Source organism: Lewinellaceae bacterium (genome assembly GCA_020636105.1).
Taxonomy (GTDB): Bacteria; Bacteroidota; Bacteroidia; order Chitinophagales; family Saprospiraceae; genus BCD1.
Map to the genome: position 1 here is coordinate 1,845,490 of JACJYL010000001.1, position 230,686 is coordinate 2,076,175.

General features: G+C 40.5%; 179 protein-coding genes, 1 tRNA gene and 1 pseudogene (1 of these 181 cut by a window edge). 50 read left to right on the top strand and 131 right to left on the bottom strand.

Annotated elements, in window-relative coordinates; translation table 11 throughout:
* The 5 genes from ribB to H6571_06800 form a co-directional block, all read right to left on the bottom strand.
* A protein-coding gene (gene ribB / locus H6571_06780; protein ID MCB9323430.1) for a 3,4-dihydroxy-2-butanone-4-phosphate synthase crosses the window boundary here: on the bottom strand, positions 1–945 show its 5' portion. Its footprint begins 210 nt before the window's first position; the window shows 945 of its 1,155 coding nt (coding positions 1–945); its start codon is at positions 943–945; its stop codon lies beyond the left edge, outside the window.
* Positions 917–2,116 carry a glycosyltransferase gene (locus H6571_06785; GenBank protein MCB9323431.1) on the bottom strand — a complete coding sequence of 400 codons (1,200 nt, stop codon included), beginning with the start codon at positions 2,114–2,116 and terminating at the stop codon, positions 917–919. Before H6571_06785 ends, ribB begins: the two co-directional genes overlap by 29 nt.
* Positions 2,117–2,118: 2 nt before the next feature.
* The gene (locus H6571_06790) at positions 2,119–3,330 is read right to left on the bottom strand and encodes a glycosyltransferase (GenBank protein ID MCB9323432.1); all 1,212 of its coding nucleotides are present in this window, start codon (positions 3,328–3,330) and stop codon (positions 2,119–2,121) included.
* 122 nt (positions 3,331–3,452) lie between these two features.
* Positions 3,453–5,306 carry a M1 family metallopeptidase gene (locus tag H6571_06795; protein MCB9323433.1) on the bottom strand — a complete coding sequence of 618 codons (1,854 nt, stop codon included), beginning with the start codon at positions 5,304–5,306 and terminating at the stop codon, positions 3,453–3,455.
* Between the two features lie 98 nt (positions 5,307–5,404).
* Positions 5,405–6,511 (bottom strand): extracellular solute-binding protein, encoded by a 1,107-nt coding sequence (locus tag H6571_06800; GenBank protein MCB9323434.1) that lies wholly within the window; start codon positions 6,509–6,511, stop codon positions 5,405–5,407.
* Positions 6,512–6,730: 219 nt separating this feature from the next.
* On the opposite strand from H6571_06800, the gene H6571_06805 reads away from it, so the two are divergent.
* Complete coding sequence (locus tag H6571_06805; GenBank protein MCB9323435.1) at positions 6,731–7,294, top strand: hypothetical protein; 564 nt, start codon at positions 6,731–6,733, stop codon at positions 7,292–7,294.
* 93 nt (positions 7,295–7,387) lie between these two features.
* Here the strand turns inward: H6571_06805 and H6571_06810 are convergent, their stop codons facing one another.
* On the bottom strand, positions 7,388–7,864 hold the full coding sequence (locus H6571_06810) for a hypothetical protein (protein MCB9323436.1): 477 nt from the start codon (positions 7,862–7,864) through the stop codon (positions 7,388–7,390).
* Positions 7,865–7,922: 58 nt separating this feature from the next.
* Here H6571_06810 and H6571_06815 point away from each other — a divergent pair, with 58 nt between their 5' ends.
* Positions 7,923–8,552: a hypothetical protein gene (locus H6571_06815; protein MCB9323437.1), complete on the top strand. Its 630-nt coding sequence runs from the start codon at positions 7,923–7,925 to the stop codon at positions 8,550–8,552.
* A 47-nt stretch (positions 8,553–8,599) separates the two neighbouring features.
* On the opposite strand, the gene H6571_06820 is transcribed toward H6571_06815, so the two are convergent.
* Positions 8,600–10,708: an HDIG domain-containing protein gene (locus tag H6571_06820; protein MCB9323438.1), complete on the bottom strand. Its 2,109-nt coding sequence runs from the start codon at positions 10,706–10,708 to the stop codon at positions 8,600–8,602.
* A gap of 531 nt (positions 10,709–11,239) precedes the next feature.
* Here H6571_06820 and H6571_06825 point away from each other — a divergent pair.
* From H6571_06825 to H6571_06840, 4 genes are all read left to right on the top strand, one after another.
* On the top strand, positions 11,240–13,669 hold the full coding sequence (locus tag H6571_06825) for a TonB-dependent receptor (protein MCB9323439.1): 2,430 nt from the start codon (positions 11,240–11,242) through the stop codon (positions 13,667–13,669).
* Positions 13,670–13,745: 76 nt separating this feature from the next.
* Positions 13,746–14,579, top strand: coding sequence for a rhomboid family intramembrane serine protease (locus H6571_06830; GenBank protein ID MCB9323440.1), 834 nt, complete (start codon positions 13,746–13,748; stop codon positions 14,577–14,579).
* 86 nt (positions 14,580–14,665) lie between these two features.
* On the top strand, positions 14,666–15,400 hold the full coding sequence (locus H6571_06835) for a 1-acyl-sn-glycerol-3-phosphate acyltransferase (protein ID MCB9323441.1): 735 nt from the start codon (positions 14,666–14,668) through the stop codon (positions 15,398–15,400).
* 265 nt (positions 15,401–15,665) lie between these two features.
* On the top strand, positions 15,666–16,655 hold the full coding sequence (locus H6571_06840; GenBank protein ID MCB9323442.1) for an IS110 family transposase: 990 nt from the start codon (positions 15,666–15,668) through the stop codon (positions 16,653–16,655).
* A gap of 403 nt (positions 16,656–17,058) precedes the next feature.
* On the opposite strand, the gene typA is transcribed toward H6571_06840, so the two are convergent.
* The 7 genes from typA to H6571_06875 all read right to left on the bottom strand — a co-directional run bounded on the left by typA (position 17,059) and on the right by H6571_06875 (position 25,198).
* The gene (typA, locus tag H6571_06845) at positions 17,059–18,873 is read right to left on the bottom strand and encodes a translational GTPase TypA (protein MCB9323443.1); all 1,815 of its coding nucleotides are present in this window, start codon (positions 18,871–18,873) and stop codon (positions 17,059–17,061) included.
* A 310-nt stretch (positions 18,874–19,183) separates the two neighbouring features.
* On the bottom strand, positions 19,184–19,636 hold the full coding sequence (locus tag H6571_06850) for a hypothetical protein (protein MCB9323444.1): 453 nt from the start codon (positions 19,634–19,636) through the stop codon (positions 19,184–19,186).
* A 124-nt stretch (positions 19,637–19,760) separates the two neighbouring features.
* Positions 19,761–20,579, bottom strand: a complete 819-nt coding sequence (gene kdsA, locus H6571_06855; GenBank protein ID MCB9323445.1) for a 3-deoxy-8-phosphooctulonate synthase — start codon at positions 20,577–20,579, stop codon at positions 19,761–19,763.
* 102 nt (positions 20,580–20,681) lie between these two features.
* Positions 20,682–21,263 carry an outer membrane beta-barrel protein gene (locus H6571_06860; GenBank protein ID MCB9323446.1) on the bottom strand — a complete coding sequence of 194 codons (582 nt, stop codon included), beginning with the start codon at positions 21,261–21,263 and terminating at the stop codon, positions 20,682–20,684.
* An 854-nt stretch (positions 21,264–22,117) separates the two neighbouring features.
* Positions 22,118–23,107, bottom strand: a complete 990-nt coding sequence (locus H6571_06865; GenBank protein MCB9323447.1) for a carbohydrate kinase — start codon at positions 23,105–23,107, stop codon at positions 22,118–22,120.
* A gap of 9 nt (positions 23,108–23,116) precedes the next feature.
* The gene (locus H6571_06870) at positions 23,117–24,385 is read right to left on the bottom strand and encodes a 3-deoxy-D-manno-octulosonic acid transferase (GenBank protein MCB9323448.1); all 1,269 of its coding nucleotides are present in this window, start codon (positions 24,383–24,385) and stop codon (positions 23,117–23,119) included.
* A gap of 54 nt (positions 24,386–24,439) precedes the next feature.
* Positions 24,440–25,198, bottom strand: a complete 759-nt coding sequence (locus H6571_06875; protein MCB9323449.1) for a hypothetical protein — start codon at positions 25,196–25,198, stop codon at positions 24,440–24,442.
* 197 nt (positions 25,199–25,395) lie between these two features.
* Here H6571_06875 and H6571_06880 point away from each other — a divergent pair, with 197 nt between their 5' ends.
* Genes H6571_06880 through H6571_06890 form a run of 3 tightly spaced genes read left to right on the top strand, consistent with a single transcriptional unit; the run spans position 25,396 to position 27,901 of the window.
* Entirely contained in the window at positions 25,396–26,334 is a 939-nt protein-coding gene (locus tag H6571_06880) for an SDR family oxidoreductase (GenBank protein ID MCB9323450.1), read from the top strand.
* Between the two features lie 6 nt (positions 26,335–26,340).
* Positions 26,341–27,393: a dTDP-glucose 4,6-dehydratase gene (rfbB, locus tag H6571_06885; protein MCB9323451.1), complete on the top strand. Its 1,053-nt coding sequence runs from the start codon at positions 26,341–26,343 to the stop codon at positions 27,391–27,393.
* Between the two features lie 55 nt (positions 27,394–27,448).
* A complete protein-coding gene (locus H6571_06890; protein MCB9323452.1) occupies positions 27,449–27,901 on the top strand; it encodes a hypothetical protein in 453 nt (150 codons plus the stop codon).
* A 285-nt stretch (positions 27,902–28,186) separates the two neighbouring features.
* On the opposite strand, the gene H6571_06895 is transcribed toward H6571_06890, so the two are convergent.
* The 3 genes from H6571_06895 to H6571_06905 all read right to left on the bottom strand — a co-directional run bounded on the left by H6571_06895 (position 28,187) and on the right by H6571_06905 (position 30,888).
* Positions 28,187–29,044 (bottom strand): UbiA family prenyltransferase, encoded by an 858-nt coding sequence (locus H6571_06895; protein MCB9323453.1) that lies wholly within the window; start codon positions 29,042–29,044, stop codon positions 28,187–28,189.
* Positions 29,041–30,120 (bottom strand): M42 family metallopeptidase, encoded by a 1,080-nt coding sequence (locus H6571_06900; protein MCB9323454.1) that lies wholly within the window; start codon positions 30,118–30,120, stop codon positions 29,041–29,043. Before H6571_06900 ends, H6571_06895 begins: the two co-directional genes overlap by 4 nt.
* Positions 30,121–30,267: 147 nt before the next feature.
* Entirely contained in the window at positions 30,268–30,888 is a 621-nt protein-coding gene (locus H6571_06905; protein ID MCB9323455.1) for an orotate phosphoribosyltransferase, read from the bottom strand.
* Positions 30,889–30,952: 64 nt separating this feature from the next.
* Between H6571_06905 and H6571_06910 the strand changes: the two genes are divergently transcribed.
* The 7 genes from H6571_06910 (at position 30,953) to H6571_06940 (ending at position 37,756) form a co-directional block, all read left to right on the top strand.
* Positions 30,953–31,582: an NUDIX hydrolase gene (locus tag H6571_06910; GenBank protein MCB9323456.1), complete on the top strand. Its 630-nt coding sequence runs from the start codon at positions 30,953–30,955 to the stop codon at positions 31,580–31,582.
* A 17-nt stretch (positions 31,583–31,599) separates the two neighbouring features.
* Complete coding sequence (locus H6571_06915; GenBank protein ID MCB9323457.1) at positions 31,600–33,672, top strand: WG repeat-containing protein; 2,073 nt, start codon at positions 31,600–31,602, stop codon at positions 33,670–33,672.
* 504 nt (positions 33,673–34,176) lie between these two features.
* Positions 34,177–34,557 carry a DUF3244 domain-containing protein gene (locus tag H6571_06920; protein MCB9323458.1) on the top strand — a complete coding sequence of 127 codons (381 nt, stop codon included), beginning with the start codon at positions 34,177–34,179 and terminating at the stop codon, positions 34,555–34,557.
* Positions 34,558–34,732: 175 nt separating this feature from the next.
* On the top strand, positions 34,733–35,857 hold the full coding sequence (locus tag H6571_06925) for an Mrp/NBP35 family ATP-binding protein (protein MCB9323459.1): 1,125 nt from the start codon (positions 34,733–34,735) through the stop codon (positions 35,855–35,857).
* A 56-nt stretch (positions 35,858–35,913) separates the two neighbouring features.
* Positions 35,914–36,171 (top strand): NifU family protein, encoded by a 258-nt coding sequence (locus H6571_06930; GenBank protein ID MCB9323460.1) that lies wholly within the window; start codon positions 35,914–35,916, stop codon positions 36,169–36,171.
* 36 nt (positions 36,172–36,207) lie between these two features.
* Positions 36,208–37,032: an orotidine-5'-phosphate decarboxylase gene (gene pyrF, locus H6571_06935; GenBank protein MCB9323461.1), complete on the top strand. Its 825-nt coding sequence runs from the start codon at positions 36,208–36,210 to the stop codon at positions 37,030–37,032.
* 1 nt (position 37,033) lies between these two features.
* Entirely contained in the window at positions 37,034–37,756 is a 723-nt protein-coding gene (locus tag H6571_06940) for a phosphatase PAP2 family protein (protein ID MCB9323462.1), read from the top strand.
* Positions 37,757–38,061: 305 nt separating this feature from the next.
* Here the strand turns inward: H6571_06940 and H6571_06945 are convergent, their stop codons facing one another.
* Entirely contained in the window at positions 38,062–38,415 is a 354-nt protein-coding gene (locus tag H6571_06945; protein MCB9323463.1) for an iron-sulfur cluster assembly accessory protein, read from the bottom strand.
* Positions 38,416–38,601: 186 nt separating this feature from the next.
* Here H6571_06945 and H6571_06950 point away from each other — a divergent pair, with 186 nt between their 5' ends.
* From H6571_06950 to H6571_06960, 3 genes are all read left to right on the top strand, one after another.
* The gene (locus H6571_06950) at positions 38,602–39,123 is read left to right on the top strand and encodes a hypothetical protein (protein MCB9323464.1); all 522 of its coding nucleotides are present in this window, start codon (positions 38,602–38,604) and stop codon (positions 39,121–39,123) included.
* Between the two features lie 10 nt (positions 39,124–39,133).
* The gene (locus H6571_06955; GenBank protein ID MCB9323465.1) at positions 39,134–39,871 is read left to right on the top strand and encodes a response regulator transcription factor; all 738 of its coding nucleotides are present in this window, start codon (positions 39,134–39,136) and stop codon (positions 39,869–39,871) included.
* A 138-nt stretch (positions 39,872–40,009) separates the two neighbouring features.
* Entirely contained in the window at positions 40,010–43,519 is a 3,510-nt protein-coding gene (locus H6571_06960) for a proprotein convertase P-domain-containing protein (protein MCB9323466.1), read from the top strand.
* A gap of 466 nt (positions 43,520–43,985) precedes the next feature.
* On the opposite strand, the gene H6571_06965 is transcribed toward H6571_06960, so the two are convergent.
* A complete protein-coding gene (locus tag H6571_06965) occupies positions 43,986–45,416 on the bottom strand; it encodes a hypothetical protein (GenBank protein MCB9323467.1) in 1,431 nt (476 codons plus the stop codon).
* A gap of 99 nt (positions 45,417–45,515) precedes the next feature.
* Positions 45,516–45,932 carry a hypothetical protein gene (locus H6571_06970; protein MCB9323468.1) on the bottom strand — a complete coding sequence of 139 codons (417 nt, stop codon included), beginning with the start codon at positions 45,930–45,932 and terminating at the stop codon, positions 45,516–45,518.
* 239 nt (positions 45,933–46,171) lie between these two features.
* Between H6571_06970 and H6571_06975 the strand changes: the two genes are divergently transcribed.
* From H6571_06975 to H6571_06990, 4 genes are all read left to right on the top strand, one after another.
* Positions 46,172–46,963, top strand: coding sequence for a DUF3298 and DUF4163 domain-containing protein (locus H6571_06975; GenBank protein MCB9323469.1), 792 nt, complete (start codon positions 46,172–46,174; stop codon positions 46,961–46,963).
* Between the two features lie 104 nt (positions 46,964–47,067).
* The gene (locus H6571_06980; protein ID MCB9323470.1) at positions 47,068–47,523 is read left to right on the top strand and encodes an META domain-containing protein; all 456 of its coding nucleotides are present in this window, start codon (positions 47,068–47,070) and stop codon (positions 47,521–47,523) included.
* A 9-nt stretch (positions 47,524–47,532) separates the two neighbouring features.
* A complete protein-coding gene (gene pgi / locus H6571_06985; GenBank protein ID MCB9323471.1) occupies positions 47,533–49,188 on the top strand; it encodes a glucose-6-phosphate isomerase in 1,656 nt (551 codons plus the stop codon).
* Between the two features lie 169 nt (positions 49,189–49,357).
* Complete coding sequence (locus H6571_06990; protein MCB9323472.1) at positions 49,358–52,132, top strand: gliding motility-associated C-terminal domain-containing protein; 2,775 nt, start codon at positions 49,358–49,360, stop codon at positions 52,130–52,132.
* A 703-nt stretch (positions 52,133–52,835) separates the two neighbouring features.
* On the opposite strand, the gene H6571_06995 is transcribed toward H6571_06990, so the two are convergent.
* The 7 genes from H6571_06995 to H6571_07025 form a co-directional block, all read right to left on the bottom strand.
* Positions 52,836–53,081 (bottom strand): hypothetical protein, encoded by a 246-nt coding sequence (locus H6571_06995; GenBank protein ID MCB9323473.1) that lies wholly within the window; start codon positions 53,079–53,081, stop codon positions 52,836–52,838.
* A gap of 350 nt (positions 53,082–53,431) precedes the next feature.
* On the bottom strand, positions 53,432–54,250 hold the full coding sequence (locus H6571_07000) for a glucosaminidase domain-containing protein (GenBank protein MCB9323474.1): 819 nt from the start codon (positions 54,248–54,250) through the stop codon (positions 53,432–53,434).
* A 493-nt stretch (positions 54,251–54,743) separates the two neighbouring features.
* The gene (locus tag H6571_07005) at positions 54,744–55,043 is read right to left on the bottom strand and encodes an SCP2 sterol-binding domain-containing protein (GenBank protein MCB9323475.1); all 300 of its coding nucleotides are present in this window, start codon (positions 55,041–55,043) and stop codon (positions 54,744–54,746) included.
* A gap of 31 nt (positions 55,044–55,074) precedes the next feature.
* Positions 55,075–55,437 (bottom strand): hypothetical protein, encoded by a 363-nt coding sequence (locus H6571_07010; protein ID MCB9323476.1) that lies wholly within the window; start codon positions 55,435–55,437, stop codon positions 55,075–55,077.
* A 55-nt stretch (positions 55,438–55,492) separates the two neighbouring features.
* Positions 55,493–56,164: a fused MFS/spermidine synthase gene (locus H6571_07015; protein ID MCB9323477.1), complete on the bottom strand. Its 672-nt coding sequence runs from the start codon at positions 56,162–56,164 to the stop codon at positions 55,493–55,495.
* Positions 56,165–56,386: 222 nt separating this feature from the next.
* The gene (locus H6571_07020) at positions 56,387–56,671 is read right to left on the bottom strand and encodes an antibiotic biosynthesis monooxygenase (protein MCB9323478.1); all 285 of its coding nucleotides are present in this window, start codon (positions 56,669–56,671) and stop codon (positions 56,387–56,389) included.
* Positions 56,664–57,473, bottom strand: coding sequence for an SAM-dependent chlorinase/fluorinase (locus H6571_07025; protein MCB9323479.1), 810 nt, complete (start codon positions 57,471–57,473; stop codon positions 56,664–56,666). Before H6571_07025 ends, H6571_07020 begins: the two co-directional genes overlap by 8 nt.
* A 208-nt stretch (positions 57,474–57,681) precedes the next feature.
* On the opposite strand from H6571_07025, the gene H6571_07030 reads away from it, so the two are divergent.
* A complete protein-coding gene (locus tag H6571_07030) occupies positions 57,682–58,572 on the top strand; it encodes a hypothetical protein (protein ID MCB9323480.1) in 891 nt (296 codons plus the stop codon).
* A 121-nt stretch (positions 58,573–58,693) separates the two neighbouring features.
* Here the strand turns inward: H6571_07030 and H6571_07035 are convergent, their stop codons facing one another.
* From H6571_07035 to H6571_07055, 5 genes are all read right to left on the bottom strand, one after another.
* A complete protein-coding gene (locus H6571_07035) occupies positions 58,694–59,314 on the bottom strand; it encodes a fumarylacetoacetate hydrolase family protein (GenBank protein MCB9323481.1) in 621 nt (206 codons plus the stop codon).
* Positions 59,315–59,336: 22 nt separating this feature from the next.
* Positions 59,337–60,350 (bottom strand): tryptophan--tRNA ligase, encoded by a 1,014-nt coding sequence (gene trpS / locus H6571_07040; protein MCB9323482.1) that lies wholly within the window; start codon positions 60,348–60,350, stop codon positions 59,337–59,339.
* A gap of 44 nt (positions 60,351–60,394) precedes the next feature.
* A complete protein-coding gene (locus H6571_07045) occupies positions 60,395–60,778 on the bottom strand; it encodes a RidA family protein (protein ID MCB9323483.1) in 384 nt (127 codons plus the stop codon).
* A gap of 146 nt (positions 60,779–60,924) precedes the next feature.
* The gene (rpmF, locus tag H6571_07050; GenBank protein MCB9323484.1) at positions 60,925–61,122 is read right to left on the bottom strand and encodes a 50S ribosomal protein L32; all 198 of its coding nucleotides are present in this window, start codon (positions 61,120–61,122) and stop codon (positions 60,925–60,927) included.
* 53 nt (positions 61,123–61,175) lie between these two features.
* The gene (locus tag H6571_07055) at positions 61,176–61,700 is read right to left on the bottom strand and encodes a DUF177 domain-containing protein (GenBank protein MCB9323485.1); all 525 of its coding nucleotides are present in this window, start codon (positions 61,698–61,700) and stop codon (positions 61,176–61,178) included.
* Positions 61,701–61,997: 297 nt separating this feature from the next.
* On the opposite strand from H6571_07055, the gene H6571_07060 reads away from it, so the two are divergent.
* Positions 61,998–70,517 carry a gliding motility-associated C-terminal domain-containing protein gene (locus tag H6571_07060; protein ID MCB9323486.1) on the top strand — a complete coding sequence of 2,840 codons (8,520 nt, stop codon included), beginning with the start codon at positions 61,998–62,000 and terminating at the stop codon, positions 70,515–70,517.
* 91 nt (positions 70,518–70,608) lie between these two features.
* Here the strand turns inward: H6571_07060 and H6571_07065 are convergent, their stop codons facing one another.
* Together H6571_07065 and H6571_07070 are read right to left on the bottom strand one after the other, a co-directional pair.
* On the bottom strand, positions 70,609–73,248 hold the full coding sequence (locus H6571_07065; GenBank protein ID MCB9323487.1) for a carboxypeptidase-like regulatory domain-containing protein: 2,640 nt from the start codon (positions 73,246–73,248) through the stop codon (positions 70,609–70,611).
* A 324-nt stretch (positions 73,249–73,572) separates the two neighbouring features.
* Complete coding sequence (locus H6571_07070) at positions 73,573–74,391, bottom strand: sulfotransferase (GenBank protein MCB9323488.1); 819 nt, start codon at positions 74,389–74,391, stop codon at positions 73,573–73,575.
* A 59-nt stretch (positions 74,392–74,450) separates the two neighbouring features.
* On the opposite strand from H6571_07070, the gene H6571_07075 reads away from it, so the two are divergent.
* A complete protein-coding gene (locus H6571_07075) occupies positions 74,451–74,879 on the top strand; it encodes a cytochrome B (protein ID MCB9323489.1) in 429 nt (142 codons plus the stop codon).
* 150 nt (positions 74,880–75,029) lie between these two features.
* Here H6571_07075 and H6571_07080 read toward each other — a convergent pair whose 3' ends face one another.
* The 3 genes from H6571_07080 to H6571_07090 all read right to left on the bottom strand — a co-directional run bounded on the left by H6571_07080 (position 75,030) and on the right by H6571_07090 (position 79,052).
* The gene (locus tag H6571_07080; GenBank protein ID MCB9323490.1) at positions 75,030–76,217 is read right to left on the bottom strand and encodes an amidohydrolase; all 1,188 of its coding nucleotides are present in this window, start codon (positions 76,215–76,217) and stop codon (positions 75,030–75,032) included.
* Between the two features lie 52 nt (positions 76,218–76,269).
* Positions 76,270–77,817, bottom strand: a complete 1,548-nt coding sequence (locus H6571_07085; protein ID MCB9323491.1) for a hypothetical protein — start codon at positions 77,815–77,817, stop codon at positions 76,270–76,272.
* A gap of 344 nt (positions 77,818–78,161) precedes the next feature.
* Positions 78,162–79,052, bottom strand: coding sequence for a hypothetical protein (locus H6571_07090; GenBank protein MCB9323492.1), 891 nt, complete (start codon positions 79,050–79,052; stop codon positions 78,162–78,164).
* 226 nt (positions 79,053–79,278) lie between these two features.
* Here H6571_07090 and H6571_07095 point away from each other — a divergent pair, with 226 nt between their 5' ends.
* Positions 79,279–79,749: a nuclear transport factor 2 family protein gene (locus H6571_07095; GenBank protein ID MCB9323493.1), complete on the top strand. Its 471-nt coding sequence runs from the start codon at positions 79,279–79,281 to the stop codon at positions 79,747–79,749.
* On the opposite strand, the gene ftsY is transcribed toward H6571_07095, so the two are convergent.
* From ftsY to H6571_07150, 11 genes are all read right to left on the bottom strand, one after another.
* Entirely contained in the window at positions 79,746–80,699 is a 954-nt protein-coding gene (gene ftsY, locus H6571_07100; protein ID MCB9323494.1) for a signal recognition particle-docking protein FtsY, read from the bottom strand. The genes H6571_07095 and ftsY overlap by 4 nt on opposite strands.
* Before the next feature lie 99 nt (positions 80,700–80,798).
* Positions 80,799–80,972, bottom strand: coding sequence for a DUF4295 family protein (locus H6571_07105; GenBank protein MCB9323495.1), 174 nt, complete (start codon positions 80,970–80,972; stop codon positions 80,799–80,801).
* 78 nt (positions 80,973–81,050) lie between these two features.
* Positions 81,051–81,239, bottom strand: a complete 189-nt coding sequence (gene rpmG / locus H6571_07110) for a 50S ribosomal protein L33 (GenBank protein MCB9323496.1) — start codon at positions 81,237–81,239, stop codon at positions 81,051–81,053.
* Positions 81,240–81,259: 20 nt separating this feature from the next.
* Positions 81,260–81,508 carry a 50S ribosomal protein L28 gene (gene rpmB / locus H6571_07115; protein MCB9323497.1) on the bottom strand — a complete coding sequence of 83 codons (249 nt, stop codon included), beginning with the start codon at positions 81,506–81,508 and terminating at the stop codon, positions 81,260–81,262.
* Between the two features lie 32 nt (positions 81,509–81,540).
* Positions 81,541–81,617 (bottom strand) — tRNA-Arg (locus H6571_07120).
* 230 nt (positions 81,618–81,847) lie between these two features.
* Positions 81,848–83,524 (bottom strand): thioredoxin domain-containing protein, encoded by a 1,677-nt coding sequence (locus H6571_07125; protein ID MCB9323498.1) that lies wholly within the window; start codon positions 83,522–83,524, stop codon positions 81,848–81,850.
* Positions 83,524–84,876, bottom strand: a complete 1,353-nt coding sequence (locus H6571_07130; protein MCB9323499.1) for a TlpA family protein disulfide reductase — start codon at positions 84,874–84,876, stop codon at positions 83,524–83,526. The genes H6571_07125 and H6571_07130 overlap by 1 nt, the downstream gene beginning before the upstream one ends.
* A 95-nt stretch (positions 84,877–84,971) precedes the next feature.
* Positions 84,972–85,178: a hypothetical protein gene (locus H6571_07135; protein ID MCB9323500.1), complete on the bottom strand. Its 207-nt coding sequence runs from the start codon at positions 85,176–85,178 to the stop codon at positions 84,972–84,974.
* A 22-nt stretch (positions 85,179–85,200) separates the two neighbouring features.
* The gene (locus tag H6571_07140) at positions 85,201–85,593 is read right to left on the bottom strand and encodes an HTH domain-containing protein (protein MCB9323501.1); all 393 of its coding nucleotides are present in this window, start codon (positions 85,591–85,593) and stop codon (positions 85,201–85,203) included.
* A gap of 32 nt (positions 85,594–85,625) precedes the next feature.
* Positions 85,626–86,981 carry an HlyD family efflux transporter periplasmic adaptor subunit gene (locus tag H6571_07145; protein MCB9323502.1) on the bottom strand — a complete coding sequence of 452 codons (1,356 nt, stop codon included), beginning with the start codon at positions 86,979–86,981 and terminating at the stop codon, positions 85,626–85,628.
* A gap of 1 nt (position 86,982) precedes the next feature.
* Positions 86,983–89,175, bottom strand: coding sequence for a peptidase domain-containing ABC transporter (locus H6571_07150; GenBank protein ID MCB9323503.1), 2,193 nt, complete (start codon positions 89,173–89,175; stop codon positions 86,983–86,985).
* A 1,417-nt stretch (positions 89,176–90,592) separates the two neighbouring features.
* Here H6571_07150 and H6571_07155 point away from each other — a divergent pair.
* The 3 genes from H6571_07155 (at position 90,593) to H6571_07165 (ending at position 96,086) form a co-directional block, all read left to right on the top strand.
* Positions 90,593–91,510, top strand: coding sequence for an LLM class flavin-dependent oxidoreductase (locus tag H6571_07155; protein MCB9323504.1), 918 nt, complete (start codon positions 90,593–90,595; stop codon positions 91,508–91,510).
* Between the two features lie 104 nt (positions 91,511–91,614).
* Positions 91,615–92,829 carry a lanthionine synthetase C family protein gene (locus tag H6571_07160; GenBank protein MCB9323505.1) on the top strand — a complete coding sequence of 405 codons (1,215 nt, stop codon included), beginning with the start codon at positions 91,615–91,617 and terminating at the stop codon, positions 92,827–92,829.
* Positions 92,830–92,897: 68 nt separating this feature from the next.
* A complete protein-coding gene (locus H6571_07165) occupies positions 92,898–96,086 on the top strand; it encodes a lantibiotic dehydratase (GenBank protein ID MCB9323506.1) in 3,189 nt (1,062 codons plus the stop codon).
* A 15-nt stretch (positions 96,087–96,101) separates the two neighbouring features.
* Here H6571_07165 and H6571_07170 read toward each other — a convergent pair whose 3' ends face one another.
* The 20 genes from H6571_07170 to H6571_07265 form a co-directional block, all read right to left on the bottom strand.
* Positions 96,102–97,283 (bottom strand): DUF4105 domain-containing protein, encoded by a 1,182-nt coding sequence (locus tag H6571_07170; GenBank protein ID MCB9323507.1) that lies wholly within the window; start codon positions 97,281–97,283, stop codon positions 96,102–96,104.
* Positions 97,284–97,562: 279 nt separating this feature from the next.
* The gene (locus H6571_07175; protein MCB9323508.1) at positions 97,563–99,887 is read right to left on the bottom strand and encodes a hypothetical protein; all 2,325 of its coding nucleotides are present in this window, start codon (positions 99,885–99,887) and stop codon (positions 97,563–97,565) included.
* Positions 99,888–99,915: 28 nt separating this feature from the next.
* Positions 99,916–101,406: an AAA family ATPase gene (locus H6571_07180; protein MCB9323509.1), complete on the bottom strand. Its 1,491-nt coding sequence runs from the start codon at positions 101,404–101,406 to the stop codon at positions 99,916–99,918.
* Complete coding sequence (locus H6571_07185; protein MCB9323510.1) at positions 101,403–103,313, bottom strand: hypothetical protein; 1,911 nt, start codon at positions 103,311–103,313, stop codon at positions 101,403–101,405. The genes H6571_07180 and H6571_07185 overlap by 4 nt, the downstream gene beginning before the upstream one ends.
* A gap of 10 nt (positions 103,314–103,323) precedes the next feature.
* On the bottom strand, positions 103,324–103,719 hold the full coding sequence (locus H6571_07190; protein MCB9323511.1) for a hypothetical protein: 396 nt from the start codon (positions 103,717–103,719) through the stop codon (positions 103,324–103,326).
* 235 nt (positions 103,720–103,954) lie between these two features.
* Entirely contained in the window at positions 103,955–104,428 is a 474-nt protein-coding gene (locus H6571_07195) for a VWA domain-containing protein (GenBank protein ID MCB9323512.1), read from the bottom strand.
* 155 nt (positions 104,429–104,583) lie between these two features.
* Positions 104,584–107,889, bottom strand: a complete 3,306-nt coding sequence (locus H6571_07200) for a DUF4297 domain-containing protein (protein ID MCB9323513.1) — start codon at positions 107,887–107,889, stop codon at positions 104,584–104,586.
* Between the two features lie 78 nt (positions 107,890–107,967).
* On the bottom strand, positions 107,968–109,050 hold the full coding sequence (locus tag H6571_07205; protein MCB9323514.1) for a hypothetical protein: 1,083 nt from the start codon (positions 109,048–109,050) through the stop codon (positions 107,968–107,970).
* A 2-nt stretch (positions 109,051–109,052) separates the two neighbouring features.
* Entirely contained in the window at positions 109,053–109,889 is an 837-nt protein-coding gene (locus tag H6571_07210) for a hypothetical protein (protein MCB9323515.1), read from the bottom strand.
* Between the two features lie 14 nt (positions 109,890–109,903).
* Positions 109,904–113,791, bottom strand: coding sequence for a hypothetical protein (locus H6571_07215; GenBank protein ID MCB9323516.1), 3,888 nt, complete (start codon positions 113,789–113,791; stop codon positions 109,904–109,906).
* A 645-nt stretch (positions 113,792–114,436) separates the two neighbouring features.
* Entirely contained in the window at positions 114,437–115,432 is a 996-nt protein-coding gene (locus H6571_07220; protein ID MCB9323517.1) for a hypothetical protein, read from the bottom strand.
* 5 nt (positions 115,433–115,437) lie between these two features.
* Entirely contained in the window at positions 115,438–115,968 is a 531-nt protein-coding gene (locus H6571_07225; GenBank protein ID MCB9323518.1) for a T9SS type A sorting domain-containing protein, read from the bottom strand.
* 52 nt (positions 115,969–116,020) lie between these two features.
* The gene (locus H6571_07230) at positions 116,021–116,860 is read right to left on the bottom strand and encodes a hypothetical protein (protein ID MCB9323519.1); all 840 of its coding nucleotides are present in this window, start codon (positions 116,858–116,860) and stop codon (positions 116,021–116,023) included.
* A gap of 64 nt (positions 116,861–116,924) precedes the next feature.
* Positions 116,925–117,197 carry a TM2 domain-containing protein gene (locus H6571_07235; GenBank protein MCB9323520.1) on the bottom strand — a complete coding sequence of 91 codons (273 nt, stop codon included), beginning with the start codon at positions 117,195–117,197 and terminating at the stop codon, positions 116,925–116,927.
* Between the two features lie 331 nt (positions 117,198–117,528).
* A complete protein-coding gene (locus H6571_07240; protein MCB9323521.1) occupies positions 117,529–119,739 on the bottom strand; it encodes a hypothetical protein in 2,211 nt (736 codons plus the stop codon).
* Positions 119,736–120,239, bottom strand: a complete 504-nt coding sequence (locus H6571_07245; GenBank protein ID MCB9323522.1) for a T9SS type A sorting domain-containing protein — start codon at positions 120,237–120,239, stop codon at positions 119,736–119,738. Before H6571_07245 ends, H6571_07240 begins: the two co-directional genes overlap by 4 nt.
* A 172-nt stretch (positions 120,240–120,411) precedes the next feature.
* Positions 120,412–121,380: a hypothetical protein gene (locus H6571_07250; GenBank protein MCB9323523.1), complete on the bottom strand. Its 969-nt coding sequence runs from the start codon at positions 121,378–121,380 to the stop codon at positions 120,412–120,414.
* A 28-nt stretch (positions 121,381–121,408) separates the two neighbouring features.
* Entirely contained in the window at positions 121,409–122,374 is a 966-nt protein-coding gene (locus H6571_07255; protein ID MCB9323524.1) for a hypothetical protein, read from the bottom strand.
* Positions 122,375–122,386: 12 nt separating this feature from the next.
* Positions 122,387–122,884: a hypothetical protein gene (locus H6571_07260; GenBank protein MCB9323525.1), complete on the bottom strand. Its 498-nt coding sequence runs from the start codon at positions 122,882–122,884 to the stop codon at positions 122,387–122,389.
* Between the two features lie 33 nt (positions 122,885–122,917).
* Positions 122,918–124,678 carry a hypothetical protein gene (locus H6571_07265; protein ID MCB9323526.1) on the bottom strand — a complete coding sequence of 587 codons (1,761 nt, stop codon included), beginning with the start codon at positions 124,676–124,678 and terminating at the stop codon, positions 122,918–122,920.
* A 300-nt stretch (positions 124,679–124,978) separates the two neighbouring features.
* Here H6571_07265 and H6571_07270 point away from each other — a divergent pair, with 300 nt between their 5' ends.
* Positions 124,979–126,400: a hypothetical protein gene (locus tag H6571_07270; protein MCB9323527.1), complete on the top strand. Its 1,422-nt coding sequence runs from the start codon at positions 124,979–124,981 to the stop codon at positions 126,398–126,400.
* 30 nt (positions 126,401–126,430) lie between these two features.
* Here the strand turns inward: H6571_07270 and H6571_07275 are convergent, their stop codons facing one another.
* The 3 genes from H6571_07275 to H6571_07285 all read right to left on the bottom strand — a co-directional run bounded on the left by H6571_07275 (position 126,431) and on the right by H6571_07285 (position 131,142).
* Positions 126,431–126,793, bottom strand: a complete 363-nt coding sequence (locus H6571_07275; protein MCB9323528.1) for a hypothetical protein — start codon at positions 126,791–126,793, stop codon at positions 126,431–126,433.
* A gap of 237 nt (positions 126,794–127,030) precedes the next feature.
* Positions 127,031–130,171, bottom strand: coding sequence for a CHAT domain-containing protein (locus H6571_07280; protein MCB9323529.1), 3,141 nt, complete (start codon positions 130,169–130,171; stop codon positions 127,031–127,033).
* Positions 130,172–130,374: 203 nt separating this feature from the next.
* The gene (locus H6571_07285; GenBank protein MCB9323530.1) at positions 130,375–131,142 is read right to left on the bottom strand and encodes an IS5 family transposase; all 768 of its coding nucleotides are present in this window, start codon (positions 131,140–131,142) and stop codon (positions 130,375–130,377) included.
* A 231-nt stretch (positions 131,143–131,373) separates the two neighbouring features.
* Between H6571_07285 and H6571_07290 the strand changes: the two genes are divergently transcribed.
* Complete coding sequence (locus tag H6571_07290; GenBank protein ID MCB9323531.1) at positions 131,374–131,907, top strand: sigma-70 family RNA polymerase sigma factor; 534 nt, start codon at positions 131,374–131,376, stop codon at positions 131,905–131,907.
* 19 nt (positions 131,908–131,926) lie between these two features.
* On the top strand, positions 131,927–132,880 hold the full coding sequence (locus H6571_07295; protein ID MCB9323532.1) for a hypothetical protein: 954 nt from the start codon (positions 131,927–131,929) through the stop codon (positions 132,878–132,880).
* Between the two features lie 276 nt (positions 132,881–133,156).
* On the opposite strand, the gene H6571_07300 is transcribed toward H6571_07295, so the two are convergent.
* The 4 genes from H6571_07300 to pxpB all read right to left on the bottom strand — a co-directional run bounded on the left by H6571_07300 (position 133,157) and on the right by pxpB (position 137,130).
* Positions 133,157–133,624, bottom strand: coding sequence for a hypothetical protein (locus H6571_07300; protein MCB9323533.1), 468 nt, complete (start codon positions 133,622–133,624; stop codon positions 133,157–133,159).
* A 194-nt stretch (positions 133,625–133,818) separates the two neighbouring features.
* The gene (locus H6571_07305) at positions 133,819–135,000 is read right to left on the bottom strand and encodes a tyrosine-type recombinase/integrase (protein ID MCB9323534.1); all 1,182 of its coding nucleotides are present in this window, start codon (positions 134,998–135,000) and stop codon (positions 133,819–133,821) included.
* A gap of 286 nt (positions 135,001–135,286) precedes the next feature.
* Positions 135,287–136,261, bottom strand: coding sequence for a biotin-dependent carboxyltransferase (locus tag H6571_07310; protein MCB9323535.1), 975 nt, complete (start codon positions 136,259–136,261; stop codon positions 135,287–135,289).
* A 200-nt stretch (positions 136,262–136,461) separates the two neighbouring features.
* Positions 136,462–137,130 carry a 5-oxoprolinase subunit PxpB gene (gene pxpB, locus H6571_07315; protein ID MCB9323536.1) on the bottom strand — a complete coding sequence of 223 codons (669 nt, stop codon included), beginning with the start codon at positions 137,128–137,130 and terminating at the stop codon, positions 136,462–136,464.
* A 33-nt stretch (positions 137,131–137,163) separates the two neighbouring features.
* Between pxpB and H6571_07320 the strand changes: the two genes are divergently transcribed.
* Positions 137,164–137,382, top strand: a complete 219-nt coding sequence (locus H6571_07320) for a hypothetical protein (protein ID MCB9323537.1) — start codon at positions 137,164–137,166, stop codon at positions 137,380–137,382.
* A 10-nt stretch (positions 137,383–137,392) separates the two neighbouring features.
* On the opposite strand, the gene H6571_07325 is transcribed toward H6571_07320, so the two are convergent.
* From H6571_07325 to H6571_07340, 4 genes and pseudogenes are all read right to left on the bottom strand, one after another.
* Positions 137,393–138,139 (bottom strand): LamB/YcsF family protein, encoded by a 747-nt coding sequence (locus tag H6571_07325; GenBank protein ID MCB9323538.1) that lies wholly within the window; start codon positions 138,137–138,139, stop codon positions 137,393–137,395.
* Between the two features lie 3 nt (positions 138,140–138,142).
* A complete protein-coding gene (locus H6571_07330) occupies positions 138,143–139,387 on the bottom strand; it encodes an Nramp family divalent metal transporter (protein MCB9323539.1) in 1,245 nt (414 codons plus the stop codon).
* Between the two features lie 81 nt (positions 139,388–139,468).
* Positions 139,469–139,835 (bottom strand): annotated as a pseudogene (locus H6571_07335) (four helix bundle protein).
* Positions 139,836–139,865: 30 nt separating this feature from the next.
* A complete protein-coding gene (locus tag H6571_07340) occupies positions 139,866–140,876 on the bottom strand; it encodes a hypothetical protein (protein ID MCB9323540.1) in 1,011 nt (336 codons plus the stop codon).
* 73 nt (positions 140,877–140,949) lie between these two features.
* Here H6571_07340 and H6571_07345 point away from each other — a divergent pair, with 73 nt between their 5' ends.
* A complete protein-coding gene (locus tag H6571_07345) occupies positions 140,950–141,930 on the top strand; it encodes a HAMP domain-containing histidine kinase (GenBank protein MCB9323541.1) in 981 nt (326 codons plus the stop codon).
* 3 nt (positions 141,931–141,933) lie between these two features.
* A complete protein-coding gene (locus H6571_07350) occupies positions 141,934–142,614 on the top strand; it encodes a response regulator transcription factor (protein ID MCB9323542.1) in 681 nt (226 codons plus the stop codon).
* Between the two features lie 119 nt (positions 142,615–142,733).
* Here H6571_07350 and H6571_07355 read toward each other — a convergent pair whose 3' ends face one another.
* From H6571_07355 to H6571_07405, 11 genes are all read right to left on the bottom strand, one after another.
* Positions 142,734–143,417, bottom strand: a complete 684-nt coding sequence (locus H6571_07355) for a TlpA family protein disulfide reductase (GenBank protein ID MCB9323543.1) — start codon at positions 143,415–143,417, stop codon at positions 142,734–142,736.
* A 65-nt stretch (positions 143,418–143,482) separates the two neighbouring features.
* The gene (locus H6571_07360) at positions 143,483–144,337 is read right to left on the bottom strand and encodes a hypothetical protein (GenBank protein MCB9323544.1); all 855 of its coding nucleotides are present in this window, start codon (positions 144,335–144,337) and stop codon (positions 143,483–143,485) included.
* Between the two features lie 186 nt (positions 144,338–144,523).
* A complete protein-coding gene (locus tag H6571_07365; GenBank protein ID MCB9323545.1) occupies positions 144,524–145,381 on the bottom strand; it encodes a hypothetical protein in 858 nt (285 codons plus the stop codon).
* A gap of 329 nt (positions 145,382–145,710) precedes the next feature.
* The gene (locus H6571_07370; protein ID MCB9323546.1) at positions 145,711–146,187 is read right to left on the bottom strand and encodes a hypothetical protein; all 477 of its coding nucleotides are present in this window, start codon (positions 146,185–146,187) and stop codon (positions 145,711–145,713) included.
* 705 nt (positions 146,188–146,892) lie between these two features.
* On the bottom strand, positions 146,893–147,663 hold the full coding sequence (locus H6571_07375; protein MCB9323547.1) for a TlpA family protein disulfide reductase: 771 nt from the start codon (positions 147,661–147,663) through the stop codon (positions 146,893–146,895).
* A gap of 295 nt (positions 147,664–147,958) precedes the next feature.
* Complete coding sequence (locus H6571_07380; GenBank protein MCB9323548.1) at positions 147,959–151,729, bottom strand: hypothetical protein; 3,771 nt, start codon at positions 151,727–151,729, stop codon at positions 147,959–147,961.
* A 115-nt stretch (positions 151,730–151,844) separates the two neighbouring features.
* Positions 151,845–152,582 carry an EI24 domain-containing protein gene (locus H6571_07385; GenBank protein MCB9323549.1) on the bottom strand — a complete coding sequence of 246 codons (738 nt, stop codon included), beginning with the start codon at positions 152,580–152,582 and terminating at the stop codon, positions 151,845–151,847.
* Between the two features lie 243 nt (positions 152,583–152,825).
* Complete coding sequence (locus H6571_07390) at positions 152,826–154,220, bottom strand: hypothetical protein (GenBank protein MCB9323550.1); 1,395 nt, start codon at positions 154,218–154,220, stop codon at positions 152,826–152,828.
* A gap of 323 nt (positions 154,221–154,543) precedes the next feature.
* Positions 154,544–155,200: a 30S ribosomal protein S16 gene (rpsP, locus tag H6571_07395; protein MCB9323551.1), complete on the bottom strand. Its 657-nt coding sequence runs from the start codon at positions 155,198–155,200 to the stop codon at positions 154,544–154,546.
* A gap of 292 nt (positions 155,201–155,492) precedes the next feature.
* A complete protein-coding gene (locus H6571_07400; GenBank protein MCB9323552.1) occupies positions 155,493–155,891 on the bottom strand; it encodes a hypothetical protein in 399 nt (132 codons plus the stop codon).
* 51 nt (positions 155,892–155,942) lie between these two features.
* A complete protein-coding gene (locus H6571_07405) occupies positions 155,943–156,341 on the bottom strand; it encodes a hypothetical protein (protein MCB9323553.1) in 399 nt (132 codons plus the stop codon).
* Positions 156,342–157,187: 846 nt separating this feature from the next.
* On the opposite strand from H6571_07405, the gene H6571_07410 reads away from it, so the two are divergent.
* Positions 157,188–159,683 carry a hypothetical protein gene (locus tag H6571_07410; protein ID MCB9323554.1) on the top strand — a complete coding sequence of 832 codons (2,496 nt, stop codon included), beginning with the start codon at positions 157,188–157,190 and terminating at the stop codon, positions 159,681–159,683.
* Positions 159,684–159,729: 46 nt separating this feature from the next.
* Here H6571_07410 and H6571_07415 read toward each other — a convergent pair whose 3' ends face one another.
* Entirely contained in the window at positions 159,730–160,617 is an 888-nt protein-coding gene (locus H6571_07415) for a thioredoxin family protein (GenBank protein MCB9323555.1), read from the bottom strand.
* 291 nt (positions 160,618–160,908) lie between these two features.
* Between H6571_07415 and H6571_07420 the strand changes: the two genes are divergently transcribed.
* Positions 160,909–161,238, top strand: coding sequence for a hypothetical protein (locus H6571_07420; protein ID MCB9323556.1), 330 nt, complete (start codon positions 160,909–160,911; stop codon positions 161,236–161,238).
* A gap of 66 nt (positions 161,239–161,304) precedes the next feature.
* Here the strand turns inward: H6571_07420 and H6571_07425 are convergent, their stop codons facing one another.
* The 6 genes from H6571_07425 to H6571_07450 form a co-directional block, all read right to left on the bottom strand.
* The gene (locus H6571_07425; GenBank protein ID MCB9323557.1) at positions 161,305–162,249 is read right to left on the bottom strand and encodes a hypothetical protein; all 945 of its coding nucleotides are present in this window, start codon (positions 162,247–162,249) and stop codon (positions 161,305–161,307) included.
* Positions 162,250–162,256: 7 nt separating this feature from the next.
* Positions 162,257–162,805: a sigma-70 family RNA polymerase sigma factor gene (locus tag H6571_07430; GenBank protein ID MCB9323558.1), complete on the bottom strand. Its 549-nt coding sequence runs from the start codon at positions 162,803–162,805 to the stop codon at positions 162,257–162,259.
* Between the two features lie 1,473 nt (positions 162,806–164,278).
* Positions 164,279–165,361: a glycosyl hydrolase 53 family protein gene (locus H6571_07435; protein ID MCB9323559.1), complete on the bottom strand. Its 1,083-nt coding sequence runs from the start codon at positions 165,359–165,361 to the stop codon at positions 164,279–164,281.
* A 10-nt stretch (positions 165,362–165,371) separates the two neighbouring features.
* Complete coding sequence (locus tag H6571_07440) at positions 165,372–167,807, bottom strand: glycoside hydrolase family 2 protein (protein ID MCB9323560.1); 2,436 nt, start codon at positions 167,805–167,807, stop codon at positions 165,372–165,374.
* Positions 167,808–168,155: 348 nt separating this feature from the next.
* The gene (locus H6571_07445) at positions 168,156–169,673 is read right to left on the bottom strand and encodes a gliding motility-associated C-terminal domain-containing protein (protein MCB9323561.1); all 1,518 of its coding nucleotides are present in this window, start codon (positions 169,671–169,673) and stop codon (positions 168,156–168,158) included.
* A gap of 193 nt (positions 169,674–169,866) precedes the next feature.
* A complete protein-coding gene (locus tag H6571_07450; GenBank protein MCB9323562.1) occupies positions 169,867–170,070 on the bottom strand; it encodes a hypothetical protein in 204 nt (67 codons plus the stop codon).
* A gap of 214 nt (positions 170,071–170,284) precedes the next feature.
* Between H6571_07450 and mazG the strand changes: the two genes are divergently transcribed.
* Positions 170,285–171,046, top strand: a complete 762-nt coding sequence (gene mazG, locus H6571_07455; protein ID MCB9323563.1) for a nucleoside triphosphate pyrophosphohydrolase — start codon at positions 170,285–170,287, stop codon at positions 171,044–171,046.
* 137 nt (positions 171,047–171,183) lie between these two features.
* Positions 171,184–171,783, top strand: a complete 600-nt coding sequence (locus tag H6571_07460; GenBank protein MCB9323564.1) for a bifunctional nuclease family protein — start codon at positions 171,184–171,186, stop codon at positions 171,781–171,783.
* Position 171,784: 1 nt separating this feature from the next.
* On the opposite strand, the gene H6571_07465 is transcribed toward H6571_07460, so the two are convergent.
* The 8 genes from H6571_07465 to tpx form a co-directional block, all read right to left on the bottom strand.
* Positions 171,785–172,801, bottom strand: a complete 1,017-nt coding sequence (locus tag H6571_07465) for an aminotransferase class I/II-fold pyridoxal phosphate-dependent enzyme (GenBank protein ID MCB9323565.1) — start codon at positions 172,799–172,801, stop codon at positions 171,785–171,787.
* Positions 172,802–174,628 (bottom strand): long-chain fatty acid--CoA ligase, encoded by a 1,827-nt coding sequence (locus tag H6571_07470; protein MCB9323566.1) that lies wholly within the window; start codon positions 174,626–174,628, stop codon positions 172,802–172,804.
* 146 nt (positions 174,629–174,774) lie between these two features.
* Complete coding sequence (locus H6571_07475) at positions 174,775–176,154, bottom strand: aldehyde dehydrogenase (protein MCB9323567.1); 1,380 nt, start codon at positions 176,152–176,154, stop codon at positions 174,775–174,777.
* Positions 176,155–176,202: 48 nt separating this feature from the next.
* On the bottom strand, positions 176,203–176,934 hold the full coding sequence (gldF, locus tag H6571_07480) for a gliding motility-associated ABC transporter permease subunit GldF (protein MCB9323568.1): 732 nt from the start codon (positions 176,932–176,934) through the stop codon (positions 176,203–176,205).
* Between the two features lie 15 nt (positions 176,935–176,949).
* On the bottom strand, positions 176,950–177,621 hold the full coding sequence (locus H6571_07485) for a hypothetical protein (protein ID MCB9323569.1): 672 nt from the start codon (positions 177,619–177,621) through the stop codon (positions 176,950–176,952).
* A gap of 25 nt (positions 177,622–177,646) precedes the next feature.
* A complete protein-coding gene (locus H6571_07490) occupies positions 177,647–178,063 on the bottom strand; it encodes a GxxExxY protein (protein ID MCB9323570.1) in 417 nt (138 codons plus the stop codon).
* A gap of 606 nt (positions 178,064–178,669) precedes the next feature.
* A complete protein-coding gene (gene gldA / locus H6571_07495) occupies positions 178,670–179,575 on the bottom strand; it encodes a gliding motility-associated ABC transporter ATP-binding subunit GldA (protein MCB9323571.1) in 906 nt (301 codons plus the stop codon).
* Between the two features lie 145 nt (positions 179,576–179,720).
* Positions 179,721–180,236 carry a thiol peroxidase gene (gene tpx, locus H6571_07500; GenBank protein ID MCB9323572.1) on the bottom strand — a complete coding sequence of 172 codons (516 nt, stop codon included), beginning with the start codon at positions 180,234–180,236 and terminating at the stop codon, positions 179,721–179,723.
* A gap of 328 nt (positions 180,237–180,564) precedes the next feature.
* On the opposite strand from tpx, the gene H6571_07505 reads away from it, so the two are divergent.
* Positions 180,565–181,245: an outer membrane beta-barrel protein gene (locus H6571_07505; GenBank protein MCB9323573.1), complete on the top strand. Its 681-nt coding sequence runs from the start codon at positions 180,565–180,567 to the stop codon at positions 181,243–181,245.
* A 128-nt stretch (positions 181,246–181,373) separates the two neighbouring features.
* Here the strand turns inward: H6571_07505 and H6571_07510 are convergent, their stop codons facing one another.
* From H6571_07510 to H6571_07530, 5 genes are all read right to left on the bottom strand, one after another.
* Entirely contained in the window at positions 181,374–182,006 is a 633-nt protein-coding gene (locus H6571_07510) for a response regulator transcription factor (protein MCB9323574.1), read from the bottom strand.
* Between the two features lie 409 nt (positions 182,007–182,415).
* Positions 182,416–182,895, bottom strand: coding sequence for a hypothetical protein (locus H6571_07515; GenBank protein MCB9323575.1), 480 nt, complete (start codon positions 182,893–182,895; stop codon positions 182,416–182,418).
* Positions 182,896–182,909: 14 nt separating this feature from the next.
* Positions 182,910–183,569 (bottom strand): DUF5012 domain-containing protein, encoded by a 660-nt coding sequence (locus tag H6571_07520; protein ID MCB9323576.1) that lies wholly within the window; start codon positions 183,567–183,569, stop codon positions 182,910–182,912.
* A gap of 32 nt (positions 183,570–183,601) precedes the next feature.
* Positions 183,602–185,071, bottom strand: coding sequence for a SusD/RagB family nutrient-binding outer membrane lipoprotein (locus H6571_07525; GenBank protein ID MCB9323577.1), 1,470 nt, complete (start codon positions 185,069–185,071; stop codon positions 183,602–183,604).
* A gap of 80 nt (positions 185,072–185,151) precedes the next feature.
* Positions 185,152–188,340 carry a SusC/RagA family TonB-linked outer membrane protein gene (locus H6571_07530; protein ID MCB9323578.1) on the bottom strand — a complete coding sequence of 1,063 codons (3,189 nt, stop codon included), beginning with the start codon at positions 188,338–188,340 and terminating at the stop codon, positions 185,152–185,154.
* A 549-nt stretch (positions 188,341–188,889) separates the two neighbouring features.
* Here H6571_07530 and H6571_07535 point away from each other — a divergent pair.
* Together H6571_07535 and H6571_07540 are read left to right on the top strand one after the other, a co-directional pair.
* Entirely contained in the window at positions 188,890–190,143 is a 1,254-nt protein-coding gene (locus H6571_07535; protein ID MCB9323579.1) for a methionine adenosyltransferase, read from the top strand.
* Positions 190,144–190,258: 115 nt separating this feature from the next.
* Positions 190,259–192,310, top strand: a complete 2,052-nt coding sequence (locus tag H6571_07540; protein ID MCB9323580.1) for a DUF3857 domain-containing protein — start codon at positions 190,259–190,261, stop codon at positions 192,308–192,310.
* Between the two features lie 486 nt (positions 192,311–192,796).
* Here H6571_07540 and H6571_07545 read toward each other — a convergent pair whose 3' ends face one another.
* A complete protein-coding gene (locus H6571_07545; GenBank protein ID MCB9323581.1) occupies positions 192,797–194,431 on the bottom strand; it encodes a hypothetical protein in 1,635 nt (544 codons plus the stop codon).
* A gap of 367 nt (positions 194,432–194,798) precedes the next feature.
* Here H6571_07545 and H6571_07550 point away from each other — a divergent pair, with 367 nt between their 5' ends.
* Positions 194,799–196,418, top strand: a complete 1,620-nt coding sequence (locus tag H6571_07550) for a S8 family peptidase (protein ID MCB9323582.1) — start codon at positions 194,799–194,801, stop codon at positions 196,416–196,418.
* A gap of 320 nt (positions 196,419–196,738) precedes the next feature.
* Here H6571_07550 and rpmA read toward each other — a convergent pair whose 3' ends face one another.
* From rpmA to H6571_07600, 10 genes are all read right to left on the bottom strand, one after another.
* Entirely contained in the window at positions 196,739–197,434 is a 696-nt protein-coding gene (rpmA, locus tag H6571_07555; protein MCB9323583.1) for a 50S ribosomal protein L27, read from the bottom strand.
* Between the two features lie 38 nt (positions 197,435–197,472).
* The gene (rplU, locus tag H6571_07560) at positions 197,473–197,781 is read right to left on the bottom strand and encodes a 50S ribosomal protein L21 (protein MCB9323584.1); all 309 of its coding nucleotides are present in this window, start codon (positions 197,779–197,781) and stop codon (positions 197,473–197,475) included.
* Between the two features lie 195 nt (positions 197,782–197,976).
* The gene (locus H6571_07565) at positions 197,977–199,281 is read right to left on the bottom strand and encodes an HlyD family efflux transporter periplasmic adaptor subunit (GenBank protein ID MCB9323585.1); all 1,305 of its coding nucleotides are present in this window, start codon (positions 199,279–199,281) and stop codon (positions 197,977–197,979) included.
* A 124-nt stretch (positions 199,282–199,405) separates the two neighbouring features.
* Complete coding sequence (locus H6571_07570) at positions 199,406–201,586, bottom strand: peptidase domain-containing ABC transporter (GenBank protein MCB9323586.1); 2,181 nt, start codon at positions 201,584–201,586, stop codon at positions 199,406–199,408.
* Positions 201,587–201,629: 43 nt separating this feature from the next.
* Complete coding sequence (locus tag H6571_07575; protein ID MCB9323587.1) at positions 201,630–202,865, bottom strand: aspartyl protease family protein; 1,236 nt, start codon at positions 202,863–202,865, stop codon at positions 201,630–201,632.
* 179 nt (positions 202,866–203,044) lie between these two features.
* Positions 203,045–203,827, bottom strand: a complete 783-nt coding sequence (locus tag H6571_07580) for a hypothetical protein (protein MCB9323588.1) — start codon at positions 203,825–203,827, stop codon at positions 203,045–203,047.
* Positions 203,828–204,195: 368 nt separating this feature from the next.
* Positions 204,196–205,473 (bottom strand): hypothetical protein, encoded by a 1,278-nt coding sequence (locus H6571_07585; protein MCB9323589.1) that lies wholly within the window; start codon positions 205,471–205,473, stop codon positions 204,196–204,198.
* Positions 205,474–205,792: 319 nt separating this feature from the next.
* A complete protein-coding gene (locus H6571_07590; GenBank protein MCB9323590.1) occupies positions 205,793–206,230 on the bottom strand; it encodes a DUF3995 domain-containing protein in 438 nt (145 codons plus the stop codon).
* 94 nt (positions 206,231–206,324) lie between these two features.
* Complete coding sequence (locus tag H6571_07595; protein ID MCB9323591.1) at positions 206,325–206,684, bottom strand: hypothetical protein; 360 nt, start codon at positions 206,682–206,684, stop codon at positions 206,325–206,327.
* Positions 206,684–206,914, bottom strand: a complete 231-nt coding sequence (locus H6571_07600) for a hypothetical protein (protein ID MCB9323592.1) — start codon at positions 206,912–206,914, stop codon at positions 206,684–206,686. The genes H6571_07595 and H6571_07600 overlap by 1 nt, the downstream gene beginning before the upstream one ends.
* 188 nt (positions 206,915–207,102) lie before the next feature.
* Here H6571_07600 and H6571_07605 point away from each other — a divergent pair, with 188 nt between their 5' ends.
* Complete coding sequence (locus tag H6571_07605; protein ID MCB9323593.1) at positions 207,103–208,071, top strand: hypothetical protein; 969 nt, start codon at positions 207,103–207,105, stop codon at positions 208,069–208,071.
* Between the two features lie 83 nt (positions 208,072–208,154).
* Here H6571_07605 and pcaF read toward each other — a convergent pair whose 3' ends face one another.
* From pcaF to H6571_07620, 3 genes are read right to left on the bottom strand one after another with little or no spacing between them, the layout of a single operon-like run.
* Positions 208,155–209,366: a 3-oxoadipyl-CoA thiolase gene (gene pcaF, locus H6571_07610; protein ID MCB9323594.1), complete on the bottom strand. Its 1,212-nt coding sequence runs from the start codon at positions 209,364–209,366 to the stop codon at positions 208,155–208,157.
* A gap of 46 nt (positions 209,367–209,412) precedes the next feature.
* The gene (locus H6571_07615) at positions 209,413–210,042 is read right to left on the bottom strand and encodes a hypothetical protein (protein ID MCB9323595.1); all 630 of its coding nucleotides are present in this window, start codon (positions 210,040–210,042) and stop codon (positions 209,413–209,415) included.
* Complete coding sequence (locus tag H6571_07620) at positions 210,039–210,953, bottom strand: DMT family transporter (GenBank protein MCB9323596.1); 915 nt, start codon at positions 210,951–210,953, stop codon at positions 210,039–210,041. The genes H6571_07615 and H6571_07620 overlap by 4 nt, the downstream gene beginning before the upstream one ends.
* 281 nt (positions 210,954–211,234) lie before the next feature.
* Between H6571_07620 and H6571_07625 the strand changes: the two genes are divergently transcribed.
* The gene (locus tag H6571_07625) at positions 211,235–213,670 is read left to right on the top strand and encodes a TonB-dependent receptor (protein MCB9323597.1); all 2,436 of its coding nucleotides are present in this window, start codon (positions 211,235–211,237) and stop codon (positions 213,668–213,670) included.
* Between the two features lie 57 nt (positions 213,671–213,727).
* Here H6571_07625 and H6571_07630 read toward each other — a convergent pair whose 3' ends face one another.
* Both H6571_07630 and H6571_07635 read right to left on the bottom strand, forming a co-directional pair.
* Complete coding sequence (locus H6571_07630; GenBank protein ID MCB9323598.1) at positions 213,728–214,939, bottom strand: hypothetical protein; 1,212 nt, start codon at positions 214,937–214,939, stop codon at positions 213,728–213,730.
* Between the two features lie 27 nt (positions 214,940–214,966).
* Positions 214,967–216,613 (bottom strand): T9SS type A sorting domain-containing protein, encoded by a 1,647-nt coding sequence (locus H6571_07635; protein MCB9323599.1) that lies wholly within the window; start codon positions 216,611–216,613, stop codon positions 214,967–214,969.
* A 230-nt stretch (positions 216,614–216,843) separates the two neighbouring features.
* On the opposite strand from H6571_07635, the gene H6571_07640 reads away from it, so the two are divergent.
* Together H6571_07640 and H6571_07645 are read left to right on the top strand one after the other, a co-directional pair.
* Complete coding sequence (locus H6571_07640; GenBank protein MCB9323600.1) at positions 216,844–217,812, top strand: isopenicillin N synthase family oxygenase; 969 nt, start codon at positions 216,844–216,846, stop codon at positions 217,810–217,812.
* A 221-nt stretch (positions 217,813–218,033) separates the two neighbouring features.
* Positions 218,034–219,776, top strand: coding sequence for a hypothetical protein (locus H6571_07645; protein MCB9323601.1), 1,743 nt, complete (start codon positions 218,034–218,036; stop codon positions 219,774–219,776).
* An 81-nt stretch (positions 219,777–219,857) separates the two neighbouring features.
* Here H6571_07645 and H6571_07650 read toward each other — a convergent pair whose 3' ends face one another.
* The 4 genes from H6571_07650 to H6571_07665 form a co-directional block, all read right to left on the bottom strand.
* Complete coding sequence (locus H6571_07650; GenBank protein ID MCB9323602.1) at positions 219,858–221,912, bottom strand: tetratricopeptide repeat protein; 2,055 nt, start codon at positions 221,910–221,912, stop codon at positions 219,858–219,860.
* Between the two features lie 111 nt (positions 221,913–222,023).
* Positions 222,024–222,635 (bottom strand): hypothetical protein, encoded by a 612-nt coding sequence (locus H6571_07655; protein ID MCB9323603.1) that lies wholly within the window; start codon positions 222,633–222,635, stop codon positions 222,024–222,026.
* Positions 222,636–223,155: 520 nt separating this feature from the next.
* Positions 223,156–224,268: a trypsin-like peptidase domain-containing protein gene (locus H6571_07660; GenBank protein MCB9323604.1), complete on the bottom strand. Its 1,113-nt coding sequence runs from the start codon at positions 224,266–224,268 to the stop codon at positions 223,156–223,158.
* 115 nt (positions 224,269–224,383) lie between these two features.
* On the bottom strand, positions 224,384–225,667 hold the full coding sequence (locus H6571_07665; protein ID MCB9323605.1) for an asparagine synthetase B: 1,284 nt from the start codon (positions 225,665–225,667) through the stop codon (positions 224,384–224,386).
* A gap of 471 nt (positions 225,668–226,138) precedes the next feature.
* Here H6571_07665 and H6571_07670 point away from each other — a divergent pair, with 471 nt between their 5' ends.
* Positions 226,139–228,238, top strand: coding sequence for a hypothetical protein (locus H6571_07670; GenBank protein MCB9323606.1), 2,100 nt, complete (start codon positions 226,139–226,141; stop codon positions 228,236–228,238).
* A 254-nt stretch (positions 228,239–228,492) separates the two neighbouring features.
* Here H6571_07670 and H6571_07675 read toward each other — a convergent pair whose 3' ends face one another.
* The gene (locus H6571_07675) at positions 228,493–229,689 is read right to left on the bottom strand and encodes an IS256 family transposase (protein MCB9323607.1); all 1,197 of its coding nucleotides are present in this window, start codon (positions 229,687–229,689) and stop codon (positions 228,493–228,495) included.
* A gap of 435 nt (positions 229,690–230,124) precedes the next feature.
* Here H6571_07675 and H6571_07680 point away from each other — a divergent pair, with 435 nt between their 5' ends.
* Positions 230,125–230,640, top strand: coding sequence for a hypothetical protein (locus H6571_07680; protein ID MCB9323608.1), 516 nt, complete (start codon positions 230,125–230,127; stop codon positions 230,638–230,640).
* The last annotated feature ends 46 nt before the right edge of the window (positions 230,641–230,686 follow it).

Consider the following 230,686-nt stretch of genomic DNA (forward strand, 5'->3'; position numbering starts at 1 on the left):
CAGGATGGAGTCCTTTTTTTCGCTGTGCCGCATAAACAAAACAAGACCTTTTCCCTCATCGGCAATGATCTTTACGGCTCTTTGGAGGCATTCGCCATAATTATCAAAAAGTGAACCGAGCACATCTCCTGTTTCAGTGGAAGAATGAACACGCACCAGTACGGGTTCGTTGGGTTCCCAACTTCCTTTTTTAATAGCCAGGTGAATATCATCTGTCGTTTGCTGGCGGTAGGCTATCACTTCAAAATCACCATAATTTGTTTCCAGATTAACACTCAATTCCCTTTTAATGAGCCTTTCTGTTTGCATGCGGAAGGCAACCAGGTCTTTAATAGCGATGATTTTCATCTCAAAATGTTTGGCTACTTCTATCAAACGGGGCAGGCGCGCGGCACTACCATCATCATCCAGGATTTCCACCAATACCCCGGCAGGAAAAAACCCGGACAGACGGGCAAGGTCTATGGCTGCTTCTGTATGCCCGGTGCGGCGAAGCACGCCGCCTGTTTTGGCTTTCAGTGGGAAAATATGCCCTGGACGAGCAAAATCAGTAGATTTTGTATTGGGATCTACCAAAGCGCGAATGCCTGTGGCCCGGTCATAGGCAGAGATACCTGTGGTACATCCCTGGCCAATGAGGTCCACAGAAATGGTGAATGCCGTTTCATGGACCGCTGTATTGGAAGACACCATCATATCCAGTTTCAGCTCATGAGCTCTTTTCTCATCGATTGGGGTGCAGATCAATCCCCGGCCGTATTTGGACATAAAATTGATGATCTCCGGTGTCACGCATTCCGCCGCACAGATAAAATCGCCTTCATTTTCCCGATCTTCATCGTCCACTACAATGATTATTTTCCCGGCTTTTATATCAGCAATAGCCTCTTCGATCGTATTCAATTTGAAATTGGTATCAATTCCGTTTTGGAGGTTCCCAAGCATTGTGTTTGATTCCTTTTAAAAAATTAATAAATCCCATAAAAAGAGCGACGTTCATCATCAAAAAATAACGGATGCTCCTCAATAAAAATATATTTAAGCCTATTTTGTTCAAAATCTTATCCAAAGAAAGTACAGAAAAGATTCCCAAAACAAGGGCTAAAAAAATCAGTTGGTACAAATAAAATCCCGCCCAGGCCAAAGCTCCACTTACAAAAATCATAATGAGCATAAAAAATGGCCCGAACCACCTTAGTATTTTATGAGAAAACAGTATAAAAGCCGGCAACTTGACAGGTGGCCACCAAAGATGGGGAAAAGTGACAAGATTTTGGAAATTGCCGGCAGAAATTCTCGCTTTCCGACGAAATTCCTCTTTCAGTTCATGGGAAACAGCCTCATAACATACCGCCTCCAGGTCATTGATGATGAGCCCGCCTTTTTCCAAAACGCGCATACCGATATAAAAATCATCCACCAAAAAATTAGAGGGCACCTCACAAAACCAATCCGACCGCAAAGCATAACATCCTCCGAAAGGACCAGCGATCATTCCCCACATTCTGGCTTCCCTGTTTTTAAGCGCAACCTCGGAAGAAATATAATAATTCTCCGACTTTGATATCCCTTCGTCCATCATCCCCACATGAACCATATTGGCATCAACGATGACTATTTTTTCATGCTTATAATGGCGTGTAAGATTTTTGAGTGCGTTGGGCGTGAGGATGACATTTGCATCCGTGATCAGGAAAATATGGTTACTTCCGGCAGGTCGCATCTTTTCGGCTTCGAGTGCAAGCCTGTTGATGACCCCCGGTTTTCCGTTTCGTTGCTCAAAGGGAAAAAAAGATATCCTGGGATACTTTTTGGAATACTCCCTAAGAATTTCGTTGGAGTTGTCGGAGGAGCAATCCGATCCGGCATAAATGATTATTTTCCCTTCCGGGTAATCGAGTTTCAGCAGGCTTTCCAGTTTTTCCCTAATGACGGCCTCTTCATTATAAATTGACATCAAAACCGAAACAAAAGGCAGGTCTGCTTCCTTGTCATAAACGACAGCATTTACGGCCTTGTTTTTAGCCAGCCATTTGAGCAATAACGGATATATAAAATAAGAATACACCAGCAAAAAGAAAGACATCCAGAATGCCGGTATGAGTAAGAAGCTCATGCTCAAACAATTTCGACAGTAGTTGTGGAATAAGCCTTCATGACCTTTTTGGCTATCTGCAAACTGTCATAGTTATGCTGCACAAAATCAGAAGCGCGACGGCCCATGACTTCAAGTCGGCCATTTTGATTGGAGCACCATTTGACAGCTTCTATTAATTCTGAGGGATTGTCTCCAATGAGGATTTCCTGCTCGTGGGTAGCCTCGATCCCTTCCAGGCCAACCGTTGTGGTCAGTACGACTTTACCCAGCGCCATCCCTTCGAGGATCTTAGCCCTCATACCGCTCCCGGACAATAAAGGCACCACCATGATACTATGACCGTTGATAAAAGCTGAGGCATCCTCCACTTCTCCGTGGACGACAATATTTTTCTTTTTTAAATTTTTCAACCAGTCGGGAGTATTCCGCCCGGCAATATGCAATTCCAGGTCGGGTATTTCCTTTTGCATTTTTCCCCAGGTATGTTTTAGAAACCATTTCAGTCCCTCAATATTCGGCATCCAGTCCAATGAGCCTATAAAGGAAAGCGAAAGATTTTTCCGGAAACTGTCAAAGTCTGCCTTATATTCTGTGCTGTCGAGTCCTATGGGCACCACAACGGATTTTCCAGTGTACCCCATCTGCTTGAAAATACCAAGGTCACGATGAGTAATCGGCATCAGGATATCGTACTGGCGGAGCATCCTGGTTTCAAACTTTTGCAATTTGCCGGAAAGGTATCTAAGATATATTTTTTTGGGAACCGACTGGGTGTTTTTTGTAATCCGCTTCCATATTTCGGACTCCACATTATGCGCCCTCATAGAGATTTTAGCATCGGAGTATTTTCTGATAACGGGAATATAAGGAGCGAGGTAAAGCGTTTCCAACTGAATGACATCAAAGGAAGTTCTTTTCAATAATTTAATCAGGGCTCTCTCAAATTCTCTGGAAACGTAACGAGAAATATGAAAAGACTTTTGCGAAAAAAGGTTCAGGAAGGCATCTTTAAGCTTGATGGTATTATCAATATCCACCGTGATGATTTCATCGTATTGATCAAAAGGGGAAGGTTCCCGTTTCAAATCATAATAGTGTTTTTTCGTATTCATTGCCAATAACGTCAGGTCCGCACCAAGATCTTTCAGAGACCTGCTCAGGTTATTGATCGCTATGGACTCACCATCCTTCAACGGATAAGGAAATTTTTTACATACTTGAAGGATTCTCATATTTTTTCACTTTAATGTCCTTTTCTAAAACGTATTTACAGGTTTCAGTCTATTGGTCATTCAGGGTTTTTTTGCAGTATAATCGACAATAAGATAAAAGATACGCTCAAATGACCACCTATTTATTCGACCACAAAAAGGTTATTCGCGGCATCGACATCAGCCATACGGCCCGACGGATCAATCTCAATGGAATTTATATCTTGCATCCGGGCCGGGATGATGAACTCATATTGAGGGTTCGTCCAGGGCCAGTCGGGCAGATCGATTTGTTTAATATCAACAGACTCCTGGGGTTTGTTACCCCTCATAATCCTTAATGCGGCGTTATAAACTTCCTTTTTTCCATCTTTATAAGTAACCATAACATCGACCGGCATAGGCATTAACCCTTTTCTTTCCAAAGTCACCCTGGTGCCATTTTTTACTTCTTCCACTTTATTGATCGAATAATCGATGGTATAAGTGGTGTTGATCCAGTACTCCCGATACCAGTCCAGTTCTAGTCCGGAAATGGTTTCCATCACCCGGATAAAATCGTTGGCATTGGGATGTTTATAGGCCCATTGGGCATGGTAGGCCAGCATTCCCTTATCAAAAGCTGATTGCCCAATAATATACTCGAGTTGGTGTAAAAATATAGCGCCTTTAACATAAGCCCCCACACTATAGGCCGAATTGGTTTGAAAATGATCGGCATGAGTGATCAGGGGCTCTTCATACCCGCTTTGGGCAAATCCGACATAAGCCGTGTAAGTTCCACGATGTGGATCATCCACTGCCTCGCCACCAATCAGGCCTTTTTCTTTCAGGTAATTCATAATGACGGCAGAGGCATAACTCGTAAACCCTTCATCCATCCATGCGTACAGACTTTCGTTGGTTCCCAGCATCATCTGGTACCAGCTGTGCATCAATTCATGAACAGAGACGCCCACGAGGCTTCCAAGGCCCCTGTTGCCGGTAATCAGGGTAGCCATTGGGTATTCCATACCTCCGTCGCCTCCCTGGATGAAGGAATAGTGAGCATAACCATATTTTCCGTATTTCGGTTGAGCAAAGGCAAATACTTCAGCCATTATAGCCGGAAGCTTTTCCCATGCATCCTGGATCTTTTCATCATTCTGATAAAAAAAATGAAGCGTGAGATCCTGCCCGGGAACCTTAAATTCGGTGTGTTTATAATCACGGTCGGCGGCCCATACGAAATCGGGAACATTCTTGGCCACGAAATGCCAGGTCAGTTTTTTGCTTTTGGTCAAAGGCTTCATGGGGGTGCCTTCATAACCATAACCAATTTCTGTCTTACCGTTTACCAGGTAACCTGTTCCTCCGATGATGTAATCGCTGTCCATGGAAATTTTCACATCAAAATCACCCCAAACCCCGTAAAATTCCCTGGCTATATATGGGTTGGCGTGCCACCCCTGTTCATCGTATTCACACAATTTGGGATACCATTGCGACATGGAATAATCAATGCCCTCTGCATTATCCCTTCCTGAACGTCGAATCTGCACGGGAACCTGGGAATGAAATTCCATCTTAAAGGTTGTCTTTTCTCCGGGCTGTATGGGCCTGGCCAGGTCAACTTCGAGAATGGTGCCTTCTACATGGTATTTTAAGGGGACGCCATCCTGAGTCAGTGTTTTTATCTGGCAAAAACCGATCTCTTCATCGGTCAGTTTATGAATTTCGGAACTCATTCTTCTATCCGGATCCTTGATATTTTGGGAACGGATATCCATCATACTGTTCGGTTGAAAAGCATTAAAATACAAATGATAAAAAACCCGGTTCAATACATCGGGAGAATGGTTGGTGTATACGAGGGTTTGCTCCCCTTCAAATTGATGTTTCCGTACGTCAAAATCAATGTCCATGGAATAATCCACCGCCTGTTGCCAATAAACGCGTTGTCCGAAAACATTAATAACAGTGAATAAAAATATTGGAATTAAAAATTTCCTCATCATAGAAAGTTGCTTTTTTTAGTGATCACTAGACGGGGTATATTAAATTGCGAATTGGTAATCAAAGTAAAATTCGTCATGCGTCAATTATAATGGAAGGCTTATTTCCAACCGGCTTCCTTCATCATTGTTTTGGCCCGTTCCAAATTTTCTGCAGCGCCGGAAAAGTCCAATTCAATTTCAGAAAAACCTCCTATATCAAGAATAAAACCACTGGGTAAAGTGAATACATTTACCGGGTATTCAAAAGTGAGATCGCAATAGTATTCTTGGTTTTTTTTGGAAATCAGGTAGTCAATGAACATTAAAGCATCCCCCCTGTGCTTGGTATTGCTCGTCAACCCCAGTGAAACGAGGTTGTAATAACTTTTCATATTGCTGTCATAAGGAATTTTTACGCCCACTTTGTTTCCCGTCTCAAAATTTTCAGTGCTTCCTGAATTAGTCCAGCGAACATATTGAGAAGCATTTAATAACGAAATTTCTCCTTGACCTTCAGCAACGGCTCTGATTACTGCTTGAGTATTTTCAACAGGGTCAATGGCCAGGTTATTGACCAGGCCTCGCAACCATAACCGGGTGGTGGCTTCTCCTTGTTCGGCGATCATCGTAGCCACCAAAAACTGATTATCTTTATTGGATGCTTTTGACAGGATAACCCTGCCGTTCCAATAGGGACCTGTTATATCTTTATAAACATTGACCACACTGGGTTTAGGTACGGCCACTTTATTGCAACCATAACCCATGGCATATTTGGTAAAACCAGCCCAATACCCTTCATTATCCGTATTCCTGGAAGGCATCGCATGAGCCACTGAGTCTGTTGAAAATGGTTGCAAAACTCCGGCAGCCTTAACCGCATACATATCCACGAGATTATCAAGTAAAACGACATCGGCTGCTGTTTTCTGTCCCTCCTTTTTAAGTCGCTTAACCATAGCATCCGGGGAATCCATCACTACTTTGACTTTAATCCCTTTACGCTCCTCAAAGGTGCTGATCAATTGCTTTTCCATCGTTCCGTATCGGACGGTATACAAGGTAAGCTGCCCCTTCTTGGTGGTTATACCGCCAGAGTTCTTGTCAGCCCCCCCGGTGTTATCCCCGGTACAAGAAGACACCAAAGCAAGTACCCCAAAAAGGAGCAAAAAATATTTAGCTGATTTCCACAAATTTGGAATCGATTTCAATACTATTTTAACCATTTTAGTCTATTCTGATTAGAGCAAAGTATGGGTTCCGGACAATATGTCCTTTAAAATGAACTCATCCTTAAACTTAAGTATGCTCTGCAAATGTAAAATTTTTCCGGCTAAATAAGTCTAATCCGGCCTCATTAACTAACTCATTGCAATTATTTGCCGTCTGAATCGTAATTTCATGGAAGGTTTTATATTTTTGTTCCTACAAAAAAGAAAAGATATATGTCAAATAAAATTAATTTTCGTTCCGGAGTACTCATTCTGATGGTTTTTATTGCGGCATTCAGTCGTCTGATTCCTCACCCGCCAAACTTTACACCCATCGGCGGGATGGCTCTTTTTGGCGCTGCTTATTTTTCGAAAAAATACCTCAGTTTTATCGTTCCGTTGGCTGCCATGTGGCTGAGTGACCTCTTTTACAACAACCTGATCCTGCCCAATCAGTTTCCTGAATATTACAGTGGCTTTCAGCTGGTGGGCAGTTTGTGGGTTTATGGGGCCATAGCCCTGACCGTTTTTATCGGGTTCAAACTCCTGAAGGATGTAAAAGTCACCAATGTGGCTGTAGCGGCCCTGATTGGTGCTGTTGCTTTCTACCTGATCACCAATTTTGGGGTGTGGGCCACCGGGCTTACCTATCCTAAAACGGGTGCCGGCCTATTGGCTTGTTATGCCGCGGGGATTCCTTTTTTCGGTTATACTTTATTAGGCAACCTCTTATACAGCGCCGTACTCTTTGGTGCTTTTGAATGGGCGGGACGGAAAGTGCCTGCTTTACAGCAATAAAAAAACCTTCGTCTATTAACAAAAAAGGCACCTTCGATCATCGGAGGTGCCTTTTTTGATTTGATCTCGGAAAAGCATATTATTCCACCCACATCAATCCAGCAATAATGTAATTTTATTATTAAACGGTTCTAACTCGACACTTCCAGTAACCTCCATCAGTTCAATATTAGCAATCGAATAAGTACAGTTACAGCTTCCTTGATTATCGATTTTCAATTCAATTTCCACCCCTCCTGCAAATTGATTTCCTGCTCGATAGATCCCGTATATTACAGTATAGTATTCAGATGTATTTCCATTACAATTAATTGAATTGATTATTTTCGCAATTAATGGACTCTCTCCATATTCAATTGACAAACTAGATTGTTGGCTGGGCGTAATCTCTTTTTTTATTAAATAAAAATTGTCTGCACTTTGTGCCAACGAAATATCTTCCAGTGAAATGGAATCCAAGACGAATATCTTCAATTCATTGTCTCCCGGTACCCCGTAACAATCCTTATGGCAACAGCAAAAAAGAACCGGGAATAAAATTATGATAATGGCGAAAATGTTCTTTTTCATAAGGTTTAAACTTTATACCTGATGCAATATTTTTTTGCTTTTTGTATTTAACGTTTATATGAAAAGCTTTACCTTATTCATTTTTATCTTATTGTGCTTCATTTCAAAAGGACTGTCTCAGGCCTATGCCGATTTCACCATTCAAGTCAGCCCGCAATACAGTAAATTTGATCATATCACTCAAGGGGAAGTTCTGCCAAACTCCTTTTGCCCCGGACTTTTTATCGGATCAGAATTAGGGGTATTCTTTTGCCAAGCCGTCAAACTTACTATTGGATATGGATATGCATTACAGGAAAATACCTTGCAAAGGGGGCAATATCCTTTTATAATAGAAAGTGATCACCATATTTTTGCCGGTTCACTGGATTACACCTTTTTAAAGGACAAACAGATACGGTTTTTCACAGGTAGTGGTTTTCAATTAAGAAAGAAAAGGCTGGAACATATCATTTACGACCCGTCTGGTCATATTATAGATGACCATTTAGGCGATTTGAATCACCATATTTTGATCAGGGCAGGTGGCAACTATTATTTTTATAAAAATGCTTACTTGAGAATCCTGCTCCAGGCAGAACTACCTGTCCTCAAATCAGACGTGAGCAATGCTACGCTAATCGGAGCACATCTCGGCATAGGAATAAAATTCGATGTAAAAAAAACCATAAACCGCTTCCTCTATTGATCACCGTCCACCGTTAGCCGTTTACCTCACATTATAACCTTTTCACTTTAACCTTTAGTCTTTTCATCTTTCTTCTGCTGCTCCTCCGGGTACTCAATCCGCACATGATACACCGATTTCATGATGTTTTTGAACACCTTGATGATCTCTTCCAATTCGCGGAAACTGATCTCGGAATCTTCCAGCTGGCCGTTGCTGATCTTACCATCGACAATTTTATCGATGAAGTCAAAAAGCTCCTGTTCTGTGGGATTTTTCAGGCTTTTGCAGGCGGCTTCAATAGAGTCGGCAATCATCATGATCGTATGCTCCTTGGTGGTGGGCTTAGGGCCAGGATAGCGGAACATAGATTCATCCACCTCCTCATCAGGATAGTCTTTGAGGTAATTGCGGTAAAAATATTCAACCCTGGTGGTTCCATGATGGGTGGCTATAAAATCTATGATCACCTGTGGCAATTTGGCTTTTTTCGCCATTTTGATCCCTTCGGTAACGTGTTCGATGATGATCCGGGCGCTTTCAACGTCTGAAATAGCATCGTGCGGGCTCTTCCCCTGGTTGTTCTCAATGAAAAATCCGGGTTGGAGAATTTTCCCTATATCATGGTACAAGGCCGCCACTTTTACCAGGAGTTCATTGGCTCCGATTTTAATGGCTGCCGCTTCCGAAAGGTTGCTTACCTGGAGGGAATGTTGCATGGTTCCCGGAGCTTTCAGTGACAGTTCCTTCAACAATGGCTTGTTCATGTCCGAAAGCTCCATCAGCGTAATGGAAGACGTAAAGCCAAACAGCCTTTCCAACAAGGGCACTAATGGATAAGCCAATAAAGTAAGGAAGACATTTAGGAACAACCAGGTATAAACCGACCAATCGATCTTACTGAACTCTCCCTCTTCAATCAGGGCCAATCCCAGGTAAGCAATGGCATAACTCGCAAACAGGTAAATCATGGAATAAAAGAACCGCGTCCAGTCGCGGGTATCCACATTGCTGACGATAACGACAATGCCCGCCAGCACTTGCATCAAGGTAAATTCGTACCCCAGGGAAGACAGGAAACTCGCAATAAGCACTACCACAATATGGGTGATCAGAGCCAGCCGGGCATTAAAAAAATTCTTTATGATAATTGGAACAATACAGAAGGGAATTAAATAGGAACTCAACACATCTGTCTGCTCCACCACATAAACCAGGTAACTAAAAAGCACCAGCCACATGAACACAAAAAACAAATGATGAAACTGGCCGTAAATGTTTGTGGCGTAATTTTTCAGGTAAAGGAAAAAGACCAAAACGATCAATGTGGTGAGCAGAAAGTACCCCGCCAGTACCCATATATATTTTTTCTTACTGCTGACTTCCTTTTCAAATTCATATTTAAAAGACAATAATTTCGGGTACACATCCTTGGCAACATAACCGCCTTTGGGGATGATCAATTCACCTTTGCGCACTAACCCGCGGGAAGTGGAAATAGAAGACAACAGCTCCTGTTTGAATTTTTGGGTAAGTGTATCATTATAAAAAAGATTCGGAACGATGGCTGTTTCAAGCAGGGGAAAAAGAAAATCAGGTTCCTTCAGAGGGCTGTACGGAAGAGAATCACTCAACATATTGGTGGCCGTCTGTACCGTATAAATATTTTCAATGGTTTGCTGGTAACTCGTATTGCCTTTGATGATATTGATGACATAATCCTCGCCCTTTTCCTGGTGTTGGGTTTCCAGTAGAATAATGCCCCGCTTAAACAACCGATCCAGTAAACCCTCGGCATAATCCCGGTAGCGATCCGGTTGTTTGATCACATCCTCAAATTGCCCCGATTCCTTGACCAGGGCAAGCTGTTTATCGAAATTTTCCGCGAAGGATCGTTTCTGATTTTTAACCAGGTTGAGCTGCATTTCGTAATAAGGAGAAAAATCTTTTTCCAATTCCTTTCGCTCACTGGTGATCTCTGCTTCCGTTTTTCGAATGGCAAAATCAAAAGGTGCAATCAGGTCCTCGTAACGCCAGGCTTCACCTTCCTGGAACTTGTACTTAAATTTAAGATTGTTGGGAAACAAAAAACTTATCGCAGCTACTATACCTAAGAGCATCACATACCGGAAAAATCCGGGTAGTTTCGATAATATCGTGGCAAGATTTTTTTCCATATCCCAAAGATATACACCCCAAAAGAAAATCTTCGCATACGCATGGAAGGAATTTAAGATTAATTTACCCCTTTGTGGTTGATTTTACTAATTTTTGATAAAACCCAGGTTTTATTTTCGGGCTAATAGAGGACTATTTCAATAATTTTTGCAGTTCCCAGTAAATTAACCCCTCTTAACAATACAATCAAACAGATTGCAGGCAATGATTTTAGGGTGATCCCATATTTGTCGATAAAAAATTCTCCTCCTTTGTTTCGAAATTAATAATCAGTATCGATATCGCTTTGGAATATTTTTTTATTTTTACCAAATAGTTTCACTCATTTCGTCCATGACAAATAATGGCCCTTTTTAATAGAAAACAGGGATAACAAAACGAAAAACTAATTTCGAAAACAGCAGGCGTTTCAGGCTATCCTCGTTTTCGGTTCCTGCCTTCTAAAAAAATGTTGCAAAGATCATTCCCCAATCAATGAACATCCAGGTTTCATTAAAACTTTCCGCTTCAAAAACGAAAAAACTAGAAACATGAAAAAATTAATGCTCCTCTTAATTAGCCTTATCCTTTTTACAAATCTCCATGCCCAATTTACACAAACTGTTAGAGGTTCGATTGTCGACAAAGAATCCAAATTTCCTATTTTCGGGGCCAATGCCATCATCAAATTGGATGACGGACAATTTTTTGGAGCGGTAACCGATATGGACGGCAATTTCCGCCTGGAAAATGTACCCGTTGGACGTCGATCCCTTTCCCTGTCCTTCATCGGCTACAAGGACATCGTTATGGATAATGTGATCATCAGCTCCGGGAAGGAAGTGGTCCTCAATATTGAAATGGAAGAGTCCTCAACGGTACTTGAAGAAGTGATCGTTTATGCCCAGCGCAACGGAGAGGTTCGCAATGAAATGGCGACGGTTAGCGCCCGGCAATTCAGCGTTTCCGAAACCGACCGCTACGCCGGCAGCCGAGGGGATCCGGGCCGCATGGCTTCCAACTTCGCCGGCGTCCAGGGAGCCGATGATTCCCGGAATGACATCATCATTCGGGGTAACTCCCCACTTGGCGTCCTGTGGCGACTGGAAGGGGTAAATATCCCCAACCCCAATCACTTTGCCATCCCCGGTACAGGAGGAGGCCCGGTAACCGTGCTCAACAATAAATTCCTGGCCAATTCAGACTTTTTCACCGGGGCATTCCCGGCCGAATTCGGGAACAGCATCGCCGGAGCTTTTGACCTAAAAATGCGTAACGGGAACAATCAAACCCGCGAAATGAGTGCCCAATTGGGCTTTTTGGGGACTGAACTCATGGCTGAAGGACCGATCTCCAAAGAAAAAAAATCTTCCTACCTGGCGATGTATCGCTATTCAACCCTAAAGCTCTTTAGTTTTCTCGGTATAAAAATCGGAACAGATGCGGTGCCTCAATACCAGGATGCCGCTTTCCGGATCAACTTCCCGGGAAAAAACTCGAGCAATCTTGCCTTTTGGGGAATTGGCGGCTTAAGTAATGTGGATATTCTCATTAGTGACCAAAAGGTCCCTGATACCGAAACCGACCTGTTTAGTGATAACGACCGGGATCAGTATTTCGGATCAAAAATAGGCGTAATGGGAATTACCTACACCCGCCCGGTGGATAAAAACACTTTCGTCAAAGCGACGGTTTCCGCCTCTGGCCAACAGGTACTCGCTGATCATAATTTTATCTTCAGAAGAGTGGAAGCCAATGCATTCGTTTATGATTCCATTCCTCATCACATGAGTTATGACTTCACGGAATCCAAATTTTCCTTCAATGCCTTCGTAAACAGAAAAATCGGCCAAAGAAGCACCCTGAAATTCGGCATTAATGCAGATATGAACAAATACTTGTATATCGACAGTATCCGGAATGTCATCTTTCTTCCTGACGGCAGCAAAGACCTCGACCCCAACTGGACTTACAGGTGGAACGCGAGAGGGACGGCTCTCCTGCTTCAGCCTTTCTTACACTGGAAACACAGCCTCAGTGAAAATCTAACCCTAACGGCCGGGCTGACCAGTTTGATTTACACCTTCAATAAAAACAGCATCTCCCCTATCGAACCGAGGCTTGGATTGTCTTATGACCTGCCACGAGGACAACGACTGAGTTTTGGTTATGGTTTTCACTCACAAACCCAATCGGGCTATATTTATCATTACTCCAGCCAGGCTATCGGAAATGACCCCCAGGAGTACAACCTTGATCTTGGACTTACCAAGAGCCATCACCTGGTGCTGTCCTATAATCTGCCCCTGGCTGAAAATACCCGTTTGAAAGCGGAAACTTATTACCAGTACCTTTATGATATTCCTGTGGAAATACAAAAAAGCTCCTTCTCCCTGGTTAATTCAGGATCCGGGTTCAGTCGTTTTTTTCCCAACCCGCTTGAAAATGGTGGTACAGGCAGGAATTTTGGCATTGAACTTACGCTGGAAAGATTTTTCAGCGGCAGTTATTACTTCCTCATCACCGGTTCTCTTTTTGATTCAAAATACAAAGGAAGTGACGGTGTTTTGAGAAATACTTCTTTCAATGGGCACTATGGATTGAATGCGCTGGTCGCTAAAGAATTTTCGTTTAATAAACAAAGTACCTTGAATATAGGCGGTAAGGTTACTTATGCCGGTGGCCGTTGGTATGGCCCGGTAGATGAAGCAGCTTCTGCACAGCAATTGGACGTTGTTTACCAAAGCGAAGGCATGAACACCATTCAATTCGACCCCTACTTCAGAGTTGATGCCAAAATTAATTATCTTTGGAACAGGCAAAAAGTAACCCACGAATTTGCGATAGATTTTGTCAATATTTTCAACATTAAAAATATTCTGACCCTATCTTATGCTCCGGATCACCCCAGTGGAAATCCAATCCGTGAGGAATACCAGTTGGGCTTTTTGCCTCTTTTTTATTACAAACTTGACTTTTAGATGGCTGGTTACTCGTTATTAACTAGTAACCAGCAACGAGTAACCAGTAACAAGCAACAAGCAACAAGTAACAAGCATGGAAAGTATTCTCGGTGGAATTCTTGCCTTTTTCATTGTCCTGTTTTCCTACAAAGGATTTCGGGACAGGGCCTTTTATGACCAATACCTGTTCGATGTGTACAAGATATTGGCAGGCAAAGAATACTACCGGCTTTTCAGTTCGGCTTTTTTGCACGGCTCCTGGTTTCACCTGGGGTTCAACCTTATCGCCCTGTTGTCGTTTAGCGGCGAGGTGGAGTTCTATTTCGGCTGGTGGCAATACCTGGTTTTGTTTTTTGGCTCAGTCCTTTTTGGAGATTTGCTGGCCTTGTACTTTCATCGCAACCATGAATACCGGGCGGTGGGTGCCTCGGGAGGTGTTTCAGGCCTGGTGATGGCGTTTGTCATTGCTTCGCCCAACAGTTCCATTTCCTTTATCCTGCTTCCGATCGGGATTAAAAGCTGGATTTTTGGAATTGCCTATGTTTTGGTGACCATTATCGCCATCAAACGCAGTAACGATAACATCGGTCATGAAGCCCACCTCGGAGGAGCCATTATGGGCGTATTACTCGCTTTGACCTTCCATCCATCCCTTTTTATGGACAGATGGTGGCTCATCGCAGCTATTTTGGTTCCGACCATTGTTTTCCTGTGGTTGAACCTTTCTCATCCTGCCTTTTTCCTGACAGGTAATCTCCGGGGTATATTTTCTAAAAACCCCAGGTCGCCCTTAAAAATCAGCCACAAAAAGAAAAATATAAGCAAAGAGGAAGAACTGGATCTGCTCCTGGGCAAAATTAAGAAAAAAGGCATGAGCGGTCTGACCCAAAAGGAACGGAATCGATTGGAAGAATTGTCGAAGGATTGAGCATAAAGGTACGGGGAGTTTTCACTCAGAAAAGCAAAAATTCGCTACCTTTACCCATGAAAATTATCACTTCTAAATAGAAACTTTTGAAAAAAATTCTGGCATACTTACTCACAGCCATTCACTTATTAGTGTTCGGTTTGATCTTGGTACTTTTCCATCCGATGCAATGGATAGCCTTGAAAATTGGTGGATATACCGGTCACAAACGCATGGTAAAACGGATGAACTATTGCCTGATACAGAGTCTTAAAATATTGGGAAATACCTGCACCTTTACCATTGGTTATGAAATCCCGAAAGATAAGCCTCTCATTATCGTTTCCAATCATCAAAGCACCTACGACATCTCCCCTATCCAGTATTACCTGGATGACCATCATGTGAAATTCGTTTCCAAGGTGGAACTCGCCAAAGGCATCCCAAGTGTTTCTTTCAACCTGCGGCACGGAGGTTCTGTGCTGATCGACCGCAAAAACCCCAGGCAGGCCCTGCCTGCCATGAAACAGTTTGCAGAATACCTGGAAGCCAATAAATATGCCGGGGTGATCTTTCCGGAAGGAACGCGAAGCAAAAACGGAATCCCAAAATCCTTTTCTCCTAATGGGCTGAAGACCCTGATCAAATACATGCCTTCGGCTTATATCGTGCCGGTGACCATCAACAATTCGTGGAAGATCATCGAAAACGGCTACCGCCCTATGAATATCGGGATCAGGGCAACCTGGCAGACCCATAAACCCATTGAAGTGGCAGGCAGGGATTTTGATGAACTGCTCAAAGAAGTAGAAGATACGATCAAAGGAGCCATTATCAACTAAATCGTATTTTTAAAGGCAATCCCGGGGCCAAACATGAGTCATCTTACCTTAGGGGCAGGAAATTAAATTTGGTAAATTTGAAATGAAAAAATAAGGAAGCGGCATAAGACTATAATGAGTCATTTGTCATTAAGACAGTTCGGGATAGCCAGTCCCGCTTCCTTTTCTCTGTTTCACCTCGGACAGTTTGTTAGGCAATAAGCCTGAGTAAGATAGATGAGGCATAACAGAAGTTATTTTATCAACACAAATTTACCGATTTAGTATGAAACAATCTGATCGTTTTGTAGGAATTGACATATCAAAAGATAGTTTTGATGTCTGCGTTTTATCACAAGGGGCTCTATTAGAAGAAAGCCGTTTTAATAATGATGCTCAAGGTTGGCAAAAGTTTGCTAAAAACCTTAGTGATCAGGACTTATGCATAATAGAAGCAACGGGATCTTATCATGTAGGGTTGGCATTATATTTAGTTGAGCATGATAAACGTGTTAGTGTAGTCAACCCTTTGCGTGTAAAGTATTTTTCTCGATTGAATCTCAAGAGGGCAAAAACAGATAGGGTAGATGCTTATGTTATTGCCCAGTATGGCCAAGTATTTAAGCCTGAAAGTTGGACAGCTCCACCGACACATTTAAGACAACTTCAACAGTTAATGACAGTTTCTGCACAATTAACAAAACAAAAGACGGCATTAATCAATCAACAAAAAAACTTTGAACTTGTACCAGACCCCAGTAAAGAAGCCCTTGAAATAATAAAGTGCCAAATAGTAAAATTAGAGAAACATTTACAAGAAATACAATGCCTTATCAATAATAGCATTAAAGAACATTACAAAGAATTAGAGGCTTCTTTACGATCAATTCCCGGTTTAGGTCCCAAAACGGTAGCCACCTTAATCCTAATAACTGGAGGCTTTACCAAGTTTGGATCATATAAAGCTTTGATAGCCTATGTGGGGTTAGCTCCTCGGACATACGAGTCAGGAGTAAGTGTTAAGGGAGCTTCACACATCTGCAAGTTAGGGTCATCCTATCTTCGAAAGTTACTTTATGAATGTGCTTTAAGTGCCAAAAGGTTTAACCCTGTATGTAAGGAACTATTTGAAAGACTCTATATTGCAAAGAAAAAACCATTTAAAGTAGCCATGATTGCGGTGGCCAATAAGTTGCTGAAAATCGCTTTCACTATAGCTATAACTGGACAAAAATTTGATCCGGAATACAGACTAAAACATTATTTTGCCAAATAAAATTTTCTGATTTTCCGAAAAAAATTTGGAGATGAACACAGTTCATCCCGAATAATCAAAAACTGTCTGAAATAGAAGTTTTTTGATTATTTGAAGTATTTTTTAAATGTAAAATGTAAAACAAGGAATTTAAAACCTGCCTGCTGACGCAGGAAGGCAGGTGTAAAAGTGAGTGGGCAAAAGGTTTGGGTTTTGGAAAAAAGTCATTTTTTGTCGCAAAACACCTAACCCACGACCCAAACACTTCTAAATTTTGCGGTTACTTGTTTTAAACCTTGCCTGCTGCCGCGACGGAAGGCAGGTTTTGCGGTTTATTTCTTTTGTAAATGAGTCATCCCGAATTTAATCTGATTAGATGAAATTCGGGATGACTCATGTTATTTTTTCAAAAGCCGGAAACCATTTATTCCACGGTCACAGCGGCATTTCTCGAACGTTTTCTATCATGTTCTTTTAAAAAGATCTTACGGAGCCTGATTGATTCCGGAGTCACTTCCACGTATTCGTCGCCCTGAATGTATTCGAGGGCCTCTTCGAGTGTAAATCTCTTTGGCGGAATGAGTTTCATTTTTTCATCTGCCCCGGAAGAACGCATATTGGAAAGCTTTTTCGTTTTGGTCACATTGATCACCAAATCGCCCGGACGGCTGTGTTCTCCGATCACCTGGCCTTCATAAATCTCTTCGTTGGAGCCGACAAAAAATTTCCCTCTATCCTGAAGATTGTTGATGGAATAGGGAATAGATTTTCCTAATTCCATACTGATCAATGAGCCATTGATGCGGCCCGGAATATCCCCTTTATGGGGTTCAAAATCCTTAAACCGGTGGGTCATGATAGCCTCACCCGCTGTGGCTGTTAACATCTGGCTACGGATGCCTATGATACCACGGGAAGGAATTTCAAATTTTAAAACCACGCGATCCGCTTTAGGTTCCATAGAAAGCATTACCCCTTTACGGCGGGTAATCATCTCAATGGCTTTTCCAGACACCTCATCAGGAAGATCAATCGTGAGTTCTTCCACAGGTTCGTGTTTTTTTCCGTCGATTTCTTTAATGATAACCTGCGGCTGACCGATCTGAAGTTCATATCCTTCCCGGCGCATGGTTTCCACCAAAATAGCCAGGTGTAATACGCCTCGTCCGAAAACCCTGAAGGCATCAGCTGAGGTAGTGGTTTCCACCCGCAAGGCAAGGTTTTTCTCTAATTCCTTTTTTAGTCTTTCTCTAACGTGACGGGAGGTAACGTATTTTCCCTCCTGGCCAAAAAACGGTGAGTCATTGATGGTAAAAATCATACTCATCGTCGGTTCATCGATAGCAATAGAAGGTAATGCTTCCGGATTTTCTGCATCGGCAAAAGTATCCCCTATCTCAAATTCGTCAATCCCGAAAATACCACAAATATCTCCTGCCTGAACCTCATCAACCTCAGCACGCTGGAATCCTTCGAATACAAATAATCCCCTGATCTTGCCTTTACTGATCTTGCCATCTTTTTTAACCAGGGCAATTTGTTGTCCCTGCCTCAAGGTTCCTCTGTGCAAACGCCCCACTGCAATCCTTCCGATATAAGCCGAGTAATCAAGGCTGGTGACCAACATTTGGGCAGCACCTTCCTCTACTTTTGGCGGTGGAATATGCTCAATAATGGCATCGAGCAAAGGTATAATATTATCAGTCGGCTCTTTCCAGTCAACACTCATCCAGCCATTTTTGGCGGAGCCGAAAATAGTTGGAAAATCCAACTGGTCTTCTGTTGCATCCAAGTTGGCCATAAGGTCAAAAACGGAATCCTGCACCTCATCCGGGGTACAATTCAGTTTATCTACTTTATTGACCACAACGATGGGCTTGAGCCCTAATTCCAATGCTTTTTGCAAAACGAATCGGGTCTGGGGCATAGGTCCCTCAAAAGCATCGACGAGCAGCAGTACACCGTCGGCCATATTGAGTACCCTTTCCACCTCTCCACCGAAATCACTGTGACCAGGCGTGTCAATGATGTTGATCTTTACATCCTTATAAACGATGGAAACATTTTTGGCAAGGATGGTTATTCCCCTTTCTCTTTCCAGATCATTACTATCCATGATGAGTTCTCCTGGATTTTCGTGGTCCTTGAACAGATGTCCTGCCACCAGCATTTTGTCCACTAAGGTAGTCTTACCATGATCTACGTGGGCAATGATTGCGATATTTCTAAGTTTTGTCATGCAATATTTTTTTTCGAGCCGCAAAGGTAGGAAAAATTATAAATTAAAAATTAAAAATTAAAAATTAAAAACCGTTGAAAATCAATCACTTACCTTTTTTACCAAAACATTGGCCCATTATAAAATAAATGATGAAAGATAATAAAGGTAATCTGGAATCTTTCAACCAATAATTGGGTGTTTTTGGATCTTTTTCAGTATTTAATTTTTGTAACGTGAAAATGAAATCTTTATGACAGGAAGGCAAAAAAAAACTCTCCCCACATTACCGTCGGGAGAGTTTTGAAATATGATTAGCAATTTCTTAAGATTATAACGAATCTTTTTGTTCAGTGCCTTCCGGCAACAAAACCAAAACGTTTTCAGGCGCATAAACAAGGATGGAAACATTTTCCAATAACGGAGTGCCTCCAACCTCGATTTGTTTCCTGAGATCGGTACCATAAATGGTGTAAATCTCGTCTTCAACCGAGTATTTCAAATTGTATTTCCCGGCCTGAACGAGAGATTTAAGAATAGACTCGGTTCCGTTTTCGAGTGAAACACTCATTTGAATGCGCACTGTACTTTTGTCCCAGGTCTTTACCTCAATCGGCTCTCCAAGGTTTAGCGAAACGATTTCATTACCCTGAAGATTGAAAGATTTAATAAGTACTTTTTCTGCCGTTTCTTTCTGGAAACCTTGCTGGCCAAAACTCATTATAGCTAGGGGCAGAAGGAGGAAAGTAAGGGCAAAATTGTTAAAAAGTGTAGATGTATTCATAAGCAGCCTCCTTTTATTTAATGGATAAAATACGCATTTTTTGGCGTAAAGTCAATATGCTGACCCAAATTATCCATCAGGTTTAAATGGTTAAAACAAAAAAAATCGTCAATGTGTGTTCTTCTCAAAAACTATTTATAGTCTTGCGTATCTTAACTAACCTCTCCAGTAATTGGTCTAAGCGGTCAAGAGGCAACATATTTGCCCCGTCGGATTTAGCTTCATCGGGTCGGGGATGTGTTTCTATAAAGATGCCGTCAACCCCTGAAACGATGCCTGCCCTGGCAATTATTTCTATCATGGCAGGTTGCCCGCCAGTAATTCCTGTTGATTGATTGGGTTGTTGCAAGGAATGAGTACAATCCAAAATCACTTCTGCCCCCAATTCCTGCATTTGGGGGATGCCACGGTAATCGACGATCATATCCTGGTATCCAAAATTGTTCCCTCTTTCGGTCAGCCATACCCGGTCATTTCCTGACTGCACCACTTTATCTTTGGCAAATTTCATGGCAGCAGGGCTCAAAAACTGACCTTTTTTGATATTAACGACCTTTCCCGTCTTGGCGGCAGCCACCAAAAGATCTGTCTGCCGACAGAGAAAGGCGGGAATCTGTAAAACATCAACGTATTCGGCGGCGATGGCCGCTTCCTCTACAGAGTGAATATCCGTCGTCACCGGAATATCGAAATGCATTCCGATTTTCTTCAGTATTTCCAGTGCTTTAATATCTCCAATTCCAGTAAAAGAATCCAGACGGGAACGATTTGCTTTCCGATAAGACCCCTTGAAAATATAGGGAATTTCCAGGCGATTGGTAATCTTCACCACCGCTTCGGCGATTTCGAAAGCCATGGCTTCTCCCTCAATGGCACATGGGCCGGCAATGAGAAAGAAATTGCCACTGTCCTGATGTTTAAGTTTGTTTAAGTTTATACTCATACTATGATTAATGTCTTTTCCTGGTGAAAAGTTCCAAACAAAAAAAAACGCGAAACCTGAAGATCAGATTCCGCGATTGATATATGATTTAGTATGAAAAAATTAAAGTTTGTAGGTTACTCCTAAATTGAGTAACGAAATGCCATACCCTACTTCTCCGAAGATACCCAGGTTGCTTTTCACAAAGTAAGTAGCTCCGACAAACCCGCTGTAAGTAAAATTGTTCTGAGCCTCGCGGTAGAAAGAAGGAACCGGTGTATCGGGTTTGTTGTCACCATACAATGGCTCATCAGAAGGCGTATTGTCTACAGCTACAATTGGCACATTGTAAGCAAGGCTAAAACCACCGTAAACATCCCATTTGTCGAGATTTACAAAATGTACAGCAGGACGGACACCAACCACCAACATCTGATTGTGGAATGTATTGGAAGATCCGTCATTGTATTTGATCAGGGAACTTGTGGTGGAAGAATAAGAAGCGAAAGCACTAAGGCTGAATTTTTCCGCTAATTTATATCCAAGGGTCAGGCTAACAGGCGGTACGTTGATCGATCCACCGTCTTTAAAAAAAGTAGGCACGACTCCAACGCCGGCGCTCAATTGTAATTTGGAAGTGCTTTGGGCATTGACCGTAGCAAAAGAGATAAGTAAAAGGCCGAATAAAACAAAAATTCTTGACATGGTTTCGTTTTTTAATTTTGAATTAGCAATGGGATTTGCAATATTTTTTCTCAAAAGGTGTTAATTTCTCGTTTTACCAACGACAACGTTTTGAATTATACCGCAAATTTAGATTAAAAAAGTGTACCAGTCAAACTTATAGGCAGAATTTTATTTTATATTTAAGTATTTAAAAGGTTTTTAACAAAATTTAAATCTTTAAAATTGATTTATTTTTACCCCATGTTCTGTTTTTATTAAAGAGTAAAAACTTTAATATCTCCCCCACATCTAAGTCAAAACAGAATTTTTTTTTGCTTTTTTATATAAAACGTTTCTTTTTTTAAAAGTAACATATAATTATTGAAAATTTCGATATTTTTTTAGTGAATCATTAATCAAACTGAATAAATCCAGCTAAATCCTTTCCTTGAATTCGAAAATAACCGAGTAAAAATTGACTAATTTTTAATTTTTGTTCAAAAACTTATGAGAATTCTAAAAAGTTTCTCAAATTAGCCCTTGCCCTCATTAATAATAAGAAAATGTATTTTTCTTAATCATTAAAATTGTTTAATTATGTTAATTCTTTACATTGCAACAGGTGCATTCCTGTTTGGAGGGGGAGTTTTACTAAGCTCTAGTTTAGTTCAGCAAACCAGCAGAAGGAGAATATATTAGTTCTTCTAAAAATTTAAAAAGTTTATCCCGTCCCAGTTTCTAAACCACCCCTGCAAATCCACTCTCTGAAAACTTCCCTGAACATTACAACAAGGCTATCACTTATACATCTACGTACCGAATTTATGGCAGGATTTTGTTCTGACCATAATTGACTTGAAAGATTATCATTGTTTGATGGATGCAGACTGTCATTATGAATTGTTATGCGTCTGAATGAGTTCATCAAATAATTGTTGCTTGTCTATGGGAACGACTCCGTTTCGTTCACAGACTTGTCCACCTGCAAGATTGGAAAGGTTTGCGATGACCGCAATGTCCAGATCGAGTGCCAGGCCTAATGCGGCTATGCTGATGACACTGTCACCCGCTCCGCACACGTCGGCAATGTCTCGCACGTAGGTCGGAACGATCAGCCCGCTTTTTTCGTCAGCAATGAAAAGTCCTTGTTCAGAAAGGGTAATAAGGCTAATGCTGTTCTCCAGTTGTTGCTTAATATATTCGGCTGTATGGATAAGTGAATCCAACGTTGTTTTAACTTCAAAGGAACATTGGTTCCTTATTTCCCGTAAATTGGGTTTAAACAGGGTAACCCCCCGATAGGCCCAGAAATTCCTGAACTTAGGATCTACAGCCGTTGGAATGGAATGTTTCCCGGCTAAAGCAATGACCTTTTCGATTACTCCAGGGGTCAATACTCCTTTGTTATAATCCTGGAATATAATCACGTGAATTTGCTCTTCCTCCAGAATCTGCTCTATTGACCCAGTCAATTGCTCTTCTTCAAAAGGTGTCAGATCAAAATTATCTTCCTGATCCACCCGCAATAATTGTTGACTACCCGCCATAACGCGCGTCTTAACAGTAGTCTTTCGTGAGTCGCTTTTTATGATTCCCCGAATGGGCAACCTGTTTTCAGGAAATAGTCCCAGAAAAACATCGGCATTGTCATCGGTTCCCACAATACTGCATAAAAAGGGTTTGGCTCCCAATGCACTAACGTTTAACGCCACATTGGCCGCCCCACCCAGACGATTATCCATGCTCTGCTGGAGCACTATAGGTACGGGTGCCTCAGGAGAGATGCGGTCTACCTGCCCTATAAGGTATCGATCAATCATTACGTCCCCTACAATTAATACATTAAGGTCATTGAATCGCTCAAAGAGCTGCTTTTCGTACATTGCCATCTTCTATTTTCTTTTTTTCTGATCCCCAACATATAACCCGGTCTCAAGGAATTCCAAAATTTTTTCAGTCGCGCCCCTGTTTTCCTCAATGAATGTTCTGGCGGCTTTAGCGGCGGAGGCGTATTGCTCAGGGTGCTGTAATTGTTCAAACCCTTTTTTTAATTCCCCATAATCCGCCACTGAAAATGCCCCTCCCCTTTCCTTCAATTCAACAGCCTCTCTGAACTTTGAATGATTGGGTCCAAAAAGAACAGGCAATGCAAACGTTGCCGGCTCCAGGATATTATGAATACCGACGCCAAATCCTCCTCCAATATAAGCGATGACACCATATTTATATACAGAGGCCAACATACCTATATTATCAAGGATCAACACCGTAGCATCCGTGTCAGGCATTTGCTCCAACTGTGAGTATCTGATCAATGGGAGGGAGAGTTTTTTCTCCAGGTTGTTCAGATGGGCATCTGTTATTTCGTGGGGGGCGATGATTACTTTCCATCCCACCGGCAGATCATTATTGAACAAGGGACATAAAATTTCTTCCCCTTTCGGCCAGGTGCTTCCTGCTATGAAAACTTTTGACCCGGCAACAAATTTTTCAATCTCAGGAAAAACCCTCGCATTCCTGGCGATATCCAGTACCCTGTCCACTCTTGTATCCCCTGCCCTGCTGGAATGGTGATAACCAATTTTTGCCAATAACTCCACCGACCTGCTGTCCTGCACAAAAACATGGGCGAATCCGTACAGGAGTTTCCTGAAAAGTTTCCCGTATGCTTTAAAGAAAACCTGGCCAGGTCTGAAAATGGCAGAGATCAGGAGATGGGGTACTTTATGGTGTTGTAAAACAGCAAGGTGATTGTACCAAAATTCATATTTTACAAAAATGGCCAGGTCCGGTTGGGCAATGCGGTAGAATTTTCGGGCATTAAAAGGAGTATCCAAAGGTAAAAAACAAACGTGGTCAGCATGCTCGTAATTTTTACGGATGTTGTAACCTGAGGGAGAAAAAAAAGTTAAAAGGATCTTTTTGTCGGGCCAGCGCTTTTTCATGGCTTCAATGACAGGCCTTCCCTGTTCGAACTCTCCAAGGGATGCGCAATGTACCCAGATGAGTTTCGCCGTTCCAATCCTTTCACGAAATGACTTTAGGTTTAAAAAGGTATCCTTCCTGCCCTGGATAAAGTCTTTTGCTTTAGTATTAAAAATCGAAGCTACCCGAAGGATCAGGGCAAAAACGTAAATACCTGTATTGTAGATTAAACTCACCTAATCGTATTTCTGATTTAAAATAGGATACCCGTGTAATAATTTTTTGTTTTGTCAATAAAAAATCTCCTCCGTTCCCTTTCCGAAATAAAAAGGAATAACCCAGGTCAGCCTGAAAGTGTAAAGGAGATCAAGGCGTTGCGTAGTATCCGCCGACATGGTATCAAAATTAATACTTCTGCGGTTTTGGGTTAATCCCTGGGTAAATTCAAATCCCGCCGTAAAATTGATCCTGCCGTCATTGCTCAAAATCTGGTAGCCAATATATTCATTAAATGCCAGCCCGTTCGTTAGCCGGTCATAACCTTTACGGTACTCCCCCAACAATTGAGGAACCTGTCTGACCGGATCATCCTGTATCCTAATTTTGTGTTGCAATAATCCCGCACCGGCCGTGAATCTTATGCCGGAACGATTTTCTTTTGCAGGAATCAAAAAGAGTTTCCCGGCAAGCAACCCGATATAAAAACCTCTTTCACGCAATTGGATATCAGCATAATTCCTGTCGTTGCCAATAATGGCTCCCTGCGGTGTCCTCAAGCTGGCCAGAACATCCTGTTTGACCAGGGTGCCGAAAAAATAATTGCCTTCTATCCCTACGATCCAGTTTTTTTCATGGGTAATCACATCTGCTCCCAACCCAACGGAGAGACTATTTCCAAACCGGTCCTGCAAATACCCCCCGGGCGTCTGAAACCCCATTGATACTTTGGCCAATAAAACATTGCCTTTATTTTCGGCATAGGCATCATACTGGGCATTTCCGCGAAAAAAGGTCAGGGTCAATAAAAAGAAGGCGAAGATTTTATACATCAGAATGAATTTTGTGACAAAGGTAAAATAATTGTTACTTTTTAGCATAGCCATTTTCAAGCCATACCCGGTACACCTCTCTTAATTTGAGCTTATTGCGAAAAACAAATAACAATTTAAAATTAAGGAGTTGCTCAAAAATCAGTCGATTCGTTTCCAAATGGTATATTTGCAGCTTAACACAACAACACCACAAGATGAAAAAAGTGCTCATCACCGGGGCAGCCGGTTTTTTAGGTTCCCACCTGTGCGATCGGTTCATAAAGGAAGGGTATCACGTAATTGGTATGGATAATTTGCTCACGGGCAGTCTCGATAATATCGATCATTTATTTCCGTTGGAACATTTCGAATTTTATCATAACGATGTCAGTAAATTTGTTCATGTTCCCGGAAAGCTGGATTACATCCTTCATTTCGCTTCGCCTGCCAGCCCGATCGACTATCTAAAGATGCCCATTCAAACCTTAAAGGTTGGTTCGCTGGGGACTCATAATTTGCTTGGCCTTGCCAAAGCGAAAAGTGCACGCATGCTGATTGCCTCTACTTCGGAAGTTTATGGAGATCCGCTCATTCACCCCCAACATGAGGATTATTGGGGCAACGTCAATCCCATTGGGCCCAGGGGAGTTTACGATGAAGCGAAGCGCTTCCAGGAAGCTATTACCATGGCTTACCATAATTACCACGGCCTTGAGACGCGTATCGTCAGGATTTTCAACACCTATGGACCACGCATGCGGGTCAATGACGGAAGAGCCTTGCCAGCCTTTTTTGCACAAGCCATCCGCGGCGAGGGCCTTACTGTTTTTGGGGATGGCAACCAAACCCGTTCCTTCTGTTATGTGGACGATCTGGTAGAAGGCATCTACAGGTTGCTCCTGAGTGACTACCATCTGCCGGTAAATATTGGCAACCCGGTAGAAATAACGGTCCATCAACTGGCGGAAGAGATCCTTGAACTCGTGGGTAATCCGAAAGCAAAGATCATTTACAAAGACCTTCCTGTGGATGATCCCAAGGTACGTCAGCCGGATATCAGGCGCGCTAAAGAAATTTTGGATTGGGCCCCCACGGTGACGCGTACCGAAGGATTGAAAAAAACTTATGAATATTTCAAAACCGTTGTCAAATAACCTTAGATGAATTTTAGAAAAAAATTACTCATCACCGGAGGCGCAGGATTTATCGGTTCTCACCTGGTTCGCCTGTTTGTCCAAAAACATCCAGATTACCAAATCGTCAACCTGGATAACCTTACCTATGCCGGGAATCTGGAAAACCTGAAAGATATAGAAAGTGCCCCAAATTACCGGTTCGTAAAAGCGGATATCACGGACAAGGAAGCCATGGATAAACTTTTTGACAAAGAGCAATTCGATGGAGTAATCCACCTGGCCGCCGAATCCCATGTCGATCGCTCCATCACAAACCCCATGGATTTTATCCTGACCAATATTGTGGGGACGGTTAATTTACTCAATGCAGCCAGGGATACGTGGAAGGATCTTTCCGGCAAATTGTTTTTCCATGTTTCCACCGATGAGGTTTACGGCAGTCTGGGGGCAACCGGCTTTTTTACAGAAGAAACGCCCTATGATCCCCGTTCTCCTTACTCGGCCTCAAAAGCGAGCTCCGACCACCTGGTCAGGGCTTATCACCATACTTATGGATTGCCGGTGGTTATTTCCAACTGTTCCAACAATTACGGGCCCTACCAGTTTCCTGAAAAACTGCTGCCCCTGATGATCAATAACATCAAACAAAACAAACCCTTGCCGATTTATGGAGATGGCAAGTACACTCGTGACTGGTTGTGGGTAGAAGATCATGCATCGGCGATCGAGCTGATTTTTCACGAAGGTAAAAGGGGGGAAACCTATAATATTGGCGGCAACAATGAATGGCAAAATTTAAGCCTGGTAGAAAACCTTTGTGAAATTATGGACCGCCTGCTCCAGCGGCCTGAAGGAACGTCCCGGCAACTGATCACTTTTGTCAAAGACAGACCAGGGCATGATCTCCGTTACGCTATAGATTCCTCAAAACTGCAAAAAGAACTGGGATGGACCCCAACGGTACAGGCTGAAGAGGGACTCCTGCGCACGGCCCAGTGGTACCTCGAAAATGAAATATGGATGAACCGGGTAACCTCTGGCGCTTACCAGGATTATTATAAGGAACAATACGGGTAAGTTTTCAGAAAATCGATTTTCAACTTCTAAAGTTAACCAGCTTAAAAACATCACAATGGAAGAATTAAATTTAATAGATGACACCTCCATGGAAGGAGGATTTAATGCAGAGATCAAAACCTATATGATGGAAACGGCCAAATGGGCGAAATTCATTGCCATCGTCAGTCTTGTTTTCGGAGGTTTGATGACTTTGGCGGCTATTTTTTCCGGCTCTGTCTTTGGCGCCCTGGCACAACAATCAGGCATTCCTTTTGGCATGGGGTTCATTGTTATCATTTATCTGGGTTCGGCAGCAATGATCATCATTCCCAATGTTTTCCTCCTGAATTTTGCGTCCAAAGCCATTACTTCCCTTCGGTCAGGAAATGAAACAGATTTAACCCTGGCTTTCCGAAATCTGAAATCCTACTATAAATTCATTGGCATTTTGACGGCTATTTTCATTGGGATTTATGCACTCATTCTCATTTTTGGAGTATTTGGCGGATTGCTTTATAGGCTTTAACCCATCTATATTACCATGCTTGGTAAGTAAGAGGACAAAATTGGGGGATAAGTTATTTAATTTGTCCTCTTACTGAATACTACTTTGTTACTTTTAGCATGTCAATTGTTTAAAGGAAATCAGCCCTCAAATTGATCATTATATTTCGTACCTGCCTGCTGCAGGTGAGGTACGGAATGTGTTGCTGAGTTTTTAAAGTGAAAAAGTGGTATGAAGTAGTTCAACCAAAACAATCTTCAAGGATTTTCATCCCGTACAATCTGGTGTAAATTACCTCAAAACCCACTACCTGCCTCCCCAATACCCCATCATCCAAACCAACAAAAACTGAAGGATCATACTGCCGTCCAAGGCTCCTGTGAAAAAATAATCATGTCGGGTCCTGTCGGCTTTCCATATCAGCACTGCCGTTAAAAATATGGCAATGAATAGGCCGGAAAAACCACTTAATTGGTAAACATGCCCAATATTCAAGGTTGCCAGCATAACCGCAATCAACAAACAGATGATCGACAGTTTTTTGGTGGCCGCCATCCCGATATAACCGGGAATGGTTTTTACGCCTGTATGGGCATCGATCTGATGATCCCGGATATCAAAAGGCAAGGTAATCGCAAACAGAAAAACCGCTCTTTCAACGACTAAGAGGATCAGCCAAATATTCCATTGAACTCCCGCTTCCAGTGCCGGCAATACCACGGTCACCCAGGACCAGGTTATGGCAATGAGAAAAATTTTCAGGAAATGAATATCCCTCAGCCTTTTGCCCGACCCTAAAACTGGCAGAACATATCCCAGGGAAATGATCCCGGTAAAGGCAAAATGAACCTGGAGCTGAAATTCAAGCCGAAAAAAGAACCAGGCACCGATCACTGCACTGGCCAAAGCATAAAGTATTATATGGTTTCGGAAACGGGCAATGACCCAATAACGTCCCTTGTCGGAGAAGGCTTTAAGCCTGGCCAAACCAGTCAGTCGATGCAAGGCGTACAATGCCAGGGTAGAAAATAAAATAAACCAATAGAGATCGGTCAAAACAACCTTTTGGACAAGCAACCACTGTGTCTGCAGCGCCATAGCCAGTGCACACCCAGCAATCCAAAGGTTGCTGTAAAGCAACAGGTTTATTATTTTTTTGATCAAAAATATTTAAAATTATGACCGTTTTCTATCTTTAATAACGTTTCATAAATGAGTTTGATTACATTTTCAACGTCTTCTTTATGAGCCATTTCGACGGTAGTATGCATATAACGCAACGGCAGTGAGATCAAAGCAGAAGGCACGCCTCCGTTGGAATAAGCAAAGGCATCCGTATCGGTGCCTGTCCGGCGGGAGGAAGCTTCTTTTTGCAAAGGAATCTCCTTTTCCTCCGCAGTATCGATGATCAGGTTCAGCAATTTGTTGTGCACAGCAGGTGCATAGGTTACGGAGGGCCCTTTACCGCTTTTGATGTTCCCGAGTTTTTTAATCTGCATCAAAGGCGTATTGGTATCGTGAGTGACGTCGGTAACAATAGCCACATGAGGTTTAATGGTATCCGCGATCATTTCAGCTCCCCTCAGCCCGACTTCTTCCTGAACCGCATTTACCAGGTATAATGAATAAGGCAATTCGGTCTTTTTTTCTTTTAACATGCGGGCCACCTCGGCAATACAAAACCCTCCTAACCTGTTATCCAGCGCACGCCCGACATAGTAGCGGTTGTTGAGTACATGGAATTCATCTTCATAAGTCACCACACAACCTACATGGATGCCCATTTCGGAAACTTCCTTTTCATTTTCGGCGCCCACGTCTATAAAAATATTTTCTATCTGAGGTTGTATTTTTGCATCCTCACCACTACGGGTGTGAATAGCCGGCCAGCCAAAAACACCTTTTACCATACCTTTTTTGGTATGAATATTGACTTTTTTGGAAGGAGCGATCAAATGATCCGAACCACCGTTCCTGATAACATTCAAAAATCCGTCATCCGTAATATAATGGACCATCCATGATATTTCGTCGGCATGGCCTTCAATAACCACACGAAAATCCTTCCCGGGATTGATGACACCATACGCTGTTCCGTAATTATCGAGATGCCATTCATCTATGTAGGGTTTGATATAATCAAGCCATAATTTTTGCCCTTCGGATTCATGACCGACAGGAGAAGCATTGTTGAGATATTCCTTGAGAAAAGCCTCTGATTTTTGTGTAATTATCGACATTGTTAAGTTGATTTCATCATTTTCAAGATTACGAATATATACCTTTTAAGGCAATTTAATAGCCTTTAATCCCTGAAAATGAGTATGTTTTTATAGCACTTTCAAACTTCGGGAACTTGTCACCGTTTTAAATAATAATATGCTTCCTCAGACCTTCCACAGCTCTGGCGCCTTGCGCCAGTCATTCAAAACAGCCTTTTCGGATTCAGAAATGTACTGTTCTTTTGCGGCTTCGTCCAACAAAGCTTCATAATTACTCAGGGTCGTAAAAGGACAGTTGGCTTCTTCAAAAGCCCTATCAGCCTTTTCGAATCCATAGGTAAATATAGCCATTACTCCACTTACTTCAATATTTTCCTGTCTCAAAGCTTCCACTGCGGTCAAAACGCTGCCCCCGGTAGAGATAAGATCCTCGATCACCAGGGCCCTGTCTCCACTATTGACTTTGCCTTCAATTTGGTTTTGCCTTCCGTGCGCTTTGGCTTTTGAACGAACATAAATAAAAGGAAGCCCCATTTTTTCGGCAACCAGGGCTCCGTGCGGAATCCCTGCTGTGGCTACGCCTACGACAACATCAATGGGTCCGAAAGCTTTGGCCTTTTCCACAAAGGCTTCCACCACTGCCTTCCTTATGTCAGGGTAGGAAAGAATCATCCTGTTGTCACAGTAAATGGGCGATTTCATTCCGGAAGCCCAGGTGAAGGGGTTTTGCGGACTCAATTTAATTGCATTAATTTGCAATAATTTCGATGCGATATTGGAAGCAATGCTCATATTGATTGATTATTCCACTCCGGTTAATTGCCGGGGTACTCATAAAAATTGCCAGCAAATGTACAAAATCTACATAAATGATACACCATTAGTTTTAATGGATGCCCGGGAAGTTCAAAATATTCCAAAGGCGGATGACAAAAATATGGTAGCCCGGTATCCCGGAAGCCATAGAATGCTGCTCAATTACATCGATATGCTGGAAAAGACCCGTCGCTTCGATTCGGTCACTTTATACCATGAAAATTACGACAAACTCGTTGAGGATTTCAAAAGACACTACAAAATTATCGAAGCAGCGGGAGGCCTGGTATTAAATGCTGAAAACAAAATGTTGTTCATTTTCAGAATGGACTCCTGGGATTTACCTAAAGGCAAGATAGAGAAAGGCGAAGACCCTCCCACCGCAGCGGTCAGGGAAGTCCAGGAGGAAACCGGCATCGGGGAAATTGAAATTACCGGATCTGCCGGGCAAACCTGGCACACTTATCGTTCGGGGAAAGGCAATAGAATTCTTAAATGCACCCACTGGTATTTGATGAAAACTCCCGAATTCGATTTAACCCCCCAGAAAGAAGAAGACATTGAAATGGCCGAATGGATTGATCCGACAGAATTTCTTCATTCTGACAAAATCGCCTATAAAAGCATCAACGATATCATCGAAAAAAATCTGGAAACCATTTAATTTAACGCCCAACGAACATGTACTTTTTTCAAAATTACCGGTTTTCTTTACCCGCTTTGGCAAAAATAGGATGGATTTTCTTCACCGCTTTTGTTATTCAGCCCTTACATGCCCAGGACAACCCCAAAACCATTTTCGAACTGTTCCACCTAAAAAAAGGAGGATGTTCTTTTGAATCGCTTTTTGAAGAAGAGGAGGTGATCCGCGAGATTGGAGACGACATTCCGATCCCCTATCCAGGAAAAGTGGAAGCACCCACCTCCCGGGAAGAGCTTTCCCTGATTTTGAAGGAATTTAAAAAGGTAACGGCCAATATCGATGATGGGTTCGCCAACAGGCAGGTTGTCCTCAAAAACGGTAACTCCTGTTTTAAAAAAGATGAAAAGTGGGGCCTGAAAAGTGAGGAAGGTAAAATCCTGCTCAAGCCACAATTTGACTATATTTTCAGCGACACCCTGGTCGGAGGTTTTTTAGGTTATACAAACGGAAAGTGCAATTATTACGATGAAAAAGGAAAACCGCTGCTCCGTGAAAATTATTACCATATAAGTCCCTTGGATCGAAATGCTTTTGTGGTTCGTACCCTTGAGGGAGTAGGCCTGATTGTCAATGGGGAAATGGTTGTGGAACCTGATAAGGAAACCATCCAAAGGCTTACCAGTGGAAATACTATTTATTACAAAATTAAATCGGCGCGAAAAGGTGAATACCTGCTGCTCAATGATTTTCAGACAGAGGTTCCTTTTCCGGCCTGGGAAACGGCCTGGTTTTCCGGCGAAGATTATATCGTTTTCCGAAATAATATCCTCGACCTCAAAAACAAAAGAGCCCTTATCTGCGAAGAGGATTATGTTTTTGAATTGCTCGATGAGGATCAAAAAATGGCTTCCATCCAAAGATCCGGAGACCGCGAAGTTCACCTTATCGATCTCGCGGGAAACCTCCTCTCCCAACAGGTTTTTGCCTACCTCGGCAAATTTTCTGAAAACGGTATTGCCATGGCGGCCATCCGCAATCCTGGCCAGGGACGATACCAGCTTTTCGGACTGATAGACCGCACGGGGCAATGGGTTTTACCGCCAACCTATAATAACATTTTCGATATTGACGACTATTGGGTCATCCAGGATACGGAATACAAAACAGGGGTTCTGGATGGAAAAGGTAAAGTGCTGCTTCCCCGGGAATACAGTTTTGTCGCCCAACTTGAAGGGCCGCAAGTGATGGTCACCAAAAATACAAATGAAGGGAACGTTTTAAAAAAGGAAAGCCGGGTCATCAACCTTGAAACGGGAGTGACCCTGAAAGACGGGCTGGATTATTCTATGTTGAGAGTATTTTCCCTCTGCGGGAAAAAATTCTACCTGGCATCTGTCCAAAATGGCGAACAGGCCCTTGATGAATCCTTTCGTCCCGTGACACCGGTACATCAGCGGTTGCTTGTTTCCCAGGGGTACCTCATCGGGGCCGGAGTCAACAATCAAAAAAGGCGAAGAGAAAAGGTGCTTTACGACTGTGAAGGAAATGTGATTTCTTTTAATATTAATGGCCATAAGGTCGATACCCTATCCGAATTCAACCGTCTGGAAGATGGCATGCTGTACGTTACCCTGTTGGACAACAGCAATTACCTGATCACCACAAAAGATGCTCCCAAAGCACTGGATCCATATATCAATTCGTTTGCCAAAGCCAATTTTGGGGACTTTTATATTGTCAATTCATTCAGGATCAGTCGTACGGGCATGATGGACGCAAAGGGCAATATGGTTTTACCCTACAAATTTGAATTTTTAAGCCCCTTTGAAGCCGATACCCGGATGGCCGTTTTCAAAACACCGGACAATAAATCAGGATTGATCACCACTAAAGGAGACTTACTTATGGAAGACCTTTATGACAGTATTAATTACCTCGGTTTTGGACTTTATGCTGTTCAAAAAGACAAAAAATTCGGCCTCGTCGACAAAAGCGGGAGAGAAATATTGCCGATCGAATACAGTTACATTTATCAAACCAAGGGAATGGTACGGGCATCAAAAGGTAAATATTTTGAATTGTATGACACCATGGGGAATCGAGTGAAATGATATCAAAAAAGACCTCCTGAATGAATTCAATGACTTTTTTTGTGACTTTCGCAATCGCTACGACAATTTTCTGTCCAAAATCCAAAAACATCAAAAGATAGTCTTCGAACAGCATAATTTTCTTCCTGATTTCCAGGATTCCAATTGAATAAAACCCAAAGAAAAATCCTAATTAAACAACCCGTTCTATCTAAACACCCCCAACAAGAGCCTGGTTAATTTTTTTTTGAAAAAAATTCCTTTTCACACAATAAAAACCCTTTGATTTCGGTTAACATAGAACTACGGCGGAAAGTACGCTAAAGTAATTGCGAAATTTTATATTGACAGACATAAACACACTCCTTCTTACCAAATAAAATTTCTGACTACATACCCTTTCGGAACAATAATTTGAATTATTGCCAAAAACCCACAAAGCATCCTACAAATTAAGCAATTCACAAAAAAAACCTGTACATTTGCAGCCGTTAATCCCATTTACATTAAAAATTAAACTCTGTCATGCAAAAAAAATTCGTTTTTCTGGCTTTCCTGCTTAGCCTTGGGTTTACACAAATTGGTCTTGGTCAAAGTTCTTCTTTAACTTCAGATGCGATCAACCCTTCCTCCGTTGAAAAGTCTTTCGAAGTGAATGAAGACTGGTCGTTTTATTCAGATGAAGAGAACAAATTGTTCTACATTGATTTTGAAAACATTTCCGCCAATCTTAGCGATATCATCGTTAAAAATGCCGATGGAAAAGTTTTGTTCAAAGAAGATGTCTTCGATCTTCCCGTTAACACCATTTACGAATTGGATCTGAGCGGGTATGCGGCCGGCAATTATGAAATTGAATTACGTTCCTTTACCAATGTAATGAGAAAGTCCTTCAAAATAAAATAAGCAGAAAAACCTTTCCGGTAAAAAAGCCGCTCATCTTGAAAGATGAGCGGCTTTTTTATTGGGATTAACTCAAAAAAAACCTTCTTATTTAGAATTAATCAAAAAAAGGAGTCAAAATCAAATTTTTTCCTAACCATTGTTTTACTTTTGTTGTTCAAATAAACAAAACACAAAAATGAGTATTGAAACTTCCGTTATCATAAAAACACTGGCAAAAGTAATTGACCCGGGTTCCGGACAAGACCTGATCACTATGAGTATGGTGAGGGATCTTGCCATTGAGGGAAAAAAAGTAAGCTTTGTAGTGGAAGTCCGTAAACTGGATAACGATAAAAAGCAACAACTCAACTTTGCTTGTATAGAAGCAATCCAGCAGGTATATCCTGATGCTGATGTTCATGTACACATGGCAGGACAGGGCCAACAGGCTCCACCACAACCGGGCATGCAACAGAATTTCGGCCCTCCTAACCCGCTTCCACAAGTCAAAAATGTAATCGCCATTGCTTCCGGAAAAGGAGGTGTTGGAAAATCTACTGTTGCTGTCAACCTCGCACTAGCGCTCAAAGCCACAGGCGCAAAGGTCGGATTGATCGATGCTGACCTTTACGGCCCTTCCATTCCTACGATGATGGGACTGAAAGGAGAAAGGCCAAAAATTCAGGATGTTTACGGCTCGCCCAAGATCATCCCGTTAGAAGCTTACGGCATTCCGGTCATTTCCATAGGCTTTATTGTTGAACCTGAGCAAGCCGTAGTTTTGCGCGGCCCGAGACTGGCAGGAATCCTGGGCCAGTTTATCAATGATTGTATATGGCCGGAGTTGGATTACCTCATGATCGACCTTCCTCCGGGAACCGGTGACATCCAACTAACGCTCGTTCAAAGTGTTCCTGTTACCGGAGCTATCATGGTGACCACCCCTCAGGAAGTAGCGGTAGCGGATGCCATCAAAGCGCTGAACATGTTTCTCAATCCGACGATTAATGTGCCTATTTTAGGAGTGGTCGAAAATATGTCATGGTTTACCCCTGAAGAATTACCCAATAATCAATACAAAATCTTTGGTGAAGGGGGAGGTCAAAAACTGGCAGAATTTGGTAAAACCAAGTTATTGGGGCAAGTTCCGATCGTAATGGGCGTAAGAACCGGTGGCGATAACGGAAAACCCGTCGTAATGGAAAATAATAACCCCGCTGCAGAGGCTTTCAAGTTGATCGCCCAAAATGTGGTCGACCAGGTGGCATGGAGGAATAAAACCCAGGATCCAACGGAGATGGTGAAGATCACCACGCAATAAACAGGAGACGGTGGACGGTCGGCAATTTTGGAAAAAATTAATTAAATATCATTCATATGCAAATCACTGAAAGGCAGGAATTACGGGAACGAGTGAATCACGCACTCGATACAGTTCGCCCACACCTTGCCATTGATGGCGGAGATGTGGAAATTGTTGAGGTTACGGACGATTTTGTCGTGAAGATCAAATGGCTCGGCAACTGCCAGGGCTGCAACATGTCCGAAATGACTTTGCGTGCCGGATTGGAACAAGCCATTAAAAACAGCATACCGGAAATCAGGTCGGTTGAAGAATGGAGTGAGGAGGGGTAGTTGCTGGTTGCTGGTTATAAACAATAAACGTCCGGAATGACAAGAGCAGGATTATTTGAACAGATAAAATTAAAGCGCAGTTATCTCTGCGTTGGGCTGGATACCGATTTGAACAAAATTCCCAAACATTTGCTCAAATTTGAAGATCCGGTTTTTGAATTCAATAAAGCCATCATTGACGCCACCAAAGATCTTTGTGTAGCCTACAAACCCAACATAGCTTTTTATGAAGCTTTGGGGCCAAAGGGCTGGTTATCTTTGGAAAAAACCCTGGAATATATTCCTTCCTCTCACTTCACCATTGCCGATGCCAAACGCGGCGATATAGGCAACACCTCCAAATTATACGCCAGGGCTTTTTTTGAAAACATGAGCTTTGACTCGGTTACAGTGGCTCCGTATATGGGAGAAGATTCCGTGATGCCTTTTCTCGAATTTGAAGGCAAATGGGTGATCCTGCTGGCTTTGACCTCCAATAAAGGCAGCGATGATTTTCAATTTCTCCAAAACAGTACCGATCAAAAGCCTCTTTATGAAAAGGTGATGCGCAAAGCCATGGAATGGAGCAGCGCGGAAAACCTCATGTTCGTCACCGGAGCCACACATCCGGAAAAATTTAAGGAATTACGAAGCATTGCGCCTGGCCACTTTTTCCTGGTACCTGGCATCGGGGCCCAGGGAGGCGATCTGCAGGCCGTCAGCGAATATGGCATGAATGATCATATCGGTTTACTGGTCAATTCCTCCCGCGGCATCATTTATGCCGGACAGGGAGAGGATTTTGCTGAAAAAGCACAGGAGGCCGCTAAAGAGGTGCAGGGGCAGATGGAAGAAATCCTCCGGACAAAATTCAGTCTCTGATATGAAAATCACCTGGTTGCTGCTTTTTATATCCTTAGGTTTATACGGCCAGCCATCAGCCCTCCCCCTTTCACCGAAACGCGATTCCTCTCATTTTTCACGAAAAATGATTATCCCTGTTGCGTTAATGGTTACAGGAATCATGACCAGCAATAGTCCATTTGAAAAATCACTTCATACTGATATTCGAAATGCAGTAGGCAATGATTTTGATTTGGGAATAGACGATTACTTTCAATATGCCCCCATCGCTGAAATGTATTTGGCAGATATTTGGGGGGCAAAATCTAAAAACCACTGGTTTGATCAAACCAAAAATTTATTGCTTGCAGATTTAATTACGGGAACCCTGGTTTTTTCTATAAAGAAAATTACGGCCAAAAGAAGACCGAATGGAGCTGATCTTTCATTTCCTTCCGGGCATACTACCTTTGCGTTTGCCAATGCAGGAGTTTTGTACCACGAATTTAAAGACAATCACCCTATCCTCGCCTACAGCGGTTTTGCATTCTCGACGACTACCGGCCTTTTTAGAATGTTGAATGACAAACACTGGCTATCCGACGTATTGTTCGGAGCAGGACTTGGACTTTGCATCCCCATTTTAATCTATCACTTTGAACCCTTAAAAAACTGGAATCCTTTTCATAAAAAAGTCAATCTGATCCTTCAATCCAAAATAAAAAATAAAGGGTATGAGTTTTACCTTTGCTATCAATTCTAAGCAGGATTAAAATGGGTTGAAATTTGAGTCTCAACAAATGATTATTTCAGTTGATGAATTAAAAGTTAATGGCGAAAAAGAAATTAGGATCAGCTTAAATGAAGGAGTGACTTTAATTGATTTCGTTGTGATAAGATATCCCCTCCACAAAAGAATCTGGTTCGGGATAAAAAGGTTTTTTACCTGGCGGAAATAAAATCCCAACAGTTATTCAAACAATTATACTCGCCGCAAATAAAAGAAGGCACAAAGAAAAAATCTTCGTGCCTTCTTTTATTTGCGGCAATTATATACTACTTAAAAGCTTACGCTTCAAAGGAAGTACCACATCCACAGGTGGACTTCGCATTCGGATTGTTGAACGAGAACCCTCTGTTATTCAGTCCCTCCACCCAATCAATCTCCATGCCCATCAAATACAAGGCGTGTGCTTTTTGCATAAAAACGGTAAATCCACCTATTTCAAAAATATCATCTCCTTCCTGCGGGGCATCAAATCCCAAAATGTACGAAAAGCCGGAACAGCCCCCACCTTTTACCCCCACACGTAAACCGTGGCCTGCAGGAATGTCCTGCTCTTCGAAAATATGCTTCAGTTGGACAATTGCTGATTCGGTAATGACTACAGGAGCCGTTGTTGTGGTATTTTCAGTGCTCATTACAATCTTTTTTTATTACTTTTTATGTCTTGGATCTTAAACTAACGGAAAAATATAAATTAAAACTGATAATCTACAAATTTCAAACTCACTTTTTTTAAACCAATTAATTAACAGATAGTTGCACTTACTTACAATTATTTTGGCAACAAAGACTAAATTTACGTTTTCAATCTAGATTCAAATATGGAAACAGTTTTAGAGATCATCAAATTGACGGTTCCGGCCCTCATCGTTTTTTTAACGGTTTATTATTTACTTAAAAAGTTTATTGAGGGGCAGGAAAGAATGAAAATGCTGGAGATCAAGGAAAAGCAACAACAAACTTCCACCCCGATGCGATTGCAGGCCTACGAGCGACTTTCCTTGTTTTGCGAAAGGATAAGCATTCAGAGCCTGGTACTCCGGTTGAATAAAAACGGCCTGAGTGCCGCTGAATTTCAAATTTCCTTACTCCTGGCCATACAGCAGGAATACGAGCATAATATCACCCAGCAGGTTTATGTATCCGAAAAACTTTGGAGCATCATCAAAATGGCCAAAGACGATGCCGTCAATTTCGTCAGCCTCGTCGCGGAATCCGTTGATCCAAAAGCCAATGCAATGGATTTAGCCAACTCGCTGATGGACTACCAGGGGAAACGACCTACAAGCGGGCAGGATCAGGCCCTTATTGCCATAAAAAAGGAAGCCTCCCTGATTTTTTAATCAAAGTATTATGAAAGCCATCATCATTGACGACAATCCAAAGGCCATAATCAGCTTACAACAGGATCTCGCTGATTATTGTCCGGAGGTGGAAATCATAGGAACTGCTGAAGGAGTCGTCAGTGGGGTTAAATTACTAAAGACCTCCCCTCCTGACGTATTGTTTCTCGATATCCAGTTGCAGGATGGCAGCGGTTTCGACGTACTTGAAATTTTACCGGAAATCAACTTTGGCGTTATTTTTACCACGTCTTCTGATGCTTTTGCCATTAAAGCCTTCAGGCTTGCCGCCATTGACTATTTGCTAAAACCCATCGATCCGGAACAACTACAGGAGGCGGTGCAACGAGCACAGGTCTTTTCGGGAAACCGAAAAGAAAGCCTTGAAATGATCAAGGGAAGCATGCAACAAGGCACTTTGCCTCAACACATTGCCCTGCATACCCAGGATAAAATTCAATTGATCAAAATAGACGAGATCATCCGGTGCGAGGCAAATGGAAATTATACCACTTTTTACTTCGAGCAAGGTAATTCCCTGCTGGTTACGAAGACCCTCAAAGAGTTTGACCAAACCCTGACCCCTCAACATTTTCTTCGTGTACACCAGTCTCACCTCATCAATAGTCGTAAAATAAAAGCCTTTGTGAAAACCGATGGCGGATACATCGTCATGCAGGATGGAGCCAAAATATCGGTTTCCGTAAGAAAACGCACTGCCGTAATGAGATTTTTGGAAGGCATCTGACAATTACAAATTACATTAAAGGTGAAATATGGATATACTTACCTATTTTTGTATTTACTAACCTTCACCCTCACTGCAAAATATCCCCAATAAATTTTAGCATCGAAACTATTTACTTTAATCTTCAATCCTTGTGATATGTCAAAAAAAATATCAATCACAATTATTCTTGCCGTTATTTTTTTCCCTTTTTGCTCTTTCGGACAAGCGGCGGCCGCGCTGTGGTTAGAAAAAGCTGAAGCGACCATTCCCCTTATGGGAAATAAAGTGATCAATCCATTGGTGTACCGAACGACGGAAACGGATACCACCTTTTTAAAAAATACCATTTTTCAAGCCCCTCATGAATCAGCCATAAATGTTAAAAATAGTGGAACCATTCTCACTGTCCCCTTACCCGATGGCACCAGTGAGGATTTTCGTATCGTGCTTTATGATATGATGGAACCTGGTCTGTACGAAAGATTTCCAGAAATAAAGACGGGTTATGGTGTAAGCACGGGCAAATCAAAATCCACCATCCGATTCGACTGGACCTATCGGGGATTTCATGCCTTCATCCGGAACCACGGGAATACCGTTTTTATCGACCCTTACAGTTTCGGAGATAAAGTCAATTACGTGTCGTATTATTCAAAAGACTACCCCGCACCGGCAGAACCTTTTGTCTGTCACGTTGAAGGTCCTGTTATTTCGATAGAAGATTCACCCGCCCCGGTAGAGAAAGCTGGCGATTGTATTTTTCGTTCTTATCGTCTGGCGATGGCTACTACCGGTCAATATTCCAATTACCATGGAGCTACGAGTGCCGCCCAGGCGAACCTTGTGCTTTCGGCCGTGACCACCACGATGAACCGCGTCAATGGTGTTTATGAGCAGGATGCTACCATTCGAATGATTCTCATTGCCAATACAGATGATGTATTCTATTATAGTGGGGTTACGGATCCTTATACCAATAATAGCGGGAGCACAATGCTCGGTGAAAATCAAACTAACCTTAATGCAGTCATTGGTTCCTCCAATTACGATATCGGGCACGTGTTCAGCACTGGAGGTGGAGGTATTGCCCAGCTAAACTCTCCGTGTACCAACTCAAAAGCCAAAGGGGTGACCGGTTCTTCCAACCCGGTTGGTGACCCGTTCGATATAGATTATGTGGCACATGAGATGGGCCACCAGTGGGGCGCCAATCATACCCAGAATAACAACTGCAACCGCCACAATTCAACCGCCATGGAACCTGGAAGTGCCTCCACCATCATGGGATATGCGGGTATTTGTTCCCCCGACATCCAGGCACATAGTGATGCGTACTTCCACGGCATCAGCATTCAGGAAATGGCTAATTTTATCGTCAATGGGAACGGAAATAATTGCGATGTTCCACTCGCCTTCAGCAATACAGGCCCGTCGGTATCGGCAGGATCCAATTATACTATTCCTGTTTCTACTCCTTTTGTACTGACCGCTGTAGGCACCGACCCACAAAATGATCCGATAACCTATTGCTGGGAACAATGGGACAATGAGGTGAATAATACCATGCCTCCTAATGGTTTTAATACGCAGGGGCCGGTATTCCGTTCTTTTGACCCCGTTCCTGCCCCTGAACGTTATTTCCCAAGACTTCCCGATCTGGTCAATAATATTACTCCCACATGGGAAGTATTACCCGCGGTGTCAAGAACAATGGAATTCCGGGTGACCGCCCGTGATTTTAACGGTACTGCCGGATGTACCGATACGGATAATATGTTTGTGACGACTAATATTGCCGCCGGGCCTTTTGTGGTGAATATCCCAAGTTTACCGGTGACCTGGACGGAAGGACAAACAGAAACCGTAACCTGGGATGTAGCTGGCACAACCTCCTTCCCTGTCAGCTGCGCCAATGTTGACATTTTACTTTCTTACGACGGAGGATACACTTATCCTGTAACCCTGGCTTCAGGAGTACCTAATAATGGCAGTGCCAATATTACTGTTCCTACCGGTACCTCCATTACGGCCCGGGTCATGGTAATCTGCTCCGACAATATCTTTTTTGATATTTCCAATAATAATTTCACCATTCAGCAGGCAACTGTTCCCGATTATGGGGTTGCCGTAAGCCCGGACGATATTACCGTGTGCGGAAATGAAATTGCCGTTTATACCATTGATGTGGCTTCCTTAGTTGGATACAGTAGCCCGGTAATCTTGTCGGTCTCCAATTTACCTGCTGGAGCCTCAGCCAGTTTTAGCCCTAACCCTGTTATTCCCGGCAATTCGACTACGATGACTATCAGCAACCTTAATTTGGCAGCAGGTGGAAATTATACCCTTACGATCAACGCCAACAGTATCGCAGGTTCAAAATCTGTAGATGTTAAGTTGAATTTACTTTCGTTGCCGGAAACCATTTCACTTATGATTCCGGGAAACAACGAAACAGATGTTGATCTTTCTCCAACCTTGAATTGGCTTTCTGATGTTTCAGCCAGCTATTATCAGGTTCAGGTCGCAACCGACCCGGGGTTCAATAGTATCATCATCGATGATAGTTCTTTAGGCACGAGTTATACTATCCAAATTGAATTAATGCCCAATACTACCTATTACTGGAGAGTTAAGGGATTTAATGATCATTGTGAAGGTCCTTGGTCAGGTACCCTGGCCTTCATCACCTTACCCTGTTCGTTCTTTTCCAATTTGAATGACTTGACGATTCCAAGCATTGGAACGGTAAACTCCATTTTCAATATTACCCATTCTGGAACGGTCACGGATGTAAATGTTGACCATATAACCGGCACCCACTCCTATGTCGGGGATCTTACTTTATCCCTTATCGCTCCCGACAATACTCAGGTAACTTTATTCAGCGGCATTTGCGGAAGTGCCGATGATTTCAACCTGGGATTTGACGACCAATCCAGCCTTTTTAATATCCCTTGTCCGCCTACCAACGGCGTCATTTACCAGCCGCTGGGCAACCTCTCCGATTTCATTGGAACGGAATTGAACGGAAACTGGACTTTGAGGATCGTTGACCAGTCATCCGGTGATGGCGGGCAACTCAACGAATGGGAGTTGCGTGTTTGTGCCACCAATTCTACCCTTTTGCCGGTGGAGCTGACTGAATTTAATGCCAAACCTTTGCAGCAGACCATTATGCTCAACTGGGCCACTGCCTCAGAATTTAACAATACTGGTTTTGAGATCGAACGCCGGTCGGAATTTGAGACGGATTTTAATGCCATCGGTTGGGTCAACAGTCTGGGCAACATTGAACAAGGAACCAATAATTATTCCTTCGAAGATGCCAGGGCAATCCCGGGCGTCCTCTACTACTATCGTTTAAGACAAATTGACTTTGATGACAAAGAAAGTTACTCAGGTATTAAAAGTGCGATCATTCAAGGAGAGGAAAATACCTACCTTGTATTCCCAAACCCGGTAAACAATACGCTCTATATCCATTGTACCGGATCATTCTCTCCTGGAACGGTTATTACCCTTACCGATGCGAGGGGAAGCAAGATAAAAGTGACCAAAATGCAGGATTACCAGACAGCCATAAATATGGAGCTTCTCCCTGCAGGAATTTATTTTCTACATGTGGATAGCGAAAGCCAGCATTGGGTCAGGAAAGTATTTAAGTAATGGAAAAACAATAAATAAGCAATCTTCATTTTCCATTTAACCTACATAAACATGAGTTCATCCCGAATTTTGCCGACCGGCAAAGTTTGGGATTTTTTTTCAATAAATTGATTGTCAGACAATTATAACTTTTTAAGTTTTTTTTAAATTTGAAACAGGTTACATTCAACTCTTTCAGAGTTGGTTTTTGTCCCTTTTTTGGCAGTATTTCATACTGCGTTATTGATATTTATCCCCATTCGGGGATAAATTTAATCTTCTTTTTAAAAATTAACTCTATTCTTAATCCATTTCCCGAAGGGAATCAAACAAAAACAATCTCAACTCTACCTGGCGTCGCCGGAAGACAGGTCTGAAGGAGTTGAATATATTGCAGGTAAATATTGTTAATATATTTTCAGCATCCATTTGAATTAAAAAATTCGGGATATTTTATGTTTCTTTTTTGCCTTTTTAACCGCTTTTTTTATCGCTCAGTATTCAAATTTGCCCTGATCCAGTCCATCTCCAGGTCTCTTTTCTGCTTCAAATCTTCAATGGTGTAACGGATGGGCACATCGGGCATCACTCCCCTACCCTCATCCTGGATCAATTGATAATCAAGCCAGTAAAAAGGAATCCTGACCTGAATACCTGTATTGGACAGTTTAACGGTAGTATAATAAAGTCCATTGTTGCCGGCGGCCCCCCCTCCTGATTCTTCGCCTATGACGACGGCCTCTTTTTTGTATTTCAACAAAGAAGCCAAATAACTGCTGGAAGAAGCCGAATAGCCGTTTGTGAGCAGATAAACCTCCCCGTCAAAATTATTTTTCTTTGAAACCCTGACCTTAAATTCTTTAATTTTCAGGCCATCCCTTTGATATTTTTTTCTACATTCAAGTCCCCTTTTCATGGAAAAAAGTAAGAAATGGAATTTTGACAAAGCATTAGAATATTTAAAGGTGGGAGCTTGCTTCCGTTCCAGCAAAATGACGAAATTTTCATCCAAAATATGCCGAAGCACCATATTGGCATCGTTAATACTACCTCCAAGATTATCCCGTACATCAATGACAAGGCGAGAGGTTCCCTTTTCCTGAAGCGTCTCAAAAATATCCCTATAGAATTTCCTGGTTTTCCACTTATATGGGTTAAAGGAATTAATTTTTAAAAGTGCCCATTGTTCCTCTTCGCTAAAAAAATGATTCTTGACGGAGTAGTCCCATTTCTTTTCATTTTCAGCTTCTTTTGGGGCAGAGGCTGCTGATTGAGCAGGCAACTTTGGGATAACTGTTATTGTGGTATCCGTTCCGTTCATTAAAAACGTAAATTGAACAAGGCTGTCTGTATCAAAATAACTCTGGTATAACTTACTAAAATTAGCCCCCCGGCTCAAAAGGCGCGTCATAAAAGTAGTATTATAACCATCCGAAGGATGATATTGCATGAGTTTGCCCAATAGTGTTTTAGTCTCATAATCATCCATACCCAGAATTTTTTGCCACTCATATTCATGAAAGGTATCCAGAGGTGCTCTGGCAGTCCAAAGGTTTTCTCCGTCTGTAAAAAATTCAAATGGAAGGATTCGGGGACGGGGAGTCCCTTTATGGGGCTTTTGAAGCTTTCTCCGGGCATCTGTATGAATACAACCGACTGAGGTCAGTATTTTATTAATTTCCTGTTCAAAAGCCAGTAGAGACATTCCACTTCCCGCAATGGTCTCCAGCGTTGCAAAAAGATGGTCGATGGAATCACGGGAATTATACCTGAAAGGGCTGGGATGAATTTCATACAGCGCCTGCTGAAGGTATCGGGTATCTTCAAGCAAAGCCTCCCCATTGAATGGCTGAGTTTGGGCAATGCTCAAAACAGGCAAAAGCAAAAGGGGCATTACCCTAAAAAGCAGAAATTTCATAACTATTATTAAAATGAAACCGTTCCTTGAATTACTCTTTTTCGGAACCTGGCGGCAAATGGATTTTTCCAGGGGTGAAATTCCCAAAAAAATAACTTTTTACCAAATGTAAACCGTTTTTCCCAAGCCTGCCTGATTCCTTCTCAACACCACCTGGTAACCGCTTTGTTGCAGGTACTGGGTAATGGCATTTGAAATGGAAACAGGGACATCGGATCCGGCATCAATGGTTATCTCTGGAGCAGAGGTGGAGCCTGAACCGGTAGTGAACTGAAACATTCCGCTGGGCAAAACACCTGCCAGGGTACTTTTGATCCCGCTTTTTAATGCGTCATAATTTGAAAGGCCTGAATTAATTTTTATGGTATAAGTATTTTGGCTATTGGCATAACCGGAAGTACTGTCTGTACCGGGATTGGCAAAGATTTTGGGGGAACTTTTCTCAAAAGAACCGGAAGTTGTTCCACAGGATTGACAAATGATAAAGAGGCCTAAAATAAAAATGATCCGTTTCATTGGGTTATTGTTTTTAAGTTTGATCAAATTTGAATTCATTTGGTTACCCCTCTCCCTTTATTTTAAGATGCTTTATATAGCTAAAAACCAGTGCCTTAGGTTTTTGTCCATTGAAAAACGAATTATCCGACCAAAAATTGGATATATTTTTAAGAACCAGCAAATTATCTATGTGTTACACCAACTATGTTTCCTTGCATTTTGTACTTTTGCACCATAATTAACGAGGCGGGGGCAATATGAACAAATATTCATTTTATCTTTTAATTTCCTTGGGTTTATTCTTCACCAATTGCCAGGAAACCCCAAAGGAAAATTTAATCCAGGCCGGTAACTTATCGTTTGATACGTTTTCGCATACCTGGTATGCGGCCTTCTGTAGTGACGATACAAGCTCTTGTGCCAAGGTCGTAGCTTCTTACCCGCTCGTTTCTGATAACCCTTCAGGTGTCGGAAAAACCATTAATGACAGTATTTTGAAATTTGTCAAATCTTCCATCAATAGCTTTCAATTGGAACAATCCGGCCCCGACATTACTGTTGAAAATCTGGTCGCTGAATTTTTCAATGAATACCAAAATTTTGTGAATGATTTCCCGGAATTTGAAATGCCCTGGACGATTGAAATCAAAGGTAAGGTACTTTTTAATTCAGATCAAATCATTTCTGTTGAACTCGAGGAATATTCTTTCACTGGCGGCGCCCATCCCAATTACGGGATCACCCTGTTAAATTTCGAACTGGCCACCGGGAAGATATTAGCCCTGGATGATATTGTTGATAATACGGAAAAATTAAAAATCATTGCCCGTGAAAAATTCAGGATTGCCCGCCATCTGAAAGCGGGCCAGAGTTTTGAAGATGCCGGATTCTTTTTTGGCGACTCCTTTATCCTTCCGGCAAATTTTGCCCTTACCGAAGAAGGACTTTTTCTTTTTTACAATCCTTATGAAGTAGGCGCGTATGTTTTGGGCCCCACCTTTTTTACGATTCCTTACCAGGACATCCAATCCATTATGAATGTACCTTAATCAATTTTTTTGTCCAAAAAGCAATCTATAATGCTTAATATTGTCTTTTAATGAAAATTATCGAATATAAATCATTTACCATGAATCTAAAATCATTCCTTTTAATGTTAATTATTCTTTCCATAGCGGCGTGTGGCGGGAATTCCAACGAAAAAAAGAATACTGTAAAAAATACCCCCGTAGCGGTCACCCCTTTAAGTGAACCTTCTGAGGCCATGGGAGCCATGCAAATGCAGAAATGGGAAGTTACCGATATGATCTACAATAATATCGGTATGGGTATTGCCCTGGACAAAAATCCATACCTGATTTTCCGTGGAGGCCGCATCAGTGGTTTTGCAGGATGCAACTCGTTTGTAGGGGAGTACGTTGAGGGCAAAGATTCCGGATTGAATTTTAAGAATATTGGATCAACCAAAAAAATGTGCCCTGAAGCAGGAAAGGAGGAAGCCGTGTTCATCGATCTTTTGAACGGGGCCAACAGCTATTCCTTAAATAGTGATCATTCCAAACTCAAGATCATCTCCCAGCTGGGAGAAATTCATTTAATACAGAAATAATCTAAAATCATGCTGAACCGCCAGGATCCTTCCAAAACTAACGCCTGGAAGCTTTTAACTGCCCACTTCAAGGAAATGGAAGCCGTGCAGATGGTGGATCTTTTTGCTAAAGACCACGATCGCTTTAATCATTTCTCCGCCCAATTCGGAGACATGCTCGTCGATTATTCCAAAAACAGGATAACAAAAAAAACGATGGAACTGCTGTTGCTGCTGGCTGAAGAGACCAGCGTAAAAGAAGCCATCGGTCAAATGTTCTCAGGAGAAAAAATCAATGAAACCGAAAACAGGGCCGTTTTACATACTGCGTTGAGAAACCGCTCCAACACCCCCGTTTTAACAGATGGGGAAAATGTTATGCCAGGCATTAATGCAGTACTGGATAAAATGGAAAATTTTTCCGCCAACCTGTTGGCAGGAAAATGGACCGGTTTTACCGATAAAAAAATAACCGATATCGTCAATATTGGGATTGGAGGTTCTGATCTGGGGGCCGTTATGGTCACCGAAGCCCTCAAACCTTATTGGCAGGAAGGTGTTCGGCCTCACTTTGTTTCCAATGTGGACGGAACCCATATGGTGGAAACCGTCAAAGACCTCAACCCTGAAACGACTCTTTTTATTATTTCTTCCAAAACGTTTACCACCCAGGAAACGATGGCCAATGCCCATTCCGCACGCAAATGGTTCCTTGAGGCAGCCAAGGACCAAAGCCACGTGCGAAAACATTTCGTAGCCGTTTCCACTAATGCCGAAGCAGTAGCCGCTTTTGGCATTGACCCCCAGAATATGTTTGAATTCTGGGACTGGGTCGGAGGAAGGTATTCGCTGACTTCGGCGATCGGGCTTTCCATTGCCTGTACTGTTGGCTTTGAAAATTTCGCGAAATTACTCGAAGGGTTCCATGCGATGGATAACCATTTCAAAACCACCTCTTTTGATCAAAATATCCCTGTACTGCTGGCACTGATAGGCATCTGGTACAATAATTTCTTTGGCGCTGAATCCGAAGCTATTTTGCCCTACGATCAATACCTGCATCGTTTTCCTGCATATTTCCAACAAGGGAATATGGAAAGCAATGGAAAAAGGGTTGACCGCAGCGGACAGACCGTTTCTTACCAGACCGGCCCCATCATCTGGGGAGAACCGGGCACCAACGGCCAACATGCTTTTTACCAGCTCATCCACCAGGGTACCAAACTCATCCCATGCGACTTTATTGCCCCGGCCATCAGCCACAATCCTGAAGGAGAACACCATAAAATGTTGCTTTCCAACTTCTTTGCACAGACTGAAGCCTTGATGAAAGGTAAAAAGGCCGAAGAAGTGGAAACAGAATTGAGGAAGGAAGGCAAATCTCAAAGTGAGATCGATTTCCTGGTGCCTTTTAAAGTATTTCCGGGAAACCGGCCGACGAATTCCATCCTCGTAAAAAAAATCACGCCGGAAACCCTGGGAAGTCTGATCGCCATGTACGAACATAAGATCTTCGTTCAGGGGATTATCTGGAACATTTTTAGCTTTGATCAATGGGGCGTACAGCTGGGTAAACAACTGGCCAATAACATTTTGCCGGAATTGCAACATGATCAAAAGATCACCAGCCACGATGTTTCCACCAATGGGCTGATCAATGCTTTTAAGGAATTCTCAAGGATCTAATTGCTGCATTTGTAAGGACAAACACAACAATTATGCTTAAATTCCCTTAAATTGTAAACTCCTTTTTGAAATGGTCGTTATTTGATTATGGCTTATTCGTTTTGCGGATGGCCATAATCAAAGACCGGTCCTGTTTCCCTATGGAAAGGATTTACAAAAGAATAAAGCTATGTTGAGATCCTACAAACTATTACTCGCCTCTTTTTTGATATTGGCATCGTCGAACTTATGGGCCACCCACAACCGCGCCGGAGACATTGCTGTTGAAGTTGTCGGTGATTGCACCTCCAGCCTGACGGTAAAAGCCACTATAACCACCTACACTAAGGCGAGTAGCTTTTCCGTTGACCGGGATACTTTGGAATTGTGCTGGGGCGATGGCACCTGCATCATGGTGGGCAGGACCAACGGTCCCGGTAGTCCGCCACAGGGACAATTGCTGGAAAACGATACCAAGAAAAACATTTATATCGGCTACCACACCTATACCGCCAGGGGACAATATACGATCTCCATGCTGGACCCCAACAGGAATGCAGGCATCCTCAACGTAAACTATCCCAATTCTGACCAGATCACTTTTTTCATACAAACGGTTTACACCATGCCCAACCCAAATACCATCGGGTGTAACCAAACGCCTATCCTGAGTCAGCCTCCGGTTGATGTAGGCTGTGTAGGGCAAAAATTTACCCATAACCCCAATGCTTACGACCCTGACCCGAATGATAGCCTGGCTTACCGGCTTACCATCCCGTTGCAGGACGTGGGATTGATCGTGCCCAATTATAATTATCCCAGTCAGATCATGCCAGGGGTAAACAACAGCATCACTATAAACGAGAAAACGGGAGATATTTGCTGGGATGCCCCGCAACAGGCCGGGGAATACAATATTGCCTTGCTCATTATTTCCTACAGGAATGGAGTGGCCATCGATACCGTGCTTCGGGATATGCAGATCCGTATTTTTGACCAGTGCGACAATGCGCCCCCGATTGTGGAAACGCCTTTCGATGATATTTGTGTCGTAGCCGGAACCCTTGTTGAATTTGATGTGATCGCCACGGCCCCGCTTTTTGAATCAGATCAGCGGGTGAGGCTCACTGCCCTTGGCGCGCCCTTTGTCCAGCAATACAGCCCGGCGACTTTTGAAGTGGAAAACTTCCTTTGGGAGGAGGATCCGGTTATCAAAACATTCAGATGGCAAACTTCCTGTGAGCATATTTCCAGTCAGTACTATTCGGTAGTATTTAAGGCAGTGGACGACTTTTTCTCCAATGATTCCGGCCTGGCTACCTTGAAAACGGTGCGCATAAAAGTGGTGGGACCGCCCCCTGAAGATGTCCAGGCAGAGGCTTCTTCCAACAAGGTGAACCTCAGCTGGGGCAAACCTTACGATTGCGAGGATGCCGCCGAAAACTATTTCCAGGGCTTCACGATTTGGCGCAGGAACGGATCCAATAATTTCACTGTTGACACCTGTGAACCAGGACTGGAGGGGAAAGGGTACACCAAAATTAATACCAACCTGATCCTGAATGTTCTGGACGACAGGTACGCTTTCACAGATGAGAACGTGGAAGCGGGAAGAACTTATTGTTACCGGATATTGGCTCAGTTTGCCCTGACCACCCCCGACGGGTTAAATACCTACAACAAAGTGGAAAGCCTTCCTTCCATGGAAGTTTGTGTGCAGATCGGGCGGGATGTCCCCCTGATCACTAAGGTGGATGTTTTGAGTACCGATGCCTTCTCAGGCAGCATGAACGTTTGTTGGTCCAAACCGAAAATTCCGGATCTTGACACCTTGTTACATCCGGGGCCTTATGTTTACGAGGTGCTGCGTGCCCTCGGGCAAACGGAGGATGAAAATGCTTTTCAGCCTATCGGCGTCTCTTTCACCAGCCCGACTTTTACTGCGGCCAATGATACCTGCTTTATAGATACCGGGCTCAATACCCAGGATAATCCATACAGTTATATGATCCGGTTTACGGCCAACGGTGAACTCATAGGAACCACCAAAACAGCGTCCTCCATTTTCCTCACCAGTTTTGCTACGGATAATACCAATGAGTTGAGTTGGAGCGAGCTGGTGCCGTGGGACAATTATCAATACACCATTTACCGTAAGAATCCCTCAGGCGTGACCTTTGATTCCATTGCGGTAACCGGGGATTCTTTTTATAATGATGAAAATCTCGTCAACGGGTTTGAATATTGCTACAAAATCAGGAGCCAAGGCACCTATAATATTCCTGAAATCGTGGATCCTTTGATCAACTTCTCCCAGGAATTGTGCAGTATTCCGATGGACAACGTTGCTCCGTGTGCACCGACATTGATCGTGGAGAATATTTGTGACCTTGGTTTCAATTGCAGCGAAGTGACTCAATTGGCCAATACATTGATCTGGACCAATCCGATTGATATTTGTGAGGAAACAGATGATGTGACCGGTTATTACATCTATTATGCCCCGACCGAGGGAGCCGGTTTTACCAAAATTGCGGTCATCGAAGACTCAGGCCTCCTGGAATTCGAACATACCCCTGAGATCGGCATTGCGGGTTGTTATTACGTCACAGCGATAGACACCCTGCTCAATGAAAGTATGGGCAGTGACACGATATGTGTGGACAATTGCCCGTTTTACGAACTGCCCAATACCTTTACCCCTAACGCGGATAATCAAAATGATGTTTATAAACCATTCCCCTATTGTTTTATCGAACGGGTGGATTTCAAGGTATTTAACCGGTGGGGAGAACTCATTTTCGAAACTGAAGACCCCGACCTCAACTGGGATGGCACAAACCTCCGCGGAGCAGATGTTTCTGAAGGGGTTTATTACTACAACTGCCAGGTTTACGAACAACGGGTCAATGGAATTACCATAAGGCCGGAGATTTTGAAAGGTTATATTGAGGTGATTCGGTGAAGGTGATTCGGAGAGGCATCAAAGCACCTGATTGAGGTGCTTTGTCCGTGATGCTGTATATAAAAAAGGGGCTGCACCGATTTTGGTGCAGACCCTTTTTTAGGAAAATGAAAAATTTAAAATGATAAACCTGCCAGCTTCGCCGGAAGGCTGGTTTAAAAGTAAAAAGTACTGATTTTCAGCGATTTACAAGATCAAGGATGTCAATTTATTTTTTCATCGTTCCTTGTTTATTCTGATACTGAATTTTTTCTTGAACCTTTAAAGCCGGTTAATCAACGGAGTATCATTACCTGCTCGTTCCTCGCAACTTGTCTGAACCAGGATTTTCGGGATTTCAGCATTGCCAGGATTAGTTTGTGTCCTGCCCGACGGCTCGTGCCTCGCAACTTTCAGGAATCAAAAAACAATCGACAAAATTTCAAAAAAAAACCACTGCTCGTTACAACCTCCGGGTTGTACACGGACAAAAGCCGAGGGCTCCAGCCTCGCAACTTTCAGGAATCAAAAAACAACCGACAAAATTTCAAAAAAAAACCACTGCTCGTTACAACCTCTGGGTTGTACACGGACAAAAGCCGAGGGCTCCAGCCCGGCGGGCTCCAGCCTCGCAACTTGTCTGAACCAGGATTTTCCGGATTTCAGCATTGCCAGGATTAGTTTGTGTCCTGCCCAACGGCTCGTGCCTCGCAACTTTCAGGAATCAAAAAACAACCGACAAAATTTCAAAAAAAAAACCACTGCTCGTTACAACCTCCGGGTTGTACACGGACAAAAGCCGAGGGCTCCAGCCCGACGGGCTCGTGCCTCGCAACCCCCAATGTTCGCAGCCTGTCTGCTGACGCCGAAGGCAGGCACTTAACTTCCCCCTCATGCGCTCATCGTATAAGTGGCTCAGATCCTCTTCGGCATTGGGTGTCCATTGAAGCAATAATCTGGAATTAGTCATAAAACTACTGATCACAACCTGATGCTTCGACCTCCAAAGTTCACCAAGGTATTATGGTCATTCGGACATCGGATACGCCTACGTTTTTTTTTTAATCCATGTTTGTTGATTAATTTGAATCCAGTTCCGCCTGGATGAATAAAAAAAAGACCGCCAACAGGGAGATTGGCGGCCGCGATTACAAACATGAGAACATATGAGATATTTTAAACCGATGTCTTTTTGACTAAAACTATTCCGGCACAGACCATTTTTAAGGCAAGGATAAAAAGGCTGTGCCGGAAGTTTCAGCGTCGGGTGAGTGTTTGTTCACTGGATTTGTTCATGATCTTTTTATGATTATTGGCTGGTCATATCGGCTCATCCAATAAATAGAGTTGATATTTTTCAACAATTTGAATAAGCTTTTTATCATAACTCTTGTCTTTTGAATATTTCAGCTTTTTAAGCCCTTTTGCCCAGGTTTTATAACTGCCTTCCGCCTCAAAAAGCGATTGGTATTCCGCCCTTAGAAAAAGGCTGTGGGCCCGCCAGTTCTCCCAGGCATTTCCATAGTTTTTGTCGGCCAATGGTTTGCCAAAGTGATTGTTGGTTTCCCTGGCCATGGGCGATTTTCCGGCAGCACTTTCCAAAATGGCCTGGGCAAGATTAATACTGGCCGGGATGCCAAATTTTTCCATTTCGGTGCGAGCTACTTTGGTAAACCGTTTCACATACGCCTTAACCTCTTCATTTGTCGGGGCAGGCATCGTAGTGGTCTCTTTTTTTTCTGTGGTGGTGTAACTAACGGCCTGGACCAAACTCATTTCATCTTTGTGCACCGCTGCGGTTTCTTCCAATTCAGAAAAAGAGGGCGCGCGCATATTGATGGAAAAATTGATATCCTTTTTGGCCACAATAAAAACCGCAACAGCCACCACCCCAATTTTAAACCAGGGCAACCTGATCTCCCCTTTTAGATTAGGCATTAGTCCGTGTAAAAAATATTTCAAAACCACGAAGATTCTTCCCAGTCCTGAAAATAATTGTTTGAAAAGATGCCAGATATCAGAAACAGGAAAATAATGTCCGGTATCCCCGGAATCCATCCCACGTTCACTTCTGCTGACTCTGGAGTGTGCCTGGCGATTATCCGCCCCGGCGTTTGAGTTTGTATAAGAAAGTTTCATAACGGGTGATTTTTGAATTTAACCAATTGACCCTACAAATATAAAACTTTTTGTTGGTTAAAGTCAAATTTATTAAACAAAAATGTTTAATAAATTTTAAATCCCTTTCTTATTTAAAACAATTTTGAAATAACCCATTGATATTCAACACTTCCTACCCTATCAAAAAAACAATATTTTTATTGTCGCGGTATAAAATGGTATTCCAATAGTTCATTCTTCCATAAAACAGAACCCTTATGGTCAAACAATTTGCTACTTCCATATCGTTTTTTGTTGGAATTATGCTCCTTAATGTCATTTCTGTTTACGGCCAGCCATGTGCTGGTGGAGACAATAATTAAAATTTTGTAAATTTTGCCCCGCGCCAAAGCACTGGGCTATCGAAATGGCGTTATAGCACCAATGGGAAAGGAATTTAATCCTGCCATGCCCTTAACTTTTTTAAAACCAGTAAAATTTGGGGCAATCCGATGCAGCAGCACCGAACCGGCTATCCTTCCATCAAAGATTTCAGCTTCATGGCCACCCCCATATCGCCTTTTACCTTGACTTTGCCGGTCATCACAGCCATCATGGGGTTCAATTCTCCCTTAAAAAGTTTTTGGAAATGCTCACTCGTAGTGGAGATCATACAATCGGCCTCTTTGTCTTCATTGGAAATAATGTTCTCCGGTCCATTTCCATCCAGGAAAATAAATTCTCCGTCAATCTGGAACTTAAGCGTCGCACCAAAGGGAGCATTTTTTTGAGCCTGAGCTCTGATCATTTCGGTTACTTCTGAAATATTCATCGATTGAAATATATATTTTAATTTTAAAAAATCACTCTACGTATTCCTGCCTGATCACCAGGCTGTAAAATTCACCGGACAGTTCAAGATACCCCTGTTCATAGCAAAAATGGTAAATATTTCCTGATTTTGTTTGATACAGGTTGGTAAAATAACGAAATTTAAACCCCATTTCCACGAGCTGATCTTTGTGTACCTTGGCTTTCCCATAAGGATTGAGTTGGGCCAGTATCCGTCGGTTTTTCATTAATGTTCGTTGGATGGTACGAACAAAATTGGTCGTTTCACTGTGGATTTTATTGTTGTAGGCACTTCGGCAATTGTCAGAACAATACTTTTTATCCAGACGGCCCATAAATTCATCCGCACATTCAAGGCATTTTTTCTTTTTCATGTTGGTTTATTTTCAAATGGTTATAATTCATCCTGCAAAAATCAGCCGTATCAGGTCATGCTTTCAATTTTTGGTTAAAAAGCATCCAATTACCGCCAACATCAAGGAATTGCCCGTCGGGAAAAACGGGTAAAAATCCTTCCTCAAAAAAAGTCTTCGTCTTTTTAACATCCTCCGAATTGGCGGCCAGCCGGTTGTACAAAAAAAGCCCATTGGGCGTCAGCAGTTTTTTTATCTTTTGTAAAAACAGGGCTTCTTCGAACACTGAAGGAACCGTATCGTCCAGGAAAACATCCATGCAGATCATATCATAACGATCTGAACATTGCATCACAAAAGCGTTGGCATCCGCACAAATCAATTCAATATTCGAGGTCATATCAGAGAGAGAATACTTGTTGGCCAGGTATAAGACTTCCTCATCAATCTCAACGGCCGTAAAATAATAATCGTGGCCTTGTTTTTCCAAAATAATAGGAATGCTCCCCAAGCCAAACCCGAGGATCAGGACATTATCTATTTTCCGGTCATGCAACTTTGCCTTTTTAAAGGCCCTGACAAAATTATCATAACGATCTTCATAAGAGTACACCGCATGGGCTGTACACAACTGGTAACGGCCTCTCCGCAAGCTTACATAAAGATGTGGATTATAGGTACTTGGAGCACTTTCAACATGTAACTCTCCAAAATAACTAAAGAACCGTTTCCAAAATGTCTTCTGCATTTGATGTGGTTATGGTTAATATTTTTTCTCTGCCGTGCACTTTATTGTGTCACGCTGATTTCGCTGATTTCCGGTGATTCTTTTCGGTTATTTCCCCTTATTTTTCCGACAAAAGTACGGAATGACATTATATTCCATCTGCGAGAACCTACCATATATTTCCAGGGCTTTCCCAAAAGTGAACATAGTGAACAGGATTATTTACAGTGTCCTCACACCACATTAAACCTCCTCAACCGTCCATGCTTCGGCCTTTTCACCGAAAAGTGGTTTGACCAATGCCCAGGTACTTTGGAACAAATCCGACTGCCTGTACTTTTCCAAAGCAGCTTCATCCTCCCAAAGGCTGTAGGTAAAAAAAACATTTTCAGGGGATTTACCTCTCAGCAATTCAACTCCGCTACAGCCCTCAAATCCGCTGATCTTTTCTTTTCGTTCCAGGTAAATTTTGAGAAACGTTTCCGTTTTGTCCTCCTGGAAAGTCATCTTTACAATTCTTTTAATCATTGGGTTCTTCTGCATCTAAAAATTCAATTTGTATGGTATCCTCCAGATCAAAACCTAACAACCCTGCCGCATTTCCCATGTTTATGGCCACTTCCAAATGATCGGCAGAATTAAACAGACACAAAATTTCCCCAATCGGCACATCATAATAATGCTCACAGATTCTTAATATCGGGTCATGCCCTTTAAAGGTTAACTTAAAAGACCTGTTATAACCTATTCTATCAAAAAGCTCCCTGCTGATATTGGTAATTACATTATCGTAATTGTCAATATGGATCACCGCCCCCCGAATATGGGAAGCCCCGGTTACCGGCTGAAAACTGATTCGTGTCAACAAGGTTTCCTGTCGTTCTCCTATACTATATAAGCCGCGACCTTCCGAAATGTGACTCACTGCGCGTGAAAAAATGCCTTTTAATTCAAAATTACTGTCATTTTCGGCCGGAAGCCGGTAAATTTCTTTAGGAACTTCCTCAAAGATCAAAGAAAAGATGCCATTGTCGGGACCGATAAAAAAATGCCCGTCCTTTTCCATGGCAAGAAAAGAAGAGGGTCCGCTGCTGTCGTTTACGGTCAAAATGTGGATAGTTCCCTTAGGGAAATGATGCCAGGCATTTTTAAAAATAAAAGAAGCCCGAACGATATCGTAATTTTCAATCTGGTGAGTCAGATCTACCAGATTCAAGGTCGGATTTTGGCATAATAAGGCCCCTTTAATTAGGGCGAGATAATAATCCTGCCATCCGAAATCCGTGGTCAGTGTAACGATGGTATGTTGCTGTATTGTGGTATCCCCCATTTGGTGTAGCTCGGTTTTTCTCCATTCACCTGGCCGTAAATGAAGGCTGAAACATAATTTGGTAAAATTAGGTTTTTTTTTTGAGAATGAATAAGAGGAATTAAAAACTCATTTTATGAAAATAATTAAAGTCGAAACCATAAATTACTTTAATTTTGAACGCCTCCTTTAATGGCGAAATAACTAAAAAACAATTTTTCTGCATATTATGAAAAACACAATAATCTGCTTTTTCAGGATGCCATCCCTGGTGTCAGTGTCGCTTGCCCTGATTTTTTTCGCCTGTCAAAATGGTGGTACATTGTCCAATTCTGATGGGCAAACAGTACCTTCCGATGGCAGTACCTTAACATTTAATTCCTACGAGCAAATCGACCAGTTCGATCTGGCTACCCTAAAAAAGTCAGGCTCCCGCGAAAGCGAAGGCGGCGACTGCACCAGCCGGGTGACCACCTACGAAGGGAAGGGGCTGAAAATTGTGATCGACTCCTCTGATTGTGGCGATAATGGAAAGTATTTTACTTATTACCTGCTGGATGATAAGGAAGGTATTCGCATGGTACAGGTCAAAAACATAGAGCCTGTTTATGACGAAGATGATGGGCAACATCAACTTTTTTATTCCCTGTCGGAAATGATCATCGACTTCCGGGGAGCTGATCCTGCCGTAAAAATGAGGGCAGATAAGGTTCCCCTGCAAACAGCTGAGTCCACGGTAACCCTGGACGAAAACTACAATTCCCCTCCCTGGGTCATCCTCAATGAAAAAGGCGATCATTTTGTATTGGACAAAAAAGTAGACTTTAAAGGCGATTGGTATGAGTTATCCAAAAAAGCCATAAAAGACCGGTTATCGGAAATGACCATATTACCAAAGCAAATTCCCATTCAGATAAACGGGCAACTTGGCATGGGCATCCGTGGCGAATTCCGTTCTATGTGTGAGGAGGCTATCAATGAAGTGGTTTCCCTGAAAGAATATGAAATGCGTCAGCAGATTGACCAATTCAAAAGGATGACCAAACCGTTTGTGGTGGTTCCTTCACCCGGCGATGAGGGCACGCTGGATTTCTGGAACAAAAGGTACGACTCTTTGTAATATCAAAGGTTCATTATAAACGCTCAACAAATACGAGGATGAATAACCTAAACCATTTGGATTAAAATCTCTGATAATCAACTGATAAAAAATCAACCGAAACACCCTTGAGGGCGGCCTTTCACCTGATCGCACAACTTAACAGCTGCTGGCGTCCGTTTTTGGTTTCGATAAAACCATCCAGCTGGTCTCCGATTTTCACAGGCCCCACACCGGCGGGAGTACCTGTGAAAATGAGATCTCCCATCTGGAGTTTGAAGTATTTTGAAATAAAAACGATGATGTCTTCAAAAGGAAAAAGCAGGTCGGTAGTCTTGCCACTTTGCACCATTTCATTGTTTTTCAGGAGTTCGAAGGCAATGGCTGAAGGATCTACCAGCTCTTTTGAAATAAAGCGGCCCAAGGCAGCCGAGCCGTCAAAAGCTTTTGCCAATTCCCAGGGTTGTCCTTTGTCTTTGAGCTCCGATTGCAGATCCCTGGCGGTAAAGTCTATGCCAAGTGTGATTTCATTGTAATAATCGGCAGCGAATTCTTTTTGTACGTGGCGGCCGTTTTTTTCGATTTTCAGCACCACTTCACATTCATAGTGAAGGTCTTTTGTAAAATCGGGATAGTACAGAGGTTTATTATTGATCAAAAGTGCTGAAGGAGGTTTCATGAAAATGACAGGCCTGTCCGGAACCGGATTGTTCAGTTCCCTGGCATGGGCAGCATAATTTCTACCGATACAGATTATTTTCATCTACAATACACTTAATTCCTGATTAAAACCTCACATTCATCAAACCGGATAGTTCTTTTACCTCACGAACGGTTTCCTGGGCACGTTTCCTGATTTCGAATGAACTGGCTTTAATCTGGTTCTTGACGTCTTTTTTATTGGCGGCAATCTCAGATTTTTGGTCACGGAAAGCATTGCTCAGGGCCACCAGACCATCGGCCACCGCTTCTTTCAGGTCGGCGTATTTCAGGGCACCGGCATTGTAGTCCTGCATCAGGGATTCGTGTTCCGCTTGTTTGCCTGAAGCTTTGAGCAGGCTGAAAAGGTTCTCCACACCCGGGCTCATGGTTCCTTCAGTAACTTCACCGGTATCCGTTACGGCAGACTTTATTTGTTTGCGGATAACGGATTCTTCTGAAAATACATTAATGTAATGTTTTTCCCCGGCGCTCTTACTCATTTTCCGGGTAGGATCAGCAGTGGACATCACTTTCGGCACTTCGGTGTACAAGGTTTCCGGAAGCACAAAATATTCTTTTCCCACCTGGTTGTTGAAACGTTGAGCAATATTCCTGGACAATTCGAGATGCTGTTCCTGGTCTTTACCCACCGGCACATAATCGGCGCGGTAGATCAAAATATCTGCGGCCTGCAACACGGGATAATCCAGCAAACCTGCAGAAATAAACCCTTCCCCGCCAGTTTCTTTACTTTGTGCACTTTTATCTTTAAACTGAGTCATACGCTGCAACATACCATAAGAGGTGAAGCAGTTGAAGATCCAGCAAAGTTCAGTATGTTCAGGAACCAGGGATTGAATAAAAAGATTTTCCGCCTTCACGCCGGTGGCCATGAGGTTGAAGATAAGTTCCCAGGTATTCTGCCGGAGTTTTGACGGTACAAAAGGCATGGTCATCGCGTGATAATCCACCACTCCATATACGCAATCATAATCTGCCTGCAAATCCACCCAGTTTTTTATGGCACCGAAATAGTTTCCAAAGTGCATATCGCCTGTGGGTTGAATGGCCGATAGCACTACTTTTTTATTACTCATAACGAATTTTTTCAACGCTTACATAAGCTGAAGAGTTTCCTTACCTATGCAAAAGCGGCGATCAAGGAAATTTCAATATTCACATCTTTTGGCAAACGAACCACTTGAACCATTTCCCTGGCCGGAGCGGTTTTATCATCAAAATATTTCCCGTAAACACCATTTATCTTTTCATAGTTCCCCATATCTGAAACAAAAATGGTCACCTTTAACACTTCCTTGAAGGTCAATCCTGCTTCCGTCAATATGGCCTTGAGGTTTTCCATAACCTGACGGGTTTCAGATTCGATATCATCCAGCACGAGTTTGCCCGTTGCCGGATCGATAGCAATCTGACCAGAGACATAAAGCGTATAATTATGTACAACTGCCTGGTTGTAGGGCCCTACAGGAGCCGGAGCATTTTTAGTATTGATGATCTTCTTCATTTGAAAAGAATTTTATGGTTGATTAGAAGCCTTAATTTTAGATTAATAAAAATACAAAAAGCCCCGCATCGTACTTCGGATGGGAGCTCATTGATTTTTTGTTAAATCAAGTGCAGAGCGTTTGGCTCAAGGCACTAATTTAAAACTTAATCCACGTCCTCTTCTACCTTGATCAACATCTTACCACGGTAGTAAGTGTTACCTTCGGTGTCCTCATAAGTACGGTGCATCTGGTGCTTTTCTCCCGTTTGCTTACAAGTAGAAATTTGAGGCTCTGTAGCTTTGTAATGCGTTCTGCGTTTACGCTTACGTTGTTTCGATATTTTACTCTTTGGATGTGCCATTGCTTAAATTTAAAGTTAAAAGCTTGAGGATCAACCCCTTCTTTTATTTTTATTTATTTAAATGCGTTTTTTAAATCGTCCCAGATGGAACCGTCTTCATCTTCGTCCTCCTCTTCATTTTCACGTAACTCAAGATACGCAAGCATCTTTTTATCACACGGAGGTTCAGACAAACTTTCACAGTCAAAAACATTGATGAGCGGCATTGCCAGGCAAATATACTCATAAATGTATTTAGCCACATTGAGGGAAGAAATTTCAGGAGAAACAAAGATTACATCAGCATCCTCGTCAATATCTTCGCCAAATTTCACCAAAAGCCGGTTATCTCCTTCAACAGGAAGATCAACCTGAGCCAGACATCGGTCACAGGCGGCTTTTGCAGTTCCATAAAAATCAAAATGCAGATCAAACATTTCAGGCCTCTTATCAAAGATAAAATTCACCTCAAAGGAGCCGTCCTGGATGGGAGAATGCTCAAATTGATCGAAAAATGATTTGTCAATATGAAACCGATACTCATGTATGCCGTTCCCCAGTCCTTTGACCGGGATTGAAAATTGGATCAGAGCATCCATTATTATTTCCGTTTTAGTCTCTTTACCTCCTGTTTTCACAAGCGGAAAAGATTTCGTTTTTTCAAAAGCGGACGCAAATTTAAAATTTTTCTGCGGCAAAAGCTAATATTTTTTTATAAAAGTGAAAATTCTGATAAAATATCTGGCAAAAGTTTTTTTATGTATCCCAAACCACTACCACCCGACAAAAAAGTCACTCAAAATTAACACCACGGGACTTACACGAACTCTCAAAATTACTAACTTTGTTTACCCAAATCATTTCCGAATACTCAAATACCATTTATATCACAACATATGAATCTGCAAAAAATTTTCCTGTTCATTCCGGTTTTTGTTTTTTTGGCCGTTTCGCGCCCCGTTTTTGGCCAGTGTCCGACGATTGAGGCGATAATGGTGAATGGATGCGCAGCATTTGAATCTGATGGTGAATTTATGATTATAAATACCCAGGGAACAGGCATAAATGTGGATGACCTAACCGTTGATTTTTATTCCAATACAACAGATGTAAATGGAGATATTGGAACTACGGAATTTTGTCAGTTTATGACCCCGCCGCTCAACGCCGCCCTTGCCGGTTGTCCAAATGTAATTTCCGTGGGCCCTGGGGACTTCATCCCTCCCAATTCAATTGTTGTGATCATGACCAGTACCGGTGGAAATGCAAGTGAATACGACTGGACTCCTTTGTGCGGTTCCGGAGAAACCGTTTACCTGCTGCAGAATAATTGTGACCGTACCGCTGGTGCATTTAAAGACAGCAACGCTCCGGGAGAAACCAGAACAACGACCATTACCATTCCAGGATGCACAAATTCCTTAATCTATGAACCCGACGTGAATTCTGGCGCTGACGGTGACTACATCCTCCCTTGCACCCCAGGCCCTCTTTGCCCGGATGGTGTTGAATATGGCAACAACGGTTGTGTGGTGCCGCCTGTCACCGTTCCGTGTACGCCAAACGTCATCACCGATCTGCCCAATACCACACAATGTGATGCCTATGTATTACCAGCCATAACCGGGTCCAACCTGAGCGGCAATGAAGCCTATTATACGGGGCCGGGGGGCACCGGCACACAATACAATGCCGGAGCGACCATCAGTAGTTCCATTACGCTGTTTATGTATGACGCCACGTCCACTTGTAGTGATGAAGAGTCTTTTTCGATCACCATCAACAGTTCTCCTGTCGCCATTACCCCGACTTTATCCGTCAATATTTGTGTGACCATCATCCCTCCGGCCATTGTTTCGGAAAACATTAGCGCCGTGGAAAATGAGATCACCGGAGGAAACGGGGCTTTGAATGTGAATTGGTACACACAACCAAATGGAACAATTCCCATCAACTTTGCGAATGCCTTAGATGTACTGGATCTGCTTCCAAGTCCCGCCACCATTTACGCCACGGTGGATGACGGCACTTGTGAATCGGCACCTGTACCGGTTATCGCAAATCTTAGCACGCCCCCTGGGGCCACATCCGTCAGCACCACCGAATGCGACGAAGGCGGCGGGGTTGCCACCTTCGACCTGACGGCTTTGGAAAACAACATTGACGGCAATGGGAATACGGTAAACTTTTACACCAATATGGCCGCCACCAATCTTATTGCTAACCCGGGAAATTACTCCACCACGGCGACTACGGTTTATGCGGTGGTCACCAATAGTGGAGGGTGCACCTCCAACCCGGTGGCCGTAAATCTTAACGTTTCGCCCCCGCTCACGGCGGATATTTCGGTATCCCCTGCTACAGGATGTGGCTCGACTGATGTGACCGTTACTTTTGCCATTTCCGGCCCTTCCACCTATGATATTACAGTAAGTTATGGTAATGCCATGAGTGGATATACCAACCAGACCGTCAATGTCGGAAACGGGGGATCCTTTACCACTACCATCACCGAAACCTCAACATTCGTTATTGTAGCCGCAGCTTTCCCTGCCGGTGGATGTCCTTTTACTTTTCCGACCAGCCCCGATGAGGTAATGATTGATGCAGGGCCGGACATTGCCGCCATAAGTGATGTAAATTCCTGCGGAGGTTATACGCTCCCGGCCATTCCCTATAATTCCAATCCAACAGGCAACGGAGCCTACTATACCGGGCCCAATGCTACCGGCACCCAATACAATCCCGGGGCAGTCATCAATAATACAATACAGCTTTATGCCTTTGACGGCACACTTCCCGACTGTTTTGATGAAGTCCCTTTCACCATCACCATCACCCAACCACCGAGCCTGCAGCTTACGGGAACGGCGGAAGTATGTGCAGGAGGAAGTTTTGATCTCAGCAGTGTGGTAACGGATGCGGCCGGTTCCGGTATTCCCATTTCCTTCCACAGCAATACCCCTCCAAATGCCGGGAATCAACTCCCCTCCTCTACCGTTTCCCCGGCTGGCAATACAACTTATTATGCTTTCGCAGACGGGGGAACCGGCTGTCAATCCACCCTGGCGATTCCGGTCACCATATTGCCCCTGCCTGGTGCCAACCTTGCCGCCTTATCGGCATGTGACGAAGGAGGCAATACAGCCACTTTCAACCTGACGAGTTTAAATAATACGGTAAATGGAGGAACCGGTTTTTCAGTAACCTGGTTTCAGAACATGACCCTTTCCAACCCGATAAACAATCCTTCGGCTTTTTCGGGGCCGGCCACAACGGTTTATGCCAGTGTCAACAACGGTTCATGTAATTCACCTGCCGCTGCGGTATCGCTTACCGTTTTACCGGCCCCTGTAGCCAACCCCGCCGGGCCCCTTGAAGCCTGCGACAACGGAAGCGGACAAGCCACTTTTGATCTGACCCAATTAAACAATACCATAAACGGAGGATCAGGGGCCACTGTAAATTGGTTCTCCGATCCGGGAACAAACAATGCGATCGGCAATCCTGCCGCCTTCCTCAGCGGAGCGACTACCGTTTATGCCAATATTTTTGACGGGACCTGTACTTCAACGCCCCAACCTGTAACCCTTACCATCCTAAGCGCCCCTTCCGCATTCGATTACGTCATCGAGGCTTGTGGCGCGCCCAATGCTTTTTTTGACCTGACCACTTTTGCAGTGACCAACGCCGTGAACGGGGGAAGCGGGGCTACCGTAAACTGGTACACGAATCCAGCCGGTACCAATCCGCTTTTCGATCCCTCGAATTATGTAACCACCTTCACCACTATTGTTTATGCGACGGCCACACTCAATGGGTGTGTTTCCGCCACGGCTCAAGTCACCCTTTCCGTGACCCAGGCCCCCTCCGCTACGGCCGCAAGCCTGGCAGATTGCGATAACGGAAGCGGACAAGGAACGTTTAACCTTTACTCCCTGAATAATACAGTGAATAATGGTTCCGGTCTCATCGTAAACTATTACTCCGATGCCGCCGCGAACAACCTTATCAATAACGCGAACAACTACGTTTCGGGCAATGCTACCGTTTACGCCCAGGTGCAGGACGCCAATTGTCCGTCAGAAATTGTACCCATCACTTTAACCCTACAACCTGGTCCCACGGCCAATAACCAAAGCCTGTCTTCCTGCAATACGGGAAACGGTCTGGGCATTTTTGACCTGACCAGCATTGAATTTGGGGTGAGCAGCGGAACCGGAAATGTCAACTGGTACACCAGCTTAAACCCTTTGACTCCGGTATCGAATGACCAGGCCTACCTTTCCGGCAACGGCCAGGTATTCGCTGTTGTGGATAATGGCACTTGCTCCAACCAGGCAACCATCACACTTACCGTTACCCCAGGGCCGAATGTGTCCATCGTACTGGCTCAACCCGTTGACTGCTTTGGAGAAAGCAGCGCCGCCCTGGATGTGACCGTAACAAATGGCGTGCCCAGCTTCAACTTCGACTGGAATGTTGGCAGCCTTGACGGCACGGAAGATCCTTCCAACCTGGCAGCCGGCATTTACAACCTGACGGTAACCGATGGAAATGCCTGTATAGGAACAGCCGGCATCACCATTACGGAACCTAATGAACTCTCGGTAAGCTGTAATGAACTAGCTCCTGTTTCTGTCCCTGGTGGGAATGACGGCCAGGGCACAGTCAACATCACCGGCGGAACACTCCCCTACCTGATTGAATGGACAGGTCCCGTCGCCGGAAACCAGACCAGCAACGCCGAAGGTCAAAGCATCATTAACAACCTGGAAGCTGGAAATTATTCGATCACAATCACCGACGATAACGATTGTACCACCACTTGTAATTTCACCATTAACGAACCTGGGTGCGACCTTTCCCTCGACATAATGGGCATAAATCCGCTTTGTGCCGGTGACACTACCGGTATAATTGATCTTACCATTATCGGAGGAACATCGCCCTATGACATAAACTGGAGCGTGGATTCCCTCGACGGACTCGAAGACCTCGTCAACCTGCTGGCCGGAAACTACAGCGTTACCGTTACCGATGGCAACGGATGTACTGCCAATACTTCTGTCGTCATTTCAGCGCCGGCGGCTTTGATGATGAGTTGCAGTCAACAAAGTCCTGTCTCGGCCCCGGGCGGAAGTGATGGCGTGGCTTCAATCGACTTCTCCGGCGGCACGGCAGGATATACCATAGAATGGACAGGGCCCGTTTCCGGCAATCAGCCCGAAACCATGGCCGGATCAATCCAAATTAACGGACTGCCTACCGGCGATTATTCCATTACACTCACCGATGCCAATGGGTGTGCTACAAGCTGCGATTTTAGCATAAGCGAAATAAGCTGTGACCTTTCTCTCGACATCATGGGAATCGATCCGCTTTGCGCCGGTGATACCACTGGCATCGTCGATCTTACCATCATCGGAGGAACATCCCCCTACGACATCAACTGGAGCGTGGATTCCCTCGACGGACTGGAAGACCTCGTCAACCTGCTGGCCGGAAACTACAGCGTTACCGTTACTGACGGAAACGGATGTACCGCTGATACTTCGATTACCATTTCAGCACCGGAGGCTTTGGGGCTCAGTTGCAGCCAACAAAACCCTGTCACGGCGCCCGGCGGCACCGATGGCGTGGCTTCGATAGAATATTCGGGCGGTACGTCAGGTTACACCCTTGCGTGGAGCGGTCCCGTTTCCGGCAGTCAAAATGAAGCTATGGCGGGAATCGTGACCCTCAACGGACTTCCGGCGGGTAATTATGCCATTACCCTTACCGATGCCAATGGTTGCTCTGCCACTTGTGACTTTACCATAATAGAAACCAATTGCGACCTTGCTCTCGACATCATGGGCATAAATCCGCTTTGTGCGGGAGACACCACCGGTGTTGTTGATCTTACCATCATCGGAGGAACATCGCCTTATGACATAAACTGGAGTGTCGATTCTCTCGACGGGCTCGAAGACCTCGTCAACCTGCTTGCCGGAAATTACAGCGTCACTGTTACTGACGGAAACGGATGTACCGCCGATACTTCGATAGTGATTTCAGCGCCGGAGGTGTTGATGATCAGTTGCAGTGTGCAAACCCCGGTTTCAGCAACAGGTGCCAGCGACGGAGTGGCGATGGTGGATTTCTCCGGAGGTACGGAAGGTTATACCCTTGAGTGGAGTGGTCCTGTTTCCGGAAGCCAAAACGAGACCATGGCCGGATCGATCCAGATTAGCGGACTTTCTTCCGGGGATTATTCCATTACACTAACCGATGCCAATGGCTGCGCCACGACGTGTAACTTTACCATGAATGATCCCGGATGTAACATGGCATTACAGATCATGGGCTTTGATGCCAGCTGTCCGGGAGAAGCAGATGGTCGCATCGAGATGATCGTTTACGACGGAGCGCAACCACTGACTTTTGATTGGTCCGACAATACTCTTGACGGAATCGGGGAACCGTTTGATATTCCTGCGGGAGATTATATGGTTACGGTTACTGATGGCAACGGTTGCCAGGCCAGCACGAGCATTACCCTCGAAAATATATTCACTTCACCGACCATCAGTATTTCATCAGGTGGCAGTATTTGCGAGGGTGACTGTTATGAGTTTAGTGTCTCCATGACCGGCCAGGCACCTTATGTGGTCACCTACAATTTAAATGACGGGGTTAATAGTTCGCCATTTTCATTTACCACCCACAATCCGGATACCCTGATTCAGATATGCCCGGCTGATTTTAATTTAACCGGCACCCTAGTCGATTTCACCATTGAAAATATTGCGGACGCCAATTGTTCAAGTCAACCTGGTTTGATAGAAAGTATTATCATCCTTCTACAAACGAGCAGCGACTTTGTTGCCCAAATTTGTCCGGATGAAAGCATGACGATCAACGGAAATATTTATGATATCAACCACCCTTCAGGAACCGAAACGCTCATCGGGGCGAATGCCAATGGCTGCGATTCCATTGTCAATGTGAATCTCTCCTTTTTTACCCTGCCCGTTTTTGACCTGAACCAAACGCTTTGCGAAGGCGAATCCATTATCGTCAATGGCACGACTTACGATCAAAATTTACCCTCCGGAACAGAAACCCTGACCGGGCTTGCCGCAAACGGCTGTGATTCCATCATCAATGTGACCCTCCAGTTCATGGCTGCCCCGGTTTTTAACCTAAATCAAACCCTGTGCGAAGGCGAATCTTTAGTGGTCAATGGAACCACTTACGATCAAAATACGCCGACTGGTACAGAAACCCTGACCGGGCTTGCCGCCAACGGCTGTGATTCCATCATCAACGTGACCCTCAACTTTTTGACGGCGCCCGTTTTTGACCTGAACCAATCGCTTTGCGAAGGTGAATTCATTATCGTCAACGGCACCACTTACGATCAAAATTTGCCGGCCGGAACGGAAACCCTGCCTGGGCTTGCCGCCAATGGCTGTGATTCCATCATCAACGTGACCCTCAACTTTTTGACGGCGCCCGTTTTTGACCTGAACCAATCCCTTTGCGAAGGCGAATCCATTATCGTCAACGGCACGACTTACGATCAAAATTTGCCGGCCGGAACGGAAACCCTGCCTGGGCTTGCCGCGAATGGCTGTGATTCCATCATCAACGTGACCCTCAACTTTTTGACGGCGTCCGTTTTTGACCTGAACCAATCCCTTTGCGAAGGCGAATCCATTATCGTCAACGGCACGACTTACGATCAAAATTTGCCGGCCGGAACGGAAACCCTGCCTGGGCTTGCCGCGAATGGCTGTGATTCCATCATCAACGTGACCCTCAACTTTTTGACGGCGCCCGTTTTTGACCTGAACCAAACGCTTTGCGAAGGCGAATCCATTATCGTCAATGGCACGACTTACGATCAAAATACGCCATCAGGAACGGAAACCCTGACCGGGCTTGCCGCTAACGGCTGTGATTCCATTGTCAACATCAATCTTACCTTCCTGCAGGTTTCGTCCTTTGACCTGGTTCAAACCCTGTGCCAAGGAGAATCGATTACCGTGAATGGCACGACCTACGATGCAAACTTACCGTCAGGCACCGAAATCCTTGAAGGGCTTTCCTCCAACGGTTGTGATAGTATCGTCAATGTGAGTCTTTCCTTCTATTCGGCTTTTTCAGCTTCCATTTCAGGGGATGCCAATATTTGTTCCGGAGCATCCTCCACGTTGACTTTTAATTATAGCGGTGTGGGCTCCTTTTCCGTTCAGTATGCCGGAGAAAACGGCACGATTCAAACGATAAACAACATTACCAACGGCTACACGCTGGACGTATCGCCTGCCAGCTCGACACAATACACCATAGCGTCCATTACCGCCATCGGCGCTACATGCCCTGTTTTGATCGGGGATGGCGCTACGGTTAATGTGAGTCAACTGGAAGCCCAGCTCATTGTTGAGCAGGAAATTCTTTGTGGCGGTTCGGCTGACGGTAGTTTAAGCGTGGCGGTCAATTCAGGGCTGCCGCCCTATATTTATGCCTGGAATACAGGAGCCAATGGGCCAATGATCAGTAATTTAAATGCAGGAACCTACTCCGTTGAGGTGACGGATGCGGCAGGATGCAGTTCCACTTCCAGCATTTCATTAACGGCCCCCAATGCCATTTTAGTTGATTTCAATGTGAATGCTCCCAATTGTTTTGAGGAACAAAGCGGCAGCATTGCTGTGGAATCAATTGCTGGTGGCGATGGTCAATATGAATATTCTCTTGACGGTAATTTTTTCCAGGCGGTACCTGGTTTGCCCATTGAAATTACAGGTTTGGCCCCGGGAAATTATACTGTTTTCATCCAGGACGGGAAAGATTGTTTGACCGCAACGGAAATTACCATTCCTGAGATTGAGGCCCTTTCGGTGGATTTAGGCCCGGACCAATATATTGATCTCGGCACCCCGGTTATCCTGACAGGAATTCCAAATTTCAATGTGGATTCACTGATTTGGTCTCCAATGGATTCATTGTCCAATCCGGCGTCCCTTACCACTTTGGCCCAACCGGTGTTGAGTACCACCTACACTTTAATGGTATTTGATGAAAATGGTTGCCCTGCCGTTGATGATATTCTGATTATCGTAAACCGGGATGTTCCGGTCTTCATCCCGAACGTTTTCAGTCCCAACAGCGATGGCATTAATGATGTCTTCACGGTATTTGGCGGAGAGGGCGTCAGTATGATCAATGCACTCAAAATATTTGACCGTTGGGGAAATGCCGTTTTTGAAAGCGGGCCTTTCCCGCCCAATGATCCAATATTCGGATGGAACGGAAAGTTCAACGGACAACCGATGAACCCGGCTGTTTTTGTATATTATGTGGAAGTTGAATTTGTCGATGGCAGAAGGAAGATACTAAAAGGGGAGGTTACGCTGGTGAAGTAGGCCTAAAGAGATATAGATATAGTTAGGGGTAAAATTGAATTTACGCCCTAACTATATCTAACCTTTAACCCATTTAAAATGGTTTCCCCTCCTAAAAACTCATCGAAAATTGTTGTCCGTCGCCATTATCTGAAGAACCGCCGACCAGTTCGGTGGAAATACCGATCAGGACACCGAAATCCTTGTACTTTCCATCCTGGAAAGAAACCACGGCTTCCAGTCGGAAAAACCGCCATATCTTATCCAGCGAATAGCCCATTTCAACATAATTTTTGGAAGTGGGAGTGCTCAGGTAATTCACAAACAAGTTCTCCCGCATGCCCAGCATCCAAACCGCCGGGATCTGGGTCACCAGAAATTTCCGGAACCCGTAATGCACATTGGCGGCAAGGTATTTATCCCGGGTGCTGTGCTGATAATAATCCAGCAACCGGAAACTCTCAACAGGATCAGCGGTGGTGTACCTCAACTGGTTGCCGGCAAAATGTTTGAAATCCGTAAAGGCCATGGTTTTGCTGTCGATAAAAAACCCGGCATTCAACCTCACGTCAATATTGGAGCGGGCGCCCAGGTTGATTTTTTGTTTATAGGTAAAATCCAGCTGACTGAACGAAGCCGTAGTATTTAAGAAGACGATGGGCCATCCTGTTTTATATTCCGCCCTGAACATGGGGGAAGTTTTATCCGCTATTTGTTTCTTCCCGTTGTTAATCCTGTATTTTTGCCAGGGACGCACCTCAAAACCAAGGGTGGCGATAAACGCCGTTTCTGCCCCAGCCAGTGGAACCGTTACCTCATCATTAATGGGATAGTTGGAGGCGTAATTCCGGCTGTCATGTTTGACCCAGGTCTGGTGGGTATTATTTTGGAGGTTATAACGCTCTGCCCATTCCAGGCTTCCATTTAATTTCCACTTCCCGACCGTTTTTTGACCCAACACTTTTACAAAATCCTTTTCATAAAGCCGGATATAATTTCGCTCATAAAAAAGATTCTCCCACATGCTCAAAAATTCATTGATCGGCTTGTTTTCATTGTATTGAAAAATATAACGACCGCCTGTCACTTCAATACGGTGTCCATCCAGGACATTATTATTCGACAAGGTTCGGATGCTGGCGGTGCCGGAGAATTTATTCCTGGCAAAAGCGTAGCGGGGCGTAACCTCAATCTCAAAACGACTATTTTCCTTTCGCTTGGTAAAAGTCAGGTCTTCATGAAGGCTGAATCCTTCCACCGGGTTAAACTGAATGCCCATAAGAATGGAAGAATAGCGAAAAGAAGTTTCCGCCCCTGTTTTGAATTTGTAGCCCATAAAAATATCGCCAAAGGAAAAGCCGCTTTTTGATTTCCCTTCCTTCTCCTCTTTCTCTACGGTGGATAGACTGTCCACCCGCGCATATCCTTTGACTTCGTATTTTGTCAATGGAATGGGGCGCACCACCGCCCAGTAGGAAGAATCTTTTTTATAGGCGGTTGAGTCAATGGTAAAATCACGTTCTGAGATCACCTCCGGTTCTTCCTGCTGTTTTTGTTCCTCCTTTTCATATTCCTTCATGAGCTTGCGCAAATCTTTCCGTGTCAGCTCTTCTCCCAATTTTAATTTTTCGTTGATGGAGGCATTTTTGTCGCTGTTGGTGTTGTCCAACTGGGCCGCCAGTTCTTTTTCCAGCTTTTCATCGATCACTCTGAATTCAACATCCAGGTCAGGATTCAGCTTTATTTTGTAATCGTCGGCGGTGGCGAGGTATTGGTATTCGAATCCAAACCCCAGTATTTTTCCCGAAACTTTGAATTTAAAGCTCACAGGCATCCATACATTTTCCTGAATAGGCGCATAAATTTGCTCGATCCTGTTCTCAAAACCCAGGTAGTATGACACCAGGTTCAGGCTATGAATGCTCCAATAATCCTCCAGGATATAAATGTATCCTTCGAACACATTCTCTCCTCTCGAACGAGGAGTAACCTTGATCTTGTTCACATTATAACCGCGATCCTCAAAATATCCTTCCAGCTTAAATTTATAATAGGCAAATGCCTTTCGGGAAAGTGGAGAGATGTTGCCATCGTTGTCGTCGTCATAAAAACTACCACGGAAATAACTATTAGGGCTGGTATTGTTGTCATCGCCCTGGGTGCGTATGGAAATGACCGTCTCCTTGTATTTATTGGGTCGCTGAAATTCGATGCGACTGACAGATTCCGTGACAAAAGCCGTAGTCGAATCAAGGCCTTCCTTCTCAATCTGCGACCTGAAGAGGGAAGGCGCTTGTTTCAGTCTTCCGGATCCCTTGATATAAACCGTCGTTTCATAAGCATCGAGCTGATTGCGGTGGTAATCGGCTTTGGCGATGGCCTTGCGCATCACAGTATAGGCAGGATCTTCCTCGCCGGCGACGATCTCCACCTCCTGCAATTCATACGCCTGTTTATTCAAGACAACATCGAGATTTTGAGCGCCGGGTTGGGCATTAATCTCGCGGATTCCCGTGGAATAACCCAAATATTGGAAAACAAGGGTGTATTGGCCGGGAGATAACCGGATTTCATAATCCCCTTCAATGTTGGCAATGGCTCCTTTTCCTGTTTCTTTGATAAAAATGGAGGCAAATTCAAGCGGGGTTCCCTGTTCATTCCGGATGCTTCCCCTAATGGTACTTTGAGCATTTGCAATGATAGAAAAAAGCATAATGCCCGGGATCAAAAAAAAGTAAGTGATTCTTTTCATGTCAACAGTCAGGATTTTAGATTTTAATTTTTCAGGAAATCAATTTAAGTACACTGTAACGAAAGTTTATTTATATAGTTTAAATGTTCTATTCCGATACTTTTTTGTCACGCTGATTTCGCAGATTAACGCTGAAATATTTAGGAAAAATCCTTTTATTCTGCGTTTTGCCCCGACCATTGGTACGGGGTGTTCCATCTACGGAATACCGACCAGAGGTACGATATGTCACGTTGTTCCATCTGAGTGAAAAATTTGTGTTTGGGGACTTATTAAAAAAATAAAAAAACATTTGTTACACGGTAATAAGGTTGATTTATGGGTTCAATATAACTTAACACCAAGTAAATCTTCCAATTGTTTGTTGTAGGGGTCAAAAAATTCTACCAACTCCTGTTGAATGTCTTCCGGTATGGATTTAGGAGGGGCTACGTTAAATCGTTGGGAAAGCATATCTCCCATTTCAAAATCAGCCACCTCAAGGAATTGGAATAATCGTTTCATGATACTTTCCGCCTTTTTTTGATCCTCCAGATCTTCCGACCTGATAATAAAGAGCCGGTCTTTTCCAAAAAGGTTTAACCAGACGGGCAGTTTTTTTGCATAAATGGAAGGACTTAACACCATACTTTCTTCTCCCCTCCTCACTTTTTCCATCTCAATTTTCATGTCCGTCGAAAAGTCCTGTAAGGAAATGGTTTTGCGGCCTTCCTTTTTGAAACGTTCCAGCATACGGTAATGTGAAAAGGTGCGTTCAGCAGGCTCCCTCAGCATTAAAATAATTTTCACGTCGGGCAAAAGCCATTTTACCAGGCGGGGATTAGCATAATAATAGGTATTCACACTCGCCTCACCGGTAATATAAGGCATGCCCGCTTGTCGTTCAACGGAAATCGTTTCGGTAAATAACCGGCCATTTTCATCGAGTTCGGGCCACTGAAATTCAATACTCCCCTCCTGGTTCAGGACAGGAAAAAGAGATTGGTATTTTTTTAAACCCCAAACGATTTTCCACCAGGGTTTTGAAAAAAAATTCGGCTCTTTGACCTTACACGGCAATATTTGAGGGTGGGCCACCAAATACCGGTATAAGGAAGAAGTTCCGCATTTCCTTTCTCCTACAATAAAAAATGAAGGCAACATGTATTTCATTTTTTTACTTTAGATTTGCAATATTATTAACATTCAACAACACCAATATCATGTTAGAAATACTCAAACACGCTCACTCCGGGTTTCGCTGGATCGTACTCATTTTGCTCATTACAACTATAGTTACTGCTTTTTCTAAAAAGAAAGCGGGCAACACAATGAAAAGCGAAGATAAAAAATTGCCGCTATTCACACTCATTGCCACTCATATTCAGTTGATTCTTGGCATCATCCTGTACTTTATCAGTCCATACGTGGTTTTCGCCGCTGATACCATGAAAGATTCATTGAAAAGGTTTTATACTGTAGAACATATTTTGCTGATGCTGATTGCAATCACATTGATCACTATCGGGTATAGCAAAGGGAAAAAAGCTGCTTCCTGGAAAACGATTTTTAATTATTACCTTATTGGGTTAATCCTCATTCTGCTCAGTATTCCATGGCCGTTCAGAGGACTGAGTGCCGGCTGGTTTTAATGGTTGTTTTCAATACAAAACCTGGATAGAACCTGTCTTTGCCGGCAGGCAGACACTGATTGAACGGATAAAAACGGATTCCTGATTATATTTTCAAAAAAATCCGTTCCCATTCCTTCAATCCGTTCGATCAGTGTTCCAACTCCTCCCTTATTTCAACTGCGATACCGCCAGCCAGGCCATCAATCCGGTAGCGACTTCCAGGCAATCTTCATCTACATCAAAGGTATCTGTATGAACTGGTGAGATAATGCCTTTTGATTTATTGCCCGTTCCCAGTCGATAAAAACAGGAGGGCATCACCTGGGAATAAAAAGCAAAATCTTCCGCCGTGGTGCGGATGGGCAACTCCACCACATTTTCAGGGCCAAGGTAATCTACTGCTGCTGTTCTAACCCATTCCGTCAAATCGGGTTCATTGACCAGGCTGGGATATCCTACCAGTAGGTTGAGTTTACAACTTCCCCCAAAACCTTCTGCTATATTTTTGGTCATTAGCTCAATGATGCGATGCGCCTCAAACCTCCAATCTTCATCAAAAGTCCTGAGGGTTCCTTTTAGCCTGACTTCATTGGGAATAACATTGGTCGCGCCCCCTTCGGATTCAATATAACCGAAAGTCAGCACGGTTGGCATATTGGGATTGGCCCTGCGGCTCACTACCGTCTGCAGTGCTGTAATGATATGAGCTGCAATCACAATGGGATCGATACAATCATGGGGCAAAGCTCCGTGTCCGCCTTTTCCCCTGACCGTCAAATAAATTTCATCGGCCGAAGCCATGTAAATACCCGGACGGATACCGATTTTCCCCACTTCAAGCGGAGGATGCACATGTTGTCCGAGCATACTCGTAGGTTTTGGATTTTCAAGCGCACCCGCTTCGATCATCAGTTTGGCTCCCCCGGGCCATTTCTCCTCAGCCGGTTGAAACAATAACTTTATGCTCCCTTCAAAATGGTCTTTTAACTCATTTAATATCCTGGCTGCTCCAAGTAAAGAAGCAGAATGTACATCATGTCCGCAAGCGTGCATAACCCCTTCATTTACGGAACAATAATCGACGTTATTGGTCTCTTTGATAGGCAATGCGTCCATATCTCCCCTCAGGGCGATTATTTTTTTGTCCGGGTTTTTGCCCTTGATCATGCCTACGATGCCATGACCTGCGATATCAGGCTGAAAAGGAATGCCGTATTCCGTCAATCTTTGGGCGATATACGCCGACGTTTCCTTTTCCTGGAAAGATAACTCGGGATGTTGATGCAGGTGGCGGCGTACCGCAATGGTGTCCACATGCCAGTTCCTGGCAAGATTTTTTATTTTTTCCTGTAACATAGTCAATTTGATGCCAAGTGTTTATCCACGAAAGGCATAAGTATGTATTTTTTTAATACTGCTGTAAAACCTCTACCCTATGCGCAAAATATTCATTATCGGGCATAAGTGTCAATGCCTTACGGGCCATTTCACGAGCCATGAAATAATCCGCTTTCTGGAAATAATAAGTGGAGGCCGAAGCATAAACCGTGGTGAGCCACATATCCACCCGCTCTACCCTGCCGTATTTAGCGAGGAGATTTTCAAAAACCGCCATGGCTTTTAAAGCCTTATCTTCCTGCTGATTTTCAAAAAAGTAGCGCACTCGCAGGGAGTGGAAATACAACCTCCGATCCTGTACATCGGTTTTGTATTCCAAAAACGGGTATTTTTCGATATATTGATTCAGGAGTATGATCCCTTGTTCATAATCCACTACCCGATGCAGGGATTCCATTAAAAAACCGGAAAGTACTTTTTGCACAGCCTCTTCATGGGGCCACTGGACATACAAACGATCGATGTATTTTACCAGGCTGTCCCGGTGGTTGTGGATCGCATAATACCTGGCCATCTTCAAATAATATACCCGGTCAATTCTCGACAGCAACTCCTTATCATTGCTCAATTCCTCTGCAAAAAAAGTATGAAAAGGTTTCAACCCATTGGGTTCCTGCTTTTCGATGATCTGGTAATCGGCAATTTTGGTAAAAACGCTGACCAGTTCTTGTTTGACTTCAATGACAGGGTATTGTTTGTACAAATTAAACAAATCGGTCAACCCCTCCTTGGTTTTAAAATTTACCCGACGGGCGAGCTGGAACATACAGGCTTGCCGGATGACGCCGTTCCTGGGCAGCGGATACAACAACTGCGCCTTCTGAAGGCGATTCATGGCGGCTACGTAATCCTGCTTTTTATAATAATTCAGGGCTTCCAGGTAATAGAGGTTTCCTGCCAGTTGTCCCGGTGTGACTGCCCCGTCTTTATCTTTATAATACTTTTTAAATAAATGCTCCTCATCCTGACCTTCTTCCTCGGCACTTAGCATTTTCAGGTCCCTGAGCAATTGAATGTAATTGGATCGAAACCTGACCTCTTTTGATTTATCTTCAGCTTCAAACAACAGGTTGTTTTTACCTTCCGTTTTCAAAACCGAGGAGATCAATAAACCGTCATGACGGATCTCAAAAGGCATATTAAATTGTTCCAGCACCAGGGAAACGAGGGCTGCACGGGTGGCATCATTATAGGTTCCGGTTTTAAACAACTGTTCAAAACTGGCATAGGCATCGTATTGTTTCAGGAAGGTCGCCGAAAGGTAATCTTCCAGTAATTCTGCTGATTTTGCAGGGGATTTTTTCCCGAACTTCTGTTCTTCAAGATGAGCAAACAAAGATTTTAGTTCCAGTTGGATATATTTCAAGGCATTGGAATCGTTTTGAGGAGCAGTGGCAAGATACAATTTCAAATGATCCACCACGGCATCTCCAAACGGAGCACTCAATACCTCTGCTTCAAAAGGACTATGAAAAACCAGTCCATTCCCTTTGTTGGAATACTGGCTAATCAGGGTTTGAGAAAAAAGAAGTAAAAACAGAAGCAACCTAAATTTCATAATCAGGGATTTATTCGTCCCAAAAATACGATTTTTTGGAGTAGGGAATGGCGTTTTTTCAAAATCGGTTAAATTTTGATCGTTTTTCATAAAAAAGCAAAAACCGACAAACCAAAGATTTTGGTTCGTCGGTAGGAAGTTATGCATAAAAAAATTAGCCGGAAAGGTTCAGCAATGGGAATTGCCAAACTGACTTGGTACATCGGGAATTAGCCCATTTATATCATTAAAAATGGTGGCTCTCCTTGTTTTAGTCCTTTTGCTTAAGCATTTGAAATGATATAAACCGATTTTGAAACGATTGAAACAAAATAAAACAGAAAAAAAGGCTCATGCCAAATTCCCTACGCCCGGGCTTTTTCATGGGTAGTTTTGGCGATCGTATTTTCACCCGATTTTATTTTTTTGACCTCCCAAACAGGATTGAAATTTTCATCCTCGTGATCGTACCGGCAAAGCATGATATCTCCGTTCGGGCTGCTGTACTCGAAAGATTTGTTCCTGAATTGTTTTCGGGTGGTATATTCTGCATGAAAGACCCTTTCCAACTCCCCGGAAGGTGTCTGGAAGTAATAGGCTTTTTCAATGCCCGCCTCGCATCCAATGGTCATGGTACTCACCTCGACCATCAGTGCGCCCTGACACGGTTGATCCTTCAATATTCTTATTAAGGCACTGGAAGCACATTCTTCAAAGACACACAAACCGGGAACACTAGTTTTAGTCCATAACTTTCCGTTTTTGACCACTTTAATTTCAGCGTTGATATCTTTCATATTTTTCCTGGTCTGGGAAGTTATGCCCAGCATGACGAGTTCACTTTTTCCATCACCTGTCATATCTGAAAATTCCCAGCTTTTGGCAATGAAAGCCCCCCAGACATAACCATTGAAATAATTGCCCTCCGGATCAGTTCCCTTTACATGAAACCAAAGATCCTGGTAGCCGTTGATCTCATCTTTGGTAAAATCTTCCGTTTCACTTACGATGTTGATCAACCTATAACCAATAGGCAAACAGGTCGTTACTGAACTTTCCTTACAAGGACTTACGTTTACCTTTACCGCTGCAAAAGTAAATAACTCAGCTCCATTCGTGTATAGATTGGCTACCTGCGAACGACTGTGAAACCATTCATAAAAATCTTTGTTCTCTTGGCCTACAAACCGGGCCTGTGGAAAAGCAACCGTCAGGTTGAAGCATAGGATAGCAGCTGTTACAAAATGTATTCTCATGGTGGATTGAATTGTGTTTTGTAAAGCTTTGCTCCATTTATTTAATATTTCGTTTTGAAAGGATAGAGTAATAACTATATATAATTTCAAAATATTGCCCACGCCCTTAACATTTTTTAACAAATCTTATTTCAGAATATGAACCAGACTCCTAATTAATTGCCTATTTTTGAACCGCACAATTTAAAATTCAAGCCTAAAATAAGCCTGTACAAAAAATAGCATTATGTCTACAAGCCCATTGATCGAACAGTTTTATACAGCCTTTCAAAACCGCGACGCCGAAAAAATGACGGCCTTATACCATGAAGATATTGAATTTGAAGACCCTGCATTTGGTAAACTTCAGGGAGACCGCGCCAGGGCCATGTGGAAGATGTTGTGTGGAAACGCAACAGACCTTAAAATTAATTTCAGCGTACTGGAAGTCGATGATAACGGGGGAAAAGCGAGGTGGGAAGCCTTTTATACCTTTAGCCAGACAGGAAGGAAAGTCCACAACATCATCGATGCAACATTCCGTTTTGAAGACGGGAAGATCATTACCCACAAGGATCAATTCAACCTGCGAAGATGGGCAACACAGGCGATGGGAATGCGCGGTTGGTTGTTAGGCGGCACTTCCTTTTTCAGGAAAAAACTCCACGCTCAAACCAATCGGTTACTGGATAAATTTTTGAAAAGAAATACAGATTAGCTAAAAAGCGAGTCCACAAAAGTCCGTTTGTTGAACACCTGTAATTGCTCGATCCCCTCTCCTATTCCGATGTATTTGATCGGAATTTTAAACGTATCGGAAATACCTATTGCCACTCCGCCTTTAGCCGTTCCGTCCAGTTTGGTCAGCGCCAGGGCCGTAACGTCCGTTGCAGTGGTAAAATGAGTCGCTTGTTCGATGGCATTTTGTCCGGTGGTGGCATCCAGCACCAGCAAAACCTCATGGGGAGCAGTTTCCATTCTTTTGGAAACAGAATTCCTGATCTTGGTCAGCTCTTTCATCAGGTTGATTTTGGTGTGGAGTCGGCCTGCAGTATCTATAATCGCCACATCACATTTATTAGTAATGGCGTATTGTACCGTTTCATAAGCTACGGCGGCGGGGTCGGTATTCATGCCTTTGCTGTAAAAGTCGCAGCCAACGCGGTCGGCCCAGATGCCCAGCTGATCCACTGCAGCGGCACGGAAAGTATCTCCGGCCCCGAGCACCACTTTTTTACCTTGTTTTTTAAACTGGTGGGCCAGTTTTCCGATGGTGGTGGTTTTTCCGACTCCATTTACCCCAACGACTAGAATAATAGCCGGTAAATCGGTAGTTGGCAAGGTAAAATCTTCCAGGTCGGAGGTATTGTTCTCGGCTAAAAGGGTAACGATTTCATCACGGAGAATTTCGGTAAGTTCTGAAGTACCCAGGTATTTATCCCTGGCCACGCGTTCTTCGATGCGTTCAATGATTTTGACGGTGGTTTCCAGGCCGACATCAGAGGTAATAAGCACATTTTCCAACTCGTCGAGCACTTCTACATCAATGGTGGATTTACCCGCAACTGCTTTTGACAATTTCCCCAGGAAAGAAGTTTTGGTTTTCTCCAGGCCTTTTTCGAGGTCTTCTTTTTTTTCCTTATTAAAAAACTTACCCAAAAAACTCATATTCAATTGACTGTTTACAAAAATTCACCATAGACAAAGAGGCTTTCCTTGAAACAAGAAAAGCCTCTTTGGGTTTCATTCTTCATGAAAAGAAAGCAATTATTTTTTAGTGAGGAAGTCTTTCACTTCATCTTTGTGTACCATTACTTCTTTGTAAGAGTATTTTCCGGTTTTTTCATCCTTAACGCTCTTAACAACTTTAACGAAGTCACGGCCTGAATTGGCGTTTGCTTTACGATCTGCTACTCTCGCGTTCTTTGATACTTTAGCCATGTCTGATTATATTTTTAATTGATAAAGAAATTTTATGCCTATAAAACTACACAATTTATGCAATAGTTCAAATAAGCCTTATTTAATTTCTCTGTGAACGGTTACTCTTTTCAGGATCGCATTGAATTTTTTCAACTCCATTCTGTCAGGAGTATTCTTACGATTTTTTTGAGTCACATAACGTGAAGTTCCAGGCATACCTGAAGTTTTATGTTCTGTACACTCTAAAATAATCTGCTGACGATTTCCTTTGCTCTTCTTAGCCATTATACTTTAGATTGATTATTTTACAATTTAACGCCGGTTTCGACACCTTTGCGTTCTAATTTTTTTATGTAAGCGAAAACGCCCAGCTTATTGATATTACGCATTGCTTTAGCGCTCAATTTGAGGGTAATCCATTCTCCCGTTTCAGGAACGAAATAACGCTTCTTCTGAATGTTAGGAAGAAAACGACGCTTAGTTTTTCTATTCGAGTGAGAAACGTTATTTCCGGTAATCGGGCGTTTCCCTGTTAATTGACAAACCTTTGACATGATTGCTTATTAAAGTTATTTCCTTTGAATAATGGTGACTCCGGCAGGATTCGAACCTGCAACCTCCTGATCCGTAGTCAGGGACTCTATCCAGTTAAGCTACGGAGCCTGTTGATTTTCAATGAATTATGTAATTTTGAAATTCTGTTTTTCAAAAAATCTGCTAATATTTCTGCTAACGGTCTGCAAATGTATGACCTTTTTTTTAGAAAACAATGTTTTTAAGAAAAAAAATCCCTATAATTTAAGCATCTTGACATCTTCTTTTCTCCCAGCTTGATACATTTAGTCACCTACAGCTTAAATTAAAAAGGGAACGGATAGAAAATAACAATAATTTTATAGTTGAACAGGTTGTTTTTTATTCTCCTGAATTTCTTCAACAAAAAATCGTAAGTCTTTTAAAGTAAAAATATTGGATAACTTATAACCATTTACTATTATGGATGGGGTACCTTTTACCCCATTTTCATCACACCACTTTTTTTGAGAGGCAATCATATTCATAATTGTTTCTTTACTTACGTTTTTAGATACAGGGAACTTTTTATAAAAATCATATAGTTCAACTTCCCGTACCTGGTTATAAATAAATGAAATCGCATTTAAAAACTCCTGCCTTCCCTCAGCTAGATATATTTTAATTAAATGTTCAACTATAATAAAATCTTTGGTTTTATGATTTTCGGTCAATAATCCAAAAACAATTTTTATTTTTAAATTTGGTAAAATAGAACCTCCCAATTCCAATATATGTTTCAATTCATTGTGAACTTTTTTACATGTTTTACATAAAGGGTTAGTTACTAAAACAAGAATATTCGAATCACCTTCATTATGAACAATTGGCCCTAAAAATTCAAGTTCAGGAAAAGGGATTTCTTTTTTAAGGACATCAAAAATATTCGCCACATATTTGAAATCATACAATGCTCTTTGATATGATTTGCCAATAGAATAAAACGAAAAAAACGGTTTTATTAATAACCACAAGCTAAATGGTAGAATAAAAAGTATAACGGTAGAGATAAAAGGGATAAATGAGAGGCCCTCAAGATTAACAGATGGATCCCCAAACATAAAAAAACCCATAAATTGAGCCCAAAAAACTACTAATGTTAAAAGGCAAATTGGACACCATTTTTTGAGTATAAATTTTTGAGAAATAATTGAAAATATACTAAATAGAAGGGTGAAAATATTCAAAACAAACAAAATAAAAAACGAAAAATTGATATTTCCTCCCGTAAATAGTATTAACATTACACTTCCAGTAAAATATCCAAATCCAATTTCAGCCCATCCAAAAATTCCAAAAACCTTCGACAAATCTGAATTTATAGTTTTATCACAATCCCCTCCAATAGCCTTACAAGCTTTCAAAATTTCACTATTCTCATTTTTTAGGTATTCCAGGTTTAACAGGGAGACAGTAATGTAAATTCCAATTAGATTTGTGAATAATAAGGTAAAACCTAAATAATCTTTTGAAAGAATAAAATCCAACAACAAGGAAAATGCCCCCAAGAATAACAAACCCATAAGTCCTTTTTCAAAAAAATACTCTATCCTATTGGAAAAATAGTTTTCTTCACCTGGCTTTGAAAACAGTTTCTTTTTGGTAATTACTATCCCTGTCCAATCTTTTCGAAATTCTTCCCATCCTGAAGTCCATTTCGTAGTTCTTGATTTTTCAATTGTTATTTTTTCAGTATCATAATTAGAAATAACAAAAAGTTCAGTTCCAATTTCAGAATCTGTTTTCAAAATTTTTGTTGTCAATAATGGTAAAGGCAAACCCTCAGGAATTTTTCCCTCATTTTTGAAATCAAACGAAATAGTTTCAACTTTATAATCATTAAGTAGTAAATCTTTTATTGCAAAAAGCGAGGGGGAGAATGGATGTGAAGTAAGTTTTTCTTTTAGATTAAATGAATTAACCTTTACTCCTATCTTTCGTAGCCAATGCCTAAGAGGTTGAAACAAATACTTTTGGTTGTTGTCGCTTGAGGCCATTAATTTTCAATTAAATTTAATTTTGATAATTGGGTTTGGATTTCAGGTAACTTCCCACGAGTTAAAACGATACCATCTTTATCAATTAAAAAATAAGTAGGATAACCGATTACATTATAGTTTGCTACAACACCGTCTAACTCAAAAGCTTCACTAATAGGAAGGTATATCTGTTTCCAATTCATTCCATTTTTCTTTACATATTCGGAAACTTTTGTCACATCATTATCTAAAGCAATCCCTACAAACTCAACCTTTTCCATTTTAATAGAATTGTAAAGATTTTTTAAAGTAGGATGATCAGCCTTACATGGACCACACCAAGTTCCCCAAAAAATAAGGACAAAATACTTACTCTTTTGCGAATGCAGATTAAACATATTCCCAGATAGAATATCTACACCTGTTATTTCTGGAGCCCTAAAACCTTCAATCCCCCCTTCAAAGTCCATTTTTTTATTGAGTTCTTTTTTTGAAATCATTACTTTATTCATTCCAAAATCAAATGAGTCAATAGAAATTGATAAGTTATTGTTAAGTATAATATCTTGCTCAAACCTGTATGGTATGGAGCCTCGCCCAACACTATTCACACTATTTCCATACTCACTAATATAAATGGAAGCGGATGCAAAGTCATAATCCGGGAAAAAATCTATATATAGGTTATATCTTTCATTTTCAATTGAGAATGATCCTCTATACGATTGAAACACTTTTAATGATATTGCAAGATCTTCATAGGTCTTGTCTTTTGGGGAGGAGAATTTAATAAAGGGTTGAACTTTGGCTAGAATCGATCTCGAATAAATTTTATCGCTATAATATAGATCGTAATAAATGTTCAATAAAGGAGCTAATTGGTAAGACATTAACCTTTCTTCCAATGATTGGAAAACAGTATCATATTCAAAAACAGGTTCGTCAGAAAAATCTTGATTATTATTTGAATCAACAATTATTACTTTTTTCCCTTTCCTAAAACCCGTCAAAGCCTCTATTTCATGATTAACACGCTTCTCTGTAATGAATCTAGGATCATATTCTAATTCTTCAAATCTGTCTTTAGAAAATTCATTATTTTTAACTAGGTTCAAATAATGTAGAGGAATTGACATAGGACATTTCCAAAGTAAAAAAGTATCTAAATCTCCAGGTATTCCAACGATATTGTTGTTTGATGGCTCAGATATCTGGAAAGTGCGTGAGTATGTATAATTAGTAGTGACCGATTTTCGGACAGGAACCTCAATTTTCTGTTGAGAAAAAAGAGGTGTCAGAAATACAGTGGAACCAATAAAAATTATCAAACTATAAGAGAACAAATTGACAATCTGCTTTAAAAGAATCATATTTTCACTTTTATTCTTTTGTCTATATTTTTATTAAAATAATTTGCCAAGTGCAGAAAGATTTTCTGCACTTGGCTTTAAGTCCAACTATTCGACTATACACATTCAGCCTTTGTTCTGGTTGGATCTCCGCATCCGTCTTTGTTTAACTTACATTGCTTTGGTGGTTGGCAAACCACCAATTCACCGCAGTCATCACAATAGACTCCTTGGCCACCTCCATCAATTCCACCATAAACCTTTTTTAACACTCCATCATTTACAATGAAGTTACTAAATTTCTTACTAATTTCATTTTTCATTTTTCATTAATTTAAGTAATACCTACTCTATTAATGGGTTTTCAGCATTCCCCAACGAAATCAAATTTCGATTTACAACGTTGCCCCAACAAAAATGCTTACCAACCGTGCAAAAATCATGCATCCAATGAAATAATTTTAAAAGAGCATTTCCTCCTTTCATATTCTTCCTATCCTCCATACTCAAAACTATATCAAATTGAAATTTAATTTCATTTTCGTAGTAATATGAGCATCTTTCTCTACAATAACATATTTCGGCTCCAAAGGACTTCAAACCATCTAAAAGGTTATAGACTGTTCGTAATGAAACGTCTAGTTTTCTAGCTAAATCCTTTGGAGATCCTGTAGCCTTCAACCTAATGAGTTGGTCTAATCTTTCCAATTGTCTAAGCTGATCGATTAACTTTGTCATAAATGGTGTTTTAGAATTAAATGGACTAAGAACTATTTATTCTTAATTAAATCATGTATTTGCTGAAAAATTCGTTTTAATATGCTTTTATCTTCTGTGATTAGGTTAACATTGCCACTCATGTTTTGATTGAAAGGTATTGAAATATTATAGGTGGTTTTTAAGGAATCTATTGTTTTTTTGTAAAATTTGTTTTTTAAAGCCAATCTTACATTGTAATTATAGCCTGTTTCTGTTTTTTGAGGTATTGCTGCAATTTTCACCACTTCAGCTTCAATTGAACCATATTCTTTATGGGGCCATTCATCAAGAAAAATTTGTCCTGAGGTTCCCATTTGAATTTTCCCTGAACCAGTTACTGGTAATTGACAATATGCAAATACTTTATTATTATTATTTTTTGGTAATAAAATAGTAAAAAGAAGTTCTTGAGAATTAACAGCCATTTTATTCCCTATTGATGGATTAAAAATAATTTTCCCCGCGATGGGCGCAGAAATTAAAACTGCATCTTTCCACCTTTGGATTTCACCTTTCAGGGCTTCACATTGTTGAATTATAAACATGGCTTTCTCATGTTTTTCTTTTTTATAATTGTTTCTTATGTTGTTTTTTTGCGAAACTAATTGTTCTATTTTCATGTCATTTTGGATTCGAGATGTTTGTATTTGTTCAAGATTTCTTTTTTGAACCAAATAGGATATCTCTGCTTTTTCTTTTTCCTGTTCACTAATCACATTCTCCTGAAATAGTTTAAGTTCTCGTTCAAAATCCTTTTGGACCAACATGGTTTCAGCTTCAAAAATTTTTTCTTGTTTTAGCAATGAGGTATTCAGCCTCTGCAATTGAAGAATTTCATCAGTTATTGAACTTATTTGTTCCTTAATAAATACATCATCATTCAGGTATTTAAGTTCCTTTATCGTTTGTGAAAGTTTGGCAAAAGAGGCTTGCATATTACCTAAAATCAAATCTTTATAAGTGAAAGTATTAGGCAATTCTCCAAATGACTCAGAAGAACGTAAAGAGTCAACAATATTTTCCATAATTAATACATCTTCTAATTTGGCCGAATTTTTAATTAAAGCAAGCACATCTTTCTCCTTAACCATCATACCATCCTTGACAAAAATTGAATCAAGTATTCCAATACTAGGAGCAACTATCTCGGTTGGTGCATTTTCTGTACGTATAATCACTTGCGCTTCTAACTTATCAGGATATTTTATTATAGCACTTAAAACGATAAATACTAAAGTACCAAGGAATATGACTGATATTCCAGAGTGTAAAATCCATCCAGGAGGATTTCCGAGCATTTCCTGAATCTCGTCCTGCTTACTGACTTCAATTAAGTCACTATTTTGTTTAATTTTTAAATTTGACATATTAGTTCCCTAATTCCAATTGGTTCTTAACTAAAAGAAAATATTCCCCTCTTTTTTTAACAAGGGAATCATGATTTCCGGTTTCAACAATTTTGCCCTCTTGTAGAACTATTATTTGATCTGCATTTTTAACTGTGCTCAATCTGTGAGCAACAATAATGACTGTTCTTTCTTTAAAAAATGTTTCAAAATTCTCCATGATTACTTTTTCATTATTCGCATCCAACGAATTAGTCGCTTCGTCAAGAAAAATAAATTCAGGGGCTTTATAAACTGCTCTAGCAATAAACAACCTTTGTCTTTGTCCCTGACTAATTCCATTGCCTTTGGACCCAACCATAGTGTTATACCCACTAGGTAGACCTTCAATAAATTCCCTTATATTAGCAACTGTTACCGCATCCATCAATTTTTGTTGATTAATTCTTTCACTGCTCTCTGTGATATTATTGGAAATGGTATCTGAAAAAATAAATCCATCCTGTAGCACCACTCCACATTGATCTCGCCAAGATTTAAGTTTAATGCTTTTTAAATCATTGCAACCAATTCTGATTCTCCCTTTTGTTGGTGGATAAAAGCCAAGTAATAGTTTTAATAATGTTGTTTTTCCACTTCCACTGGTGCCGACAATTGCTGTAATTTTGCCTCTTGGTATTGTAAGGTTAATGTTTTTAAGCACCCAATCTCCTATTGGAGTATATCGAAAAGAGAGATTTTCTATGGTAATATTACCGTCCGGAATTTCAATAGACTTTAATTCTGAGTCGTTTTCCTCATTTGAAAATGTGTGAATTTCATTTAACCTTTCAAGGCTTATTTTCGCATCTTGAGCTGACCGAACAAATCCAATGAATTGTTGTAAAGGTCCATTGAGTTGCCCTACAATATATTGTATTGCTAACATCATACCTAGGGTCATTTCTCCGTTGACCACAGCTTTCGCTGCAACAAAGGTTATTAAAATGTCTTTTAATTGAGTAATCGACAAAGCACCACCATCTTGATACTGGGCTATTGATAAAGAACTAATTTGTACTCTAAATAACTTAGCCTGGATTTCTGCCCATTTCCATCGCCTTTTTTGTTGACTTCCTTGCAATTTAATTTCAGGCATCCCTTGGATTATCTCAATCAAAGAATCTTGATTTAAGGAAGCTTGTTGGAAAGTCTGATAATCTATTTCTTTCCGCTTTTTTAAAAAAAATAATATCCAAAAAACATATAGTGTAGAGGAAGTAAGAAAAATTAAAAAAACAGGAATGGAATAAATTATTAAAATAATCCCAAACACTAAAAAATTAAATGCTGAAAGAATGACAGATAAAGTTGATTGTGTAAGAAATGATTCAATCCTTCGGTGATCATTAATCCGTTGAAGTAAATCTCCGGTCATTTTAGTGTCAAAAAAACCAAGAGGCAATTGCATCAACTTAATTAGAAAGTCATTAATCAAATTAACATTAATTCTAACCCCTATATGTAAAAGAATCCACCGTTGAATGAAACTAACAATTGTTTGGCTAAAAAAAAGCATGAGTTGACCAAGCAATACAAGGTAAATAAAGCCGATATTTCGATTCTGTATTCCAATATCAACAATTGACTGGGTTAAAAAAGGGAAAATTAATGAAAACACAGAACTAAGAACCAACCCAACCAATAATTGAATCATGAGTCTTCGGTAAGGCAGAATGTAGGTTTTTAGAAAGGATAGGCCGTTATTCGGAATATCAACATTATTGTTTTTATGAAAGGCTAATCCTGGTTCTAGAATCAGGAGAACTCCTTTTCCGTTTCCTGAAATCCAATGCTTTTTAAACTCTGAGGTCTTAAGCGATATTTTACCGGCCGTTGGATCTGCTAGCCAAACCTTAGTGCTAGTAACTTTATATACAACAATAAAATGGTTCTGGTTCCAATGTGCAATTAGAGGCAATGGTGCACCTAACAAACCTGGAGAATTTTTATTTTCACCGAATGGAACTTTAACTGCCATCGTTCTGAAACCTAAGTTTTCAGCAGCTTCACTTATCCCTTTTAAACTTACACCTTCCCTATCCAAATAACATTTTTCCCTCAAGTAATGGAGGCTAAATGATTTGCCATAAAATTTACAAATCATTTTCAAGCAAGTCGGGCCACAATCCATTGCATCGAATTGTCGAAAAAAGGGGAATCGATCGTATTTCATTTGATTTGTAGTTTTTGAAAATAATAAACAGTTTTTTGTAGGGACCAATAATGTGGTTTTCTGTCAAAATCGAGATAATTCAAACATCAATCAAAAATAACTGAAATTGCTCTATTGAAAAAAACCTATGAGGCTAGCTCTCCTCGGAAAGCCAACCTATTAAAAAGAATTCAAAAAAAAGTGAAATAAAATGAAATGAAACGTCTTCATCTCAATTATACAGTCATTATATTCAACTATACAACGGTCATTTGGGGAAATTAAAATTTACAATATTCTTTCTATTTGCATAAAGATAACGCGAAATGGGATTATTATTTCAGAAAAATAAAACATTTAACATTCGTTAAAATAAAAGATATTTTTAAATAACTTACTTACCTGTTTGAAAAGTATTTTGTCCACTGAACTTCAACCATTTTTCATCCCATACTTTTTAATTACAAAATTCAAAATGAGCTAAGACTGCAAACAGGCTTTTCTGCTCGATTCCCGCAGACATTTAAAACCTCTTCATAATAACAGCCATAAATACAGTGCCAAAATTCAATCAACAATAATAAATGATTGAAATAATCATATACACCATTTTATTTCAATAGCCCGATGGTGAAATCATTTTTAACGAATTTACTTATTAGGATATTGGAGTTTTGTTATTGGAATAAATGCTAACCCATCTGGAAGGATTTCATAATATGGGAAAAGCAGGTCTTATAGGAAAAAGTTCTTTTTATTTTCTTGTGGATGCAATTTTTTTGCACAGTTAAATGGCATTTTTGTCTCAACAACGTTGTAAACCGAAATCTAATTTCGTTGGGGAATACTGAAAACCCAAAAACAGAGTAGGTATTAACAACTTAGATTTTAATCATGAAAAAGTTAAAATTGAAAAAAAAACTTTCTCTGAACAAAGAGACAGTAACAATGCTTGACAAAGATGATGCCGCCACAATTAAAGGGGGTAACGATGGTGGGTCCTGCTGGTGTATAACCACAACAACGAGTGCCTGCCTTGCCGGAACATTAGAAACTTGCGAGACATGCGATACAGGCTATGGAGTATGTGTTTGCAGAGCTACAGAACTATGCACACCTACAAACAGCTAATTGCTAATTAGCTAACAAACCTTCGAAGGCCATATCCAAAAACTTTGGAATGGTCTTCATTTCTTCAAGTCTTAATTAACATTGAGAACAAGTGGTTTTATTTTAAATAAATCAAATGGCAGTTTAAAAATATTCCCTTAAGAATTAAAAAATTACCTGTTTAATTAGACCAACTAACTTTTTCATCGATATTTTGAAGTAAATCAATGAACCAACTAACTAAAAACCAGCAACTAGGTTGAAATAATAACAGCCCTGTAATATATTTTTGATATCAATGCACCTACCTATGCTTAAACTAGGCATCTTGGATTTTGGAGTAACAAGATCCGACAAAAAAGCTTCCGGGGTTTTATCTGATTTATTTGAGATTGTGCCCATTGCAGAATCATTAGGCTATAATAGATATTGGTTAGCTGAACATCATACTCAAGATGTTGCGTGGAATAGCGCAGACATGCTGATTGGGCTATTAGCTGCCATTACTGATCGGATCAGGATCGGTGTGGCAGGAAAACTCCTATATTACAACAATCCCCTACAATTAGCGCATAACTATAATTTAATTAACTTTTTATTTAATAATCGAATAGATTTGGGTATTGCTAGAGGAATAATTTTACCCCAAAATCTAGGAAGGCTCTTTCTCTGCGAAGAGGATCTCTTATATAAATCCCCCCATTTAGAACTACTTGCAAAGTATGAAAAAAAAATTGAACTCTTAGTTTCTTACCTCAATAATGATTTTACTTCATTGCCAGACCTATCAAATTCTTTAATACCACAATGGAACAACCATCCTATTGACTTATGGGTTTTAGGCTCAAGTAAAACCAGCTTACCTTTTGTACTCAAACATCAAATGAATTTTTGTCTATCAACTTTCCATCAACAAAACAACTACATTGAAATTATAAAAACTTTTAAAAAGCAATATGCTGAAAAACACAAAAAGAAAATAAATCCAGTAGTAGCTGTTGCAGGAGTTTGTGCGGAAACTAGTAAAGAGGCAAATGAAATTTTCAAAAACCACCCACTTAAAAATAACCTTTTCCCATTTATTGTTGGATCCCCAGATGAGTGGAAAGAGAAGCTTTTTGCACTGGAAAAAGAAATTGAGGTTGAGGAAGTAGTGATTTTAGATATGTGCAACAGCATTGAAGAAAAAGTTGAATGCCTTACTCTTTTATCAAAGTCCTTTAGTTTAAAGGATCAACTTCAATAATCGATTTAATAAACATGATACTGTATTGAAAATCTTTAGCATTTGTCTGTGAATTATTGTGCAATCTAGGTTTGAAATACAATAAAAAAGATACAAAGAGGCATATGAAAAGTTTAACCAGTTTTCAACCTGTCATGAGTGAATACGCAGATGAAATCTTGAATATTATTAACAAGATAGAAAAAGTTCTTTGGCAGAATTATTCAAAAGAACCATTTGTTGGGCTTCACTCTGGTACCGGAGGAATCATTTTGTTTTACGCCTATTGGGCAAAATTCTTAAATGAGGATAGTTATTCTGACAAATTAATGAAAATTTTAGAATTCAGTATAAACAATTTTGAAAAAAAAGAAGCCCCATTCAACCTATTCCGAGGCTTAGGGGGATTGGGTTGGGTAATTGCTCATTTAAAGAAAAAAAACTTTATTGATGCAGACCTAGACATTGTCTTGAAGCTAATTGATGAATCAATTATGACTATTATGCTCTCCCAGATAAGAAATAAAAATTATGACTTTTTACACGGTGCTTTAGGAGGACTTCTTTACCTTATGGAACGCTATAATGCTGAAGATATTAATGATTATTTCTTATTGATAATCAAGGAGTTAAAGAATGAATCATTAACCGATGACGGTAATTTCTTGTTAATTGACAATAGAAAGTCTGAGAAGGGAAAAACTGGATTCAATTTAGGTTTGGCACATGGAATTCCTGGGTTTATAGCTCTATTATCCATAGCAATAAAAGAAGGAACTAATCTTAAAGAAATGAAAACCTTAATAAAAAAGAATGTTGCTTGGCTATTACAGCAAAAACGTGGCGTAAATGATTCCAGTATTTATCCCCATCGAATACCATATGGCGACAAAGATTTTGGACAAATTGGCTGGTGCTTTGGTGACTTAGGGGTTGCAAGTTCTTTGTACTTAGCAGGTGAAACTTTAAATATTGAAGAATGGAAAACGGAAGCAATTGATACATTTAGATTTAATTCTCCTATTAGGCACAATATTCGTAATATCATGGATGCAGCAATTTGCCATGGTGCAATCTCACCAGCTCATCTCTTCAATAGAATCTATCAAAAAACAAAAATTGAAATATTTAAAGAAACCTCCCAGTTTTGGTATAAAGAGGTATTTAGGTATAAAAGTTTTAGGGATGGACACGTAGGATTTAAATCATATAATGTACCCCAAAATAAATATTTAAAAAATCTTGATTTACTAAGTGGTCTAACAGGGATAGGGTTGAGTCTAATCTCATCAATTAGTAACATTGAACCAGAATGGGATAGATGTTTACTGTTGTCTTAGTTTTAACTCTTAATACAAAACAATCCTTTTCCATTAAAGAATTCCCAAAAATAAAAAATCTGAGATCCATGAAAAACTACAATTTAATAAAGCCCTTTATTCTTCGAGTACCATCTTTTCCATTAAATAAATTATTTGAGTTTTTAGACAAGGAATCTAAACTTCATAAAACTGATAAATTTCTTTTTGATTTATTTTATTCGGACTCATTACTTAATGAAGCATTATATATAGCATCTCCAAATTCTCATCAATCATTAATTGATTATATTGAAAAGGGACACATTTTATCGAAGAAAAAAGAAAAACAACTAATGTTAACTCTTTTAAAGTATTTCATTAGGATTTGTACAAGATGTACACCCTTTGGGTTATTTGCAGGAAGCTTAGTTGGGCATTTCGATAATCACACCAAAATTATTTTACATAATTCCGATTATAACAGAAGGACCCAACTAGACATGTTATATACATGTACTTTAGGAAATTTCATTTTGAAATTTCCTGAAATCAAAAAAAAACTAAAATATTATCAAAACTCTTCAATTTATAAATTAAATGATCGATTAAGGTATATTGAATATGAAAATAAAAATAGAAAAAGGCAATTTAAACTTAGTTCAATAGAATATGACGAATATATCCGTAGTGTTTTAAATGTATGCAAAGGTGTAACTGATTATTCAGAGATACTAAAACATATAGAAAATTTTGGAGTGGAAACATCCGAAGCCCAGGATTATTTAAATGAATTAATAGAAAACCAGATTTTAGTAAGTGAACTTGAACCAAATCTTACTGGAAACATTTATTTTAATCAGCTACTGTCAAAACTTGAATATTTAAGATCCAATTATTCCCTTCCTCAAGAATTGCTTTCTCTCTCAGAAAAACTAATAAGTGTACAACAGCTTTTAATTCAATTGGATTCTTCAGAAGAAAAAATAAATGTCCCAAAATATAAGCAAATACATAAAATTCTTTCAGAAGCTACCATAACGGACAAATTGGAAGAAAAATACCTTTTTCAAGTTGACTCTAATAAAAAAGCTCTTGAATGTAGTTTGAAAAATAAGATTGCTGGAAAAATAAGACAGGGGATTCAGATCCTATATAATTTCAATCAAGTTAACAATCATAAATTAAGTAATTTTAAAAACACTTTTATTAAAAAGTATGGTTTTAAAGAGATGCCTTTGTTACAAGTTTTAGACCCTGAATCAGGAATTGGATACAATCAACCTGGTGGAGATAGTCAAGACAAAGACCCAATCCTTGGAGGAATAGCTTTCACCGATAATTCAATTAACAATATAGAGTGGGATGCTATCCAGAAATACCTTTTTGACATTTATTTAAAGGCTTTACAAGATAAAAAATATGAGATTGAATTGGATCAAAATGAAATATCAAATTTTGCAAAGAATGTGCCTTCTTCCCAGCCAGATATTATTACAGTGAGTGGAAGCGTAATCGACGATGGTAATAAAGTTTTCATTAGGGTTGTCGGTGGAGGAAGTCCTGCATCATTACTAGGTAGATTTACTCATGTTAATAATAATGTTGATTCGTTAGTTAAGGAATTAACTTCACATGAACAGAAAATCAATCCCGACAAAGTTTTTGCAGAAATAATACATTTACCACAATCAAGAACAGGAAATATTTTATTTAGGACAATTATAAGACCGCACGAAATTCCTTTTTTAGCAAAACCTTCCGTTAATAATGAGTCTGTGGTAAGCTTAGCGGATTTATGGATAAAGATTTCAGAGTCTAGAATAATTCTTTTTTCAAAAAAGCTTGGAAAGGAAATTGTACCAAGACTATCAACGGCACATAGTTATAGTTTTAATTCTTTAGATATTTACCATTTTCTATGTGATATGCAATATCAGAATATCTATCAGCCTTTTCACTTCAACTGGGGAAATTTATCAAGAGAGTATACTTTTTTACCAAGAGTAGTTTTTAAGGATTTAATATTATTTAGAGCTACTTGGCAATTGAAGAAAAAAGATTTTATACAAATCTTACCCCCTAAGAAGGGAAATACTACTAATAGAATTCTGGTAAAAGAATGGAGAAAAAAATGGAAGATTCCAAGATACATTTTATTTACCGAATCTGACAATGAATTACTTATTGATTTAGAAAGTGAGGTTTGCCTTGAATTATTTAATAAATTAATAAAAAATAAAACAAAAATTATTCTTAAAGAATTTCTGTTTGAACCTAGCGACAACCTCGTTGTAAAAGATCAAAAGAATAATAGATATACAAATGAATTTATCATGTTTTTTGAGCGTAATAAAGCCAATCTAGGGTCGAATTTGACAAACTTGAACAATGTAGTTGAACCTCATGAAAATGTTGATAGGAAACTAGAGTTAGGAAGTAATTGGATTTATTATAAAATTTATGTTGGATATAATTGGGCTGACCATATTTTGATCAACATTTTAGAACCTTTGGCAAAAAAGCTCATAAAAAACAACATGATTGATTCCTGGTTTTTCATTAGATATTCAGACCCAGAGTTACATTTAAGAGTTAGATTTAAATTAAAAGATGTAATTTTTTTAGGAAATGTTGTTAGAATTATTTTTGATCAATTAAATGAACTTGTTAAAAAAGACATAATTTGGAAAGTGCAAACAGATACCTATGAGAGAGAATTGGAAAGATATGGAAAGGATTTAATTGAATATGCAGAAAAAATATTTTTCCATGATAGTATGTCCACTATTATTTTTTTAAGGTATTTGAAAACTACACCCAACAAGGAAAATCTGAAATGGATATATGCAATTGCTCTAATTGATCGATTCTTATCAGATTTTGGACTTAATTTAATTCAAAAATTGAGAATTATTGAAAGTGCTAAAAATGAATTCAATAGTAAAACAGGTATTAATAGTAATTTTTCCAAAGTAATTGGGAAAAAATATAGGGTACATAAATCCACAATTCAGGATGTAATTGAAGGTAAAAACATTTTTGAGGATGAAATTTTAACCCACCAGTTATTACAAATTTTAAATGAAAAATCTAAAAGAATTGTTCCTATTGCAAGAGAATTAAATAATTTCAAAAAGGTTGGGTCATTTGATAATTGGTTGTTCAGTTGTATTCATATGATGGTAAATCGCCTTTTTAGATCTCGTCAAAATGAATACGAACTATTAATATATAATTTGCTATTTAAGTATTACTCTTCAAAATATTCAAGGCAAAAAAATACCACTTTAGATTAACTCAAGAAGAAAAATTTATTGCAAAGAAGTTCTCCACGATTTGAAATTTAAAATATTATGACCAATAAACCTAACTTGTACAATTACCATTAATACCAAAACACCAAAATCCTGGTTTAAAAAAAATAAATATGATAACAATAGAATAAAAAGAATAATACTATTAACTAATGAATAATAATAAACAAATTGGCTATTATTTTTCTTATAAAGAGCAAGCATATAAACAAAATGCAATGGATTTAGCCAGAGTAAATCAAAATTATTATAAGTTGGATGATGGGATGTAAAAAACCAAAGGAATAATAAAACCAACCCTGAAAGCCCACACAAGAAAAAAAATAATAAATCTAACCAAATTATGTTTAGTATTTTTCGATATTCTAAAATTGAGGAAACTAATACAACTAAAATGGCCATAAATAAAAAAATATAATTATTATTCCTTTTTAAGTGATCAGGTTGTTCTATTAAAATTTTAGTTTGCTTTACTAATCTATTTTCTCCAATCTTAGCAAATGAAAGTGCTTTAGAAAAATTATCCGGTAAAAAGCTATAATTTTGAAACGATGGTGCTTCATTAGTCTCCTCTCCAAAAACTATATTTATACCAATAGTTTCCAATGCTCCTTTAGGTAAATGATCATTTATATAATCTCGATAACTGTAATTAGGATCAACAAATGAACTGTCATAAGTGATATTTCCTTTTAAACCTTGATCTAAAATATCTCTTACCTTAGTTGTACAATTATTAAAAAGAAAATCATAGGTATAAAACCTATTCCGGGGTTTACAGGATTCGTTAAGCAGTCTATAGATGTTATTCACCTGAATATCATCAAGGTTTAGAACTTGTTTATAGACAGTTCTTTTTTCTCGAATATATGATATTAAAAATCGGTCAAATTCATTTACCGAAACATAATATTTTAAAGACCCTCTAATAAATTTTAAATAGAAATTTGGAGTATCGAAATTAAAAGTGCCAAAATTATAAACTTTGTGAAAATTGGTTGCTGGATCATATATTTCAATAGCAGTATGACCAAAAGAAGAATATGTTTCTTCACCTGGACCGCAGGTAAGAATACTTACTTCAGATTTATTTGATAAAGAGACTCTTTGACCTTTAGCAATGATTACAGAAAAAGGAATTAGAAAAAAAAGTACACAGATTTTTTGATAAGGAAACATGTTATTTTGTTTGTTTCAACAAGGTAATTTGTCGCATCAAAAGACAGTATGGGAATAAAGTCTATAGTTCAGCCATAAATTAATAATAAATTAACACGATCACTTCGAAAGGTCTTTAATTATTATTGTGAGTACAGTAAAATGGCAGAATCGCTATTTGATTACTCTATAAAATAGCCTTATCCATATGATTACCTAAACCTTCCTCTTTTCTTGTGAACCTAAAATCTATTTTTTCGAATCATATACAGAGCACGGTTTTGTAAAAACTAAATTTATTTAGGCCCTTCCCCCTACTCTTACCTCGATAATTGCATCTTCTAATTGTCTATACATTATCCAGTCTCTTGGAGAAGCCATTTGTTTTCGAGCTCGGTCCAAATTGGTTTCAGCTTGATTTATATATAGGGATCTAAACTTGCTATTATCCAAATAATGAAAAGACATTCGGAGGTTATACCACCCCAATGTGTCATAGAACCTACCTTGCCATACGGCCTGATAAGGTTCATAATCCTTCAATTCTTTTACATAAGGAGGTAATTGTTTAAATTGATCAGAAGACCCACTCTTTGTAATGTAATATATATAGTTATTTAATGCATATAAATAATAAGCTAGGTAGTAATGTTCATCCTCTCCGCCTGCCTCTTTTTTTTCTTTGATAAAATTATAAGCTTTTTTGATAAATAACAATGCCCCATTTATAAAGAACTTATTATAATATTCCTCATTAATAATTGATTCCCAATTTTTAGAATTCATCTCAGGTATTTCCCTGTATTTATTATTTTCGATTTCTAACATTCTATAGTACAAATATGCAATACCAATCCAAACCTTATAATTTTGGTCCTTTTTACTAAGGATGCAATTTATTATCTTTTGCGTTTCCTCCACTCCTTTTTTATTTCTATAACAAGCGATATAGGCTCCTGCATAAATAAGAGCTGTTTCATACCTATTTTGCATATCAAGAGGGTCAATTTGAGAGCATAACTCAATAATTAAATTATACTTTTCAAGCAACCATGATACAACAATACCTTGTAAAAACCTTTCAGCTTTTTGAGGATTATCAATTTTGGTAGACAATGAGGACAAAATATTATATAATGCAGGAGAAGTTGAATCTAAACTATCTTCAATAAGCGCTTCTGTTAGTTGCTGTAATTGAGGTAGCTTCCTTTGATCAATCCCGAACCTAATTAAAGCGAAATCCCTATATATATTTATGGAGGACGAAAGGAAATTTTGACGAAGAATTTTTTCGACATCCTTATCAACAGATCTATAAGCCCCAAGGATTGCTCCCAATTGACGGGAACGTTCCAAACTGTACTGAGCGCTTTGTAATATACCAATCAACTGTGCATCAATCTTTTCTTCGACTTCTTTTAAATCAAAATCAGTCAAATCCATCAAATCTTTCAAATCTTTTGCTAAGCTTTCATATGCTTTGTTTTTAATCCAAATTTCTTGGGTTAACTTGATTTCTATAATTTCTCGAATGCTTTCTTCAAACCGGCGTTTAGTCTTATTAAAATTGTTTTCTAATTTTCCACTCTTCTCCACCAATGAAGAATACTCCTCTTGAATTAATTTTCGAATTAATGGACGAGAATCTTGAAGATTTTTAAAAAAAACTTCGGTGCCATCATTAACCGTAAAAATGGGCTCAAGAACAAAATACAAGGCATCGCGAACTATTGGAATTAGGTGAGAACCATTAATATCAATATCTTTAATCTCATAAGAGAATAGAAATGGATTTTCATTTCGGATTATTTCTATTGCCCTACGAACAACAGGGCTGCTTGCAAAAAATACAGGCAAAGGATTATTAGTGGAATCTTCATTATACTTATTTAAAAGTTCTTGCAAATGATAGAAAGCCAAAGAGTCATAAAAATTATTAGCAATTCGACCAGGCCTTGCTTGTTCAAACCCAGAATTAATGACCCTAAACAATTCATCATCTTTTATTTCTTCAAATTCACTTTTTACAGCGGACAATTCAATTATTTCATTGTCTTGAAGGTACTTTAACCTGCCTTTCCAAAAAGGAAATTCTTTAAGCAGAAAATCTATTCGTAATAATTCAGGACTACTTTGCACCAAGTCATTAACATAGCTATCAATATTTGAAGCAATTTGCCCCAATTGAAAATTGTTTGTTCCTCTATCAAGTAGATAAAGGACATCATTTACTACACCTTTATTTTCTTCCTGGTTTTTTGGAGATTTTAGGTCAATTGAATGCCTATAAATTTTATTAAAAAATTCAATTTTATGAGGCTCCAACATTTTGATAGGAGCAGGGAGATATAATTTTAAAAAAACAAATGAATAAATCAGATTTTGCAAATGATCTTGTTGATAACGAGCATAATCAAATCCCATATTAGTTTCATAGGCCATTGCTCCCTGTATCAAATTTACCAAATCATAAGAATCAAAATAATATTGTAAATTAAGTTTCTTTTTCAATCTACGCTTTTCTTCGATCAATTGAATTGTATAGCTGTTGCTTATTTCGGTAATATTTAGTTCTTCATGGTCACTAAATAATAATTTAAAATTGGAAGAATTCTTTGGTTCCATAAGTTGGGAAGTTATCGATTATAAATGTTTAATTATCATCAAGGTCTTTGATTTCGTTAAAAAAAAATTGTTGTTCACTCTCACCTTTTTTCATTAAATCGGATTGCATTTCATTAAACAATTGAAGGCCAGCATTTTTCTTACCTCCTTCCAATAAAATACGAGCCTGAAAGTATTTTACGTCTTTTGATTTTGGGTATTTCTCCAAAGTTTTCTTGATTATTTTTTCAGCCTCCCGAAAATCCCCCATTTCAAAAAGACAATTACTAAGTTGTATCCAAGCAGTTTCTGAATTCTCATTAATATTTAGTGCCTTTATAAAATTTCCTTTTGCCTTAATATATCTTTTTTGGCCTAAATAAGCTTTACCTAAATTAATCAAGCCATCAAAATTGTTTGAATCTGACCTCAATACATTTTTGAATACCTGAATAGCCTCTTTATAGTTGTTGTTGGCAGTATCTACATTGTTATTAACTGTAGCCTCTTCTGCTTTTTCCAGCAATTTTTTTCCCTGTTCCATTGAGATATTTGATAAGAATTTCAACGGAAATTGACTAAAATTTAGCTCCTTAAATTGAACCATTCCTAATAACCGAAGATCCTCCAGAAACTCGGCAATATTTGCAAAAATTCTTTTAAATGAGACAGGACTGATATTCTCTCTTTCTCCCCCAAAAAATAAATTTTCCCCAGCTGAAATGGAATAATTATAAGGGAGGAAAGTCTTTTCAAAGAAATAATTCTCAATATCAATTTCTTGATAGTTCATTTCTTTAAAAGGTTGAAATAGGTTTGCAAGAAGAAATGAAAATGTGTCCAAAAATTTTCGGGTCCATTTTTCTGCCTCATGGTGATTAACATCTAATCTAGATAGGATTGGAATAATGTAATTATCTCTATATCCTTTCTTCACATAGTTGTGTTGTAGAATTTGATTAATTATTGTCAAACTACCATGAAAATTTTGGTCATTTGGACTAATTAAAATAATATTTACATCTGGTAGTAATACATTACTTATGCCCAAATAATCGCTCGATCCAGGTCGACTATCTATAAAAATATAATCGTAATCAAAATCTTTCAACCTTTTCTTTAATTCTTCAACAAAAATAGCCCCATCGTAATCAAGTAAAAATTCCGCCCAATTAAATTCACTCAACCGAACTGAATAATCTTTCAAATAATTTCCAGCCGGGATTAAATCAATTTGCCCACCTTTTCCACTTTTTGCTAAAGGCTTTATATTATCACTTCCAATAGTTTTTAAATCTTCTTTACTAACTTCCTCCTTACTGCGCATTATCCGCAAATGATTTTCTAATAATTCTAAAGTCCCATTTACCTTAACTTCGTTTTCGGCAAGACCAAAATATCTATGTAGTCCGGGAGCCTCAAAATCCCAATCCCATAACAAAATCTTCCTTTGTTTGTAAAAACATAAATAGGCTGCAATATTTGCGCAAAGCTGTGTTCTACCAGCGCCGCCCTTATAGGAATAAAATGAAATATTCATATATTTTTAAAATTCATTTTACGTAAATTCTCAGATTCAAAACTGACCCCCTTTATTAATTTGTTTTTAATGGGAAATTTCCTTTTGAAAATTTCAATCAGCTTTCGGTGGAAATCGTAACGATCACTACTATTTCGACCATAAAAATCATATATATAGTCAAATTCAACGTTTTTCCCATCTGTAGAATCATTATCCATGAAAATATTTTTTTTCCGACTCAATTCAAAAAATTTAAACAAATCAGTTCGATTCTTTTCCGCAATCTTTTTTAACTTTTTTTTCAACTCACTACAAATAGGAAGAATAACAGCCCCTGACATCCTGGTATCAAACTTTTTAGCTAATTCTTTATTTTCGGACGAAATTGCCAAAAGGTCTATTATGGCTATTGTTTTTTGAATATTTTGAAATAATTCATAATACTCGTTGTCAGGCAACTGACCATTTGAAAAATGGCATTCAAATCTATATCCTGATTTATCTCGAAACTGATACAAAAGCTCCTCAATTGTGAGGGAAGCTAATTGTGGATTTTTTTGGAAAAATGGCCGCCAATATTCCAAATTAGAATTATGGTATCGATTACTTGGAATTTTTTTAAAAAGGGTATTATTGTAGTTTAATTTAATTTTATCCTTAGTTGCTGTAAGAATAAAAATTGTAGTTTCAATAGTTTTATCATTTACTACGGGAATTAAATTCCATTGCTCCAGATAGGAAAAATGATCCAAACTTTCATCTATAATGTCTGTGGTTATTATTGTTGGGGTGCGTTGATTATTAAATGCATCATTAAAATCCTTCAAAAACTCTATAACTTTAGTTTTAGTAACATTCAACCTTTCCCATCCTTCTAAAATAAGTAAATATTTGGGTGAATAAGTCAATGTTTGAGAGAACAACTCAATTCTTAAAGATTCAAGAAAAGAATCAGATGGATTAAAAACCTTTAAATATTCCCAAGCAATATATCTAAAAATTGTGGATTTGGAGGAGGTTTTTAGAGCAAACTTTTCTAAATCTTTACCGGAGATATAAATTGTTGTAAATTGGTCCTCTTCCTTTACAAACCTTTTCCAAAGCCGGTAACAATATTCACTTCGTTGATTGTTAGAGCCTCCAGTTAAAATAACTGAAAATTGGTTCTTCTCAATTGAAAAATCCAAAGCTTCTTGAATTGGAAAGGTAGATTTTTCATCGACTTTAATATGTGGTGATTCAATAAATTCAACTGTTTCTAAGGCGAACAGTTTTTCAAAAAGTAGCCGGGAACCACGAATAAGTTGCTGACTTATTGAATAGCCTGCTGGATTTATTAAAAACCGAAAATTAGAATCCTTTGAAATCAGACTAGGGATTTGATCTGTTGAAATTGATTCATTTGCCAATCTATTAATCGTCTTGTTTGAAGCTTCTATTATAGAATTTCCTGATGCCAAATAAAAATAAAACCATTTTGTGAACAATTCTGCATGATCTCTATTTAAAAGTTTGCTTTTTCCAAAAGCGAAGCTTACCTTTTGCGAAAGCTTTTCAGCCAACAAAAAGGAATGACATGCTGTTATAATTACTCCCTTTATTTTCGGCACATAAAGGGAAATTTGACCAGCGATTGGATCAACTTCAGAATATTCACGCGCACCATTTGATGATTCAAAAACAAAAGGTGAAATTTCATTTCCATGTCCAATTAAATGGAGTAAATCGGGCTTATGTTTTTCAAGCGCGATGGAAAATGTATCAATACTTGCCGCTAATTCAGATTTAACCTCAAAAATATTTGATTTTTCAGCAGTGCTTATTCCGGTTTTGATTGCCTGAGAAATCCTATCACTTCGAATATTTGAACTACCATCAGGATTAGCAGTGACTGCAAGAATTTTGATCTTTTCTGGGCTATACATGGATCATTTATCATTTCTCAAGTAATGAAATATGTTGAATTGAAGCGAGGCTTTTAGTTTGCTCAAGAAGTTTAACTTGCTCTTCCTTAGACATCCCATAAGGAAATTCAATTTCCATCCCTTCTTTATCAACCCTGATTTTCACTATGGCAGTTTTCTGGGAAGATTCCTTTTCCAATTTCTTAGCGATAACTTGAAATAACCCGTTGATAAGAGTTGTTAAGACTTGAATACCACCTGTAATAATAACAGTCGCAATAACTGGATCTAAAGCCATACTATCTTTATCCTCCTTCTTAAGAAAAACCTCATAGTCATCACTTTTAGGTAATTCTTTTTTCAGTCCAGATAATATTTCATTTGGAGAAAGGAAATTACTTACTATTGGTATCAAAAAATTTTCCATTACTGTATTCGGTTTAAAAGAGTTAACAAAATTTTAGACTTTGGGAAGCCCTACATGCAAATTACTTTATCTAAGAATATCTTAAGAAACTCATTTTTTATCGATAAGCACATCATAAAAATATCCCCATGAAAAAAAAGCTCATTAAAACAAATATAACTATTTCTTTAATACTTCCATAATATGAGGCTTAAAATGAATTACCCAAAAGTTTTTCATAGACTTTTACCCAAACTTAGTAATTAAATAGACAGTATCCTATTAAGTGTGTAAATAAAAAATAGAGGGCTTCACCGGCACCAAAAACATGAAGGTTTAATTCACCTCTTTTTGCTTTTCCTTTTATTTCATTTATCCATCTATGTTTTTTGTTAGATGCTTTTAATAAATCTTTTGACAAATCAGTAACTAATATAATATATGGCTTGCATAACCTTCCTGAGATAAAATTAAAAAAATCATGATTTTTCCACTGGCTGATAAAGCTCATGGCTTTTGAATAGCCTGAATAAATATTAGTCCCTGAACCATCAGTTTCAATAATTGGAAATTTGGCAATTGAGTCAACTTTTGACGGGGGAAGAAAAACTTTTGCTGTATCATTAAAAACAATTAGCCCAACCGAAAAGTCTTTTGGTAAATCTGAATCTCTTAATCTTTGTAGAAATGATTGCAAACCTCTATTGACAGACTCTAACTCTGAAGACATGGAGTAAGAGTTATCAATAAGAAGAACGCATAAATATTTCAATCGTTTTGGCATTAAGTAATAATTATAACAACATATCAATTATTGTTTGTTGCTAATTGAAAAGGAGTTTTCAAGAAAGTGTATTCATTCACATATCGGATTTATTCAAAGTATCAGACATCACTTAAGGGATTACCCTCATTCGTATTGTCATTTTTCATATTAAACCGGATATCTAAAAATTCCTTAATAGCGGAAAAATTTGGAAATCTTGATTTATTTTCAAGACCAAAAGATTTCAAAACATCTACAAAAATTTTACTAAAATGAATCATGAATTCATCTGATTTTAAGGCTTCGGTAGGAAAATAAACATAACAGTCTTTCTCCTCCATTTTTATATATTTATTAAATGTTTTTTGGTATGATTCGATGTTTTCTGATTCTGTTTTAGTTGGGTCAGGTGAAAACTCCTGGTTTGCTTTATAATTCACAACAAAATTCATTATCACCAGAATTATTTGCCAATCTAGCCAACCCTTTTTTCTTAAATCATTAACTAACAAAGAAAACTGGTTGTCTTGTTTTAATTTTTCAATTGTTAGGTAGATATTCTTTTTTGTATTCTTAAATCGATTCCTAATATGCTCTAATGCAATCTCTTTATCATATTTATAACTTAAACCATCTTTCCATTTCATAATATCATTATCAGATGGTAATCCCAGTGAACAATTTACCTTATTGAAAAATTGCCTTTGGAAATTGTTAAATCCATCTTCCTTGAAAATTGATCTATACATTCTTTGATAAGAATTAACAGAAAGTGTTTTAGTTGCTAAATCGAAATCTTTGAACAACTGTTCAAAAAGGTTACCAAATTCTACTTCTTTCAACAAACTAATTTCATTTAACAAATATCGAAGAGAGGTTGATATTTTTGCTGTATTGAAGTTTATTTCCTTTGGGTCAGCACTGTCAAATTCATTTATATAAACTTTCCATTTATATTGTTGATTTGAAGGTAATTGTGTGGGCGGTAAAACTTTATCATCTATTTTTAGTTCAATTACAATGTCACCTTTGATTAAATGGAAATCTAAATCTGAAAGGGCTATTTCGACTAATAATATTTGGAGAATAGCACAAAATTCTTCTCCAATTGAATTACTTAGATAATCATTTGAAAAGACAATTTTCCACAGAATTCCTAATGCTTTAAATCTAATAGTCCTTTCTTTTCCAATATCATTAAATGGGTTGTCTGTTAATCGACTTTTTAAATATTCTTTTAGTTTGGTTTTATCTGAAAAATCTACAGCTAACTTTTCAATAATAGGATTTACAATTTCATCTTTAAACTTACCTGTTTCTTGGATTTTTGAATTGACAAAAGTTTCAAACTGCGGCGAAAATTTATTCATTGAATAAAGGATAGCAGCAAAATCGAAGATTGTTTTGAAATACATGTCCTCAATGTCAACTTCACTTTTTGGAGGATTGAACTCATAAAGCGACTTAATATAATAGTAAAAATCGTGCAAAGCATTCATCCAAGAACCTTGTTTGAAGTCTGCATGAAAGAGCAATCCGAATGAATCCGAAATTCGTTTTAGTAAGTTTTCATCACCATGATTGCTGCTTGCCCATGCCCCGCAAATCGCATAATACTTGGCAGCCAAATTCATCCCAAGAGCAGAATATAATTGAGCAATATTGATTAACCCCAATACGTAACCTTCAACAGTTTCCTCCTGATACCATAAATCTTTCGCTTTATGAAAATAATTTAAGGCTCTTAGAATTAATTTGGGATTATCATTTTTTAGATATGCTGCGCCTCTTTCAACAAATGTCTTTGCACTTTTGTAATTTCCTTCTCTTTTTTGAATTACTCCATCAAATTTTTGAGAGAGCTTTTCGAGGGCTTCTATTAGCTTATGGTTTTTGTCAGGCGAATCAGAAATATATAACTTAATATATCTGTTTAATCTGCCCCCAAGTAGTGTAACGTCATATAGGTTCGCAGAATCAATATAATTCCATATGTTTTTTCCATGTTCTTCAATCTTTTTCACAATTTCATCTTGGTCATACTTACTACTCATAAATAAATAATAACTAATGAACAATTCATTTAGATGACAAATCTGATTTGGATTTGGATTAGAATTACCAGTACATCTATCATTCAAGGTTTCATAATATTGGTGAAGCCATTTTTCCCATTCATCAAGTGTTAGCTTAACTTTTCCATAAGCAATAGCTGAGAATACAATGAATAAGAGACTTTGAGCATCTTCTAATTCTGAGGCACTTTTAAAATCTGAAAAATCATTAAAATAATCTTTGATAAATATTTCTTCTCCTGTCAAATCACCTTCAGGAACAGAATGGTAATCTATTGGTCTAAACTTTAACCACAAATATTCATAGATAGCTTTTTTCTTTAATTCATTAGGAATAGCAAGTTTATTTATATAAAAATCTAACAACCTAAACCAATCACCATCATGGCTAGAGAGATACTTATTCCTTCTACAATATCTTGTAGCTGAAAGGATTTCAAAAAACTCACCTATCAAAAACGTATCTATTTTTTGCACTGGTTTCCATGCTTCATAAATTTCAGAATACCATTTATCATCTTTTGTTCCTGATGACAAAAGGAGTTTTTCCAATTTAGAAATAGTTAGCTTTCGTTCATCCGGTTCTTGTTGAGAAGCCTTTATGGAAACCTCTTTATAAAGTATTCCGAATATGGCATCCAAGTTTTCTTTTTGCATTGGAAATTGTGAGGAGAGTAGTAACGTATTTATCTTTTCAATTGTCTGAACAAATTCATCATTAGATGATATATCTGAGAAATTCCATTTAATTTTTTTGGTAAAATCTATCCAGTCTTTTAAGTTAAGATTTTTGAAGACTTCAGCAGCTTCCTTTACTTCTTTAAGAATTGTCAAATTTTTTAAAAGTTCCTTTTGTCTTTTCTGGACATATTTAGAAACAATTTCTCTTACTTTTTTTAGACATTTGTACAATGTACCGTTTTTTAAATTACCTTGATTAAATACCCATTCTCTCAACAAATCGGCATCATTATCCTTGTGTTTTCGTGCAACGGTTGTATTTGCCTCAAAGACAAATTCTTTTTCTAAGTAGAGATAATCAGTCTTCACATGGAGCATAAAAAAATGAAAAATACATTTCTCTATTTCTTCGCTTTTAAATGAAAAACTTGATGAATATAGTTTTAGTTGTCTGAATTTTACTGACTGTGTAGGAATGCTTTTTTGAAAAATATCTTCTTCATAATCGCAGTATATTTCCTCATCAATTGAATGGATATAGTTGTAAACCCAAGTTTCAAGTGTTTTCAATTTTTGGTATTCAAACCCTCTTATTGTAGCACTTGCATCGGTGTTTTTTGAAAAAATATGAAGTTTTGATATGCTCATTAGTTTCGCAATTAATTTCATGGCAAATGAATTGCCCTAATATGATTTTGGGAAATTGTGTATGGAAAACCCTTTTTAGTTTTGTGATTCACGATTTGCTTACAAATCCTCTCTCTGAGGGAAATAGTATTTCAGATTACTCGGAAATTCCTTTATATCAAGGATTATACTATCTAAAGTATTAGCAACTCGTCTTTTTTCATTTCTTGTCAAAGAATCAGAAAGTACATTGTTGGAATTGTCAGGAGATACTACTCGTTTGTGCTCAATATTATCACGAATATATTCCAAAGAGAGTACCACCCGTTTATTAATCTCTTGAGGGATACGGCCATTATGAGAAGAAAAGGCAGCCAGGATCAATTCTTTTATTAAAACCGGCTTCAGGGGCATTTCTTCTTTTACTTTTAAAACTTTAAGTAAACTAACAACATTTGCCTTTGCTTTTTCTTGAGCGCCAAAATATGCCTGCTTATGTGGGTTCATTTTCACTCTGGAGGGTTTGCCAAACAATCCAGACGGATTTTCATAAAGGTTATAATCATTTCCTCCTTTTTTAAAATTCGTTCGTCTTGCAGGAACTACATCAATACACACCTGTTCGCCAAGAATATTGAAAATTAAACCGATTGACCTTCGCTGTGGGCGGACCTCAATTAAAGAAGAGTCTTGAAAATTTTCTTTAAAATAATTAAGTGTTGTAAGATACATTTCCTCTAAAGAAGAAAAGCTGTTTTTTTTGAATTTTATAAGAATATCCAAGTCTGAAATTCCACTTAATGCAGTTCCTTGAGGTATCGAACCCTGAAATTTGGGCTTCCCCAATAACATTCCTTTAAATGTGTTGTATATCTTATTTTTAATGCTAAACCCTTTTTTCATGGTAGCTTGGTCAACACTATCTAATTTATAGGATGCCAAAACACCTTCAAGATATTCAATTTCGTCAAAGTCCTCCTCGTCTAATTCTTCTGGAGAAAACAAGGAACTTATTCCTATTATGGTAACAGAAACTCCAAAACCAATGGCCGCTCCTTTTACCCCTGTTCCCAAAAATTGAACGAAGTCGAATTTTTCTTGTTCTCCATTTTGAATTTTTGTCCACTGCTCTAATCCATTAATGATTAACCCCGCCACGCCACTTGCAATGGTGAGGTCTTTAATAATTTTTTCACTTTTCATAATTATATTTCATCATCAATCGAAAAATTGATTGCCTTTGAGTATTCGTTTAAATCAATAGCCGCGACTGTACCAATACTCTGTTGGAGGTAACGCATCAGTTGAAAAAAGAAAGTGACCAAGGAGGTGTCTGGTTGACTAAATTCAACTGATTTTAATTTTCGCATTGAATAGTATAACTGAATTCTTTTTTCAAAATTTTGTTCTTTGGTATCCTCCTGGCCTTCATAATCAACATAGAAACTACCGTAGGTGACAGTACACCCCATATCAATTGTTTTTAGCCCAGTTAATAATTTCAAGTGAGATTCTATTGTTTCATTCTTCTTGATTTCATTAGTACTTGTCAGAATACCGCCAATTATTTTGGTCAAGGGTCTTGGGGAATATTGTTTACCCCGATCAATAATATTGGTTGAAGTTCTTTTTAGTTTACGGACACTTTCAATTTTCCTGCCTGCATACTCAATATATGTTATTGATTTTCCTTTAACTCGTACAGAGCCTTTAAGGTCTGGTTTTACCTCAAATACGGCATAAACGCCTTCTGCTGGGATGTAATGAATTCCGTTTTGCGTCAAGACAAATGGTGTATATTGCTGGTCATAAATAACGAGGTCAATTTGTTCGCTCAACTGCCCAGTGCAGTCAATAATAATCGCCTTATCTACGCAATAACGATTTGGCAGATATTTTCTTAGCCAATCAATCCAAGTATTTTCAAGTGAATCGCCTTTAGAGGAAGGGTGATTAATAAATTCCCGATTGGTGTTCAATTGGGCAATCATCTGATCTTGTAATCCAATAAATAGTTCTCTTATATTGATGTTATTTCCCATCTGTATTCTCATTTTTATCTAAAGAAATCCTCAAACTCACTTTTTCTTTCCCACCCAATATCTTTCTTTAGTTTTTCAATTTTATTTTTAATAAAAGCCCTGTGCTTGATAAAATTCCTTGAGTTAGATAATGATTCCAACATTTGTTCCACTTGATTCAAAAAATTGATCCTTCCTTCAATTATGGGGATCCTACTTCCAGAATACACCCCGTTTGTATGAAAACTTAATGATTCAAATATTACTGGGTCTTGGTTAATTTCCAAAAATTGCTTTAGATATTCAAGCATTTTATCAGGGAAGGAATAAAGAATTACATTGAAGATAAGTTGTATGGTTTCTTTATTTTCAACATTCCTTTCAATAAAGTATTTTATGTAGTTTAGTCTCTTATCAATCTGCTCTGGGTCATTAGCGACAAAGAATTTATTTGCAAAATGTTCCCAATCCATTAGCACCAATTTCTTTTCGATTGCAAATCCCATCAAACTATCTATGGCTTCTGCATAGTTCTCAAAATCCCAGACGAATTTAAAATTATGGATGGGTAGTTCACTCCTTAAACGAGAAAACTTTGAATCATAAAATTCATTCAAAAAATCAATCAGGAAGTTAGGGCACAAATCATAAAGAGTTTTCATTTCTGCTCCATCATAATCAAAGTTCTGGCTATTCTTAAAGTTGGAAAAATAAACTTGTTTCAAAAAATTCAAATTTGAACTGAACTTATCGCTATGCTTTGATATAAATTCCCATCCAAATGAAATTTTTGCTTTATTGGTTTGAATTTTTTCAAGCAGTATCGAAGCCACCTTTGTATAAATATTCCTGTTGGCATTTCTTACTTTTCCTGAAAACCACCCTTTAATTACATCAAAAATATTTGGTTGATAATGATAATTAGCAAGAAAGTCTAAATTAAAAAAGAACCAACTCCCCTCGATCTGTTTAATACATTTGAACAATTGCTTAGTATAAAAAGCATTGGCATATTTTCCTTTGAGTTGTCTGAAAAATGCAAATTTCCAATGGAGAATACTCCTACTATCGAATTTGTTTATCAATCTGAAAAGCTGGTCGTGATTATCATTTAAACTCTTGAGAGCGTTACCTGTAATGTTGTTACAATAGTTGGCAGAAAAATTTTCAGAAAATCCTTTGTCTTCAAGAATATACTCCATTAGTTTCAAAAATGTACTTACATCCTTTATGGAGAGAATGCGTAATATTTGAGAAAATGAGAATTCGATACTCCCTTTTTTCCCATCTTTTTCGTCTTCCCATAATTCATTTACATCAAGCCATAAGTGTTTATAATCCTCAAATTTATAACGAAGGACAAATTCTTCTAGCTCTTCATACTTTTGGTTGTCAACAGCCTTCCAATCTGTTTGACCGTTCTCCTTTTTAAATTTTGGATCGTCGGGAATCTCATATTTTGGTCGCCCATTTATTAATTCTTGATCCAACTTTAAAACCAATTCAAACTTGTTGTTTATGAATTTCAGTTTTAAACTTTTATCAAAGGAAATATCTAATCTTTCCAACTCTTTGAAATACCCTTGTGCCGTTTTACATTCTTTATAGCTTCCAGGATCAAAATTTTGGTCAATAAATGGCAAAAGAATTTTGGAATCCTGCTCCCAAAAAGACTTCTTGTTATTGATTTCCCTTACTCCCCAAATATTGTATTTTGTGATGTATTCCGATAGTGTTTCGACAATATTCATCCTGTGATTATCAAATTCTTCAAAAAGAAAATTCCATATTTTTTTTCTAAAATCAGCAATAGGCGGAATATCTGGTATTGAGAAGGTGTACATTGTGAAGGAATTATCTCTATCCAATCCATCCGACTTTTGGAAAGCGGTTTGAAGAAAAGTATTGACTATATGATAAAAAATGCCTCTAAATAGCTTTGGGGTTCTTCCATTGCTGATAGCCTCAAACAGCTTGTCAAATAAAGTCTTCTGTCTAAAAAAACCAAATTGGTAATCGCCTTTGTCAAAGGATAATTCCCCTTTTGTATGATGGACAAATTCTGCTATGTAAGCGGGTTGTTTTTCAAGATATGAAAATGTGAGATCAAGAGCAAAATTAAAGTTGTTTGAAGGGTAAGGAAATTTTAAAAACTGTTTTAATACTCCGAAATAATCTTTATCATCTGCATCCCAAAATACATCATTTTTATCTTTTTCAAATACATAATTTTCTGTGGGGTCTTGTGGTATGTTTGCCACTTGATTCCCAATATGGGCTAAAACTTTTTCCTGATTGAAAATCCAAAATAGAGAAAGGAACTTCAACAATAATAATTCATCATCCTCAAAATATATCCATGCCTGGTCTAAAGACCCTCTTATCTGTTTTTTAATATGCTCAAAACCGAAAGTATTGGTTACAGGATAGACCATATCTCTAAATCTTCTATACTCATTTTCATAGAAATGCGTGATGAGCGTCGAAAAACTCAATATGCCATCACGGATAAATGTTTTATAGAAAAAATAGGTTGCTAAAATCTGGTCTGATATTTTCACCACTTCATTATCGAACAAGTCCACCAACTCCATTTGGTGTAGAATGATAACTTTTTCCCAGAACTCATTTTCGGATAGGCCAAAAGCTGAAAAAATTCCCTCATTATTTCTATACCCTTTTCCAATAGTTTTAAAAAAAGAAATGATCCCCAGAACTTTTAAAAAAGTTATATCCTCTAACTTGCCAATTTCTTTGACCACCTCATCATAATAGCTGTCATAAATTTTAGGAATTTCATTAAATGCGGATAGATTTTGTTTATCTAAAGCTACTTTCGCTGCCATTAATGCTAAACGGGGATTCCCTTGTGCCACTCTAACAATAACATCAGAAAAAATTCTATTAGTTATCTTAAAATCATCTGATTCTAATATTTCTCTAATTTGCGTATCGGATAAAGGGGACACCTTTATTTTGTCATAGATTAGATTTTTTGAAGCGTCTACGATAATGTTTAAAGCATAATCTCTTACCGTAGCCAAAATCTTTACACTTCCTGTTCTTTCTTCTTTTAAAAGGTTGATTAGGAATTCATAGTGTTTTGTAGCTCTATTGGCATCATCAATAAGAAGAATATAGTCTTTTTCTCTTTGCAGATGAACCCTAATATCTTCGTAGATTGGACACCCTTTATTATCTATGCAGATAGGAGTGTATGTAGAATTTGAATTGCAAAACTGGCTGAGAACTTCTAAAGCTAACCTTGATTTACCTACACCCGGATTTCCTTCGATTATTAGCAAGTTACACTTTCCTAAAATGGAAAGTGCTTCATGAATTTCATTCTCCCTGAAATATAGTTTATTACTTAATCCAGTTGCCAGTTTACCTTTTTCATATTCTTTTATAAAGTTCGTTGGAGTAAGAAGCTGTTGGGTATCTATGGGGACACCTAAAATGCTACCCAAATTAGGGTGAAATAGAGCTGCTTTTGTTAATTGGTCAATTCCATGTGCTTCAAATTCAGCTCCATGAGCTGCACATTTTTGACTTAGTTCGTTGTGTTCATCAACTTTCAGTTTTTGGGTAAAACACAGAATTACTTTTTTAACTTGACTATTTTTTATTTTGCTTTTACTTTCATCAAAACAATCGTCAACGTCGCTGGACAACTTCTCAAAGAAACTCTTGGCTTCGCCCAATCTATCTTTTGTAGTGTACTCTACAAAAACATATTCATGATTGTCTATAGGAATGTAGGTGTCGGGAGTGCCTTTCCTTGCTTTCTCTTTGCCGATTACTGAACCAGAGGATGTAAGAAAATCATATCCCTTCCAAAAGAAATAATCATTGCAAAAAACCTGAAATTTTGCTCCATTGATTCCTAATAGGGATTGTTCAATTAGTTGAATTTTTGACATAATTAGTTTTCAATCAAATAAATATACAATAGTATTTATTACATCATATTTAATTCCAATTAAAAATTTCGTGTCAGAATGTCTATATATTGATAAAAAAAAGCACAATACACCTTCGAAAATTTCATTAACTGACTTTTTGACACAACATGTAACACCTGTTGCGCAATAAATTTTCACAAAATTCGGAACAAAGCAGACAATGCCAAATATTACTATTTTTTCTGCGGTAGTGACAACTTCAAACTGTACGCCTATTATTGATTTTAAATTTTCCCAATTTCAACCAATCTCACCTATAATGAACGAACTCATTAATGATGCAATTGAGAGCTAAAGAGTAAGTTTTGCTAACAGTAGGAGAATGAAATACTAGAAAAGAAAAAAACCGCCAAATTACTCGAAAAGGTAACTTACATCTATTAAAGGAGGATCGAAACCCCGTTCCAATTGGGGCAAGGTTATAGAACTTTCTTTATTCTTGGAAAGTGCTACTTCGAGGCTTCTTTCTTTTTTTGCGCCAAATATAACCTTCGAAAAACTATAATCAATAATCAACTTTAATTGAATCTAATAGTTGACTCTAAGATCATACAAGGGGTTCTATTCCATGTTCTCCTGCCTACAAATATTAAAATCTCCCTTTTAAGGGAACTGCATTACATACAATGTCCCTTGCAGTGGTGGATTTCCGACCAAAGTTGACCCATTTGAAGATGAACTAACATAACAATCATCGAACATGTACGAAAATTTCTTTGCTTTTACTTCAATTATGTAAGTGCCTTCAGTTAATATTTTTATTACTGAAAAATTATAGGCATTAACCGAAAATATAACACTAGGACTATTTTGGACAGGAACTCTTCTTCCAGTTCCTTCTTGAACATTATTAATAAATATTGCTACATCAACAAACCCAACTGCTGTATTATCTGAATCGTTTAATTGTATCCCTCCTTCTGTTTGGATAAGTACTTTGTGGGTACTTCCTTGGGGAACAGTAATGATGGTAGTTAATCCAGGTATAAGCGTATAATTTAAAACAGAGTTATTTGCTATTAATGATTCTGAACCTAAACCAAAATTAATAATTGGACTATTCCCTGCGGGTCCCGTTAAACCTTGTGGCCCTGTTAGAGATTCTAAAAAATCAAGTTCTGTTCCTGTATTCCCGGAATTTAACCAAATTTGATAGGCACTTAATCCATCTTGTCCATCAGTTCCTGGCAGACCTTGGGGACCAGGAGTTCCAGAATTCTCAGCATATAGTGCATATGGTACACTCATCAATTGACTCGTACCTGATATTGTGTAATTATTTCCACCTGTAGGATCAGTTTCAGTTTTGATAAAATATGGTCCATTTGCCCAGTCGATCAAATCAAATCCATCTCCTCCTCCAATTTCTAATGACACTAATCCATTGGCATTTGTATTTTGTGTGTGGGTTTCAATGTAAACTACCGGGCCCAAAACCGAACCTTGAATAATACTGATCTGCACTCCTACGGCTGTATTAGTTACAAGGGAATTATTGCTATCCCGAATTACAGCCTGATAACTCATTCTCTGTGGGCTTTGAGCCCAGCCAAACGTGGTAAATGTTAATAAAGCTAAAACAGCAAATATCTCTCTCATTATTCTTAGTTTTTAATGATTTTAAAAATTACCAACTGCTTGCTATTTTCTAGTACTTTTAGAAAATAAGTAGCTGCTACAAGGTTATTTGTAGGGATATTTGTATAAGGCTGAGAAAGTACTTCCCCAAGTAAAAGTTTTCCATTTATATCGAAAAGCTGATATGACAAATTTTCTAAGCTATGATTTTCAATACTCAGTATTAGAAAATCAACTGTTGGGTTGGGGTAAACCTTACATGCAGGAAAAAAAGGTTTAACACCCACCAAACTTGTCACTATAGAAATTTCAAACGGTTGTTGCACACCCAGTATCGCCGAGCCATTTATACCTATATTGGATGTATAAACAATTTGGCCAACTGAATAACTCACTGCCCCCCCTTCACCAAAAGCATCCCTTCCTGTAGTCAAAGTTGCTTCTTGTGCTTGTAAAAATGAGAACCCAAAGGCCAAAAAGAGAAAGGCACAAATTTCAACCTTTATTAGTCTGCCTTTACCATACCTTTTTGAAGCCATTAATGTGAGTAAATTCATCTTCAAATCCTTTTATTGATTCTTTGTGGAACACAAATTTTATTTTATTTCCTTATCGAATTCCAAAGTCAAATACCTTATTATTATTGAAACTGGATGGCGTTGAACTCGCATATAAAAAACAATATTCACCTTGCCTTAATAGCCTGGAAAATGATACCTTAAAAATTCCCTCACCCACTTCAATATAATCAAATGGGATCTTATCCTTTTCCGGAATTCCGGCGGAAAAATTATAAGCATTTGAATTGCCAACAATCATTTCCCTGATACTTCTCTTTTCTGTTAATTTTACTAAAACAAATTCATTCGGAGAAGTAGCTGATGCAAAAAACCAGTTATCAGAATTAAAATTATCGCTGTTTTTAAAATAGAAATAAAACTCTGGACCATTATTATTAATCTGTATATTGCTATTTTCACCAGAAAGGGTGGACTTAACTTTGTTTTTCGCTAATCCATAGGTGGCACGCTGAGCAAGTGCGGTGCCCAATCCCCCTGACTTCGTCCCAGAAATTACCGTCGGATCAACTCTTCTTATTGGATTTATACTATCCTGGGGATTATAATAATAAATACCTACATCCCTCATTGTCAGAGGATCATTATAATCTTTTTCCTTTGCCAAAGCAACCTGGACCTCATTGTCCTTATCGATCATTTTACTGATAACTTCAGCAGGTACACCTTCACTACTCAGCTCAATTAAGCCATCGGTACTAACATCAAAAACACCATAACTTGTTTGGATTTTACTTATGACTACCGAAGGCTCCAAACCTATTTTACAAAGCATAACTACTTTTTCATTTGTTAAGGTGTCAACCCTGGTTTGTCCAGACACATAATGAAAGCTGATGATTGAAATTAAGAGGAAAATTACTTTTTTCATTTTCATACAATTTATTTTGAACTTATATTTAATAAACCAGTCATCTAATGTTATTGCCCGTTTTTCATGAACTTGACATTGCTTTTAGATTCCTCATTGTATCTGTTGCGATATCTTTATTATAATCCTTTACGAGGCCGGCAAGTCTAAACAAGTCAATTAACCACCAAATGAAAAAACCACCACCGGTTAACCAAAATACTATTTGTAATCCCCACTTTCCCAAGTAACCGTAATGCATTGCAAGAATGACTAAAAGGAATAAATATGCAAGTCCAACAGATTTTGATTTCCTTTTATACTCTTCAACAAATTCCTCTTGTCTCTGGGCAGGCATTTTAGCCAATTCATTTTTTACCATTGAAGGCAAATTGCCAGCAATTGAAGCTGGAATGTAAAATTTCTGTTGTTGTTCCATTTTAATATCTTTTAAATTATCTAATTTTCTAGTTGTTTTACTATGTTGTTTTCCTCTTGTTATCGAAAAAATTATGGCTTCTACTCTTTATAATTCCATAATATTTATCCATTGAAGAGTACGTAACAATTATTCTCGTAGTCAGGTTAGCTGAAAGATCATGAGTTTATCCAAACTTTAACAACTTAAAAACCAGCTATATACTTCCAAAACCAATCGAAAAATATGCCTTAATGACTTCAGTAGATTTTTATTTTTGGGCAACCTTTGTTTTTATGAATCCTGTTTTCTTTGACCAAGTCCAACCACTTTTAATGTCAGGTGGAGAATTAGGAGGGATTTCATTAGAATTCTGCTGTAATTGAATCCTTTTTGAAAGGTCTTTATTTAATGATTCTCTAATTTCATTTCCTTTTTTAGCACCATAACTTCCACGACTTTTCTCTATTTTTTCATCGGAGTTTGCATCATGAATAAAATAATCAAATGGAATATCTTTTCCCTGGTCTTTTTCAAAATCTAGTATGAACATCCCATCTGACACATTACTTACCCAGTAATTACCGGCATTTCCCCTAAGGGTAATAAATATTCTCGAATCAGGTTTTACAGAAGCATCTTTCACTTTAACTGAATTACTACCTTTTGAAACAAAAAAACTGCCTCCTCCAGAAGGGTTATTCGAGTTTGTTCTCGGATTGTACCAACCTGGCTCAACTATACAAAGTATTTTCCCGGTACCGATACTGTTAAATTTTTCTAATGCCCGGCCTACAATAAAACAAGGTTTGTCTGCTCTCATCACATAGCCTCGCATTGAGGAGGATGTCAGGTAATCTCCAATTTTTATTGGACCATTTTCCCCGCACACTTTTACTGGAACGCGGCCTGTTAACGATACAGGAACTCCATTTGGGGCATTTAGTGTAATAGTTGGGTTTGACGAGTGAACTCCTAGAATAAAGGGATTATTTTCTTTTTCACAAATTGTATAACTATTGGACTCTTTTGATGAAATCGCAATTAAATCACCTGGCTCGGTTTCTTCTTCAACTATAAAGTACTCTGCAACATCTCCCAATAAGACATTTGATCCAGCAAAAATATTTTTTTCAGCATAAATATTTCCCTCGGAAAACTGGCCTCCAACAATTCCTACACCACGAGCAACAACATTAAAGCCGTATAATTCAAAAGTACTAGATCCCGTTGAAGAACTTTCCATCCCTACAAATCGGAACCGAATCCAATTTCCAAATACCTCGGGAGGGAATTCGGAGTATGCAACTCTAAAAAACCATGTATCATAAATACCATTCCAACAAGCTTGATAATCACTTGAGCTACATGTGGTATCACATCCATAGGCATTATCAGGATATTCACCAAACGTAAAGGAATTTATTTTGGTCCATTCCCCCTCGCCAATTCTATATTCAAGGAATACTCCATCATAATTATTCTGCAAATCACAATAAAAAGTTCCTTCAACCAATAATGTGGAAGAAATTGATGGAGCCCAAACCCAAGGGGAGTAAGCGTAGCTTCGGTTATAACTTCCTTGACTTTGATAATACAATAGCCCTGAATCATTTCCAAAACCATCAACAAACCATTGGGTGTAGGGGTAGTCCCCAGTACCACAATCACTATCTACCGTCCAGGCTTCTGTTCCGCTTAGGTAAGAGAGTTTATAAAGTGGTATATTGGAATAGCTTGGAGAGCTAGATGGTTCAGATGGATTACCTACTTTTAAATAGCCTGAAACCTGTGTATTACCCTCAACATCCAACTTGTCATTGGGATTAATATTTCCGATCCCCACATTTGTCCCGTCATCGAATATTACTGAATTACCAATATTTGTTCCATCAGGGGTAAACTTTGCAACATAGTTTACCTGGCCATCAATTGTTAGAGAGGACAGATATACCGTACCACCGTTGTTCGACAAGGTTAGCGTATTCCCATTGAGTGTAAGCTGTTGAATTTCATTGGTGTTACTTAAATCCCCCTGATTTACAATTGTATTGTCCTCTATTAAAATTCCCTCCCCTGCATTATACTCTACACCTGAATTGGCCGCATTCTGCGCAAATAAAGCATAAGGTACGCTTACCATCTCCGTTATTGGGCCAGGAATACCATTAATTGTAGTCTTTATATATTTCGAACCTGAGGCCCAATCTATTGCAGCAAAATCAATTGGATTATTTTTTCCAATAGTAATATTAAACAGACCTGTTTCAGCTTCTGGGGAAACAGAATGAACTTCACTGAAATCAGGTACGCCGCTACCCATACTATTTGAGAATATCTCAATCAATATTGAGAGTGGCATACTTATCGGATTACCTAACTCATCCCTCATTACTGCCTGATAATTAATTCCTTGAGGTACTTGAGCGCTTAATATGACTATAAAAAAGAAAAATATAAAGACGGAAATAATTGTTCTCATTGTTTAACGATTTTAATAGTTTTTGAAATTAGTCTGTCATCCGATGTTAAAGTCAATATATAAACACCAGTTACCATCCATTGTAGCTTCAGAGGTGAATAGTCAAAAGAACCAGAGCGGAGCTTTTCCCCAAGCATGTTTGTAAATTGAAAGGTTTGAAAACGAGTGAAGTTTGTTTCGATCTTTAGGCTTTGTGATACAGGGTTGGGATATACTCTGATATAATAGTAATCATCAAAATCACTCTCCTCCATATTCACTCCTAAAGCATACCAAGGTTGGATAACACCCGCGGTAAAATAATTATTTAAACCTGGGTTGCCTGTAATGTTTGTAACAACCTCTCCCATTGAAAATTCAATACGATTATTGTCTGAAATTGGAATAATACCACCTGAAGTATTCAATGCTTGCTGGGCTTGTATAAAACATGGCCAGACAAAACAGAAAACAACTATTATCTGTGTTAGGACTACGCAAAAGCTTTTTTTAGTCATCATTTTTATTTTGATTGTTCAAAAGGGAATTTTACTATTTATATGGTGCAAAGCAGTATTACCAATAGACCTGGAAATTAAAAAACATAAGTTGGCTTCGAAACCTTTCAATTTGAAGTTTTTTATGAAATAAAACTTCCCTCAACAGATTGTAGATGTCAAGTTATTTACAACCTCACCAAAGCCACCCTTTAAAAATCAAATTCAATCCAAAATCAGGTTGATTTTCTGCTTGAGCAACACCAATTTTTCTAACAGTCTCCAAGTAATAGGCATGTGCTTCTCTATTATCTTCATAAACTTTTCGATCCCATTGTTCTAATTCGATCATTTTTCCATAGATCTCCTCACTCAATTGATTACCTTCTTCCGCACATTTAGCATCAACAGGAATTAATGCTAATATGGCAGATGCCTCATCGGCACCTGAACGGTTAGGTTGAGCAGACCACCCTGCTCTCGCTTGTTGTACTAAAGTTTTGCAATTCCTTTCAATCGTAGATTTGTAAATCACTTTTGATTTACTAACAGCTTTTTCAAAACATTCTTTACACACTTCAGGCACATTCAAAAGGAGCGAAAGCGCAGCTTCTCCCTGTCCAGTATTTTCAAGCATATCCGCTTTACTTAGAATGAAGTCACAACGACTATTAAAAAAGGAAACAATACCTTGTCTGCCTTTTTTTACAAATTGGGACAAATCGGGAGCATTGACATTAAATGCCCGGATGGCTGAGGTGTATGCTTCTACATCTGAATATCCGAGACCGGTTGTATTTATTGAAGCAGTTGAAAAAACAGTTTTTGTACCGTAATCGGCTATGTATAATGTGGTTTGCAATTTGATTTTAATCATTGCCGGAGCGGTAGAAGTCAATAATTTTTCGATAACCACTGGACGAGCAACTAACAGGAATTGTGGCTGAAAGGGCATCCCACCAAAACCATGTGAATTTGCAATGAGTTGAAGCTGGTTTGACAATATAGGCCTTACTGAAACGGGTATTTCAGTTAATTCTTCTGGAACAATTGGCGTAATTGCTATCCGTTCTGCATCAGAAAGGCTATATTGAGTTTGTTGGGCAGCAATAAAATTGAAAAACAACAACCCAATGGAAAAAAGAAATATCTTTTTATCTATCATGATAATTAATTTTAGAATTATCCAATTTCTAATTACCTCCTAGAATAAGCCAGGCTTCACCAAGCCCACGTGTATTGATCCTGCATGAGAAATTATAAGGTGGTTTTTCCAGTCTTTTTTCAATAATCCTCATAAACCTTCTTGCATCAAGTGCTCTTCCTTTTTCATTGTAAAGTGGAATTCGTGCTTGTTCGACCCGAAGTCTGTTTTCTGTTGCAACAGATAAGTTGTAACGTGCTTTCACACAAAGTTCATCCAGCCAATATTCAATTGTTTCACTTAATTCTTCATCACCAAACTCGGATTCTAAATCTGCTTCTGCTCCTTGGGAAATTCGAAATTCTAGAATCACTTCACGTCCATTTGCCATCAAATCATCAAAATGTCTTTGCAGGTCTGAAGTAAATTCAGTCAGGCGAGTGTAATTGTCTTCTAATAACATTATGTCTAAAGAAGTGTTGGCAGAAGGTCTCCCTAGGACAGGGCAAGTTGCAATTTGTTTATTTGTATAAGCGTCTAGCCCTTTCAGGTTTAAGGAAAGCATCCGTTCAGGACCATTACGCTTAAATTCAAAATCTATGTCGAGAATAATATCAGCCCTTGCAGTACTTTTTACTTTATCAAGTAATGATTGCTTAAGTTCCTGCCCACTTTGATCAGTAACAACATCCTCCTCCATTCTTGTATTTGCAAGATTTTTCAATTCTGCTTCCAGGTCCTTGAGGGGAAATTCTTCTTTTGACATAAAGCCATTAATACTGGTTATTATGGCTCGCATATCACTATCTTCCTGAAAAAGTCGCTTATAATCTGGTATCCTATTGGTTTCACCATAAACCTCAACTTCCTTGAAAAAACCATTTCTGATACAATAAATATCAGAAGGAACCACCATTGCAGTAGGCTTTTTAGCTTGACAAAAGCCACTGGGCATATCCACTAATAAACCCGAAACTATTGTTAGGATTAGAAATAATATTTTTTCTATTCTCATTTTAGTTAAATTTTAAAAACCATCAATAAGTTTTGGTGCCAAACCGTCTTCCTGCATCTTTTGCTTAAGCCGTCGATGGTCTACCACTACAAACACACCAACCTTATATTTTCGCCCTACTTTGATTCTGTTTTCAGGAAGAATACTTCCATCGCCACTAAGGTTTACATAGTGAAGGTAGGTTCCACCTTCCTTAAAAAACTCCTTGAAGTAATCCGGATTTTTTTCCAAACCTTGAGGAACAATTGGTGTATTTGGGCAACCACTTACACCTGCTTTAATACCTTTAAAAAGGGCCTCTTGTACCGCATTTCGTTTAGCTTTCTCAATAGCTTTTTTCAGGGAACTATCATAACCCCATGCTTTTAGCCTTATTGAGCCTTCCATCCCGGCTCCCAGACATTGTGCTTCTGATAATGCTGGAATTTTTCCTGTTCCACAGGATGGGAAAAGCGAAAGGAGAGCAGAGAAAATTAAAAGTGATAATGGAAAAATAAACCGAAGTTTCATTTTGTGGAATTTATTAAGTGTCTTGAAAATCCTTTAAAAAGCGATTCGTACTCCAACTCTATTCGTAATTCCTGCACGGTGTGGATAAATATCGAACCATTTCAATTCGGTTTCCTCCATCTTCCCGCCAATGTCCATATACGCTTTAGTCACAGGAACATCATATTCAAGAGAAAGAAAGGCTTCCATCCAATACGATAATTTCACCCCGCCCTCAGCCCCCAAGGGAAGTAAAAGTGCTGTATGTTTTTCATTTGTTGCTTCGTTTAAGGCCCAATCGTTAGCTATTCCAACAAATATCCCCGCTCTAAAAATTGAAGCAACAGGGTATTCTTTTTTAAGATACAGCCAAATGTGTTGAAACTCTTTATATTTATCTTCATCAAAATTTCCTTCAACCTTTATTGACTCCAGGGTAAACCCAACGCCTGTCCTTAATCCATTTCTAACCTCGCTTCCCCATTTCCTTCCAAGGGTTAAAGAAAGGTTATATTCTAAATTAGCTCCTATATCCCTGATTTCAGAGGTTGAAATTCCCGGAGGGGAGAATAGGCATGCAACAGCGATCCCTTTTTCCGGTTTTTCCTTTAATAACATACCTTCCTCAAGTTTAGCCAAGCCACCTACCCGAATGAATTCACTTGGCTTTGTTCCCTGACTTGAAGTCCTGGTATTATTGGTTACACCGGATTTGGCCCTTACTATTCCTTTTCGCTTGTAAACAATTTTCCCGTCCGCTTTCTCTTTTTTCTCAAGCACAAAAAAACGCTTTTCAGGATATACGCCCTCTTTTACACCGATTTTGGCAAGTATAGGATTTGCCTTATACAACCCTGTTTTTACCTGAAAATCTTCATTGGTAACAGTTAATTGATCTAAAACTTTTTCAATAACCTCCTCTTCGAATATTTTGATAAATTCTTCATCAGTTCTTGGTTTTACAGCGGAGTTACTTTTTGTTACATTTTTACTTTCTGATGCAAAAATGTATTTATCCGGGGCTTGTTTATCCACAAAGACAACAGGCACATTTAAATTCTCAAAAGCTGCGATTTTATGAGCTCGTGTCTCTTCTGAGTCATCTTCGTATATCCAATTGTCATAAAGTGTCTGTTGAACTTGTTCGTTATAATCCAATTTGAATACATGGGCTATGAAGTTGCCAGCATACCCTCTTTGTGTTCGCTCAATTGGGACGAATTTGTAACCTGGATTGTCCCGAGCTATTTCTCTTCTAATCTGGTCTTCCACATTATAATATTCCTCCATTGTCAGAAAGGCTTTTACATCCACCAAAATTATATAGGATTTATTGATAAGATTAAATCCAGCATCCTTTAACTCGGCAATATCTCTCGGACCCGACTTTGCCAATTGTTTTTCCAGATCAGATGCATTATACATTCCTCTGTCAGCTATCAATTTTGTATTAAATTCCCCTTCCTGACTTCTTTGGAACCAATATTCGAGTAATTCACGACCAATATGAGAATTGGTCATGGCCTGAGTAGTTACGTTATTGGCAGGCTTACCGGATAAAATGCTTTTGGGCAGTTCCTTTGTAGAAATATTATTCCAATCAAACCTTTTAGCGTATGGATTATTACTGTTATAAAATGATCTAAAGTTGAGCTTAGTGCCCTGCTTGTTTGCGATTTTGAGAATTACAAAACTACTTCTGTCATATGACAAATCTTCCTTTGCATTAGACTGTGCATCAATTGTTGGAATGCCAATAAAAATGATTACGACACAGACCAAAAGAAATTCTAAAAAGTGTGATTTAATTTTCATGGTATTTGCATTTTCTTAAATTTCACATGAAACCAATACCTCCGTTTCTACCATAAAAGCGATGAATACTCACCTCTTATATTTATGTTGAAACACAAAAACACAACTGCATTTGTGTTATTACCTAGCAGTGTAAATCTATAGCTTAATGACAATTGAAGAGAAATTTCAGAAGAGACAAAAAACAATAAAAGTAATTTCGTATTTTTAAGAAAGACCGACCTGTTATATACATAACAGGATCATTCTTAGATATTAATACATTAATACAAAAAAAGTCTAATACAAAAAAGTCATTTAATGAATAACACAAAGTTATATTTGCTGGTATCTACTCTATCAGAAAACCAATTAATGGAGTTAGAGGAATTCCTTGAGTTATCCTCCAATGGGCTTTCGCAGAAACAAATACTGATATTGAATTTTCTTATTGAAAAGTTGCTGAAAGGAGATAGAAATATTTCTAAAGAAGAGGTAATAAATGCGCTGACTCCCATTCAAGATGGAATTGACAAGCATTGGAAACAACATCTTTCAAAGTGTTATGAAGTGGTAAAGCGATATATCCTGTTCTCTTTCTCAAATACTGATAAATTCCCGGAAGGAGAATTTTTTGCAGATTACTATGTTGAAAAGAGCTTAGGCGATAAAATGCTCAAAGGCTTATTAAAACGGTTAGAACGATCTTTAGATAAACCTGGGAACCGAGATTATTATTACCATTTAAGGAAATTCCAGATATATCAATGGCAGGCAATGAGCAAAAAAATAGATGCCACAACTGGTGAACTTCTCAAAAGTGGTTCAGATGCTTTAGATTTATTTTATGTTGAAAATAAACTTCGAATATACCTGGAAATTCTAACTCAGGGAGTTGATCACAAACAACATTACTATGATCATAAAATGGAGCTATTAAACGCTGTTGATAATGAAAAAATAGAAGATCTGGGGGCGAAAATATTTCATTTGTTTTTCCAAAAACAACTTGCAAATGATTTCACAGGAGTAGAAAAGATTATCGAAGAAATAATCGCCAATAACCATCTTTTTGAAAAATTTTATCAAAAATCAATTTTGGAGCAGTTGCTGAATTTTTGCACCCATAACATTAATAAAAAGCAAGTCGATTTCGCTGGCCATTACCTTAAAATAATAGAATTACTTGACGAATCTGGATTGTTACTGGACGGTTCATTTATCCAATGGCAGAGATTTAAAAATATTGTGACAGCCGCTTTGATCCAAAAGGATAGCCAGTTGGCAAGTTTTTACATTGATAAATACATGGTTCACTTGATTCCTGAAAAGAAAGAACAAGCAGCATTACTAGCCAATGCTCAAATTGCCCATCAGCAGGGTGACCTTGATAAGGTTTTAAAAAGGATGGCACTATTGACTACTAAGGGTGCAATTGAATTGGTGGACTACGGAAGGTTAATCCTTAAGGTCTATTTCCAAAAAAAAGAATACATCGCTCTCAGGAATTTCTCCAAAACTATGAGAACCTATTTAAACCGAAGCCTGAAAAAAGAAGATGGAGTTTCGGAATTGATGTATGATCGAGTACGGAATTTAATTTCACTTATTTTAGCCCTTGTTAATGAAAAAAAAGTTGAGGAAAAAACCATTGAAACTACCATTTTGTACGGAGTTGACTATTTATGGTTAATGAATCAAGTAATAAACAAGAACAAGCCGTCCCTTCCCGAAAACACCTAAGTATTTGGATAAGGACGGCTTGCATTCAAATCACTTTTTTTCAAAAGTCCCTGAAAAAGTATAGCTTGTAGAAGTTTCTACTTTTACAAGGTAAATTCCCGTGGAGAGACTCTCAATCGAATATCGACAAATTTGTAGCAAACACCCATTGTGCACAACAACAACGTCGTCATTTTCATCATAGATGGTAACTCTTTCGATCAAAATGTTCGGATTTCCCGAATCTGCGGTAAGCATTGTGATGTCCGTTGAAATAGTCCCTCCACTCAGTACATGAGAAAATTCATTTCCTGGAAAGAAGAATTCATCTTCTGCTTCAGAATTGCCCTTCTGATAAGGCAAAATGATGCAGGCGAGAATAAAAAAAGCAACAATTTTGAATTTAAAATCCATAACATTTCATTTTAAATGCTATGGAGGCGCCTCCGTTGGCAAGATTAAATAACCATTCCGCCGGAAAAAGAGTTTTGAAAAAACCGATTTTAAATAGTACTCAGTGTATGTGAAAATATTCTTTTGGAAAATTCACTTCTTCTGAAAACCATCATTTGATATAATGAGTATCATACAAAAAAAAAGTCCCCCTTTTGGAGAACTTTTTTTTATTTTTTTGAATTCAAAAATTTACGCCTACTCTATCAAAACAAAACCTGCCCAAAAATAAGGATTGTTGTAACCTTTTTGTTTCTGCAACCACTTTTGCGCTACTTCAAGTGCTTGATGTATCGGCATTTTCTCTATTAAATAATTGCGATAAAAAGCGGACATCAACTTGCTTGATGCCTCGTCAGATACTTGCCAGAGACTCATCAATATATATTTTACACCGGCAATTTTAAAGGCACGTTGCAAGCCATAAACACCTTCATGTCCCTTAATATCCCCTAAGCCCGTTTCACATGCAGACAACACGACCAATTCTGTATTGGATAGGTCCATTTGGCTAATTTCGTAGGCTGTCAGAATTCCATCATCAAAATTTTTATAAGGGTGTTGATTTTCCCAGGCGTAATTAGCTCCAGCAAGAATAAGGCCTGATCGTAAAAGGGGGTGCTCAGACATTTTAAACACTGCCCCGAACAAATCTTGTTTTGCAGCAATAGTATCCTGTACCAGGTCAGGATAGAAAAAGCCGTGTGTACTAATGTGCAAGATACGTGGCGACCCGCTATTGAGAGATTTTCCGATTTGTTTGAAAGCTTCTTCGTTGGCTTCAAAACCTTGAAGGATTTCTGTTTGAAAGCCGGCTTCCTTTAGGAATTTATTGACCTGATCCACTTCAGTAGCACTAAATTCAAGATTCCTCCATAAATCATCGTTCCCCCGGAAACCAGGCTTTTTCCCACTATCATATTGAAAATAGTTCTCCTGCAATTCATTTTGAATAACAGGATTCGGTAATGAAACGACGGCCTGACGATAAGCTGTTGTATCCATTGAATATTGGATATTTCCCAGGAGGGTCGCATTAGGTATGGCTGATTTATAGGGATAAGATTGACTAATCTGCCGCGTGCTATTTACCCTGATCAATTGGTATTGATTACCTAACCGTCCACTTGATAAACCAGGCTGAATGGCGGCAAGGTTGAGTCTATACAAATCACCTGCCGGGGCATACCATATTTTATTTACTCCCTTGAGCAGGTGCTCTATAGGTTTCCAGATGTAAATATAGAGAGGTGTTTCACCTCCTTTTCGAAGGTCGAAATAGAGGTTTTTGATGAAAAAATCTTCGGAAACACCTTCTTTTCCTAATAAGCTGTCCAATTGTTTTTGTTCACACAGTGGAACAAATACTGGTCCATCTGTATCCGGGAGAAGCACAAGGGCGGCATACTGAAAAGATTCAGTAGCTTCGGGATCATATTTACGATAATAAATGAACTCAATTGCCGCTTCACCAGGTTTTAGATTCACTTGTATTTCCTGCCAGGGCGGTGCCGAAAAAGCACCTGCAAAAATGGGCAAGTTCTGGGTGAGAAGCTTTTCGTAAACCTCCGCTTCTGCTTCTACCTTGGTAACATATTGACGCTCAGAAAAAGGCTTGGCATATTCGGTAGCAAGCCGGCGACGACAGCCCTGCCAACGTGCGTACGTTTCGCGAGAAAGACTGTCTGCATCAGAGACAGACCTTGTCAAGCGGCGGAAATTTTCGAGTAAATGCCCGCGATAAAAAAGGGCGTTGTCGAAACAAGCTTGATTTAATTCCGAATCAGAATTAAACTCAGCAAACGACTGAAGCTGGTTAAAATACCTTTCAAAGGTATGAAGATAAGCTAAAAATTGATTCTCAGAAGAATAGAGGGCTGCCTCTTCGACAAAATGGCGGCAAAGTTCATTCAGCTCCAGAAAAACTCTCTTAGCTTCAGATAGGCGACCTGTTTCCCAATATAATATAGAGAGGTTACTCAATGACATTGCATAACTGGGATGTTGTTTTCCTAAAATGTTTGTCTGAATTTCAATCGCTTCCAAAAAAAGGGGTTCAGCTTTTTCATAATCTTCCAATTCCAAATACAAGACCCCAAGATCATTTAATAGTGTGGCATAATCTGGATGCAGTTTCCCTATGGTATTTTCCCAAATGGGTTGAGCTTCCAATAAAAGATCTTTAGCCTTTTTAAGTTCTCCCATTCGTTTGTATAAAACTGCAAGATTTTGTAAAGCCAATCCATATCGTGAACCCTCTTTACCCAACTTATTTGTAGCAATATCTTTTGCTTCCAGATAAAGTTTCTCCGCTCTGGAATACTCGCCCTCTTCCATATATAGAATTGCAAGGTTGTTCAATCCCGTAGCATAATACAAATGATCCTTTCCTAATACCTTTGCCCAAATATCCAATGATTCCAAAAAGAATGGTTCAGCCTTGGAGAATGCCCCCATATCAAGATACAGATTGGCAAGTTTAAATAAAGCTATTGCATAGTTAGGGTGTGTGGTGTTATTAGTTTTTTCCAAAATGTCTTTAGCGTCCAAAAGTAATTGCTCGGCAGTCATATAACTCCCCATTTTAGCATATAAGTCACCGAAATCACTCAGAAGCATTGCATAATCCAAACTAAATTTTCCAAAGGTTTTTTCAAAAATATCTATAGCCTCCAAAAAACGAGACTTAGCCCTATCATAATACCCCATTTCCAAATACATGTAGGCCAGGCCATGCAAATTTAGGCCATAGTTCATGGCTTTTTTTCCTTTTACCTTTGCCCAAATATCCATAGATTCCAAATAGAGGGGTTCTGCTTCCGTGTACTTCTCCAAAGTACGATATAAATCAGCAAGATTGCCTATGGAAAGGGCATAGTAAACATTTTCTTTACCTAGAACTTTTGCCCGAATGTCCCTTGATTCAATAAAAAGCGGTTCAGCCTTTGAGTATTGCCCCATTTCTTTATACAAAGCTCCTAGGCTATTCAAAGCTGAAGCAAATTGTCGATGTTCTCTTCCCAATTTTTCTTCTAAAATTCTAATAGATTCCAAATAGGGTTCCTCCGCATCTGAATACCTCCCAATGTAATAAAGTATCCTACCTTGGTTGAGTAGACAATTGGCATAAGGTATAGTGTTTGTTCCAATTGTTGATGCTGCCTTGTCCTTTGCTATTTCAATGATTTTTAGAGCTTCTTCAAACTTTTGTTCTTGAAACAGCTTTCGGCTCTCTTCCATTAAACTATCTACTTCATGAGCTACTAATATAGAGTCTTGTGTTTGGGAAAAAAGGAAGATGGGAAAACTAATAAGTAATGTAAGGAATTGTAATTTCATAATGGTAAATTTTGGTATGTTATACTTTAAAGAAATGGTAGTTTGTGAGGAAAGAACGAATAGCACCTAAAGAATAACCTCACTTTGCACGAAGTAAAAAAGAAGGTCGTTTATTACTAACTATTACTGTAAAAATTATGTCAGACACCTTCTACAAAGCCTTCTACCATCTTAGAGTATGTCTAAAAATTTAAATTTGTAGATCATTCCAAGCGATATAAAATTGTTTGGCAATTCTGCCAAAGTACCCACGCTTCGGAACTTTCTGTTGTTTTTTCGTGATCCTTGTCCAATCGGCGAAAGTAATTGAACCGCCCGAAGGTCTGTTCGGTAACCCAGCGCCACTTCACAGGAACAAACCCTTTTGCACTTGGGGGCTTTGATGAAAGCTCTACTTCTACTCCTAACAGATTCTCATATACCCAATCCATGAAGATAATTTTATAAGCAGCATCTGCCAGTATTTTTTCTAACCGGTGCAAGTATCCAACCAGAGGCTCGACTACCTGGTGCGCCATTGCTCCGTCTGCATGATTAGCCGCATGGACAACTATCCCCCAAACTAAACCTAAAGTATCTGTGATGATATGACGCTTTCGCCCATTAACACGCTTGTTTCCGTCAATTCCTTTTTCTATATTCACAAATGGTCCTGATTTAACAGACTGACTATCAATACTTAGCATGCTGGGCGTTTCTTCTTTACCCTGTCGCTTCCTTTCCTTTCGATTCAATCCTTCATTTAATTTTTGCAGTGTTCCATCCTTTTGCCATTTTTGAAAATAATAATATACACTTTTCCAGGGAGGAAATTCTCCCGGAAGATTTCTCCATTGGCTGCCAATTCTTAATATCCAAAAAATTGCGTCTACCACATCTCGCAAATCATATTTGCGTTTTCTTTTGATAGGTAAATATTCTTTTATAATTTCCCACTGGGAATCAGTTAGTCGCTCATATTGAGTTTGCATAAACTTGGGTTTTAGTCTACCACAAGTTTAATAACTGGTTCCCATTTTTCCAAAGACTTCAATTTTTAGACATACTCTTATCCAAAATTACGGTTTTTCTAAGTTAATAGGTTCAATAGTATTATTTTTGACCATAATTTGAAAAAAGTTTTGAAAAAAGAGGACTTTTTTAACTTTTAAATACACTTTAATTTGAAAACCCCTCCTTTATCGGATAAAATCATTCTCCAAATGCTCTATGAAGGTGGAGAAGCTAGAAAACAAGCCTGGAAGTATATGTATAAAACCTGGCGTGTTGATTATTCTCGATTCATTCTCAAAAGCGGAGGAAACCAGGATGAAGTTGATGATGCCTTAAGTCAGGTCTGCATGGAGTTTGAAAACCGGGTGATCGCTACCAACAAGCCTCCAATAGAAAACCTTCGTGGCTATTTAGTGCAATGCGTTAAGAACAAATGGCGTAAAACGAAAAAAGGAACACCGCCAACTGCAAGGGACATCAATGATTATCTAAATATTAAAGACTACAAACCAAACCCCGAGGAAATATTGATTATCACAGAAAATAAGATGGAGTTTGATAGTCTACTAGATAAACTTGACCGTCAATGCAATAATATTCTTAAGCTTTTTGTGACAGGATACGGGATGAGGGAAATTGCCCAAAAGTTACAGTTTAGGGATACTGAACAGCTAAAAAAGAGAAAATATAAATGTCTGAAAAAACTTAAAAAAATTATACTGGCAGGTAGCTCCAGAACATAACCAATAGAATTTACTTTCGATGTATAATGAAATATCATATCAGGAAATAAGAGCATATCTACTCGGGCAACTCACACCGGAGCAAGTCAAAGACTTCGAGAAAAAATTAAAGGTAGACCCAGAACTTGCGAAAGAGGTTGAAATCCAACGCGAACTGCTTCCTGCCTTAGAGCGATTGAAAGAACGAGAACTCCAGGCAAATTTTCAAGAATGGAAAAAGGAGTTAGAGGATGACAATGAACCACCAAGGGGAAGCTGGTTTCGATGGTATTACCCCGTTATTACCTTAATCATAGTGATCATTGGTTCTTTATATTTTAATTGGAAAAATAACAATACCCCAACCTTAACTGGAGAAAGCGAAATTCCTCCACCAGACACAACCTCAATACAAGTCCCCCCTCCCAATAAGTCAGATTCATTAATTGAGAAAGATCCTTCTATTATACCACCCAAAAACAATTCAAAATCACCTCCCAAAACTAATACCCTCTCCAAAGACTCATTACAAATAGTAGCTGTAAGAAATTTGGCCGAAGATTTAATTGCAAGCATAGATTTGCCCAAAGTTTCCAAAGTCAGGGGAGGAAAAGAAGAGGATGCGTGGAAAACACCGACAATGGAAGCGGACACAGCAACAAAACTAAAGGACTATGAAAAAGCTTTAGAGATTCTGAATAATACCACTCCAAATATACCTAAAGCCCACCTATACTCTCGATTAGCATTCTTGTATTCCAAAACTAAGGATTACGAAACCGCTATCTTAAGTTACAAAGAGTATATGAAAGAGGACTTCGATGTGACCAAAACAAATTGGGAATTAGCTCTTTATTATCTTGCCAGTTATCCTTATTATGAAAAAGAGTTTTGGGAAACAATAGACCTTATTTTAAGGGTACCTAATCACCCGCACTATGCGGATGCCGAAAAATTAGTCTCAGAATTACAAGAAATTGGGATCGAACGATAAAAATGTTTTGCCATTTATCTGTTATCGAGAACTGCCAAACATTCCTTTAGGATCATTTTTGATACAAATTGAGACGTGGAATATAATACCCTATTATGATTCAGAATGACATTGTAATACTCTTTGTCGTTTTTCTTCCAATTATCCGCTTTCCTGGGACTTTTAGTTGCCACCAATGTAATACAAATATTCTTCTCAACAGAAGGTAATTTTGCCCTCAAAGCATTGAGGTCAAGCTTTATGTTTATTTTTTCGTTATCGACTATTTTGGATAGGCTAATCATCGCGTTTATTTAACGGAGGTAAAGAAATACGATTTTCCTCTCTTCTTCTCAAATTGTCTGGATGTTTGTAGTACAAAAATAGTTTCTCTGCTTCCATTGTAACGACCTCTTGGAGTGGGCCTTCAAACTCGATGAAATAAAATACACCCAAGGCATGTAGTTGTTCTGAAGTATATCTTGCCCCTTTGTTACAAGTATAGCCATATTTGGCAATTTCGTTTGCATTGAGCCAATATAAAGGTTTTGGGCAATGAGTGCAAGGGTACCAGCCAGATTTTAAAGCTCTTAATGAATATTGTTCGCACTTAAGGATTTTCTCTTTTTTTCTTTCAAGAGCTTGATCTCTATGGGAAGTTTCAATTTGTTCCCCTCGATGCCAGACCTTACTAAAAAGAAACATGGAAAGAAGGATAAAGAACGAAAAAGTGGCAATCGTTCGCAGTTGAAGAGCTGATTGCATAGATATTGATTCTACAGGTGAAACGGATAATATCATCCTGTAGATGATTTTTCATCTATGCCTCTTGGGAGCAGGGTGTTTTATCCTGCTCCTTTGCAAATGTAAGGAATCACCTTTTAATCACTATCAATTATAATACTATTTTTTTGCGAACTGGGGTATTTGAACCAAATTGGCAAGGCTCCTCTCCCCTACTACAATGTCAAAAGTCCCATGGTTCCCGATAACTCCTTCACATCAAACTGAGCAAGATAAATTTGGGTAGTTTTAATACTTTTATGTCCAAGCAAAGCTGAAACTTCCTGGATTGGTGCACCCTTTTTTATTGCAATCGTTGCGGCTGTATGACGAGCCGTATAGAATTTCACTCTTTGATCTGTTCCCCTATCCCTCGCAAGCCTTCTAAGTGTTCTATTAACACTCCTGCGAAGGTTGTTGGCTTTTCTTTTTTTATCCGGCTCTGGCAAATCAGGATCAACAATTGGAAACCAATATTTGCCATTTCTGTACCTTTCAATTATTTCCCATGCTTGAGGTACAATTGGCATACGGACCAATACTCCGGTCTTTTTTCTTCTATATACCAGACCATCACCACGTTTATTTTCGTCAGTAAAATGTATCATATCCCATAAGTTAGTTCCAAAAAAGTAATAGGATAACATGAAAACATCCCATGCTCTTTGTCCTCGGTCATCAGGACGTTGATTAAAGACTTTCATTTCTTCCTCGGTATAGGCTATTTCCGGCTCCTTGGATTTTTGTTTCTTCTTTTTGATATGATTGAAGTCGTATCCATCTGGATAATAAGCCGCCTTAAAAGGGTATTCTTTTATGTCTATATATCCTTTTTCCCTTGCATAGGACATCACCGCTTTAAAGCCTCTAAAATAAGCCACAGACTCATATCTATTCCCGAATTGTTCAAGCTTCCTTTTATCAATACTTCTAATTGCTAAATTATCACCCCATAATTTTCGGATAGCCCTTTTAATATCCTTGTAGAACATCTGATTTCCTACACTGCTACGGCTATCAATAAATTCGTCCATGACATCGTAGAAATTCTTATGTAAACCATTTCTGAAAAGCTTAGAAAACTGGATGTAATCAAAGTGGCTATTTCTAAAGAACCTTTCATAAACCCTATTGGCTTGATCTAAACTGTATTCAAGTTGTTGGTTCTTTTTTTCGTCTCTTTTGAACCAAATACTATCGTCCCACTCGTGTTCTTTTGCCTTTACTTTAAGACGAATACGAGAGGTAGTTAATTTACCAGAAGAGGAAGGATAACGTACTTCTAAAACTATTGGAAAATAATTGTTGGCGAGAGGTTCGCCTTTGTATAATTTAACTGCTAATGTAGGAGTTGACATTGTGTATATTTTTGACGATTTAAAGAAATACATATTTGTAATTCTTTGAAAATCATACATTTATATACAATAAAATCAATGTCTTCTGATCCGTAGTCAGGGACTCTATCCAGTTAAGCTACGGAGCCTTTAGCCTTTCAAATAAACAGAGCTTATTTTAAATGCGGCTGCAAAGGTAAAATCTTTTTTATACTTATGCAAAAGGATTTTAAAATTTAAACAAAAAAAGAGAAAAAATAATTTCATTTCTCCTAAAAAACCTTTTTATGTTACTTTTACCCTCCTGCTAATCAAGTATTTCCGGGCCTTTGGGAATATTTTTTCCTTTCAGGTACTCCAATTTTGCCTCGCGGTGCAAAAATAATGATTTTGCCTGATCCTGATCAATTAATTTAAATTTAATTTTATCTCCGGGTTTCAACTGGGCAACCGGTCCAAGATCAACCGCAATAATACTTCCAATACGGGGATATCCGCCCGTTGTTTGTCCGTCGCTCATCACAATGATCATTTCTCCGCTGGGGATAAGTTGAATGCTTCCCCTTCCCAAAGGGGAAGAGAGCATTTGCACGGGGTGATATTCCTGCGACAATTTTCCTTCCAATCTAATCCCCATACGGTCCGAATTATGCCCTATTTTAAAGGTATTTCGACCAAAATTTTGTTTCATTTCAACATCCATAACGTTCCATTCCGGCCCCTCCAGTATCCTGATGGTACGTTTGGCATCATAATTTGGCCAATAAGACTCCGGGAGGGTCATTATCAACGGCGGTTCGTCTTTTTTATGATAAAAAAGTAAATCTCCTTTTATCAATGGCCGGCCATGGTGCCCTCCAAACCCTGCCGGAACATAAGTGGAACAACTTTCCATCACGTAATCCGAAACCAGGCCACCCCAAATGGCCAGATAAGCACGGCAACCATTCTTCAACCCGCCAAACGAAAGCCGATCGCCAGGGTTGAGGCAAACCGTCTCGTACATCATGATATCTTTTCCATTCACCCGAGGCGACAAATCCCCCCCTGTTACTGCGATAAAGGTTCTTGAGGAAAAAAGTAATTCCGGGCCCGTATAGGAAATTTCCAACAAGGGTGCTGTAACCTCATTTCCCACCAATATATTTGCGAGCCGGGCGGCATAATCATCCATGGCCCCGCTTTGTGGCACCCCCACCCTCCTGCTCCCAAATCGACCGAGGTCTTGAATGGTGGTATACATACCCGGTGTTTCAACGCTTATTTTTCTTATGAAGGACATGCTGGTTGCTGGTTGACTTGGTGCTGGTTACTGGTTACTGGTTGACTTGTTACTGGTTGCTGGTTGACTTGTTACTGGTTACTGGTTGACTTGTTACTGGTTACTGGTTGACTTGGTTGCTGGTTACTGGGGTGCTGGTTGCTGGGGTGCTGGTTATTTGTGGACTGAACTGCTTTAATGGTTATTTTAAATTTTAACCTTTAGTATTTTGGCCTTTTAGCGACGAACATCACTCGGTCTCCCTGTTTTATGCGGAGGGGTTCTTTGCTTTGGGGATCAAAAAAAATATCACTTGTGCGCCCGATAATGTTCCACCCCGCCGGGCTTTCAATGGCATAAATTCCTGTTTGGGCACCACCGATCGCCACCGACCCCGGGGCAGTTTTCAAATCAGGCACAGGTTTTCTGGGCGTATTGAGTCGTTCATCCATGCCGCCGAGATAAATGAACCCGGGCAAAAAACCCAGCATATAAACCAGGTATTCATTTTGGGTATGTACCCTGATCACTTCTTCCCGGGAAAGTCCCGAATGTTTCATCACGATCGGCATGTCAGGGGAATCCTTTGCTTCATAAGAAACAGACACTTCCCACAACCTGGATTCAGGCTGTTTGACTTTTTTTAGCCCGGGCAGCAGTTTTTTTAATTCAACGACCAGTGTTTCTTGCTCCCACAGGAGTGGGTTGTAAAAAACGGCGAGAGAAGCATAAGCCGGAACCGTTTCAATCACGCCGTAAAGGTCTGCTTCCCGAATGAGCTGATCCATGGCGGTAACGACCGTAAGAATCTGAGGCGAAATGACCTGCTCAAATTCAATTAATATTGAATTATCGGTTAATGTCTTATATTGAGGACTTATTTTTGGCACTTGTTTTTTATTATTGCAGAAAATAAACCTAAAATGGATATCAGCAACTTCCTCCGCAATGCTACGAAAAAACACGGACTCACCGAAGGCATCGAAGCCGGAAAAAAGAAAGTCATCGCCCAAATGATCCAAAAAGGATTTTCTATCCAGGAGATTCAAAAAATGTCGGGCCTGCCACTCGATTACATCACCGGTATTGAAAAGGAGTTGAACGCAGCCCCACCAAAAGACGGTTTGATGGATAAATCATAACAGCCTCTATTCACCCTACCTCAAAACCTTCATGCTCAAGGCTTGTCCTTAACGCCCTGGCTACTTCAGCCGCTTCTGGCTGATCTCCGTGAATACAAACCGTATCTGCCGTAACATTCTTTAAATTGCCGGTTACCGTTTTTACCTTTCCTGAAGACAGCATCCGGTTAATGTGTTCAAACATCTCCTGTTTATCTGTGATCAGCGCCTCCTTTTCTTGCCGGCTCACCAGGGAGAGGTCATCATTGTAATTCCGGTCGGCAAAAACCTCATTGGCATAGGGTAGATTTTCTTTCGCAGCGCATTTTGCCATGGCAGATTCAGGGGGGCCGTAAAGCACAAGCGTTTTGTCGATGGAAAGGATGGCTTGCACTATGATGGCAGCCATGGATTCGTCCCGGGCGGCCATGTTGTACAAGGCCCCATGGGGTTTCACATGATGCAGTTTTCCTCCCGTGGCCTCAGTCATGCCTTTAATCGCCGAAACCTGGTATTTTATCAAAGCAGAAAGTTCCGCAGCAGTAAGGAACATTTCCCGTCTTCCAAACCCATGCATATCATAAAAGGCCGGATGAGCCCCGATTTTAACGCCATTTTGTAGTGCAAATTCAATGGTATGCTGGATGGTCAGGGGATCGCCTCCATGATATCCACAGGCAATATTACAGGAGGAGATATATTTCATGACTTCCGCATCGTTCCCAATCCGAAAGTGACCGAAACTTTCCCCCATGTCGCAGTTTAAGTCTATTTTCATAAATTAAAGATATCCCAAAACCGACAAAATGCTCTTCGCACTCAGGAAAAGGGTCACCAGGATGATGATGCCGGCGAAAATATTTTGTCGCAAATTATTTTTGTAACTACCGAGTAATGAAGCCCTGTTGACCATCCAAACCAGGAAAATGGCGATAAAAGGCAATAGTATTCCATTGGCCATTTGAGCAAATTTAATCACATGAATGGGCTTGAATCCCAACAAAGAAAACAGGACACCGATGAAAAGAATGAGACCTCCTGTCAATTTGAATTTCCATTCTTTCAAATCCGGCTTAAACCCAAAAATACCCGCCGCCACATACGAAGCAGCCAAAGGAGCTGTTATCGCAGAAGAGATCCCCGCCGCAAATAATCCACCGGCCATAAAGTATTTGGCCCATCGCCCCAGCAAAGGTTCCAGCTGAATGGCGAGATCCGCTGCATTGTTAAAAGAACCGGCCTGTTGCGAAGCTGCTGCTGAAGTCACTACAATAGCCATAGAAATGATTCCACCGAGTACCACGGCCACGACCGTATCAAAACGGACAGCAGGCAGGTCGTCGGGAGATTTCCATTTTTCGGATACGGAAGAAGCATGCAAGAACAGGTTGTAGGGCACCACGGTAGTCCCCACCAGTCCAATCACCATCAGCCATCCTCCGGCAGGCACCTCCGGCACGGTAGGAACCAACATTCCTTTGATCATCGCTCCCAGGTCGGGCCCAACCATCAGGGCGGTTACGATAAAAACAATACTCATCAAAAGCACCAGGCCTATCAGTGTTTTTTCGATCAACTTATAACTTCCGGAAAATAACAAAGCCATAGCGATGATTCCGATGATCAGTCCCCACAAATTAAGGGTTCCACCGTTAACCTGGACATTAAGGCTGCCCAATGCGGTATCCATGCCCAAAACGGCTCCGCTGATATTTCCCGCCTCATAAGCGCCGTTGCCGATGATGATGGCACAAAAAACCAGTAGCAGGCTTAGCAGTCGCCAGAAGGGGTGGTTGATCTGCCCCCGCAGGGCTTCTCCCAACCCCTGTTGAGTGACCAACCCCAGGCGGGCAGCCATTTCCTGCAGGATTATCGTGGCAAACACCGAAAAAACGAGGCCCCAGAGCAATGCATATACAAAGGAATAACCGGCGAGAGAACAAACCGTTACGGTGCCCGGTCCGATAAAAGCCGAGGTGATCAAAATCGCCGGCCCTGTGGATTTTATTTTTTTTAAAAATTGCACGTGGTTATTTTAGATTGAAGGAGATTGAAGGAGATTGAGGGTCCGTTTTTTATTATTTTTCATCGATTAGAAATATCATTGTTACGATAATTTTTTTCTCATTGAGGCCAAAATTTTCACGAGTTCCAGACTTTCCGAGTGAAGGGTTTTAATAAAATCGTCCGTACAGGTATTCGAATCGATGAGTAAATCCAACCACATTTCCGTTTCATCGGCTTCTTCAACAGCAATACATAATTTGCTAAAAAACTCAGCTTTTGCCCTTGCTCGCATCGCAACCCTATAATTAGCATACTTTGAAGTACCCGATTTTGTAAGTTGATATCGGATGACTCTTGGACTGAACCTTTTCCGGCAACAAATCCCCAAATTTCAATATCTCCAAACAAAATTCCTTCAATCTTGCCCCAACATTAATCTTATATTCAACCCAATTATTCTGCTCCATAAATTCAATCTTTATCAATCTTTATCAACCTCATTCCATCTTAAGAATTTTCGCCCCCGGTTCGAATTTCTTCCTGATCTTTTTCAGGGTTGATTGCACTTCACTTTCGGCATCATAAACCATCTGGACCCCCACCACGGTAAGTTTACCTTCCTTATCGGTATAAGGTTCATAACCGGCTTCAAATATGCGTTTCACCAATTTATCCACATTGGATTGATTGCCGAATTTTCCGATAATGATTATAGCCACTTTTTCATTGGGGGAAAGCGTCGGAGCCTCAGAACCTTCGGCCTGAGGATCAGGAGGCGGCGGTTGCTGTTCATCACCTGTTGGAGCCCCTTCGTCATCGTCATAATCATTCACCACTTCATAATCGCTCTGGTTATCACTCGGACTAACGTTTACCCGTTCATTAGCCACGGCTTCACCACTTGTCTTTGATTCGGCATTATTTTTAAATACGGCCAGATAAATAGCGGAAATGACTACTATTAAAGCAGCAGCGCTCACCCAAAGCAGGTTTTTGGTAAACCAGTCGGCTATAGTATTGGTCACTTTTTCTGATTTTGTGGAAGGAGGATTGGACGATTTTGTATTTACAGATTCTGTAAAAGGCCTTGAAACCGGGTAAAAATGCAGATCCGGCAACCCGAAAGTATCCGCATTAAAATTATGACTTTCAGGCAAAAACTTAAAGTTCCCTTCAAAATCTTTGTACAATCGGCCCAATCCATGAAACGTCAGGAATTCTTTTTTTTCAAGTCGGTTTTTCAGATCAGCGACGTATTTTTCAACCACTTTCTCTGCCCTGGAAACCGGCAACCCGTGTTTCTTCTTGAGTATCTTAATCAGGAGGCCGTCATCCATTACCAGGTTGCGGTTGAAATTGAGGGCCGAACCAGGTGGTTTGATCTCTCCCTGGACATAATCAATGCTGGCATCTTTATAGGCTTTAACAAAACTTCCAAATCCTGGTAAGCTCACCGTATCATGTTCAAAAAGCAATTCGGCAATATAAGCGCCCGGATCAATTTCCATATGTTTAAGATTTTATCCTATAAAGATACGTTTTTTAATAAAAATAGTGGATTTTTGTCCTAAAGCATCACCAATGCGCACTAACAGAAAAACACGGCGAATTCGATTATTTTCGATAGCAATCATCATTTATATGTTGGCGGCCTTTACGTGGTGGGCTCTTTTATTGCGAAAAAAAACCATCAAATACCACAACCTGCAAATTGAGTTGGTCGAAAGCAAACCACTTGACCCTGAAGAGAAACGGTTACAATTGGAAAAAATCGAGCACGAACTTTCGTTGCAAAACAGAATGATCCTGGGAGAAGCCATTTTTTTTGGACTCAGCCTTTCCATTGGGTTATGGTTCGTTTACCGTTCTTACCGACAGGCAATACAGGTTTCCAAAAACCAGACCAATTTCCTACTGGCCATCACCCACGAATTGAAAACGCCCATCGCATCCATCAGCCTGATTCTGGAGACCCTTATCAAGCGTAAAATCAATGAAGATCAAAAGCAAAAAATGGGCTCCGATGCCATGAGGGAAACGCGCCGACTGGATTCCCTGGTCAATAATCTCTTATTGTCTGCCCGACTGGATTCCAAATACAAACCTTTTCCTGAATGGCTGGACTTGTGTGGGATTTGTGAAAAAATTGTGGCAGAATACCGGGGCAAATACCCGGAAGCCGAGTTCGCCATCTCCTGCGGTAAGGATCTGCCCATGGTATATGCCGACAAGGAGGGCATGATTGCCATCATTCATAATCTTTTGGGCAATGCCATCAAATACAGTGAAAATACCCCCCGGGTAGAGATCAACATTACTTCGACGGATCAGAACATTGAATTAAAAGTGGCAGACCATGGAATCGGTATTCCTGAGGCTGAAAAGAAAAAGGTTTTTGAAAGATTTTATCGTTCCGGTAACGAAGCTATCCGCAAGACCAAAGGTACCGGGCTGGGACTTTTTATCATCAGGGAAATTGTACGGGCCCATAGGGGGAAAATCCGGCTGGAAAACAATGTTCCTTCGGGGACTGTTTTTATCATTACACTACCTATTGAATAACAGATGCGTATATTATTAGTGGAAGACGAGGCGAGCATTCGCAATACCATAAAACTGAACCTGGAGCTTTCAGATTATGAAGTGGTGACGGCGGAAAATGGCTCTGAAGCCCTGGACAAGGTGATGAGCCAGCATTTCGACCTGCTTATCCTGGACGTTATGTTGCCCGATATGGACGGTTTCCAGATTTGCGAACAAATCCGGCTTTCCGATTTTGAGACCCCCATCATTTTTGTCACGGCGAGGAATTCGGGAGATGACCGCATCAAAGGCCTGAAACTCGGGGCTGATGACTACCTGACCAAACCTTTTGAGTTTGAAGAGCTGGAACTCAGGATCGGTAAATTGCTCCAGCGCGCCGGCAAATCCACTGGCGATGAAACCTCCATTTATGCTTTTGGCAATAACCGCATGAATTTCAAAACTTTTGACGCCTGGGGCCGTAACGGCGCTTTTACCCTCACCAAAAAAGAAGCCATGCTGCTCAAGTTGCTCATCGACCGCAAAAACCAGGTGGTCTCCCGCCGCCAGATCCTGCAGTCGGTTTGGGGTTATGATGTTTTTCCTTCCACCCGGACGATTGATAATTTCATCCTTTCTTTCCGGAAATATTTTGAGGAGGATCCGAGGAATCCAAAGTTTTTCATTTCGGTGCGGGGCGTTGGCTATAAGTTTGTGGAATAAATTCCCGGAATTTGTAGATCCTGCTGAAACACTTTACTGTCTTTTGCAGGAGGTATAGAAGGGATGACGCAGGAGACAGGCTTTTTTATTTTTTGAATATGCCTGGCCATCAGGGGAAGTTATTTCCTTAATAACTCTGCGAGCAAAGAATCTATCGCGGTGGTAACGCTTATAGATGGATCATTTTTCAATTTGGATCCTTGAAAAATCTCAACTATCCTACCTTCACGGTTTACCACAATCGTACTCGGATACCCCCATATCAAACGAAAATTTTCCTCAATTATATGTTTTGCATTGGTTACATGGGTAAAAATAAAAGTATTAGTCTTTAAGAATTCTTTTACGTCATGTTCTGAATCATTGGAAAAAGATACATAATTAACCTTTTCTTTACCATATTTATTGACGATAGAATTTAAGTCTGGTATTTCGGCAATACAGGGGGCACATTTTATGAACCAAAAATTAATCACCGTCACCTTTCCAATTAGGTTTTTTGTTTCGATTTCGTCCCCATTTATATCTGTAACTTTAAAAAAAGGCAATAGCGAGCCAACAAGGCACTTTGCGTCAAATCCTGTATAACCAAAACCTTTTTTTGTAGCCCCTTCCATATCGAACTCAATAGTTTTGACATTTTCAAAGCATTTATTATACCGCACTTCATAGGTGTCTGTAGGTTGACAAGATACGTTTAGCAAAATAAATAATAAAATAATGGATAACAAGCGACACAAATTATGTATCGATTTATCAAAAATTATTTTCTGAAAACGTTCAGAAATAGAAATAACAATCATACTCATTTCATTTAAAGCATTGTAAGATTAATTGCCTTGAAGGATCAGTGAATCTTAATTTAAATTCAACGGATTTGGAAAATGTTTCTTAATGTATCAACCCTATATACCTCAACATTACCATTTATTTTTTTATTAAAGAGTTTGTTGATATAATCTCTACCCGCTTGATTGTAACCCAATGCAACAACAACAACTGAGTCAGGATGATAAACTGGATCAAGTTTATCAAACCAGTTTTTTTCATAAAATTTTTTTATTTCATTGTGACCTATTAAATTCAAGTTTTTATAGTTTTTTGGATTATTATTACTATAGAAAAAATCGATTCTTTTTTTAGCAATGAAAAGAGGGTTTTCCATAAATGTCGTTTCAACTAACCCTGATTCTGGAATTTTAACAAGTCTATTGCCATCATCGTCATAATTTTTGGCTACTCCATTGACTTGATTATATGCAATATATATAGTGCCTATGAATTCTTTTGGGATGAAAAATTTTGTTCGAGTGGCCTCTTTATCTTTTTTTAAAGAATGTCCCTCTCTGATGCAAGTTACAATTTCAGCAATGTGGTTATCAATTCCATCGCCTTTTTTATATGTGATTAAAAGTAGGAAATCTTTTTCCAAATGAACCAAAAAATTTTCAAATATATCTCCCGTCCTTTCTCCTTTAATTATTAAGAAAAGACTATCTTTTTTTTGTATGAAGTCATAAATAAATTGACCGTATTCTTCAAGGTGAAATTTTCGGTTGCCATTATAAATATTTACTTCTCCATTTTTCAAAAATTCTATTGCGTAATCTTTATCACCAACACCAATCCATTTACCTATAACCTGTTCTTCTATAGAAGGCTGGCAAGCAAATAAAAAAAAAGATAGTCCAAGCAGGATGGAAAAAGAATATTTAGTGATCATTATTTCGATTTAAAATTTATGTTTAAGAAATCTAACTGTTCGTGTACGGGTTAAAGCTGCAAGCTTCTTTTTTTCAATCCTGTTTTTTTTATTGTACTCATAGTTAAGCCTTCTTTTTGTTAAATTTTAGGTTTCTGATTTATCTGCAATAATTAGTACAGCCAATTAAAAGTAGATTTAAAAAATTCAGTGAATTCTTTTTTCGAGCGTATCAATGGTAAACGTCTGGACGTTTCCCAAAATATTTTCATCAAATAGCTTGTTAACTAAATCCCTTGAAGGATTAAAACGTTCAACAAATCCAACAATCAATTTTGGGTCATATCGTCCTTGTATATAATCACAGTTTAACAATGCTAATTCATCAAACTGGAATACATGAATTTCGTCTACTTCATTTGTGTTTTTTCGGAATATTCTCACTCTGCCTTTGCTTATTATTCTTAAATCCTCAACAAATGTTGTTTTTAAAAGGCCAGATTGTGGGATATTTAAAGTAATATTTCCATCAGAATCAACAATCGGATGACTTCCATTTTTTTGCCCAAAAGCAATAAGAATTTCATTTTTATTAAACTCTGTTGGTAAAACTAACGACAATGATTTATATGCCCCCTTAGTTCTTTTTTTAGTCCCTTGCCTAAAAAAAGAATTAACCATTTGAAGGTGATTGTCAATACCCTCTCCTTGTTTATAATTAGCAAGAGTAAGATGATCTCCATCTACGAAGCATAAGTATTTGTCATAAAATTTATTATTATTCTCTCCAAAAAGATTGACCATTAAACTATCTCCATGTTTATCTATTTTATACACAATCTTTCCATAATCCACCTCCTCGTATTTCCCATTTACTATTTCTAAAGACGAAATAATTACTTTTTCACCTGAAATATATTGATTGAAATACCCATCTTCTGTAAATTCAAAGACTAAATTAGAATTGGATTCTACTTCCCACACTCCAATCAAATGATTTTTAGAACTTTTATCTGATGAGCAATTTATTGAAAATAACAGGACTAGGAATAGGTACTTATTCATTTTAATTAAATTTTAAGCATTGCATAAATCCAATGCTTTCAGCAGTAGTTCAAAAAGACTTTAAAAAACAAAGAAGTATGAGACGAACAACAGGCTTATTTATTTGAATATTGTAGTGAACCATAAAAGTGTATTAAGATATTTTAAATAGACTATCCTGGAAAAACCTATTTATCCCCCATAATTTTTTCGATTAAAGAATAATGTGCGATTACTTTGCTTTTATCGGAATCTAAAACCCATTCACTCCACGTACCAGAATATGGGTCATAACCGCATTTAAGGGGTTTGCTTAGTACGTCATCAGTGGCTGCTCCATATCTAAAGAATCATATTCTACTTAAATTTAATTCGTCGATGAGTTTTTCAATTAAAAGTTCATTGCCCATTAATTCATCAATATTTACATTTGATTTGCTTTGAAACTTCATATCTGCCATTCGAATTAAAAACAACTCCATAAAGCTCTCAATGTGACCATTCTTCCAGGCTTGGTAAATCATTGGAAAATATTTTTCCCTTATTTGATAGTTTTCACTATGATGAATTACTAAAATCGGAGTTTTCCTGGCTGTACTACTGTAGGTGTTTTTTTTAGGGTAGCCAAATTTTGTCAATAAATACTCAATTTTATATAAGTTTTCTTCATCACTTTCTTTTATGTCAGCCCATAGGTTTTTATACTCTTCAGATTTTACACCATACTCTTCCATAATTGGTTTTAACCGCATTCGTGATTTTTGATCTTCATTATATATTCTTTGTAACGTCAATTCGATTTCTTGGTCAGTATCTATTTTATCCAATGTGGATTTAATTTCTTCAAATCGATTATTGCTGAGGTTGTTACATTGAAAAAAGACACAGATGAAAAGGAAAATTGAAAATGATTTAGTTAAGTGGTTTAGTTGTTTCATTGTCATTTCCAGCTATTTATTAAGGTTAAATATTTTCTAAGATTCGGGAATACTTTGCATTCCATTCTGTCCACTCCGTGGCAAAGGGGGCGTACCTGGATTTTAGTAGTTTGCTGTAAATATCTTCTGGATATTCTACATAGGCGCGACAATCTGTACAAATAGATCGAAATTCGCAATCCTTACAAACAAGAGTTTTATCTTTGCTAATATCCCAATATTTCTTAAAATCTGGATGATCTAGTGCTTTTTTTAGGGTAGTTTTTTTTTATATTCCCATAGGACTTTTCCATGGATGGATAATTCTTGATATTACCGTTGATATCTACCGGAATACAATTAGCAAACAAGGAAAAGAACATATTATTTTGGTTCATTAAGAATAAAAATTTTGGAAATAGGTTTACTAAATGATAATGAGGAATATATTTTAGTTTGATGAAATTTACTATTCAATTTATATAAAATTATGCTTTTGGCTCCGTTTGTTGCCATTAACTCTAAAAAAATCAACCTCTTTATAAGCAAGCCAATCAATTACGTCACAAGTAGTAGGATCAAATTCTTTCGTGAGAATTAAGATTTTTTTCATCCTTAATTTAGATACTTATTTAACTCAATTGGGTCTAAACCCATCTTAATTATTTTACCATCGATATCAAATAAAGCCCCGTAAGGAAACCCATTTTGATGAAAATGTCTTTGAACTGATTTCGTAGAAATTCCGTTGATCCAGTTAATATTTTTTTTCGAAATATATTTTTTTATTTCTGCAATATCATCTCCTGAGTTCAAACTTATGATTGTTATATTCCTATTAGTGGCTGCAATTTTTTTTAAATCTTCCATTGCCTTTAAACACGGTTCACACCACAAGCCCCAAAAATCAACATAGACTAACTTACCCGCCCCTTGATAATCTTTGAAATTAGCTATCGAACCATCCAAAAGGGAAAATTCAATATTGGGTAGTTTATCAATTAGTTTCATAGAAGGGACTACATCCTCACGGTCATCAATATTTACCAGATTAATGAAGGTAGCCTTTGGATCAATTTTGGAAATCTTAAAAAGATCGCCATTCGCTTCAAAATAATTAACATCTTGAATCACCGCTACTGAAATACTGGTAATATCATGGATATAAACTTCCTGAATTCCTTCAGGGGCTATAAAAAGATGATCTATTCCTACTTCATTGAAAATACCGTTTTGGTTCATATCTCCAACTGCCAGATTGAATGAATTATTTTTGTAAGAAAAAATCGAACCTTTTATTTTTAGTGTTGCTATAGAAGGTTTTAATTTTACCCATTGTAAATAAGGGATAACTGATTTGGGTAGAAAATTTTGATTAAGATCCAATCTAATTTCCTGAATTGGATCGGACTTTATACTCTTACATGAAAAGCACAGTATGACTAGAGTCGAAATGAAAATAAAAGAAATTAACCTCATGTTTTAATCTTTTTGATGTGGTGGATCATGGGTAAGGTGTCCACTTCCCCTAAGCTGCAACCGCTTTAAAGTAGAGATTCTTACTTCATCCTCAGGAAAAAAATAACCTGGCTGCACCACATATCACCATAACCATAATTATTCCAAAGCCCAGGGAAAACCAGCTGGAAATTATTTGTCATTTGCCCGTTTTACAGGAAAATCACTTAAAAAGCAAATGGGTGTTTTCCGCTTCGTTTAATTTCGACATAAAAACCTTAAAGGCTGAAAATTCTTCAGGTTTCACATTTTGTCTGTTAACAGTATAAACCCTATGAACTTTTAATTGATCCGAACCATTTCTTTCAAAATTCAAATTATAATAACACCCTTTGTATTCCAGATGCACATCTTCTGGAATTTCAACGAACGAATGTCCCTCTGGCAGTCCGATCTCAATGGTTTCTTCATAACGATCCACATCTTCATAATTGACAAAATCAAAATCCAGGGTTCTTTCACTGTCTTCAAAAATATTCATCCTCACCAGGATATCTGAAAAAGGAACCTTAACAGACCTGAATGATCCCAATTTCAATACATCATTATCAACCGTGATATCGAAACTGAATATAGCCGTATCCAACCGTGGTTCGAGTTTTTTAAAGTCCAAAGCATCCAGCGTCAAAGCGGAATTAAAATCATTGGATATACTTTGTTTTAATTTATCTTTTTGTTCCTTTTCATCACTGTAAAAATAGGTTTTACACATTCCCGAAGCATAAACCCCTGTTTTGATGTTCTCCTTTCGGATTTTCATTTTAAAATCATCGGTTATATTAACCTTTGAATGACGGAAAACTTCATTTTTATACCCTTCATTAAATGCCAGGTAGGTGAGATGAATATCTTCCGAAATATTATTTCCGGTTGGAATTTCCAGAATGGACGCCCCATTATGACTATTGTATAAATACCCGAAAGGAAGATCCGGATCAGTAAGTTCCAGAAATTTATCACCTTTTTCGAGATGGACTTTTACGATGCAGTGATTAAAATTTAAAGAAGGTAACAGGACGCTGTTTTGTCCGTTGTCACTCGTATTGACCAATACCAATTCAGCATCCAAACCCGCAACCCTCGCCAGGGACACAAATAGGGTTGAAACATCTTTGCAATCACCAAGCCTGGAATGATAAACCTGGGAGGCCTTCTGGGGAATGTAACCACTTTGCCTGAAATCAATAGAACTGTAATTAATGTTCTTTGCCACAAAATTGTAAATCACTTTTGCTTTTTCCTCGTCGGAAAGATCCTTTTCGCTACCGTCAAACAACTCTCCGGCTAAAGTCTTTATGGTATAATCCGGTATTGCCTGATAAGTGGACAGATCACTAAACCATTGGACAATATCCTTCCAGGAATAATTTACGGCTACATGCACGGTTTGGGCAATATCATAAAAAGGGAGAGCATTCGATTCGTTTTTTACTACCTCAGGACTGTTTACACTCCATTTATATATTTTGAAACCCTCTTTCTGGCTTATTTCAGGAACCACGGAAGCATTAAAACAAGTATCTATTACCGAGACCCCATCTTCTACATAAAGGTTATATTCTTCCTCATAAACCGGAGTAAAGGAATTCAGCGAAAAAACATCACTGATAAACACAGACGACTTGCCGCCGTTGTACTGTTTTTCCAAATAGGAAACAAAGATATAATCTCCCACCTCAAGATTGATAAAAACAACTTCACCATTGTTTCTTTCCGCATCGATTTTCTCACCACTTTGCTTAATGGTTTTGGCTTCTTTAATAAAATATTCTATGGTGGAAGTGGTATTAAAAGAGATGTTTTGCCATTCTTCAATGGCGCTTTCATCATTCATTTTTAAAACATATTCCTGAGTCCGTCCAATGGCCTTGGATTTAAAAATGACGAGTGATTCAGCATTCCACACAATGTCATAGGCATTTTTTACCGGTGGCACAAAGGAAGAATTGTAGGAGGCAATTTTTTCGGCGGGATCAATTTCAGGAATCATATCTTGAATTTTTGTAAGTCCTTTTAATTCGCGGATATTTTCATTCACCTCAAAAGAAAACGGGAAATAACGCAATGATTCATTATAATAAAAAATGGCCTTTTCATTGTTCCCGGCTGCTTTGTTCAGAAATGCCAAATCGGATAAGGTATTAAAATCAGAAGGCCTGTTTTGCAAAATGGTCTGGCAAATTTCAATGGCCTCTTTAAACCTGGATTGCCTGGTTAAGAGATTCACCATGCTGCCATAAGGACCCACTTCAACGGGAAACAATTCATGATATTTTTGCAACAAACCCATCGCTTTTTCCGGCTTACCCTCTTTTAGGTAATTATTCACCAATTCCATAAGGGCCTGGTTACTGAAATTATTTTCTAAAAATTTTTCTAAAATTGAATTGGCCTTTACCGGATTGGACAGGTAAGATTTTTCCATTTTGTATTTGGAGACTTGTGCCAAATTATCGTCAGGAAATGATTTGGAAAAATCATCAATCATCTTCAGCAATTTTTCAACATCCTCATCCATAGAGGCTAACACTATCTTAAATGAAATGTCCAGGTACTCGTCATAATATCTGGATAAATACAGATCAGAGTATTCCTTGACTTTAAGCTTATTGCCTTCATTATAATATTTATCAATTTTATTTTTCAACACATCCCTGTCTTCGGCGTAAATTTCCTGAAACAGGTCGTAGTATTTATTCTGGTTGGTATTGTTATTGGCTTTGGTGGACAGCAAAACCATATTTAAAAGGACGAGATAGTTTTTCGGATGTTCCTTGTAAAGCATCTCCAGAATACTTTCCGCTTTTTCCAGTTCTTTTGATCTGAAATAGGATTTCGCCAATAATATTTCATACAAAAGATCATCGGTTTTTTCCGCCTGCTCTTCCAGGTAACGAACCGCAAAATGAGGTATGGTTTCAGTCTCTTCGACACCCTTTTGGAAAGGGCGGTAATAACAGCTGCTCTCCGGCCAAATTGGATTATTTTCGGTATCCGTCAATCGGATGGTAAAACTTGTATTTCCCAGATCAGTATCTCCTGATTGTACCAGAATCCTGTTAAAACCTTTATTCATCCTGCACTTTATCCTGAAATAATCAATATCGGTTTCCCTTGGCTCCTGTTCCCAAAAAATTAATGAATCATTTAACCATAACTTTAAGGTTCCCGTATATCCAAATTTCAATATCAATTCCTGATCTTCGGGAGATTCTATGAAAGTCTGGCCATAAATAATTGAATTATCTCCCAGAAAATATGCGTCTTTGGCAATATAACCATCTTTTCCACTGGTACCAGGTTTAAACCAACCGATCTCCGCTCCATACCTGGAAGTAAACCGCGCTGTGGTATCCGGATGGGAAAGAACTCCAAAATCCTTGTCGTACCCGCTGTTCATCACATTATCAAAGGGGCCCAGGAATAACCAATTATCGATATAATTGATCTTGTTGAAATATTTTTGAGCCTTGCTTTTATCAAATGCCCATAAATAATGAGTACTCAATCTGTAGTCACATGCCACGTCAAGCTTTCCTTTGTTTGCCTTATTTTTTTCTAATTTTTGAAGAAATTTTAACTGTGAGGGCTTTTTCTTAAAGGAGAGTCCAACGGCCCCTTCCTCGAACCATAAAGCGTAAAGGGCCGGAAACGGGTCGGCGGAAAGGTCAAAAAAAGTTTCAAATACCTGAGTAGCTTCCTTTGTTTTGTTTTGCCGCTCATACAACATGGTGAGACATAACAGGGCATTTTCCTTACAGGCCGGATCCTTTAGTGCTGCTTCAAATTGAGCAATCGCTTCGTCAACATTGGCATTGTCGAGGGCTTTCCAGGCCAACTCATAGGCATTTTGGCTATTGCCGGTAATAAAAAAACCAAGGCTTGCCAATAAAATCAAAAGGCTTCTTGTTCGAAAGTTGTGTGTTATTTTCATTTTTAAAAGTTAATTGTAATTTGGGAAATAGCATGGGTATGCTTTCAAACTCAAAGCAAATAAAAGGAATAAAAAGTATAAAAACCCAAGGATGGGTAAGAAAAAGTATGCTATGCTAAATTTTTTCCGGCAATCGCTTCAAAGTTTCCGTCGTTGCCGCCACCGTACCCAACGGCAGCGCAATTAAAAACCCGATCCCCGTCAACAACAACAGCATAAAAACCGTCCCATTTCCAAGCGCCAGTCCTTTGTTTTTTCGCAAAAAATTTACACTGCCCTCTACCCTGTAATATCTTTCGAGGGTGTAATCCATATTGCCGAAACCGGCATAATAGGCCTGGATGAGAAAAATGATGATGGCAACAAAAGGAGAAAAAACAGGAATCAGGCCAAAAAGCAAAACGACTACGGTAAAAAACAATTCCCGGATGATATTTCTGACCGCCAGCCTGAGTCCGCGCACAAAATCACTGATGATCATTTTCAGGGTGGGCGTCTGGGCACTGCTGCCAAACCTCTTTTTTTCAATGCTTTCAGAAAGGAAACTCATAAAGGGAGAAGCAATGATCATGACGATATATTTGAACAGCAGTAATCCAACAATAGCCACCAGCAATCCCCCGAAAATATTGGCTACTTTATCTACCATACCGCTGCCCCATTCAAAAGGGTAAAACGACACCAGCCAGCCTCCAATATCATCAGAAGAGGCCCAGGCTCCGGCAAAAATGCCTATCCCCAATAAAAAGCTGATGATGCCGGGAATCATCACATATTTCCACAAACGATAACGGGAAATATCCTCAAATGCTTTTCCATAAGCGGTGACACCGGCCATAAAATCTTTTACCATCTTCGTTTTTTTGTTGACAAAATAAAAAGGTTCTGCACTCCGATCAAAATTAATCTATGCACGGACTTTTTTTTTCGATAAAAAATGCCCCCAAAGCGCAGAGGGCATTGGAGGCATTTTTTAATCTTGCATTAAAATCCTTTCTTAGCGGATGGTTCAAAAATAAATTTACATTTTTATGCGCTGACTCCACTTTTGGGGCGGAGGGGTGGCAAAAGTGTAAATTTATTTTTTCCGCGTTTCCTATTCTTTCGGTTTGCGTTTACGGCGCGTCTTAAACAGTTCCACTACCTCTTTATCCGTTTGGAAATTCAAATCGACAAAGAAAGTGGAAACGAATTTTTTGATATCCTGGTAGTCTTTTCCACGTTTGTCTGTAAACCGCTTGAGTAATTTACGAATATACTTCATCGAGAGGTCTTCCAGTTTTTGATTGAACTTCTGGTTGACAAAAACCTCCATATAAACCGGGAAGTGTTTCGAAATTTCAAAAAAGTCGGTATAAGCGTCTGCTCCCAGGTTGCTGATGAACCGAACAAAACAATCGTAGATGGTTGACCGGACACATTCATTGACGAGCGACAACCCTTCGTGTTTGTCATAAAATCCTTTTACGGCAGCCTGTACTTCTTCAGAAATGTATCCTTTATCCTGGATCATATCCATCAATTCGTAATAAACGGATAGGTCGTCCTTGATTTTTTTATTTACAACAGAGGAAATGCGTGCATCGGCTTCTGGTTTGAGGTCAATTTCGGAACTCTTATGCAATTCGAGTACGAAGTGCAGAAATTGTTCTGAGAATTCCTCATTTTCCTTCCTGATTTCATTAAAAACCGTTTCCAGGTTCTTATGATCTTTTTCACTCAAATCAAAATAACCGGCAACAAGTGCCATCAACTGCAGGTGTTCTTCTGTTCCTTTGAGCTCATCATTGTTGATAAACTGCATCAAGGGCTCAATGAGGGAGGAATTATCAACATCCTCCGCATTCACCCTGACAATGAGGAAACTCTTTAAAGAAGTAAATAACACCTTCAGCTCAATAGCGCTTTGAGGGAAATCAGCCGTTTGGAAATGATCGTGAACAAACTGACGTTTGTAACGGATCAAGCCCTGCTTACGCTCCAGCACATCACGGTATTTGGGGAGTTTATGCCCCATGAGGTAATGACGTACCCGACGGTTATCGATTTCATTGATCAGGTTGGTAATCCAGATATCACTACTGAAGGCAAAGCCCATCTGTATAGACTGACCGATTCTTCTTTTGAGGATATCAAAATTGGCAGAATTGCAAATGGTAAGCAATACCGCTTTAAAATGTTCCTGGGGACGAGCGTACTTGAACTGCGCGTTTAATTCTCCCCTCAAAACCGAATACCCCAGTAATTTAGGCAAAAACAACCCTTCAAAACGATCGTCCAGCATAAGCTTTTCCAACTCGATGAGCTGCAACGGGTTTTGTCTGGCAACCTCATTGTGCAATACAGCAAGATGGGGCTCGAATTTTTCTTTCAGCTGAACATAATCCTCATCCTCTTCATTTTCGAGATAGGCTGCTAATTCATCAGATTCCTGAATATGCACAGCGAGTTCTTCAAGTTTTTCCTTATAGTTTTCTTGTAAATCCAACATAATATTGGTTCCTTTTAAAGGTAAACCTGATAGTGCATCAAAGGCACTACCAGGTTTACTAATTATTTTTAGAATAAAGTATAGCCAAGTATCGGGTGGAAACAAAAGTATGAATGCCTTCCACTCCGCAAATATACATTTTATAAAATATAAACGACAAACAAAAGTGTAAAGAGTGCAATAAAATTTATTAATTCGGTCAGGAAAAAGTTACTAAAAATCATCCTTTTCCGGCACTAAAAATTTATCCATTGCAAAATTAAAGCCCGGGCGAAATCAATCGACCGGGCTTTAAAACTAAACTTAAAACGAATCAGGAGAAATTACTCTGCTTTTTCGTCTTCATTTTCGACAGCTGGTGTTTCGTCTTCTACTGAAGCTTCAACCTCAGGTGCTACTTCTTCCGCTGCAGGGGCTTCTGTTTCCGCTACTGCTTCCACTGCCATTTCTGCAGCTTCTTCTGCCGCATTTTTCTCAGCCGCAATTTCTGCAAGGGTTTTGTGCTCTTCAGCCTTAGGCGTATCGTTACCAAAAGCAGCAGTTTCCTTAACGGTCGGAGCCGGAGGAGGAGGTGCTGATCCGGACACTCTTTCGTGGAAAGCTACTTTTTCGGCTAATGTTTGTGCCACTCTCTGGGCGATTTTAGCTTCTTTCAAGTCTATCCATTCCGCTAATTTAGCCTCGGCCTGTTCCTCGGTTAAAGCACCTTTTGAAACACCACGCTGAAGATGTTTTTTGTATAAAACACCTTTAAAGCGCAAAATTGCACGTGCGGTATCTGTAGGTTGAGCACCTTTCATCAACCAATCATAAGCTGCATCACGATCCAATTCGATCGTTGCAGGTTTTGTCATAGGATTATATACACCAAGGTTCTGGATGAATTTACCATCTCTCGGTGATCTCGCATCTGCTACCACTATGTGGTAAAATGGGCGTTTTTTACGTCCTTTTCTCTGTAATCTGATCTTTACAGCCATTAGATTTTATTGTTTGGTTTAACCATATCCACGTACTCCCATTAAGGGACGGTGGCATTAACGGGCGCAAAGGTAATCTTTTTTTTGAAATTTCACCCTTTTTATTTTGAACCAGGAAAAAAAAATCAAACCAGGATAAGGTGTTGGTTCTACCAGAGAATAAACAAGGTGGGGGGCACCTAAAAATGAAAGCCGGTATATCCTGGAGGGGGCACTGTGTATTTACTTTTTAAAAGGCGGCAGAATTCCCAAAAAAATTCTGGAACATCCTGCCGCAGAAACCTCGCAAAATTTATTGAATATCCTGTCCGGGATTAAAACCCAACATAGCTATTACAAGAATGGCCAATTCCCAAACACTCGGTTCCAGTTCGATAAATAAGGTCCGCACCACAACAACAACGCCACCAAGCACCATTTTCTTAATGAACTTCCGTTGCTGATGTTTTTCCTTTAATTCATCTCTCTCCCGTTTCAGGTTTCGTTTTTCGGAAACCAAACGCTCACGTTCCTGCTCCCATAACTTTCTTTCTTCTTCCAGGACAAGTTTCATATCCCTGGCCTGGGTATCGGTGGATTTGTATTCATCTGAAGCGTCCGTATTAAACAATACCTTGAGTAATACGACAACAACAAGGAGGATTATAAAAACGATGCCTCCGCTGGTCGAATTTAATGCTAAGAACAACATAACCTCTCATTTAAAAATTGAACAATTGAATTTACCCCCATGGATGTCAAATCATCGCATGGCATCATCCAGTACTTTTCTTGTTTTTTCGCAAAATACAGTGATCAGAACCCCTTCCGACTTGACAACATTTTTAAATTCTCCAGTGATAAAAAGCATCTGGCCCTGATCGGGTAATGCCTCCCCCTGAATGGCTTTAACCATTAAGGAGCCTCCATGACCATCTTCGATATAGTAGTAATTGACCAGAATGGCAGGAATCGCCAGTGAACCGCTCGTTACTTTGGCATCCGGAATTGCCCTGAATTCGTTGTGAAGATCTTTTTTAGCCCCCGGGATATCGGAAGACAAAAGAATCGGTGTTTTGACAAATTTTTCGGGATCGGGAGAACAGGTAGCGACCTGGAAAAAGCACCAGGCACATAAAATCAGAAATAATAACCATCTCATAATACGTCGATTTAAAGGTTAGAAATCGCCGCACAAAAAATGAGGTTTGACTTGCAAAAGACTCGATAATAGCCTATCTTGCATAGATATTGTATATACAAATAGCGTCAAACGACCTCACCGTCGTGCGACCTTTTGAGAACAATGTGGGGTGGTTTAAACTAATCCGGCCAGGACGTTTTCTACCCCATTTTTTTTCCTGCCAAGCATAAGCAATCACAAACCATGAATGCCCTTGGGCCATGTTTCACAATGTTCAATACTTCAACAGTTGAACCTGTCTTCCTGTGTGTCTAAATGTGTGCGAGGTGGGTTATAGCTAAGCTATATTAGTATCATGAATATGTTCAGAGGGGGATTGTTAAAGTGCCTTTTTAGAAATGTGAATTTAACATCTCTGTATTTTATGTTGGCTATTCGAAATTAAATTTAGTCCATTTTTGCCAACTATGCAAATTTTTTTTATTAATTTCCATTGTTTTTCTTTTTTTCTTAAAATTTTACAATGTTTTTATAGATTAACACAATATTTTATGCCAATAATATCAATACAACCTCAATAAAACATAAGAATATGAAAAATTAATTTTTACTCAGAAAATTTATACTCTAAATATTTGCGTAATATGATTTATTTTACCTATATTTGTTTATATATAAAAATTTTATACCATTATTTACATTTTCTACCCAACTTTACACTTATTTAAAATTACTTTAACCCCAAAAACCGTCAGACACAAAAAGAAGCATAACCCTCAGACTATGAGATAATATTTAAATGCTTAGCTTACCTTATTCAGACTTTGCCTTTTAACCCTCAAAAACGCACAACAAAAATTTATTATGTCAAGTACGAATAAAGTTCGAATTCAAACGGCCGTATTCAAAACCATTCACAACCAAATTATAGCAAAATTTCAAACCGAACACCCTGATCAAAATCTACCGGAATACAAACTTTACGGTTTTGCTCCCCAATCCAAAGGCCAGGAGCATAAAAATGAAATCAGTATCCGAAGTGAGTTTATAAAAACTTACGAAACCAACGGCATAACACCGCCCCAAAGTCTGAAAAGTGAACACAAATGGAAGTTAAACGGCAAATTCCTCAGGGACGCCTATAAAATTAAAGCCAATACACAGAATCCATTCATTACGATCAATGCCGACTATCTTAACACTTTTTTGTTATACCTTGGATATAAAGACCTTGAATCTTATAACCGTTTCCTACAGGTAGAAAATATCGTCCCGCAGGAAAGAACGCCCGTGGAACGTCCAGACAGTTTATCAGACCATGCCATCTATTTCAGCGGGTATGCTTATATCGGCAATAATATTGATCAGATTACCCCATTCGAACTAATCCTGAATGGGACGATTGTCGAAGTGCCCAAATCCCCTTATTATGGCCGTCGGTACAAAGGTAAAATTGACCAACCCGATTTAGACAATTTACACCTTCATTCCAGCATCACCCTTTCTTCACAGGATGACCTGGACACCCGTCACGAACTGAAACTAATTCTTCTCGGCAATACTCCCCTGAAACGCAGATCCTTTGCCGTAGGGTATTACATTGTCATTTCCAATGCCGAAACCCGCATGGGACCTTTTATCCTTGAAAACCGAATTGTCAATGAATACCTGAATCCAGACATACCAGAAGATGGGGTCGCTTTAGGTACCCACGCCCCATTAAATACCCAGAGCCTGCTGAAAATGATTTTCGAAAATGAAATCACACAGAGCGATTCAAATTTACCCCTGCTTCAGTCCTCCATTCCCAGAACCTTTTTTGATTTTCTTAAAACAAATTGGAACCTCAACTTCACAAAAAAGAAAATTATTGCCACATTTCACGAGTGGAAAAAGGCCCAGTTTACCCAATTTTTAAATAATCAGCATTATAACCTTGACAACTACCTGGAGGGCACTTCCAACAACTTCGGCCCATTCCTCGACAATGTGTACCCGGGATGGAGAAACAATCAAAATTTACTTGAAAAAATAGCGGGCCATTATGCCATGTACATTGGTTGCTGGGAACCCAACTCCATTACCGGCGAAAAGGAGAAAAAAATCGAGCTGCTCCGTTTTGTGCTGACCAAAAACGGAAAGGTTCAGTGCCTTGCCAACGGCGAAAGAGAGTTTAAAGGAAGTATTGAGATTTATGAACAAAGAATATTACAGTTTAAGCTCCAAAAAGTAGATGGCAATTCCAATTATCTGGTAATTTTACGTATCCCTGACGTCATCCATGACAAAGAACAGGATGATTATACCTTTACAGGAATTTTTGGTGGCATCAGCACAGGTTTAAAACCTCGCGCCGATAAGGCACTTTTACGCAAGATCCCTGATAATGATATCAAAAACCCGAAATACACCCCAAGGTTTATCGATGGTACCGAATCCGGTATAATCGAGGAGTTAAAAAATTCAATTTCGGGTTTCGAGCAATTTTTTTCTCTGGAATCCGAAAAAGACAGGTACCTTCAGGGGAGCAATTTGTTTTTCAGCAATATCCTGAACCTCCCCCCTTCCAATAAAGATATCAAGGAAGCCGCAGGTACCTATTATCTTTATCGCCTGAACTTCCATAATAAAGTCATAAAACGGTATCCTGTTACCATTTCCCCAAGTGGCAAAACGATCTTTATTCGGGGAAATCTTTCTATTGAAGGAAAAGCTTTCCTTTTGCATGACCAGGTAGTGATCCACTTTTTCCAAAAAGGCCTGTATGAGGGCATGTTGAACTTCCCAATGATAACTGCGCCCAACAACCGAAAAGAAGGTATTCTTACGAGCAACAGCCATTCCAACAACCCTTTCTCCAATAAGGTCTTAGTTTTCAAACCTAATAAACAACCTAAAGAGGAATCCAGCAAATATTTTTACAAAAACCTCATCATGGATGAACAATATTCTTCCATAAATCAGGAAGAATATGAAGAATTTAAAATAGCAAGTTATTCCCTTTATTCCAGCCCTTATGCCATTTACACAGATTTGGAAACAGACCGGTTACTCAACGATTCCCCAGTCCAATTAAAGGAAAAAGCCATCAAGAACCATCTAGGGAAACTCATCCTATACCATTTTAAGAAAACAAATGTTCCAAATTGTGAAGCCACGCGGTCCTGTTTGAAAATGGCTCAAAGGATGATGACTCATTGGCAATGTGATCAGAAAATAATTTCCAGTATATTGGATAGCCAATATCCAAATTTAGCTTGCTGTGACAATCTAAAATCAGAAATTATGAATTATTTCAATCCGGACGGAAGTGAACCGAACAGATTCAGCTATGAATCTACGACAGAAAATTTCTTTTAGAGATTACCATTGCCCATGCATTCCATTTCATAGAAAGCCAATTTAATTACTTTTCCTTCAACTCTCCCATCACATCATTGCGTTGGAGAAAATTCAGAAAATCTTTAGCCTGAGTTTTGGATTGGAATTTTCCAATGGTGACATGATAAAATAGCTGACCGTCAGCTCTCCTGGTGTAGAGCATTACCGGCTGATTGAAGTCTTTTTCAAGGAGATGTACCTTGTCCACCGCTTCCTCGTATTTATTAAAGACACCTGTTTGAATATAGTATTCCGCAACGGATTTGGGCGTAAAAGCCAATGGTTCGCTTTGATAATAATTATTATTGGTATTAGGTACTTCGGCAGCGGCAAAAACAGGTGATTGGCTTGCAAAAACAGGTTGGTTGGCATTCATCCTTGTTTCCGGTTCCGGGATCAGCGCAGGTCGTGAAAAGGTGAAAATGGCCTTGGGACTGTCCATGACCAGCTCCCGGATGGCCCGGGTGACAGGCGGATGAACAGATATTTTGTTGCCGGGTTTGTTCAGTTCTTCCAGAATGGAAAGCAACTCCTTTGCTCCCACCGAAGTTTCTATCCTGTTCAACAATACGCCCTGTGAACTAAAAATCAGAATGGTGGGCAAAGTGGCCACTTTATATTGATTCTGATACCATTGTCCTTCCGAATGATCAATATCCAATTTTGTCGCCAGGTAATTTTGATTGGCATAAATAGCCAACTGTGGATCATTGAAAGTATTTTTTTCCATCCACTGGCATGGCATACACCAGTCGGCAGAGAAATGGGCGAAGTACAATTTGCCCTCCCTGGCCGCCATATTACGCACCTCGGAAAGAGCGGCATCAACGAAATTGACAGACGCCTTTAAACCGAAAAAAGAAAATTGAGCTAATACGAACAGGGGGAGAAAAAGAATGTTTGACTTTTTCATATTTCATAAGGATTAAACTTGTTACCAAATAGCAGGATCTCGCTTTGGTGAGGTTAAAGATAAGGAAATAAAATTAACATTTCAAGTGAAGGAACGAGACCGGCAGTAAGTTAATGGAGAACGGTATTTTTAAATTAGTTTACGAAGCAATATTTTTTTTTAATAAATAAAACAAAAATACGATCCCCTAAAAGAAGCCCCGGGATTTTTTTTCACCTTTCTTAAACAGGACTACCCGTTAAAACCATAACCTTTTTAACTTTGTTCCATACTTTACACAAAGTTCAATTTATGGATAAAACGACGTTTGAGAATACGAAGGAACTCATTGCTCAGGATTTTGAGCTGGAAGCGGTGGAAGGAGAAAGCATAACGGAGGAGCAATTACTCATGTTGCTTGCTGAGAGGATGGATTTCCTGATCCAGAATCGTCCGGAATTTCTTTTCAGCCTGATGTACCGGCTTGACGTGGATGAACGTAAGGTAGAAGCAGCACTTTCCCCTATCGCTCCTGAACCCGGACATATCGAGCTTGCCCGCCTGGTCATCGAACGACAGCGGAAGCGGGCTTTTACCAAACAATTCTACAAACAGGAAGAGCTGGATGACCTCGATTGGTGATCCCCTCAAAAAACGTTCCCCGAAAAATTCGGATGAATCAAAAGAGGAGCCGCTCAAATTCACCTATTATCCCAACTTGAACCAAAAACTATTGATCTTTTCCAACAACTCTTCTGACTTTGACCGGTAAAAATCATCTTCTGTCGTATTGATCAGGTCTAAGAGTAATTCCTTAACCTCCACTGTATCTCCGCCATCAGCCAATAAGGCCAAAGCTTTGCTGTACCGGGCGTTATCCCTGAAAAAGTTTGCACGCTCTTCAGGAAAATCTACCATTTCCAGCGACATCAACACATCGTCGAATGAATCAATAGCGGTCTGGTAGTCACCACTTTCCATGGCTTCATGGGCTGCGGCAAACTGTGCTTCAATGACAGTCGTCACCTCAGGCCTTTCGCTGCCCATACTGCCGCCGGTCTCCGGTTTAAAATAAGCTGCTTGCACCAGGGCATCCGGGCCGTAATTGGCCCCGGCATACCATTTGATTCCAAAACTTACGATCAGCAGGAAAGAAGCCGCCACGGCCAACCGGCGATAGAGGGTTCTTATTTTGGCTTTTGGGTTTGCTGCCGGGAGTCCTACAACGGTATTATTTTCCGTTTCCCATCCCTGCATTTTCCGACTAAAATCCTGGTCGGCCATTCCCTGAAATCCAGAGAACAATGTTTTATACTGCGCCACTTTTTTGGCAAACGCGGTATCTGTTTTCAACCTGATGTCTGTTTCGCTACGGAGTTCCGGATGCAATTCATCGTTGAGATACCCCTGGATAAGGGTTATTTCCTCTTCATCAGCATCACTCCATTCGTCGGACCATGCTTCGAGCTTACTTTTAAAAGAAGCATCCGCCAGTGTTTCCAATCCTGAAAAGATCTTTTGGTACGCCTTTACTTCCTGAGCCAGTTCATTATCGTTTCGTATGTCCTTTTTAAAGACTTCCCTCTCTTCCGGGTTCATCGTACCTTGACAATAGGCTTCAATTTTTTCGATATTTACTTGTTGTGGGTTCATTTTATTTCTATCCTAACATTTGCCTGATGGCTTTGAGACAATCAAATTTCTTCTTTTTCGCTGCTCCGGAGGAAGGCATATCCATATTACTGGCCACCGCCTCCATGCTATAACCTTCCAGGTAATAAAGGGTGAGCAATGTCTTACAGGGCTCTCCTATTTTACCCAGTATGCTTTTTACGATTGCTGCATTTTCTTCAGCATCTTCGTGTTCGTTTATCCAGTTGTCGGCCAGGTGCATCATACTCTCTTCCCCTTCATCCGCCACACTGAATCCTTTTCGCCGGCAAAGGTTTTTTCCAATTCCGACCAAAAATGTACTTAATCGCGATTGCAGGGGAGCTTTCAGGCTTCCATTGACCGCCTTGCGATGAAGGATGACCATCGCTTCGTGCAACAATTCAAGGGCTTGTGACGGGTTTATCCTGGCGTATTTTATAAAATGTCCACAGAACACCTCCCGGACATCATGATAAAAATCTTTCCAAACCCTGTCGTCCCCCCCTGCCAGTTGCTCGAGTAATTTTTCCTCGTTTTGATAATTGCTTTTGTTCATTAATGGATGAGTTTCGGTATTGGTTACTAAACGGAGAAACTATTTTATTAATAAGTCTATTGTTCTGTGGATTTTCTACGGTTTCGGAATAAAGATATAACAGATGGTAACAATGTAAAAGAAACTCCCAAAATATAAATCAGATCGTATTTTAATGGAACGCGGAGGGAACAGGTTTGACAGATTCACACGAATGGCATCCCTGATCCCAAAAAAATCCGTCCTCACCTGTTCAATCTGTTCTAATCTGCGTCCCATCATTTTCCAAAAGCTTCCATTGATGGGTAGAACGCTGATGAAACGGATCTGACGGATTGCCACGGATCTTAGCACATCAAAAAAATCCGTCCAACATCCGTTCTATCTGTTCTGATCTGCCTCCCATCATTTTCCATCACTTTTCAAAAGCTTCCATTGATGGGTAGAACGCTGATGAAACGGATTTGACGGATTGTCACGGACCTTAGCACATCAAAAAAATCCGTCCAACATCCGTTCTATCTGTTCTGATCTGCGTCCCATCATTTCCCATCATTTTCCAAAAGCTTCCATTGATGGGTAGAACGCTGATGAAACGGATCTGACGGATTGCCACGGATCTTAGCACATCAAAAAAATCCGTCCAACATCCGTTCTATCTGTTCTGATCTGCCTCCCATCATTTTCCAAAAGCTTCCATTGATGGGTAGAACGCTGATGAAACGGATTTGACGGATTGTCACGGACCTTAGCACATCAAAAAAATCCGTCCAACATCCGTTCTATCTGTTCTGATCTGCCTCCCATCATTTCCCATCATTTTCCAAAAGCTTCCATTGATGGGTAGAACGCTGATGAAACGGATCTGACGGATTGCCACGGATCTTAGCACATCAAAAAAATCCGTCCAACATCCGTTCTATCTGTTCTGATCTGCCTCCCATCATTTTCCAAAAGCTTCCATTGATGGGTAGAACGCTGATGAAACGGATTTGACGGATTGCCACGGATCTTAGCACATCAAAAAAATCCGTCCAACATCCGTTCTATCTGTTCTGATCTGCGTCCCATCATTTTCCAAAAGCTTCCATTGATGGGTAGAACGCTGATGAAACGGATCTGACGGATTGCCACGGATCTTAGCACATCAAAAAAATCCGTCCAACATCCGTTCTATCTGTTCTGATCTGCCTCCCATCATTTTCCATCACTTTTCAAAAGCTTCCATTGATGGGTAGAACGCTGATGAAACGGATCTGACGGATTGCCACGGATCTTAGCACATCAAAAAAATCCGTCCAACATCCGTTCTATCTGTTCTGATCTGCCTCCCATCATTTCCATCACTTTTCAAAAGCTTCCATTGATGGGTAGCACAATGATGAAACGGATTTGACAGATTCACACGGATGGCATCCCGATCCCAAAAAAAATCCGTCCTCACCTGTTCAATCTGTTCTAATCCGTGTTCCATCCAAGTCCCATCATTTTCCATCATTTCCCAAAAGCTTCCATCACAGGCAGGGCCCGGCTGTTGAATCCATACAGCGCCAGGTTTTCCCAGGAAGATCCGTCGGACGCCTCCGGGCCGTTAAAGGCAATCAACTCGCCTCCCCAATAACAAAAGCCCAGGCCCCTGATGGTTCCCTTGACTATCCCCTTGATCCTGTTCACAAAATCTTTTTGTCCTGCGGTGGTCGCCGGGTAATCCGGTAAGATCAAATCGTCTTCACTTCCCACGATATTATTCGTCCAGTCATTCCAATCCAATGTGAAAGGATAGGCCGTTTCAGCGATCATAATGTCTTTATCATAAGTCTGAACCATAGTATTTAAAGTAGTCGTCAAAAGCTGCAAATCCTTTCCGTGATAAAAAGGATAGTAGGACAACCCAATGATGTCATAATCGAGGTTTGTTAATTTGTTGAAAAACCAGGTCGGGTTATTGATTCCTGCAAAATGAATGATCGTTTTGGTTTGTGGGTCATTATCACGAACAGCCTGTAATCCTGTCGCCATCAATTCCACAAACTGGCTTTCGTTTGAACTGATTTTACCGTAAGGATAAAGTATTCCTCCATTATTCTCATTTCCGATCTGGATGTATTCAGGATGTATTTCTGATACAATTTTAGCCGTGTAGGCATACATACTGTCTTTCACCTGGGCATAGGTCAACCCCTGCCATGCTGTCGGAGTAACCTGACTGCCGGGATCGGCCCAGGTGTCTGAATAATGTACCGTGAGCCAAACCCTCAATCCCGCTGCTTTGATCTCTTCTGCAAAATTTTTCACCTCCTCGAAACCTGAATATCCCCCGGCCGGATTGTGCCACAAGCGCAATCTGACCGTATTGCCCCCATTGTTTTTAAAAGTGGTAAGGATGTTTTCATATTTTCCGTCTGCATTGAAATAAGCCGCGAGGGTGGTGGCTTCAATTTTAGGGATGGCAGAAAAATCCGCTGCCCTGATGAGGCTGAAATCAACGACCACAGGTTCCGGAACGTCAGGCTCGGGTTTCCCGCATGCCGCAATGAGCAATAAAAGGAATATCAGGTATTTTTGCATGGAGCGCATGTTCAAATTTTTAATTGGTATTAATTTTTAACGTTTCCCCTTTAATCTCCCGGCCTGAAACTTCCACCTCGATGATTCCTGCCTTCTTTTCTGCACCGATGATGAGCATGGCTTTGCCGTAAAAAAGGTTCACTTTGTTTGACTTGAAGGCGTTCATCGATTGGGGATTCCCATTTCCTACACCGGCAATGGCACCCGGCCCACTGAGCTTTATCTCTAATGGATGATCGGCCAGGGGACATAAATTGCCGTCTTTGTCCACCGCTTCGATGAGCACAAATGACAGGTCGTGACCATCGGCATGAATGGTCTGGCGATCCGTGGTCAATTTTAGTTTATAGGGTTTACCGGCCGTTTTCATGGTGCTGCGCCCAATTTCCTGTCCTTCTTTATATGCAACAGCCAAAAGTTCACCAGGTTCATACACCACCTCTTTCCACATGAGCCTGAAGCGTTCGGCAGAATTGGATGATTTTGGGTCTTTACATTTTTCACCCAGGGATTTTCCATTCAGGAACAACTCTGCACAATCCCCGTTGGTGTAAACAAAAACAGGGGTTGTCTGTCCCACCCTTTCATCCCAGTTCCAATGGGGTAAGATGTGGACGGTAGTTTCTTCTGGTTTCCAGTAACTTTTGTACAGGTAATATCTATCCTTGGGAATCCCGCAAAGGTCAACAATTCCAAAATAGGAACTCCGGGAAGCTTCTTTGTCCGACATACCATGCTCTTTGACCCATTTATTGTTATACGGTGTGGGTTCACCGATATAGTCGAATCCTGTCCAGACAAATTCTCCTGCCACATAAGGTTCATCCTGCTGCCACATAAAATCATCATCACCGATCTCGGCCCACCAGGGAGCATTGAGATCGTAGGAACTTACCTGCAGGGAATTGGTAAATGCCGTCTTGTCTTCGGGCAATGGGAATTCATAAAATCCGCGGGTACTCACGGTAGAAGCCGATTCGCTGATGATCACCGCCTTGTCGGGTTCCAGTTGTCGGGCAAGTTTGTAGCGGCGACCATAGTTCCAGCTGTGGACATCGTAGTATCTGTAATGTCCGAGCATAGCACTTTGTTCGCTGTCACAGACCAGCGTATTGGGGCGGGAATCATCGTATTTTTCAAGGTAATTGATCATAGTCTGCAGCCGCTGAAATCCGTTGTTGATATTCCACTGTACGTCTCCGATCTCATTGCCTACACTCCATAAGAAGATAGACGGGTGGTTTCGGTCCCTCATGACAAAATTGCGCATGTTCCTGTGGGCGAAATCGTCGAAATCCGTGGTATCGAGGATGTCGGCCTTGGCATCGTATTTATCGAATATTTCATCCAGGACAAGCAAGCCCATCCTGTCGCAAAGTTCGAGCAATTCGGGTGCCGGAGCATTGTGACTGGTGCGGATAGCATTACATCCCATACCCTGCATTATTTGCAATTGACGCTCCATGGCTCTTTCGTTGAAAGCTGCCCCCAGTGGTCCGAGATCATGATGTAAATTAACCCCTTTGAGCTGAACCCTCCGGTCGTTGAGGTAAAAACCATGATTGGGGGTAAAACGAATGTCTCTCACCCCAAAGGTGGATTCGTATGTATCTGAAAGTTTTTCTCCCTTATAAACCCTGGTGACCACTTTATACAAATGTGGATCATCAATGTCCCACCGGTGAGGATTGGAAAGGGTGACTGTCGTTTCAAGTGTTCGCCGCTTATGGGGCAATATTTTTTCTTTCACCTCCCGTGTAGCGACTTCCTGGTTGTTCCCATTGTAAAAAGTATGGATTAATTTCACATCGGCCGCATCGTCGGCGGCATTGTTGATGGTTGTGGCCACCTGAACATCCGCAAAATGAGGTTTGATAATCGGGGTCGTAATGTAAGTTCCCCAAATATCAACATGAACCGGATTGACGGTGATCAGCTGAATTTTTCGGTAAATGCCCGCTCCGGGGTACCAGCGACTGTCATGATCGCGGGTATCTGCGTGGACAGCAAGAAGGTTGGCTTGCCCAGGCTTCGCCAAATCAGTTATATCCAGGTAAAAGGAGTTATATCCGTAATCCCATTGTCCGGCCAGTTTTCCGTTGACATACACTTTGGGGAACGCCATCACGCCATCAAATAACAAGTAAATGCGTTTACCTGAATCGGATGGGGGAATATTAATTGATTTCCGGTACCAGCCTTCCCCTTTCCAGGGCAATTTCCCGGTGTCTCCGTTTCCCTCTGTTTCAAAAGGGCCGGGGATCGCCCAATCGTGGGGAACCACCACGTTTTGCCAGCGGGAATCGTCAAAATTTTGCTGAAAGGCAGATTCGTTATGCCCTTTTTGGAATTTCCAGCCCGTATTGAGCAGGGTGACGGTTCGTTCCTGGGCAAAAATGGTAAAGGGAAGCAAAAGAAAAGCCAGGGAAAGTAAGTGTATCGTTCTTAGTTTCATCGTTTAGTTTTTGAACTGGTAACTTAAAAAGATCATCCTTTCTCAATGATGAACAAGAACCTCCAAAATACATTTTTTCTCCCTTTTTGCCTCATATCTGATATGGATTTAAAAAAAAATAACCCAAAGGGTAACCTTTTTAATATCTCCGTGATAAAGGCATAAAGCTGTCAAACAAATAGAGAGGAGTTTCTCCAAAAAATCATACAATCCCCAAACTCCTGCTACGTTTGCAAAATGTATATATCCCTATGAACATCCTCCGGGAATAAAGCAACTTCTACATCTCATTTGTGTAAAACAACCCTTTTTCAAGACCGGTTCCGCTGATCCCGCGGACCGGTTTTTTTATCTCAGCAAGGTAAAACTCCCGGAGCGGGTTTCTTTTTGAGCCCTGTCTTCAAATTGGTATTGAACCACAAAAGTATACACCCCCACCTGGGCCGGACGTCCCTGGAAGGTGCCGTCCCAAAACTTGCCGGGAGTATCCGATTCATATATTTTAACTCCCCAACGGTTGAAAATGGAATAATTAAAATCCGCCAGCGGACAGGTATTGTAAACTTCGAATTCATCGTTTATTCCATCAGAATTGGGGGAAAACACATTGGGAAAAGCCAGGAAACAATCACAGTACAACTCCCGTAAGGCCACCACGACCGTATCGGCAACCCGGCATCCATATCGTTCTACCTCCACCCAATACGTTCCGGGACCATTGGCCACGTAATTGCTGGTTGTCGAACCGTCCTGCCAGGTAAAGGCTCCCTCATCAATGCCGGGGGAAAGGTACAGAAAATAACTGTCGCAAAGACTGGTATCCGGTCCGAGGTCCACTACAGGCGGGTCGTTGTAAATGACTTCCACGCCTTTAGTGAGGCTGCAATTCCCAAGGGTCACCGTGACTTCATAGTATCCCTCATTAGTAACCTCATAAACAGGAGCAGTAGATCCATCCTGCCATAAATAACTCGATCCGGGATAAGTCACATCTATCTGGTATTGGTCCCCGACACAAACATTGACTTCCGGGTCAATATCCAACTGAGGGCCCGGAACGAAATCGATGACCACCGTATCCCTGCTGGTACATAAATTGGCGGAAACTTCCACCCAATAAGTTCCCGGTTGTGTAACGTTAAAAGTGGGAGACGTAGAGCCGTTTTGCCAAAGATAAACCCCGTTTTTTGTCTCTACATCAAGGGTATAGGTGTCGCCCACACACAGGGTGGTATCTGGCCCCAGGTCCACCTGGCAAACAGGGATAATCTTCACATCATCGATATAACATGCATTAAAAAGGTCGACCTCCAGTTTTCCAAAAGTTACATAATTATAGTCCGATGAAGGAATGAAGGTAAAACTATGCTGTACCCACTCTTCGGGAACCGACAGGGGGAGCGTATCCCTGTTATTCATTCCGACCTCCGCCGCAGGCATTCCGTCACTAAATCCCAGGATAATGCTTGCGGTGGTAGCGTTGACATCGTCATTTATTTTCGAATAGGCGGCATAAAAGGAAATGGTGTACTCCTGGTCTGCGATTAATGGTGAAGTCAGGGTTTGTCCAAACACTTCATTATTGGGGCCCGGGATGAGCACCCCGTTGAAAAAACGGACCCATCTGACGCCCTGGGGAGAAGGATTTTGGATTTTATAAGGCAATGTCTGGCAGGTGGCGGGTGAACTGTCACAATAATCCGGCGTTCCTGAAACAATGTTCCAGCCGGAAGGCAGGGTATTCAGGCCCGTCTGCCCGAGCTCCATGTCGCCGTTAAATACCATTTGTCCGCTCAGGGGCGACACTATCATTAACAAAGAAAAGAGAATAGTTACCAGGTAATTCATGAGATCTTTTATCATCATTCTGCACAGCTTACTGAAAATTTTCTACCTAATTAAAAACTCAAATGACGCTAAAATATTGCCTGAGCCAATCTCACAAATGAGTTCATAACCCAGCGCCTGCCCCACAAAAAAGCCTTGTTTGAAGGGGACTTACCCCATCAGACAAGGCTTGGTTCATTGGTTGAATTCGAGCGTCTAACCAAATCGTAAATTATTTTTTTCCTTCGTTTTTGCACGCATCCCCCGGTTTGGTTCCACAAACGGTGCATTCCCCTATCTCATTTTTGAGCATTGGATTGTCAGAAGCACAGGTACCCCGGAATTCCTGCCCGATTACCAAATGTCTGATATTGATCAGTGCAAAAGAAATACCGAAAACGACAAAGACTACCAGTAAGACATATAAAAATTGCATAATATGATGGTTTAAAAAAGTTTTTAATATTGAAAGCTTCCTATGGGTAAAAACAATTAATTGATAAAATAGATTTACTTTTGCGGTCAAAATTAGGGATTAACTGGTTAAAAACAGCTGTTTAAGCCAAATTTTTACCCAGTTAATCGTTACCAATATTTCAATGAATTCCATCCCCACCCATTTTCGAATCATTTAAACCTGCGTGATAATAATGGAACAAAAATTAAAAGCATTTGAGCGTCTTTTGAACATTATGGACGAGCTTCGGGAACAATGCCCGTGGGACAGGAAACAAACCTTTCAGAGTTTGCGAAACCTGACTATTGAAGAGGCTTATGAACTTACGGACGAACTGCTCCATGAAAACATGGAGGGCATCAAAGAGGAGATCGGCGATCTTATGCTGCATATGGTTTTTTACGCTAAAATAGCCGATGAAAAAGGTTCCTTTGACATTGCAGACGCCTTGAATGCTGTTTGTGAAAAACTCATCAAACGCCACCCCCACATTTATGGTGACGTGACCGTCGCGGATGATGAAGAGGTGAAACGCAACTGGGAGCAGCTCAAATTAAAAGAAGGCAAAAAATCCGTACTTTCAGGGGTGCCCAACAGCATGCCGGCCATGATCAAGGCTTACCGGATGCAGGACAAAACGGCCCAGGTAGGTTTCGAATGGGAAAACAGCGGGCAGGTTTGGGAAAAAGTGGAGGAAGAGATGGCTGAATTCAAGGAAACTATGGACAAAGATATGCCCCATGAAAAACGGGAAGAGGAGTTCGGCGACATCCTTTTTTCCCTGATCAATTACGCCAGGTTCCAGAATATCGACCCCGAAACGGCGCTCGACAGAATCAATCATAAGTTCCGGAAAAGGTTTGAATATATTGAAAAAAATGCGGACAGAGACCTTCAGGAAATGAGCCTTGAGGAAATGGATGCGCTTTGGAACGAGGCCAAAACGAGACTCTAAGAAGGCAATTGGATTAGCAGTTTAAAAAATGATTTGTATATTTGTCAGCTAATTAGAAGATGATCGAATTTTTTGGGGAAAAAATTAAACCCGGATAAAAGAGAAAGTGTTCTTTGGTTACTAACACAAAAATTGAAATGAGAAAAATAGGTTTAGATATAGTAACGCTTTCCCACAGCGTGACCCAATCAAATAACTACGCGGTTATCCTTGGCGAACAAAATGGCGACCGCAGACTTCCTATTGTTATTGGCAGTTTTGAGGCACAGGCTATTGCTGTGGCATTGGAACAAATGGTTCCGAGCCGTCCCTTAACCCACGATCTTTTCAAAAATACACTGGAAACTTTCAATATCGATCTCAAAGAAGTCCTGATTAACAATCTTTTGGATGGCATTTTTTATGCCAAACTCATTTGTATTAAAGATGGAGAAGTTTTGGAGATCGATTCCCGGACTTCGGATGCTCTTGCCCTGGCCGTTCGCTTCGAATGCCCTATTTACACCTATGAATTCATCCTCGAATCCGCCGGTATTTTACTCGACGATATGGAAGGTGAACCCTCTGAGCAGGAGCCAGTTCGGAAACAACCCCGCCCTGCCCGCCAGGAGGTCGATTCTTTGGCTGCTTATTCGGAAGATGCCCTGGACAAACTGTTGGAAGAAGTCCTGGCCAATGAAGACTACGAAAAGGCTGCCCAGATTCGGGATGAAATGAACAGAAGAAAATCCCAGTAATTTAAAAGGTCAACCCCGACAAGATCTCCAAAGTGTTTTCCAGCATGGCTTCTGTATAGTCAAGATGCGTTACAAAACGAATGGTTTGTGGCCCAAAGGGGGATGCCCCAATGCCTTTTTCTGTCAACTTTTCCAAAAAACGGACCGCCGTCAAATCTCCCTCTAGATCAAAGATAACGATGTTGGTATGAACAGGTTTTACCCGTTTTACATAAGGCATTGTTTCCAGTAAATTTCCAATTTTTTTGGCACGCTGATGATCATCTTTCAGCCTATCCACATGATGATCCAGCGCATAAATACAAGCCGCGGCAAGATATCCTGCCTGGCGCATTCCTCCCCCCATCACCTTTCGAACCCGCCTCGCCTTTCGGATAAAATCAGCATCGCCAATCAAGACTGAACCTACCGGGGCCCCCAGTCCTTTGGATAAACAGACTGAAATGCTATCGAACAATGCCCCCATCTGCAAAGGGGTTTCCCCTGTCTCTACCAGCGCATTAAAAATGCGGGCACCATCGAGATGCAATTTCATGCCTTTCCGGAGGCAAAGCTCACGGATGGGATCTATCTCATCGCAGGTATAATAACTTCCGCCTCCTTTATTACAGGTATTTTCCAGCACCACTAATTTACTCAAAGACAACCAGTCCTGAACAGGTTTGATGGCGACCTCAACCTGTTCCGCCGTCATTTTACCGTATTCCCCCATGACAAGGTTTATCCCAATGCCGGAGTTGTAGGCATAACCACCCACTTCGTACTGGTAAATATGAGAAGACTCCTCACAAATGACCTCATCCAGCGGCTGAGTATGCACCTTGATGGCTATTTGATTGGTCATGGTGCCCGAGGGACAGAAGAGGGCTGCTTCTTTGCCGAACAGGCCGGCCAGTTTTTTTTCAAGGGCATTGACGGTGGGGTCCTGTCCAAAAACATCATCCCCTACCTCGGCACTCATCATCGCCTGTAACATGCCCGCGGTGGGCCTGGTTACCGTATCGCTAATTAGATTCATTTATTCTGTATATAATGCCTCTATTTCCTGGGCAAATTTTTCTAAAATAACTCTCCTTTTCAACTTCATGGTTGGAGTCAATTCAGACTCGGATCCATCTGTTTTTACCGCCTCCCACTGAGCGGGAACCAGGGTAAATTTTTTGATCTGCTCAATATAGTTGAATTCGGGATTGTATTTATCACAAATCCACTGGTAACGTTGTATGACTTTGGGATGTTTGATGACTTCCTCCAGGGAGGTCCATTCCACCTCGTGTTCTTCACACCAGCTTTTTAAGGCCTCTACAGCAGGCACGATCAGGGCGGAAACAAATTTCATGTTGTTTCCTACCACCATGATCTGTTCAACGAGGAAAGATTCCCGGAATCGCCCTTCAATAGGCGCTGGAGCAACGTATTTTCCTCCGGAAGTTTTCAGCAATTCCTTTTTCCTGTCGGTTATTTTCAGGAATTCCCTGCCGCTTTTATTTTTGACTAATTTGCCAACATCCCCGGTACAAAACCAGATTTCTCCGTTGATTTCTTTGAAAACCGCTTTGTTTTCTTCCGGTTTATTGTAATAACCAATCATGACATTGGGCCCTTTCGCCAAAATCTCCCCTTCCCCTTCGCGATAATTGCCGTCACTATCATCAATGAACACCTCGACTCCATTGACGACCGGGCCAACCGTTCCGACCATTGCCGCCCCCGGTTCGAAGTAATTGATGCTGATGGTCGGTGCAGTTTCTGTTAAGCCATATCCTTCCCTTACGGGGATTCCGGCGGCGGAGAATACTTTCAGGATATTGGGCGGGCAGGGAGCTGCTCCCGTTACAATGCCCTGGATATTTCCACCAAGGGCTTCTCGCCATTTACTAAAGATAAGCTTGTCTGCGATTTTGCGTTTAATTGCGGCCCAGCCGCTGTAGGTTTTATCGTATTCAAAATCTTCTGTCATCCTTAAAGCCCAGAAAAACAGGAATTTGCTTATGCCTTTAAGCGATAACCCCTTATTGTAAATGGTTTCGTAAACTTTTTCCAAAAGACGCGGTACAGTGGTAAAAAAATACGGCGCCACTGAGCGCAGGTCGCCCGTTTCCCCTCCAAGGTTATCTGTTCCCGTGTAATGACAGTTCATGCCCTTGTACAAATAGGCAAAAGAAACGGCTCTTTCAAAAATATGGCACAACGGGAGGAAACTTAACGTTTGCATGCCCGTCGATTTTTTGGGCAAAATAATGCATGATTCAATGACAACAAAAACAATGGAATGATGCGTCAATACCACCCCCTTGGGGTTTCCTGTGGTTCCGGAAGTGTAAATAATGGTGGCTACATCTTCAGGCTTTATGGCATTTTTTATTTCCTCCACCTCATCCATCCGTCCATCACTCCACATATCTTCCCAATAGGGACGCCCCTCCTGGCGGTCAAAAGTGAATATTTTTTTTAGCGAAGGCACATTGGCCTGGGCAGAGTGCATTTTATCATAAAGATCCAGGGCACCCACGAAGGCATAAGAAACTTCCGCGTCATTCAGGATATATTGAAATTCACCAGGACTAATGGTGGGATAAAGCGGCACATTGATGGCTCCCACAATTTGGGTGGCTATATCAGCAATGGTCCATTCCGGGCGATTTTTATAACTGGAAATCGCTATTTTATCCCCGGGTTTAACCCCCAGATCCAACAACCCGGAAGCCATCTTCATGGACTGGTCAATGATGTCCTGGGTACTGTAATATTTCCATTGGCCATCTACCTTTTTTCCGAGTGCTTTATCGGAAGGATAGTTTAGTTTTTGATACTCAAGAAAGTCGAAAATGCGGGTTGGTTCCATCGTTTTGAAATTTAGGTAATAATTTAGTCGGGCCGGCTTGAATGAGCCTTCTGATCTTTTGGGAGGGGGAGCACTGTCATCATAAATTATCTTTGGCTAAAAAACGAACAATTATTGAATTTTCCAAATAGCCAAATGGAAATTCGTTACCCCAGATATTTAAACAACTTTTTAAATAAAGACAGGTTCTTTTTCCAGGGGGCATACCGGATGGTAATATCCGGAAAAAAAGATTTATGTAGAACACTTTTATGGTGAGAAAACATTTCAAAACTATGGCGTCCATGGTAAGTTCCAAATCCACTATCCCCTACCCCGCCAAATGGAAGATAATGATTGCCGTACTGCAGAACGGTATCATTTACACAAACCACGCCTGAAGAAGTTGCTCCCAATACCTTATTGACTTTAGCTTTCTCCTTTGAGAAAATATAAAGTGCAAGAGGTTTTGGGCCGGCATTCACAAAATCAATGGCCTCCTCGACTTTGGAATAGGTCATGATCGGTAAAATCGGGCCGAAAATTTCTTCTTTCATAATCTGGTTGTCGCCTGTAACTCCATCGATAATCGTCGGAGAAATATATTTTTGCACAGGATCCGTGTCCCCCCCAAAGAGCATATTACCCTCTTTCAACAAGCTGGTCAACCGATCAAAATGAGCAGAACTGATGATGCGTCCAAAATCTTCGCTTTCTTTCACCTGGGGTCCATAAAACTGCTTTATCTTCTCAATTAATTTCACAACCAACTCCGCTTTAACGCCTTCCTGGACCAACAAATAATCCGGTGCAATACACGTCTGGCCACAATTCAAAAATTTGCCGAATACAATTCTCCGTGCCGTAAGTTCAATATCCAGCGCTGTATCGACAATGCAGGGACTTTTCCCTCCAAGCTCCAGGGTAACAGGCGTTAAGTTTTTAGCGGCAGCCTCGTACACAATGCGCCCCACTTTTGAACTCCCCGTAAAAAAAATATAATCAAATTTTTGGGCGAGTAGCTCTGTGGTCTCTTTCACAGCGCCTTCTATTACGGCGACAAGATGTTCCTCAAAAGTTTCATCCACTATCTTTTTCAGCACCGCCGAAACATGAGGGGCAAGTTCTGAAGGTTTAATTATTGCCGTATTTCCAGCAGCCAACGCGCCCACCAGAGGAGCCATAACCAACAAAAAGGGATAATTCCAAGGGCCGATGATCAAACAATTGCCATAAGGTTCAGGAATTATTTTACTGCTTCCTATCGCATAAAACAAAGGAGTGCCTACCCGCCTTGGTTTTACCCATTTGTGCAGCTTTTTTATTGAAATGTCCAGGTCTTTGTAAAACACCCCCAATTCTGTAATAAACCCTTCTGCTTCAGACTTTTTTAGATCTGCAAAAAGAGCTTCAGAAATGAGTGTTTCATTGCTTTCTATAGCTGTTTTTAAATTTTTAAGCTGGGTAAGCCTGAATGAAAGGTCTTTAGTTTTGCCTGTGGCAAAAAAATCGCGCTGTTTCTCTAAAATTAAATTCATCGGAGGCATTTCTTAAAGTATCATTTGAGAAAGCCAATATAAACAAAAATCGGATAATTACCACTTTCTTCTTTCGAGAGAAATTTTGGTGAGAAAAATGAATAAAACGATGAGGGAAATGAAGTATATCAAATCCCTGGAATCTAAAATCCCACGACTAATGGAATCGTAGTGATAATCAATGCCAATCATTTGAATGACATCATCGAGCTTGCCGACAAAAACGGGAAGATTGCTGATATAGTTGAATCCGGAATAAAAGAAAAAACACAGGAAAGTGGACAGGATAAAAGCAATGATCTGGTTTTTAGACAATGAAGAGGCGAAAATTCCAATGGCAATAAAGGCCATGGCCAGGAACAACAATCCAATATAGGATCCCATAATTGCACCGCTATCCAGGTTTCCTTTAGGTGAACCCAACTGGTAAACCGTATAATAATACAACAAGGTTGGAATTAAGGCAAATAAGATCAGTACGAGGCTTGCCAGGAATTTTCCCATAACAATTTCGAGATCCTTTAGTGGCCTGGTGACGAGCAATTCTATGGTTCCTGTTTGCTGTTCTTCTGAAAAAGAGCGCATGGTTACCGCAGGAATGAGGAACATGAAGATCTGCGGAGCAATGCTGAACAGCTGATCAAGTGTTGCATAATTATAATTCAGCAAGCTGGTATCGGGGAAAACAAACATCACTAACCCCAAAATGACCAGAAAGACTCCGATCACAATATATCCGACCAGGGAACTAAAAAATGCGTTGATCTCTTTTTTGAATATGCTTAACATGTTGCTGGTTGCTGTTTACTCGTTGCTGGTTGTTGGTTTTATGGTATAGACTTCGTGGCGGTCATCAAAAATAAGCAGGCTTTTAAACAGTTTTGCCTGAGCTTCTTCTTCCCTGAGTGCCGATAAGGCTTCCCAAAGCGGAGGATCAATATTTTTAATGGCCAGCAAAAAGTTCACAGGGTTAAAATCCTGAATTTCCCCCGTTTCAAAAAAAAGCATCTTTTCTCTTTTTACCTCACGGATATTTTTGACTTTCCCGGTCCGGAAAGGCCGGCCATTTACGGGATTGTATGCGGAAATTTCAACCCATTCCGAGACATCCTCCTCATATGTAAAATAACACAGTTTTCCGCGAACCCTAAGGGCTGTAAAAGTGGCAAACGCTTCCTCATTGCGAAGGCGAATATAAGGAATTCCATTATAGGAAAATCCCCATATTTCCGAAAAAGGAATTTTACCGACCGCTTTAAGAACAAATTCCTCGGTTTTCGAAATGAAGGATTCCCCGTTGATAAAAACCTGGCTAACCACATCATCCCATTTGTAATTGGGGCTATTGTCTTGAAAAGCTTTGAAATTGAGGTAAATGCCATCCTCAAATTTGAAGTTTTTCGATACCAGCACGCTATCCTGCGCCCTCAGTATCGAAAAACTTAAAAAGGTACATATAAAAAAAAGGTACCGCATATTAAATTTTATTCCATTTTAAAGTTTAGGTTTCCGGCAATCTTTCAAAAATATCGTTTACCATCGTTTTCTGACCTTCGTAGTAAATGTTGGTACAATTGAAATTGATCAAAATTCCTTTTGGTTTTTCCATCAATTTCATTTGGGTCAGCAACTGGGCATCAAAAATCGGCACCACAGAGGAAACAGCTTTCAATTCAACAATTATTGAATCCTCAACAAGCAGATCGTATCTGATCCCTGTATCCAGGTTGATCCCTTTGTAGAACAAAGGTACATATTGCTGGGATTTAAAGTTTAACCCTAGTCGTTCCAATTCAAATTTCAAACACCGCTCATAAGCTTGCTCCAACAATCCCGGGCCAAGGTTTTTATGAACTTCAATGGCTGCACCGATAATTTTGAATGTCAGATCATCCAAATACTTTTTTGTGATTTTCATTAGGTTTTTGTTTATGAATTATACAAAATGGTTTACCTATATAAAATCCACGAAACTGGCAAACGTGACATTTTTTGGTGTACTTTTTTTTAACCAAGTCCCATAGAGCCCTTTTTAACTGACTTTGTGGTGCGTATTTAACACATAGTTACATAGTACTTTTTCCTCTGACTTCGTGTCCTTTGTGACTTTGTGGTGAATATTTTAACACATAGACACATAGTTTCCTTTTTACTGACTTCGTGTCCTTTGTGACTTTGTGGTGAATATTTTAACACATAGTCACATAGTTTCCTTTTTACTGACTTCGTGGCCTTTGTGACTTTGTGGTGAATATTTTAACACATAGTCACATAGTTTCCTTTTTACTGACTTCGTGCGCTTTGTGACTTTGTGGTGAATATTTTAACACATAGTTTCCTTTTTACTGACTTCGTGGCCTTTGTGACTTTGTGGTGAATATTTTAACACATAGACACATAGTTTCCTTTTTACTGACTTCGTGGCCTTTGTGACTTTGTGGTGAACCATTTAACACATAGACACATAGCACTATTTTCCTTGACTTTGTGGTGAACCCTTTATCGTTCAACTTTGCGTCGTACCTTATTTTGTTAGGGAACGGAAAATATCTTCTACACTCATATCTTCTTTATGCATTTCGAGTAAGGTCAACTTTTCCTTGACAGCAAAATGGAAAACATCAGTTCGGTGATCTGCATCGAGATCTGTCGAAAGTTTCCAGCGGTTTTTGCCGTCGGCTTTTACTTTTTTTACTCCTATAATTGACTTAAGTTTTTGCTCGGAGGTTTGTTGGTCAAATTCTACTGTGATGATGGTTTCACCTGTGATCCGGCTTTGCAGCTCATCAATGGTGTTATTTGCGACGAGTTTTCCTTTATTAATGATAAGCACCCGATCACAAAGAGCCTGCACCTCCTGCATGATGTGTGTCGAAAAAATAACCGTTTTGTCCTGTCCTGTTTTTTTGATCAGAGCCCGAATTTCAGCCAACTGGTTGGGGTCAAGACCGGTAGTAGGCTCGTCCAGAATAAGTACTTCGGGATCGTGGATCATGGCCTGTGCCAAGCCGACCCGCTGGCGGTAACCCTTTGACAAATCGCCGATAAGTTTTTTCTGTTCCCGTTCCAATCCCGTCAGCTCAATCATTTCATCGACACGAGATGTCATATTTTTTATTTTATGTAACCCGCCGATAAACCTGAGGTATTCTTTTACATACATGTCTTTGTACAAAGGATTATGCTCTGGCAGGTACCCGATGCGTTTCCTGACTTCCATTTCTTCCTCCTGCACATTGAATCCACAAACAGAGGCCTCTCCTGCCGTTGGGGGGATAAAGCTGGTTAGAATTTTCATGGTCGTGGTTTTTCCCGCGCCATTAGGCCCCAGGAAGCCAAGAATTTCTCCTTTTTTAGCTTCAAAGTTTATATTATCAATGGCTTTTTGATCGCCATAAACTTTTGTAAGTCCTTTAACAGAAACTGACATATATTATTTTTTAAATCCTCTGCGGATGAATCTATTCATCTCGTCCAATCTATTATTGGTTAACGGTTTTTTTAGATTGAAAAGTGCCCGCCAGTAAGTATTCTGAGCGGGCACTTTTTATTATTTATCCTTTGTAATATTCAATTTAAACCAGGCTTTTGGCAACCTCTAGCGCGGCATTGTAGTTCGGCTCGGTAGTGCCTTCCGGAACATATTCCACATGGCGCACCACACCACCTTTATCCACTACTACAATCCCCCGGGCAAGCAAGCCCAATTCATCCATAAAAAATCCGTAGTTAGCCGCAAATCCCAGGTCGCGATAGTCAGATAGGATAAGTACTTTGTCAATACCTTCCGCTGCACAAAATCTACTTTGCGCAAAAGGTAAATCTTTGGAGATTCCTAAAATAACAATGTCTTCGCCCAATTTGGCAGCCAGCTGGTTGAAAGTTCGGTTTTGAATGGCACAAAGTCCGGTATCCAATGAAGGGAATACCGAAATGACCACCACTTTACCTGCGTAATCAGACAATTTAACCTTATTCAAAGTAGCTCCTAAGGCTGTAAAATCCGGCGCTTTCTGACCTACTTTAATTTCGTTTCCTAACAAGGTTACCGGTCCACCTTTCCAGGTAACCTTTACGCTGTTTTTTTCCATTTTTCTTATTTTTAAAAATTAGATTTATATTTTATAAAATAGAGGTTGAAGGTAAAAATAATTCAGCGAACAATTTAATATTGCCGCCTGTTTTTAACGCTTTACTTTCCAAAATGTTATCTTTATAGCAGCGAAGACATCATGGAGATCGTTTAATAAAAGGTTAATCTTCTTTATGTTAATCCCCTATCCGTTTTGCCTCTTCAATCCAAATAGAATTATAATAAAGCCACATCATCATTTTAAAACAGGAGGTATCATCTTATCGGGTGATTGTCTTTTCTGTATTAAATCAATTCATGCTAATTTTCTAATAAAAACACCCGTAATGAAAAAAAAATTATTCCTTGCAGCCCTATTTTTCTCTTTCGTCCTAAATGTTTCCCATGGCCAAAAATTTGGCATCGCAGCACTGGCCGGAATAAACCTCTGTCAGATCAATGGCGATAACCAGCGGGGATACAAAAAAATTGGAATGACCGCTGGCCTGCGAAGCATCATCAACCTGGAAGACAGGTGGCAACTGCATACGGAGATCCTTTTCAGCCAGCGCGGAGCCTCCCCTTCTGACCGAAGGAACATCTCTCTTAACCTCAATTACGTAGAAACACCGGTTTACCTCTCTTTTCTCATTTCCGATTATGAATCCACCGGCATTTTCAGGGTTTATGCAGGGGCTTCCTTCGGGCGGCTCATTTCTTACGAAACGACGGAAATCTTCAACAATCCGGGATCTTCTATGGAAGGAGAAATTTTATCGCTCAGGGAAATTTCCTCTTATTTCAATCGGAATGATTTCGGTATTTTTGCAGGCGTGCATCTCCTGCCGGTCAATAATAAATTTGGAATTGATCTTCGCCAAACCTTTTCAGCCAACCTGCTTTTTGATAAAAATGAAGTGGACCATTTCATAAAAAATGATTCTATGCGATCCTATTTTATCAGTCTGCGCTTCTTTTACGAACTCAATAACATAGGCGATAAGAAAAAAAAGAGGCGGAGAAGATAGGAGGAGCCGAGGCAAAAAAAAGTCGTGCACCGGAGTGCACGACAACAAATTTGGACTAGTATGAAAAACTCTTATCACTAAGAGAAACAAATGATCTTTTGCCATTTATTTCTCTATGGAGATCAGGTTCAAAAATTCCGAACCCCTTCCCCGCTGGTTACTTTTAATACTGCTTCATGCCGGCTATTGACATGCAGTTTCCTGTAAATGTTTTTCAGATGAAATCTTACCGTATTGGGACTAATGAATAGCGTTCTTGCGATGTTTTTATAATTGTGTCCCTCGCACAACAGTTCCAATACCTCCGACTCACGCTTGGATATCTGGGAAAATTCAACCTTGTTTTTGTTAAAGGACATCACAACACGCCGGGCCACATCCATATTCAGGGGTGCCCCGCCATTGACCACTTCAGTAATGGCACTTAGCAATTTGGATGGAAAAATACTCTTGGAAAGATAACCACTTGCCCCTGCACTCAGCGCCTGAAAAATGTGGTCATCATCAGTCAGATGGGTAAGAATGACGATCTCAATATCCGGCAAGTGATTTTTGATTGATTTGATACACTCCACGCCAGACATTATAGGGAGATCTATATCCATTAAAATTACATCAGGACGAACACGACGTATATTTTTAAGGGCAGATTCTCCGTCGCTATAAGTAGCAATACAGGAAAATCCCTCTGCCGAATTGAGCAGATTCTGTAGCCCTTCTCTAACGTCACGTTGTTCATCAACGATCGCTACAGAAATCATATTTTTTTTTTGTCAGGTGATTCTAAACGTCTGAAATTTTCATTCCAAACGCTTTTGTTTTCTTTTGGCTTTCCGGAGTTCTTTTATAAAACGAATCTGTACCCATTTTCGCTGTGTTTTTGGTCTAAATAACCCTCAGCAATTCATAAAACGGGCGTTGGCAAATTCCTGGATAAAAATACAGTAACAATTCTTTCGCATCTACTACATACTTGGGTAGTCTGCGTTAAATAAATATTAAATTTTCCAATTAAATGCTTTCATCAAAAGACATAATAAAAACCGGGAAGTTGCTTTTTTAAATGGAAAATTTTAATAAAAATTGAATATTTTGAGGATTCACCCGGGCCAGGAAACTGAGAATCTATTCCCGGCCCAGGTGATCTTTTCAAGCCTGCATTTGCATCAATTAATGCTCGTCTTCAAGAAATCCTGTGCGCTTGTATCCGGAATATACATACTCAGTACCCGGATCATCGGCAAACTCCATTCTAAGATAAATGGAATCCGTTTTGTTGCCCCCGCTTGTGGTGGCTGCGGCTTTTATGATCTTACCTTCCAGGATGTTTACGGTAATGCTCTCATCATACAAATTATCAAGATTGGACCCACTGAGTACCATGCTACCAAGGTCTGCCGTGGCATGCACTTTGAAGGGCCACAATTCATGATCATCGATAAAAATATCCTTATCTGAATTGGCCGCAGTATTAAAAGTGCTCATCAAATTATACCCGGTAAGGGCATTACCTTCATAATATACCTTGATCCACCATTCTCCGCACATCTCCTGGAGCAGCACGCCTCCTATTTCAGGTTCTTTGCCGAGATCGCAGGCGGTAAGCTGCATCAATGCAGCGGCGAAAATTAATATTTTAAAATTCTTCATTATATCAATTTTGATTAGTTAGTAATTTTTGTAAGTTCAACATCGAAACCAAAAGCATAATCCACCAGGGTAGCTCTCCATGTCATGGTCTGGTGATCGTCACTGATCTCTCCATTGGTCAATTCCACGGGGCCAAAAGCGCAGTTACCTACCCCGGCGGTGACGGTATTCCCGGAAATTTGAATGGTGGACGGAGCGGCATAGTCATTGCCGTAACTTCTTCCGAATTCATAATACCCCCCAAGCAGGTCAGAAATAAAATATCCGCCCCCAGGGTTGGTGGAAAGCAGGATAAGTCCACCGCTAACGCCTACACGCGTACCGTCGTAAATCCCCACAACATCTCCGTTTTCATAAACGATCACGGTTCTGGAAAGTGAAGAAGCAAAACCATCAGAATTTACAGCACTGTATGAAATATTGTAAAAACCAGGTGTATTTACATCCACGCTCCCCGAAACCACTACTGGAATTTCATCCCCATTTTCGGTTGCCGTTACACCGGGATCATTAAACGCCTCTCCTATCGGTTGAAAGACGACAGGCGCTCCTGCCATGGTCAAATCAGCAAAAAAAGTGGTTCTGGAGAGATTTTCCGTCTCCAGCTCTTTAGTACACGACGTAGCAATAACCATCGATATGGCCAATGCCGCTATTATTTTAGTTATTTTCATTTATGTTGAATTTAATTAATTAAAAAAGCCAATTACTTTGCCCACCAAACTCGCTCAGTAATAGGTTGTTCCACTGGGGTATTGCTGTTATTCCTCCTGGTCAGGTCAGGAAAAATAAGCCTGCGGGGAAATACCCCATTGGTCACCCCGGCAATGGAATAGGTGTACTCCCCGGGTACATAATTAGGATCATCAGCCGGGACACTGGAAATATTGGGAATGCCAGTCCTGTTTTGATCCATAAAAGATTCATAACCGCGTTCCACCATGGAAACCCATTTTTGCATCATGATGGCTTTCAGGTTTTGATCTAACGTTCCGTCCGGATAAGCATAAGCGCCCCCGTCACTGACGAGTCCGTCTCCATTTACCCCATGTCTGGCACAGGATTGCATCACCCCGCTGTTGTAATATCCGATCACATCACCGGAATTCCCGTAGCGGAGATTGGCCTCGGCAAGCATGAAATTAACTTCTTCTGTGGTGAAAAAATAAAAGGCAGTCGTTGGGCTAAATACAGCAACATCAGGAGCTGCCGGATCAATATCTGTTGACAAAGCATCAAAGTCACCTTGTCTCAATCCAAAGTGCCCGTTATTACCGGGATTAAAAAACGCATCGATCCTTGGATCATTGTTTTCCAGCAGGTATGAAATGAAAGTATGACTTCCTCTCAAATTGGTGGCAACATTTAGCTGTCGAACATTGGTTTCGTAAAGCGGGTAACTCCTGTTGGCCACATCTTCAAAAATATCCATAGCCGCATCCCCGGTGAGGAGATTATCACTGTTTAAAATTTTGGAAATCCCATCCTGGGCCACCGAACTTCTGGCTTCCGTCTGGCGAAGATAAATTTTCAGTTTAAGCGTATTGGCAAAACGTATCCAGCTATCGATCTGTCCGTCTTTGCCCAGCGCCCCAAAGACAAAATCTGTTTGTATCCAGGTATTGCCGTCGGCTGTAAAATCTTTGGCCAAAGCTTCATCCAACATATCGATCAATCCATCGTAAACATCCTGCCCCGAATCAAATACAGGTTCATTGATGCCTTCGTTCCCTTTTAATGCCTCGGAAAATGGAACTTGATCATAAAAATCAGCCAGAATCTGGTAGGTATATGCCATGAGGCTCGTAGCCTGAAGGTAAGCATTCCAGTTTCCTGCCTCTTCCGCACTCTTACGGATGACCGACAAATCGATCAATGCATCAGAATACAATTCTCTCCAGGCCACATTATAGCTGGATTTGGTCAGCCCGTAAGAATCTTCACTCCTGTATTGAGAAGCGACGTGGCTCTGTGTCCAGTGCTGAGACCATATTCCTCCCAATACACCGTAATAGCCATTGAGCACCCCTGCTATTTGTGCTTCTGCAGAGGGCAGTACCAGGGAAGGATCCACTTCCGTTGGATTGTTCGGATCTGAATTCACATCCAGGAAATCTGAACAGCTGGAAAGAAAGGCCAATAAAGTAAAGGCACTATAAATTACTATTTTTTTCATTTTTTTTAAATTTTTAGATTTTGAAATCAGGCCCGGAGCAAATGGCCGGTTCGGGCCCGATTGTCATGTATCATATTGTTTTAAAGGGACAACTTTAAGGTCACCCCATAAACTGCATTGGTCGGTGAGGAAGAGAATTCTCCGATCTTTCCGGCAAGTCCAATACCGAAAGTTGAGCCTTCAGGATCGACGAAGTGGTTTTCCTCAGGCGTCCACAAAACCAGGTTTCTGCCGAAAACGGTCAGGCTGGCTTTGCCAACGTGCAATTTATCGGTCAGTGTTGTCGGTAAATTATAAGACAAGGAAAGATTCCTCAGCTTGAAGAACGTTTTATCCAACACATGATTTTCTTCCCTGGCAGGAACAGAACTTCCCCCCCAGAAGGTGTAGATGTTGCTTCGGTCAATTTCAGTGGTATTTTCAGCGAAAGTGCCGTCTGAATTTTCAACCACTGAGTTCGGGATAATGTAAGGTTCACGGTCATTGTATTGCGTATTCCATGCATTGCCCACAAAATAATTCAACCGGGCCGTGTAAGACCAGAAAACACCTCCTTTACGGTAATCCACGTCAAAAGACAACGCAAAGTCACCATAAGTCAGCGTATTGCTCAATCCCATCTGGTAATCCGGATTGATGCTGCCCATCAACTTTTTGTCACTTGCCTGTTGCGGCAAACCATTTGAAGGGTTCACCACTACGTTTCCGTTCGGGTCCAACTGGGCCGTTGGAGAATAAATGGTTCCCAGGGGCTGGCCTACCTCGGCGCGTAATTCAATAGCGTAAGCTGTATTCAAGACGATGGAATTACCGGAAGCAGCATCCTGGTTAAGCTCGAGTACTTCGTTTTTATTCTTATTGAAATTGTAGTTAAGATCCCATCTGAATTTACCCTTCTTTACCGGCGTCAGGTTTAGCATAAACTCAATGCCCTTATTTTGAATTTTACCAATATTTACCGTCTGGCTGGTAAACCCGGAAGTCGGATCTTTCTCCACATTGATGATTTGATCCGTAGTGATCCGGTCATAATAGGCAATGTCCAAACCAATTCTGTTTTGGAACAAACGAACATCCGCTCCCACTTCATATTCAGTAGTGATCTCCGGCTGAAGCAGGTCATTTCCGATACGGTCCCCCAATTCAAAGGCGTTGGTGCCCCCTATTGGAAACTGGATGGTACCAAATCCACCCGCTGCGGCCTGGGCAGCAGTATAAATCGGTACAATTCTGTAAGGCGGCGCATCATTACCCACCTGGGCAACGGAAGCTCTCAACTTCAGGAAGGATAATGTTCCGGAAGGTAAGTTGAGGGCATCAGACAAAATAGCAGAAACGGTAAAAGCCGGATAGAAAAACGAATTGTTATCAGTAGGTAAGGTAGAAGACCAGTCATTTCTCGCCTGTAAAGTGGCGTATAACCAATCCCGGTAACCCAAATTCACAATGCTGTACACCCCAACCAACCTTCTCAGCGAAATCGCGGAGGCGGAGGTAGGATTTACAGTGGAGTTAGACAATTGATAAAACCCCGGAATGGTAAGATCTGTAACAAAGGTGGCTACGTATTTAGTATATTGTTCGTTTACGTTGGATCCGAGTGTTACATCAAGGCTGAGATCATTGCCAATGTTGGTGTTGTAACTCAACAAGAGATCTCCATTCATTTGCCGGCGGGTAATGTTATTCTCAGCAACACGTCCGACCACATCATTCGAAGAAGAGTTTGGAGAGCCCGGAGTAATCCGCGCCACATTTCCATAATCGAAAATGCCGGCGTTGGAAAAGTCCCCACCGATGCGGAGAGAAGCTTTTAATTTGTCCGTAAAGCGATATTGGATATTGGTATTTCCCCTGACCCGATTTTCAGAATACTCATTCCCCTGGTTGTTTAAAATGTAATAAGGATTCTGGGCATAAGGCGTAAAATAATTATCGAGGTTATTGAATTTCCCTTCATAATCCTTATGGTCCACGATGGAAATATCGCGGGGAATCTGGATCAGTTCCTGGAACAATACTTTACCGGCGCCGGCATCATCTCCCTGACCGGTAGCGATGGCCTTTTGTTCCTTGTTCATAAATTCAACAGAAGCCCCAATGGTGACCTTTTCATTGCCGATCTCTCCCTTCAGGCCGACCGTATTTCTTTTGTAGGAATCGGCATCCGTGGGCACCACACCATCTTCCTGGGCATTGGAATAGGAAAGTCTGAAACTTGCACTTTCATTCCCCCCGGCCACAGAAACGGAATTATTGACTCCATAACCGGTATCATAAAAATCACGGAGGTTGTTTTCCAAGGCAGTGAAAGGTTTCAGCTGACGGGAATTATCCACTGTATTTCCCCATAAACGGAGTTCATTGTCTGTCTTAGGTCCCCAGCTCCCATTTTCAATATTATCGAACAGGCCACTCCAGCCCTGACCGAAAGTATTTTGCATATGGGGCAACCTGTTCACCTGGGAACGCGTGTAAGAACCGGAGTAATCAACAGTAAGTTTTTGATTACGCTTTCCCGATTTGGTGGTAATAATAATGGCTCCGTTGGCGGCACGGGAACCATAAAGCGCTGTGGCCGCGGCTCCTTTCAAAACTGAAATATTTTCGATATCATCAGGGTTTATATCATTGACCTGGTTACCAAAATCCTGGGATCGGTTAAAATCATCCAGCGGGTTTAATAAGGTAGTAACGGATGTATTGTTACCGTTGGAAGCCGGCACTCCGTCAATGACGAGCAGTGCCTGGTTATTTCCGGTAACCGACCCATACCCCCGGATGACAATCTCCGAACTTCCTCCGGGTTGACTGTTGGTGTTTACGGTCAGTCCGGCAACCTTCCCGGAAAGCGCATCCACAAAACTGTTGTTCCGCGTTTTGGTGATCTCATCCCCATCGACCTGGGTTACTCCATAACCGAGTGTTTTCTCGTCTTTTTCAATACCGAGTGCGGTGACCACGGCAGTCTGCAGGGTGATCCCTTCAGTCAGGACGACGTCAATCACATTGGATATTCCGATGGGAATTTCCTTTGGGTCAAATCCGGTAAAGCTGAAAATCAGGACATCGCGGCCCTCGGCAACGCTAAGCGTGTATCGACCGTCAAAATCTGTTACCGTACCGGAGGTGGTTCCCTTGACGAGAATACTTGCCCCGATTAGCGGCTCTCCGGTTTGGTCTGTGACCGTGCCACTTATGGAACGTTGTGCAAGCGCTATGCCCAAGGTAAATAGTACCATCGACACAACAAGTAAAGTTTTTTTCATCATAACTTTAATAAAATTGGTGAAACAATAGACATACTTCTTTCTGAGTACCTGCCCGTCGGCAGCTCTTTGTTTTTCATACTGAGTCCATTGTTTTGCAGAGGGAATGCTCCGGATGGTGCGCCCCTTTACAGCAACATAAATTTTATGTGCTAATGATGATGATTCAACCTGCCTGTCCAAAGCAGGTTGTGACAACTTTTGGAAAATATATTATTGATAAAAACCTGTCGAATGTAAGCCGACAAGCACAAAGGCTGGTAGTTGGTTGTGAATTGAATCCTTCTGAAAAGTGCATAGAAGTTTCTCAATTCCATACAAAGGTAATCGGTTGCTGAAAGTTACAAACTACACATTTGGGTAGTTTTGGATCAAAAGTGGAGTGGTACAAAAAAGAACTGCACCCTTTTTAAGTCCATTCCTTCCCAAAAAGCCCCCCACGTGAAGGCTTTATAAAATTTATTTTTTAAAATTTTAAATTCTCCAGAGTATAACCCAATAATCATATAATTATCTAAATTTGCAGCGACTTTAAAAAAAAATAATACTATGCCTTATCTTTTTACATCGGAATCTGTTTCCGAAGGTCATCCCGATAAAGTTTCCGATCAGATTTCTGATGCCCTTGTTGACCATTTCCTGGCTTTTGACCCAAGTTCAAAAGTGGCTTGTGAAACCCTTGTGACTACCGGACAGGTAGTACTCGCGGGAGAGGTAAAATCCAGTACTTACCTCGATGTTCAGAAAATTGCCAGAGATGTCATCAACAGGATTGGATATACCAAATCTGAATACATGTTTGAGGGCAATTCCTGTGGCGTACTGTCTTCTATCCATGAACAATCTCCCGACATCAACCAGGGGGTGGAACGTTCCAACCCGGAGGATCAGGGCGCCGGCGACCAGGGTATGATGTTTGGTTATGCCAGCAATGAAACCGATAACTATATGCCTTTGGCGCTTGACCTGGCTCACAAAATTCTGGTGGAACTCGCTGCAATCCGTAAAGAAGGCAAATTAATGACTTACCTGCGACCGGATTCAAAATCCCAGGTAACTATAGAATATTCAGATGACAATAAGCCGCAACGCATCGATTCAATCGTCGTATCTACCCAGCATGACGATTTTGATGAGGATGCAAAAATGCTGGCGAAGATTCGTGAGGATGTCATCAATATCGTCATCCCAAGGGTGAAAGCCACGATCAAACCCGAATTGCAAAAATTATTTACCGACCACATCACCTACCACGTCAACCCAACAGGAAAATTCGTCATTGGGGGACCGCACGGAGATACCGGATTGACCGGACGTAAAATCATCGTTGATACTTACGGGGGAAAAGGAGCTCACGGTGGAGGTGCTTTTTCCGGAAAGGATCCTTCAAAAGTGGATCGTTCTGCAGCCTACGCTACACGCCATATTGCCAAAAACCTGGTGGCCGCCGGTGTTTGTGATGAAGTATTGGTTCAGGTTTCTTACGCCATCGGCGTTGCAAAACCGACTAATATTTACATCCAGACTTACGGAACATCAAGGGTCGGGTTGACTGACGGGCAGATCGCTGAAAAAGTAATGGAAGTGTTTGATATGCGTCCGTATGCCATCGAACAGCGGCTCAAACTGCGCAACCCTATTTATTCAGATACTGCAGCTTACGGGCATATGGGCAGAACACCGGAAGTCAAAACCATCACGCTCGTGAATGGTTCCGGAGAGAAAAAGGTAATGGAAGTAGAAACCTTTACCTGGGAAAAACTCGATTTTGTAGATAAAGTCAAAAAAGCCTTTTATTTATAATCATTATAAATTTCAGAAAAAGTGATAAAAAAGCCGGTTCAATTGAATCGGCTTTTTTATTTTGCACCCTTTAAACCAACCCAATTGTCCAAATTCATCATTTAAATTGAATCAAATGAAGACATCTTCCTTTTCCAGGTATTTCTTATTGGCACTCATTCTACCCCTCGTCACCTTCCAGGGATTCTCCCAAAAAGTGAAATTCGGGAAGGTCGATATGTCAGACATGAAAATGACTGAATACGATCAGGACCCCGAGGCTGTTGCCCTTGTGCTTTATGAAAGTCAGAATATTCAATTTCTGTATAATAACGATAAAGGTTTTCAGGTTCAGACCAACCGGCACATCAGGATCAAGGTTTTTAAGAAATCCGGTTTTGATTATGTGGACATTCCCATCTCACTGTACCAGTCCGATGGCAATTATGAAAAACTGACCGCTTTCAAGGCCATAACCTACAACCTTGTTGATGGAAACATCGAAAAAGAAAAAATCGGACAGCGGGAGACATTCGAGGAGGAGGTCGATAAATACACCATGGTTGTAAAATTCGCCATGCCAAATTTGCAGGAAGGGTCTGTAGTAGATATCAATTATACGGTTCTTTCTGATTTCCTTTTTGAACTCACCCCCTGGCGCTACCAGTATGAAATACCCGTGGTAAAGAGTGAGTTTTTTGCTGAAATCCCCGAATATTTCATTTACAAAACCACAAGCCAGGGTTATGAACATGGATCGATCACCAAAAATGAAACTTCATTCGGACAAGGAAAATTTTCCTTTCGAACCAGTACTTCGCCTAACCAGATCAATGGTGCAATGACTGAAATGTCCTCCATACAATTTAAAACCCAAAGGTATGAATTTGAGGCAAAGGAAGTTCCTGCATTCCATTCAGAACCCTATATGGCAGCTCCTTCCAATTTTATATCAAAAGTTGAATTTGAATTGTCCGGCACGGATTTCCCTTCTTCCTACCGACAGGAATTCAACAGGACCTGGGAGAATGTACGCCACCTTTTGATGACGGATAGTGATTTCGGCGGGCGGCTGGACCGGAAAAGGCCAGTATTGTCCACCACAGAAGAATTGACTAAAGACTTGGAAACGAATGAAGAAAAAATTTCTGCCATTTTCCAATACGTTCAAAAACAATACAGGTGGAACGGCAGTTTTTCTCATTTTCCAAGGACTTCGATCATCGACCTGCTCAGCACGCACGAAGGTTCTTCTTCCGATCTCAATTTTTTATTATTGCAAATGTTAAGGGCTGCGGACATTGAAGCCTATCCCGTTTCACTCAGCACCAGAAACCATGGTTTTATCAATCCTGTCAGCCCCCGAATTACCCAGTTCAACCATGTCATTGCCGCTGCAAAAATCGGGGAAAACTTCATCCTCATGGATGCCACTGACGAATATACCCCCATCGGGATGCTTCCTGATTACGATCTGAATTTGAGGGGCCGGCTGTTTACAGATACTTATACAGATTGGGTATCACTTATCCCTTCCAAAAAGTATAAAACGGCCACCCAGGCCAAGTTGTTACTCAATGAAGACGGCACCTTTGAAGGGAGCATCAATATGCTCCTTTCCGACTATGCTGCCCTGGATTTCAGAGAAAGAATGCAAAAGCAAACCGGTGGCGATAAAGCAACTTTTTTGAATTCCAAGGAAAAAGAAGATGAGGAAGGATTGGAAGTTCTTTCATCCGCTTTTGAAAATGTTGACAATTTCGATGAAAAGATTACTGCTTCCTATGAAGTAAAGATCGTGGATAAAGCCATTCAAAACGGTGACCTGATTTACTTTGAACCTCTCTTGTTTTTTGGGGTAAAAGAAAATCCTTTTACAGCAGAGAATCGAAAATTTCCAGTAGATCTCCTGCTTCCAATAGATCAGACCTATATCCTTCAATTGACCATTCCTGACGGATATGTCATTGAAGAACTTCCTGAAAACATTGCATTTTCGCTTCCGGAAAGCGGGGGTAGTTTTTTGTACGAATTTAAAAAAGTGAATGATCGCCTGGTACAACTCACCAACAGAATGAGCATCAAGGAAACGTTCTTCCTGCCAAACAACTATCTGCCACTTAGGGAATATTTCAATCTTATTATTGAAAAACAAGGCGCTCAAGTAGTACTAAAAAAGGTAGATTGAGGAAGTTTTGTCAAAATTTGGTAATAAAATTTGGGCACCCCTTATTTTTTAAAGTTGAAAAATTCGATTTAAATTTGACTGTTAAATAATGGCAATCAATACGTTACGGGTTAATGGTTTCAAATAAATAACATCACAACTCGCAACTCGCAACAAAGACAATTACTGAAATACCAGGGTGAACTTATGTTTCAACTTTCCCCCGTTTTGTTTGTTTATTTTTTTTATTAGCTTTGATTTCAAACTGAACAATTCAAAACAATGGAGAAAGAACAAAAGCAAGGATTGAAAAACTGGTTGAAACGTATAGGCGTTTTAGGATTTTTGTTTTTTTTCTTCAAAGGTCTCGTCTGGTTAGTCGTTTTGTTTGGCATCGGTAAATGCAGTATGGGATAGTTACCGAAATAAGCCTTGCCACTTTTTTTCTCCCGGTAAAAACGGAATTTTTATCATTTTTCTTTTCACAAGAGCCCACAACCCGATTCTTCAATACATCAGGCCAAACAAAATCTGTACAAATAATACTTTGAAAATCAGGGAAACAGGTAATATCAGGGTATAACCCAATATTGGTAATTTGTTTTGAGTCCGATCCAGCACGAAATCCAGTATAGCGGGTTGTGTGGCGACCATGCCCAACAAAATGCTGAAAGGGATTTTTAATAATTTGTACCCGGCCAACAAGGTAATACTGGCGGTCAAAAAACTGATGATGCTTCCCGCCAGTACGATCCAGCCTCCTCCCCCACTTGAAATGGTACTCACAAAAGTATGTCCGGAATTCACCCCGATCCCTGCCAGCAGTAAGATCAAACCTATCTGCCGCAAAGTAAGGTTGGCACTATAAGGCAAGGTCCAGACGATGGGGCCTGTTCTGCGTAAAGCGCCTAATATCAAGGCCACCATAATGATGCCTCCTGCAAACCCCAGTTTAAAAGTGACCCCACCGGGCAACTGAATGCTTACCATACCCAGCAGCAATCCCATTGCCATGCCCAGTCCGAAGGATAAAAGATTGATTCGCGATAACGCTTCAAAAGAGTCGCCAAAAAATGCAGATATTTTGGAAACGTCATTTCGTCGGGCGACGAATAAAACCTGGTCGCCGAGTTCCATCACCGTATTGCCACCAGCCAGGAGGTCGATATCTCCCCGACGAATAGTGGCTACCATGGCGGAAAATTTTTCCGGTAAATTCAGGGCGGCAAGACGCTCTCCTGCGATTTTGGGATTAGACACAAAAATACGTTTGGTAATATAGTCCGACAAGTGTTCCGGCATATCGTACGGGAGCATCTCTCCCAGGGCCGCGGCAACTCTTTCAATTTCTGTCTTGTCCCCAACCACCACGACCCTGTCATCCAATTCGAATTTTGAATCCCAGTTGGTCAATTCAAACACCTCTCCCCTTTGCAGGCGGCCGAATACAACTTTCCACTGATGCTCCCGTTTCAGATCACGAATAGAAATATTCGTAAATTCCGGGCGGATAATCACGAGGGTCTTTTTGATGATCTCTTGTTTGACAGGATAATCATGTTTGAGCTCCTCTTCTTCCTTTTTTAGATCAATTTTCAATAATTTGCTCATCACCTGTATAGCAATTATAGCTCCGATGAGCCCCATAGGATAGGTCAGTGAATATCCCACGACTGCCTGTTGACTCATTTTAAGCAGCTGCTCAGCCGTCAGCTCTTTGTTGCTTATCACATCCAGCAGTCCTGCGAGAGCAGGCGTATTGGTGGTGCTCCCGGCAAATATTCCGGAAGTAGTGGTGGCTGAAAACCCGAAGATAAAATGTAATCCCAAAGCGATGGCTGCCGACAGTGCAATCATCATTACCACAAAAGATATATCCCTCAGCCCCTTCTGCTGAAAACTCTGGAAAAAGCTGGGCCCGCTGGAAAGGCCTATGGAATACACAAATATCGCCAGCCCCAGAAATATGATGGACTCCTCAATACGCAGGTCGGGGCTCAATCCACCAAAAAACAAGCCCACAAATAAAACCGCCGCAACCCCTAGGCCCGTTCCTTTAAACTTAATGCTGCCAAGGCCATAACCGATTCCGGCCACCACAAACAGTAGTAAAATGGGATTTTCTATAAAAACCTGAATCATATTTTCTTTTTTATGTGCCCAATTTTGCCTCCTTTAAAATACGAGTGCTTAAAATTGATGGCCTGAAACAAAGCCACAAAGATTTGTCAATTACTGCTTATTATGCAATTTTTTGTACTATAAGGAACGATGAAAAAACAAGTCAACATTCTAAATCTTGTAAATCACTGAAAATCAGTACTTTTAAACCAGCCTTCCTGCGGAGCTGGCAGGTTTATCATTTTAAACCTGCTTTCCTGCGTCTGCAGGTGAGGTTTTAAATTTTCCTAAGTTCTTAAAGAATCCTTTAGCAGGTAAACTGAACAAATTAAATTACGTTTTTATTTAAAGCCTGTATATTTGCCGGGTAAAAAAACATTCGCGCTTTATGAAGTATTGCTTCGTCCTCTTTATGTGTTTTCTCTCAAGCTTATCCCTCTCTGGCCAGTTGCGTTCCGAAGTATCCTCCATCGACCGGGAACTCATCGTTTGGTTAACTCCGGAAACTGATATTAATGCATTTATTTCAAATTTAAACAAAAGGCAAGACCTTTCCACCTTTCGTTGGATGAAAAACTTAGGACATCGTACTAATATTCATTTACTCCAATTTGATTCCGAAAAGGCGGACAAACAATCGGTCATTCAACAACTTCGCTCAAATAAAGATGTCATACAAGCTCAGTTTAATGCCGAAGTCAATTACCGTCTTACCCCTAACGATCTCAATTACGCCGAGCAGTGGGATATGGATCGCATAGCCATGCCTGAAGCCTGGGAACTGAGCACCGGTGGGCTTACCATCAATGGGGACACCATTGTCATCGCCATCCTCGATTCAGGATTTGATATCACCCATGTCGACCTGCGCGACAATGTCTGGTACAATCATGCCGAAATTCCCGGAGACAATATCGATAACGATAACAATGGTTACATCGATGATTACGTCGGCTGGAATTTCAGAACGGATACCAGTGCTCACGGGTTGAGCACCCACGGTCATTCCGCTGCGGGAATCGTCGGTGCCCGTGGCAACAACAAACTCGGAGTCAGCGGGGTCAACTGGAACATCAAGCTGATGTTGCTCGATACCAAAACCATCAGTTCTATCATTGCTGCCTACGAATATGTCATCGATATGAGAGAGTTATACAATACTTCCGGAGGCACACATGGAGCATTCGTTGTCGCCACAAATGCCTCCTGGGGCATTGAAAACCAGTTTTGCGATGAACAACCGATCATCAGGGATCTTTACGATCTCATGGGCAGCCATGGCATACTCACCGCCGCCGGAACCGCCAATACCAATTACAACGTGGATCTGTATGGGGATTTCCCCACCACCTGTCCCAGTGATTACCTGTTGACGGTCACCAATACCCTGATGAATGATGAAAAATCCCAGAATTCCGGTTTTGGCACGACTTCCATTGACATGGGAGTTCCCGGCGATGATTCCTATACGATACGCTTGAACGATGATTACGGAGTCTTTGGCAGTAATTCAGCAGCGGCTCCGCACCTGACAGGAGCCATTGGGTTGTTATACAGCCTGCTCTGCCCTGAAATGGCCACCGATGCCCTGATCCACCCGGCAGAGGTAGCCCGAGTGGTAAAAGATGTCTTGCTCAGTGGTGTTGATTCCGTTAATGCACTGGTTCCTTTTACCAAAACAGGAGGGCGGCTCAACGTGGCGAACAGCGCCTTCCAACTCCTGGAAAGCTGCTCCATAAGCACAGGTGATCTTAAGATTATTTCAATGATGCCCAACCCCGTCTCCGAAATCCTTTCTGTAGAATACCAAAGCCCCGATTTTAAAGAATATACCTTTTGGGTACACAATGCACTGGGGCAGCTGATCTTCAAAGAAACGGTTACGCCTAATCTGTTCAATGAAAAAATTTACCCCCTCGATGTTTCCCAGCTTTCGCCGGGGTTGTACACGGTGAGCATTTTGGGGAAAGAAGACATGGTCTCGGGGAAATTTTTGGTGGTGCGCTAAACATGGTAAATCCGAATTCATTCGGATTCGTCACACCCCCAATACACGAAATTTTTTGTTATTTTTCAACAATCAACCTATACTGTACTTATTGACCTTCGTCAGTATTCTGTATATCAACATTCAAACAGGCGCAGCCAATTTTAGATTTTTTGTCAGGTCATAAAAATACTCGTCTGCTAAAGATGTGCCCGGGACCATTTTTCTGTTCACACAATACATCATCCGAATAAATTCGGATATACTCAAAAACAAAAAGGCCCTGACCATAGGTCGGGGCCTTCAAAAAGCTATGAAAACTAAAACTATTGTTTTTGTTTTTATTCCTTAATATCTTCAGGTTCACGTCCACCCACCAGTCTGTCCTGGAGGTCTTCGAGTTCCTGCCAATTTGCTTCATGAGCTAATTTAGCCTGCTTAGCCCATGTTGCGGGGCTGTGCATACGGTAACGAGGACCAGCCTCATCGAGGATAGCCTGCACCTTTTCTTCAGAAGCATTTGCCAGATCTTCCCAGGTAACGATGCCTGCATCGTTGAGCAGCCCTTCAATCTTAGGACCAATGCCTTCGATCATTTTCAGGTCATCCTGGTTGATCTTTTTACCTGAAGGCAATTCAACCTTTGCAGCTTTTGCCGGAGCATCTTTTTTAGGAGCTTCGGTTGCCGGAGCTTTAGCAGCTACAGGAGCATCTTTCACAACTGGAGCCGGTTTCTCTTTTACCTGCTTTGGCGCTGGCTTGGCGATCGTTTCTTCCACCACATCAAAAGGAATGATACTTACGTACATTCTGTTCTTTTGTTTTTTTCTAAAAGCAACGGTACCGTCCACTTTTGCATGAAGCGTAAAATCTCTACCCAGGTAAACATTATCTCCAGGATGAAATTTTGTTCCTCTCTGGCGAACGATAATATTTCCGGCAAGTGCCAGCTGGCCACCAAATAACTTTACTCCAAGCCGTTTAGATTTACTGTCGCGGCCATTATCCGAACTACCTACACCTTTCTTATGTGCCATTTCTTTCTTTTTTTTTGGATTTAATAATGGACCGCCGCTTATCCGGCGATGCTGTCAATTTTGATTTTGGTGAAAGCCTGTCTGTGACCGTTTTTCACTTTATATCCTTTACGTCTTTTCTTTTTGAAGACAATAACTTTATCTCCTTTCTGACGGCCAAGAACAGTGGCGTTAACCTTTGCGTTCAATACCGGCGTGCCTACCTTGACTTTACCGTCATTATCGATCAGGAGTACCTGGTCGAAAGTGACGCTATCGCCGTCCTGGGCTTCGAGCTGGTGGACGAAGAGCTCCTGCCCTTCCTCAACTTTGAACTGCTGACCAGCTATGGTTACGATTGCGAACATTTGAATTATATTTTTTTATTTAAAAATCGGCTGCAAAGGTAAATTTATTTGAGGAAAAAAAAAAGAATATCGGGAAAAATATGTCCCCGTATGCATTGAAAAGCAGGGACTTGCCCTTTTTTAATTCCCGGATCAGAAAAAATCTGAGTCCACCCCGTCGCCTCAAAGCAGGTAAAAATAGGTTTTACGGGCTTTTCAAATCCGCTTCCCCTTAAAGTAAAAGACCTCAAAAAGACGGCCGAGCACTGATTTGTCTTCGGTAACCACCCTGGCCAATCCTGGCATATTCTGTCTATAATTCAGGATGCGGCCAAAATTGGTTTTCAACGAATCGGGCAGCTCTACAGTGAGTTCGTTATAGGTTACCCCGTTTTCAACAACAGGTGCTTCGGCAATTTTACCCACCTTGCCTATAAGTTCACCGAATTCCTTATAAGGGAAAGCTGTCAATCGGATAAAAGTCTTCAAATCCTTTTCTACCTTTCCCGTACCCGCGCCGGATAACTTCCCTATGGCAATGATTTGCCCTGCTTTTCCTTCAGGAATAATCGAAAAAACAGCCGAGCCTTTTGTGAAATACTGGCCGGGGCTTCGCCTTTCGGCAAAAACGAGTTTCCCGTCCATTGGCGCGGTAAGCTGGTACAAATTTTTCCATGCTTCGATTTGTCCCGACAATACGGAACACTGCTTCCGGATCTGGCGTAGGTTTTCCTGCCAGGATGTTTGGTCCGCCTGTTGGAGCATCATGATCCGATTATTGATCTGGCTGTAATCCAGGTTATTGTGAATGATCTCAGAACGTTTGCTTTCCAAAAGCCTTTGCAGCCCCAACCAGGCCGTTTGGGCAGCATCCTTTTCCACTTCAGAAGCGGCTCCCTCTTTAAACAATTCCTGATAATCCTTGTAATTCTTTGCTGCCAGCCCGACTTCTTCTTCCAGTTTTTCTAACTGTTGCTGCAGAGAAGCATTCAATTTTTCCACCAGGGATTGATCCGTCTTAAGGGCTGCTACCTGCTGGCCGACAAACCCTGAAAAATACTGATCTGAAAACTGTTTCAACAACATTTCAAGATGACCACTCTCTCCCTGCAGATGGCCGAGTTGCAATCCGGCAGGAAATACAGCCGACGCCATTTCAGCCGGTTCGGTAATGGATTCCAGGCCCTGAAGGAAAAGTTCCAGATATGAAATATCTTCAGGATTCACACTGCTGCTGAACACAGCCACGATTTCATTCTTCTTAACCTTTGCGCCCTCGGTAAACAGAATGGTTTCCAGAACGGCATCCACCTCCGATACCATTTCAACGGAAGGGTTTTCGGCAACCAGGATAACCGGCACTTCAATCACATCCGGATAGCGCACAAAATGAGCGATCACCAAAAGACAGGCTATCACCGCCAGGACGATAAGGATCCCCCTGTACCAAATACGCGAGGGCATCGCCCCGATGATCTGCTGTATTTCCTGTTGTTCGTCGAATGAAGCGCGGGAAGGCATTATGATAAATGATTTTATGATTGTCCAGCGAAATTAACCGGGAAAAATCAATTTAGCGAACAAAATTCGATAATAATACTTTGGAAAAGCAGGTAATTTATCGGATTGATAAAATCACCTGCTTTTATTCATTTTCCAATTCCAATTGATTTTTCACCAGTTTATAATAATTTCCTTTCAGTGCAGTCAATTCCTCATGGGTTCCTTTTTCGATAAGTTCCCCCTTGTCTAAAACGACGATCTGGTCTGCATTTTTAACGGTACTCAGCCGATGAGCCACCACGATCACCGTTCGATTTTCAAAGAAGGTCTTCAAATTTTCCAGGATCACTTTTTCATTTTCAGCATCCAGGGCATTGGTTGCTTCATCAAAAAAGATGATGGACGGGTTTTTGTACACGGCACGGGCGATGAGCAGGCGTTGCCGCTGTCCCTGGCTGAGCCCGTTGCCTTTGTCTCCGACTTTGGTGTTATACCCCAGGGGAAGAGCTTCAATAAAATCACGAATATTGGCCACCCGGGCTGCTTCAAAAAGTTTATCCGGATCCTGTGATTCACTGCTTTCACTGATATTGCCGACAATAGTATCTGAGAAAATGAAGCCGTCCTGCATCACAGCGCTACAGGTGCTTCGCCAATGGTCAGGTTGTATATCGGATAACGAAATGCCGCCAAACCTTATCCGACCTTCGGTTGGCGTGTAAAAATTGAGTAACAATTTGACCAGGGTAGTTTTCCCGCTGCCGCTTGCTCCCACAATTGCCGTGACCTTCCCTGCGGGAAGGACCATGTCTATATTTTTTAAAACCAGATCAGAAAGTGCATTATACCGAAAGCTCACCCCTTGCAGCACCAGGTCGGCGTGGTTGGGCAAAATATCCGTGAGTCCTTCCCTATCCTCATCGTCCTGGTCATGTATCTCACTCATGCGCTCCATGCTGAGTCGAGCATCCTGACCTGACCTGATAAACCCTACAAACTGCAACAAAGGACCGTTTAACTGACCGGCGATATATTGTACGGCCAGCATCATCCCCAGGGTCATCTGGCCGTTGATGACAGCTTTGGCCGCAAAAAAAGTGATGAGAATATCCTTGAACTGACTGATGAAACCGGCTCCGGCATCCTGATACTGACTAATGGTAAGCGAACTCAGGTTAGCCCGAAAAAGTCTTCCCTGGATATTCATCCATCGGCGGCGGTGTTTTCGGGAGCTGCCCTGAAGTTTGATCTCCTGAACCCCCTGGATGATCTCAATCAGGGCCTCCTGGTTCTCGGATAATTCCTTAAACCGGCGATGGTCCACTTCTGCTCGTTTTTTCAACCATAGAATAATCCATCCAAGATAGGCCATCGCTCCCAACACAAAGATCATGAAAATAAGGCTATTGTAATACAACAACACCAACCCAAAAACAAACAGGTTGAACATGGCGAACAGCAGGCTCAGGGTTGAGTTGGTGAGAAAGTTTTCGATGCGGCGGTGGTCACCCAGGCGTTGCAAAAGATCTCCTGTCATTTTCCGATCAAAATAACTGATCGGGAGCCTTAGCAGCTTGACGAGAAAATCCGTGATCAGCGCCACATTTATCCGGGTACCGATATGGAGTAACATCCACCCTTGTATGAGGTTTATCGTAGCCTCTCCAATGAATAACATCACAAGCCCCAACAATACGATATAGATAAAATCGAGATCATAATTGGCAATACCCGTATCAACGATGGCCTGAGTAAGTAAAGGAAATGCCAACTGGAACAATCCACCTAAGAACAAGGTAAGTATGAGGTACGCCAGTGTTTTACGGTAAGGCTTCAGGTATTGTAATAAAAAGCGAAAGCCCTTCCTTTCTGTTTTTACGCCTTCTTTCTGGAAGAATTCAGGAGAAGGCTCAAGTAGCAAGGCTATTCCCGCTCCACCATCCGAACACCAGTTTTTGGCAAATTCCTTATGGGTAACCTTTTTTTTTCCGGCAGCGGGGTCGGCAATCCATATATATTTTTCACTGGTTCGGTAAACAACCAAAAAATGCTTTTGTTGCCAATGTACGATACAAGGTAAAGGAGCATCCAAAAGACCTGGTTCGCCTGGGCCTTCCCCTTTAAGATTTAATTTCGCCACCAGGGTCCGCATTCCGATATGCTCTGCCGCTTCGGCGATCCCTCTGGCGGACACACCTTCTCTGTCTATATAACAATAATCCCTGAGATAGGCCAGGCTGTAAGACTTACCGTAGTGATCGGCCACCATTACCAGGCAACTCGGGCCACAATCCATACTATCATATTGGCGAAAAAGCTTCATCTTCTGGTTCTGGTTACACGCTCGGGAGTCGGTATTTTGGTGGTTAAATCAATTCCTGTAATTTAAAATGAAACAACTTTTTTTCATCATCGCGCTCAATCATCAACCGAATTTTTTTACCCACTCTTTTTCTGAAAACCCTGTAAAGATCTGAAAGTTCAAAAATGGCCACCGGGAACCTGTTGACTGACTTGATCACATCTCCTTTTTGAATCCCGGCTTTCTCCGCCGGGCTACCTGGCACCACATAGGTAATATAAAAGATCCGAGCGCCCTCCTTCCCACCGGCTGCCATGACCAGGCCACTGCGGTCAAATACGAATTTTCGGTCGTATCGTCGGTTGGGTTGCAGATACATCTTCGCGGTGATATAATCGATGGTTACATTAAACCGGCTCAGCAATTCGTTGCCTATCAAACCATCCCTGTTTATCTCATAAAGAACAGTCATTTCTGGTGTCCTTTCCTGGAAATTGGTGAGCACTCCGTGCAGGCTATATTCTCCAAAACTGATTTCGTCTATCCTGCCGAAATATCCTTCAAGGTAACCTCCCAGTCCGGTGCCGATTTCCGTTCGGATAATATTCTGAGGCAGATCAAGGCTGTCCTGAGTTGCCGTATTTAGCAGAAGCGACAACCCGGCGCCGGTGTCGATTAACAATTTCAAGTCTCTGGATATCTGGTCTTTCCTGAAAATGGCATCCGCTCTGAGGTAAGGTTTGTGCCGGTCGATCTCAATGGGCATTTCAGAAAAATTCTTTTTCGGTTTCTCAAAATGAGCAGGATCGTGCAAAGTGATTACCCGGCGTTGGTAGTCAATTTCAACGACAAACCGACTGGTAATATCTGCCCCTATGATACCCTGTATATCAATGCCTGCGAATTTTTCAAAATCAAAATAATCTTCATCCAATACTAGAATGGAATGGTTCAAAGCATTCAGATCTCCCATTTCAAGTCGAACACCTTGTACCAGGTAAGCCAGAAGAATGGTCTTTAAGTCAGCACCGAGGATGGTGAATTCTCTTTGGTAAGGAACCCCCATTACATCGGTTATTTCCCGACGGGTAAGGATGGTGTGTTCTGCTCCGGTATCAAAAATAAAATGCAGGGGTAGCAAATTATTAAAAACTACTTTTACAATAATAAAGCTGTTTTGGTATTCAAATGGAATTTCGAGTTTGGTATAATCCTGATTCATGTCATTATTCATCAATTGGGCAGAAAGTCCGATTGGTAAAAGGAACAGGAACAGAATAAGCCAGTTTCTTTTTTTCATAGCCTGGTGATTTAGGTGAAAAATACGAAAATGGCCGGAATAAAATAACTTTTAATAGGAATAAACTTTTAATTTGTAAAATTTTATAGGCTTTTTCTCACCTGGATAAAAACAAAAAAAGCCCCGGCCATAAATTGCCGGAGCCATTATAAATATAAATTGCTTGAATTATTTTTAAATCAAAATTCCCAGCCAAAGCGAAAGGCCAAACTTCGGTACCAGATATCATCAATGTAGATGCTGGGATCGACCCACCATTGCCAGTTGTATTGCCTGGATTTGGTCATGTTTTGCAATTTTGCGCCCACGTCAAATATAAAGGCGACATTCCTGCGGGTTTCAAAGCGGATTCCGACCGAAGGATAGATCATCATTCCTCCTTCTCTTTCAAGGGTTACAAACTCGCCATTGGAATCAGGTTCGCCTCCTGCCGGGAAACCATAACCTACCTGAAAAGCATATACAGGGGATATCCTCTTTTTAAGGGCGATCCCTCTCAAGTCCAACATAACGGGCACAAAATAATCCCCGTACCCATCGAAACCCAACCCTAGCCCTACTGCAATAAAACGATTGAAACGGTATCCGCCGACAATATGTGCCCCGGCACCATATCTTCGGGCTTCAGCCTCCCATTCCTGCCGAGCCCCATTAGCACCCAAAAAATTCAGATGAATCCCATAATACAATCCCCGCGATGCCTGGCTGAATCCTGAACGCAAATAATTTTGCTTGCGGGTTTCCGTTTTGACCTGACTGATCAGATCATTCTCAAGGAAAAGTTCGCTGCCATTGAACAGTTGAAGATGCAAGTCTCCCTCTTCGGTTTTATTCAGCACCGTCCCTTTTAGGCAACTACCATCTTTAAGGTAAATAATATTCTGGGATTGGTTTTCCTGGGCGCTCACAGAAAGGCTTAAAAAGATTAAACAACAAAAGGTAAAAAATGTGCGAGTTATCATAATAAGCATTTTTCTAAAAATTAAACCCAACATATAAACCACCCACAGACATTTATCCTATCGTTGTGGCGTTCGATTGAATTGTTTTCCGATCATCAATATTTCCATAGGGCTGTATCGTTCCGGAAGCAGATTCAAGTAAAAAACGACCCCTGCTTTCCACTCCAATAAACAGGCGTTTGCCCAATGAGATTTTAAATCAGGATCCGGGAGAAAGAATATTTTTTTTAATTCCGTGGAAAACAGCTGTTGTAAAAAAAAATGAGCCAATGATCAAACGTCGGTTGCTTTTATTTCCAACAGCCTTGTTAATTGAATGCACAGAAATGTCTAAACGCTCTGCGCATTCAATTAAACTAAGCCATCGTTTATTTAGTTACCGGAATCAGGCTGATCAATTTCAAATCAGAAGGATCATCAAAATTGTATTGATAGAAACCGTCTTCGCCAATCACCAAAACGGTATTGTCATATCCGGGCACGGCCAATGCAATAGCATCGTAAGCAAAGAGTCCTTTTTCATGATCCAAAAGATGCTGATCAATTTTCATCGGATCGGTAATGTCAAATGACTTCAAACCGTAGGAACCTTCGCAGATGAAGAGCGTATTATCGCGAATGGAAAGTCCGTGGGGATTATCCATCGGATACGATTTTTCAAGAATCGGGTTGGTCAGATCAGTAATATCCACCAGGTCAAGTTGATTGTTGAATCCCTCACAAACCGTTCCGTCACGCAGGGTCACATAAGCGTAATTGCCCTTCACTACAACCGGATCACAGGCCCGTGCATGGGCAAATGCCGAAAGATAAGTCGGGTTGGCCGGGTTGCTGTTATCATAGATGAACATGCCTGAATTGGACCCGATAAAGAGTTTGTCTTCATAAGGGAAAATGGTTTCTATCCCCCAGCCCAGGTTAATTTCATTGACTTCATTAGGGGCCACAGGATTGACGAGGTCCAGTACGGTAAGTGTATATTCATCCACCACATAAAGGTGATTACTGATCAAAGAAAACCGTGCCATGGAGCCGGCAACACCAGTCCCTCCGCTTGAACCGGTTGAAGAAGTTGGAAAAGCCACATCATCTGCTGAGTTGGAAAAGGCCACATCAATTTCACAACCTAAACACTTGTAATACCCTCCATAAGGATTTTGCTGTAATAAGCCGATGGTTTCACAATCGAGGGTCTCAGTGACGAGTTCTTCCTTATACTCCACCAACACACGACCATTCGTCACATCGTCCCAAATAGGATTAAAAACGCTTTGGGTACGACCGACCACAGCAGCATTCTGGATATCGCTGATGTCAATTGCCAAAAGATCCACGTAGCTGTTGGCGTACATGATACCGTTTTGAATGGCTACATCCTCATTACCGGAAATGGCGATGAAAGCAATGTTCTGAGGGCTCTGCGGATTGGTATTGTCAATCACGTGAACGCCTTCCCTGCCTTCATTGATGAAAATATAATTATTGTAAAAATAAATTTTTCCAGGATTTTTGAGCTCACGGGGAGCCTCATTCACCACTTGTCCGTCATGAACTTCCTGGTAAGTTAAATACACCGGCGTGTACTGAGTGTAAGTAAATCTTCTTTCACAGCTATCTTGCAAACAACTTTGAAAGGAAAAGGCCATAAGTAAAAACAGGCCGAGCACGGTAAAATTAAACTTTTGCATAGGTTTATATTTTTTTCGTAAATCGTAAAGCACGTTCAAATTAATAGACATCCAGGATTTTAGAAACGGTTGGGAAATGGTTGGTTTATTTTTTATGATACCGGGTGATGTGCCTGAAGAAGCGCCAAGAAAACTGATTTTCTTTCTAAAATCAATGTTCCCCTAACCATAACAGACACAAAATTACAACATTTAGGGTTCATTGTCCATCCTTATTTGTATAATCATGGCCGCCCCCACCGCCCGGGATGCTCCATCCAGAAATTGAAGGGTTTTATTATTTTATTACCCCTGTAATGTTCAGGAACAAGATAAAAAAAACAATCCCCATAAACAGGCTCAATGGTGAAAACACCCTGGAGTCATACCAGGCAAAATCACCTGTGTTTTCCTTTTTGAAAAAACCCACATATTTTAAATCTCCGATCGCCCGGGCACAAAAAATAAATGCCAAAACAGGCAGACCGTATTTCAATCCCTGTGCGGGAAAATGAATGCCAAAAATCCCTCCTGCGCCAAATGAGAGGTATGCCATAAGGCCAAAAACAATTGCGACGACGAAGGTTATTAAAACACCGGGGCTTCTGCCCTCCTGCTTCCCTTTTAAACGGGGAAAAACAGCATCTTTTCCGAATTTGCCTCCCAGGGCCCAATAAAAATGGAATAAAGAAATGATGGACAAAAGGAGGCCATTGATTAAAGCTAAAGCGCTCATGAATAGTTGTTTTGTATGGTTAAAGATAGTTTATCCGGTAAAGTAAAAAAGGCAGTACCACTTAACCCAAAAAAAATTCCGCCGGAGGCTCAATTCAAGCATTAAGATATTTATAAAAAATAACTCCACCCAATGCATAGGCAACAAAATCCCACCAGTCGAAGGTAAATTTAGTGGAAAAAGCAGGAAAGACCAGTTCAAACACCAGCGATAAACTAACAACCAATGCTAAAGATTCGAGGGCCGAAAAAACAAAATCCTCTCCCCAGGCAAACAACTTTCTGCGTTCAAACAAAATAAGCGTAAGCAGGATGGGCATCGCGAGTACATCATCCAGATAGCTGTGTATCCAGGGAATATTAATATTAAATCCCTTTTGGATCATTTGGTGGGCTATAAACAAAAGACAACTTAGCAAAAAAACGGGATGTCTGACGTTTTTGCCTTTTTCCATTAGCTCGCAGCGATAAACGCAAGAAACAAACCAATCATGACCAGGGGCGACAGGAGAATAAAAAGCGTAATCCCTAAAACTCTTCCAGTGACTTTGAGCACCTTAACTGCAAAATGATCTCCCTTTCTGACCTTTAATACTTCATCAAATGCTCTGTAGGCATTGAGTGCTTCGCCCTTGTATTTATCCGAAGGCGATTTTTGATCTTCTTCTTCCTCGTTATTTGTCATGGATGGTGGTGTTAATGAAAAAGGAACAAAACGATGGATACAAATGTACTATTATTTTATTGTTTTGGCCAAAAGGAGAAGGTGAACAAATCAAACAACAAACATTAAATTTAATTTTTAATTAATTTTAAACAAAAAAGTCTATATTTGTAAGCCTGACGCTCATTCTTTTACCCAAATGAAAACAAATGATAAAAAAAGATGCCCTCTGGAAAGGTATTATTGAAGATCTTTTTGAAGATTTTTTATTTTTCTTCTTCCCTGAAGAATCTCAAAACATTGATTTCGACCGCGGATTTGATTTTTTGGACAAGGAATTGCATCAGTTATTTCCAGAATCAAAAAATCAGGGACGAATAGCCGATAAACTTGTAAAAGTATTCCTGTTAAATGGAGAAGAGCAATGGATATTAATCCATATTGAAGTTCAGGGGTATAATGAAGCTTTTTTTTCGAAACGCATGTTTACTTATTTTTATCGTATCTACGATAAATTTGAAAGGCCTATTACTGCTTTGGCCATTTTTACAGACGGAGACAGTTTATTTCACCCTAATAGTTATCATTTAGACTTTTGGGATACAAGTATGATCTACCGGTTCAGGACCTTTAAAGTTAAAAATAAAAAGCAGGAGTATTTCAATAAGCATCCAAACAACCCCTTTTCCATTATTTTAGAAGCCGTTTGGATTGAACTTCAAAAGGGGAAAGCAATAGACCGGAGTAAATTAAAAATAGGGATTACCAAAAAGTTACTACAAAGCGGGTTGCCAAAACAGAAAATCGAACGATTGTATCGTTTCATTCATTATTATATTCGCTTGCATTCAAAAGAAGAAAAGCTTATTTTTGAAAATAGTATTCATCCAATAATAAAAAACAAACTGCCCATGGGAATAATTGAAGTAATTGAAGAGGAATTAAAAAAAAGAGCCTTTAAACAAGGATTAAAACAAGGCATCGCTGATGGGATTGAGCAAGGACTTGAACAGGGACTTGAACAGGGACTTGAACAGGGCGCAATTAAGGAAAGAGTCAAGGTGATCCATTCTCTGCATAAAAAAGGTTTGTCTTCTTCGGAAATCGCTTCTTTTTTGGAATTGGAATTGGCATATATCGAGCATATCTTGAACAATAAAGAACCGAATGCTCAATAATCTTTTAAAGAAACTTCCTTTTTTTATTCTGCCGGAGAGGGCAATGATTATTTTTTAATATACTCCTTTCCCCATTTTCTCCTTTAAACTTTTTCCAAAATAACGGCATAGCCCTGTCCTACACCAATGCACATGGTTACTAATGCATACCTCTTTTGTCGTTTATGTAATTCGATCGAAGCAGTCTGCAAAATCCTTGCACCGGTCATACCCAGTGGATGGCCGATGGCGATTCCTCCCCCATTGGGGTTGATGCGAAGATCATCATCTTCGATGCCCCATTGCCGGGTACAGGCGAGCACCTGGACGGCAAAGGCTTCGTTGATCTCAATGATATCCATATCCCACAGGGTCAGGCCAGCTTTAGCCAGCGCTTTGTTGGCCGCTTTTACCGGTCCGATACCCATTATTCTTGGTTCAACACCTGCCACCGCTGAGGAGACAATACGGGTCAGTGGTTTCAAATGGTATTTCCCCACTGCTGCATCTGAAGCGATGAGCATAGCGGCTGCACCGTCATTTAATCCTGAGGCATTTCCTGCCGTAACGCTCCCCCCTTCTTCAGCCTTTTTAAAAGCGGGCCGCAGTTTAGCCAATACCTCAAGCGTGGTATCGGGCCTGATGAATTCATCCTGTTCGAAAATAAAAGAATCTCCCTTCCGACGGGGAATTTCAACAGGCACGATTTCTTCTCGCAAACGGCCTGAATCACGGGCTGCTGTTGCTTTCTTCTGAGACCAAAAAGCAAATTTATCCTGATCCTCTCTACTGATTTTATATTTTTCAGCCAGGTTTTCAGCAGTATTTCCCATTCCGTCCACCCCGTATAATGCCTTCATTTTAGGATTTACAAACCGCCACCCAAAACTGGAATCATGCATTTCCGCATCCCGTCCAAAAGGTTTTGAAACTTTTGAAATCACCCACGGGCCTCGGGTCATGTGCTCCACCCCACCGGTAATAAACAAATCTCCATCCCCGGCCTGGATTGCTCTGTGAGCATGGATCGCTGCGGACATGCCCGAGGCGCAAAGCCTGTTTACGGTTTCCCCGGGTACACTAAATGGAAGTCCGGCCAGCAACAAGGCCATCCTGGCCACATTACGATTGTCTTCCCCGGCCTGGTTGGCGCAGCCCAGAATAACATCATCAATGGCTTCAGCAGGTAGGTTTGGATGACGTTCAATAAGAGCCTTGATGACATGGGCCGCCAGGTCATCTGTCCGGATAGTTGAAAGCATCCCTGTAAAATTACCGACAGGAGTGCGTACCGCATCTATTATATAACTCTGCATTTTGTTCGATTTTGGTGTATTATCTGGCAGTCAGGTGAATTTTGCTCTAGTTAATAGAGGTAATATACTTTTCGAGATCCAATTGGCCGCCATTATAATCGTAGGAAATGACCACCAAAGTCCGGCGATTGCTTTGCATTTGTATTAAATAATAATTGGTAAACCACTCCAGCTTGTCCAAAGTATGTTTATGCCTGAATTTTAAAATTTCATTTCCCGAAACGTTCATGATTTTTTGATCCAGCTTTTCTATTGTATAATTACGCCCCTGGTATTGCGCCTTACATTGATTTTCAAACATTTCAATGTACTTCGAAATAAGATTTTCTTCCAGCGGGAAACGGGGCCCTACCCTGTCAAAATAAAGGTAATTCAAATTCTTGTCCGATTCCGTATCGTAAAAATACCAACGGTCTCTCTCCATTTCGTTGACCATTACCTCCAAAAGACCCGGATCTGCTGCAGTGACTTTTCCACCACTCTTTTCCAGCAAAGTCCGAAGGTCCTGGACTGCGTTGACATTTTTGTAATTTACAGGAAGCGTAAGCTTCAATTCATCAATCTCATGGATTTGTACTTCGGGTTGCTTGCCTGAAGAGGTAGCAGATGGTTCATTATTACACGATACCCAAAGAATCCCGACCAAAAAGAACAGAGCTATTTTTTTTATCATCATTTTTTATTTTTTGCTGCCGACAAATATAATACTCCGGCTAATATTAACAAACTTCCAAGAACCTGAACCAAGCTCAATCGCTCTCCCAATAGGAAATAAGCAAGAGTTAAAGTCGAAACCGGGCCAATGCTGCTCGTCAGGGCCGTATTTCCAGCCCCGATTAAACGAATGCCATACGATACCAGCAAAGTAGGAATAACCGTAGCAACAATAGCCATGATCAGGGACAATCCATAAATCCTGGCACTAAAATCAAACAGGTGAAAATCCCTGGCCAGAAAATAATGAAAAAATACGGCAAAAGCCGCAAAAATCAGGGCATAAGCTGTATACCTAATCGCTCCTATTTTGGGAATTAGAAATCCACTTCCTGTCAAATAAAGGGAATAAGTTATCGCACAGGTGAATACCAGGACGCCCCCTATAATCAGATCTTTCTGACTTTCAATACTCACATCACCGGCAAAAATGACAAAAATACCCAAATAAGTAAAGATCAGAGCGACATACTGCGATCTTACAATTGGTGTTTTAAAAAATACCGCCCCGAAAATCAAAGTGATGGAAGGATAGGCAAACAAAACCAGTCGCTCCATACTCGCAGTTATATACTCCAGACCCCAAAAATCAAACAAACTGGCCAGGTAATATCCCAAAATTCCTGTAATCCCAATGAAAATAAAATCTTTTTTTGTCAGCTTATAGGCAGCCTGTCTACTGGTAAAATAAGCCAGCAAAACATAAAACGGGAGCGCAAACAACATACGAAGCGTAAGCAGGTTAAGCGCATCAATACCTTCCCGGTAAGCGAGTTTGACCAATACGGCTTTGCTCGAAAAGGCCACTGCTCCAAGCATCACCAGGATCAGTCCCAAGGAATTTTCACTGACAGGGATAGATTTTACCTTCACGCTGAATACTTTAAACTTTTGTCTCTAAACTTTTATGTACCTTTGCTTCACTCATTGGGGTGCCGAAGAAATTTACGGCTGAGATCATACCCTTTGTCTGAAACTTTGATCCTAATAACATTTTGCCCGGCAAATCTAAAGGATTTTTTACCGAATGCAATTGTTTTAAAGATCAATCCTCAAAAACGAACTCATCAGACAGGAACCTGCCCGGATAATGCCAGGAAGGGAAAATTAATCAACACTTACCAACCCCTGGAAAGTGTAAAAAAATAATAAACATGAATTTTCTAAAATGGAATGCAGGGCTTTGCCTTAGTCTGTTCTTTATGGCACAGCTTAACGCCCAAACGGAACTCCGGGGTCGGATTACCAATATGAACGAAGAACCTCTCTTCGGTGCCAGTATCTTTGTGGAAGGTACCAGAAAGGGAACCATCTCGGGCGATGAGGGGAAATATTCAATCCAGGGATTGGACCCCGGAGAATATACTGTCGTATTTCGCTTTATCGGCCATGAACCGGAAGAAGTTCCGGTAAAAATCATGGAAAACTCTTCCAGATTTTTACTCAATATACGCCTCAAAGAACAGGTTTATACCCTTGAAATGCTGGAGGTTCTGGCTATCAGGGCTGACCACAAAACGCCAATGACTTATTCCGAAATCTCCAAGGAAACTTTCGAAAAAAACAACCTGGGTCAAGATGTGCCCTATCTGCTCGAATGGACGCCTTCCGTTGTGGTAACTTCTGATGCGGGTACCGGCATTGGATATACGGGCATGCGCATCCGGGGGACCGATGCTGAACGCATCAATGTGACCATCAATGATATTCCCCTGAATGATGCTGAATCTCAAAGGGTTTATTGGGTTGACCTCCCCGATTTTGCCAGTTCTGCCGATAATATCCAGATCCAGCGGGGAGTAGGTACTTCTACCAACGGCGTAGCCGCTTTTGGCGGATCGATCAATCTCAAGACCAACGATCTGCAACAAAATGCATATGCCAATATCAATACCGCTGTAGGATCATTTAATACGTTCAAAAGAAATATTCGTTTCGGAAGTGGGTTAATCAGCAACAAATTCACTTTTGATGGACGGCTCGCCCGCGTCACCTCCGACGGTTATGTGGACCGGGCTTCGGCAGATCTAAATGCTTTTGCCCTGTCCGGGGCTTACCTGGGGAAAAACAGTTTACTGCGTTTTAATATTTTCTCCGGTCATGAGATAACTTACCAGGCATGGAATGGAATTTCCGAAGAAGAAGCTAAAGACCCCGAGTTAAGAACTTACAACAGCGCAGGTGCAGATTTGCCCGGAAAGGATAATTTTTATGATAACGAAGTGGATGATTACCAGCAAACCCATTACCAATTATTGTACGACAACCAACTCTCTTCCCATTGGAAACTTAAACTGGGCCTTCACCTGACCCGTGGAGCCGGTTTTTATGAAAATTATATAGGAGGAGTCTCTTTCAACAGTTATGGATTGGATCCGGGACCCGTTCCGGACAGCATTCAAACCACCGACCTGGTGCGGAAAAAGTGGCTCGACAATGATTTTTACGGGGGCGTTTATTCCCTGACTTATCATAATAATTCGCAAAAATTCCAGGCTATTTTTGGCGGAGCCTATCATATTTACAAAGGACACCACTTCGGGGAAGTTACCTGGGCAAGGTATTCCGTAAATGAAATGCCTTTCCGTTATTACGAGAATGACGCCTCAAAGAATGATTTTAATTTTTATACAAAATTGAACTACAACCTTCTCCCGGGTTTGTACGCTTTTGCGGATATGCAATACAGGAAGGTTCACTACGAGTTCCTTGGCATTGATGACGATCTTAAAAACGTCCGTCAATCGGACGATCTGGACTTTTTTAACCCTAAAGCAGGGTTGTTGTTCCAACTTAATAAAAAGACGGAACTCTACGGCTCGTTTGCCATCGCCAACCGGGAGCCCAACCGAAATGACTACACAGACAACCCTGCTTCCCAGCGCCCAAAATCTGAACGCCTGTTCAATACAGAACTCGGCTACAAATGGCGCACCGACAAATCTTTAATCGAGGTCGTCTTATACCATATGTACTATCGCGACCAACTGGCGCTGGACGGGCATATCAATGATGTGGGAGAATACACCCGGATCAATGTGGACCAAAGCTACAGAGCCGGGATCGAACTGATCGGAGGCCTAAAACTTCCTGCGGGTTTCGATTTCAATGCCAATGCGACTTTCAGTCAAAATAAAGTAGTGGCCTTTACCAATCACCTGGACGACTGGGATCTCGGCGGTCAGCAGGAAGTGAGGTACGAAAATACAGATCTGCCTTTTTCTCCAAAAGTCGTCGCAGGGGCAGAACTCATGTACCATCCACTTTTTGTCAAAAAGGCAAAAAAGCAAAACCTGGAACTGGCGTTGCAATATAAATATGTTGGCAAACAATTCCTGGATTTAACCTCTGATGATCAACTCGCCCTTGATCCATACAGTTATCTCAATGCGAGAGTAAAATACTCCCTTTTTCCGGCTTTTGCCAAAGAGATCAGCCTGACCATAATGATCAGGAATTTATTCAACCAACTTTATGAATCCAACGGGTGGGCATACAGTTACATCTATGAAGGCCAGACTTCTTATCTAAAAGGCTTGTATCCTCAGGCCGGAAGAAATTATATGGTGGGACTGAGCGTTGCTTTTTAATGGGGAGATCTTAAAAAATACAATACCCTATGATATCATGGGTATCCAAAAAACAAATCACCATTTAATTATAATCCACACGAAAACCAAAATTACCAGCCCCGAAACAAGTTGAAACCTCCACCTCCACCTAGTCGAGGAGGTGGAGGTGGAAGAGGTAATAATTATGGCGTTACTCCAGGCAATAAAAGCATCAGCCATCGGCAGGCTTCCCAAAAGATACCGTTTTTTTCCGCCGAAGGTCAACGGAACGCCAAAACCTTCAACACTGTTTCTTAAGCCGGCATGTAATTCCAAATCCTTGTGGACGGCCATGGTGCGAATACCAACAATGGAAGCAGAACCACCAATACCCCAAATCACCGGCCCCGAATCAATGTCCCCCATTCCTGATACCTGTCCCGGGGGATATTCCCTGATGCCGGGCAAGCCCAATCTGAAATCGAGAAAAACAGAGCGGTAGATTTCAAATTGTTGCTTTGCAAAAGCAGTGTCAATTTCCGGCAAAAACACATTCATCAGGCTTTGAGAAGAACCCCTCGCTCCTGTCAGAACGGTGTTGGTCCGGGAGTTGACGGCATGGGGAATCAATCCGGTTTTAGGATCAAGGTGTAATTTCACCTTTTTCAGCCAGTCCGAAATAAAGGCATGGTATTGTGGCTCGAAGAGTTTATCATGGAGTGCCAAACACGCCAGGGCAATAGTATTGTCGGCCGGCCAGGATTGTCCGTAATAGGACTCCAGATAAATCGAATTCGAATTTTCATAAGCAGCATGAATAGTCTTGCAAAGATGCTGAAAACGTAACACTTCAAGCGTATCAACAAAGCCATTACGGATCTCTATTTCGAGTTTTTTTGCCAAAGAATAAGTCCTCCATCCCTGATAGAACACCCCATAAGATAGTGGTAATTCTTTGGGGAAAACCTTTCTTCCCTCGGCACTTTCAAGCTCATTCAGCGACCAGTTAATTTCCTTTAAACCTTCCAAATAAATACTCCCATCAGATGTTTGTGTACTGATTTCATCACACCAACCCAGGGCATACAATGCATTGAGGAATACAAATCCCTCGGGAAATAATTCCTGCATTTCATAGGCCGAACCATTATGCATTTTCTCCTTGAGCCAGCTTAATTGCCGGTATACATCCACATTATAATGCTCCCTAAAATCAGGACGATGATAAAGTTTAATATTCAAAAAAAGCACTGCCAGGATAAAAAATCCCAACAATGCTTTATGAATATTTTTAAGGAATTGTTTCATGGTATAGGGGCATATTAACGCCTTTCTTTAACGGAATAAAATCTTGCCACTTACCGTCCGGCCCTGTTCCTCCCGTAATGTATAAAAATAAATGCCTGAAGGCAATCCTTCCCGGCTAAACGTAGCAATGCCGTTTCCGTCAGCATCGTAAAAACGCACCTGTTTGCCATAGGCATCAAAAAGAGTGAGGCTGGCCTTCTGAACGGAAGGAGGCAATTTCACGGAAAATGATTCTTCAACCGGGTTGGGGAAAACCTGTAGGCCTTCCAGTGTATTTTCGGGGAAATAAGTATCCGTGGACACGCCTTCTGTATCCAGCAGATACATCATGATCATCACCATCATTTCGTCATTGGAGGTAGGGCCCCACCAAACAGGGCTCGGGCCGTCATTCACCCAGGTGGCCTGGTGAATTATTCCGTATTGAGCACTAAAATTGAGCTGGTGAAGGGGCTCAAAATATCGCATGGGTATGTGTTGATAATCAAAATAAGGGGAAACACATCCGGGCACTCCATTGGCACAAGCCCCATCGTAAAGCAATGCTCCCAAGGTATTCCCGGGCAAACGTTCATAAATTTTGTACCCGGTACCGTATTTATGCACGTGCCCCATCATGCCCCAGACATAAATATCATTGGCCCCGGATACTGAAACGCTTTGCGTATGGGTAATGACATTGCCGTTATTCGGAATGGGAATATCCGTATGGGGAATAAGAGCCGTATACATCTCCTGGGCGGCCGTTCCCGCCGGCTTGGTATAAACATTTACATAAGCTTCTGCCTTATACGTATTGGCGCCGGCATAATTGATGGTATGCGTATTGAGATCCAGTACCAGGTTTTGATCCCAGATAAAGGCAGAACCCGTCGGCAATCTCAGGTCAATGGATTCCTGGGCAGCGGCCACCAGGCTGATGTCCGAATGATCCGCATTGGTCCTGAACCCGTAAGGAATGGCAGCTTCCCCTCCATCAGTAAAATTATAGAGAATAAAATGATGAGAAAAAGAAGGAATGATGATCTCGATCCTGTCGACATCGACATTTTCGGAAAGTTCCAGTTCATATTTGGTGAAATATTCCAGTTCACCGGCAGGTTCTATGAAAAATGGCCCCACCTTTATTTGAAAACCATCCGCGGCATCAGGTGCTTCGGGAGGGCCATCGGGAAAGGCGGCCATGCCATTGGTATTGTAATAATCGTGGATTAGTTGCTCATTGACCACTTCATTATTTTCAGGTGCACCAAATAAAAGCCATTGGCGGATCAATTCTTTTTCTTCGATCGTCAACTGGTGCTCGGCACCATAAGCCGGCATGGATTCTCCTGCGTCCTGCGCCAGCATGATTCCGGGCTCCAGCCCTCCGTTTATTTTGCGGAACATAAAACTTTTATCCGCCCTGCCCGGGTAAATGATCTTGTAACCTTTCTGGGAAGCGTATTCATTGTGGGGAGTAGCCATGTAGATATTATCGAACACGGCAGCTTTTTTTAGCGCACTTGTGGCTCCAGAGCCTTCAAGATCGAGCATGCCACTGGGGTCGTTATGATTATGGCATTGAATACATTTTTGCTGAAACACTTCGTAAACGCGATCAAAGGTAGATTGGGCGGCTAAGAATGAAAAGGGAAAGAACAGCAGGACAAAAAAGGTAATGGTATTTTTCATAATGGGTGCTTTTTTTAAGATTGAAGACTAAAGAGTTGGGTGCGTCAAATATAAAATTAATAAAAACGAACACAATATGAACAGTTTGAAGCTGAATTCAGCCTTTTGCTTTCGTAAAAAAGAAAAATACGGATAGAATAAACAAGAAATAGCCTAAAGTAAATTTCCATAATCGGGAAAAAAATCGTAATATGTAGCAATAGAAAAAATTACGTAAAAAACTACATAAAATGGCCATAGAAAGTATCATTGCAAAGGTAGATTACCTGGATTTTATTTCCGGTGATCCCTTGAAAAGGCAACATTTCATCAAGGAATTTGGGGACTCATTTTCCAGGATAGGTTTTGCCATCGTTTCCAACCACGGTGTTACTGAAGCTTTAAGGAATGAACTTTTTGAGGTAGCAAAAAAGTTTTTTGACCTGGAGGATTCCCAAAAAATAAAATACGAAAATCTGGCCAATGCGGGTCAACGGGGTTACATCAGTAAAAATCGCGAAAGTGCAAAAGGAAAGAATGTCCCGGATCTCAAAGAATTTTATCACGTAGGTCAGACAGTCACTGATGGAGACCCTATAAAAGATACTTATCCGGATAACATCTGGCCGACAGAGTTGCCGGAATTTGAAGCCGTCTGCAAAAAAGTTTATCGCACCTTCGAAGAAACAGGTGCCAACCTATTACGCGCCATTGCCCTTTACCTTAAACTGGATGAAAACTATTTTGAGGACAAAATTCACAATGGTAACAGCGTGCTTCGTTTGCTTCATTATTATCCACTGGAAAATGTGGACCACCTTCCTCCCGGCGCTGTCCGGGCCGCTGCTCATGGGGACATCAACCTCATCACCTTGCTAATGGGCGCCAATGCTGCAGGGTTACAGGCCCAAACCCTTGATGGGCATTGGATCGATGTAAATCCGGCCCCGAATGAAATCGTCATCAACATTGGGGATATGCTGGCCCGGTTGACCAACGACCGATTGCGGTCCACCATTCACCAGGTTGTCAATCCCACGGACACAGAGTTGCTGAAAAAGCCAAGATACTCGACCCCTTTTTTCCTTCATCCACGTGCCGATATGGACCTATCAAGCTTATCCAGTTGTGTTAGCTCTGCACGTCCCAAACAGTACGAAGATATCACCGCCGGGAAATTTCTCGATGAACGCCTGAAAGAGCTTGGACTAAAGAAATAATCAAAAAATTGTAAAAAGAATGCATTGTATAGTTTTTGCTATTATTTTTGCAACACATCCCCTTTGTAAAGACAGAGTGGGACTCAATTCATTACGTGAAAAAGTAATTTATTCCGCACTATATGCGTTAGGTAGTTGAATTTTGCCATGACCCCATTTTATTTGACAAAACAAAATAAATCCGGGCATGGCAATAATCCTGTGAAAACAAAAATAAATTTATGAAGCGTTCAATTATTATTGTACTCAGCATTTTTCTCTTGACGGGAATCGCCACTGCCCAACAGTTTTTTACCGTTGTCGTAGGCACTTTCCTGGATGCAAGGTCAAATGATTTCAATGAGATCAAACCCTATGGATTGGTCTATGCTTATCAACTGGAAGGCAACTTGTCTAAAATATATCTCGGAGGTTTTGACAAAAAGGCAAACGCAGAAAAGGTGGTGGCTGCCCTCAAAGAAAAAGGATATACCAGCGCCTTTGTACAGGAAAGACATCTCAACGAAGGTAAAACGGTCACCGTAATCCAAATGGCTACACGATATGTTAATAAACCTATAGAATGGGAAAAGTTCGAACAAAATGGTCAACTCTATGCCATTTTGAATGATGACATGGTCAAGGTGGTCACCGGAATATTTCCCGACGTAGTCTCTGCCAAAAGAAAATTGAGTGAAATCAAAAAATCAGGTTTCTCCGATGCTTTCATCAAAAATGTGAACAGTGCCCTGCTGGTAAAAATATCCGAATTTGAGACCGGCATTAAAAAACCTCTGATTCCTATTGCCTTTGAAGATAATAAGATTACCAAAGGTGCCCCAACGGGAAATACGACCCGTCCTCCCGACTACGATGTCAAAGTCAGGACCAATCAGCCGAATTTCCCGGCCAGTTATGATAATAAAGATTTGACAGCAAAAAACGGAACCGCTGAAACGGTATCCTTCAATGAAGCACCAGCCGGCATGCCCCTGCCGGTCATCCGTCCGGAAGTCAAACGCCGTTCGGCCCTTGAGTTGCAAAAAGTGCTCAAAGCCGAAAAGTTTTACACTCAGTCCCTTGACGGTTTCTATGGAAAAGGAACCGAAATGGCCTATCAGAAAGCCTTAATTGAAAATGCTGAATTGAAAAAATATGTCCTACTGGCAAAGCTTTCTTCTTCTTCAGCTCCAGCCCAGTCGTCTAATTTACTGCAAAACGCGATCAACAGGCTGCCCGTTGATCCTTCAGCTATTAATACCATTGACGCATCCAATACTCCGGTGGCAAAAGCCTATAGTGCTTATTATCTTTTTACAAAACTGGGCCCATCCAGCGATGTCAACCGGTTGATGAGTGGTGCCCTCAAAGGAGCTTTTTCGGGTAAAAAACTGGAGAACAAACCTCCTTTTGATTACAACGCCACCTATGCCTATGAAGATATGGATCAGCTGATCCGTCACTTGTTTTACGTGCATGCTGCGCCGGGCAATATTTACGAAGTCCCTTGCTGGGTTTACGATCGTCATCCAGGTGAAGCTGCTAAAGCCCAGGCGGCTATTGCAGCCTTTGGCACCAGCGATTTCAAATCTGCCGCTTGTTCCCAACAGTTGGATTGGCCCGAAATCAATATCCTGGAAGCGATTGCTTCAGACCTCAGCGGCAACCAGGCCTCTGCCTCCAAATTAGCGGCCAGCGCCGCCAAGAGATCACAAATATTAATGGCTCCCAACAGCCTGAGCAAAGAAGAAAAAACCAGTGCCGAACAATGGAATGAGGATTTGTGGAGCAATCTGAATGCATGGTCTGTGCGCGACCCTTTACACGAAAGAACCGTTATCGCCCTCAAAATAATTTATTACCAGTCGGCGGTGAGGCTGGAAGATTATTTCATGGATAAAGGGTACTCAGCCAAAGATTCTAAAGCATTTGCCTTAGTGACCCTTAAGACACTTGTTGCGGATCATTTGGATCGGTTTATCTAAATTCAATAAATTTATCATAACAAAAAAAAGCCCGGGAGCAATTGCTCCCGGGCTTTTTTTTGTTATGAAGGAACCCAAATTTTAGATTTTCTCAGCAAGCGGAACTGAAAAAATAAAGTTACTGCCTTTCCCAGGTTCACTTTCCACCCAAATATCTCCGCCCAAATTCTGTACGATCTTTTTACAAATGGAAAGCCCCAGGCCTGCTCCATTGTATTCTTTACGAATGTGGAGTCGCTGGAACATATCAAAGATTTTGTTGTGGTATTCTTTATCAATTCCAATGCCGTTATCTTTAACAGAAACCTGGCAAAGTCCATCAACAATTTTACTTTCCACTTCAATTTTTGGAGTAGGATTATTGTTGTATTTCATGGCATTTTCGACCAGGTTTTTCAGCACCAGGAACAACTGGGAGGCATTTCCGGTTACCATGGGCAATTGACCGACTTTGAGCTCGACATTATCTTCATGGATACTGGCCTGCAACACATTTTTGATCTTGCCCATAATATTGTTCAGATCCACCGTCTCATTGCGAAAATCAATATTCTCTATCCTTGCAAACTCCAGAACACCTTCAATCAAGGCGTGCATTTGCCTCGCATTTCCCTGTACGGTATGCATATAATCCTCAGTCTCCTCGTCCAGATGGCCATTCAATTTCCGTTCAATAAGTTCTGTAAAACTGATGATATTCCTTAAAGGCTCCTTGAGGTCATGTGAGGTGATGTAAGCAAATTGTTCGAGCTCCTTATTGGATTTTTCCAGTTTGACATTGGATTTTTTGAGTTCGCTGGTTCTGTCCTCCACTTCTTCCTGCAACTGTTTGTTGAAGGTTTGTTTCCTCTTATTAGTCTGAAATAAACTCCAGGCTAAATACGAAACGAACAAAAGCACCAGGGCGGTAGTCCACCCGATAATAGTCCTACGCTGGAGTAAGGCTTCGTTTTTGGCCTGTTCTTCTTTCAGCAGCTGAACCTCAGCATCTCTTTTCTTCGTTTCATACTGTATCGCTAATTCATTGATCTGTCGGCTTTTTTCTTCGTTGAAAAGGGTATCATTCACCTCTTTATACAAGACTTGGTAATCATAGGCCTTTTCATAATCATTGAACAGTTTATAATTTTGAGATATTGTACCGTATAAATCCCGTATGGTTTGTTTTGCACCCATTTTTTGGGCCAGGGCGAGCGCCTCAAAGCAGTAATCATTCGATACCTGAATATCCCCCTGTTTTTGAGAAACTTTGCCTAAAAGGCCCAAAATTCTGGCCTTGCCTTCAACATCTTCAAGCTTATCGGCAATTTCCAGCGCTCTGGAAAAATCGCGGGATGCCTGTTCATATTTTTTTTCGTTGAAACGAATTTCCCCCATAGTAGCCAACAGGTAACTCACTCCGTATTGGTCATTGATCTTTTCGGAAATGGAAAGCGCTTCCTGGTATTTTGCCAATGCTTCCTCGTTCTTTTCCATACGATCCAATGATTCCCCAACGTTGGTCAAGGCAATAGACATACCCAGTGAATCCTTTCGCTCTCTTTGAATGACCAGAGAGCGTTCAAAGTACCCGAGAGCTTCCTCTTGGTTACCTTGTTCAAAATAAATAATGCCGATATTATTGATAAGATTGGCCACCGCCAGTTTGTCTTTCTCCTCATCCAAGAGGTTCAGCGCTTCATGGTAGTATTTCATGGCCTCGTTGAGGTCGCCACGGTTGGCGTGGATGAGGCCTATATTGTTTAAAAATTGTGTTTGCTGTTCGGTTAAATTATTGGCCCGGCAAATTTCGAGACCTCTGCTGAAATAATCCAAAGAGGTATTTAGATCTCCCTTTTTTTTGTACCCGATCCCAATGACATTCAAAGAGGTGACAATCTTCCCTTGGTCGCTCATTTTTTCTGCCAGAGCCAATGCCTGTTCGGCATAGTCGATTACAAATTGTGGATTGGTGGATTCATAAGCCATGCTCAGCCTTTGAAATAAGTTGTATTTCAAGGAATCTTCAGTAGCGGTCTGGATCTCACGAAGCAGGCTGTCAGCAAGGGCATTTTGCTGAGCCAGTCCCCCCAAAGAAATCAGGAGGAGTTGAATAATGATAAAAATTTTAGGCCCGGCCGATTTCGATATCCCCATAAAGCAGGTTAATTATCCCAACCCAAAGTTTTAAGTAAGCGGTTATAAATTTTAATAATCGTGAAATATACGGAACAAAAAATAGCTAGCCTAAAAAATCACGATCAATTTTTATTTCATTTTGGGTCTTCTTCTTTTACCTCCCTGTCTCATCATAGCTCCCCCGGCGTTGCCCATCCGGGTTGCCGCCTTTACCTGGCCCTGGTTCTGCAAGGCTTTTTCAAGCATTTTCTTTTGTTCCTTGATGTTGGAGTCTGTAATTTTCAGGTTTTTGATGTTCCGGTAATAATTCTGTGCCTGCTTCCATTTGCCCTTTGAAGCTGCAATATTGGCCAACTGGATCTGTAGCATGGCTTTTTCATTTTCAGTAGGCACCTCGATCTCTTCAGCCATTTTCAGGTACTTCTCACCGCCTTCCATATCTTTTCTGGACAAAGCGATATTTCCTTTCAACATATAAAAATAGGCCCGGTTGGTCGCGTACAAAAACTTAGGAAAAAGCGTCAGGTTCAACATTTTTTCTGCCTTGTCAAAATTTTCAGTCTGCAAAGCTTTGGCTGCGCTGCCTACGGTTCCAAGCAATACATATCCCACCAATAAAATCAGCCCGACCAGCCAAAAAGGAAAGCCGTACCAAAACCCCTGGGTCACTGACAAAAGAATTCCGCCTCCGATTCCAACAACGATTAAGGCTATTTTTAAATAAGGATTAATTGTAAACATAATATATTCAGATTTTCAGCAAAGGTAATAACTCCAATCCACTTTTGAAATTAATAGTTGCTTTTAAATTGATGCTCATGATCAGTGCCGAATCAATCGCTGTAGGTTAGGTAGATAGCAAAAAAAAGGGAGCAAAAAATTGCTCCCCTCAGAAAAACACCTAAAACCCATATTATATCTTAAAAATCATTTATTCTTTTAGAGCAGACTGAAGACAGAAGACAACTTTCAGTCTAAATAACTTATTTGTTTCATGCTTCTGCTTCAGTTTGCCATAGTACGTTTACCTCTCATTTCAATCGCCTCAGTAGTTTTCGCTTAGTCAAGGATTATACTCATCCCCTTTCTAATTTCGTAAATTATGACGACTGTTTTCTGAAAGGTCACCGGAAAAAATATTTTTTTTTATCTTTTTATTAAATTTATTTATATTACATTGATTTACAATTATTTATATAAAATATTTATTTTTCAGCCCATCGATTTTTTCTTTAACATCGAGAAAAATCATTCCTTCCCTTTATTGGCTTTCTGCCAATTGAAGTTTTATTTCCATCTTTTTTTCATCTCTCAACAAAGTGACCGTAATTTCTTCACCAACCTTATAGTTTTCCAGGGCAAGATTCACTTCATTGCTTGAGGAAATTTTTTCTGCTCCCACGCCTATGATTATATCTCCTAATTTAACGTTTCCAAACCGATCCACCATGGTCGGCTTGATGCCCGCTTTCTCGGCCGGGCCACCTTCCACCACATCATAAACCAAAGCCCCGGTAATATTTCGCAGAGGACGGGCAAATTCAATGCCCATGGAAGGCCGGTTGATTTTACCGTATTGGATTAATTCAGGAACCACCCACTTCACTACATCTACCGGAATGGAAAAACCAATTCCTGCCGAAGCGCCCGAGGGACTGTAAATGGCGGTATTTACTCCAATCAAACGACCGGAAGAATCCAGTAGCGGGCCGCCGGAATTTCCGGGATTGATGGCAGCATCGGTTTGGATGGCTCCACGGATTGGAGTTCCTGCTACAGATTCAATTTCCCTTCCAAGGGCACTTACAATACCCGTTGTCAATGATTGGTCCAACCCAAAGGGATTGCCGATGGCCAATACAGTCTGTCCTACTCTAAGGTTATCGGATTCCCCCACCGGGAGACCGGCCAATTTATCTCTGGGAGCATTGATCTCTAATACCGCCAGGTCCTTCTCCGGCGCAACCCCCACCAGTGAAGCCTCCCAGCTGCTATGATCAGCCAGGGTAACCTGGGCTTTGTCAGCCCCCTGGATAACGTGATAATTGGTAACAATATGACCTTCCTTGTCCCAAACAAATCCAGAACCCGTTCCGCGAGGGACTTCCATGATGTTCCTGTTGAAAAAATCCCTCCGGACATTAGAAGTGGTGATAAAACAAACAGACGGAGCACTCTTTTCAAAGAGCCGAATGGTTTTCATTTCCGTTCCGTCAATACCTATATCGGCAGATGTTTCATCTGAATTGCTGACCAGAACCACAGATGGTTCATTTGTAGATTCAGATATTGTATCCATTTTATTCCAGGAAACTCCTGCGAAAAAACCTGCCGCCAGAATGACGAACCATAGGAGCGTTTTTAAGGTTTTCATCTTCTTCAATGTTTTATTGTTTTAATAATCCATTGGGGTCTGCTAAACCCGAACAACAAACCCCAAATTATTTGTATAGTTTAAATTTTTAAAGCCTGCCAACGATATGTATCCATTAGGTCTTTCTTTTCTTTTTCTTGGCCGCAGGAAACAGCACATTATCCAGGATGAGCCGGTAGCCCGGAGAATTGGGGTGCAAACTCAAGTCTGTTTCCGGATCATTGACGAAATGGCGATAATCTTCAGGGTCATGGCCTCCGTAAAAAGTCCAGAAACCTTTGCCATAAGTACCGTGAATGTAACGTACCTCTCCGGCTGGTTTATTTTCCCCCAGCACCAGTACATCCGGTTTGACGTAATCTCTGATGAAAGCCGTAGTTTGTCCCATAAATCCCTTCACGGTACGGGTGTGGTTTTGAGTGAGCATGCTGGGTACCGGATCCCATTTGGCAGAAAAATCAAACAAGGTAAAATAATCCTGCTCCGGCATGACGGTCCTGGCTGGAGGACCATTATCAATGGTGGAGAATTCATAGGTGAGCGGATCTTTGATCAGTTTGAAATCTCTGAAGGCAAAAGTCTGCGAGAAATCGAGTTTTTGCTGGGCATTCGGGTCGGCTGCGTCCCCATCGTAAATCGGCGCGCAAATATCTACGCCTTCTGCGGCAAGCGCAATATCATAGGTATCGGTGGCAGAACACATGGCAAACATGAATCCCCCGCCGCCGACGTATTCTTTAATCCTCTTGACCACAGCCAGTTTAAGCTGTGAAACCTTACTAAATCCAAGGCTTGTGGCCAGGTCTTCCATTTTTTTCTGACTCTCCCTGTACCATGCCTGGTTGTGGTAACTGCGGTAGAATTTGCCATACTGGCCTGTAAAATCTTCGTGGTGAAGGTGCAACCAATCGTATTTGGGGAGTTGATCTTCCATGACTTCCTTATCGTAAATCGTTTCGTAAGGAATTTCGGCATAAGTGAGCACCATGGTCACGGCATCATCCCAGGGTTGTATTTTTTCTCCCTTACTGTTAAAATCAGGCGTATAGACTGCTATTTTGGGAGCCACCTCCAGTTTCATCGCCTCCATATTCACCTCCGGATTGGAAATATCGTCCAGTATTTTTCCGAATTGCGCATCGGCAATGATTTCAAAGCTGACCCCCCTGGTCAGGCATTCTTTTTCAAACAGGGCGTTGTGCCTGAATGCAAAACTACCTCCCCGGTAATTGAGCAGCCACCAGGCCTCTGCGCCGTTATCAAGTACCCAATAGGTTATGCCATAAGCTTTGAGGTGGTCTTTTTGTGATTCCGCATCCATGGGCAAAAGAATATAAGCTGCCTTCATGGGTAATACTGCGGCCATAAGGAATAGAAATAATACTGTCAGTCGTTGCATATGTGTGATTTTTATGTCCATAAATTCGGGCATCAGGTATTTTAAAGTCTGCTCATGCCCAACTCTCACCGGATTCGGGTATTGAACATGAATTCTTTTCAAAACAAACATCCTTAAGAACAAATCCATTCAACTTTTGTTGTTTTGATGAGCAAATGTAACGGGATTTTGACATTTGTGCCCGCTACATTCATCATTTAAGATTTTATTAGCATTCAATTGTGAAAATGGTAAAAATCCTGCAAGGCAAATGAATAAGGGAAAAACGCCTGCAATCCATTCCCGGAGTGGATGATTTGCGTATTTATTATTAGAATTTTTCTATTATTGTGCCTCATTAACACCGAAGAAATATATTTGGCCTAATAAAAGTAACACCTTTGCCATTATATAACTTCAAACTTGCCTCTTTCATCAACAGACAGGTTTGAAATTTAGTGTTTTGCAATAAAAATTTAATTAAGCTTCAAAATGGATCAAATTAGCTTTCAATATCCAGGTTGGTACCTCATTTTATGTATTCTCGCAGGATTGGTGTATGCGCTGGTGCTGTATTACAAAAATGACAGTTTCCGTCAACAGAGTCGCTGGCTGAACTGGTTATTGGGAGGGGTTCGCTTTTTCACAGTGACCCTGCTCGCCGTTCTGCTGATGTCGCCTTTGCTGAAATCCCTGCAAACGGAAAGCAAAAAGCCTATCGTTCTCATCGCACAGGACGTTTCGGAATCGGTTTCCCTGGTGATTGACTCCACCAAAATCGACGGGTACAGGCAGGACCTGGAGCAGCTCAAAAGCCGGCTGGAAGAAAATTACGAAGTCCATGAATATGCTTTCGGAGATAACGTACGAGAAGGGATCGATTTTGAATTCAAAGATAAGGTGAGTAATATTTCTGACCTTTTTGAAACCGTTTACGACCTTTTCAGCAATCAAAACCTGGGAGCTGTCATCCTCGCTTCGGATGGAATTTACAATGAAGGAAGCAATCCTGTTTATTCGGGCGCCAAATTACCGGTGCCGGTATATTCAATCGCCTTAGGAGATACGACAGCTAAACGGGATCTTCTACTGAAGCGTGTTTTCCATAATGAAATAGCCTACCTGGGCGATAAATTCGCTACACAGGTGGATATTGCCGCCCGCAATTTCAAAGGGAGTTCAGCCGTACTTAATGTCTATAAAATTGAGGCCGGGACCCCAAATTCCCTTCAACAGATACCGATCACCATCGATGAAACGAATTTCTTCAAAACGGTTGAGATTGTGCTGGATGCCGATAAAAGCGGGGTTCAACAATATCGTTTCAGCCTGACCCAATTGCCCGGCGAACAGTCCATAGTCAATAACCGAAAGGATATTTTTATCGACGTATTGGATGCCCGCCAGAAAATACTCATTGTCGCCAATGCGCCACACCCCGACATTTCGGCCCTGCGCAACAGCATTTCTTCCAATAAAAACTACCAGGTGGATGTCGTATATGCCGACAATCCGAATATTAATGCAGCGGCTTACGATCTGCTGATTTTGCATCAGCTGCCCTCCTTTAACAGGGATATTACCACTATCCTGAACCTGATTAAAAACCGAAAAATCCCGGTATTGTACATCATTGGCAACCAAACAGCGATTAACCGGCTGAACCAGGCACAATCCATCCTGGATATACGGCCCGGCGGGTTGAATATGAATGAAGTTCAGGCGCAAATTGCCAAAGATTTCACCCAGTTCAAATTAAGTGATGACCTTCGCCAGGCCCTGCCCAATTTTGCGCCCCTCAAGGCTCCTTTCGGGGAATTCGACCTTACCGGAAACGGCCAGGCCGTGCTCTATCAAAGGATTGGCAAAATCGATACCAATTACCCCCTGCTCGTCATCGGGGAACAAAATAATGTGCGTACGGGGATCCTCTGTGCGGAAGGAATCTGGCAATGGAGGCTTTTTGATTATTTACAACGCGGCAACCACGACATTTTCAATGAACTGATCGGCAAAACCATCCAATATCTAAGCTTAAAGGAAGACAAACGCCGTTTCAGGGTGAGCCTGACCAAAAATATATTTAATGAAAACGAACCCATCCTCTTAGATGCTGAATTGTACGACAGTAACTATGAGCTCGTGAACGACCCGGAAGTTACCGTAACCATCTCGGACAGTGAAGGCAGGAACTTCAACTATGTTTTCAACAAAACGACTACAGCCTATTCACTGAATGCCGGAATCCTGCCGGTGGGCAATTATACCTTTACGGCCAATACTGAATTCAACGGTGAGCCACTGACATTCAACGGACGTTTCAGCATTCAGGCGGTTCAGATGGAACTTTATGAGACCACGGCCAATCACGCCATGCTCCGTTTGCTGAGCGATGAATTTGGCGGGGCCCTCGTTTATCCGGATCAGATCAATAGTATTGCGGATAAAATTGAAGCCTCCGGAAAGGTAAAACCGGTCATTTACCAGTCTGTAAAGAACCGCCCGGTGATCGATCTTAAAGGGATCTTTTTCCTCCTCCTCCTTTTGCTAACCTTTGAATGGTTTATGAGAAGATTCTATGGGGCTTATTGAGAATGATGAAAATGATTCGGTGATGAAAATGATTCGATGATGAAATGATGAAATGATACAATGATGAAATGATTCGGTGATGAAATGATTCGGTGATTCAAGGTATGAATAAAGTAGTGACCCGAGGCAGAACCAAGGGAAATTAAGTATATCGATATGAAGGACTTCTAACCTGTCTTTGACTGGGCGCAGTTCTCTTTTGACAGTATCCTATTAAGTGTGTAAATAAAAAATAGAGGGCTTCGCCCGAATTTTTAGATTTTGACTCTTTCGTCAAAAATAGCAATAAATTGGTTAAGAATAATGGGCCAGTTGCGAATCGGCATGGTCCATTTTTTCGTTATTTCAAAAATCGCCAGATAAACCGACTTTTTCAATGCATTATCCGTTGGAAAAGACATTTTGTTTTTGGTGTATTTTCTGATTTTTCCGTTGAGATTTTCAATCAAATTTGTGGTATAAATGATCGTTCTAATTTCAAGAGGGAAGTCAAAAAAAGTGGTCAGCTCATCCCAGTTATTATACCATGATTTAATAGCGTAAGGATACTTGTGATTCCATTTTTCATCAAAGTCCTTTAGAGCTGCCTGGGCGGCTTCTTTGGTCGGTGCTCCATAAATGGTTTTCATGTCTTTGGCAAAAACCTTACGATCTTTCCAGACAACGTATTTGGAAGCATTCCTGATTTGGTGCACGACACAAATTTGAGTGCTCGTTTCAGGAAAAACACTTTTAATAGTCTGGGTAAAACCGTTGAGATTATCCGTCACGGTAATTAAGATATCTTCTACGCCCCGAGCTTTGATATCGGTCAGTACGCCCATCCAAAAACTGGCGGCTTCACTTTTACCCAACCACATGCCCAAAACCTCTTTCCTCCCGTCTTTCTTGAGTCCTACGGCCAAATAGACTGTTTTATTGGTCACTCTGGAGTTCTCACGGACTTTAAAAACAATCCCATCCATCCACACGATTAGATACTGAGATTCCAGGGGGCGATTTTGCCAGGCAATGATATCCTCGGTCACCTTATCGGTGATTTTGGAGATGGTAGACGTAGAGATGTTGAAGTCATACAAATCCCGAATTTGTTCCTCAATATCGGCATTGCTCATCCCTTTGGCATAAAGTGAAATTACGATCGATTCAATGCCTTTAGCCAGCCTGGATCGTTTAGGAACAATCTGAGGTGTAAAACTTCCATCCCGGTCTCTGGGCACCTCGATTTCAGATTCGCCATAGGAGGTTTTGATTACTTTTTTAGAATTGCCGTTCCGGGCATTTGGATTGTCGCTCCTCTGGTGTTTGGCATAATCCAGATGGGCATCAATTTCTCCTTCCAGCATTTTTTCAATGCCGCGTTTGTGAAGCTCACTGAGGAAAGATTCTAACTCATCCCCAGTCTTAAATTGCTTCAGGAAATCATCGTTTAATAGATCTTCTTTTTTCATCATCAGTAAAGTATGTTTTAAAATTACAAAAAATTAAAATAGGGGGCCATGGCCCCCTATTTTAAAACTTACACACTTTACTGGATACTACCAAAATATTCCAATATCTCGGTGTCTAATGTCGTGAGGAAGTCCATTGTTCATTTCATCATCGTATCATTGTTCGTTTCATCATCGTATCATTGTTCATTTCATCATTTCATCATTTCATCATTTCATCATTGTATCATTTCATCATCGTATCATTGGGATCATTCTCACCTGACAAAAGTCAACCTTTTTCAGTGACAAAAATCAGCGCTTTTTTTAGAAAAAAAGAGCAAACTTTTCAATTGAAATCACATTATAAGGACACCGTTTATTAGACAAGAACTTCGTAAAAAGACCATCGGAGTCCCTGGTAATTTGTGTCTGATAATTAAAAAAACAGCTATTGTGGTCTGGTTATTTTTTATCCTGATCGTATTATTATTTCTGGGCTGGATACTGGTTACCCCTTTGGAAATTTGTATCAATTCCATTGAAAACGACTACCATGTAAAGTGGAAAGGAATCGGAGAAGCGAGTATTATTGTGATGCCCATGGATCTTTTAGTCAGGCTGAAGATCGCTTTTTGGAAAAAAGACTGGTCCGTAATGAAATTCAGATTCAAAAAAGACAAAAAGCAAGATAAAGAAGCCGCTGAAAAACCAAAAAAGACAAAACGGAACATCTGGAAAAACTTACGGTTATTCCGCCGCATTTTGGGGTCATTTTCCGTAAAAAAAATGCGGGTTAATATCGACACACAAAATTACATCCTGAACGGATACCTCTTCCCCCTGTTCTTCCACGTGACGCGCTATTACCACGGGAAACCACAACTGATAATCAACTATAAAGGCAAAACGGAAATAAATGTATTAATGCGAAATCGACTGATAAACATCTTTTACGCTATTATCAAATAACTCAAAAATTTGCAACCCGAATTCAATCCAATTCATATTATTTAAC

Bases quoted from the DNA above. Each gene is read 5' to 3' on its own strand.
- H6571_07135 (MCB9323500.1), bottom strand. From the start codon at position 85,178: ATGAAAAATGAAATTAGTAAGAAATTTAGTAACTTCATTGTAAATGAT.
- H6571_06810 (MCB9323436.1), bottom strand. From the start codon at position 7,864: ATGAAAAAGAACATTTTCGCCATTATCATAATTTTATTCCCGGTTCTT.
- H6571_06840 (MCB9323442.1), top strand. From the start codon at position 15,666: ATGAAACAATCTGATCGTTTTGTAGGAATTGACATATCAAAAGATAGT.
- H6571_07425 (MCB9323557.1), bottom strand. From the start codon at position 162,249: ATGAACCCACAACAAGTAAATATCGAAAAAATTGAAGCCTATTGTCAA.
- H6571_07190 (MCB9323511.1), bottom strand. From the start codon at position 103,719: ATGGAAAATTTTTTGATACCAATAGTAAGTAATTTCCTTTCTCCAAAT.
- H6571_07465 (MCB9323565.1), bottom strand. From the start codon at position 172,801: ATGAATCTAATTAGCGATACGGTAACCAGGCCCACCGCGGGCATGTTA.
- H6571_07635 (MCB9323599.1), bottom strand. From the start codon at position 216,613: ATGAAAAATACCATTACCTTTTTTGTCCTGCTGTTCTTTCCCTTTTCA.
- H6571_07160 (MCB9323505.1), top strand. From the start codon at position 91,615: ATGAAAAGTTTAACCAGTTTTCAACCTGTCATGAGTGAATACGCAGAT.
- H6571_07140 (MCB9323501.1), bottom strand. From the start codon at position 85,593: ATGACAAAGTTAATCGATCAGCTTAGACAATTGGAAAGATTAGACCAA.
- H6571_06930 (MCB9323460.1), top strand. From the start codon at position 35,914: ATGCAAATCACTGAAAGGCAGGAATTACGGGAACGAGTGAATCACGCA.
- H6571_07615 (MCB9323595.1), bottom strand. From the start codon at position 210,042: ATGATGATAAAAAAAATAGCTCTGTTCTTTTTGGTCGGGATTCTTTGG.
- H6571_07665 (MCB9323605.1), bottom strand. From the start codon at position 225,667: ATGCAACGACTGACAGTATTATTTCTATTCCTTATGGCCGCAGTATTA.
- tpx (MCB9323572.1), bottom strand. From the start codon at position 180,236: ATGGAAAAAAACAGCGTAAAGGTTACCTGGAAAGGTGGACCGGTAACC.
- H6571_06860 (MCB9323446.1), bottom strand. From the start codon at position 21,263: ATGTCAAGAATTTTTGTTTTATTCGGCCTTTTACTTATCTCTTTTGCT.
- H6571_07000 (MCB9323474.1), bottom strand. From the start codon at position 54,250: ATGAAACTTTCTTATACAAACTCAAACGCCGGGGCGGATAATCGCCAG.
- H6571_07530 (MCB9323578.1), bottom strand. From the start codon at position 188,340: ATGAAAAAAACTTTACTTGTTGTGTCGATGGTACTATTTACCTTGGGC.
- H6571_07545 (MCB9323581.1), bottom strand. From the start codon at position 194,431: ATGATTCAGGTTTTTATAGAAAATCCCATTTTACTACTGTTTGTGGTG.
- H6571_07250 (MCB9323523.1), bottom strand. From the start codon at position 121,380: ATGATAGATAAAAAGATATTTCTTTTTTCCATTGGGTTGTTGTTTTTC.
- H6571_07640 (MCB9323600.1), top strand. From the start codon at position 216,844: ATGGCCATAGAAAGTATCATTGCAAAGGTAGATTACCTGGATTTTATT.
- H6571_07625 (MCB9323597.1), top strand. From the start codon at position 211,235: ATGAATTTTCTAAAATGGAATGCAGGGCTTTGCCTTAGTCTGTTCTTT.
- H6571_06890 (MCB9323452.1), top strand. From the start codon at position 27,449: ATGGAAGAATTAAATTTAATAGATGACACCTCCATGGAAGGAGGATTT.
- rplU (MCB9323584.1), bottom strand. From the start codon at position 197,781: ATGTTCGCAATCGTAACCATAGCTGGTCAGCAGTTCAAAGTTGAGGAA.
- H6571_06805 (MCB9323435.1), top strand. From the start codon at position 6,731: ATGTCAAATAAAATTAATTTTCGTTCCGGAGTACTCATTCTGATGGTT.
- H6571_07180 (MCB9323509.1), bottom strand. From the start codon at position 101,406: ATGAATATTTCATTTTATTCCTATAAGGGCGGCGCTGGTAGAACACAG.
- H6571_07150 (MCB9323503.1), bottom strand. From the start codon at position 89,175: ATGAAATACGATCGATTCCCCTTTTTTCGACAATTCGATGCAATGGAT.
- H6571_07275 (MCB9323528.1), bottom strand. From the start codon at position 126,793: ATGGATTTTAAATTCAAAATTGTTGCTTTTTTTATTCTCGCCTGCATC.
- H6571_07260 (MCB9323525.1), bottom strand. From the start codon at position 122,884: ATGAAACTTCGGTTTATTTTTCCATTATCACTTTTAATTTTCTCTGCT.
- H6571_06995 (MCB9323473.1), bottom strand. From the start codon at position 53,081: ATGACTAATTCCAGATTATTGCTTCAATGGACACCCAATGCCGAAGAG.
- H6571_07325 (MCB9323538.1), bottom strand. From the start codon at position 138,139: ATGAAAATAGACTTAAACTGCGACATGGGGGAAAGTTTCGGTCACTTT.
- H6571_07305 (MCB9323534.1), bottom strand. From the start codon at position 135,000: ATGTCAACTCCTACATTAGCAGTTAAATTATACAAAGGCGAACCTCTC.
- H6571_07655 (MCB9323603.1), bottom strand. From the start codon at position 222,635: ATGTTTACAATTAATCCTTATTTAAAAATAGCCTTAATCGTTGTTGGA.
- H6571_07510 (MCB9323574.1), bottom strand. From the start codon at position 182,006: ATGATTTCTGTAGCGATCGTTGATGAACAACGTGACGTTAGAGAAGGG.
- H6571_07420 (MCB9323556.1), top strand. From the start codon at position 160,909: ATGGATAAAACGACGTTTGAGAATACGAAGGAACTCATTGCTCAGGAT.
- H6571_07015 (MCB9323477.1), bottom strand. From the start codon at position 56,164: ATGCAGAAGACATTTTGGAAACGGTTCTTTAGTTATTTTGGAGAGTTA.
- H6571_07230 (MCB9323519.1), bottom strand. From the start codon at position 116,860: ATGAAAAAAGTAATTTTCCTCTTAATTTCAATCATCAGCTTTCATTAT.
- H6571_06790 (MCB9323432.1), bottom strand. From the start codon at position 3,330: ATGAGAATCCTTCAAGTATGTAAAAAATTTCCTTATCCGTTGAAGGAT.
- H6571_07670 (MCB9323606.1), top strand. From the start codon at position 226,139: ATGGATCAAATTAGCTTTCAATATCCAGGTTGGTACCTCATTTTATGT.
- H6571_07660 (MCB9323604.1), bottom strand. From the start codon at position 224,268: ATGAAAACCTTAAAAACGCTCCTATGGTTCGTCATTCTGGCGGCAGGT.
- H6571_06900 (MCB9323454.1), bottom strand. From the start codon at position 30,120: ATGTCGATAATTACACAAAAATCAGAGGCTTTTCTCAAGGAATATCTC.
- H6571_06795 (MCB9323433.1), bottom strand. From the start codon at position 5,306: ATGATGAGGAAATTTTTAATTCCAATATTTTTATTCACTGTTATTAAT.
- H6571_06940 (MCB9323462.1), top strand. From the start codon at position 37,034: ATGAAAATCACCTGGTTGCTGCTTTTTATATCCTTAGGTTTATACGGC.
- H6571_06800 (MCB9323434.1), bottom strand. From the start codon at position 6,511: ATGGTTAAAATAGTATTGAAATCGATTCCAAATTTGTGGAAATCAGCT.
- H6571_07270 (MCB9323527.1), top strand. From the start codon at position 124,979: ATGAATAACACAAAGTTATATTTGCTGGTATCTACTCTATCAGAAAAC.
- H6571_06850 (MCB9323444.1), bottom strand. From the start codon at position 19,636: ATGAATACATCTACACTTTTTAACAATTTTGCCCTTACTTTCCTCCTT.
- H6571_07410 (MCB9323554.1), top strand. From the start codon at position 157,188: ATGTCAAGTACGAATAAAGTTCGAATTCAAACGGCCGTATTCAAAACC.
- H6571_07200 (MCB9323513.1), bottom strand. From the start codon at position 107,889: ATGAAATTAATTGCGAAACTAATGAGCATATCAAAACTTCATATTTTT.
- H6571_07570 (MCB9323586.1), bottom strand. From the start codon at position 201,586: ATGAAGCTTTTTCGCCAATATGATAGTATGGATTGTGGCCCGAGTTGC.
- H6571_07345 (MCB9323541.1), top strand. From the start codon at position 140,950: ATGCGCACTAACAGAAAAACACGGCGAATTCGATTATTTTCGATAGCA.
- H6571_07400 (MCB9323552.1), bottom strand. From the start codon at position 155,891: ATGTTGTTCTTAGCATTAAATTCGACCAGCGGAGGCATCGTTTTTATA.
- H6571_07440 (MCB9323560.1), bottom strand. From the start codon at position 167,807: ATGAAACTAAGAACGATACACTTACTTTCCCTGGCTTTTCTTTTGCTT.
- H6571_07430 (MCB9323558.1), bottom strand. From the start codon at position 162,805: ATGAACAAAAGCAATTATCAAAACGAGGAAAAATTACTCGAGCAACTG.
- H6571_07005 (MCB9323475.1), bottom strand. From the start codon at position 55,043: ATGAATATTTCAGAAGTAACCGAAATGATCAGAGCTCAGGCTCAAAAA.
- H6571_07605 (MCB9323593.1), top strand. From the start codon at position 207,103: ATGATAAAAAAAGATGCCCTCTGGAAAGGTATTATTGAAGATCTTTTT.
- H6571_07600 (MCB9323592.1), bottom strand. From the start codon at position 206,914: ATGACAAATAACGAGGAAGAAGAAGATCAAAAATCGCCTTCGGATAAA.
- H6571_07290 (MCB9323531.1), top strand. From the start codon at position 131,374: ATGCTCTATGAAGGTGGAGAAGCTAGAAAACAAGCCTGGAAGTATATG.
- gldF (MCB9323568.1), bottom strand. From the start codon at position 176,934: ATGTTAAGCATATTCAAAAAAGAGATCAACGCATTTTTTAGTTCCCTG.
- gldA (MCB9323571.1), bottom strand. From the start codon at position 179,575: ATGTCAGTTTCTGTTAAAGGACTTACAAAAGTTTATGGCGATCAAAAA.
- H6571_07105 (MCB9323495.1), bottom strand. From the start codon at position 80,972: ATGGCTAAAGTATCAAAGAACGCGAGAGTAGCAGATCGTAAAGCAAAC.
- H6571_07380 (MCB9323548.1), bottom strand. From the start codon at position 151,729: ATGAAAATAACACACAACTTTCGAACAAGAAGCCTTTTGATTTTATTG.
- H6571_07310 (MCB9323535.1), bottom strand. From the start codon at position 136,261: ATGTCCTTCATAAGAAAAATAAGCGTTGAAACACCGGGTATGTATACC.
- H6571_07450 (MCB9323562.1), bottom strand. From the start codon at position 170,070: ATGCAATTTTTATATGTCTTACTGGTAGTCTTTGTCGTTTTCGGTATT.
- H6571_07265 (MCB9323526.1), bottom strand. From the start codon at position 124,678: ATGAAAATTAAATCACACTTTTTAGAATTTCTTTTGGTCTGTGTCGTA.
- H6571_06880 (MCB9323450.1), top strand. From the start codon at position 25,396: ATGAAAAAAGTGCTCATCACCGGGGCAGCCGGTTTTTTAGGTTCCCAC.
- H6571_06920 (MCB9323458.1), top strand. From the start codon at position 34,177: ATGCAAAAAAAATTCGTTTTTCTGGCTTTCCTGCTTAGCCTTGGGTTT.
- rpmB (MCB9323497.1), bottom strand. From the start codon at position 81,508: ATGTCAAAGGTTTGTCAATTAACAGGGAAACGCCCGATTACCGGAAAT.
- H6571_07300 (MCB9323533.1), bottom strand. From the start codon at position 133,624: ATGCAATCAGCTCTTCAACTGCGAACGATTGCCACTTTTTCGTTCTTT.
- H6571_06825 (MCB9323439.1), top strand. From the start codon at position 11,240: ATGAAAAAATTAATGCTCCTCTTAATTAGCCTTATCCTTTTTACAAAT.
- H6571_07540 (MCB9323580.1), top strand. From the start codon at position 190,259: ATGAAGACATCTTCCTTTTCCAGGTATTTCTTATTGGCACTCATTCTA.
- H6571_07235 (MCB9323520.1), bottom strand. From the start codon at position 117,197: ATGCCTGCCCAGAGACAAGAGGAATTTGTTGAAGAGTATAAAAGGAAA.
- H6571_07080 (MCB9323490.1), bottom strand. From the start codon at position 76,217: ATGTTACAGGAAAAAATAAAAAATCTTGCCAGGAACTGGCATGTGGAC.
- H6571_06990 (MCB9323472.1), top strand. From the start codon at position 49,358: ATGTTGAGATCCTACAAACTATTACTCGCCTCTTTTTTGATATTGGCA.
- H6571_07130 (MCB9323499.1), bottom strand. From the start codon at position 84,876: ATGATTCTTTTAAAGCAGATTGTCAATTTGTTCTCTTATAGTTTGATA.
- H6571_07350 (MCB9323542.1), top strand. From the start codon at position 141,934: ATGCGTATATTATTAGTGGAAGACGAGGCGAGCATTCGCAATACCATA.
- H6571_07035 (MCB9323481.1), bottom strand. From the start codon at position 59,314: ATGAAAATAATCTGTATCGGTAGAAATTATGCTGCCCATGCCAGGGAA.
- H6571_07165 (MCB9323506.1), top strand. From the start codon at position 92,898: ATGAAAAACTACAATTTAATAAAGCCCTTTATTCTTCGAGTACCATCT.
- H6571_07485 (MCB9323569.1), bottom strand. From the start codon at position 177,621: ATGCGGTACCTTTTTTTTATATGTACCTTTTTAAGTTTTTCGATACTG.
- H6571_07020 (MCB9323478.1), bottom strand. From the start codon at position 56,671: ATGATTAAAAGAATTGTAAAGATGACTTTCCAGGAGGACAAAACGGAA.
- H6571_06815 (MCB9323437.1), top strand. From the start codon at position 7,923: ATGAAAAGCTTTACCTTATTCATTTTTATCTTATTGTGCTTCATTTCA.
- H6571_07390 (MCB9323550.1), bottom strand. From the start codon at position 154,220: ATGTTGGATTTACAAGAAAACTATAAGGAAAAACTTGAAGAACTCGCT.
- H6571_07460 (MCB9323564.1), top strand. From the start codon at position 171,184: ATGAGAAAAATAGGTTTAGATATAGTAACGCTTTCCCACAGCGTGACC.
- H6571_07295 (MCB9323532.1), top strand. From the start codon at position 131,927: ATGTATAATGAAATATCATATCAGGAAATAAGAGCATATCTACTCGGG.
- rpsP (MCB9323551.1), bottom strand. From the start codon at position 155,200: ATGGCTGTAAAGATCAGATTACAGAGAAAAGGACGTAAAAAACGCCCA.
- H6571_07360 (MCB9323544.1), bottom strand. From the start codon at position 144,337: ATGATCACTAAATATTCTTTTTCCATCCTGCTTGGACTATCTTTTTTT.
- trpS (MCB9323482.1), bottom strand. From the start codon at position 60,350: ATGAGTAATAAAAAAGTAGTGCTATCGGCCATTCAACCCACAGGCGAT.
- H6571_07580 (MCB9323588.1), bottom strand. From the start codon at position 203,827: ATGATAACTCGCACATTTTTTACCTTTTGTTGTTTAATCTTTTTAAGC.
- H6571_07585 (MCB9323589.1), bottom strand. From the start codon at position 205,473: ATGGCCTTTTCCTTTCAAAGTTGTTTGCAAGATAGCTGTGAAAGAAGA.
- H6571_06910 (MCB9323456.1), top strand. From the start codon at position 30,953: ATGTACAAAATCTACATAAATGATACACCATTAGTTTTAATGGATGCC.
- rpmA (MCB9323583.1), bottom strand. From the start codon at position 197,434: ATGGCACATAAGAAAGGTGTAGGTAGTTCGGATAATGGCCGCGACAGT.
- H6571_07415 (MCB9323555.1), bottom strand. From the start codon at position 160,617: ATGAAAAAGTCAAACATTCTTTTTCTCCCCCTGTTCGTATTAGCTCAA.
- H6571_07255 (MCB9323524.1), bottom strand. From the start codon at position 122,374: ATGAGAATAGAAAAAATATTATTTCTAATCCTAACAATAGTTTCGGGT.
- H6571_06945 (MCB9323463.1), bottom strand. From the start codon at position 38,415: ATGAGCACTGAAAATACCACAACAACGGCTCCTGTAGTCATTACCGAA.
- H6571_07245 (MCB9323522.1), bottom strand. From the start codon at position 120,239: ATGATGACTAAAAAAAGCTTTTGCGTAGTCCTAACACAGATAATAGTT.
- H6571_07225 (MCB9323518.1), bottom strand. From the start codon at position 115,968: ATGAATTTACTCACATTAATGGCTTCAAAAAGGTATGGTAAAGGCAGA.
- H6571_06950 (MCB9323464.1), top strand. From the start codon at position 38,602: ATGGAAACAGTTTTAGAGATCATCAAATTGACGGTTCCGGCCCTCATC.
- H6571_07280 (MCB9323529.1), bottom strand. From the start codon at position 130,171: ATGAAATTACAATTCCTTACATTACTTATTAGTTTTCCCATCTTCCTT.
- H6571_07025 (MCB9323479.1), bottom strand. From the start codon at position 57,473: ATGGGGGATACCACAATACAGCAACATACCATCGTTACACTGACCACG.
- H6571_06865 (MCB9323447.1), bottom strand. From the start codon at position 23,107: ATGTACGAAAAGCAGCTCTTTGAGCGATTCAATGACCTTAATGTATTA.
- H6571_06915 (MCB9323457.1), top strand. From the start codon at position 31,600: ATGTACTTTTTTCAAAATTACCGGTTTTCTTTACCCGCTTTGGCAAAA.
- H6571_07125 (MCB9323498.1), bottom strand. From the start codon at position 83,524: ATGGCCTCAAGCGACAACAACCAAAAGTATTTGTTTCAACCTCTTAGG.
- rpmF (MCB9323484.1), bottom strand. From the start codon at position 61,122: ATGGCACATCCAAAGAGTAAAATATCGAAACAACGTAAGCGTAAACGC.
- H6571_07045 (MCB9323483.1), bottom strand. From the start codon at position 60,778: ATGAAGAAGATCATCAATACTAAAAATGCTCCGGCTCCTGTAGGGCCC.
- H6571_07215 (MCB9323516.1), bottom strand. From the start codon at position 113,791: ATGTCAAAAATTCAACTAATTGAACAATCCCTATTAGGAATCAATGGA.
- H6571_07195 (MCB9323512.1), bottom strand. From the start codon at position 104,428: ATGTCTTCAGAGTTAGAGTCTGTCAATAGAGGTTTGCAATCATTTCTA.
- H6571_06970 (MCB9323468.1), bottom strand. From the start codon at position 45,932: ATGAAACGGATCATTTTTATTTTAGGCCTCTTTATCATTTGTCAATCC.
- H6571_06960 (MCB9323466.1), top strand. From the start codon at position 40,010: ATGTCAAAAAAAATATCAATCACAATTATTCTTGCCGTTATTTTTTTC.
- typA (MCB9323443.1), bottom strand. From the start codon at position 18,873: ATGACAAAACTTAGAAATATCGCAATCATTGCCCACGTAGATCATGGT.
- H6571_07210 (MCB9323515.1), bottom strand. From the start codon at position 109,889: ATGGGAAATAACATCAATATAAGAGAACTATTTATTGGATTACAAGAT.
- H6571_07205 (MCB9323514.1), bottom strand. From the start codon at position 109,050: ATGAAAAGTGAAAAAATTATTAAAGACCTCACCATTGCAAGTGGCGTG.
- H6571_07340 (MCB9323540.1), bottom strand. From the start codon at position 140,876: ATGGAAATTGATCCGGGCGCTTATATTGCCGAATTGCTTTTTGAACAT.
- H6571_07575 (MCB9323587.1), bottom strand. From the start codon at position 202,865: ATGAAAAAAAGAAACTGGCTTATTCTGTTCCTGTTCCTTTTACCAATC.
- H6571_07405 (MCB9323553.1), bottom strand. From the start codon at position 156,341: ATGAGATGGTTATTATTTCTGATTTTATGTGCCTGGTGCTTTTTCCAG.
- H6571_06955 (MCB9323465.1), top strand. From the start codon at position 39,134: ATGAAAGCCATCATCATTGACGACAATCCAAAGGCCATAATCAGCTTA.
- mazG (MCB9323563.1), top strand. From the start codon at position 170,285: ATGGAACAAAAATTAAAAGCATTTGAGCGTCTTTTGAACATTATGGAC.
- H6571_06975 (MCB9323469.1), top strand. From the start codon at position 46,172: ATGAACAAATATTCATTTTATCTTTTAATTTCCTTGGGTTTATTCTTC.
- H6571_06830 (MCB9323440.1), top strand. From the start codon at position 13,746: ATGGAAAGTATTCTCGGTGGAATTCTTGCCTTTTTCATTGTCCTGTTT.
- H6571_07645 (MCB9323601.1), top strand. From the start codon at position 218,034: ATGAAGCGTTCAATTATTATTGTACTCAGCATTTTTCTCTTGACGGGA.
- H6571_06875 (MCB9323449.1), bottom strand. From the start codon at position 25,198: ATGTATAAAATCTTCGCCTTCTTTTTATTGACCCTGACCTTTTTTCGC.
- rfbB (MCB9323451.1), top strand. From the start codon at position 26,341: ATGAATTTTAGAAAAAAATTACTCATCACCGGAGGCGCAGGATTTATC.
- H6571_07090 (MCB9323492.1), bottom strand. From the start codon at position 79,052: ATGAGAATACATTTTGTAACAGCTGCTATCCTATGCTTCAACCTGACG.
- H6571_07355 (MCB9323543.1), bottom strand. From the start codon at position 143,417: ATGATTGTTATTTCTATTTCTGAACGTTTTCAGAAAATAATTTTTGAT.
- pcaF (MCB9323594.1), bottom strand. From the start codon at position 209,366: ATGCAGAGTTATATAATAGATGCGGTACGCACTCCTGTCGGTAATTTT.
- H6571_07520 (MCB9323576.1), bottom strand. From the start codon at position 183,569: ATGAAAATAACTAAAATAATAGCGGCATTGGCCATATCGATGGTTATT.
- H6571_07060 (MCB9323486.1), top strand. From the start codon at position 61,998: ATGAATCTGCAAAAAATTTTCCTGTTCATTCCGGTTTTTGTTTTTTTG.
- H6571_07010 (MCB9323476.1), bottom strand. From the start codon at position 55,437: ATGAAAAAGAAAAAATGCCTTGAATGTGCGGATGAATTTATGGGCCGT.
- H6571_07595 (MCB9323591.1), bottom strand. From the start codon at position 206,684: ATGGAAAAAGGCAAAAACGTCAGACATCCCGTTTTTTTGCTAAGTTGT.
- H6571_07675 (MCB9323607.1), bottom strand. From the start codon at position 229,689: ATGAAAAAAGAAGATCTATTAAACGATGATTTCCTGAAGCAATTTAAG.
- rpmG (MCB9323496.1), bottom strand. From the start codon at position 81,239: ATGGCTAAGAAGAGCAAAGGAAATCGTCAGCAGATTATTTTAGAGTGT.
- H6571_07065 (MCB9323487.1), bottom strand. From the start codon at position 73,248: ATGAAAAGAATCACTTACTTTTTTTTGATCCCGGGCATTATGCTTTTT.
- H6571_07535 (MCB9323579.1), top strand. From the start codon at position 188,890: ATGCCTTATCTTTTTACATCGGAATCTGTTTCCGAAGGTCATCCCGAT.
- H6571_07085 (MCB9323491.1), bottom strand. From the start codon at position 77,817: ATGAAATTTAGGTTGCTTCTGTTTTTACTTCTTTTTTCTCAAACCCTG.
- H6571_07630 (MCB9323598.1), bottom strand. From the start codon at position 214,939: ATGAAACAATTCCTTAAAAATATTCATAAAGCATTGTTGGGATTTTTT.
- H6571_07475 (MCB9323567.1), bottom strand. From the start codon at position 176,154: ATGCCTCCGATGAATTTAATTTTAGAGAAACAGCGCGATTTTTTTGCC.
- H6571_07030 (MCB9323480.1), top strand. From the start codon at position 57,682: ATGAAAAACACAATAATCTGCTTTTTCAGGATGCCATCCCTGGTGTCA.
- H6571_07185 (MCB9323510.1), bottom strand. From the start codon at position 103,313: ATGTATAGCCCAGAAAAGATCAAAATTCTTGCAGTCACTGCTAATCCT.
- H6571_07320 (MCB9323537.1), top strand. From the start codon at position 137,164: ATGGATATCAGCAACTTCCTCCGCAATGCTACGAAAAAACACGGACTC.
- H6571_07525 (MCB9323577.1), bottom strand. From the start codon at position 185,071: ATGAAAAAAATAGTAATTTATAGTGCCTTTACTTTATTGGCCTTTCTT.
- pyrF (MCB9323461.1), top strand. From the start codon at position 36,208: ATGACAAGAGCAGGATTATTTGAACAGATAAAATTAAAGCGCAGTTAT.
- H6571_07070 (MCB9323488.1), bottom strand. From the start codon at position 74,391: ATGTTGCCTTCATTTTTTATTGTAGGAGAAAGGAAATGCGGAACTTCT.
- H6571_07365 (MCB9323545.1), bottom strand. From the start codon at position 145,381: ATGAATAAGTACCTATTCCTAGTCCTGTTATTTTCAATAAATTGCTCA.
- H6571_06820 (MCB9323438.1), bottom strand. From the start codon at position 10,708: ATGGAAAAAAATCTTGCCACGATATTATCGAAACTACCCGGATTTTTC.
- H6571_06980 (MCB9323470.1), top strand. From the start codon at position 47,068: ATGTTAATTATTCTTTCCATAGCGGCGTGTGGCGGGAATTCCAACGAA.
- H6571_07565 (MCB9323585.1), bottom strand. From the start codon at position 199,281: ATGCCTTCCCGCGCTTCATTCGACGAACAACAGGAAATACAGCAGATC.
- pgi (MCB9323471.1), top strand. From the start codon at position 47,533: ATGCTGAACCGCCAGGATCCTTCCAAAACTAACGCCTGGAAGCTTTTA.
- H6571_07240 (MCB9323521.1), bottom strand. From the start codon at position 119,739: ATGAGAACAATTATTTCCGTCTTTATATTTTTCTTTTTTATAGTCATA.
- kdsA (MCB9323445.1), bottom strand. From the start codon at position 20,579: ATGAGTATAAACTTAAACAAACTTAAACATCAGGACAGTGGCAATTTC.
- H6571_07490 (MCB9323570.1), bottom strand. From the start codon at position 178,063: ATGAAAATCACAAAAAAGTATTTGGATGATCTGACATTCAAAATTATC.
- H6571_07175 (MCB9323508.1), bottom strand. From the start codon at position 99,887: ATGGAACCAAAGAATTCTTCCAATTTTAAATTATTATTTAGTGACCAT.
- H6571_07075 (MCB9323489.1), top strand. From the start codon at position 74,451: ATGTTAGAAATACTCAAACACGCTCACTCCGGGTTTCGCTGGATCGTA.
- H6571_07515 (MCB9323575.1), bottom strand. From the start codon at position 182,895: ATGAAGAATTTTAAAATATTAATTTTCGCCGCTGCATTGATGCAGCTT.
- H6571_07145 (MCB9323502.1), bottom strand. From the start codon at position 86,981: ATGTCAAATTTAAAAATTAAACAAAATAGTGACTTAATTGAAGTCAGT.
- ftsY (MCB9323494.1), bottom strand. From the start codon at position 80,699: ATGAGTTTTTTGGGTAAGTTTTTTAATAAGGAAAAAAAAGAAGACCTC.
- H6571_07470 (MCB9323566.1), bottom strand. From the start codon at position 174,628: ATGGAACCAACCCGCATTTTCGACTTTCTTGAGTATCAAAAACTAAAC.
- H6571_07550 (MCB9323582.1), top strand. From the start codon at position 194,799: ATGAAGTATTGCTTCGTCCTCTTTATGTGTTTTCTCTCAAGCTTATCC.
- H6571_07445 (MCB9323561.1), bottom strand. From the start codon at position 169,673: ATGATGATAAAAGATCTCATGAATTACCTGGTAACTATTCTCTTTTCT.
- H6571_06965 (MCB9323467.1), bottom strand. From the start codon at position 45,416: ATGAAATTTCTGCTTTTTAGGGTAATGCCCCTTTTGCTTTTGCCTGTT.
- H6571_06785 (MCB9323431.1), bottom strand. From the start codon at position 2,116: ATGAGCTTCTTACTCATACCGGCATTCTGGATGTCTTTCTTTTTGCTG.
- H6571_07055 (MCB9323485.1), bottom strand. From the start codon at position 61,700: ATGGATGCTCTGATCCAATTTTCAATCCCGGTCAAAGGACTGGGGAAC.
- H6571_07170 (MCB9323507.1), bottom strand. From the start codon at position 97,283: ATGTTTCCTTATCAAAAAATCTGTGTACTTTTTTTTCTAATTCCTTTT.
- H6571_07220 (MCB9323517.1), bottom strand. From the start codon at position 115,432: ATGAGAGAGATATTTGCTGTTTTAGCTTTATTAACATTTACCACGTTT.
- H6571_07385 (MCB9323549.1), bottom strand. From the start codon at position 152,582: ATGGTAAAAGATTTTATGGCCGGTGTCACCGCTTATGGAAAAGCATTT.
- H6571_07435 (MCB9323559.1), bottom strand. From the start codon at position 165,361: ATGCGCTCCATGCAAAAATACCTGATATTCCTTTTATTGCTCATTGCG.
- H6571_07590 (MCB9323590.1), bottom strand. From the start codon at position 206,230: ATGAGCGCTTTAGCTTTAATCAATGGCCTCCTTTTGTCCATCATTTCT.
- H6571_06925 (MCB9323459.1), top strand. From the start codon at position 34,733: ATGAGTATTGAAACTTCCGTTATCATAAAAACACTGGCAAAAGTAATT.
- H6571_07505 (MCB9323573.1), top strand. From the start codon at position 180,565: ATGAAAAAAAAATTATTCCTTGCAGCCCTATTTTTCTCTTTCGTCCTA.
- H6571_07285 (MCB9323530.1), bottom strand. From the start codon at position 131,142: ATGCAAACTCAATATGAGCGACTAACTGATTCCCAGTGGGAAATTATA.
- H6571_07650 (MCB9323602.1), bottom strand. From the start codon at position 221,912: ATGGGGATATCGAAATCGGCCGGGCCTAAAATTTTTATCATTATTCAA.
- H6571_07095 (MCB9323493.1), top strand. From the start codon at position 79,279: ATGTCTACAAGCCCATTGATCGAACAGTTTTATACAGCCTTTCAAAAC.